The following is a 217,715-nucleotide window of genomic DNA, read 5'->3' as shown; positions in this document are numbered from 1 at the left end:
CGTCTGATGCGATCAGGCAGCTGATCACCGACCGGGGACAGATCGATGATGGCGGCGGAGATTCCCGCAGGGCTGGCGACGATGTCAGCGCCGAACACCGGCAGATCGAATCGGGGATCAGGAAAGAACACACAATGAAGAATCTGGAGTCCGAGCCCAAGACGAGCGATCTCCAGATGAAGTTTGCGCAGTCCACGGCAGGAATGCACTTCATTGCGGATGAACAGGGCCTCACCATCAAGCGTGCCGATGATCTCCTCCAGATCACCCGACAACGTGAGTGGATTGAGCTCCGGAAAGCCGTCTCTGCACTGACGGATGCGAGCAGCCATAGCCATCACCAGCGGATGCATCTCCTGACCGCTCGGGGACGCAGGCATCAATCCGATCCGTAATTGCACAGAATGGGACTTTGCCACGGGACCCTGACTGCGATCCCATCCGGTCCGGTGCTCGAACACCGCACTCTTCACAACGGCAGCAACCTTGTGACTGCCAACATCCCCGATGCGGCACTCACCTGCCTTGATTTCTGGTGCCGAGGCGGTAGTGCCTGGGAAAGAAGCGGTGAGGAAGGCCTCGCTCACTTTCTTGAACACATGGTGTTCAAAGGAAGCAGAAGGCTGGGTCCAGGGGAATTCGACCGAAGGATTGAAGCGCTGGGAGGCAGCAGCAACGCAGCCACAGGTTTTGATGACGTGCACTATCACGTGCTTGTGCCCTTCGAGGAATCGAAGGAAGCGCTTGATCTGCTTCTGGATCTCGTTCTTGATCCTGCTCTCGAACAGGACTGTTTCTCAATGGAACGCGATGTAGTGCTTGAGGAAATCGCCCAGTACCGGGATCAGCCCGATGACCAGGTGTTGCAGACCCTTCTGGAACTCTGCTGTGCCCCCCATTGCTACGGAAGACCGATCCTCGGCTGGGAGAACAGCCTGCGGGAGATGGAGCCTGAGGGGATGCGGAGCTACCACCAGCGTCGATACCAGGGGGCCAACTGCTGCCTGTCGGTGGCCGGAACCATCGAGAAGGGTCTGATCGATCACATGCTCAACAGCCCCTTGTCGGCGCTGGCCAAGCTGACGGACTCAGCTCGAGACAAGACAGCCAAACCATCACTGAGCTTTCACAGCGGACGGGAATTCCGAACCTTTCCACGGCTTGAGGCTGCACGGCTGATGATGGTCTGGCCGATCGCCTCTGCTGATGATCAGCTGGCTATCGCCGGAGTGGATCTGGCCACCACAATCCTTTCGGAGGGTCGGCGCAGCCGGCTTGTGCAGAGATTGCGGGAGGAACTTCAGATCGTTGAATCCATCGACATGGATGTCACCACGCTTGAACAGGGCAGTTTGGTGATGCTTGAGGCCTGTTGTCCCGACGATCAGATCGAACGCGTGGAGCTTGAAATCCACCAAATACTGGTCAACAGCCTGACAACAGCGATCACAGATGCAGAATTCAACCGCGCAATGCAGCTGGTGGGGAATGGCCATCGATTCAGTCTCGAGGCACCCGGAGCTGTGGCCGCCAGTGCCGGATCACAGACACTCTGGGGGCGGCATCGTGACCTTCTGGCTCCACTTCAGGATCTGATGCACTGGGATGCTTCAACGTTGCGGGAACAGGTCATGCCCCTGCTGCAACCCGAGCGAAGCTTCACCCTGATTGCCAGATCGGAGGACAACGCTTGAGCGGCAGCTGTGAACTCGTCCTTGATCCGGTGACCACGACCGGGGTGCTCTCCGCCAAGCTCTGGATCCGGCGGGGAAGCAGTGCAGACCCTCTCGGGCAGCGAGGCGGGCATCAGCTTCTGGGTTCGGTGCTCAGCCGGGGTTGCGGTCCTGTGGACCATCTGCAGCTGGCCGATCTCGTTGAGGGGTGCGGCGCCGGTCTTCGTTGTGACACCCACGAAGATGGGATCCTGATCAGTCTCAAGTGCCGCGACATCGATGCCGATCGCCTCTTGCCTGCTCTTGGCTGGATGCTGCGCCAGCCACATCTGGACGAAGGACAGATCGAGCTGGAAAGAGACCTGAGCCTGCAGGCTCTGCAGAGACAAAAAGAGGATCCCTTCCATCGCGCTTTTGACGGCTGGAGACATCTGGCCTATGGCCAGGGGCCCTACGGGCACGATCCGCTGGGAGTTGGCGTTGACCTTGAACAGCTTCGGAAACCCGAGCTTGCTGTCCTTGCGTCAGGTCTTGAAAAGCGGGGTTCGGTTCTGGCGCTGTCAGGCACCATTCCTGATCGAGCACTGGAGCGGATGGAGCAGTGGCTCGGACACAGCAGAACAGAATCAGGCTCCGGCGACGCAGAGACTCCGATCAAACAGTCGCCTGATCTGGTTTCAGGTGAAAAGCCCTCGTTAGGGCTGCAGGTCCTGCCCACCGAACAGGTGGTGCTGATGCTCGGCCAGGCCGCTCTGCCCCATGGTCACCCTGATGATCTGGCACTGAGGCTGCTGCAGGCACACCTGGGATCGGGAATGTCAAGCCTGTTGTTCCGCCGTCTTCGAGAGGAGCATGGCGTCGCTTACGACGTGGGTGTCCATCACCCGGCACGCGCTGGGGCGGCACCCTTCGTGATGCATGCCTCGACCGGGGTGGAGAGGGCGGAACTTTCGCTTGAGCTCCTGATCGACAGCTGGAGCGAACTGGTGGAGGACAATATTTCCGAGGTTGATCTCAAACTGGCCAAAGCCAAGTTCAGGGGGCAGCTGGCTCATGGCTCCCAGACCACTGGTCAGAGGGCTGAGAGACGGGCGCAACTGCGTGGCCTGAATCTGCCTGATGTTCATGACCAGAGCTGCCTGAATCAGCTGGATCAACTGCGGGCCAGTGATTTGCATGATGCGGCACGCCGCCATCTGCACAGTCCACAACTCAGTTTGTGCGGTCCCGAGGCAACCCTGGAATCGCTGGAGAAGCAATGGAGCCGGAGCACTTTCGCTGCGGTGGCAGCACCTTGATCAGTCCGGTGAATCTTCAGAAACATGCTTCTGCGATGCAGCATCGGAGTTCGAGAAGGCATCCGAATCAGATGGAGCGTTTTGATTCGAGGCATTGTTCCGATCGTCGTTCACAAGGGTGAGCTGCTCGATCGAGAGCAGAAATGTGCCTCTGGCAAAGCGCACAGCCACCGTTTTCGCCGGCTGAAGTGCCGTGACCCGGCCGATCTCACCATGGGCCACAAGATCGGGAGGTCTGAGCATCGGCATCGGATCAGCTGTCTTCAGAAAGTTCTGAGGGCGCACGAGTCGCACCTGGTCACCAATGGAAACGGACATCTCGGCTGGGCAATACATCTCTCTTACAGCAGGATGGTGCGAGCTGACGATTGCCCGTGCGGGCTCTGGCCACCTGGAGCGGCGCTCTCGCCGGATTGCTTCTGATCCTCGTCGGGAGCCTGATTCCGACTGCCCTGCTTCTGCCTCTGCCTGAGTTTCCACCGGCCGTGCTGGGTCTGCCAAGCACCTGGCAGGTTCCAGCACTGCTTGTCTGTGCCCTCGTCGCAGGTCCGCGCGCAGGCGTGATCGCTTCAGTGGCTTATCTGACCATCGGCCTGGTGGACCTGCCTGTGTTCCACGGAGGTGGTGGTTTTTCCTACGTGCTGAATCCCGGGTTCGGATATCTGGCTGGATTCGTCCCAGCCGCCTGGCTGACCGGTCGACTGGCCCAGCAGAGCGGAATGAACGACGTTGTCAGACTGACTCTCGCAGCCACAGCCGGTCTGCTGACCATCCAGGTCTGCGGTCTGCTCAACCTTGTTCTCGGTGCTGCCCTGAATCGCTGGAATGAACCTCTGATTGAACTTGTCTTCAGCTACAGCCTCGGCCCACTGGCCGCACAGCTGGCTCTGTGTTGCTCAGCTGGACTGATCGCACGCGTCACCCGGCGTGTGCTCTGGGTGGAATGAGCCGGAAGCAAGCCGATAGTTCTCGTCCTGTCCTCACCATGAGGCGCGGCATTGTGGTCGCTCTGAGCGTGTTCATGGTGGTGCTTGATCAACTCAGCAAGCACTGGGCCAGAAACACACTCGTGCAAGGAGAGGCGATTCCCTTTGTTCCCGGATTGCTGCAGCTGACCCTGGTGCGCAACACCGGTGCTGCTTTCAGTCTGTTCAGAGACTCCTCAACACTTCTGGGAGGTCTAAGCCTCGTTGTAGCCATCGGTGTCAGTGTCTGGGTCTGGCGGGAGCCCCGGAGAGGCCTCTGGATGGGACTGGCCCTCGGCTTTTTGCTCGGAGGCACGATCGGCAACGGCATCGACCGCTGGCGGCTCGGTCATGTGACCGACTTTCTTGAACTCGTGCCGATCCAGTTCCCGATCTTCAACTGGGCGGATGTCGCCATCAATCTGGCAGTGCTCTGCTTCGTCATTGACGCCTTCGGCAACCGACATGAGCAGAGCGAAGGCTGATCAACAGGGACTGGCCCTGCTGAGGATTCATCAGCAGGATTGTTCCGAGCGCGTTGTGGCTCTTCACGGCGAGGGCTATCGGATTGGTCGCGACGCGGACATGGAGATCCGCATCAACCATCCAGCTGTCAGCAGGCACCATGGGCTTCTGCAGAAGCAAGGACGCCGCTGGATCCTCAAGGATCAAGGCTCCACCAACGGTCTGTGGTGGCGAGGACGTCGCGTGCAACAGCTGGAGCTGCAGGACGGCGATCGGATCAGCTTTTCCCCAAGCCAGGATCCGGATAACCCCTGGATTGACTTTGAGCACCCTGCCCATCGAAGGCATCAGCGAATCAAGCGCAGCACAGGGGTCGGCATTCTGTGCCTGATTGGCGCCGCAGGACTTGTGCTGGGTGTGGCCGCCTTCACAGTGCCGGTGCGTGGACGACTTGCCAGCGTTCGTGGTCCTCTTGCCATCTACGACGGCAATAACAAACCGCTCAACTCGGTCGATTCAAGTCGACACATGGAACTGAGCAGCGTCGCAGCGTTTTCGCCGTTGTTGATCGATGCCTTGCTCAGCAGCGAGGACAACCGTTTCTGGTGGCATCCAGGAGTTGATCCAGTCGGCACCGTGCGGGCGTTCGCCGCCAACCTCACCGGAGGAAGGGTTCTTGAAGGTGGCAGCAGCCTCACCCAGCAACTGGCCCGAAGTCTCTACCCCAACCTCGTTGGTGAAGGCGACACTCTGGGACGGAAATGGCGCGAGCTGCTGGTGGCGCTGCAGCTTGAAAACCGTTTCAGCAAGAGGCAGCTGCTGCTGAGCTATCTCAACAGGGTCTACCTCGGGGTGGGATGGGGTTTCGAAGACGCTGCTCAGACTTTCTTTGACCAGTCGGCGGCGGATCTGAGTGTTGAACAGGCCGCTCTGCTCGTGGGGCTGTTGCCGTCACCCAACGGTCACGACCCCTGCCGGCATCCCCAGCGGGCCCTTGAAGCCCGCAACCGTGTGATCAACAAGATGGCCGATTCCGGTCGGCTTTCACTCGATGCCGCTCGTCTGGCGAGACGCCAACCCATCCAGTTGGCTCCAAGCGCCTGCAGCCGGACCGCTCTGACCCGATCAGCCCCCTTTTACACCGATCAGGTGCGCAGGGACCTCACAGCACTGGTGGGTCCGGAGGTGGCCGCAGAAGGCAATTTCCTGATCGAAACTCATCTTGATCCGGTGCTGCAGGCCGTGGTGGAACGACAACTGCGCAGTTTGATCGGCAACGCCGCTGGTCTGGGTGTGAGCGAAGGAGCAGCGGTGGTGATCGACAGCCGCAGTGGTGGCGTGCTGGCGATCGCCGGTGGACGTGACTACCGCTTCAGTCAGTTCAACCGTGCCTCCATGGCCCTGAGACAGCCTGGAAGCACCTTCAAGCTGATGACTTATCTGGCTGCTTTGGAGAAGGGAATCAAACCCAACGAAACCATTGACTGCAGTTCACTGAGCTGGAGAGGCCAGCGATTTGAAAGCAGCTGCAGGGGCCGTCTCAGCCTGACGAGCGCCTTTGCCTCCAGCAGCAACACCGCGGCTCTGCGGCTGGCGCAACGCGTGGGGCTTGAACAGGTCGTGCGCCAGGCCAGAGCCCTCGGCATCACCACACCGCTGGATCCGGTTCCCGGTCTGGCACTCGGTCAGAGCGAAGTGCGCCTGATCGAACTGACCGGCGCCTACGCAGCCGTGCTCAACAAAGGGGAATGGAAGCCGCCCAACACGATTCGTCGACTGCTCGATGCGGAAACGTGTCGCGACGACAGGCTGCGTGGCTGCGGAAGTCTTGCCGGCGACGATCAGCGTGGCGTGAACCCCGGGCGTCAGGCTGTGCGCAGCGAAAGCGCGGTCCAGATGCAGAGCTTGTTGCGCGCTGTGGTGCGCGGCGGAACCGGCGCAGCTGCATCCCTCGGAGGCAAGGAGGGAGGAAAGACGGGAACCACGAATGATGGAAGAGATCTGCTGTTTGTGGGCTATGAGCCATCTCGGCACTGGGTGCTGGGCATCTGGCTCGGCAACGACGACAACAGTCCTTCCTCCAGCTCCAGTGCCCTTGCGGCTTCCCTCTGGGCTGACATCATCCGCGCGGCGGGACGTGGAGGACTCAACGGAGGATGAAGGGGTCGACACGCTGGATCCTGTTTGGTGTCGTTGGGCTGGTCGCCCTCATGGTGATTGGCCTGGTGTTGCAGGGGATTCGTAACCTGCTCTGGGATCTGAGTTACTGGCTGCCGCCCTGGATGGTCGGCCCCGTGCTGCTGATCGGAACAATCCTGCTTGCGGCGGTCGTGATTCAGGTCGGCCTGCCATGGCTGCGTCAGTGGCGAACACAGCGCCACCGTCAGGACGCGTCATCGACCCAAAACAGGCCGGCACCGACGAGCAGCAGAGATGCAGCCGAACAGAGCCTGTCCAGCGTGGATCGCCTGCTGGAACGCTTGCAGGACGACGTGGCACGTCAATCTCTTCTGCAGGAACGGCAACGGGTCGCCAGAGAACTGGAACGCGGTGATCTTGTGCTTGTGGTCTTCGGCACCGGCTCCAGCGGGAAAACCTCTCTGATCCGTGCCCTGCTCAAGGAGATCGTCGGCGATGTGGGTGCCGCCATGGGCTCCACCAGCGAAAGCCGCAGTTACCGACTCCGACTCAAAGGTCTCAAGCGCGGGGTGCTGCTCGTGGATACCCCTGGAATCCTGGAAGCGGGACAGGAGGGGAGGGGACGTGAGCAAGAGGCACGACGCCAAGCCAGCAGAGCGGATCTGATGATCGTGGTGGTGGATGGCGATCTGCGCAAAAGCGAACTGGACGTGGTTCAGAGCCTTTCTGGACTGGGCAAACGACTCGTGCTGGTGCTCAACAAATGCGATCTGCGAGGTGAAGAGGAGGAATGCAGATTGCTTCAGCTGTTGCGACAACGCTGCGGTGAATGGTTGCAACCCGAGGATGTCATTCCCGCCAGTGCACGCCCCCAGTCACTGCCACGCCCGGGTAAGCATCCCGTTCAGCCACCGGCTGAAATCGGCCTTCTGGTCACACGGCTGGCCGCCGTGCTCCATGCCGATGGAGAGGAACTGCTGGCAGACAACATCCTCCTGCAATGCAGAGATCTTGGCTCCGCCGGTCGGGATCTGCTCGACCGGCAGCGCACTGAAGAAGCCAGCAGAATCATCGATCGCTACACATGGGTCAGTGCCGGTGTCGTCGCCGCAACGCCACTGCCCGGTATCGATTTACTGGGCACAGCAGCGGTGAATGCCCAGATGGTGATGGAGGTGGGGGCGGTCTACGGCATCCAGTTGACCCGAACCAGAGCCCAGGAGCTGGCGATTTCTGTGGGCAGGACCCTGGCCGGCCTAGGCCTGGTCAAGGGAGGAGTGGCTCTGATCGGGACCGCGCTGAGTGTGAACCTGCCGACCCTGCTACTCGGTCGGGCGGTGCAGGGTGTGGCCGCCGGCTGGCTGACCAGAATTGCGGGTGACAGTTTCATGACCTATTTCCAGCAGGATCAGGACTGGGGCGACGGTGGAGTGCAGGACGTGGTTCAGCACCACTACGAGCTCAACCGGAGGGATCGCTCCCTACAGGACTTTCTGCAGGCGGCACTGCGGCGGGTGGTGGAGCCCCTCCAGCAGGAGGCCAAGAAACGACTTCCGCCCCGGCCAGGGCCTCGGGCGGGGGAGGACGCATCGGACCGCGGCTATCGAGCACCGTGATCAGCCCGAGATACAACACACCGATCAACACCGACATCGCTCCCGTGACGATGGCAACCCATCGACCTCGCTTGTTCTGAGCTGCAGGCATCACGCCACCTCCCCTGAACAGTCATTCAGATCGGCTGCCAGTTGGTCGATGAGCGCATTGGAGGTGTGGGGGTTACCCAGCACGACTTTGATGCGATGCCGTCCTTGATGAAGGGGTCTGGAGACCATGATCTGCCGATCAAGCAGCCGTTGTCGCAGAGCCGCTGACCATTGATCGCAACGCATCGGATCCGCTCCAAGCGGAGCACAGGCAAGCAGATGCAGGGGGCCTGATGTGATCTCCAGAGCAGACGGATCAAGACCCTTTTCCAGTCGCTGACGCCTCAGCAAAGCCTTCTCCAGCACAGCGTTGATCCCCTGATCACCCAGTTGGCGCAACCCGAGCCAGAGCTTGAGGATCTCAGCTGGACGACTCCCCTGGAGGCCCAGTTCCCCGCCATGAGCAACAGCAAAGGAGGGCTCCATATAGGGGAGCCCGGTGTGAAAGGTCTCCTGAAGAGCTGACTGATCACGCACCAGGAGCAACGACGACGTCTTGGCGATTCCGAGCAGCTTCTGAGGGTTCACCGTGATCGAATCGGCCTGGCCCAGGCCAGCCATCAGGTGCGAGGTGCCGGGACAGAGAGCAAAAACCGCACCGATCGCTCCGTCCACATGGAGCCAGAGGCCCTTATCCCTGCAGAACTGAGCCAGAGCTGGAATGGGGTCGATCGCTCCTCGCACCGTCGTGCCCGCTGTCGCGACCACAGCGATGCAGGGCCTGTTTTGCCGCGTCAGCTCCTGAAGATTCTCCTGGAGATTCGCAAGAAGCATGCATCCCTGAGAATCAACGCGCACGCGTCGTATGCCATCGGGCCTGAGCCCCATGACTCTGGCCGCCTTCCCCAGTGAGACATGGGCGTCATCACTGATCAGAATCACCGCACCGGGATCATGATCCAGGCCCATCCGATGTCGGGCGGTCACCAGGGCTGTGAGGTTGCTGAGGGAGCCACCGCTCGCCGCAACACCACCGGAGCCATCGGGCAATTCAAAGCGGGCAGCGAACCAGCTGCAGAGCTGACGCTCCAGTTGACTGAGACTCGGTGACAGTTCCTCAGCCAGCAGATTGTTGTTGAGTCCGGCACAGATCAGTTCGGCAGCGATCGAGGCTGTGTTCGGAGGTGGATCCAGATGGGCGAGGGCGCCTGGATGGTTGGGTTGATAAGAACCATCCATCAACTGCTGAAGATCATCCAGAAGCCGGTCCGCACCCACACCCTGCGTCTCTGGGAAGGCGTCGGGGAGCAACCGCAGAGCTGGCAGCGGCGAACGTTTGGAGGCTGACCCGAGCCATTCACACAAGCGAGCGCTGGCATCCTCTAGAAAACGCTGCAACTGGGGATCAAGTGCCTCTGACGAGGCAAATACGGACAGTTCCGTCGCAGTCGCTGGCGCCGATGAAGTCCTGGAGGATCCGAACAAGGAGGGAGCGGAAGGAACAGTCATTCTCACCTGCGGTGGCACATTGGACGCCTCTGCACGATTGGGGCGAGCGTGCGACAGACACCGGTCGAGCTGGATAACGCAGAGATCCATGCCTGGATGCAACGCCTGCTTCAGCGTGCTGAGCGCCTCGGTGAGTCGGGAGAAATCCCTGTCAGCGCAGTGATTCTGGATGCGGATGGACGATGCATCGGCCACGGCAGCAACCGACGCGAGTTCGCTTCAGATCCACTGGGTCATGCTGAACTCGTGGCTCTGCGCCAGGCATCCTTGATCCTCGGTGACTGGAGACTGAATCAGTGCACACTGATCGTGACACTGGAACCCTGTCCGATGTGCGCAGGGGCTCTGGTGCAGGCCCGCGTTGGTCAGGTGATCTATGGGGCGCACGATCCCAAACGCGGTGGCCTGGGAAGCACGATTGACCTGTCGAAGCACCCCAGCGCACACCATCACATGCAGGTGAAGGGGGGCGTAATGGAGCTCGAAGCGTCAGCTCTGCTGGGGCGGTGGTTCAGGCAGCGACGGCTGCGTTCTGGCGGAAACGCGGCAGCTCCGTCTCAAAGAGATTGAGCAGACGGTCGACATTGTCAGGGGTGGAGTTGTAACCCATCAGGCCGATCCGCCAGATCTTGCCGGCGAGCACACCCAGACCCCCGCCGACTTCGATGCCATGGGTGTTGAGGAGATAGGTGGAGAAGGCCTTGCCATCCACATCCGCTGGAATGCGAACCGTGGTGAGAGTCGGCAAACGCAACTCCTCGGGCACATGCAATTCCAGGCCGAGCGACTCAAGGCCGGTCCAGAGAGCTTCCGCGTTGCTGCGATGGCGGGCCCAGGCGTTTTCAAGACCTTCCTCGGCAAGAAGACGCAGCGCTTCGCGCATCCCGAAGTTCATGTTCACAGGAGCTGTGTGGTGATAAACACGGTCACTGCCCCAGTACTGGTTCAGCAATGAGACATCCAAGTACCAGTTCGGAACCTTGTCTTTGCGGGCAGCCAGCTTGGCTTCAGCACGGGAACCCATTGTGAACGGACCGAGGCCTGGAGGGCAGCTGAGTCCTTTCTGGCTGCAGCTGTAGGCCAGATCCACCTTCCAGGCATCCAGGTACAGAGGCACTCCTCCCAGTGAGGTCACTGTGTCAAGCAGAAGCAGGCAGTCATGCTCGCGGCAGAGATCACCCACACCCTCCATCGGCTGGCAGATGCCGGTGGACGTTTCGGCATGAACCATCGCCAGGATCGTTGGCTTGTATTTCTTGATGCCTGACTCGATTTCATCAAGGGTGAAAGCCTCACCCCAGGGCTTCTCAATCACCTGAACGTTGGCTCGGTAACGCCCGGCCATATCCATCAGGCGATTGCCGAAGTACCCCTTCACCGCCACCAGAACAGTGTCTCCCGGTTCAACAGTGTTGGCGAGAGTGGCTTCCATTGCGGAGCTGCCCGTAGCGCTCATCGGCAGCGTCAGGCGGTTGTCGGTCTGCCAGGCGTACCGGAGCAGCTCCTGCACCTCGCCCATGAGTTCCACATAAAGCGGATCCAGATGACCGATCGGTGTGCGTGCGAGAGCCTGGAGAACCGTGGGATGCGCGTTGGAGGGGCCTGGACCCAGCAACAGACGATCGGGTGTGTCAATCGGACCGATGGAGGATCGATGGCACGGGTCAACCGAAAGGTGAGGGTGTGTCATCGGTGAAGCCCGTACCGAAAATTAATGGCGATCAGCTTACGCATCAATAGAGCAAAAATTGGACTTGCACGGACACTCCGACGCCGCTTGAAATGATTCGGAGATTTTCAATCAGCGCTGACGCACGTCGCTGGCGGACAGACCGGAGGCCATGTGCTCGAAAGGCTGGCGCACGATGACGCAGTGATCCTGACTTACGCCCTCGTTGAAAAGCCGTTCACAGAGAACGTCAGCCAGCAGCACCATGCTTCTGACGGTGGGGCCGGTTGGAACACCGAGGCTCTTGTACGTGTCATCCAGTCCATTCAGCACCCGCTCGTTGAGGATGGTGCTGTCTCCGGCGATCAGGGAATAGCTGGCGTAGCGAAGGAAATAATCCATGTCCCTGAGACAGGCAGCCAGTCGGCGTGTCGTGTAGGCGTTACCACCGGGGAGCAGAAGTTCTGGATCCGCTTGAAACAGTCTTTGACTGGCTTCACGAACCAGTTCAGAGGCTTCACGGTTGATGATCTCCACCGCCATGACACGAACCTCCGCCTCTTGGAGGTAGTTCTCGATGCGATCGATCGCTGAACGATCGAGGTAGCGACCCAGCTGGTCGTACTGACCGATCACTCCGGTGATGGCATCGCGCATGCAAGCCTTGTCCACTTTGGTTGGAAGGTAACACCGACAACGCGTTGAAACCGGCTCCAGCAAAGGCGATCACAGCAATCTGACAGAAACGGTTACCTAGAGGCTGCACAGGGGCCACAAAAGAGACGGAAGGCAAAAAGGTGCCCGTTGATACAAAACAGCTGCGGATCGATATCTACGGTCGACGCGATTTACGGGATTCACTCCCAGCCATGGCCAAAACCGCGCAGGACGTGCTTCGTCAGATCAAGGATGAAGGGATCGAGCTGATCGACCTCAAGTTCACGGACCTGCACGGCAAGTGGCAGCACCTCACTGTCTGCCAGGACCTCATTGAACCTGAATCCTTCACGGAGGGACTGGCTTTCGATGGTTCATCCATCCGCGGATGGAAGGCGATCAATGCCTCAGACATGGCCATGGTGCCCGATCCTGCAACGGCCTGGATCGACCCCTTTTACAGGCACAAAACCCTGAGCATGATCTGCTCGATTCAGGATCCCCGCACAGGCGACCCCTACGACCGCTGTCCCAGGGCTCTTGCTCAGAAGGCACTGGCTTACCTGGCTAGCACGGGGCTTGCCGACACGGCGTTTTTCGGCCCGGAACCGGAATTTTTCCTGTTCGATGATGTGCGGTACAACTCCGCGGAAGGAGGCTCGTTCTACAGCGTTGACACCATCGAAGCCGGCTGGAACACAGGCCGGATCGAGGAAGGCGGCAACCTTGCCTACAAGATTCAGGAGAAGGAAGGGTATTTCCCCGTCGCCCCGAACGACACCGCCCAGGACATCCGCTCGGAAATGCTGCTGATGATGGCGCAGCTGGGCATCCCCATCGAGAAACATCACCACGAGGTTGCTGGTGCCGGTCAGCACGAGCTGGGCATGAAATTTGCCGAACTGATTGAGGCCGCTGACAACGTGATGACGTACAAGTACATCGTGCGCAACGTTGCCAAGAAGTACGGCAAGACAGCCACCTTCATGCCGAAGCCGGTCTTCAATGACAACGGATCGGGCATGCACGTCCACCAGAGTCTTTGGAAATCCGGTCAGCCCCTCTTCTTTGGGGAAGGGACCTACGCGAACCTCTCTCAGACCGCTCGTTGGTACATCGGCGGCATCCTCAAGCATGCGCCGTCATTCCTGGCTTTCACCAACCCCACCACCAACAGTTACAAGCGACTGGTTCCAGGTTTCGAAGCACCGGTGAATCTGGTGTATTCCGAAGGAAACCGCTCCGCAGCCGTGCGTATTCCTCTCACCGGCCCGAGCCCTAAAGCGAAGCGGCTTGAATTCCGCTCAGGTGATGCACTGGCCAATCCCTACCTTGCCTTCAGCGCAATGATGATGGCCGGCATTGACGGCATCAAGAACCAGATCGACCCCGGCGATGGAGTGGACGTTGACCTGTTCGAACTGGCCGCGGATGAACTGAAGAAAATCGCCACCGTGCCGGCTTCCCTCAACGGAGCACTGGAGGCTCTCAACGCCGATCACCATTACCTGCTGGAAGGCGGTGTCTTCAGCAAGGACTTCATCGACAACTGGATCGACCTGAAATACGAGGAAGTGCAGCAGCTTCGTCAGCGTCCCCATCCCCACGAGTTCGTGATGTACTACGACGCCTGATTGTTCAGGAGTTCGATGCTCCAATGCTTTCAAAGGAGCTTCGGCTCCTTTTTTTGTGCCCCTGGTGCATCACCTCAAGGCCTGCGGCACTTCAGCCGTGCCTCAACTGAACCAGGGCACTGTCGTGCAGTTGCTTGGCATGCAGTCGCCGGCGAGCACAAACCTGTTGCTGCGCAAAAGCGCTGCGTTGATCAAGGCGATCAGGATGACCCTCAACCTGGGCATGCGCAGCCTGCTTTCTGAGCACATCGTGAGCATGGCTCTCGGCCCATGCCAGATATTCAGCCGCCGCTCTCTGCCTGCGCTCCAGCACATTGCCCGAATACGACGCCATGGTTCCGGCGGTGGTGATCTCAACGGCCATCGAGAGCTCCTGATTACCTGGGTTAATTCTGTAGCAACGGCTACCGTTTTAAAGGTAGCTTCACATAACTTTCCCGATCAATGCGATCGATGTCCACAGCAGGGGGCGCGATCGATTGGAATGAGCCAGCTTGGATCTCAATCCTTTTCATGGCGCCCAGTTTCACTGAAATCGCTTATCGGACCATGCAACAGGGCCGCAGCCTCGCCGGCCTCGTACACAAGGAACTGAGCACCAAGGTGATGGAAGTGATGGCGCCTGATGTTGTGCCCAAAACGCTGCCTGTTCCCAGCGAAATGATGGACGCCCTGCGCCAGTCGCTGGATGCGCTGCACGAACGCGATTGGCAGGACTCTGAATCCGGCGTTTACCCACAATCTCTGCTGTTTGATATCCCCTGGCTGGAATGGGCTGAACGTTATCCACGTGTTTGGCTGGACCTTCCCTCCAACTGGGCCAGAAGGCGTGCAAGGGATGTCAAGGACATTCCTGAACAGGCCAATCGCGATCTCTATCCGGATTACTACCTCCAGAATTTTCACCATCAAACTGATGGTTATCTCAGCGATCACTCCGCCGAGCTGTACGACCTTCAGGTCGACATCCTCTTCAACGGAGCTGCAGATGCAATGCGCCGCCGAGTTCTGCCTTCCCTGAGAAAGGGCCTGAACAGATTTGCAGACCGTCCACAGGGAAGCCTGCGTATTCTTGATGTGGCCACCGGAACGGGCAGGACGCTGCACCAGATCCGAGCCGTACTGCCAGAGGCCACACTCGTGGGAGTGGATCTTTCCGAGGCCTATCTGCGCCAGGCCAATCGGTGGTTGAACCAATCCAACAAACCGCTCGTGCAGCTGGTTCAGGGAAATGCCGAACGGATGCCCTTTGACGACGCCGGCTTCCAGGCGATCACCTGCGTGTTTCTGTTTCATGAACTGCCTGCTGAGGCTCGGCAAGCCGTGCTGCAGGACTGTTACCGCCTGCTCGAACCAGGAGGCGTTCTGGTTTTGGCGGATTCAGTGCAGCTGAAGGATTCGCCCCAGTTCGATGTTGCCTTGGACAATTTCAGGCGCGTGTTTCACGAGCCTTACTACCGCAATTTCATCAGTGATGACATTGACCAGCGTCTCGAAGATGCTGGCTTCAGTGATGTATACGCCGAATCTCATTTCATGACCAGGGTGTGGACAGCCATCAAAAATTAGATCTCTCAACACAGTGATTCCCTGACATAGATGCTTGCAACGGCCGGGCAACCCCATATGGTGCAGGCACTCAGGGACTCCGTCCATGTCGAATCCTTTTCGGATCCGCTGGTTGCGGGGATGGACCTTTCAGATCGTGTTCATGGAAGGCAAAGTGCAGGTTGAAGCGCACGGATTTGGGATCTGCCTGCGAACGGCGCTGAATTCCGGCGAAAGTCCGACAGCTGCCGCTGACCGTCTTGTGCTTGCCGAAGACCGCCGCCGGCGAGCCCTTTACCAGGCCTGGATCAAAGGTCAGAACCTTCCCTCTCCTTCCGAAGGTCAGTTTCAGCCGGAAGACCGTCTCCAGGATGCACCGGATTCGCTGGTGGTGGTCGACAGCCCTGCAGTGGCGGCCTGATTCAGCGGGCCAGCCACCAGCCGAGCAGGAGAGCCGGACCACCCCAGCGAAGGGCTCTCCAGAACCGCTGACCCCGTTCAGGTGTGATCAGCCAGTTGAGAGCTTCAGGATCCGCTTCCAAAAGCTGACGAAGCAGGCGGCGCTGCTGAACGCGTCGAAGCGAGCGACGATCCTGCCCCTCCCAGGATCTGGGCTGATAACGAAGGAGAGAACGCAGTCCATGCAAACCTCCTCGACTGCGAAGCTGCCTGTTCACCACCACCAGCAATCACACGGGTCAGGATAGGGAGACCCAGCTGATTCAACGCCAACGTGTCCGCGAAGAAATGGCCAGAACAGGCGATTGAGCAGGTTTTGACTCTGCATCAGAACCTCAGCATCAGTGATCGTGACTGGCACAGACTCAAATCCGATCCGGATCGACGCGGCGCCGAGCTTCTGGCGGCGGCGCTGGCGCAGTTGATTCAGAACGGACGCAATGATGATGTGGAAGCGCTGACCCAGCAGGCCCTCGGCTGGATCAGAGGAGAGCTCAAGGACCCCGGCTGTCCACATCACTGAAAGGTCTCAATCGGCATCAAGGCCGGCGACAGGCCAGCTGCACCCTGTTGCCGCGGCGGCTCCAGCGAATGTCATCGAAACACTGATGCATCAGAAACAGGCCTCGCCCTTGATTGGCATCAACCTGATCAGGCAGACATCCCTGTCGTGCATCCCTTGACAGACCGCAGCCCTCATCCTGGATCTGCCAGATCAACCAGTTCGGTGTGAGGATACGGCGGATTCGTAGACATTTCCGAGGGTCTCCGGCGTTGCCGTGACGCACGGCATTGACCAGTGCTTCCTGAAGACCCAGTTGCAGACGACAGGACGTCTCGTTGCAGTCAACAGGCTCCAGCAACAGCTCCATCAGGGGACTGAGCTGTAACGTTGACGGAAGGATGAAATCAGCCCACCGGAACGAAGGTAGAAATCCGCTGAACATCAGCACTGTTTCATCCTTTTCGACCTTACCGGCCTGCAGACGTTCTGCCAGAGGAACTAACAGGTTTCAGGACCTGCTCGCCAGTCCGGGATGCTGGAGAAGAGCGTCCATCAGACGGACTCCCCTCAGTTGGTTCACCAACGGCATGTGCCCCTCAGGCGCATCCATGCTCCACTGGAAACTTCCGGGATAACGGGTCCAGACACCATCTTTTTTCCAGCCGATCCTTGGCCAGAGCCTGTCGTAACGGCCGCCGAGTGCACTGAGCAATCGAGCTTGAACTGTGAATCCGAAGCGTCCCTGGGAGTAGGCGATCCAGAGCCTGTCGATGGTGGTCAGATCCAGGGCTTCCATGGGGGGGACTTCGCTGAAATACACATATCCCCGTTGCACCGCCTGGTCACCAGCCAGTTGTCTCAGGGCGCAACTGGTGAGGCGATCAGCCTCCTCGAATTCCTCCCGGAGTAATGCAAGCTGGAGATCCGCATAATCGATTCCGCAGGACGATGGCATCTGGAACCAACCGCCACTGACGCCTGGGATGGTTTCAAGAGCTTCGGGATGGTGGCGCTGGAGGATCTGCAGAATCCAGCCCGCACCCCAGTCATCCCCCTCCGGTGAGTAAGCCTGCAGGGCAGAACCGGCCTGAGCTGAAAGTTGTTCTGCAACCTGTTCAAGCAATGAAGCAGTGGAACGCTTCTGCCGGGCTGATCCCGAAACCAGTCGATCCAGCAGCTGATCAATGCCGAGTTGTTTGGTGGGAGGTCGTCCGGAAAGCATGGTGAATTGCCGGCACAGACTTGCTCAGCATTGGCCCACTATGTCAGGCATGGGCAACAGCACCTTGACCGGTCTCGAAAGCTTCCGCACTGCGAAAGGGACCATTGTGGATGTGAGAACAGCTTCCGAATACGCTCAGGGGCACTGGCCAGGGGCTGTGAACATCCCCCTGTTCACCGATGAGCAGCGTCATCAGGTGGGCCTGAACTACAAGCAGGAAGGTCGGCTTAAAGCAATCCAACTCGGATTGAAGCTCTGTGGTCCCGCACTGGCCGACTTGTCCGTTGCACTGTCGACCGCAGCCGCTGGGCCGGCAAATCCTCTGAGGATCTACTGCTGGCGAGGGGGTATGCGATCGAACAGCATGGGCTGGCTGGCTGGCCTGAGCGATCACCCCGTGATGGTGCTGGAGGGGGGGTACAAAACCTATCGCCGATGGGTTCTGGATCTCTTTGACCAGCCCTGGCCGTTGCGGGTGCTCGGCGGCAGAACAGGCACTGGCAAAACAGACCTGCTTCAGGAACTCCACCAACAGGGTGTCGGCGTGATCGATCTTGAGGGTCTCGCCAGTCACCGCGGAAGCAGTTTCGGCAATCTGGGGCTGCCGCCGCAACCGACCAGCGAGCACTATGAAAACAGGCTGGCGGAATGCCTGGAAGCTTTGCGCCAGCAGGGAGTACAGGGGATCTGGGTGGAAGCTGAAAGCATCCAGGTGGGCCGCTGCAGGATCCCCAAAGGATTCTTTGATCAGATGCAGAGGTCTCCGGTTCTGGAAATCCAGCGCAGTGACAGGGAACGGGTGGAGCGACTCGTCGAGGTCTATTCCTGTCATGAGCAGGCCGAACTGCGGGAAGCCACCGAACGGATTCAGAAACGGCTTGGCCCTCAACGCACCCGGCAGGCGCTGGAAGCCATTGATTCCAAAAACTGGGCTGCTGCCTGTGAAGCGATGCTCGACTACTACGACAGCTGCTACGACAGGGAGCTTGCGCGTTCACCGGCGAGGGACTCGGTGAATCTCGAAGGACTCGACAGCAGGCAGGCCGCCAGACTGCTTCTGGAACAGGGGCACGTCATCCCTGGGATCTCCAACTAAGATCCACAACTCAAAGCGGATGAACCATGGCAGAAGGTGACAAGGCGGCGATTCAGTTCTTCCGTGGCACTGACGAGCCGGTTGTTCCCGACATCCGCATGACCCGCAGCCGAGACGGTCGCACCGGACAGGCCAAGTTTGTTTTCGAAGAACCGCAGGCACTCGCACCCGAAACGATGGAAGCGATCGCCGGCATGTGGATGGTGGACGAAGAGGGTGAAATGGTCACCCGTGAAGTGAATGGACGGTTCGTGAACGGCAAGCCTTTCGCTCTGGAAGCGACTTACACGTGGAAGAGCGAGGCGGATTTCGAACGCTTCATGCGTTTTGCGCAACGTTATGCGGATGCGAACGGCATGGGTTATTCGCAGAACTCCGGCGACAATGATTCCAGCGAGGAAGGAAGCGACGGTTGAAATTTCAGCACTGGCTCGGACTTGCGGCGTTGCTGACATCCGGGCTGTTGCTCTGGAGTCTCCGTGAGGTTCTGATCCATTTCTTCGCCGCAGTGGTGCTCGCCATGGCGATCTGCACCCTTGTGGGAGCCGTGCGCAGCCGATGGGCCATTCAGAGACCGCTGGCGCTGATCATCTGCCTTCTCGGTCTGGGGTTGGTCGTGATGACTGCCGTGGCAGTGATCATTCCACCGTTTTTCAGTGAGTTTCAACAGCTGCTGCAGGAGCTGCCTGCTGCGGCCCGCGAGCTTCAGCAACTGGTGATGGGGTGGATCAACCAGGCCTCGTCGCTGGTCTACGGAGCAGGCGGTTCAGCTGAAGAGGGTTCTCAGTTCGCACCGGGCGATCTTTCATCGATCCCGAACAGCACTGCCCTGGCGTCCGGAGTGAGTGGTGGCATCAAGGGATTACTGGGTCTCGCTAGCAATCTCGGCAGCGGACTCGTCCAGCTGGTGTTCGTGTTCGCTGTGGCCCTGATGGTGTCGATTCAGCCCGACTCCTATCGAAACGTTGGGCTTCAGTTGGTGCCCTCTTTCTACAGAAGGCGTGCCCGAACCATTCTTCTTCAGTGTGGGGAAGCACTCAGCAGCTGGATGATCGGCGTGCTGATCAGCTCGCTGTGCGTGGGTTTGCTTGCGGGAATCGGCCTCTCCCTGCTGGGAGTGAAACTGGTGATGGCCAATGCCCTGCTGGCTGGATTACTCAACGTCATTCCCAATGTGGGGCCCACCCTCAGCACCGTATTCCCCATGGCGGTGGCTTTGCTTGACGCACCCTGGAAAGCGGTTGCCGTTCTGGGTCTCTACGTGGTGATCCAGCACTTTGAGAGCTATGTGATCACACCCTCAGTGATGCAGCACCAGGTCAACCTGTTGCCAGGCCTCACACTCACTGCCCAGTTCATCTTCACTGTGATGTTTGGACCGCTGGGTCTGTTGATGGCACTTCCTCTGGCCGTGGTGATTCAGGTGCTGATCAGGGAGATCGTGATCCACGACGTCTTGGATCCCTGGAAGAAGCGTCGCGCTCCCGCATGAACCCAAGCAACCTGCTGGCAGCTCTCACCCTTGTGGTGCTGGCTCTGCTGACCTGGCAGCTGCGCTGGGTGCTGTTGGTCCTGTTCGGTGCGGTGGTCCTGGCCGTGGCGCTTGATGTGCCTGTGCACCATTTGATCGATCGCTACCGATTGCCCCGTCCGATCGCACTGCTGGCGGTGCTGCTGATCGGAATCATCGGAGGACTGCTGGTCATGCAGCTGCTGCTGCCTCAGCTGATCAACCAGTTCGAACAGCTCACAACCCTGTTGCCTGCGCTGTTCAGCCAGGTTCAGGCATTGCTGTTCAATCAGCCATTGCTTGGAGAACTGGCGCGAACTCTGCCCGAACAATTCAGCTGGGAGCGAATCCAACCTTTCGGATTTCAGTTGCTCGGCGTGGCCGGAGGAGCTGCCAACGGCCTGGTTCAGGTGCTGCTGATGAGCCTGCTGGCAGTGCTCCTTGCCCTGGACCCGTCAGCGCACAGAGGCATGGTGGTCGCCGCGACACCGCGACCGGCCCGGGCATCGATGGAGGAACTGCTGGACCAGTGCCGCACCGCCCTGGGCGGCTGGCTGGCCGGCATGACCCTGTCCGCCCTGGCGATGTTTCTCTGCACATGGGCAGGCCTGGCGATTCTGCGCATGCCACTGGCCCTGCTTTCAGCCCTGGTTTGCGGTCTGCTGACTTTCGTTCCGACGATCGGACCGACAGCCGCGACCCTGCTTCCTCTCAGTCTGGCCCTGATGATCTCTCCTGGAGCAATGCTTCAGGTGCTGCTGCTGCGGCTGGCTCTGCAGAACATTGAAGCCTTCGTGCTCACACCGCTGCTGCTCCGGCGAACCGTGAATCTGCTGCCCACGGTGGCACTCACCTCCCAGCTGAGCCTTGGAGCTCTGCTGGGGCTGCCTGGCGTGTTGCTGGCGCTGCCACTTGTTGTGGTGCTTCAGGTAGGGATGGAGCAGGTTGTGGTGAAGAAAATCATGGACCGCTGGAGTTGAAGAAACCTGTCAACCGCCGTACTGCCAGCCGGTGGAGCTCAGCTCCAGTGCATCTCCGTCGCGGTGGAGCACCGCTGTTTTCACCTCACCGATGAACACGGTGTGATCGCCATGGGCGATCTCGCCCACAAGTTGACACTCAACACCGCCCAGTCCATCCTTCAGGATCGGCAGGCCAAGGCATCCAAGCTCGAAGGGAGCAGCCTCAAAACGGCCACCCACAGCGGACTGGGGCTTGAAAAATGTCGCAGCCAGATTCTTCTGGTCGGCGGCGAGCACATTCAGGGAAAAACGACCGGTGCGCTTGATCATGCCGTTGCTTGTGCTGTCGGCACGCACTCCCATCACCACAAGAGGCGGCTCGAATGATCCCTGGGTGACCCAGCTGGCCGTGAATCCGTTCACTTCATCACCTTCGGCGACCCCGCAGATGAACAATCCATGGGGAATTTTCCGCAACAGCGTCTTCTTGGCGTCCAGATCAAGCGACATGGCGGTTCGAGTTCTCGGTTGCAGCAGAATAGGCAGAACCGTGACAGCAGAACGTGTCAGGGCTGCGGACACGAGAACAACACTGCTAGTTTTCGACGGCTTCTGAGCAGGACCCCTGAACAGGCCCTCCACCCTGATCGTGTTTGCAACGGTGGCCGGAAGCGGAGTGTTAGGCCTTTTGATCTACGCAGGCTTCTTCTACACCAATCTGCATCGAACCAGTTCCAGGGTGGAGCCTCAGGAGCTGAGACCCACCTTCCCCACAAAAGCGAAAGCTGAACAGGAAGCCGAACGATGGGTTGAGGACGGTGGCAGTTACGCCGTCATCACCACGCAAAGGGTTCGCAGAACAGTTCCGCTCAGCCGTCAGGAACGTCGCAAACTCGAGCTCTTGGCTGATGAAAAGCGCAGAGCCAGGATTGAGGCCGAGTACGAAGCCTGTCTTGACAAGGCGGCTACAAATCTCGACAAGGAACTCTGTTCCTTTCAGCAGATTCCCTCCAAGGGGGATTCGACTGCAGCGGGTGGAGATGATGTCAGCGATCTTCCCACCACCAAGGTGATTGAAGAGATTCAGAGCCAGACCCGTTTACACCCTCGACGGGCCTGCAACCCTGTGAGCTCTTATCGACGCTTCAACTGCATTGAATTCGATGTTGAAAGGGATGAGGAGATCAACGCTGAGCAACAGAATTCCCTTGAAATCAGTGCTTATCTGCAGTTTCGTTACTGATGCTTCGACGGCGCGGGCCATAGTGCCTCCAGAGAGAAGGTTGCAGCAGCAGAATGACCACAGCGAGCGGGTGATGGCGCACAGCGAAGACCAGGGATGTAAGGGTCAGCTGATCAGCCAGCAGTCGCAGCTCCGTTCGGAGATCGCTCAGGGCAAGAAGCAGTAACAACAGTGGAATCCAGCGCTGAGAGCGCACTGGTGCTGTCGCTGCAGGTTCAGGCACTGGCAGCTGCACCGGACCGGGATGGCCAGATGCTCAGAAGAGAGGGGGCCAGGGCAATGCTGGACCAGCTGCCGATAATCACACCAAGGGCAAGAGCGATGGCGAACCAGTAAAGCGTTGAGCCACCGAACAGGATGAGAGCGATCAGGGGCAGAAGCGTGGTCCCACTGGTGTAGATGGTTCTTGTCAGTGTGGCGGAGACGGCACGGTCAACCTGCGTGGACAGTGGGAGGTCGCCATCCATGCGCTGACGCTCGCGGATCCTGTCGAAAACAACAACGGTGTCGTTCACCGAATATCCGGCGATGGTCAGCAGGGCAACAGCGAACAGACTGTCAACTTCAAGGCCTGTGGCGAGTCCCAGCCAGGCGAAAACACCGCACACGATCACGATGTCGTGAGCCAGTGCCACCAGAGCCAGAAAGGCGTAACGAGTGTCGTAGCGAACGGTGATGTAGAGAGCGATCCCCGTGAAAGCCACAAGAAGTGAAATCAGACTGCTGCGCAGCAGCTGTCCGCCCAGGCTGGGACCGATGGTGTCAACGGCCTGCCCACCAGGCTCAAAAGGTCCGGCGACCGGCTCAAGCGCTTCGATCACAGCCTGACCCTGGGCAGCGGTGAGGGCTGGCATGCGCAGCACGATCGACTGTCCCCCATCGAGCAGCTGAACACGGGCATTTTCCAGCTTGGGCAGTGCTTTTCCCTCCTGATACGGAAGCTCGATCTGCTGAAGCTGAGACTCGACAGTGACGGTGCTGAGCGAATCACAGGCATCAGCGCAGCTGCGCTCCAGCTGGATCTGGGTTCCTCCGGTGAAATCAAGACCTGGTCTCAAAGGAAGACCGATCTGAGGATCAGTCCAGCTGCGTACGATCCCGATCAGGCTCAGGACCAAACAGACAGCGGACACGACCCAGACCTGGCGTCGACGACTGGTCAGGGGAAAGCGCAGAGGTCGCTCATCGGTTGCTGGTGAGGTGGTGACCATGGCTCAGGACGCTGTCGAGGGAAGTTGCCTTGCGGGCAGGAAGTTCGTCGGACGCCGCAAGCCCTGATAGCTCATCAGGAAGCGCAGCAGCGTGCGCGTGCAGGTCAGGGCCGTGAACAGACTCAGCAGAACTCCGATACCGAGCGTTGCCGCGAAGCCTTTCACCAGGCCGGTGCCGAGAAAGAAGAGGGCTGCACAACTGATCAATGTGGTGAGGTGACCGTCAACGATCGAGGAGAACGCCTCGGAGAATCCCGTTTCAATCGAGCGGATCAGAGTGTTGCCGCGCCGGAGTTCGTCCTTGATGCGCTCGAAGATCAGCACATTGGCATCCACAGCCATGCCGATGCTCAGAATGAATCCGGCGATGCCCGGCAGCGTGAGGGTCACGGGAATCAGCGCATAAACAGCAAGGTTGAAGAGGGCATAGAGGCTGAGAGCGATCACCGCCACAGCACCTGCGAGCCGGTAGATGAGCAACATGAAGATGCCGACGAGCACAAGACCTGAAAGGGCGGCGATCAGGCTGCGGCGGACATTCTCCGCTCCGAGAGACGGTCCGATGGTGCGCACCTCCAGGATTTCAACGGGCAGAGGCAATGAACCTCCGCGCAGCTGCACCTCGAGGTCACGGGCATCCTCGGCAGTGAAGTTACCCGAGATTGACGCGGTGCCCCCTGAAATGCCAGCAGCTTTGTACTGGGGCCCGACACTGGCTTCGCTGATGAGCTCACCATCGAGAACGATGCCGAGCAGACGCCCGGTGCCGGCGATCGACTGGGTGAGTTCAGCGAATTTTTCGCCGCCCTCTGCATTGAAATTCAGGGTTACCTCCCAGCCAGAGCCGTTCTGTTGTTGCTGACGACCAGCACTGATCAGTTGCTTGCCAGTGAAGGCTGTTGGCTCGAATCGATTCAGAATTTCCTGATTGGTGCGCGCCAGCAGCTGCTGGAGTTGCTCCGTCTCCGAGGTGGCCGTTCCATCGAGACCGAGTTCCTGCTGGCGTCTCGCAAGTTCTTCCTGCTCCTCGGCATCAAGCTCGGTTTCCTCATCCTCAGTACGCGTGGCCAGCACACTGAGCAGCTGGGCTCTCAGCTGACGCAGGTTCTGGACTTCCTCCTGTGTTTCTGCCTGCTGAGCCCTGAACTCAAGCAATGCGGTACTGCCCAGAACATCAGCAGCGCGGGTCGGATCGGTGACGCCGGGAAGCTGAAGCACCAGCTGGTCATCACCCACGGTCTGCAGAGTGGATTCAGCCACACCCAGACCGTTCACCCGACGATCAAGAACCGCTTTGACCGCCTCCATCTGCTCTGCGCCGATGATGGTGATCTCTCCGGCAGGCTGAACCTCAAGTGTGAGCTGGCTGCCCCCACGCAGATCAAGTCCGAGCTGCAGCGGGAAGCTGGACAGAACTGACGCCGCCGCGATGGCTAGCGCAAGGATGAGGGCGAACCAGCCCTGTTGACGGGCCATCAATCAGAGCCCCTGGCGAACGATGGTCTGTGCCGCTTCGACAATCTGATGCGGCTGAATGATGGTCAGATTCTCGAGATTGCCGTTGTAAGGAGTGGGGATGTCCTGACTGGACAGCCGGATCGGCCGGGCATCGAGCTCATCGAAACAATGCTCGGTGATCAGAGCGATCAGCTCGGCGCCGATGCCACCGGTCTTCATGCACTCTTCCACCACGATCACCTTGTGGGTCTTGCGGATCGAGCGGGCGATCGTCTCCATATCAAAGGGCTTGAGGCTGATCAGATCGATCAGTTCAGCGTTGATGCCATCGGCCTCGAGCTGCTCCACGGCCTTGAGGCAGTGATGACGCATGCGTGAGTAGGTCAGGATCGTGATGTCACCGCCCTCCTTGACCAGATCCGCCTGATCGAGGGCACAGGTGTAGTCGCCGTCCGGGAGCTCCTCCGTGAGGTTGTACAGCAGCACGTGCTCGAAGAACAGAACGGGATTGTTGTCGCGGATGGCGGCCTTCATCAGGCCCTTCGCGTTGGTCGGCGTGCTGCAGGCCACGATCTTGATGCCGGGCACGGCATGGAAATAGGCCTCGAGCCGCTGACTGTGCTCGGCGCCCAGTTGTCGCCCGACACCTCCCGGTCCCCGCACAACCGTGGGGATGGTGAAGTTGCCACCGCTGGTGTAGCGCAGCATCCCCATGTTGTTGGAGATCTGATTGAAGGCCAGCAGCAGGAATCCCATGTTCATCCCCTCCACGATCGGCCTCAGGCCTGTCATCGCCGCACCCACGGCCATGCCTGTGAAGCTGTTCTCGGCAATCGGGGTGTCGAGAACCCGTAATTCGCCGTATTTTTCGTAGAGATCCTTGGTGACTTTGTAGGAGCCGCCGTAATGGCCGACGTCCTCTCCCATCACACAGACATGGGGATCACGGGCCATTTCCTCATCGATGGCTTCGCGAAGTGCGTTGAAGAGAAGCGTCCCTGCCACGGCGTTGCTGCAATCCCGGCCATGCCGGCGTCAGCGGCCAAGCTATCTCAGTCCAGGTGTGTTCAGCCCCCGGCAGCGAAGGTCGCCAGCAGCAGAACAGAGAGAAGCAGCCCAGGTGAAAGCAGCAGCACCAGCTGACCGAGATCGTGGAGGGTCATGTAGCCAGAAGCTCTCAGCTGAGGCTAGGCATCTTCCAGCTTGTCTTTCATGAAAAGACTGCGAAGAAACACCAGGAACAAGCCAATCCCGATGAAGGCAAAGCTGAATGTGGCCAGAAAGCACATGCCGATGAACAGCGTTTTCATGGCAGACGCGATGTTCTGGGCAGTGGTGCTGCTGAAATTCGAAGAGTGCGTTGAGAGATAGATCACGACTTTTTTGCTCAAGCCGAAACTCAGCCAGGCCAGAACCAAACTGGTGATGGATCCGGAAAGGAAACTGAGCGGTCCTTTGCGGGGTTTGGCTGTGGCTGCGTTGCTGTCACTCATGCCGCCAGCTTGACGCCGAAGGGGAGCAGGGAACAACTCCAGGATTGCAGGCCCTCCGCCTCGAACTGCGCAGCAGCATGCAGGCGGGCTTGTTCAGCAGTGTTGAAATCTGGAAACAGAGCAAAACAGCTCGGGCCGGAACCACTCATGGCCACTCGCAACTGACCTGGCAATGCCTCCAATAGCGACAGCGCGGTTCGGACCGAGGGCGTCTGCGGAGCCACCACGGCCTGGAGGTCGTTGCGCAGGGGCGGAGGCGACTCGATTCGCAGGGGGCTCAGCCAGGCAGCAGAGCGAAGCGCCTCTCGACGTTGCTCAAAGACTGACTCCCCCTCGAGGTAGTGATGAAAACGTTCTCGCCTGCATTCGCCATAGGCCCAGGGCGTCGACACGCTGATGGATGGATCCTTTACCAGCAGCACGCCCAGCGGCGCGGTCGCTTCAGGCAGAACCTCAAGTCGTTCTCCACGTCCGAAACAGAGCTGGGTGCCGCCGGAAATGCAGAACGGCATGTCGGATCCGAGATCAGCCGCCAGCGTCTCGAGCTGAGAGGCACCGAGGCCAAGACCCCAGAGCGTGTTGAGGCCAACCAGTGCTGCTGCCCCATCACTGGAGCCTCCGGCAAGACCGGCGCCGATGGGAATGCGCTTGCGCAAATGCATCCGTGCCCCCAACTCCCCGAATCCGGATCGATCACGCAGCAGCCTGGCCGCCCGCATGATCAGATTGTCGTCTCCGCAACTCAGCCCTGGTTGATCACAGCTGAGGGAAAGCGTTCCGTCGGCGGTGTTCTCGCACTCAAACTCATCGGCGAGATCAATGCTCTGCATCACCATGGCGAGTTCGTGGAACCCGTCGTCCCGCAGGCCCAGCACTTCGAGATGAAGATTGATCTTGGCCGGAGCTTTGACGCAGACCGGAGTCATGAACAGGACATCACGAAGTCGGTCGGACTCCGACCTGACCGTGGAGGTTAAACCACAGCCATGGCCCTGTCCTGACAAGGGATCGAAAGACACCGACCCGGCCCAAGCGGCTCACTTGAACGGTTCCACTGCTTTCAGGCCCCTGGCCAATGCCACCCAGTTCTCCGGTGCCACCTCCTGAGGCCTTTGCTGCAGATCAATGCCCGCCTGCTGTGCCAGCTCCTGGAGCTGATCAGGTGATCTGACACCGGCGAGGGTGTTGCGCAGCATCTTGCGTCGGCCCAGAAACGCCTGTTTGAGCAAGCGTTCGACCCCACGGCAGAGCTCGGGATCTGGGCGCTGATTAGCCGGCAGTGGATCCAGTCTGATCACCTCCGACTGAACCTTCGGAGGAGGCTGAAAACAACGCGGCGGCACAGGGCAGACGCTCTGACAACGGGCCAGAAGCTGCAATCGCACACTCAGGGCACTGAAACTGCTGTGTCCCGGTTGAGCGCGGATACGTTCAGCCACCTCTTTCTGCACCAGCAGGATGAGCCTCTCGTAGGGCGGATCTACAGGCCGATCAAGACGACCGATCAGCCGGTCGAGCAAGGGGCCGGTGATGTTGTACGGAATGTTCGCGACCACCTTGGAGGCCGGAGAGCCATCTGGAAGTGTCAGGGGAACGCTGAGAACATCGCCTTCGCAGAGAGAAAACCGTGGCTGAGCTGCGTATCGCTCCTTGAGACCTGACACCAGATCGCGGTCCAGCTCGATCGCGTGCACCAACGCGGCAGGGCTGCTGAGCAGTCGTTCGGTCAGAGCACCACGTCCTGGTCCCACCTCGAGAACACGGTCTCCCTCCACCAGCGCCGCCGACTCAAGAATCCGGTCAAGAACCCTTTCATCCCTCAGCCAGTGCTGACCGAAGCGTTTGCGGGCCGTATGTCCTGCGAAGCTCATCTCATGCGGGCCATGGGTTCACTGTGCACCAGCGAAGAACGTGAGCAACGCGATGATGCCGTTGTGAAGGCCTGGGGCGGTTGATGGACAAACCTGCCCTGCTGATCTGCATCGCCGGCCCTTCCGCGGCTGGCAAGACCTACTTCAGCGAGGAACTGAAGACGTTGCTGGCTCAAGCCAAAATCTCCGCAGTGGTGATCGCCTCCGATGACTATTACCGGGAGCACTGGAGACCCGATTCGATCTACGGGTTCGACACCGTCGATGCCATCGACAGGGATGCACTGATCGAAGACGTGCAGGCTCTGCTCGAAGGCCGTCTGCAGCTCCGGCGCCGTTACGACATGGGCACCAGGGACGTCAGCTGGGAGTCGTTCAACGGGACCTGTGATGTTGTGCTGCTGGAGGGAGCATTCGGGCCACAACTGCTGATGAATCATCTCCGCCTCGATCTTCTGATCTATGTGAGCGCGTCCCTGCCAATCAGAATGATTCGCCGCCTGCGCCGAGATGTGCATGAACGCCAGCGAACGATCCTGTCGGTTCTGCGTCAGACGGTGATGCAGATGCTTCCGGGGGAGCGGCGATTCATCCATCCGCTGAGACATTCAGCCGATCTGGTCATCCGCGAAGTTCCAAAGGGTCTTGGGCTGGCTGTGAAAGCGATTGACGAGCTGATCAAGACATCCGGAGCTCAGGCACCCTGATCCAGCGCACAGGTCTGAAACTTGGTGGCAGCGGAACCAGCGCGAGCACCACCTCCAGATGCCCCTCTTCACACCAGGGGTTACTCGCCTGCCAGCAGGCCATGGTTCTGGCCAGGCGTTGGCGTTTGGTCGAGGCAAAAGCCTTCAAACCCCAGCCATCAGGACCGCAACGACTCCTGGCCTTGACCTCCACCATCAGCAGACGAGGACCGGAACGCCCCGATTTGATCATCATCAGATCCAGTTCCCCGTATCGGCAGGTCCAGCGCTGATCAAGGCAGCGCCAGCCGCGGCTCTTCAACAGCTTCAGAACGCGGCGCTCCGCCCAGCGACCGGGATCGCTCTTCGCATCAACGGCACACACGATCCGCTCCCTGGATCCAGAGAGCATTCCCCCTGTCCCGCGAATCAGGCCCCCTAGGCTTGACACACGCTTTCCAACCGCTGATGCAACGACATCTGCTGGCCTCCCTGCTTGCTCTGCTCCTGACGATCGGTCTGCCTGCCCAGCCGGTGCAGGCAGCGATGGATTACGCCAAGCAGGTGTTGATCGGTGCAGATTTCTCCAACCGTGAAATGCAGGGGGTGACGTTCAATCTCACGAACCTTCGTGAAGCTGATCTGTCCGGCAGCGACCTGCAAGGCGCAAGTCTCTATGGAGCCAAGCTTCAGGACGCCAACCTGACAGGAACCAATCTGCGTGATGCCACGTTGGATTCGGCGGTACTTGATGGCACGAATCTCACAGATGCCGTCCTGGAGGATGCTTTCGCCTTCAACACCCGTTTCATCAATGTGACCATCACCGGCGCCGATTTCACCAATGTGCCCTTCCGGGGCGACGCACTCAAAACACTCTGTGCCGCCGCTGACGGCACCAATCCGGTGACCGGCCGCGAAACTCGCGACACTCTCGGCTGCTCATGAGCTTCGATCCCCGCAGTCTGGAACGTCTCAAGCAACTTGGACGACAGCTTCCTGAGGCCATCCCCGCACCGGAAACCGAGACCAAAACCTCTGCACAGACCAGCCGACCTCGCCACAAAGTCGAGACCGAGCAGGATCCCAAAGCTCTGTTCCATGAATTGATGCAGGTGAGCCCTGACGGCACCGTGCCTGAACATCTGATGGCGAGATTGCGTGATGCGGAAGAGCGCGTCGAAAATGAGCGACGCCAAAAGCTGAATTCCCCACCCACATCGGTCACGGATTTACCTGTGTCGACCAAAGCCTTTCAGCCGCACTCGAAGGGCAAGGGCAAGAACACCCGTCCTCAACGCCCTGACGTGACGCCCGGCAGCGAAGAGGAAAGTCTTTATGTGGCCTTTGGGCAGATGTTTCTCGAGGAACAGGACGACGAGACGGCGTGAGGCCGCTTTGCCATGAATATCTCCCGATGCCGCATCATCGCGGTCGGAAAAGTGCGTAAGCGATGGGTTCAGGAAGGTGTGGAGCTTTATCTCAAACGCCTGCCCGGTCTTTGCATCACCGAAGTCCGTGACAGCACACGCGACAGGGAGTCCGAGGCGATCCGTCAGGCTCTGCGTCCCGATGAATTGCCGGTGATGCTGATGGAACAGGGCACACCACTCTCCTCGGTCAAGTTCGCCGCTCGGCTGGAGGGATTTGGTTCAGAGCGCCTGGCCTTCGTGATCGGAGGTGCTGACGGGCTGACGGACTTCCTCAAATCATCAGCTCGATGGCAGTTGAGTCTCTCGCCGATGACCTTCCCCCATGAACTGGCCAGGCTCCTGCTCTTGGAACAGCTCTACAGGGCTCAGTCAATTCTGCAGGGAAGCCCTTACCACCGGGCGTGAAACTCCCCTCTCCGACTTGCGTTGAACATCGTGTTCAACAGCTCTGGTTACCTGACTGGGACCGGCGGAACACCTGACACATCTGCGCCAACAGCACACCTGCCATAAGCGTCACCCCCAGCCAAAGCAAGGTCTGCAAGCCCGTGAATGCCATCGATCTGGTTCCCATCGAGCAGATCACAAAACCAAGACCATTGAGAGTGGTGAATGTCGCCCAGCAACGCCTCTGCAACTCAGCCGGAACCAGGTCAGGCAGACAGTCGAGCGTCAGAGATGACGTCATGATCGACCACCAGCCGATCAAGAAAGCAGACAACAAGAGCAGCTGGGGCGAGCGCGCCAACGCGTAGACCCAGGCCCCCAAACCGCCAACCGCGGCCACCGCAGGGAGCAAAAGTGCCGTCGGCAAGGCCCTGGGCAACCCAAGCAACACCAGTGACCCCATCAGGCCACCAAGCCCCATCGCGGAGAAGGAGGCACTGCTCATCGAGCCATCCAGACCAATGCGATTCGAAGCCACGATCGGTTCGTACAACGCCATCGGCACCTGGGCCGCTCCCGCGAGAGCAAACGCGAGAGTGAGGGCAATCAACGGAAACCAGCAGATTGCGGTCACACCGCTGTCGTGCATTGCCACCTGCTGTTCACTTTCTTGCTGTTCATCTCGAGGCTGTTCATCTCGAAGCTGTTGATCTCCAGGCTTTCCAACGTCGCGCCAACGGCGGTGCCCCCGGTTGAATAACCACAGTGTCGGCAGGGCCAGAACAGTGGCGAAGCAGGCCACCACCAACCAGGCAGCCGCAGCCGAATCCGGAGCCAGCCAGGCCACCGCGCTGGCTCCCAGCAGAGCCACCAGTGCACCTCCTCCCATCACCGTGGCAACCGCCTGGCGTTGATGTCGAGATGGAACGCCCGCGAGAGCCAGACCCGGCACACCACTCATCAGATGGCCGGCGCTCCATCCGGCCAACACCCGTAACCCACCCTCACCGAGCTGGCCGCTCTGAACAGCTCCAAACCAGAGGCAAAGCACTCCCACCACCAATGCCAGCCGCAGGCTGCGTAGCAGCTGGGCCTTGCCCTTCAGTTGCGCCTGATGCACGCAGCCCAACAGGTAACCCACCATGTTGAGAGCGGCGAGTTCACCAAGATCAGCCTGAGAAACCCATTCCTGCACAACCATTTCCCGGCCGATCACTCCGAAGTCGGATCGGATCAGTCCCAGGCCGATACCGAGGCCGCAGGCCCCCGCCAGCACCCTGAGCCGATGAGGCTCCCGTCGCTGAAATGGCACTGGTGAAGCTTCAGAAGCGGGCGGCATCACCACTGATCAGGCCGGCCAAGTCGTGAGGGTCACCGGCTCGAACTTCGCCACACTCAACGTCCAGGCACGGCTGCACAGCGCTCTCAAGCCGTTTTGAAATGCAGCGGTGTCACCAGTGTTGAGCCAGGCTGCTTTGAGAACAGGCAGCGCCTCAGGAAGACTCTCAATCGGCACTTCCACCAGCAGCAGGCTCTCCACGCCACAAGCCCGACGCAACGGCCCCTCGTCACTGCGCTGCCACAGGCGCAGCAACAATTCCAGCGCCAGGGAATGGGCCGCCTGCGTGGGCTCCTCTGCAGCGGCGGCTTCTGCACTCAGGGAGCGGCCGGCCAGCGGAAGAGCCCTCCTGCCCTCCTGCTCGATCAGGGCGAGGGCAACCAGATAAGGAGCAGCAGCCATCACAACAACCTCAGTGAGCGCATCACCCCCGGTCGGGACCGCAGTGGCGCCGAACATGAATCATGGCTGAACTGGATTCGCGCAGACAACCTGCCGACCATGACAGCACCGTCTCAGGAGCCGAGGACCATCCTCTGCTTCGGCGACTCCAACACCTGGGGATTCAACCCCGACGGTGGTGGACGACTGCCCCACGACACTCGTTGGCCGAATCAGCTGGAACAGCTGCTGAACCAGCGTGCGGCCCGCCGTGCCTGGCGCACGATTGAGGATGGCCTCAATTCCCGCACATGGCTGCTCGACGATCCCATCGGGGCAGCAAGGTATGGCGCGCAGTACAGCTGCAGCGGCCGCTCAGGCCTGATGACGTCCCTGCACAGCCACAAACCCATCGACATGGTGATCCTGGCGCTGGGCTGCAATGACTGCAAGGACTATCTCAACCTGTCCGCAGAACAGATTGCAGACGGCGCCCGCATCCTGATTCACGACACCCGCACCGCCCTCAACTGCGGCCCGCACGGGCGGCCCGAACAGCCTCCAGCCATTGTTCTGATGACACCGCCGCTGGTGATGATCACGGCACAGTCGCTGACCTGGGGATTCTCTGGCGCCGACTCCAAATCCCAGGCCTTGGGCAAGCGCTATCTCCAGCTCGCCGATGAACTGGAGGTGCTCGCTTTCGACCTGCAGACCGCGGCCAGCGTCTCGTCGCTGGATGGGATCCATTTCGACAGCCATGCCCAGTCCGCGATCGCTTCTGGCCTGGCGGACCTGATCAGCCGCGAGCTCGAGCCGGGGCGCAGACGGTCACCGTTGTAGAACATCTGTACTATTCTGTGGATTCCGGTCCGTGGAGCCTGTTGCCGTGGAGATCGATCGTTCCTTTCTCCAGCCACCGCAGCCCCTGCGCACTCAGCGCACAGCCCAGCATCTGCCACTGGCCGAAGAGCGGGTGGCAGCGGGATTTCCCTCCCCGGCAGATGACTATGTGGACGTCGGGATCGACCTCAACGACCAGCTGATCCGTCATCCCACCAGCACCTTCTTTCTGCGTGTCAGCGGAGACTCCATGACCGGTGCCGGCATTCATGACGGCGATCTGCTGGTTGTGGACCGCAGCCTTGACCCCCGCCCCGGACGAGTGGTGGTGGCGGTTCTCGACGGCGGCTTCACCCTCAAGCGCCTGATGCGCCATCAGGGACGGCTGCGCCTGGAAGCGGCCAACCCCAGCTATCCAGCCCTCGATCTGCAGTCCTGCAAGGACGTGCAGATCTGGGGGGTCGCCATCCATGTGATTCACCCCCTCTGAACGCCATGGCTCAGGTCACCGCCCTCATCGACGCCAACAACTTCTATGCCTCCTGTGAACAAAGTCTCGATCCATCCCTGATCGGCCGCCCCGTGGTGGTTCTCTCCAACAACGACGGCTGCATCGTGGCCCGCAGCGCCGAGGCCCGTGCCCTCGGCATTGCGATGGGCACGCCATATTTCAAGGCCAGGCAGACGCTGGAACGCTGCGGCGTGGTGGTGCGCAGTTCCAATTACGCCCTCTACGCCGACATGAGCCAGCGTCTGATGAGCCTCCTCGAAAGCCAGGTGGAGGAGCTGGAGGTGTATTCCATCGATGAAGCCTTCGCTCGCATCAGTCGTCCGGTGGCGGCGGATCTGCTTCCCTGGGGCCGGCGACTGCGTGCTCTGGTCCGCCGCAATCTGGGGCTGCCGATCGCCATCGGGCTGGGTGCCAGCAAAGGCCAGGCGAAGCTGGCGAACCGTCTGGCCAAGGTGGAGGCAACCCATGCGGGGCTCTTCGACCTCGGGCACTGCAACCATCGGGACCGCTGGCTGGAGACGGTCGCCATCGAAGACGTGTGGGGGATCGGTCGCAAACTGGCTCACTGGTGCCGGCTTCGTGGTGTGTGCAACGCCAGGGAACTGCGAGACATGGCCAGCGGCCCACTGCAGGCCAAGGCGGGGGTGATCGGTCTGCGCCTGCAGAGAGAACTGCAGGGTCATGCCTGTCTTCCCCTCGATCTGGCACCGTCCCCGAAGCAGGAAACCTGTGTCAGCAGAAGCTTCAGTCGACCGATCACCTCCCTGACGGAGCTGCGTGAAGCCGTGGCGACCTATGTGGTGCGCGCTTCCGAAAAACTGCGCAAACAGCATCAACGAGCCGCCTCTCTGAGCGTGTACACCCGCACAAGTCCGTTCGTTCCCGCCTTCTACAGCCGCAGCGCCAGCACCCAACTGGACCTGCCCAGCAACGACACCCAGACACTGCTGAATGCAGCGCTGCCGCTGGTGGAGCGGATCTTCCAGCCCAACCGTCAGCTCGCCAAGGCCGGCGTGCTGATGGAGCATCTGCAGGACACGGAACAGCTGCAGCACCACCTGCTGGTGCCTTGCAGTGCAGCACACCTGCAAAGGCGGGACACACTGATGGACACCATCGATGGCCTCAACCGCCGCTATGGTCGAGGCACCGTGCAGTGGGCCGCCTGCGGCCTGCATTCCGGCTGGTCCATGCGACGGGAACGCCTGGGCCGTGCAGCCACCACGCGACTGAGCGATGTGCCCGTTGTTCAGGCCTGAACAAGCCGGCACAGGGTTCTGTGAAAAAATCTGCCGTCTATCGACGGAAGGGTTGTGTTGCGGCGAATCCCGATCATGGCCGCGGGACTTGTCCTGCTGGGGGACGAAGCGACGCTCGCCGAGCAGGTGACGCTCAAGCTGAGCAATGGAGACACCCTGCACGGCAAGCTCATCCCATCAGAAAGCACAGACACCACAACGGTGCTGCTGCACCCGGTGCTGGGACGGCTGAACATCCCGAAAACGGCGCTGATGCCCGAACCCAAGCCGAAGCCATGGAAGCTGAGTCTCTCCGCTGGGGTGACGGGATCTAACACCGACAACGACCTCTCCGCCGGAGGAACGGTTCAGATCGACAGCAGCTACACGGAAGGGGCCGACAAAGTGGTGCTCAAGGGTCGCGCGCAATACGAGGTCTCAAGAGATGAGGGGGAAAGCGGCAACACAACAGACACGAATGAGGGCGATGGCGAACTGCGCTATATACGCAGTCTGAACAGTCGATTGAATGCCTACGCGGCGGCAAACTTCAATTACGACGCACTGAACACCACAGGGACTGACCTTTTCGTGAGTTCGATCGGCATTGGATATGACCTGATCAAAGACAAAAACAAACGCCTGACAGTGTCGATCGGGCCGTCGATCCAGAAGATCTGGGGAGGCGATGGATGCAATGCGGACCCGGTCTGCGGCCAGACATTCGCCGCATCATCGGCCAGGGCGGAACTGGAATGGAAAACCAGTTCATCCTCCAGCATCACGGTGACGAACACCTATACAGGTGCCTACGTGAACGGAATCTCAACCAACAACATCTTTTCGATAGCGTTGAAGATCTTTCCACTGAACAATCAACGACTGTTCACATCATTGAACGGCCAGACGATCTACAGCGAACTACGCAGCCCGAAAGTCAATAACAGCATCTCGATGCAGGTTGGCGTGAAGCTGGATTGAAACCATCACGGCCAGATGGTTTTGCATTGCGGATCTCTGGACAATGCGGCGGATTTTGCGCGCTGCGTTTCCTCTGGATCGAGATAATGCGCTGAAAGCAACAGCATGAGACGCTTCAAAGCCTTCCTGCCCTGATCAGGGGTGAGCCATCCCATTCCGTAATAGGTGCAGGTGGCATTCAGCCATCCCTTGGCTTCACCCTGCAATCTAATCTCAAGATCATCCATCGCCGGAATGGCCATCACCGGGACAGCCAGAAGACAGGAAGAAAGAGCCAGAGCGCTGCAGTAACGATGCACTGAAGAACAACATCTCAGGCCATGTTGCAGCAACTCCTGTCGAACAGACAGAACAGACTTACAGACCGGCGCAGTAAATACGGAATTCTGGAACTGCAGAACTGTCAAGCGGTGAGCTGAAGGGATTGTTCAGCCAGAGCGCGGAAAATCTCCTGTTTCTTGCATTCAAGAAAGTCCTGCTCGCTGGGATCGCCGCCCGGCCAGTTACGCAAGGCATCGCAGGTTGTCTTGTATTCCAGCCGTAGAGCGTTCAAGTCGTACGAAAAAGTGGCGACAGGCTCGTTCATGGAAACGCAGGAAACTAAGGAAATTATTACAAATTTTCTTTTGGCCTTGACGTAGCGGCGGCGACAGTATCCACGCTTCAAGAAGCGCATAGGCCATTGCCGACAAATTCGCGAGCGAGGGGCTGTGCGGATACCTCCATCACAGAGAGAGACCTGGTTTCGCGATTGTTGTGATGCTCTGATCAACTTGTTCTGATGACTAACGAAATTCGCAACTGGGCCACGATCGCTGCCGCCATGGAAAAGCAAGGTGCCACAGACAGCCAGATGTACCGACGCGCAAAGGCCATGGCCAACGGGAACATTGATCCAATGCCTACGAGCTATCCAGCAGCTCCCTACAGCATTTCAGTGGCCTGAATCATTCAAGTATTGGACAATCGCTGGAGAGTCTCTGTTGATGAGACTCTCTTTTTTATGTTGATCGAAACAACACGAAGTCCCGCACAAGAGTGGCGCGATGATCGCCTGGAAAAGATCCGTTGATGCAAACCATATGGATCCAAACGACAGCATCAATTCTCCAGGCAGGGATTGGCCTGATCTTCCGCGGAACAGTCTTGAACACGGCCTTGAAACTCATGCTCCGTTGAAGTGCACGAAAGGGTCAACCTGGGTTAAACCTGAAAAAGCCGCTTTGGATGCCATGACGTCCATCGACAAGAACGCCACGCAACAGAAGAAGTCCGAGGATTCAAAACCGCAGACCCTGCTAGCACGACCTGTTTACCCAGGAACACGCGGAACACCCCACACCAACACCTGAAGCAGAGACTCAGGATTACAAATCGCTTGCATCCAGAGGGCTGAAGACGACAGTCCTCCGGATGCAAGCAGGTCCCTTCTGGACTCGAAACCGCGGCGAGGTGAACAGACACCCAGCTGGTGCTTGCCTTTCAACGCTCTGCAAGATCAACCGAAGTCAGCAGGCAGACAGGATCAGGCTTTGATCAATCCATTGATCCAGAGCGATGGATGGGTTGATTCAGTACAAAAAACCAGCTCGATCAACTGGTTAAAAAAAAGATCGATGACTGAACACGAAACTGCTCATAAAAATCAAAACAGGTCCTGAAGCGCAGTTGTTTCAGGAACAGATCAAATGACACGACAGGCACTTTTGGCACAGCAGGGGACGGATCCACATCCTTAATGTTTGCTCAATATTTGACCAGCCATTTCTTGTGCTGACACCGAATTCGCCACTTGGGCCCAGGAAGATCACAGCTGACCCGATCAATCTCTACACCGAACGTCTGAATGGACGCATGGCCATGCTGGGGCTGGCGATCGGAATCACTGTGGAAGCAATCACAGGCAAAGGAATCCTCGACCAGGTGTTTGGCCTGTTTAGCTGATCAGAATGGGTTGAATCTCCGATGCTCTTGAACCATTGATGAGCTACGACTGAGAGGTCAGCACATTGACTATGACGAGACTCTTCAAAGAATCATCTGAAGGGCGTCATTCTGGATTCAAGTTTCATCTTCTCGAATGGCTTGAGATGTTCTGCATGCAGATTCTGTTGACGTTGGCGTTATGGCCGCTGAAGTTGATCTACAAGCGTCCAAAACCTGATGAAACCTGGCCCGCCTGGCAAGCCAATCAAAAACTCTGCAGGATTGATCGACGTTACTGCTGAACCAAAACAACAGGAAACACAACACTCCTGAGGGTCATCGTGATGCTGAAAGGGACTATCTGAACATCCTTCAAAGAGGACCCACTCAGACGGGAGATCAAGGAACAATTCAGCAGCCAGGCAAAGGGAAAAAACCGAGGCCGCCTATCTGCCCGGCAGCTTCAGGATCGCAGCAAACAACCGAATCCAACGGACCTGCATTGAGCGGGTTTTTACTTAAGCGGAGTCCCGCAAGCCAATGAAGCGCCGGCTCAGGATCTGTGGAATTGCTCCGAAGGAGTGGGAGCAACGATTCGGTTGCTTTGAACCGGTAAAAACGATGCAAAAAGAAGTGATCGGTGAGCCAGGCCAGATGACATGCACTTTTCAAATAGCTAGAAAGTAAAAATCAAACATTGACCTTGTGCAGGGCACTGATAAATGGACGAGGAGCTTGAGCACGGTAACCACTTCAAACGATACAAAAGCGGCTATTACTGGTTAGACAAGAGACGCATTGGAAGAATCGTTGTCTCCCAGAAAATGGTCCACAAGTACAACCTTTCAGCAAGGTTTATTGGAGACTTTTTTGACAAAAACATTTTTGAAGTTGACTTCAAACACGAATATATAGCAAGGTTCAGTCATATCATTCAACTAAACCATTCTTACGGCTATTCACAATCCAAGGGAAGCAGGGCAACCACTCAAACGCCTCACGGCAAGTGTTTTTCAAAAGAATTCGTAGCGTGGTTGAACAATTTTCCGCTTGACCTGTTGTATGAGGGTCATGAGAACGCGGAGGTATGGGCCTGGTGCCAGGAAAAGAACTGAGCACATCACCAGCCGGACTCCTGATGAAACGGGGCTTTGCTTGATTGTTGATCGCCCTTCAGAAGCGCAGCTGCACTCCAAATCCTGCAGGCGCTCCATAGACGTTCCCATACCTCACTCCATAGGCAGGAATCACGCGTGGATAGCGATTGACCTCTCGGTGATACGCACGTCGGGCACGCCGGTAGTCACGCGTGTCGCGGCGAATCTCACGGCGCAGCTGCCTCAGCTCATGCCGCCTTTGCTGCTCATAATTCCGCGCTTCAGCGGCAGGAGCCAACGCACACGTTGTGGCTCCGATCAATCCAGCGCAAAGCACTGCTGTGCTGACTTTTTGAGTCACTGTGTTGACCCTGTTGAACGTCGTCATGGCTTTAAGGAGTGAAGTTGTTTTTTTTGGGGTTGCTGCCCCCTCCGACTCCTTCAAGATCACAGCCCTTCTGGTGAAACCAACTACACAACTCCGATGCAGAACCCACGAAGTTCCGGTGAGCCTCCGGTGAATGGCAAAAACCCCGCACTGGGCGGGGAGTGATTGGTGTGAGTTGTTGAGTCAGGAGATCGATAGCGACTCCTAAACGCCCCCTGTTTTCCCTTTGGGGTTTTGTATACCTCTCAGCCTCGCTTTCATGGCTTCAGGCTTTCCGACGGAAATTTCAAATTAAAAGCTGATTTGGATTCCGAACCCAGGATGGCGATGGTTATATCCGTAGGCAGGAATCACTCTCGGGTAGCCGTACATCTCGCGGTTGTAAACCCTGCGGACATGCCGCCAGTCACGATTATATGCTCTCTGATAATGATTAAATTCGCGAACATCATGGCGGAATTCACGATGAATTCTTCTTAGTTCGTGATTTCTATGATGATGATGATGGTGGTGGTGATGCTCCTTTGCGTCAGCAGCCGTTGGAGCAATAAACATTGCAGCGCCGATAACAGAAGCGGCAGCGATGGAAGACAAGAGTTTCATTTGATTGATTTAGGTAGTGGAGTCATCCCTCCTATATAGCCACCATCGCTGAACTGAATTATTTCCACCTCACCCAGAAGAGTGAACTCTTTTTGCCGGGTGATCCCCCGTTGAGGTGTTCAGCGCGTCCAAGGGCACTGGCTGGCGTACTTCCAAAGGATCTGCGCATGGCGACTGGCGACCATCGCCTGCTGAACATTCATTCCGCCCACGAACAGTTCTCCGACGGTTCGGCCATAACGGTCGCTGGTGATCCGGCGAAGGCTGACGGGCTTGCCGACCACCATTGACTGAAGGTGATCGCGGGCAGCCCTGGCCCGTCGCGGCTGAGCCCGCTTCCCTCTCATTTCTGGGGTGTCGATGCAGGCCAGCCGGATCTTTTCACCGGTTGTGGTTCGGCAGGTGTCGCCGTCGTAGCAGCTGCGGATGGTCACGGTCTCCAGGGCAGCAGCAGGAATGCCCAGCACGAACAGCAGGGCAGCTGAGCTGATCGCAGCGGATCGAAGCATCCTCATTGCTGCCCCTCGTCTGAGCTTGGGCACGCCATCCTCACTATTGGATTTTTTGCCGGTGAAGGCAATGAGCGAATCGACTGATGGCAAATGCCCCACCGCGGGTGGAAAGTAAGAGCACGCAATCGGAGGAGCCCATGACGGCCGATACTCCACCCCAGCAGATCACAGAAGCAGACTGACTTCTGGCCCCTGCTCCAACAGTCTCAACAATGACCTGGGTTGGTCCTTTGGTAGGCAGACCTTGTACGCCACGCCAATCGCCGCTCCCTTTGCACCGTCCTAGGTGCCCCAGGAGACAACAACCCGACACCTAGAGCCAATGGCCCCAGGGCGCCTCCAGCCAGAAGCTTCGACCCCTTCCTTTCCCTACAAGTGATGGGTTGAACAATGCACAAACGAGCGAGCTAGGCCGTCTTTCCACCGGGAAGGGCGGCCTTCCTGATGATGATCCATGGCTTGATGATCCATGGCTTGGGGATGTTTGAAGACAAGCGAACAAAAAAGCCTCGTCGAAACGAGGCCTGCAACCTTGCCGGCTGAATCACCTGGCGTAGGACACTCCGCGATAAGCGAGTTGCGGGTGCAGATCTCTCGCTGCCTGCCGGCGACGAGCGTTGTAATGCTCGCGTCGGTAGGTGAGTTCGACACTCTGTTTTTGAACAGCAGTGTGATGAGGGATGTAGGAATGGCCTCGGTAGATGAGAGCTGTCATCGATGGTTCCTCGAAGCAAGTTCAGGTCCCCGTTCCTTGGCCTGAATCGAACTGCGCCTCTTTTGAAAAGAGGTGAACGTTGTTGGTAGCTGTAGCTACAGACTTCTTATAAGACAGTCATACCGGGATTGGTCGTTCATCTGGATACAAAAACAGCATTGTTCAGAACTGAACAGGTTGTTCGGCCATGACCATCAGATGTGGGGGTAGGCGTTCGCCAAGCCCCAGACGGCAAGGGCTGTAATGCAGGCAAAGGTCATGGCAGCCCAAGCTGCGGTGCTGGAACTGGAGCTTTTCGACAGTGGAAGCTGAATTTTTCGTGCCATCAAACAACGGAAAGGGCAACTTCTTGATGGCTTAATCACCCTGCCTGTGGCCACTGATATTTGTGAGCCCTAACCAAAAACGACTGCAATTTAGGCAACCGCAGGTTGCCGAAACTTGACCAGACCCCCTCTCTTGACAGACAAATTTCTCTGGACAAACAGCCTTCTCTGGAAAAGACAGCTTTCTCTGGAAATAACAGCCTTCTCAGCTCAGACAGGGCAAACCAACTGCACTGCGTTGGATCTGGGTGAGAACAAGAGCACGAAGTCATCACCGTGGCCGTTAAGCCCGGTCTGCTCGCGCAGCAGATCAGTGCTGGCGAGAGCCAGGCCACAGGTTTCACAGAACAACACCGGAACAGTTGCGGCACTGCCCTGCATGGCCTGAAGGTCCAGTGCCTGTCGGACCGCACGCTGCGACCGTTCAAGACCGAGCCGCTCAACAAGAGCAGGCCAGAGGTCATTCACCGGTGCGCTGGCCTCGAAATCAACGGACGGGAAAGACATCAGACAGGCAGCTGTTCGATCGCCACCACAATCATCTGTGGTGAAACCTCAATCACCTCCAGGGGGTCCTGGTTGTCGAGATAGGCATCGAATGACGGAAAACGCTCGATCCGGGGAGCCGCCTCCTTCACTGCACAGGCCGCAATCCAGTCGTTGTCGTCAGGCTTGACGGTCACATAAGCCTGCAAAGCCTCCTCCAGGTCACCGCCATCGCCGATGCCCTCCCCATGCCAGAACGCTTCGAAGAATTCAGACATCGGACACGGGGAACGACCGTGTTGATCATGACTCCGAACTGAACCACTGCCCAGTGACTGGACACTCGAAAATGGGATCTGAGGGACACGCAGAACGATGCAGGATTCGCTGTTCAGGCTTGATGGTCAGGTGGCACTGGTCACGGGATGCCGGCGTGGCATTGGTCAGGCCATGGCGGATGCACTGGCCGCAGCAGGAGCCGACGTTGTTGGTATCAGCGCCTCACTCAACCCCGACAGCAGTGAGGTGGGGGAGGCGATTCGCCGGCGTGGCCGTCAATTTTCCGGTTTTCGCTGCGACCTCAGCGACCGCCATGCCGTCGACCTCGTACTGGACACAATCCTCAGCAGGCATCCGGTGATCGACGTGCTGGTGAACAACGCCGGCATCGTTCGCCGGTCTCCAGCGGAGGAACACAGCGATGAGCTCTGGGACAGTGTGCTGGAGGTCAACCTCAGCGCAGCGTTCAGAGTGAGTCGCAGGATCGGAGCAGTGATGCTGGCGCGGGGACAGGGAAGCATCATTTCAACAGCCTCTGTGCTCAGTGATCAGGGTGGATTGAATGTGGCCAGCTATGCGGCCAGCAAAGCCGGCTTGGCCAACCTCACTCGCTCACTGGCCAATGAATGGGCTGGTCGCGGCGTGAGAGTCAATGCCATTGCACCCGGGTACGTGAAGACAGAGATGACTGCGGTGCTGCAGTCGGATCCGGTGAGATCAAGGCAGATTCTTGAGCGCATCCCCGCCGGTCGCTATGGATCACCTGACGACCTGCGCGGTCCGGTGGTGTTCCTCGCCAGTGATGCCTCGCGCTATGTGCATGGCGAGACCCTGGTTGTGGACGGAGGCTGGATGGGCCGCTAACTCAACCGTTGACAGAGGCTGCCGGCTCAGAAGTGGTGTCCGAGGCATACCCGGCACAACGCTGTTGATCGAGATGTTGGATGTGTCGACGTTCGGTGTAGTACAGCTCCTGAAAACGCAGAGCTTCAGCATTGAGATCTTCAAACATGGCGTGGATGCGCTGCTCCATGTCAACTTCCATCTCAACAGCAGGAGATGACTGCTCATCCTTCTCCTGTTCAATCAAAACGGCAATGCAACGCTCCAGGGTCTGCAGACGTTGACCCGTCCAGGCTTCCAGCAGATGCCGGCAGCGTTTATGGCTCTTCTGACGCTCGAGCATCGCTGCTGTTCCACGCAGCTGATCCATCGGTCGAGCCAATGCCACACGCTGCAGCTCACCCGGTTCGAGCAGTGGCGTCAACCGCTTCACCAGATCACTGTTGTCGAGCAGGAGCTGATCCGTGAGCAGTCGGGGCAAATCGAGGTCTGCCAGTTCATCGCCGCGATCATCCCCGCGACTGATCGCTTCCAGACGCACACTGCCGAGATTGCCTTCCTCCAGATCCGTGATGCCTGCCCAGAGCAGACGGTGATGCTGAATCGCGAAATCCTCGAGCTCCCTGCTCCTCAGTTCCTGGCGGATGCCGGCCCGATGGGACGGGCAATGCAGGTAAAGCAGCAGGATCTCTGCTTCGGAACGTTCACGCTGGGAAGCATCGCCGGCCTTCTCGAGTCGCGTTGATCGTCCGTGCCAACGCTGACCCTGAACCTGCTGCCTGAGATCCTCTTCCAGCTGCAGAGCCAGGCGTCCCTGCCCACCGCTGAGGCGCTCGGCCACCTGCTGGATGTAGTGAGTGCGGATGGCTGACTGGGGAAGCTTGCCCAGCAACGCAACCAGCGAAGCCACCGAACGCTGGAACTGATCCGCCTTGCTGAGATCCCTGCCCTCCAGAACCTGGTCGATCTGCCAGTCAAGCCAGAGCGGCGCCTGATCCAGCAGAGCGCGATACTCACCGGCTCCATGCTCCTTGAGAAATTCATCAGGGTCCTTTCCTGATGGAAGGTGCAGAACTCTCAGCTCAAGTTGCCCCTGGAGTGCCAGCTGCTCCACCTCACCGATCGCTCGGTTGGCAGCTCGAACGCCAGCGCCGTCGGCATCGAAATTCAGAACGATGCGCTTGCCATCACTGCACCGGCAAAGCTGCGTGATCTGCTGACTGCTGAGAGCGGTGCCCAGGGAGGCCACCGCATTCGTGACACCAGCGGCATGCAGAGCAATCACATCGAAGTAGCCCTCCACCACAACAGCACGGTCGTCCTTGCGGATTGCGGATGAAGCACTGTCAAGTCCGAACAGGTGCTTACCCTTCTCAAACACCTCCGTTTCAGGTGAATTGAGGTACTTGGGCTCACTGCCATCGAGGCTGCGACCACCGAACCCGATCACGCGACCCTGACGATCACGGATGGGAACAATCACACGGTGGCGGAAGCGGTCATAAAACCCATTTCCCCCTTTGCGGGGAACCACCAACCCCGCTGCCTCAAGCAATTCCGGAGCCAATCCCTCCACCTGCTGCAGATGCTTGAGCAGGCCATCCCACTGATCCGGCGCATAACCCAGCTCGAACTGATCGAGGGTGGTTTCGCTCAGGCCGCGGGTCTCCCGCAGGTAGCGCAGTGCATCGGCACCGGCTTCAGTCCTGAGCTGGGCACGAAACCAGCCGGAAGCCAGTGCAAGCGCGCGGTGCAGCTTGTCGCGGCGAGACAGCTGTTGTTTGAGTTTCTCCTGCTGCGGCCCGTCGACGGTCTCCACCGGCAATTGGTATCGCCTGGCAAGGTCAAGCACCACCTCGCTGAAGCTTTGACGTTGAAACTCCATCAGGAACTTGATTGAGTTCCCTCCTGCGCCGCAGGAGAAGCAGTAATAGAACTGCTTGGCGGGCGACACCGTCATCGACGGCTTGCTGTCGTCGTGAAACGGGCAGATCCCGACAAACTCACGCCCCTTCTTCTTGAGCACCACGTGCTCACCCACAACATCCACGATGTCGGCGCGTTCCTTGACGGCCTCGATGGTGCGTGGGTGAAGTCGAGGACTGACCATCGGATCATTCTGCGAGAAACCGCGCGTCCCGTCGATCGCAATTGCCGCTTCCGGTCTGCCACACTCGGTGATGACAATCCCCAACTGGCTCAATACGATCCATTCAGCGGTTGGGGAAGCATGAATCAGGGCTCCTCACTGTTGGTCGCTCTGGGATTGACCTGTAATCCTGAGCGGATGCGGTGCTCCTGAGAAGCAAACCGATGCCACTGAAAGTCTTCAAAACAGACAGGTTTCCGCCCTGGGAAGAATCGAGCCACTCGACGGCATCCTCAAGGCGAGTCTTCCGAATTCACTCAGCAATGACAGCATCCGCCAGGTTCTGGTGGAGGAGGGTCAACGTGTTGAACGGGGCCAGCCACTCGCCATTCTCGAAACTCAGCCTGTTCTCAAAGCGAACCTCACCAAGGCGGAAGCCGAGGTGACAGCGGCACAGCGAGCACTGGATGCCCAGATCTCCGTGATTGAGCGCTACGAAGCTGAGCGACGACAGGCGCAGGCCGAAGCACGCCGCGGCAAACAGCTTTACAGGGATGGAGCGACCAGTCTTCAACGCTATGAATCGCTTCAGGCCGACTCGGACGCTGCCCTGGCACAGCTCAACGAGGCGATCGCCAACGAAACCACGCTGAAAGCGGATGTGAGCGTCAGACAGGCTCAGGTGAAGCAGGCCCGGGCTGATCTTGACCAGGCGACGGTCAATGCCCCATCCAAAGGCACCATTCTTGAAATTCTGGCCAGAGCGGGAGACCGTGTCGGGGAAGACGGACTGCTGTTGATGGGAGACACCACGAGGATGGGGGTGGTTGCGGAGGTCTACCAGAGTGATCTGCCTGAGATTCGCCCTGGACAAACGGCCACCATCACGGCAACCGGCTTCCCCGGCCAAAGTCAGAACGCCGAGGTCACCGAGATTGCTCAACAGATCAGCAGTCAGAGCGTGACCAGCGGCAAGGCAGGAGACAAGGTCGACTAACGGGTGGTGAAAGTGAAGCTCGCTCTCCCCGAGGAGAGCCTGGCCGTCGCGAGCCGAATCAACAATCTGCAGGTGAACGTGCTGTTCGACCCTCTGACGGACGAGCAACGACGCATCAGACCCAAACAGCCCTGACGGTGGTGGGCTGAGTGCTCAATCGCACCCCCATCGCCTGGTTTCAGTTATCCCACCGCCCCCTGCGTCTGGCGGCGGCCTTGGCGGGAGTTGGTTTCGCCAATGTCCTTGTGTTTTTCCAGCTCGGTCTCTCCGGGGGGCTCTACGACAGCCAGAAACGGCCGATTCAACAGTTCAATGGGACTCTGGCTGTCATCCCGCGTCGATACACCAATTTCGGAGAACCCGCCTGCTTCCCCAGATCACGGTTGACGCAGGTCCTTGGATTCCAGGGAGTGCGTGGAATGAGCCCACTGCAACTGGGCAAGCTGCAATGGCTGAATCCGGAGACCCAGGCATCAACCCAGGCGCTGGTGATGGGCGTTGACCCCGGGAATCCGGCACTGATGCCTTCAGAAATCGGAGCGCAGCGATCATCGCTGCAACTGCAGGGAGGTGTTCTGTTTGACAAAGCCTCCAAGGATTCGGCAGGTCCGGTGAAGACCCGTCTTGAGCAAGGTCAGCCCTTCACCACTGAACTCAACGGTCAACGCACCAGCGTGAACGGGCTGTTTCAGCTGGGCCTCACCTTCGCTGCCGACATCAATCTGATCACATCAACCAGCAATTTCCAGAGTCTTTTCCCAGACCGTGATCCCGATGAGATTCAGATCGGGGTGGTTCAACTTCAGTCCGATGCCGATTCCAGCGATGTTCAAAGCCGGCTGAACAAAATTCTCGGGCCCTCGCTGCAGGTTCTCAGCATTGAAGAACTCCAGCTGCGCGAGGTTGAGCACTGGAAACGCAACACCTCCTTCGGATTGATTTTCGGACTTGGTGTTCTTATGGGTTTCAGCGTTGGAGGAATAGTTGTTTACCAGATTCTTTACTCAGAAGTGGGTGAACACATCAGTGAATACGCCACAATGAAAGCAATGGGATATGACGATCGTTTCGTCGTATTGATCATTATTCAGGAGTCAATTATTCTTGCAGGCCTTGCTTTTCTGCCAAGCCTGATTGTTTCCGCTCTGCTTTACAGAGTTCTCATGCAGGCCACCGGATTGCTGGTGGTGATGTCATTGAGTCGTGCGGCACTCGTGTTCACAATGACTTTGTTGCTTTGCTCAGGCTCAGGATGGCTGGCTACAGCAAAGTTAAGACGCCTTGATCCGGCTGATGTCTTCTGAGCATGACCGAGCAAAAGCCACTGGTGGAAATCAAGGATCTGAATCACTGGTTCGGAGATGGAGATCAACGCAAACAGGTGTTGCGGTCGATCAACCTCACCGTTCAACCCGGTGAAATCACAATTCTTCTGTGTCCTTCTGGATCCGGGAAGACAACATTGCTGACAATGGTCGGCGGACTGCGCTCAGCGCAGAATGGAAGTCTGCGGATCTTCAATGAGGAATTGCGGCAAACATCGAAGACGAATCTCACCAGACTGCGCCGCAAAGTTGGGTTTATTTTCCAGGCTCACAATCTGATGCCCTATCTCAATTCCCAGCAGAACGTTCGGCTTGGATTGGAGGTTGTCCCTGAATGGCTGGAGCAAGGCCGGGCGGCCATGAATTATCGCTGCAACGAGGTGCTTGGACAGGTTGGACTGGGGGAACGCATTGACTACTTCCCTTCAAAACTTTCGGGTGGGCAGAAGCAACGCGTGGCGATCGCCAGAGCGCTTGCCGCTTCACCTCAGCTGCTGCTTGCCGATGAACCCACAGCTGCTCTTGACAAGGACTCCGGACGCGATTTGGTGGATCTGTTCAGGACCCTGGCCCGCGACAACAAGACCGCGATCGTGATGGTGACCCATGACAACAAAATTCTCGACATCGCCGATCGGATCGTGAAGCTCGAACAGGGCTCGCTGGTGGAATGAACCTGCTCTGATGTTCTCCACACAGAGCTCGATCAAACACAGCTCGGGTGGCATCGTTGAGAACTAGCTTGCAGACCGATGAATGCGAGGCCTGCTGACAACCTTTCGTGGATCGCAGTCCTCTGAGGAATGGAAGGCCTGCGTGAGTCTGGTCGGAGCTGCACTGGCCTTCAGCCTGATGACCGTCTGCGTCAAACACCTTGGAGGCCGCTTGCCCGTGGCTGAGGTCGTTCTGATTCGATCGCTGATCAGCCTTGCGATCACGATCACCATGCTGTGGCGACTGGGGGTGTCACCCTGGGGCCACCAGAAGGGATTGCTGTTGGTGAGAGGTGTGCTCGGCACTGGCGCACTGCTGATGTTTTTCCAGGCCATTTCCAGTTTGCCTCTGGCCGCAGCCACACTTCTTCAATACACCTACCCGACCCTCACCACCGTCTGCGCCTGGGCCTTGCTGCGTGAACCAATCCGCAAGCGCATCAGCCTGGCGATCCTGCTGGGGCTGTTCGGTGTCCTGCTTGTGGTGCAGCCCGAGTGGGCAGGACAGCCGATGGCAGGACTTCCACCGCTCTCAGCACTGATCGGACTTGGCGGAGCCCTATTAACGGCTCTCGCTTACGTGAGCGTTCGCCAGCTTTCTGTTCGGGAACATCCTCTGGTGATCGTGTTTTATTTTCCGCTTGTTTCAGTCCCGGCGACGTTGCCGTTCCTGGTGAACAATCTGGTGCTGCCGACGGCAATCGACTGGTTGTGGTTACTGGGGGTCGGTCTGCTCACCCAGATTGGACAGGTTTGGTTGACCGAAGGCCTGGCAGCGCTTCCTGCGGCACGCGCAACCTCAATCAATTACGTCCAGGTGGTGTTTGCCACTCTCTGGGGTGTTGTGATCTTTGCTGAACCGGTAACCGGTTCCGTGATCGTTGGCGCGCTTTGTGTGCTCGGCGCCACGCTCATCAGTCTCAGCGCCAGACAACGTCAGGCTGGATCGATAGCCAGTGGATAAGTGATCCAGGTCTGCGAAGTGCCGTCATCGGAACCACTCGGCAACGCCAGACGCCAGCTCTGGCCGCGTTCACCTCGCTCGAGAAACAACTCGAAGGTACTGTCGACCTTGACCGCATCTCCAGGCAGTCGCCAATCGAAGCGTCCGATGAGATGCACGCCCTTCTGATCGCCAATGCTCAGACTTTCCTGCTCCTCAATGCGAACCCTGGTGACCTCTGGAGCACCGGAGGCCTCAAGATCCAGAGACTGGGCGATTGCACTCTGGGTGAGCTGAATCTGCTGGCCAAGAGCGCTGAGAATCACAGCACGAGGCGGACGATCGCCGAATGAACAGGAGGTTAGCCCCAGACTGATCAAGCACAGGAGCATGATCGACATCAACAATCTGCGCAGGCCACCCAAAAGTTCAGTCACAGCAGAACGTCGGAAGTGATCAAACGCGCTGAAAACTGAAATTCCAGTGACCTGCATGCCAATGATTGGTGGTGTCTGGAGCGCTCGATCAGAGCTGTTACCCAGGCTAATCGCGGCAGGGATTCAGCAACCACTCCCTTCAGTTGCAGACAGGATTGCCTGTGCCGCATCGGCGGCAACGACTAGTCGGCCGCCGATGCGGCAGCCATGTTGCGCTCCCTGTTGAACATGAACAGACCGAACGAGAAGGCGAAGGACACAGCGAACGTCACTGCGATGTAGAGGTACCAGAACTTCATTTTCAGTCGAATGCCTTCCGCTGCGTAAAAGACAAACGATGCAATCAGAACCAGAGTTAGATCAGCGGCAATGAAACCGGCAGAAGCATTGGCCCAGACTCCCTCAGAGAACAAATTAACGATTTCAATTGGATCAGTCAGACCCAAAGCTTCCGTTTCTTGAATGAACTGATAGATGCAATACCAGGGCCATGCAATACCAGCAAGAGCAGTTGCCCCGTAAAGGCCAAGCCGTAACTTTGCCATGATTCAAGAATTAATCACTCACGATCTCATACGATAAGCAGCATTCAGGTGACGAAAGCTACAAAGAGTTGAGAGAAGATTGCCTCAAAAGAAAATTCGATTATCAATTAATCAAAATATTGATCAAAGGGAAATTCCCAATCACGCATCAATCAACAACTGTTGAATGCTCGGAACCAGCCCAAAGGCCTTCATGGGAGCCATGCAGAGGATGGCCCGGATGCTGACGCCCCTCAGCGTAGTAGAGCTTTTCCGCCATGAGATCACCGACCATGGGCCTTGCGTTGGATTTCGCAGGAATGATCAGTAAAGCAATAGCAGCAAGGGAGGTGAAAAATTTCATGTCCAATCACAGTGCAAGATGTTTGAGCAAACCATTTCGTGAGTCATCGAAAAATTCCGGACTCTCGATTCATGAGTCACTGCATAAGAAACCTGTGTTATTCATGCAAATCTTCAATCAACTGTTTTGGTCTAGGCCTTTTTAAGATTCAAGTTAAGTGTGGAGAGCCGCCATCAAAGGTACGGTCAGCCACCTGAAACACAGGAATTGTCAGAAGGAACTCAAGACGATTCAAAAGTTCGATTCATGAAGCAATGGCCGACATCATCAATCAACCGAGAATTCACCAATCAACGACTTGAAACCGTGCGCCAGCATCAACCGATCTGTGACAAATTCCACAGCAGTGAGGGTTGAATCCAAAGTATGTCCAGACCATCTTGATTCATGGACTGAATGCAATTCACAGCGACACGAACGCAATGAACACAACACTCTTGAGCAGGAGCGGTGTGAAGACTTCGGATCCATGGGTGGCATTGCTTCAATCAGCCTTGAATCGCTTTTTTCACCCTGTCAATCGATACGGAATCGTTTCCGCTACTCAGCGGGGCTGACGGTGACAGCAACGATCCAGGATTCAACTCACCGGGTGACTCTGAACTCAGTTTTTGCCGGCATCATTGATGGTGGTCAGGGTTCAACGGACAGGGGCATTCCATGATCGGCTGGCTTCAGGGCGAACGGATCCAGAGCTGGGAGCAGGGTGGCCGCCGAGGCATCGTGATCGCCTGTTCAGGAGTCGGCTATGAGGTGCAGTTGACCAAACGCGACCAGCAGGCTCAGACCGATTCAAGCTGCACGGTCTGGATCCACCAGGTTCAGCGAGATGACGGGTCGACCCTGTATGGATTCCCACAGCAACGGGACCGTGACCTGTTCCGAACCCTGATAGCCGTGAATGGTGTGGGTCCTCAGATGGCCCTGTCACTGCTGGATTGCTGCGCCGCACACGATCTGGTCATCGCCATCATTGAAGGGGACCTGAAACGGCTGACGCAGGCTCAGGGGGTCGGCAAGCGCACTGCTGAGCGGATCGCCGTGGAACTGCGGGATCGCCTTGGAGCCTGGGCTCCCGAATCCGACGAATCGTCACTCTCCATTGTTGATCGCAGTGACGTGAAAGCGCTGCCGATTCAGCCGGATTCACTGCAGGAGCTGCAACTCACCCTCGAGACCCTCGGCTACGAAGACCTGGAGATCCGACGGGCCATGCGCGCTGTCGCCAGCAGTTCCGAGGTTCCTGAAGACAATGACGGCGAAGGCTGGCTGCGCGCCAGCCTTCGTTGGCTGAGCGAATCGGCTTAACGGGACCGCGGGCAGGTAAGTTGGTTCTTTGCACTGTCAGGGCCAGACGCCGCGCATGTCGCTCGATACCACCGAAAAGCAGCAGCTGATCAACACTCACCAGACCCATGCCACCGACACCGGTTCGGCGGAGGTTCAGGTGGCGATGCTGAGCGAGCGCATCTCAAAGCTCAGCAGCCACCTGCAGCAGAACAACCACGACTATTCCTCTCGACAGGGTCTGTTGAAGATGATCGGTCGCAGAAAGCGTTTGCTTAGCTATGTGAGGGGAAAGAGCGAACAGCGCTACACCAGCCTCATCGCCAAACTGGGTATCCGCGGTTGACCCGCGTTCCGGAATCTGCATGAGTCATGGCTGAAAAACGCGATCGTCTCCCTTTTGAACCGCGTCGTTCAGTTTCCGAGACCAGCCGGAATCAAGCGATTCCAAGAGAAGTGGCCAACCGAATGGCCCGACGCGTCGCTATCTCCACAGGGGTTCCGTCCTTGATGGGGATGGCGGTTTTTGTGATCAGTTATCTGGTGGTGAGCCGGGGGATTCTCGATGTGCCTCCGAGCGTCACCCTTCTGGGATCAGGATTCTTCTTTCTGCTAGGACTGGTTGGCCTGAGCTACGGAGTTCTGTCAGCAAGCTGGGAACCTCAGCCGGGCACGCTTCTTGGCCTCGAGCATCTGAAGCCCAACCTGCAACGTCTGCGCAGCTCAGTGAAAGCCCAGAAGCAGGGCTGAGCCCCACACCGGTTCAGCATCAATTCATCAACGGGTCGCTGCAGCTGACGGTGAACGCACTGTTCTGCAGATGTCGCTGAGCCGCGGCCACATCCCTCACACAGAACTGGGGGCCAAGACGCACGTAACGCACCTCGGGACCTTTACGCACGGCAGCCACCACGGGAACGCGCACACCCAGTTCATTCTGGTCCGGACGATGGGCCTGGAGGCACTCCCTGAGCTTGTGCTGAACAGCCACATCACAGGCCTGATCAGGATCCAGCTCCACCAAAAGCAACCGCAGATCATCAATCGCGCGGCAGTCATCCACGATCAACTGAACCCGCTCATCGCGTCGATCCACCGCTGCCCAGACCAGAAGCCTGGCCTCGGCCATGAGGTGATCGGAGAGCCGCGCATAACTTTTCGGAAACACCACGGCTTCACAGGAGCCCGTGAGATCCTCAAGCTGAAGAATCGCCATGCGGTCGCCTTTACGGGTGGTGACCTGACGCATTTCACTGATCATCGCAATGGCACTGATCTTTGACTTGTCAGCCTGTTCCTCCAGACAGGCCAGTCCGATCGGCGCCAGCAGACGGGCTGGTGCGGTGAGCTGCTTGAGCGGGTGATCGGAGAGATAGAAACCCACCAGGTCCTTTTCCAGCTTTAGTTTTTCGCTGGGGTGATAGTCCTTCACAGGAGCCGCCTTGGGAGCAAGGCTTAGATCCGTTAAGGCGTCAGCTGCATCCTCGGCGGGGGCCGCCATCAGATCGAACAGATTGCCCTGACCGCTGGCACGATCCCTTGCCCGGGATCCAGCCCAGTCGAGCAGAAGATCAAGGTCGGCGATCAGTTGCGCGCGGTTGGCCTCAGGCTCCAGCGCGTCGAGTGCTCCACAGTGGATCAACGCTTCGAGGCTACGCCGGTTGAGCACACTCGAAGGAATCCGATCGCAGAGATCGGCGAGTGACTGAAACACACCATCGGTCTGCCTGGAGCTGATCAGTGCCCGGATTGCACCGTCACCAAGGTTGCGCACCGCCGACAGGCCGAAAAGGATGCGGCTGTCTTTGGGAGTGAAATCGGTTCCGGATGCGTTCACATCCGGAGGCATCACTTCGATGCCCATGGCGTTGCAGTTGGAGATATATCTCTGAACCTTGTCGCTGGCTCCGGCATTCACCGTGAGCAGCGCAGCCATGTAGGCCACAGGATAGTGCGCCTTCAGATAGGCGGTCTGGTACGTCACCGCTCCGTAGGCCGTGGAATGACTCTTGTTGAAGCAGTACTCAGCGAACAGCACCATCTGATCAAACAACTCATCGGCGACCTTGGTGTCAACGCCGCGCTCCGTCGCTCCCTTCACAAAAATGCTGCGATGCTTCTGCATCTCCGATACTTTTTTCTTGCCCATGGCCCGGCGCAGAAGATCCGCTTCTCCAAGGGAGTAGCCGGCCAGGTCCTGCGCGATGCGCATGATCTGCTCCTGATACACCATGATTCCGTAGGTCTCGCTCAGAATCGGCTCCAGGGTGCTGTGGGCGAAGTCGATTGCCTCCCTGCCATGTTTGCGGTTGATGAACTTTGGAATCAGGCCTGCATCGAGTGGGCCTGGTCGGTAGAGAGCCAGGATCGAGGAGATGTCTTCCAGGGATGAGGGTTTGAGATCACGCACGATCTGACGCATACCGGTGGACTCGAGCTGGAAGATGCCCTCGAGGTCACCACGGGCCAGCAGATCGAAGGTTCCCTGATCTTCAGGAGGCAGCTGATCAGGGTCGATCCGTTTGCCAAGGGTCTGCTCGACAAGCTCAAGGGTCTTGTCGATCATCGTGAGATTTTTGAGGCCAAGGAAGTCCATCTTCAGCAACCCCATCGACTCCACGTCCTCCATGAAGTACTGGGTGATCACCTGACCGTCGTTGTTGCGCTGGAGAGGCACCAGTTCGTCGAGGGGATCCGCGGCAATCACCACCCCAGCGGCATGAACACCGAACGTTTTGTTGGTGCCTTCGATGCGCATGGCCATGTCGACCCAGCGCTTCACGACGGGATCCTTCTCGTAGCGCTCCCTGAAATCGGGATTCGGCGAGTCATCGCCGATCATCGCCTTGAGCTTGGCTGGCTTGCCCCTGACCACAGGGATCAGTTTGGCGAGCCGGTCGGCATCGCCATAGGGAATGTCCAGCACGCGAGCCACATCCTTCAGCACGGCCTTTGAGGTCATGCGGTTGAAGGTGATGATCTGAGCCACCTTCTCATCGCCGTAACGTCGGGTGACGTAATCGATCACCTCACCGCGGCGCTCAATGCAGAAGTCGGTGTCGATATCAGGCATCGACCTGCGTTCCGGATTGAGGAAACGCTCAAACAACAGACCGTTGCTCACGGGATCGATGTTGGTGATCCCGAGGGCATAGGCAACAAGTGATCCTGCGGCCGAACCTCGACCGGGGCCAACGGGAATGCTCTGTTCGCGAGCAAAACGGATGTAATCCCAGACAACCAGGAAATAGGTGGGAAAGCCCATCTGTTCCATGATTTTGAGCTCGTGCAGCATCCGATCGGCGTAGACCTCTTCGATGGTGTCTGCCGCTGTCAGGCCGAGACGCTCTCGCAGGCCCTGCTCGGTCACCTCCCGCAGGTAGGTGACGGGGGTATGGCCATCAGGGATCGGGAAACGGGGCATCTGATAGCGACCCAGGATGTCGTAGTCCTCAACTTTTTCAGCGACGGCGACGGTATTGGCAATCGCTTGCTTCACCACCTCAGGCTCGAGGTGATCAGCGAAGAGGTGGCCCATCTCCTCTTCAGATTTGAGGTATTCGGTGCCGGTGTAGCGAAGGCGCTTTTCGTCACTGATCAGCTTGCCCGTCAGCACGCACAAAAGCGCATCATGGGCCTCCACATCATTGCGGGTGAGGTAGTGGGCATCGTTGGTGGCAACAACCTTGATGCCCAGTTCATCGGCGATCTTCACGATCTCCACGTTGACGATGCGATCTTCCGGGGAGCCGTGGTCCTGAATCTCGAGGTAGAAATCGTCTCCGAAAACACTCTGATACCAGCGGGCCACATCGCGCGCCACATCAGGTCGTTCGCGCATGATGGCCTGTGGGATCTCACCGCCAAGGCAGGCTGTGGCCACGATCAGACCTTCGGAGTACTGAGCGAGCAGATGCTTGTCCACGCAGGCGCGTGAAAAAATTCCACGACCTCGCATGCCGCGCAGGTGACTGATGCTGGTCAGCTTGACGAGATTGCGATAACCGACGGCATTCCTGGCGAGCACCACCAGGTGATATCGACGCTCCTTCTTGGGTTGCGGGTCATCAATCGAACCATTGATGACATACATCTCATTGCCGATGATCGGCTTCACACCACTGCCTTGACAAAGCTTGAGCAGTTCCACAGCGCCGTACATCACCCCGTGATCGGTGAGTGCCAGTGCCGGCATTCCCAGCTCCTTGGCACGCTCCACCATCTGAGGCAGCTGGGATGCACCATCCAGCAGGCTGTAGTCGCTGTGGTTGTGAAGTGGAACGAAAGCCATGCTCCCAGCCTAGGCGCATGCGCAAGATGCAGTGCACAGTGAGCCCGACCAACACCAGATGCGGTGCTGACCGGGCCTGAAGCATCGTGTCAGGCGGGCACCAGAGCCGCTTGCGGCCGGGACCTCATCACCTCCGCCGCCTGCTCATACTGATGAGCCACCTGCAGCAGACGGGGCTCCTGCAGGACATTGCCGATGAGCTGAACCCCGATCGGAAGACCGCCGGCATCGAAGCCGCAGGGAACGCTGATGGCCGGGAGACCGGCGAGATTGGCCGGGATGGTGAGCAGATCCGCCAGGTACATGGCCAGGGGATCATCCGCATGGGCACCGTTCCTGAAGGCCGTGCTGGGAGCAGTGGGCGTCAACAGCACATCAACCGACTGAAAAGCCACGTCGAAATCGCGCCGGATCAGTGTTCTCACCTGCTGCGCTTTCTTGTAATACGCATCGACATAGCCGGCGGAGAGGGCATAGGTGCCGATCAGAATGCGGCGCTGAACCTCACTGCCGAAACCCTCCGCACGACTTCTGGCAGTCATGGCAGCCAGAGATGTTGCGTCCCCTGCCCGATAGCCATACTTCACGCCGTCGTAGCGGGCGAGGTTGGCGGATGCCTCCGAGGGGGCGATCACGTAGTAGGTGGCGATGCCGTCGTTGAAACGGGGGCAGCTCACGTCCACCAGTTCGGCACCAAGTGATTTGAGCTGGTCTGCTGCCGCCAGCACCGACGCCTTCACCTGTGGGTCCAATCCATCCTGGTCAAAGCACTCGGTGACCAGACCGACCCGCAAACCTTTGATCGGAGCGGCAAGGCCAGCTGTGTAGTCAGGGACAGGAACATTCAGACAGGTCGAATCGCGAGGATCAGCTCCTGCCATGACCTGCAACAGTTCGGCGGCATCCGCGACCGATGAGGTGAACGGTCCCACCTGATCCAGGGAACTGGCAAAAGCCACCAGGCCGTAACGACTCACGCGCCCGTAGGTGGGCTTGAGACCAACCACCCCGCAGAAGGATGCGGGCTGACGAATCGAACCACCGGTGTCGGAGCCGATGGAAGCCAGACACTCGCCGGCGGCAACTGCGGCTGCACTGCCGCCGGAACTGCCACCCGGCACATGCTCAGGATTCCAGGGATTGGCGGTTGCACCGAATGCGGAGGTTTCGGTTGAGCCACCCATGGCAAATTCGTCCAGGTTGGTCTTTCCCAGAAGTACCGCTCCGGAGGTCCACAGTCGGTCAGTCACCGTGGACTCATAGGGAGGCACGAACTGCTCGAGCATGCGGCTGGAGCAGGTAGTGCGTACACCCTTCGTGCAGAGATTGTCCTTGATGCCGAGAGGGATCCCAGCCAGTGGCGGCAGGTCCTCTCCAGAACGACGAGCCTCATCGATGCGATCGGCATCAGCACGCGCACGCTCTGCCGTGACCTCGAGAAAAGCATGAACGCTGGAGTCGACCGCATCAATCCTGGCCAGATGTAGATCGGTGAGTTCCCTCGCGGACACCTCCCCGTTTGCCAGTTGCTGACGCCATTCGGCGATCGCCATGGTCAGGATTCGCGTGCAGCTGAGACGCTATCAGTCAGATGCGTTGGCATCGGGCCGTGTCACCCCTGGGATTCGATCGTGAACGGTTCAGCACGCCGACAGCGCAGAAGTGAATGATCAAGTGAAGCGGGGGATTCCGCAGACACATCGTTCAGAAAAGCAGGCAGTTCACGCTCCAAGGTGGTGCGACGCACGAAGGGACCGAACCAGTAGGTGACATCCGGGCCGTGGGTCTGAACCCGTGCCCACCAAGCCATACCTAGACCGTTGGCAAGTGAGCGCAGCGGTCGGTTCAGAGGGCCCATGGCGGAGCGAAGAAGACATCGCCATTGTGCACTGATTCACCGCTGGCGGAAGGATTCCGACCATCGCTGTTCCGAGTCCCTGAAGTTCGCCCCACTGCGGTCAGAGATCAATGCTGCCTTCAAAGCGTGGTTCCGCCGTGTGAGGAAGACGTTCGATCCCCAGATCGATGCCTGGATCCTCAGGCTGTGGCTGGGAGCGCTCAGACTCGCTGGAGGCCTCTATCCCGGCAGTAACCGATGCATCTGCGGGCGATGTTGCTGCATCGTCACCAGCGGACGTTCCGTTGAGTGACGCATCAACGTGCTCCGGCGTCACCGGGGGCGGCGTCGACAGCTGGGGCCGCACGATGCGGGGGGACGGGTTCTGCCCCTTCAATCCCTTCATCCAACCGCGGCGAGCCACCTCATACAGGCAAAGAGCTGTAGCGACGGAAGCGTTCAGGCTTGGTGTGACACCACGCAGAGGAATGCGGATCAACTGATCACAGTGGCGACGGGTCAGCATCGAAAGCCCCTGACCTTCGGAGCCGGTGACCACCACAAGGGGACCTTCCAGATCGACTTCTTCCAGGGTCTGATCGCCTTCCTCGGCAAGGCCGACCACGCGATATCCGGAATCCTTGAGCGTTTCGAGGGAGCGGTTGAGATTGACAACCCGAGCCACGGGAAGGTGTTCCAGTGCGCCGGCAGCGACTTTGGCCACGGATCCCGTGAGACCTGCACTGCGACGCTGAGGCAGAACCACCCCGTGTGCCCCAAGGGCTTCAGCGGAACGAACGATCGCGCCGAGATTGTGAGGATCGGTGAGTCCATCCAGAGCGAGCAGCAGCGGCGGTTCATTGAGCTCGCTGCAACCGTCGATCAGATCAGGAAGATTCAGGGTGTCCGCTGCTGCGGTCTGCAGAGCGATGCCCTGATGAACCGCACCACCTGTCATCTGAGCCAGACGAGCCCAGGTGACCTCCTCCACCAGAACTCCGGAGGACTTGGCATCACGCAGCAACTGCATGAACTTTGGAGCACTGCGCATCTCACTGGTGCACCAGATGCGATGGACCGGACGACCGGCCTCGAGCGCCGCCTGGGTGGCATGACGGCCCCAGAGCAGATCATCAGCCACGGGATCAGCCCCATGGGGAGCAGCTTCTCCTCGGGGCTGGTCTGCGGCCTGACGATCATGGCGTTCGGCCCGCCCGGGAGAGACAGTTCGGGAGTCCCCGTCACTGAAACGGCGTCCTCCCGGACGACGGTCCGCGAAACGCCTGTCATCAGAACGATATCCCTTGAAGCGCTGATCACCATCGCGACGGGCTTCAGGGCGGCGACCTTCAAAACGGCGGTCTTCAAAGCGGCGGTTGCCCCCGCGACGGTCAGCTTCGCGACGGGCTTCAGGGCGGCGACCTTCAAAACGGCGGTCTTCAAAGCGGCGGTCTCCCTGACGGCGTTGCTCAAAGCGCCGCTCGCCATCACGGCGATCACCACGGTCAGAGGATCTCGATCCATCTCTTGGACCGCCTGGACCGCCACGCAATGCACCAGACCTGGACGGTGCCCGTCCTCGAAACTCTCCATCACGCGACCCTCGCCAGGGAGTGTCAGCACGACTGTTGTCCCCATCCCGGCGGCGGGATCCCGTCGGACTGCCCTCCACCTTGGGGCGTCGACCTCGGGCCCCGCCTCGAGACGGTCGCCCGCCTGCGGAATCGCCACCACGGGAGGGGCGGGCGGAGCGGCGATCAAAACGGGAGCTCATGGAATCGATGGTTATGACAGGGCGGATTCGGTCTCCTCGAGTCGATCCAGAAGCTGGGCAAGCCGCGTCGGATTCTGCAGAAAGAGCCAGCCAACCATTGTCTCAAATCCTGTGGCCTTTCCATAGGCAGCAGGATCTGCACCCCTCGGGCCGCGACCGGCACGATTGCGACCACGACGCACAAGATCCTTTTCCTCTTCAGTGAGCCACGGCTCGAGCCGTTTCAGGGCAACAGCCTGGGCATCGGCACGAACCTCGGAGACCACGGCTCGATGCAGGTCCTTGGAACGTCCGGCCTGGCGGCAGTGCCGCAGCCGTTGATGCAGTTCCCATACAGCATCTCCAAGCCAGGCCAGCTGCAGGGGGCCAAGATCAGTGGATCCCGCCGGAAGAGACTGTTGAAGCCGGATCCAGTCGCTCAAGCAGCCAGCTGGGTGTAAGCCGTCTCAAGATCGTTGACCAGATGCAGGAAGGATTCCAGTCGGACCAGTTTCACGGTCTGGGTGACACGGGCGTTGCCAACCACCACGAAGCTGCGCTTGGCGTCTTTGCATTGTTTGGCCAGCTGCACCAGTGCACCTAGACCGGAGGAATCGAGAAAGTCGATTTTGCTCAGATCAAAGACAGCCGGAAAGGCGTTGGCCTTCAAAACATCCATCACATAAGTGATGAACTGCTTTTCGGAGTAGGCATCCAACTGGCCGGTGAAGTGAAACACCAGGCAGCCATCTTTCTGCTCAAAGCCTCCACGGAGCGAAACCGTCAGTCGCTGCAGTTCAGTGATGGGACCAGACCCCCCATGTTGCGTCGTCGTCGAGCGAAGTGTAGTGATGCTCTCCGGGACAGACCACGCATCAGCGTCGATCTGACATCAGCGAAACGAAACGGGCGAAATGGTGGTCGGCGTCGTGGGGACCAGGACTCGCCTCGGGGTGATACTGCACGCCAAACATCGGCTGTTGCCTGTGAGCCATCGCTGCAACGGTGCGGTCGTTGAGGTTGAAGTGGGTCACCTCGATGCTGTCGGTGGGGAGACTCACGGAATCCAAGGCAAAACCATGGTTCTGACTGGTGATCTCAACCTGTCCGGTGGTACCGCAGGGATGGTTGAGGCCGCGATGCCCATAGACGAGTTTGAACGTGGTGCCACCCATCGCCAGTCCAAGAATCTGATGGCCGAGACAGATGCCGAACAAAGGAAGATCCCGTTGTTGGATCAGACCCCTGGCCAGTGCAATCCCCTCACTGACAGCCGCTGGATCACCGGGGCCGTTGGACAGGAACACACCCTCAGGATTGCAATCCAGCACGCTCTGCAGGTCGCTGGATGCAGGCATGACTGTGACATCACAGCCGTGACTGACCAATCGATCGAGAATGGCTCGCTTGATGCCGAAATCAATCGCAACGACGCGATACGGGCTCTCAGGTCGACCACTGTGCAGACGTCGGTCGAAATCAACGGCGCAAGGCGCGCTCCAGCCATAGGGAGTGGTTGTCGAAACCCTGTCGACGAGATTCAGGCCTTCCATCGACGGAGCAGAGCGCACCAGCTCAAGCAGCTCAGCCGGCGAGCGTCCATCGGAGCTGATCACACCGTTCATCGCTCCTGTTTCACGCAGATGGCGAACCAGCGCACGGGTGTCTATGCCGTGGATACCGATGACGCCGTGGGTCGTCAACCAGTCCTGAAGACTCTGCCGGGAGCGCCAGTTGCTGGCCACCGGTGAGAGCTGCCGGGCAATCAGACCTTGAGCCTGCGGCTTATCGGCTTCCTGATCGTCAGGATTGACCCCGGTGTTGCCCAGTTCCGGATACGTGAACGTGACCAGTTGTCCGTAATAGCTGGGATCGGTCAACACCTCCTGATACCCGGTCATGCCGGTGTTGAAAACAACCTCGCCGACCACGCTGCCGCCGGCGCCACAGGGCAGACCTGAAAAGACAGTGCCATCGGCCAGCACAAGCCACGCCGACTCCCCGGATGAAGCAGCCATCAGCAGATGAATCCCCTCAACAACGCTGGAGCCCTCATCCTCCCTCGGCGGGGGTCAGGGCCAGCCGCAGCTGCTCAAGACGCTCCCAGGCATGACCATGCCCCAGAGCCGCGAGAGCTCGCTGGGCACCCACCTTCAAGTCCATCTCCACACCGGCCACCCAAAGCACCAGAGCACAGTTGAAAGCCACCACATCCATCTGAGCCTGGGTGCCGCGGCCCTGGAGAAGCTCTCTGAGAATCGTCTGGTTACAGGCGAGATCACCGCCGCGCAATGCATCGAGAGGTGCCGCCCGGAGACCCAGATCCCCCGGTGCGATGGATTCAGACCGCAGCACTCCGTTCTCAAGAATGCGCAGGGAATTGGGACCCGCCAGCGAGGCTTCATCGAGGCCACCGGCGCCGTGAACAACCACCGCCCGGTCCTGACGAAGGCTTTGCAGTGCTTCCGCCATAGGACCCAGCAGGTCTTCGGTCGCCACGCCCAGCACCTGACCGTTGGGTCGCAAGGGATTCACCAGAGGGCCAAGCAGATTGAACACCGTTCGCACACCCAGACTGCGGCGCAGCGGGGCCAGATTCACCAGAGCCGGGTGCCATGCCGGTGCAAACAGAAAGGTCACCCCTGCCTGAGAGAGGGCATCGATCACCTGGACAGCAGGAGCCTGCAGATGCAGGCCGAGGCCTTCGAGCACATCAGCTGAGCCCACCTTGCCGCTGGCGCTTCGATTGCCGTGCTTGGCCACATGGGATCCACAGGCTGCGGCCGTGAATGCGACGGCTGTGGAGATATTGAACGTGTCAGCACCGTCACCTCCCGTTCCGCAGGTGTCCACCATCAGCAGATCTGGACGTTCGCCGGGGAGAGGACAGGCCTCGCGCAGCACCGCCGCCATGGCACCGAGTTCGCCGCCGTTCACCCCTCTTGAGCGGATCGCAGCCAGGAAAGCCCCTGTCTGCACAGGCGTGAGCTCCTCGGAAAGCCAGGCCCTCATCAATGCCGCGGCCTGATCAGGAACAAGCACACCGCCATTCAGAAGATGCTCCAGTGTCTGAGGCCAGGAAACAGATTGGGAGACCATGGAAAAGAGAGGCCTGGAGCCTTGGGTTCGACGGACAGAAAAAAGCCCGGGTGCAGATGCACTCCGGGCCGGGTGATGGGGACATCAACACTATCCCTTAAAAAGGATGCAATGGCCAGTTCGACGCCAATCTCAACCCTTCCTCGCGCTCTGCTCTCGCCTGAGCATCAGCTCAATGCCTAGGTTGATCGTTGTTCAGAAATCGCGATGGCCGCTTTTCGCCTCGATCTGATCGGCCGCTACCTGAAGCCCCATCGCCGAACGGTGCTGATGGGTGCGGTTGCTCTGGTCATCGTGAACACTCTCAGCGTCACCATCCCTCTTGAGGTTCGGCGGGTGATCGATGACCTTCAGGAGGGTTTCGCCTTCTCCGATGTGCTTGCACAGGCGGGATGGATCGTGCTTCTCGCGACGAGCATGGGGGTGGCGAGGCTCATCTCACGTCAGCTGGTCTTTGGAGTCGGGCGTCAGGTGGAGGTTGAGCTTCGTCAGAAGCTGTTTGATCAAGTGCTGCAGCAGGAGCCCGGATGGGTCCAGCAAACGGGCAGCGGTGAAGTGATCAGCCGTGCCACGAGCGACGTCGAAAACGTCAGGCGGCTGCTGGGTTTTGCCGTGCTGAGTCTGACAAACACCGTTCTGGTCTACGCCTTCACGCTGCCGGCCATGCTGGCGATTGATCCCGGTCTCACCATCGCTGCGATCTCCCCTTATCCGGTGATGCTCGGCGCCGTTCGCCTGTTCGGAGGCCGCATGATGCACGAACAGCGGCGCCAGCAGGAGGCTCTGGCAGGTCTTAGTGAACTGATCCAGGAAGACCTGTCTGGCATCGCAGCCATCAAGATCTACAGCCAGGAGGAACAGGAGCTGAATGCATTCAGTTCCCGCAATCGCGGATATCGCGACACGGCCATCCAGCTGGCACGCACGCGCAGCACGCTCTTCCCCCTGCTGGAAGGAATCTCATCCATCTCCCTGCTGCTGCTGCTTGCACTCGGAAGCGGCCAGCTCCAGCAGGGCTCCCTGTCAATCGGCAGCATGGTCGCCCTGATCTTTTACGTGGGACAACTGGTGTTTCCCACCGCCCTGCTGGGTTTCACGCTGAATACATTCCAGACCGGACAAGTCAGTCTGGAGCGTGTTGAGGAACTGCTGTCGAGACGACCGCTGATCAATGACCCTGTTGAACCGGAGTGTCTTGAACAGCCTGTGCGCGGAGAACTGGAGGCCCGCGACCTTCACATCCGCTACGACGGATCCGATTGCGACACCCTTGACGGTCTGAGTTTCAAGATTCACTCAGGCGAACTGGTGGCCGTTGTGGGGCCGGTGGGCTGCGGCAAGACCACGCTCGCCCGTGCCCTTGGTCGCATGGTGGAGGTGCCCCAGCATCAACTGTTTCTCGATGGGCACGACCTCACCAACCTGCGTCTTGTTGACCTGCGTGAACAGATCGCCCTGGTTCCTCAGGAGGGCTACCTGTTCACCAGCAGCCTGGCGGACAATCTTCGCTACGGCGAACCCGAAGCCGACATCGGTCGGGTTGAGGCAGCGGCTGAACAGGCTCGCCTGCTGGGAGATGTGCGCGGTTTCCCCGATGGCATGAACACACTGGTGGGAGAGCGGGGGATCACGCTCAGTGGAGGCCAGAGACAACGCACCGCCCTCGGCAGGGCCCTGTTGCTTAAGGCTCCTGTTCTGGTTCTCGACGACGCACTGGCGAGCGTTGACAACAACACCGCAGCAGAGATTCTCGCTTCAGTCCGACGCCAGACACAACGCACGATTGTGATGATCAGCCATCAGCTTTCGGCGGCCGCGGCCTGCGACCGAATTCTGGTGCTGGATCAGGGACGGCTGGTTCAACAGGGGCACCACTCCGATCTGATCACGGAACAGGGCCTTTACCGAAGGTTGTGGGAGCGGGAACAGGCAGCTGAACGGCTGGAATCGGCGGCCTGACGCAAAGGTTGTGCAACGTACGGGCGACAAACCCTGTTGCCTCGGCTTAGCTGGAGTCTCTGCTGCCGAACCATGACGTCAGGTACTCCTTTCTCGGTCCGCTGCACCCTGACGTTCGGGGATATCTACGGGCAGATTCTGGCCTGGATGGCTGTGATTTTTGTAAGCCTTGCGTCAGGGCTGGCGCTGATGGGGTCCTCAAGACCGGTGTTTGCACTGGTCGGAGTCGGCCTGATTCTTGTGCTCAGCGTCCCGTTTCTGCTGTTTGCCTTCGTCACCACACTGCTCAATCACATCCGCCTGGAACCCATGACATCTGCCTAGGGTTCCGGGCGAATGACATGGATGTGATGCTGCCCAACTGGCTCACCGGTTCTCAGCAGGGACTATCAGACAGCAACGCTGACGAGCGTCATGTTGTTCTCGGCACTCCCCTGAAGGCCCCGCTGATGGAGGATCAGGAGGAAATTGTTTTCGGCTGCGGCTGTTTCTGGGGCGCGGAAAAAGGTTTCTGGCGGCTGCCTGGTGTTGTATCCACTGCTGTTGGCTACGCCGGCGGGCAGACACCATCCCCCAGTTACGAGCAGGTCTGCAGCGGACGGACCGGGCACACCGAGGTGGTGCGTGTGGTGTACAGCACACCAGCCATTGATGTCAGCGATCTGCTCAAGCTGTTCTGGGAATGTCATGACCCCACCCAGGGAGATCGTCAGGGCAATGACCGGGGAAGCCAGTATCGATCGGCGATCTACACCACCACCACCCGACAGATGCAGCTCGCACTGGCCAGTCGTGACTGGTACCAACAAGCCCTCACTCAGGCCGAACGGGACAGCATCACGACTGAAATCGCAGCTGACCGAACCTTTCATTTCGCCGAAAACTACCACCAGCAATATCTGGCACGACCAGGCAGCCGGCCCTATTGCTCCGCCATGCCCACAGGGATCCTCCTCGGTGCCTTTGAAGCTGCTGACTACCAGTTGCCCAGCCAGGTCTGGACCCATTACGACTGGAGCATCAGCCACTGCGTGCTGCGTGGAGACAACAATCCGATCCAGCTGCAGGCATGAATGACCCACTGCCCGACAGGGTGGTGATCGCCGTCATCGCTCTGACGGTGATTCTTGTCTTCGCCATGGCCTTCGCCCTGAGGCCCCGATCCGATGATCAGCCTCCCTTTCTCTGGCGTGATGAATCCCAGTCCCCTCCTGGACTGGTCTCCACACCTTCACAGAGAGCAACCCAGGGGATCTGACCACTGCCTGCGCAGCCGATAAACCGACCTGGCAAGGTTGGAAACTGGTCTCCTCGCAAGGCGTGCCCACCATTCCTGAGCCCAAGCCCCCCCGTCGCCTGCATCCCCTGCCGAGCGGCCTGGTGGAGCTTTACGGTCTGATCGCAGTGCTGGTGGTGCTCATACCGGAGTGGATCGCTGATGGAACGCTGAGTCTCAGCGACAACCAACGTCGCACTGATCTGCCGATCGCCTCAAGAGCATGGAGAACGCTGCCTGAGCTGCAGCTTGCCTCAATGAATCTTTCAGCGCTGCGTCAGCTGGCCAGAGAAATGCGCCTCTGGGGGTATTCAAGCGACAGCCGAGACAGACTCACAACAAGACTGCTGGCACGCATCAAGCGAAACACAAAGAGCGGGAATGCCTTGTGATAACTTGAATCTGCCGTCGGGGCGTGGCGCAGCTTGGTAGCGCACTACTTTGGGGTAGTAGGGGTCGTGGGTTCAAATCCCGCCGCTCCGATGTCACAGTCCAATCGATGACGAAGACTCCTCGTTTGGGGAGTCTTTTTCTATTTGCTTCACCGTAACCGGCTTGATCAAGCGATCAACAATCTCACTGAATCAAAACACTCAGGAAATCAGGCACAGAGAAATTCATTTACAGGGCACATGGGTGATCACAAGGTGGCGCTGACCATCGATCTGGAGCCAGCCCTCATCTCTGAGCAGTCCGATGACCCTGGTCACTGTCACACGGGTTGTACTCAGGGCACTGGCCATCTCCTGGTGAGTCAGACGCAGATTCAGGCGCAATCCCTGGTCACAGGGCTGACCGTAATCCTGGGCAAGCAACTCAAGAAATCCCCTGACTCGCTCCTCAACACGACGAAGTCCGAGAAGAGACAGCAGATATTCCGACTGCCGATGCCGTAGCACGACCGCTCCCAGGAAATTATTGGCAAGGTCCTGAGACTCCCGGACCTCGCCCATCGTCATGCAGAGAAGATCGGAGTCGGTGAGCGTGACGGCCTCATAAGCCTGCACCGTACTCAATGGCTCACCAAAGGTTTCATTGGGACCTGCGAGACCAAGCAGCAGTTCATCACCATGCACAGAAACCGCACCAAGCTTCACCATGCCGTTAACAACAAGCCACAGCCTGTTTTTGTGCAGTGGCACAACATTTCCCGCGGCGAGGTGCAAGCGATTTCGGTTTTGAAAACTGGAGTCCAGAAGGAAGAGCTCTACTTTTCAGACTTTGATTCTGCTGGAGTTTCAACAGAACCGACTGACGATTCCCTACCGAGCAACGTATGGAGCGAAACATCACACACCCAGACGAAGAGCCCCCTATCGAATCAATAAGGAGTGTTCAAAAGTATCGAAAGTTCGTGGCAAAAATGATGATCCGAATGGTGTCAACCTGTTCGACGCCCGATCAGGAGCCCTGCAGTTACTGACCAATCCTTTCAATGGCTGCCTTCGACTTGCTGAGGATCTCAGCCTCGAGAGGAATCAAACCAAGGTCAGGAAGCTGGCTCTGAGCCTCGCTACTGAGCATGAGCTCAAGGGTCGCTTTGATCACCTGGGACTTCTCGCCGTTTCCAGACCTGTAGGCCTTGACCCAGATCAAGGTAACGATCGGATAGGCCCCCTGGGTGGAGGGGTTCGGGTTGCTGCCGGCAAGATTGAAATCCAGATCGATGCCCTGAAGGGCCTTGGCTCCGGAAATCGGGTTGGGTCGGAGGAATTCTCCGTTGTCGTTCTGCAGCGCAGCAGCCCGGATCCTGCCTTTGACATGGGAGAGACCGAGGTAACCGATGGCTCCACGCTTGCTTTCAATGACAGCGGCAACGCCGGAATTCCCTTCAGCGGCGATCACATTGTCAGCTGGCCAGCGAATCAGCGTTCCGGTCCCAAGAGGCCACTGCGAAGAAAACGCTCGCATGGACCGAGCAAAGGAATCGGTGGTGCCAGAGGCATCCGACCGATGCACCCAGGTGAGAGCACCGGGCTCGCAGCCGAGTTGCTTCCAGTCGGTGATTCTGCCGCTGGCCACCTGAACAGCCTGCAGCTGGGTCAGCTTCAGGTCGCAACCGGGCTGGTTGTATCCGAAAGCGATGGCGGCTCCAAACGTGGGGATCTGAACCACGCCACGTCTCACCTTGGCCAGGTCCCTGGGTTGCATCGCGACGTCGGAAACCGTGAAGTCAACTGCCTGCCTGATCAAGGCCCATTGAGCTGCGGCCGAGCCCACCGATCGATAGCTGATCTCAAAACCACCGGAGTTGGCCATCCGGCCGAACCAGGTTCGGTGAAGCCTGGTGGGGAGAGATGAACCGACTGCGATCAGAGATGACTGTGAGGAGGCGGAGACACAGGTTCCGGCAGCGAGCAGGGAGAACAGAACGAGAGCCTGCCTGGCGAAGGCCATCAATGGTCTGCAGCGAAGCGACCTACCCATAGCGGAGAGCAGGCTCGGACAGCTTTCATGAGGCTTGTTCGTGAACGCTCAAGAGCATTTGAACGACGCATCAGGGCTCATGGATGGAAGCAGCTGAAGGCAACCGAGTCGAAGCTGAATAACGCGTCAGCCATCGATTCACGCGCGAGCGTTGACAGGATGGAACCTCCTCCAGGAGATGCGAGAGCTCCAGCGCACCGAGACGCTTAAGTTCGCGTACATCCACATGCCAGAGGCACTCAGCCTCGCGTATCAGGCGAGCCCAGGTCCGCACCTGCTGCCAGCGCTGCAGGCGGGAACGAATGGAAGGCGGATGCCTTGGATGATCCATGCAGTCAGCTTGGCTGGCTGAAGCCCGGCAGCAGCAAACCCACCACGAGGCTTCCGAGTGCTGAAGCAAATCAGGACGCCAGGGGCAATTCAGGATCAACAGGAACAACAGGAAAATCGAGTTTGCCGGCTTCCCTTGCGGACAGTCGCCTGGCCCAGGCTCCTTTCACCGGTTCGTTCCAGCGAAAACCGGCATCCCGGGCGAGATGACGGTCGTCGTAGGAGACCTGAGCGCGCATCAGCTGCCGAGGTTCCAGACCGCACTCGATCAAGTGCTCAAGGTCATCACAGCGCCGGAAGACCTCTGCCAGATAGATGCAGTCAGTTAAAGCACGATGAGCCGCCCAGACAGGGATTTCATAGGCCAGGGCCAGATCGCGCACCGAAGGCCTGGACCGCAGCTGACGATCAGCCGGCCAGCGCATGTCCTCCATGCTGCAGAGCCAGCGCTTGTTAACAGCCGGCAGATGGCCGCGCCCGAACCACTGGCGGTCGAAGGCGGCGTTGTGGGCCACCAGTACGTCGGCAGCATCCAGCAACGACTGGAGATAGTCGAGGGCGGGCCTCCAGGGCTGGGGCAGGGTGGTCGCGGAAGCGGGGATTCGATTGATGGCCTCCGCAGCATTGGCCTCCACCGGCAGCAGGAACGATTGCTGCGCAAGCACCTGGCGACTGGCGACATCGAAGAGAATCGCGCCCACCTCAAGGCACTGATCGATCTGTGGATCAAGTCCTGTGGTTTCCGTGTCAACAATCAACAGCGTTCCTGCTGCGGCGAAACGATCAGCTTCTGGCTGCGGCGAGGGACTGGTCTCAGGAGACTGCGGAGATTGCCTTGGGAGTTGAGCCGGAGATTGAGGCGGCGAGGCCGTGAAGGGCTGGCCAGCACTCGACGACAGCAGATCGAGCTGACCTGGTACGGATTGGTTCTCCATGCGCTGACCTACCTCCTGAATCATTCCATTCTCCGTCCTTTATCCACGCTTCCTAAGGTTTCGCCACCAATTCGACTGCTTGGCATGGCCCTCACCGTTGGTGACAGCGTTCCGTCCATCAACCTGGAGGATCACGAAGGCAACAGCTGCGCCATCAGCGAGCGCAACGGGACGCCCTTGGTGTTGTTCTTCTATCCGAAGGACGAGACCCCTGGCTGTACAGCGGAGGCCTGCGGATTCCGGGATTCCCACGAGGAGCTGCAGCAGCTTGGTGCTCAGGTCTGGGGCGTCAGCGGTGACGATCTGGTGAGCCATCGCCGCTTCGCGGAACGCCATCAGCTGCCTTTTCCCTTGCTGAGTGACAGTGATCAACGCCTGCGCCGGGCATTCGGTGTCCCCAAAACCCTTGGCCTGCTGCCATCCAGGGTCACCTATGTGATTGATGGCCAAGGAGTGATCCGGCACGTGTTCAACAACCTGCTCGATGGCCCGGCCCATGTGCGCGAAGCCATTCAGGTGCTGCGTTCGCTGCAACCCAGTCAATGAGCGACTGGATTCGCTTCCGTGACTGCTGGACCCTCTACCCGCGTCAGCCACGCGGGTTGGTCGAATTCGTGGGAGGCAGCTACCTGGCTGCAACACCGCAGATCAGTTACCGCCGCCTGCTCGAAGGACTGGAGGCGCGTGGCCTCGCAGTACACGCATGGAGCTATGTGCCTGGGTTCGACCACCAGCTGCAGGCACGCGAAGCCTGGAGTGCCATGCGGGCCTGTCGCAATCGGCTGCAGGATCATCTGGGGCAGCTGCCACCACCTCTGCGCCTTGGCCACAGCCTGGGTTGCAAGCTGCATCTGCTTGCGCCAGATGGAGGACGAAACTGCAGCGGCCTGGTCGCGCTCAGCTTCAACAATTTCACCGCTGATCAGTCCATTCCGCTGCTGGGAGTGGTTGCACCGAGCCTGGGCGTGAGCACTGAATTCAGTCCGAGCCCGAAAGAAACGCTGCGACTGATCGAACGTCAGTACCTGCAGCCCCGCAATCAGGTGGTGCGTTTCAACAGGGACCAGATCGACCAGAGTCTCGATCTGATGAAGGCACTGCGGGCTCGCAGAGGAGACAGCAGCGAATTGCTGAGGCTGCAAGGCGATCACCTCACACCCGCCAGTGCGGGCCTTAGACGACAGTTCCTTGGTGACTGGGCGGAGGGCAACGAAAGGCAGCAACAGGTGAACCGTCTTCAGGACCTGATCACCACCTGGGCGCTGAGCGGCTCCGCCTCCTCTGAATAGATCACTGAATTGGCCTCGGGTTCTCCAAACAGTTCGTCGTCACTGAGTGCCGTCTCGATCAACTCAAGGGGAGCACTTTTTTTGATGATGGCCACTTCGCAACCCCTGAAACGCCACATGCGGAGTGGACTGCATCAGGCGATTCAGGCAGCTGCGGACTCGAAGCGGTGAAGTGGTGGCAGCGACAGCTGACGCCGGGCTCAGGCACGCAACCGGTCGAGCACCGAACGATCCTCAAGGGTGCTGGTGTCTCCGGTGACTTCCTGACCGGCCGCGAGGGCACGCAGGATCCTGCGCATGATCTTGCCGCTGCGTGTTTTGGGCAGGGCATCACTGCAGCGGATCTCATCGGGCCTGGCGATCGGGCCGATTTCCTGACCCACATGGCCCCGCAGCTCCGCAATCAGGGCATCCTCCGGTTCACGACCTGCCTCAAGGGTGACGAAGGCGACAATGCCTTCACCCTTGAGGTCATCGGGACGACCCACAACGGCAGCCTCCGCGACGGCGGGGTGACTGACCAGAGCAGATTCGATCTCCATGGTGCCGAGGCGGTGACCGGAGACGTTGATCACGTCGTCCACACGACCCATCACCCAGAAGTAGCCGTCCGCGTCACGACGGGCACCATCTCCGGCGAAATAGATATGACTGCCGTCAGCGGGACGGATGTGCTCCCAGTAGCTCTCACGGAACCGCTGAGGGTTGCCGTGCACAGTACGCATCATTCCCGGCCAGGGGCGTCGCACCACCAGGTAACCCCCTTCATCAACTCCGACAGAGTTGCCATCGGCATCAACAACATCGGCTTCAATTCCCGGTAGAGGCAAGGTCGCTGAACCAGGCTTGGTCGGCGTTGCACCGGGCAGGGGACTGATCATCACGCCACCGGTCTCGGTCTGCCACCAGGTGTCGATGATCGGGCAACGACCGGAGCCGATTACATCCCGGTACCACATCCAGGCCTCGGGGTTGATCGGTTCACCCACGGTGCCCAGCAGACGCAGGCTGCTCATGTCGTATTGATCAGGCACCTCACGGCCGTTTTTCATGAATGCGCGGATGGCGGTGGGAGCGGTGTAGAAAATCGTGATTCCGTGCTTCTGAATCAGCTCCCAGAACGCTCCGGGCTTGGATGGACGCGGCGCGCCCTCGTACATCACGGTGGTCGCCCCGTTGGAAAGCGGGCCGTAAACGATGTAGCTGTGACCGGTGATCCAGCCCACATCCGCTGTGCACCAGTAGACGTCATCGTCACGGATGTCGAAGATCCACTGGAATGTGAGATGGGCCCAGAGGTTGTATCCCGCAGTACTGTGCACGACGCCCTTGGGTTTGCCGGTGGAGCCTGAGGTGTAGAGCACGAACAGACGATCTTCGCTGGCCATCGGCTCCGCGGGGAAGTCTGCGCTCTGCCCCTCGACCAGCTCATGCCACCACTGATCACGACCTTCGACCATCTCCACGGTCTGCTTGGTGCGCCGCACCACCAGAACGGACTGCACGGTTGGGCAGCTGCCATCGGCAAGCGCCGCATCAACCGCAGGCTTCAGCGCCACGGGCTTGTCCTTGCGGAAACCACCATCAGCGGTGATCACCGCCTTCGCTTCGCCATCGATCAATCGGTCCCGAAGCGCCTCGGCTGAAAAGCCACCGAAAACAACCGAATGAGGGGCACCGATGCGGGCGCAGGCAAGCATGGCGATCGCCGCCTCGGGCACCATCGGCATGTACAACGCCACAAGATCGCCCTTGCCGATTCCCATTGCTTTGAGGGCATTGGCGGCTTTGCAGACCTGGGCATGCAGCTCGCGGTAGGTGAACTGTCGTACGTCACCAGGCTCACCCTCCCAGATCAGTGCCGTTTTGTTGGCCTTCTCGCCCTCGAGGTGCCGATCAAGGCAGTTGTGGGAAATGTTGGTGGTACCGCCTTCAAACCAACGGGCGAAGGGGGCATCCGACCAGTCAAGAACGGTGTCGAAAGGCCTGAACCAGGAGAGTTCCTTGCGCGCCGCATCCCCCCAGAACGACTCTGGATCTCGACGGGCTGCATCGGCCATCGCCTTATAGGCCTCCATACCGCCGATGCGAGCGATTCGGGAGAAGTCGAGAGAAGGCTCGAAAACACGCTGCTCGTCCAGCACGCTTTCGATGGTGGATTTCTCGCTAGTCATCTGGGGTCTGCCTTGTTGCGCCTTGGGCAAAAGATAATTGGCACGGCGCATTCAGACAGAACCTTGGATCAAACCGTTTCGAACCAGCGAACGCCTGAGTTTTCTGGTTCGCCTGGAGCGGGCAACCACAGGTTTTCCAGATCAGAATGAATGGGAGTCAATGATCAGCAATGCCTGAACTGAATGACGACATCGGAGCCTTTCCTGCTGGGCCATCGATCAGTGGCAACGACAGCCATGGGTGTGATCTCTGAATCAGTTCACGACCAAACCCAGGGCCTGCCTGTTTGATCTGGATGGTCTGCTGCTCGACACCGAGCCGCTCCACGCGCTTGCCTGGCAACAGGCTGCACACCATTTCGGCACCGACCTTGCTCCAGATCAGCTGATCAGACTGCAGGGGCGCCGTCGGCACGACAACGCAAAGCTCGTCTGCTCCTGGATGAAGCAGGCGATCACACCGGATCAACTTCTTGCCGTCAGACAGCCCATCGCCAGGCGGCTTCTTCCCGATGCCAGGCCCATGGAGGGAGCGGAATCGCTGGTGCGCACAGCCGAACGTCTTGACATTGCGACGGCCCTCGTCACCAGTAGCGACCGGGAATCAGTGCGACACAAGATCGGCAATCATCACTGGGTGAATCGGTTGCAGCTGATGATCTGCGGCGACGATCGCGAGCTGAAAGCCGGCAAGCCCGCCCCCGATCCCTTCCTGTTGGGCGCTGCAGGACTGGGGGTCAGACCTGAGGACTGCTGGGCCTTTGAGGATTCCAGAGCAGGATGTGAATCAGCCCTGGCAGCTGGATGCCTGGTCTGGCGACTGCTCAGACAAACTGAGTGCTCCGATCAGCCTGATCCCAGTGCGCAGGAATTATTGAACTCGAACCGGCTGATTGCCATCACTCAACTGATCGAAGCCCAGCGTTGCCTCGAGTCGTTAATTAGTAAAGGCGACTGAGAACGAAGTCCGGGAGCTCCAGCAATGCGGTTCGATAGGGCGACTCAGGAAGCCAGGTCAATGCTTCACGGGATTCCTGAGCGAAGGTTTCAGCCAGTTGACGGGTGCGAGCAATCGCATCCGAATCGCGGACCATGCCCAGAGCTTCATCAAGATCACCCTCGTTGCTGAACTCGCGTTCAATCAGAACCCCCATGGCTGGGGTCTTCTCGAGGGCATACAAGGCAGGGGCAGTGAGATAGCCGCTGGAAAGATCACTGGCTGCGGGTTTACCAAGCTGCTGGTCACTGCCTGTAAAATCGAGAATGTCGTCAACCACCTGGAAGGCCAGACCGAGCTGGCGACCGTAGCGATAGAGAGATTCAAGCTGAGGATCGGTACAACCACTGAGAACCCCAGCAGCACGTGCACTGTTGGCGACTAGCGAGGCGGTCTTGCAGTAACTCTTTTCGAGGTAGGTTTCGAAGGTCTGGCCTGTGTCGTAACGGAACAGGCCCTGCTTGACCTCCCCATCGGCGAGATCCATGATCACGCGGCTGAGCAGCTTCACGACATCAAGGTCGTCCAGGTTGGCGAGATGCCAGCTGGCCTGAGCAAAGAGAAAGTCACCGGCCAGAACAGCGACGCGGTGATTGAAGCGGCTGTGGACAGTCTCAACGCCTCTTCTGGTGGCCGCTTCATCGACCACGTCATCGTGAACCAGAGACGCGGTGTGGATCATTTCGGTGATCTCAGCCAAGCGGCGATGGCGGGACGTGAGGCCGCCGTCGCTCGCAAGAGCTCTGGAAATCAGCAATACAATGCCCGGACGCAGACGCTTGCCACCGGCACTGAACAGATGCTCGGCTGCTGCCTGAAGAATCGGATGGCCCGCTCCGATCAAACTGCGAAGGTCGCTGAGCAGGATCTCCAGATCCGCCTCAACCGGCTCCAGCAAATCGGTGACGGTGGTCATGAATCCCCTCAGTGAGGAGATCCTAGAAGGCACCGACCTGTCACTGCAGCTGCACCAGCTCAACCCGTGGCCGTTGCCCAAGCCAGGGCGTAGCGCGGTCGGCGAATCCCTCAGGATCATCAGTGACGCAGATGCGGGTTGATCCCAGAGCGAGGGGGTGATCCAGACCTCCGGGCAAAGGCTTCCCGAGCAGTGCGTCAAGCTGACTGGCCACGGCCATTGCAGGATCGATCAAGCGAATGGGCTGCGGCAACAACCGGCTGAGCAACGGCACCAGCAGGGGGTAGTGCGTGCAGCCCAGAATCACCGACTCCACCGAAGCTTCCAGCAGAGGTTGGAGATAACAGGTGGCGGCATCATGGAGAGCTCTGGAATGCAAATCACCGGTTTCAATCAAGGGAACAAATTCAGGACAGGCCTGCTGCACCACCAGCGTTCCCGGACAAAGAGCCTCAATGCTTTCCCGGTAGGCCCCTGATGCCACGGTTGCCGGCGTGGCCAGCACCCCGACCCGGGCTTCACGAACCATCGCCGCGGCAGCACCAATCAGACCCACAACAGGAACACCTGCCTGGCCTTCAGCGACATCTCTGGCCAAGGCATTGGTGGTGTTGCAGGCCATCACCACCGTTGAGATCTGATGCTGGCTCAGCCAACTCACCACCTCTGAGGCAATGGTGCGGATTTCAGCCGCTGAACGACTGCCATAGGGAACACGGGCCGTATCGCCGAGATAAACCACCTGCAGGGAGCCGTGGCGTTCCAGAACCCGACGCAGAACGGTGAGTCCACCCAGACCACTGTCAAACATGCCAAGTCGGATGGTCATCGCACCCCCTGCAGATACTCGAGAATTCCGGTGGCAATGGCCAGTGACAGACGACGTCGATGCGATGCGGTGGCCAACCTCGGAGAATCCAGATTGCCGGTGACAAACCCTGTTTCCACCAACACCGCAGGCATGGTGGTGCGACGGATCACGAAAAAGCGGCCGCGACGCACGCCGCGATTGGGACTTCCCGGAGACACATTCAACACCTGCTGCTGGATATGAGCAGCAAGCCGTGCGGAACGTGGATCGGAGAAATAAAAGGTTTCGATGCCATTCACTTCCGGTCTGGACATGCTGATGGCATTGGCGTGAATGCTGACAAACGCCGTTGCGCCGATTCTGTTGGCAAGCGCCACTCTCGGTGGCAAATCAACATCCACCTCAGCAGTGCGAGTCAGCGTGACTTGAACCCCCTTGGCTTCAAGCAGTCGCGCCACCTGAAGCGAAACGTCAAGAACAATCTCCGATTCGCGAATCCCCCTGATCCCGACAGCGCCAGGATCAGGGCCACCATGACCTGGGTCGATCACCACCCGGTAACGACCACGACGGACACTTGGAAGTCCGGCGGCATTCACAGGAGTGCGGGTGGGCTTGATCCTCACGCCAGCCCAGCGTCCGGGACCCGCCCGATTGAGATCGCCCTCTCCAATGGTGCGCAGACCTCTGGTGGCCAGTCCCTCGAACATCAACTTCCAGCGATCCGGCGAGGTGCCGATCAAACGCAGCTGACCAGGGTCGAGTTCAACCCCGGGCTGGAACTCGATGACCAGGCGGGTGGCTCCGGGGTTGGGCTTGCCGAGACGAACCTCACGGACGGGACCGGAGCCGCGAAGCTTGCGGGGGCGACTCAGTTCGCCGGGGAAATCGATCCAGACCCTGGGCCCGCGTCCGGCTTTACCGGCTTCAAAAAAGGCATCGAGGCGCGCCCCTGTGGCTGTGCGCAATTGCAGAACCCCATCACTACCCAGCGACCAGGCCGCCAGAGCACTGGCCGCCCGAGCAGGCAGGCCCATCACCAGGCCCGCACCCTGCACGACAAGAGCGACCAGCAGGGCGCTGAAACGACGAGATAGCCGAGGCATCGGATTCAGAACGCTGCGGTTCTGCGGTGCTTGAGGCAAGGCATCTGAGCACGGATGCGCTCAAGATGATCCAGGTCCACCGGCGCAACGGCTGCGCCGGGACTCACACCGGCATCAGCCAGCACTGTTCCCCAGGGGTCAATGACCATCGAGTGGCCATGGTTCTGCCGTCGCCCTGCATTGAGACCTGTCTGTGCGGGAGCAAGCACATAGGAGGTGTTTTCAATCGCACGGGCCTGGAGAAGAACCTGCCAGTGGTCCTTACCCGTGAAGGCCGTGAAAGCGGCGGGAATCATCAGCAACTCAGCTCCTGCCTCGATCAGTTCTCGGTAGAGCTCAGGGAAGCGCACGTCGTAGCAAATCGACAGCCCCACCCGACACAGTCCAGGCACATCCACAACAGGTGGTGGAGTCGTGCCTGGCCTGAAAGAAGCCGACTCCCTATAGGAACTGCCGTCTGCCAGGTCGACATCGAAGAGATAGATCTTGTCGTAACTGGCCAGGATCTGACCATCGCGTCCAACCAGCTGGGCCCGCTGAAAGGTGTGAGCACCGTCTCCGACGGGAACGGGATATCCGCCGCCCATAATCACCACCTGGTAGCGACGCGCCATGGTGACCAGGAACCTGGTTGCCTGTTCCGCCAGAACAGGCGCAAGTTCCAGCCGCAGTGAATCCTCTCCGAGAAAAGCAAAATTCTCGGGAAGTCCGATCAACTCAGCTCCACGTCGTGCTGCAAGGTCGATCTGTTCCTCTGCAGCACTGAAGTTGCTCTCCGGGTCGGAACTGCTAGTGAGTTGCACGGCCGCCGCCAGGAAATCACGCACAGAGGTCAGTATTCAGTCGATGGAATGGTATGGCTGAAGAGCGCTTCGCGCTTCAGACACGAACGGCTCGTAAAACACCGGGTTCAACCTGGGTCGGGACAACGTGAATCTGATCCAGACCAGAACAGCAGCTGAAATCAGCATCGTGATCACCGATCCCGATCAACCGTTGACCGTGCGAAGCAACGCGAAGGCAGGCTTCAGGATCATGCTTCCACTGATTCCAGAGAGCCAGTGCCGCCTGGAGTTCATCATTGGCCACTGCAGCTCCGGCAGCAACAAGCAGCTCTCCGATTGCTCCGGCAGCAAGTGAATCCTCGAGGGAATAGGTCCCTTCCCAACCACTGCCGAGGATGACGATCCGCTGGTGCGCTCCTGCCAGCAATCGCTCGGCAACAGCGCGTCTGTTGGGCAGAGCTGCCGTGACAACGCAGGGCACGTCGCGGACCCGCTGCAGAGCGCGGGTGCCGTTGGTGGTGCTCATCAGCAACCGTTTGCCCTTCACCAGCTCAGGGGTCACGGCGACGGGGGAATTACCCAGGTCGAAACCCTCCAACATGCAGCCCCCCCGCTCTCCCAGAAGCAGACGCGAATGGTCGGGCCAGAGCTTTGCCTGCGCTCGCAGTTCATCGAGATCAGCGAACGCCTGCACCGCCTCGGCACCATTGTGCAAAGCCCAGGCGATCGTGGTTGTGGCACGCAGAACATCAATCACGACAGCTGCATCCGGACCGTCTGCGGAACCGACCGTGTCGGGAACATGCGCGGCCGCATGGAAATAGGAAACCTGCATGGCCACACTCACCGTCAGCGTGCGTCACAGTACCGGGATCACCCCTGCTGAGGTGGCCTCCAGATGTCTCTGTTCCGCCCCGGTCCCAGCACACGGGATCTGCGTGCCTTCATTCAGCTGCTGGAGGAGCGGGGACAGCTCAAACGGATCACGGCACCGGTGGATCCTGATCTCGAATTGGCGGCGATCGCCGATCGAGTCCTGGCCAGCGGAGGCCCTGGGCTTCTGTTCGAGAACGTGATCGGATCCTCAATGCCGGTGGCGGTCAACCTGCTCGGGACCGTGGAGCGGGTCGTCTGGAGCATGGGGCTCGAACATCCGGAGCAGCTGGAGGATCTGGGTGAGCGACTTGCGCTGCTGCAACAGCCACGCCCACCCAAGGGGCTGGGTGAAACCAAGAAATTCGCACGTGTTTTCTGGGATCTGGTGAAGGCAAGACCGGACAGAGATCTTTTGCCTCCATGCCGTCAACAGGTGTTTGAAGGCGATCAGGTCAACCTCGACAACATCCCGCTCATTCGTCCCTGGCCTGGTGATGCCGGAGGCGTCATCACTCTCGGACTGGTGATCACAAAGGACCCAGAGACCGGCGTACCGAACGTGGGGGTGTATCGGCTGCAGAAACAGTCGGTCAACACCATGACCGTGCACTGGCTGAGCGTGCGCGGGGGCGCTCGCCATCTGCGCAAGGCGGCTGCACTGGGACAGAAGCTGGAGATCGCCATCGCCATCGGTGTTCATCCACTGCTTGTGATGGCGGCAGCAACACCGATCCCGGTGCAACTGAGCGAATGGCTGTTCGCCGGGATCTACGCCGGAGAGGGTGTCAGGCTAAGCCCCTGCAAGACGGTTGATCTGAAGGTACCCAGTCACAGTGAGGTTGTTCTGGAGGGAACCATCACACCTGGAGAGGTGATGCCTGATGGACCCTTCGGCGACCACATGGGTTTCTACGGGGGAGTGGAGGACTCACCGCTGGTGCGTTTTCACTGCATGACTCAGCGCAAGGATCCAATCTTCCTCACCACTTTCAGCGGTCGACCTCCGAAGGAGGAGGCCATGCTCGCCATTGCGCTCAACAGGATCTACACGCCGATCCTGCGTCAGCAGATCCCTGAGATCAAGGATTTCTTCCTGCCGATGGAGGCACTGAGCTACAAACTCGCGGTGATCTCAATCGACAAGGCCTATCCAGGCCAGGCGAAGAGAGCTGCAATGGCTTTCTGGAGCGCGCTGCCTCAGTTCACCTACACCAAGTTCGTGGTTGTGGTCGACAGCCATATCAATGTGCGCGATCCACGCCAGGTGGTCTGGGCGATCGCCGCCCAGGTGGACCCACAGAGAGATCTGTTCACTCTGGAAAACACACCGTTTGATTCACTCGACTTCGCCAGCGAACAACTCGGTCTCGGTGGACGACTGGCAATCGACGCGACAACCAAGGTTGGGCCGGAAAAAAATCACCCCTGGGGCAAACCTCTGAGCAGACCAGACGATCTGGAACAACGTGTCACGGATCGTCTGGACGAACTCGGCTTAACCGATATCAGCAACAGAGAGCCGAACCCTGAACTGTTCGGCTATCTGCTGGATCAACTCATTGCCAACCGGCCTGGGCCATGAGCTGAATGGCCTTGGGATTAAGAGCACTCAACTGAGAAATCGACACATTATCTGGGGTGAACTTGGTCATCCCTTTCAGATACGTTGATCCCCCAACTCCTGTTAAAGGGAATTCAAAGGTGGGGCCGGCAATCCCCCTGCTGCCATTGGGAGAGGCCAGGAACTCAATCAGCTTGACTGCAGCTGTTTTATTTTTGGCATATTTGGAAACTGCTGCGGCGCTGATATTCACATGCGCCGGATCGGGCATGACAATTTTCACCTGATTACCAAGTTTCTGATCCTTGGCTCCATTGATACCCGCACGCATGCGAGCGAGATAATAATGATTCACCACCCCAACACCACACTTGCCCTGAGCAACAGCTCGAATCAAAGCGATGTCACCAGGGAAATATGGCTGAGAAACATTGGAAATCATGCCCTTCAGCCAGGCTTTGGTGTTAGCTTCTCCACGAATTGCCAGCTGATCAGCAACCAATGACTGGTTGTAGACATTTTTACGATTACGCAGGCAAACTTTTCCTTTCAAATCAGGAGATGCAAGCTGAGCGTAAGTCTTGACCTGGGATGGTTTGACCTGGTTTGGGTTGATGACAATCGCACGAACCCGTCTAGCGATTCCGAACCAACGGTTGGAGGGATCTCGATATCGAGCTGGGACATCTGAATTCAGCTTCGAAGAATTGATTGGCTGAAATAAACCTGCCTTGGCGGCATTGTTGATCCTGGCGGCATCAACAAGAATGATCACATCAGCTTTGGTATTGCTTCCTTCGCGCTTGAGCCGCTCAACCAAAGAAATACCGGAAGCTTCAATCAAGCGAACTTTGATTCCGGTTTGATCAGAGAATGCCTTGTAACTCTGCCTGTCGGTATTGTAATGACGGCCTGAATAGACACGAACTTCTTCAGCGTGCGCGGCGGCCGTCAACAGAGACAGTGACGCAAGAAAAGGAAATGCAAGCAGCTTCATAAAACACAAGAACCCTTCTGAGGTTGTCTGCGAAAAACCGAAACGTCTCGCCAACACGATACCAAGCTACTGCTCATTTAATACAAAAACGTCGTTTTCAATGAATCACATCAAGCTTGAGCTCTTCAGTTCAGACCAGTGCAAGGCACTTCTAGAGAAGGTCAGTCACGCTGAATGGATTGATGGCAGAGCAACGGCTGGTGCCCAGGCCAGGTCAGGGAAAATCAATGAGCAGATTGCTCAGACATCACCGGTCAGAGAGGAGATTCATCGTCTGGTGCAGGACGCTATGTGGGCTAATCCAGCCATCAAAAGCTTCTGCGTACCAAGGAAACTGCATCGATTGCTGATCAGCAGAACAAAATCCGGAGGTGGATATGACAGTCATGTCGATAATGCTTACATGAGCAGCGGCAGAAGTGATCTTTCCTTCACTCTTTGCCTGTCTGATCACCAGGCATTCACAGGCGGAGCCCTGGAAGTCGATACCATTACAGACTCATTGCAGCTGGAATTGAAGCAGGGGGAGATTGTGATTTACCCAAGCTCAAGCATGCACCGGGTCAAGCAGGTGAGCAGTGGTGAGCGAATTGTTTGTGTGGGCTGGATTGAAAGTTATTTGAAAAATGAAGGCGATCGCGTCACTCTTTTTCAACTCGATACCGGAGCCAAAGGATTGCTTGCCAAGCACGGACGAAGTGATGAGCTGGATCTCGTGTTTCTTGCGTATACGAATTTACTGCGATCACTGGGCACGTGAACAACACACGTGAAACGACTTAGAATTGACGGAGCCTACATAAACGGTGGTTTTTGGGATGAAGAGGTCAACTCTTTCCATTTTTCTCGCTGGTGCTGCTGCACTGAGCAGCCAGATGGCAGATCCAGCTGCTCTCGCTGATACCAACCCCATGGGTGGTGGGTTGCAGGAGTGGAACACAGATCAGAACATCGACGCTGAAGCCAAGAAGGATGCAGACGCAAAGAAAGCAGCTGAAAAAGCTGCACAGGAAGACGTCTGCGTTCCGATTGGAGAGGGCGAAAACTGCTGGTAATCAGGCCAGACATTCGCAATCAAGATGAAGGAGGCCGGAGAGCCTCCTTTTTTTATTGGATTTATGAAAGCAAAAAAAAGCTCCCTCAAAGAGGGAGCTTGTAGAAGAATCAACCGATCTGAATCAGAAACGGAAGGTTGTTTTCACGAGGTAGCCAAAAGTGTTGAATCTCTCAGCACCGTCACCGCCGTACCTAGGAGCTGAACCAGTCAGTTCACCGAAGGGACGTGAGACATAGAAAATGGCAGGTGTCACAGCGATGTTGTCGGTGACTTGGAACTGGTAATACAGCTCCATTGCATAGTTGCCATCATCGGGAGTGCCTTCTTCTCGCTCAGTCTCGAACTGAGGCTGGCCGATGGCGAAACCGAGCAGGTTTCCGCGCATGAAGGCATCTCTCCAGTTCAAACCTACGGTCCAGGCTTGTGAGGTCTGCTTTTCACGCAGATCTCTCTTGAAATTGTTAGCAGGGAAATTGACATCTTTACCGTTGAATGATGTCAGATCCCAACCTAGAGAGATGCTGGGAACCCAGCTGGACTCGGAAGGCTGCCACCATGCACGCAAAGCAACAGCATTAGCGTCCTTAAAGCCACGTGAGACAGCTTGATCATCACCACCAACGACTGTGGTACCAGAGCCGAGAGGAGTGCCGTAACCGACAGTCATGCCATCCTGAACATAGGCATAACCAGCGTTGATGTTCCACTGAGGACCGCCATAGCCCACCTGTGCAACAAACTTACCTCCTGAGGTGTTGGTCATAATGCCACCACCTTTTCTGGGATTGCCTTTCGCACCGTTTTTGGCGGTGTAGTTCAAAGCAACAGTAAACTTTGGATCGAAAGGATTATTTTTACTGTTGGGCTTCCAAACGATACCCGCGCCAGGTGAGGTACTGGCGCCGTAAACACCATAGTAACCGCCGAGTTTGAAGTCCTTGAGAATTTCGCGATACACACTGGCAGGAGCACCAAGCATGTAGTAGTTCTCAATCTTGGCTCCCAGGTAAACCTGGAAGTCAGCGCCAAGTGGGAACTGGTACCAGAGCTTGTCAACCTTGAGGGCATCGCCTGTTGACTTGGCAACGCTCAGCTGAGTGATGTTGCCGGTGTAACCCTTACCAGAGAAGGCGTTATTGTTGAAGTTACCTGCACGCAGGCGGGTGTACAAAAGATCCTTTCCGGTGAAACTGGTATTCAGATTCAACGTGGCCCGATAGTTGAACGTGAAGGCGTCTTGACCACGGTATTCAGGGCCTTCGCCAAGGTCGTAGTCCTCACCTCCGTAACTAACACCACCGGTGACGAAATCGACCTTTCCTTTCAGCTTGGTGGTGGTGGAGAACTGGGTTGCTTCCAGTTCACCGACGCGGGCCTCCAGGCCGTCAACACGGCCCTTGACGATGGCGAGCTCCTTCTCGAACTCCTTCATCAGACGCTTGAGCTCGTCGGTCACTTCAGTGACGCGGTCGAGACAGGCGTTGAGCAGCGCGGCCGCTTCAAAGCGTGTCATCGCACGGTTGCCGCGGTAGGTGCCGTTGGGATAACCGGCCACACAGCCGTAGCGCTCAATCAGGTTGCTGAGTGCCTGATAGGCCCAGTCAGTCGGATAGACATCGGAGAACTGGGTGATGCTGGTGACCTGATCCACAGCAACCGCGTCCTGGGAAACGGGGGCGTAGTCAGAAACACCGGCAACATTCATTTCAGTCGCACCAGCAGCCACAGGAGCCAGCAGGCCCAGGGCAGCGGGAGCAACAAGCAGTTGCTTGAAAAATTTCATTGATCCTCACACCAATAAAAGAGGAAGAGGCAATTGCCTCTCACCGTATTAAAACGCACAGACAGCGACTTCGCTACCTGAAAACAGCAATCATCACAGGCAGCTCAGGGCCGGCGACACGAAAAAACCATCCAGAGAGGAAATCAACCAACGCCACTTCGGCACTCAACGCACAAGCCGACAACGGCTCCAGCAGCTAGGACGCATCCTTCATAGCCGTGGATAGGCCCGAAAACCCCCTGATCAAACCCTCAAAACCATTGGCGTTACTATATCAAGCAAAAACAAACCAACACCGCCGAAACATCAAAGGCCGCAGGCGCGGCAACAGATGGACTCCCCATTCAGTCAATCACTGCAAGGTCCCCGGGGAGGCCAGTGCAGCAATTCTGCCAAATTACAAACCGGCCACCCGCGTGACAAACACGACTACCGCCGGTACGAAAGAACGCTGTTTCCGCATTCGGACTCAGGCCAGCGGCTTTAAATCCGCCTGCAAAGCAATTGGGGGGCGCCCAGGCTCATTGATCACCCTGCAGCGCATCAGAACTTCGACCGACCCATAAAAACCATCCATAAATTGATCAGAGCTAATGCGAAACCATGGACGTAGCGCACGAACTGCATTGTCAACAACTCATCAAGGCTTACAACAACGCGGTGAAAAGAAAGGATTGGCAGGCTGCTCGAAACTATCGCGACGAACTCAACATTCTCATAGCGAAAAAAGTTGCGTTGTCTTGAAATTCATTCAATCAAATTCTCTAAATTGCAGAAAATTTGAAATTTAACAATAATCGAACTTTTTAAATAACAACTATTTTTTTTTCCTAAAATTTAACTTTTTATTATTATCAAGAATGTTGAGGATTCGGACTAAGGGATTGGTGAATTTGATTCAAGACGCGTTTCACAACAGTGGTAATAAAAAATTGTCTGCGGGATCTGAAGCCATTCGGACAAAAATGATGACTTGAATCGGCATCAGCCCGCGAACTGATGCTGGATCAAGCGACTCATAGAATTCGACCGCCAAGAGGTGGAAGAACGTGCCGGTAATCACAGGAGATGTCCGCCAACTGAGATCCGGCGGAACTCTTAGTGGTCACGTGAGGGTTCCCGGAGACAAATCGATCTCTCACAGGGCATTGCTCTTTGGAGCCATAGCTGAGGGCAGAACCACGATTGAGGGATTGCTTCCTGCAGAGGATCCAATCAGTACGGCGTCCTGTCTTCGAGCGATGGGAGCGGACATCAGTCCTGTCGCCGATGGTGAGCTCATCACCATTGATGGCGTTGGCCTGGATGGTCTGAAGGAACCGAGTGAAGTGCTCGAGTGCGGAAATTCCGGCACAACCATGCGCCTCATGCTTGGACTACTGGCAGGACTGAATGGCCGACATTTCGTGCTCAGCGGTGATGCTTCCCTCAAGCGGAGACCGATGCAGCGTGTTGGGCAACCGCTCTCGATGATGGGTGCGGAGGTGCGCGGTCGCGGTCAGGGAAATTTCGCCCCTCTGGCAGTTCAGGGACGCAAGCTGCGCGGTGCTGTTGTCGGCACACCCGTCGCCAGTGCGCAGGTGAAATCCGCCCTGCTGCTTGCCGCCCTGACTGCGGATGGCAACAGCACGGTGATTGAACCTGCCCACTCCCGTGATCACAGCGAACGAATGCTGAAGGCCTTTGGTGCCGATCTGGATGTGGGTGGAGAAATGGGCCGTCACATCACCGTTCGACCGGGTGCGCGGTTGAAGGGTCAGCATGTTGTGGTTCCGGGTGACATCAGCTCAGCAGCGTTCTGGCTGATCGCAGGCGCTCTGGTACCCGGAGCTGATCTGACCGTTGAAAATGTGGGTCTGAATCCGACCCGCACAGGAGTGCTGGAAGTTCTCGATCAGATGGGAGCGAAGATCGAGGTGCTCAATCAGCGTGATGTGGCAGGAGAACCGGTGGGGGATCTGCATGTCACGCACGGATCACTGGAACCCTTCCAATTCGGGGAGGAGATCATGCCGCGTCTGGTGGACGAGGTCCCGATCCTGAGCGTGGCGGCATGCTTCTGCGACGGCGAAAGCCGGATCACTGGCGCGGCGGAACTGAGAGTGAAAGAAACAGACCGACTGGCGGTGATGGCTCGCCAGCTGAAACACATGGGAGCCGACATCGAGGAGCACCCCGACGGGCTAACCATCCGTGGAGGCAGGCCTCTGAAAGGCGCACAACTCGACAGCGAGACCGACCACCGCGTCGCCATGAGCCTTGCGGTGGCTGCCCTGATGGCCAAGGGAGATTCAACACTGGCGCAAAGCGAAGCCGCCGCCGTCAGTTACCCAACCTTCTGGAACGATCTCGAGCGACTGCAACGTTGAGGCATCCGCTTGGAGAGCTCAGGGCTATCGAAACCGCAGACGGAAGTCTGAGTCTTCACAGTGATCATTTTGATGAAGCGTTTCACAGCTCCACAGGAGCTCTTGAGGAAGCGGAGGCGAAATTTGTCAGACCCGCTGAGCTGGAAACCTTCTCACAACACAGTGAACTGAAGCTGCTCGATGTCTGCTTCGGAATGGGATACAACAGCGCAGCCATCATGCGTTCACTCCCACCAGCCAGCCATCCCAGATTGCAGTGGTGGGGGCTGGAGCTGGATCCACGTCCTCTGGGATGGGGCCTGGGCCACAAACCGTTCCGTGAGCTCTGGCCCAGTGGCGTGCTCCAGCGACTTGAACAACTGCAGAGAAGCGGCAGATGGTGCGACAGGGGCGGCCATGGATCAATGCTGTGGGGCGATGCGCGCCACAACCTCAAAAAGCTGCCAGGAGGTTGCCAGCTTGACCTGATCCTTCTGGATGCCTTTTCTCCAATGCACTGTCCTCAGCTCTGGAGTGAGGAGTTTCTCGCTGCTCTGGCCAGTCGACTTGCACCGGGAGGGCGCTTGTTGACCTACTGCAGAGCAGCTGCCGTCAGAAGCAGTCTGAGGCGTGCAGGCCTGACACTTCGCTCATTGCTGCCGGCAAAAGGAGAACGAGCGGAATGGAGCTCAGGCACTCTGGCCCTGAAACCACGAACCAACAAAGCGTTGGCCGCTGAGGGGCCAGGCTGGACTTCACTGAGTGCCATGGAAGAGGAACATCTGAACACGAGAGCTTCAGTGCCCTATCGAGATCCCCATGGCGATGATGAGGCCGTAAGCATCCAGCGGAGGCGCGAGCTCGAGCAGCAGTCCTGTGATCTTGAGAGCACCAGCGCCTGGCACCGCCGCTGGCGATCGCATGTGCTCACGAACAGACCTAGTACAAGACCTGAATCTGATGACAAACAGCGATGAGAGGTTGGGATTTGAGTGCCGAAGCGACATCAACAACGGGTTGAACAGACAGGAAAAAATGATCTGATCAAACAGTTTTCGGGGTCTGCATCAACCTTTGCCGGTATGAAAAACAAGGCAGAGGGTGAAATCTTGATTGTCTTTTCTGTTGATTCACAATGGGGAATTCAAGACATCGTCGATTTCGGGCCCATGAAGGTTCAGGCTGAATGCAGTGATGTGCATTTCTGCCATGACTTTCACTCTGTCCGGCTTCGACGCCTGGACATTTCAGATCGTTTTTTACGGCAGTCTTCTGGTTCTCGAAGCCCTGCATGGCGACGACCGCCTCAGCACAGTTCTTCAACCCATGGACTGCACCCGCCAACGGGCCCACGCCCTGATTCGCCAACCCAGTTGCACTCTGGTCGGCCGCTGAAGAGGTCAGGAACCTGACCGCTGGGCGGAATCCACCACATCCCGATAGATTCCGCCCGATTCGCATCGCTGTTCATGCTCGCTGTCGCTGTTCTGGCCGCAGGCAAAGGCACCCGCATGAAGAGTTCATTACCGAAGGTGCTGCAGCCGCTGGCTGGCGCAACCCTGGTGGAACGGGTTCTTGCCAGCGCCGGCAATCTGAGGCCTGAGCGACGGATCCTGATCGTTGGACATCAGGCTGATCGTGTTGAGCAGCAGCTCAGCCACATCAACGGGCTCGAATTTGTGCTGCAGGATCCCCAGAACGGCACCGGTCATGCCGTGCAACAGCTGCTCATGCCTCTGCAGAACTTTGAAGGAGAGCTTCTTGTTCTGAACGGTGATGTTCCCCTGCTGCGTGCGGAAACCATTGATCAGCTGGTGGCGAGTCACCGAAGCAGTGGAGCGGATGTCACGCTGCTGACGGCCCGTCTGGAGGATCCCAGCGGCTACGGGCGTGTTTTCGTGAAGGCGGATGGCCAGGTCAGCGCCATCATTGAGCATCGCGACTGCAGTGAGGAACAACGCTGCAACAGCCTCACCAATGCCGGTATCTACTGCTTCAACTGGCGCAAGCTTGCAGCCGTGCTCCCGACGCTGAGCACCGACAACGATCAGGGCGAGCTTTATCTCACCGACACCGTTGGCATGCTCGATCGTGCCATGCATCTTGAAGTGGACGATGCCGATGAAGTGAACGGCATCAACAACAGACGCCAGCTGGCTCAATGCGAAGCCCTGTTGCAGCAGCGCCTGAAAGAGCACTGGATGGATGAGGGTGTCACCTTCATTGACCCGGACAGCTGCAGCCTGAGCGAAACATGCCGGTTCGGCCGGGATGTGGTGATCGAACCTCAGACGCATCTGCGTGGTTCCTGCCGGATCGGTGACAACTGCCGACTGGGCCCTGGCAGCTTTCTGGAAAATGCGGTGCTGGGCGAAGGCGTCACTGTGCTGCACTCGGTAGTCATCAAGGCCGAAGTGGGAAACAACACGGCTGTCGGACCATTTGCTCACCTGCGGCCCGATGCTGCAGTCGGTGATGACTGCAAGATCGGCAATTTCGTGGAGGTCAAGAAGAGCACCATTGCCAGCGGCAGCAAGGTGAACCATCTCAGCTACATCGGCGATGCCGAGCTGGGAACCAATGTGAATGTCGGTGCTGGCACCATCACTGCCAACTACGACGGCGCCAACAAACATCGCACTGTGATCGGCGACGGCAGCAAAACAGGTGCCAATTCAGTGCTGGTCGCACCGATCAAGCTTGGCAAGCAGGTCACCGTGGCCGCAGGTTCGACACTCACCAAGGATGTCGGGGATGGAGCTCTGGCGATTGGGAGGGCCAAACAGACGATCAAAGAGAACTGGTCAGGAGCCAAGCCATAGGGGGCAGGCGACCGGGTGATGCCTCGCTGGCAATCTGCACCAGCGAAAAGTCTTCCGACCTGCGTTGCGACTGGAACCGGGGTAGCACTCTGCCGAGGATCAATCTCAGCACTATCGGGATCTGTCGGATTTAGTCGTGAGCTGACGTGGAAGGTCTGGTCCACTATTAACAGAGAAGACCTCAATGGCTCACTGCCGTCAGTCGAGCCGGAAAGGCTGTCAGGTCAGGTCGGTGAACTCCAGGCCAACCATGTCCAGACACCAGACAACTCACCTGAGCATCGATGCCGTCGAAAATTGTTCTCAATGCCGACCTGAACGTTTGTTCGGCGCTCAGAACCTGGATCCTCAACAACGCTGCGGTTCTCAAAGGTTTCGAACTTCTCGTCGCTGAGGATGTGCTTGAGCTGATGACCAGCGGCGGAAGCCTCGACGATCTTGCAGTCACGGCATCGCGTGCCATCACTGAAGGAGGTGATATCGAACTGGCCGCAACGATCATCAACGGCGAAATCAGCGGCCTCGTCCATTTCCCATCCCCAGGCGGTGAAAGAGCCGGGGACGTGCTCTCCGAACCACTCCTGCGGGCAGCACTGCTCAACAACCTGCCCATCGCGCTCAATCCCGCCACCGCGTCGGCAATCCTTCGGGGCATCAAGGGAAGTCGTCGAGGATTTCTGATTTTCAACCCCATTTCAGGACAAGGCGATCCCAACGCCGAACTCGCCGAGATCCGCAACTACCTCGAGCCCCAGATCATGCTTGAGGTGTGGATGACCAAACCCGGTGTCGATCCGAGCGTGCAGGCACAGGAACTGATCAGGGAGATCAACGCCTTCGATCAGGAGGGGCAGGGTAAATCGCTGATCATTGCCTCCGGTGGTGATGGCACGGTGGGTGCCGTCGCCAGTGCACTGCGAGGCACCGACATTCCTCTGGGCATCATTCCCAGGGGCACGGCCAACGCCTTCTCGGTCGCGCTGGGAATTCCAACGTCCGTCAAGGCCGCCTGCACCAATCTGATTCTCGGCAACACGCGCCTTGTGGATGTTGCGCTCTGCAATGACAAGCCGATGATCCTGCTGGCAGGACTTGGCTTCGAAGCCGGCATGGTCAACAAAGCCAGCCGTGAACTGAAGAACATGCTGGGGCCGATGGCCTACATCTTTTCGGGAGCCCGGCAGTTGGTGGAACAGCAACCCTTCACGGCCGAATTACTGATCGACGGCGAATCAACGGAAGTGAATGCCAGTGCCATCACCGTGGCCAATGCAGCCCCCGCAACATCAGTCATGGCACAGGGCTTCGGTCAGGTGATCCCCGATGACGGCCAACTGGAGGTGATCATCGCTTCACCAAGAGGGCGGATGGGCGGCTTCTCGGTGTTGTCCAGCCTGGCGAAATCAGCAGTGCTGAAAAACAGTGCCAGCAATGCCGATATCTTCTGCACACGCACACATCAGCTGAGCGTGACCCTCCCCAAGCCGCAGACCATGGTCATTGATGGTGAGATCGAGGAAACCGACCACATGACGGTGTCCGTGATCCCCGATGCACTGAAAGTCATCGCACCAATCCGTCTCAGCCCTTGAATCTCGCCAGCGACCCGCCGATTGAGCGCAAGATCATGCGCATGGAACACCGCGTCCGCTGGCAGCATCCGGCGATCAGGGAGCGAGGGATCGATCAGACACGACTGGTGATCGATCCTTCCGGAGGCCACAGAACAAAACACGACGCGTTTCACTTCCTGGTGCTCGGCGACAGCGGAACAGGTCGCCATCGACGGCACAGCCCTCCGCGTCACATCGCCGAGCGTCTGCTCCCTCACAAAAACAAGGCCGCCTTCCTGCTGCACACAGGAGATGTGGTGTATCTGGTGGGCGCCGCGGCCCAGTACCGCAACAACTTCATTCGCCCTTACCGGGAATGGCTCTGTGGAGGAGAGAACTGGGAAAGCATCACTCCGCAGAACCTGCTGTTCAACCAACCCTTTCTGCCGGTGCTCGGCAACCACGACTATTACGATCTGGCCCCGATCATCTCGGCACTGGCCGGACTGACCCTGCCCCTGCGTCGCTATCTGCAGTGGTTTCACGATGTCGATACCGGATGGCGCGGTTCTGATCAGGGGGGCTGCTTTGCCCATGCCTTCATGGATGTGCTGTCGGACGTGCCCAGCAGCCGCTTGGCTGACCATCTCGACCGTCACTACACGGCTGAATGGGATGGTCATCGTTGCCTGAGCTATCAACCCGGTCATCACACAAGTCTTCCGAACCGCTACTACCGGTTTCGTCATGCCGGTGTCGACGTTTTCGCGCTTGACTCCAACACCCTGATTGCACCGGTGAGTGGTCAGGATGACCGTGTCCGGCTGCGACAACAGCTGAAATCCCTTGAAGACGAACAGGCTCACTGCCTCAAGGCGCTTTCCCTCAAAGCAAGCGACGAGAATCAACGCGATGGACTGATGGATGACCTCGAAACGCTCCAGGAGGAAAGGCTGGATCTGCAACGGAGGCTTCAGCACCACACCGCTGTGGACGGCGAGCAACTGAAATGGTTGTATGAGGGACTGATCGAATCCCATCGTGATCCGGATGCCCGCGGCCGGATCCTGACCTTGCATCACCCGCCTTACGTGACGGAGAGAACCAAATGGGCTCAGGCCGACACGCTGGCGATCCGAAACCGACTGCGCAACGTTCTCGATGATGTGAACACAGCTCTTGGCAGACACAGCCGTAATCACCGAACCGTTGATCTCGTACTCAGCGGTCATGCCCATTGCCTCGAGGTCTTGCGAACTCATGACACCGGCCACGGCGATTCATTCACCAACTGGGTTGTCTGCGGAGGCAGCGGCTACAGCCTTCGCGATCAACGGGGACAGGGACCTGACCTGACCGAAGCACGGGACAACGGAGAACAGCGACTGGTTGCCAGCAGTGACCTCTACGTGGGAAGAAACTGGGCTGATTGCGATGGCGGCAAGGCGTACAGCGCCCTGCGAGTCGACATCAGCGAGGGATGTCCTCTGAGGATTCAACTGACTCCGCTGATCTCCAATCGTGAGGAGAATGGCTGGAATGAGGTCACCATGGATCCGATTGAATTGCTGCAGACAGATCAGCTCAAACCAATGAGCTCAACAGCTGAATGAGGGATTAACAACAAATGAGTGATTCGAAACAACAGTGCCGAACCAGAGCAGACGTGAAAAATGACATGAATCCCCTGAATCTCTAAAGCTGTTGGCAATGGTTTCATGCTGAACATGAGGGAACTTGGGTGTATCGATCACTGGATCCATGAGCGATCAGAAGCGCTACACGGTGCGATACCGCGACGGCAGCAGCAGAAGACTCGAAGCCTGTTTTTATGCCAGTGATGCGTTCGAGGCCAGAGTGCTGGCCATGGAGGCAGTTCCCTTCATTCGAGACCACCCCCATGCCATTGATCTGATTCGCTGCGAAGACTCCAACACCGATGTAATGGTGGCTTGAACCCTTAGCTCAGGGTTCTTGCAGCAGTGGAATCAGCCGTTCAAGCGCAACTCCTCGGCTGGCCTTGAGCAGCAGAGTGTCTCCTGGCTGAAGCCATTGATTGAGAACCTCAGCAGCGAGTTCTGGAGACTCCGCAAGAGCGAAGCGGTCCATCGACTCCGCAGCTCGTTGCATGGCAGAAGCTTCCGCACCGGACGCCACAGCCACCAGACCATCCAGTCCGAGCTGCACAGCTCTGGAGACGACTGCCTGGTGCAGCTCGATGCTGCTTTCACCGAGCTCAAGCATGGTGCCGAGCACGGCGAATCGACGACCTGGTTGTTGTGCGAGCAGATCCAGAGCTGCGAAAACGGCTTCCGGCGAAGCGTTGTACGTCTCATCCAGAAGATTGAGTGTGCCGATGCTCAGGCGCCTGTTGCGCCCGCCGGGCACATCCACCTGGATCGCCTGCAGATCCGCCGGGGAAACCCCGAGTTCAAGAGCGACCGCCAGTGCCAGCATCAGATTACGGGCGTTATGACGTCCTTCGAGCGGACAGTTGAAGCGCAGACCATCAAAGCTGAGCACACTCTCCCGCGCATCATGCACCCCGATCAGATCCGCGACATCAGGATCAGCCACAGGCAGGCCCGCCACTTCGGAGTCATCAGCAGAGAGATCTCCCTCCAGGGCAACCCGCACAATGCGGCCGCTCCAGCAGCTGGAGAGTGCGTGCTCCAGCAGAGCATCACCTGCAGGAATCACCACAACTCCCTGAGGAGCCAGAGCGGCGGTGATCTCACATTTGGCCTGAGCGATGGAGGCTCGACTTCCGAGCCGACCGATATGAGCAGTTCCGATGTTGGTGATCACAGCGATCTCCGGTTCCGCACAACGGGAAAGGCGCTCAATCTCACCCAGGCCGCGCATGCCCATTTCCAGAACCACAGCAGCATGACCTTGATGCGCACCCATCAGGGTGAGCGGCACGCCGATGTCGTTGTTGTTGTTGCTGACGGTGGCCTGAACATCTCCAAGAGGCGCCAGCGATGCTCGGATCAGCTCACGTGTGGTGGTCTTACCGGCTGAACCGGTCACGGCCACAACGCCCGCTTTCAGCTGACGCCTGTGCAGCGTGGCCAGCTGCTGATAGGCCCAGAGCGTGTCGTCAACCCTCCAGTGCAGCAGCCCATTCGGCAGGGGATGGTTCCAGTCAATGGCCACAACAGCGGCCTGAGCCCCAAGCTCCACGGCCTGGTTCAGAAACGCATGTCCATCAAAACGGTCACCGCGCAGGGGAATGAAGAAAGCACCAGACTGCAGCTGCCGACTGTCCGTGCAGACAGGCCCGAGCTTGGCCTGCAGCTGATCTGCGGACGCAGCTCCACGCAGTTCGGGATTCCCCCAGAGCTGCACAAGCTGAGCGAGCTGCAGCGTCATGACGAAGGCAACGGGTCGAACATGATCATGCCGCCGCCCACCCTGGCGGGCCTGGCGAGCAGACGCTGGTTGACATCTTCAAGAGTGATGACATCGAAGCCCTGGTCCTGCAGGGTGAACCACCAGCTTTCCGCGCACTGGCGACGGAGGGTCAGCGGCAGTTCAGACCACAGATCTGAATCCACAACCAGCACCGCAGCATTCTCTGCGGGAACAGGCCGTGCAGACAGCAGCAAACCTGTTGGAGCAGCGCTGTCGACATCCACCTGCTCCAGCAGATTCAACAGGGGATTCACCTGCAGGGCCGCTGGCTCCGGCTCAGAGGATTCGAAAAGCTCGGGCTCAGCTGGTGCGACCTGAATCGGCGCCTGTGAAGGAGACGTTGTCAGGGACCTCGGTGCTTGATCAGCATCGCCAGGCACGATCGCAGGTTCGGGGCTCAGAGGGCGTGCATCAGGCAAGGGAGTCGTGCGCATCCGTTCGACAACCGGAGCTGGATCCGGTTCTGCGACGTTCAAAGCTGCACGCAGCTGGACGACACCAAGCGAAAGAACCAGCAACAGAGCGGCCAGCACCAGAGGCCAGAAAAGAGGAGCCAGATCCTGTGGCCAGAATCCGGGAGTGGAAAGATCACCCTCACGATTGCGGCGTCTGAGTTCCTGAAGGCGCAGTCGCAGATCCGCCAGAGCAGCTGGAAGGTCCTCACGCAATGCTTCCCAGGGGCTCTGGTAAGGAGCCGGAAGCGAACGTTGGTCCTTTGCATCCTGTTCCTGCATCACTCAGCCATGAAGCCATGAAAACCGAGTGACGCACAGTTTTTGCGCACAAGGCTCAATCCCATCATGGTCGTTTCTGACAGCGACGAAGCGATCTTCAAGAACGTGACTGACGCAGCAAACGGGCCAGGGGATTGCGACTGCCTCGACCACGGCCATCAGCCTTCGAGGCCTGGTCAGCCTGCGGATCAACGGCTCCATTGCGCGATGGATCAGCTTCCTGACCCTGAGAGAAACGCTCGACAGCCGCCGCATCGGGTCCGGGCTCCTTCAGACCACACACATCCCTGTACATCTGGTCGTACTCAAGGGCCGAACGCGCCCAGCTGTAATCCTCACGCATGCCTCGCAGCTGGAGCTGTCGCCAGCTGTCCTGATGGCGATAGGCCTCCCAGGCGCGAACCAACGCGGTGTAGAAGTCAACCGGCTCGAAGCGATCGAAGCAGAAACCTGTTCCCAGATCGTTGCGCGGGTCATGTGGTGGCACGGTGTCAACTAGTCCTCCAACCTTGCGGACAACAGGCACACAGCCGTAACGCATGGCATTGAGCTGGCTGATGCCGCAGGGTTCAAAACGACTGGGCATCAGGAAGGCATCACTGCCGGCGTAGATCAGGCGTGAGAGTGCATCGTCGTAGGTAAGAAACACCGAAACCCTGCCGGGATGGCGGGAGGCAAGCTGCCAGAGACCCGACTCGAGGCCTCTCTCACCGGTCCCGAGCACAACAATCTGGGTATCGGTATAGGCCAGGAGTCGATCGGCGACCTGAAGGAGCAGATCCACACCCTTCTGATCAACAAGGCGCGTCACCATGCCCAGCACAAAGGCGTCATCGCGCGGCTCAAGCCCCATTCGCTCTTGCAGCACGCGCTTGCAAACCAGCTTCCCACTGAGGTCATCAGCGCTGTAATTCGCTGGCAAGGCCTTGTCTGTAGCAGGATTCCAGGCCTCGAGATCGATGCCATTGAGGATTCCGCGCAGCTTGCCTGCGATGTAGTTCAGCAACCCCTCCAGTTTTTCGCCGTACTCGGAGGTACGGATCTCCTGCGCATAGGTCGGCGAAACGGCATTGACTCCCTCGGCATAGAGAAGCGCCGCCGCCATCGTGTGATCGCCCTGCATGTACCAGGGGCACCAGGTCATGCGGTCCAGCTTCCAGCGCCAGGGTCCCTGATATTTGAGGTTGTGGATGGTGAAGACCGTGCTGATTTCAGGGTCCTGATGCATCCAGACAGGGATCATCCCCGTATGCCAGTCATGGCAGTGCAGCACCTGGGGCTTCCAGACATTCCAGGAGAATTCCGCTGCCGCACTCGCGAAGAAGGTGAAGCGCCAGTCTTCGTCTTCACCGCCGTAGATGCGCTCAGGGTCGAACACGGGATGCCCGACCAGATAGAGAGGCAGGCCGTTGGTGGGATGGCGGGTCTCGAAGACTGCAAATTCAGTGCCCATGGTCTGGGCTCGCCAGATGGGTTCAGCTGGAATCTCCAGCTGGCTCCAGAGCTTGCTGTAGCCGGGCATGATCAAGCGCACGTCATGGCCGAGCTGGGCCAGAGCCGGAGGCAGGGAACCGACCACATCGCCCATACCGCCCACCTTCACCATGGGTGCACATTCAGCGGCGGCAAACAGCACACGCATGGACGATCGATCCGGCTAAGCGGCGCGACTTTAAGCGCAATGCCGCTTGATCAGGCCTGGTGATCAGGCTGATCAGGGCAGCACGGTGACCGGAGTGCCGACCCGCACCATCTCGAAGATCTCCTGCACGTTCTCCTCGTAGAGACGCACACAACCGTGAGACACGGCGCGCCCCACCGTCCAGCGATAGGGGGTGCCGTGAAATCCAGCCACCGTGCAGCCCTCGATATCGAGATATTGCTCACCATCCCAGCCTTCGCGACCTTTGCAGTCGCGGTGAAAACCGATCCAGCGGCTTCCGAGTGGATTGTCCGCATCATTCGGTCCCAGCTTCTCGCCGTTCACCGGATGGGTCCATACCGGTTTCTTCACCTTCTGCATCACACGAAAACGTCCTGCGGGCGTTTCCCATCCCACCGTTCCGACCGCAGCTGGAAAGCGACGGGTAAGGACACCGTCGTGGAGAACCAGCAACTGGCGATGCTGACGATCAAGAACAAGCTGCAGACCCAGGCGCTGCAGCAGATCATCGGGAACCCGCTGGATGGATTCAGCATCCGTGACCGCTGCTGCCAGGGGGGGGATCGGATCCGGTTCGCGCTTGGCTGTTGGCGTCACAGCTTTTGGCGCAGCAGCATTTTCAGTGGTGAACTCTGTCTCAGCGGACAGAGCACCACCAGGCAGCAGCAACATCAGTGCGGCCAGGGATGCCGGGCCCGGTGAGGGGATGGAAATGTGAACCGGCATCGCTGCGCAGAGCGGGATCTCACCCTGTTTAGCTAAGGCAGCCAGGGGGAAGAAGAGAAATCGGGATCTCTCTTCTCAAGGAAGGCATTACGACCCTCCTGACCCTCCTCGGTTCGATAGAAGAGATGGGTCGCCTGTCCCGCCAGTTCCTGAAGCCCTGCCAGCCCGTCAGTTTCGGCGTTGAAGGCAGCCTTGAGACAGCGGATCGCGGTGGGGCTGTGCTGCAACACCTCCCGGGCCCAGCGCACGCCCTCGGCCTCCAACTCCTGCAAAGGAACAACAGCATTCACCAGCCCCATCGCCAGCGCCTGCTCAGCGCCGTACCTGCGACAGAGAAACCAGATCTCCCGCGCCTTTCGCTGGCCCACCACCCGGGCCAGATAACCGGCACCGAATCCGCCATCGAAACTGCCGACCCGTGGTCCGGTCTGGCCGAACACGGCATTGTCCGCCGCCAGGCTGAGGTCGCAGAGCAGATGCAGCACCTGGCCGCCACCGATCGCATAGCCGGCCACAAGGGCGATCACCACCTTGGGAAGACTGCGGATTATCCGCTGCAGATCAAGAACATTGAGCCTGGCCAGACCCTGCTCATCGAGATAGCCGCCGTCGCCACGGACGCTCTGGTCACCACCTGCGCAGAAGGCATAACCGCCGTCGTCTGCAGGACCGACCCCGGTGAACAGCACCACGCCGATGCCGCTGTCATCACGAATGCGGGCGAAGGCATCGCAGAGCTCCGCCACGGTGCGCGGGCGAAAGGCATTGCGTTTCTGCGGTCGATTGATGGCGACCCTGGCGATACCGGAGTCGCTGCGATCGAGCAACACATCCTCGTATTGGACCCAGGGTTGCCATGCCACTCCTGAATCACCGGGCAACACCGGACGGGACGAAGACTCAGCCATGCCAGCGACGACGATCAGGACTCTTTTGTACCGCCCCGGGACTGCTGCAGTGCGGTGACCGTGACCTCACGCAGCTGCCGCCGCAGTGCGGCTTCGGCGGATCGATCGGTGCAGACGCGCAGCAGAACCGTGCGCTGCTGCGAGAGCCCCCATTCCAGAGCCGACTGCAGGTCCTCGAGCCGGCTGAGCTGACGTGAGGGCACCGCGTGGGCCGCTGCAAGGGCAAGGGGATCGAGGCGCTGAGGCATGGCGAACAGCTGCTCAAACGAGCTGGAAGCACTGGAGGCGATCGGAAGCTGGGCAAAGATTCCGCCACCGGCGTTGTCGATCAACAGCACCAGCAAAGGTGGAGAGACCTCACTGGCCAGCAGCCAACCGTTGCTGTCGTGCTGCAGCGCAAGATCACCACAGATCAGCACGGTTGGACCCAGAACGCGAGCCAGACCAAGAGCCAGCGAGAGAGTGCCGTCGATGCCGGAGGCGCCTCGGAAGCTGAAACAACAACGCGCCCCCAGATCCGAGGCGGCGAAGGTCTGCCAGTCGCGCACGGGACTGCTGGCGGCGAGCATCAGCGGCAGCCCCTGCGGCAACAGTTCGGGCAGGGCCTTCATCAGTGCGGGCTCGCTGACAGCGCCAGCAGCTGGCAAGTGCTGATCCAGAACGCTTTGCACCTGGGCGTCGGCCTCAGCCCAGGCCGTGAGCAGCGCCCTGGAGCTGGAGGGAGCGAAGCGAGCATCGGTGCTGATGGCGTTCCACCAGGCCACCAGGCCACTGCTGCACTGCCTCGACATCCCCAGCGGATCCAGGCAGCGGGGTTCGCCTTCGCTGATCAACAGCTGGCCCGAACCAAGGCTGCGTAACCAACTCTCCAGTCGCCGGCTGGCAGGGAGTGGGCCCAGCCGCAGCACCTGAAGGCCTGCCTCAGGAGCCGGCAGACCCCGCGGCAACAGCAGCTCCCAGTGGCGAATCAGATTGGGAAGATCTGCAGGAATTGCGGCCAACTGGTCCGCCAGCACCGGCCAGCCACTGCACTCAGCCACAGTCCTGAGTGCCTGCTGATAGGCGGGCTTGTCGGCCTCCAGCCCCCGCCAGGGTCCGGCCACCACCACCCCGGGACGAGACCAGTCGAGGCAATCGGTTGGCCTGGCAGCAGCGGAGGCCACCGGCAGGCAAAACGGCCGCTGCTCATTCCAAGCACAATCCCAATCAGACCAGGCCTGCTGCTGGTCTTCGCGGCTGGGATGCAGGGGCTCCTCGAAAGGGAGATTGAGGTGCACCGGCCCGGGATGCTGAAGCGTTTGCTCCCAGGCCTTGTCCGCCAGCGCTTGCAGCTGGGTCTTCGACAGCCGGTGCAGGCCATCGATGGGTCCTGTCATGAACGCACGGCATACCGAAGCCAGAAAGTCCTCCTGATTGACCGTTTGGTTGGCGCCGCAGTTCTTGAGCCTTTGCGGACGATCGGCGGTGAGCAACAGCAAGGGCAGCGCTGAGCGGTCGGCCTCCACCGCAGCGGGCAGCAGATTGGCCACTGCAGTACCCGAGGTGGTGATCACTGCCGCTGCACGCCCGGATGCAGTGGCCATGCCGAGGGCATGAAAAGCGGCGGAGCGCTCATCAATGGCCGTGGTCAACATCAGCATTCCCCGTTCAGCCAGGCCACCCGCCGCAAGCGCCAGTGGTGCGGAACGACTGCCAGGGCAGAGCACCAGACGTTCCAGGCCTTGCCGCTGCAGGTACAGCAGCAGGCCGATGGCGGAGGCCAGGTTGTCGGAAGCGTGACTCAGACCTGATGCCGAGGCTGATGCGATCCTCGGTCAAGGCCAACCCTCATTGCTGACGCTGCTGATGAGCGACCCGTCCGCCGACTCCACGAAACGTCAGGGCAGCTGGCGCTCCTTGCTGATCTGGGTGCTGCTGGCACTGCTGCTGCGCTGGATCGTGGTGGAGCCGCGCTGGATTCCATCCGGATCAATGCTGCCCACATTGCAGCTGCAGGACAGGATCCTTGTGGAGAAACTGAGTCCACGCTTTGACCGGGCGCGTCACCAAGCGCTGCCCCTGAACAGCATCGTGGTGTTCAGGGTTCCTGAGCCACTGGTGCGGGCCGGCTATGACCCGGATGCTGCATTGATCAAGAGGGTGGTGGGCAGGCCTGGAGACCAGCTGGAGGTGCGTGATGGCCAGCTCAGGCGCAACGGCGAGGCCGTGGATGAGCCCTGGCTGAACGAGGCGATCGACTACGTGATGGCCCCGGTCACCGTGCCGGACAACGAGCTCTGGGTGATGGGCGACAACCGCAATGCCAGCCTTGATTCACACCTCTGGGGCCCCCTGCCGGAAGCCGATGTGATCGGAACGGCAATCCTGCGTTATTGGCCGCTCAGCAGATTCGGGCCGATTCGGTTCTCACGACCGGACGCCTTGGTGACGAAGAGCACAGCTGCGATAGGGTCAAGGGCATGACGGAGCGCGATGGGATGTTCAATCCTGAGTTTCTGACCACTGATAACCAGGAGGGTCAGCCCGTCAATGGCCTGATTCAGTACCTGCAGGACCAATCTCCGGACGTGCTGCAACGCGTGGCTAAATCGGCCAGCCCGGACATCCAGGACATCATTCGCCATAACGTTCAGGGATTGCTGGGAATGCTCCCCGGTGAACAGTTCGAAGTGAAAGTGACATCCAATCGCGACAATCTGGCCAACATGCTGGCCTCCGCGATGATGACTGGTTACTTCCTGCGCCAGATGGAGCAACGCAAGGAATTGGAAGAGACGTTGTTTGGAGACGATGAAATGGCGATCGACTCCGAATCGAATCTCTGAACCCACAAGCCAATTCACATCCGCAGTGCTCAGCGATTACGGCGTTGGCTTACTGCGATGACTTCTCCGAGTCAGGAACAACTCCAAGATCGAGCAGGGTTTGATCAATGCTGCCCAGGAATTCCCAGTTGCCTTCACTGGGAGCCCATTCACGCATCATGAGATGTTCGCGCAGCTGAACAACCTGAAGGGTTGAGAAGGTCAGCGGCGCTGAATAGTGAGCGGGCACCAGCCAGTGCAGATCGCGCTGCTGTTCGAGAGCCGCCAACCAGGCGATCAACGCCTGTCGTTGCCTGGGCAGCACCAGGCGCTCCAGCACCGGCGCCACCTGCAGTCGTGGTTGATCGTCACCCATCAGAGCCTTGGCTGAATCCAGCCAACCGGGCTTCCAGGCGAAGGGATACAGGCCGAAATGGGTTCGCGCACTGCGCAGACCGGGCCGAAAGGCCTGCCGGATCACCTCCAGCAAACCAGGCACATCAAGCGGTTCCGGGCGCAGGTAGGAAGCAAACAGCACAAGCCGAGCCCATCCGCGACGGCGATTGTCGGGAGTGTCCTCAAAGGGTTGATCCCCACGATCACGCGCATGGAACAACAGCGGTGCGGGGTCCTGCGCAAACACCTCCGGTGGTTCCGAGGAGATACCAACCAGGGCATCGGTCACCAGCAGTGCGCCTGAGGGGCGGTGCAGACAGCTCACCTCCTGGAAACAACCAACGCCGAGATCCAGCGGGCCCAATGAAATCCATTCACAGACTTCGGGGTGGGGCACACCATCGTCGAGCAACACCCTGGTTCTGCCAGCGGGAACACCCAGCCAGGAGAGCGGCAAATTGACCGGGAAACTCCACTGACCAGGACAGACCCAGAGATCAGCATCAGGAAATGCTCTGGCCATCGGAGCCAACGGCAGCTTGTGCTCCAGGCCGGAGGCCGTGGGCAACACGATGCTGCACACCGGACCATGCTCAGATTCGAGCGTGCGGATCAACGCACGAAGCTCACCGGTGGGCGGCAGCGGATTCACCAGCATCAGACCGCCGGGAACCTTCACCACCGTGAGCCGGATGGGCACCGCCACGTAATACACACCCTGAAGCTGCTCGAGGCTCCAGATCTCTCCGGGAATCAGCTCTTCAAAGTGAGTGGCACGGCGGCCATACGGATAAAGCGGCAGCAGCGGCCACCAGGGCCAGCTTTGGTCCACCGACGAGATGCCTTCAGTTGCACTCAGATCGCCCTTCATGACTGCTCTAGCTGGTGTTGGGAGCGCTCTGATTTCTCTAAGATTAATGCTTAGCCCGAAATATTGGCTAAATTTACAACATCTTTTGAAGCTTAAATAGTGAATCGGATCAAGCCTGCTTTTTGTCTTGCGGCTGTCATCGCAGCAAGCTTGGCGATGAGTGCCAATACTTCTGTTTTTGCTAGCAGCAGGCCATCAGAGTGCGACGACATCAAGCCTGCTCTTAAAAAAGAAAGTTCAACGACGAAAGCCATCGTCAATGCAGACAATTACGCGTTTGCCGAAACTGAAATAATTCTCGGTGATTATGTTCAAAAAATTGCAAGGGCAACCTGTTCAGATGGGATGGGTGTGTTCATGCATTTCCGAAAAGCAATGGATCCCAAAGATAGAACTATATTGAGGCCAAACTTCGATACATTGTACTCAGCAGCTGTTGTTGACTTGAAAAGTCCAGCAACAATCACCTTGCCTGCTTCCGATCGGTTGCAAATCCTGGAAGTCGTCAGCGCTTATCACTGGATTCCATTAGTGACCAGCAAGCCCGGCGTCTACGAGATAACAGAAGAAATGGTGGGTAGTCGCTTCGCCTTTATCATCATTCGCACCCAAGTAAACATGCAGGATCCCGCCGATATTGAGCGGGTTGCCGACATTCAAGATGAAATAAAAATTCGCCAAAAGAACCGCGGCAAATTCGTGCAAACCAAAGATTGGGATAGGACCCAAATGCTTTCAATGCGATCTGACTATCAAGAAGAAAAAGAAGCAAAAGGTATTAGCAGTGAAGAAATCTTTGGCGACAAGGGTGAAATCAGCTCGGAGATGAGAAATATTGGAGTTGCCTTCGGATGGGGGGCTCTGACAAAAGAAGGAGCTGTCTATCCTTCCATTAGCATTCCTGGTTCTGACGAAGAATTCACACTCGTACTGAAGGATGTCCCTATGGCAAGCAATGCTTTTTGGTCGGTAACTGTCTACGACAAAGATGGATTCGCCCAAGGAGAGAATTACAATGTAAATAGCTCCTTTGCGAGGCAGGATAAAGATGGCAATTATACGCTTAATTTCGGAAAGAATTCAGCCAAAGAAAATTTCTTAGAAATTTACCCAGGCTCCAATGCAACGCTGCGCATTTACTCTCCGCAAAAGCCTTATTTTGATGGAAGTTGGAAAGTTCCCGAAATGCAATCCGCTGCTAAAAGCCAGTAAAGGTGTTGAGCAAGCCTGCATTAGTCGGATTGCTGCAAAAATCTCCCTTATAGGGTCAAGACCACGTTCGCCTTTCAGAATTTCTGAGATGTCTCACCGCCTTCGTCGTTTCCTCTGCCTCCTGCCTCTGCTGACCTTGAGCCCAATGGCAGCAGCACAGGAAACTGTCGAGTCCTACCTGAGGGAGTTTCCGAATCAGGAACAGGTCAAGATGATGAACACCTGGCTGGAGAAGAACGAGAAGGGCACCTTCAAGTTCACCGGTTTGGTGGATCCCAGCGACACCACCGTGGTCACACCACAAGCCACTGTCGACTACGGCTACAACTGGTTTTCGATCTCAGACGGCCCGGCGATCCTCACGACGCCGACTTACGACAAATTCCTGTCGGTATCGGTCTTCGATATGAAGCACAATGTGCCGGCTGTCATCACTAACCCAACCAAGCCGATCCTGCTCAAACGACCCAGCCAAGCGATGCCCGAGGGCGACTTTGAGGTGGTTGAGCTTGAAACGGATCAAGGTCTTGTGCTGACCAGGATGGTCGTCGTCGAAAACCTGGACGCAGTCGTCGCCTCCCGTAGCCAATTCCAGATGCAGGGCGGCAAGGGAGACATGCAGCGTGAGGTCCAGCAATTCAGTCCAGAGACGGAAAAGAACGCCCAGGCCGTGATCGACACGGTGATCACCTATATCAACCCCGATGACGCCTTCGGTCGGGTCAGCGGAGACGTCAGCTTCCTCGACCTCGCAGCCGGAGTGAAGTTGGGCCAGTTAGGAACGCCTTCCGACACGGTCCGTTACGGCACCATCTTGGTCGACGACAGCGGTGCGCCTTTGCGCGGTGATGCGACGTATGTCGTGACTGTGCCTGCAGGGCTCTACAACCCTGGCGGCTACTTTTCAGTGACCCTCTACGGAACCGATAACAAGCTGCTGATCCCGAACGATCTGAAGATCTACGACCGGACCACATTTTCCTCAGAACCGAACCAAGACGGAACAACAACCATCACACTCAGTCCGGATGGAAGTGGAAAAAACGGAATCCCCACTGGCAAAGACTTCTATGGAGTCCTTCGTGCGTACGTGCCAGCACCCGGTGCAATCATGACAGTGAAGGTCGAGAGGCAGTAGGGGAAAACGATGTTGGGATACCTGCTTCTTCAGTGTGGACTGATTGATCAGCACAATCACCCCATTCGAAAACTGGATGCAGTTGCTGAATCCAGTTGTTGCCCACAATCACGCCCAGTTGCACAACAAATCAGAGACAGCTCAGGGACAAGCCCCCCAGACCCATACATATAACTGAGAGCTAAGTGGCAGCAGCGGCCACCAGGGCCAGCTTTGGTCCACCGACGAGATGCCTTCAGTTGCACTCAGATGGCCTGGCATCACTCAAATCAGCTGTTCCTTTGGAGTTCAGGACTAGTGCTCCTGGCGAGACCCGCCCTAGATGACCCTATCGGGGGAGAAAGGAACCCATACAGCTGGCAGGAAGAGCAACTGTTATCGCTGCATGGCTACCGCGGAGAAGCCAAAGCCGAAGAATTACATCGACAGTCCGATGACTCTGAGATTCAGCGGTTGCTGCAAACAGTGAATACAGACCACCTCAACTGGCTGGCGTCGCTGCAATTTGGCTTGATTGAACTGGACTGCGGCCTGATCCACGGCAGTTCAGCGGATGTGGGCGATGAACTCGATGAAACGACCTCACCATTGATCCTTCTCGACAGACTCACTCGCCTGGATGTCAATCGACTGTTCACTGCGCGCAGTGGACGTCAGTTCCGACTGCAGCTCACCGGAGGGCAGATTCGATCAAGAGTGAAAGATCACACTCGTGAACAGTTGCACGAACAGCCGGTGCCAAGACGCAGCGTGATCGGTGTTGGATCTGGGGCTAATTACACCCTGTATGACCCTGCCAGTGATCACATTGAGTTTTGAAGTGTTCACGATCAACTCAGAGCTCGATGATGGTTTCCAATTGAACTGCTGAGTCAATTCAGGTCCATTCAGATCGGCTGTGGTCATTTCTATCAGCGATCCAATACAGGCCGAATCAGCCTGCATTGCAAAAGACTGATCCAAGGCCGGCACCTAGAAGTTCTGGGGCTCGGTAGGGCTCGTAGAGCTGTCGTCAGCATGACATCGATCCGGTTTTGAATCCGATTGAGGACTTGGCCGGTATGGAGCTTCAGTGATTCAAAACTCGCTTTGAAACAGCATGCACTGCTCTCCAATCTGCTTGGAGCTGCTTTGATACCCGTAGTCGCGTCTTTGGCACCACTACTAGAGACGCCACTGTCGTTTTCTCTCACAAAACCAGCCATTGCAGCAAGCCCTCTCTCTAAATCTCTCCAAGGAAAACCAGTGCTGGTTGAGGTTTATGCGACCTGGTGTAGCGCTTGCCAGAACATCAAACCAGTGATGAACTCTCTTCGCCAGAAGGAAGGAAACTCAGTGCACTGGGTGCGTTTTGATGTCTCAAACCCAACCGCCGCCAAGCAATCTGCAACACGGGCGGAGAAACTCGGCTTATCCCAATTCTTCAAAAGCAACCGGAGTCAAACCAGTCTGGTGAGCATCTTCAATCCAGAAACCGGTGCTGCAGTCAACACGTTTCGTGCACAAACCAAAATTGATCCTTACCTCAAGGCCATCAAAACAACACGTGCAATGCTTAATCGCTGAGAGAAAATGTTATCTTCTACGAAAAACCTCTGGCGCTCTCGACGCACTCAATTGTTACTCCTCGCCTTGGCTGCAGCCGTCATCGCCGCGTCAGCAGGAGCAATTGAATCAGCTGTTCTATCAATCAGTCAGAACTATGCCAACTGGCTTACGCAATGGACAGGTAATCATGGCTGGGCTGTTTTAGGGTTGCCAGTATTGGCTTTAGGAGGCGGATTGATAGCCAGTGTGTCACCGTGCGTCCTCGCCCTACTTCCAGTGCAGCTCTCTTATCTCGGGGCTCAGAATCAACAACGTCCGAACACTGGCAAGGTCATTGAGTTCAGCCTTGGAGTGATTACGGCCTACAGCATTCTTGGGTTGTTCACATCTCTGGCAGGAACATTGATCATTGATCATCGCGGTGGATTGTTCATCACTGCTGGCGTGATTGTGATTGCCATGGCACTGCAATTGAAAGGTTGGGGACCACGCGTTCCCTGGCATCGCCTCAATATGGGAGTTATCAAAGCACCAGGATGGGTCAACAAATTACCGAAAGGACCTTGGTTGATTGGATTCACCTTCGCACTGGTCACATCCCCCTGTGCAAGTCCTGTGCTTGCCGCTGTACTCAGCAGCGCAGCGGCTGCTGGCTCACCCCCTCTTGCGGTCGTAGCAATGATCATGTACGCCATTGGATACAGCATGGTGATCCTTTTGGCAGGCTTAGGTGTTGAACTCGGTGGTATTCGCCGCCACCTCCTCGAAAGAGGTGATCAGATCACAGGGATCAGTGCCATGGTTCTTCTAGCTTTTGGTGCGTTCTATCTGTTGACGGGGATTCAGGATCTGCAGCTACAGGGTCAGATGTGAGCTCAACAGTTGTTGTCAGCCCAGAGCAGCTGGCCCTCCTCTACGACGATCATGCACCATCGGTGTACCGACTCGCCTTCAGTCTCCTTTCCCAGAAACAGGAGGCTGAAGATCTCACTCATGATGTGTTTTTAAGGCTGCAGCGTGGTGGCTTCGATTCGAATCGCGGAGAAATTCGTCAATACCTTTTGATGCTGACACGATCGATGGGTATCAACAGGATTAACAAGAGGCGCAATCGTCGCCAAATCCTTGAAAGATTCAGGCCAGGTCATGGTCAACAGGATCCTGTTGATCTTCAAGCTATTGATGCCAGATTCCGGCTTGAAAAGGCTCTGGCAGAACTCTCACCACGTGAACAGCAGATTCTCACCATGAATTATCGCCAAGACATCAGTCAAAGCAACATTGCAGCCTCACTTCAAATCCCACTGGGCACTGTCAAAACGATCAGTCGTCGGGCATTACTCAAACTCCGTAGCGCACTTTCTTCACAGGAGGATTGCTGAACAATGTCTTCACCATCTCAACCCAATGATGACTTCACTAAGCGAGATGAACTCTTGGCTGGCAGAGTTCTGGGAAACCTCAGTTCTGAGGAAACAGAATTGTTGGCGCATGAATCCATTTCAGCAGAGGAAGAAAACCTGTTAATAGAATTGAAAGCTGCTCACAGCCGAATGGAGACGCATTCTGCACCGCCACTTTCGGCTGCAGTCAGAGAACGATTACTGCATTCCTCACGTCAAAAAAGGACTTTCAATCCCCAGAGCTGGTTCATCGGAGTCTTACTTTTAAGTCTTGCTTTCACAGGTGGAGAGCTTTATCGATCCAAGCTTCAGATCGCAAACCAGAGAGGCGCAATTGCCCCAATCGCTCGACATCCTGGTGATCGCGCAGTTGAGCTTCATGCCACGGCAGCAGGAAACATGCAAAGCGTTCATGGTGAGGTTCTCATTCGTCCTGGACAAGCAAGCAATCTCCTCACATTGAATCGATTACCGCAGGCACCTAAAGGGAGGCTTTACAGACTCTGGGCTGTAACACCTGAAGGAGTTAAAGGCTGTGTTCACTTCCTTCCGGATCAAGGGGGAAATGTGACCATGACCATCCCTCCACAACCCACCGGATCAGCAACAAAACTGCTGATCAGCCTCGATCCGATTTCATCCCGAAACGCGACTGACGCTCAGCCAGAACAACCTGTGCTGTCAGGCGCGATCTGATCATGTTGAAAATTTGTGCTGACCTTCCGGATAAAGCCATAGATCAACCCAGACGAGCCTCCTTCTAAGACTTTGAACCTTTGATCAGATGCTGGAAGACCCTTTAATGGAAGGAAAAGTCAGAATCGTCATTGGCTTACTGAAGCTCTGCATTTATGTGTGGGGGTTTGCACTCGCCTCCCTTCAGGCCATCAAGTTATTCAAGGCCCCGATCTCAAGGATGCGCAGTGGAACTTACAAGCACATGATGAATGAAGCGTTGAACTTAAATCCATGATTCGCTCCCGAGCAGCTGTGGCATGGGCTGCGGGCCAACCTCTCGATATCACTGAGATTGATGTGACCTCACCTCAGCACGGGGAAGTTCTGCTGAAAATTGTGGCAACGGGGGTCTGTCATACAGACGCATACACCCTGTCTGGTGCAGATCCCGAATAGCTGTTTCCTGCCGTCCTCGGACATGAAGGTGGTGCCGTGGTGGTTGAGGTGGGAGAAGGCGTTACCTCGGTGAAATGCGGAGATCATGTGATTCCCACTTACACCCCGGAGTGTGCTGAATGCAGCTATTGCCGCTCAGGTAAGACAAACCTCTACCGAGCGATCCGAACCAACCAGGGCCAGGGTTCAGATAAACCTCGGAATTGCGCTGAGCTGATAGCCAGTAAGTCAATGCCCATAGTCCTGTCCAGTTGCACGATAAATCAGAGACAACTCAGGGACCACTACACAAAAACCACTGCCATCAGCCAATTTTGAGTGGCACCATTGGCCACCAAGGTCAGCTTTGATCCTGAGCCGATATGCCCTCAGAAGCACTCAGATATCTGGAGAATGCCGCTAAGGCAAAACGCTCTCAGGAAGTCCTGCCATAAGGGAATCTTCGGTTTCGGATGTAATTTTCGGTGATATAAAAGTGTTGAAATAAACCGCATAAACATTATTCGCCACATCTATAACAAATCAATTCAGTCGCGATAGGGACACAACAAAATGAGAGATCGAGCCATATCTGAACGGTTGAGGCTGCTGTACGCCCTTGCTGCCTTCTTTTCCATCGCGGGGTGTGCAACATGTGCCCCAGCTCTGTCTACCGAGTGGCCTGACCGACGCCACTTGCCGATCGAGCCGTACCAAGAACTCGGAAAGATTGCTCCGTCTGTAGGTGGAAGCGATCCTATTGATTGGCCCAAGGAGATCGAAGCACCAAAAGGTGCTCCGAACGTGCTGCTGGTGATGATGGATGACGTGGGATTCGGTGCAAGTTCAAGCTTTGGCGGCCCGATTCCAACTCCCACCCTCGACAGGGTTACGAAAGAAGGATTGCGTTACAACGCATTCCATACCACGGCGGTCTGCTCCCCCACGCGGGCAGCACTGATCACGGGACGCAATCACCATGTCGCCTCCACCGGCATCATCATGGAGTTTTCGACGCCCTATCCGGGATATCACAGTTTAGTTTCCCGCAGTGTCGGCACCATCGGTGAGATTCTCACCGCCAACGGCTACGGCACTTCCTGGTTTGGCAAGAACCATAATGTTCCGGATTGGCAGACTTCGCCCGCAGGCCCCTTCCACCTCTGGCCAACAGGCTTGGGCTTCGAATATTTCTACGGTTTTCTTGGCGCCGATGCCCACCAGTACCGATCGCCGATTTATGAGAACACGGTGCCCATCGAGCCTTATCTAGGGAAGAAGGATTTCCACCTTGATGAGGCGATGGCGGACCGTGCAATCGCCTGGATGAGGACACAGAAATCCGTCTGGCCCAATAAGCCTTTCTTCGCTTATTACACACCGGGTACTGCGCATGCCCCCCATCACGCTCCGAAAGAATGGTTAAACAAGTTCAAGGGGAAGTTTGACCACGGTTGGCATCGTCAGCGAGAAATGACCTTCGCCAAGCAAAAGGAGATGGGAATTATTCCTGCCGATGCCGTACTCAATCCCTTCACAAATGATTACCAGAAATGGGACGAACTCAATACTGATGAGAAACGGATTGCTGCGAGAGGTATGGAGGCCTATGCGGCTGCGCTCGCGCATGCCGATTATCAGGTGGGTCGTGTAATTGATGCCATCGAAGAGATGGGCGAATTGGAGAACACCCTTGTTATCTACATCATGGGAGACAATGGCTCAAGCGCGGAGGATCCCACAGGCATCGGAATGACGAGTGAGATTGCCACCATGGGCAACAAGGTGGCCGATCGGCCCGAGTACATGCTTGAAAATCTGGATGAATTCGGAGGCATGTGGTTCGAAAATCACTACTCCCACAGCTGGGCGCACGCGATGAACACGCCTTTCCAATGGGACAAAAAAATTGCCTCCCACTTGGGAGGATCACGCACTGGAATGGCCTTGATGTGGGGCGACCGAATTAAGGATCCTGGTGCTGTCCGCAGCCAATTCGGTCATGTTAATGACATCGTACCAACTATCCTTGAGGCTGCGAGCCTTCCCGAGCCAGAAACAATCAATGGCTTCAAGCAGGTGCCAATGAACGGCAAGAGCCTGCTCTATACGCTCAATAATCCTGATGCACCAGAGCAACATAAGACCCAGTATTTTGAGGTGATTGCGAATCAGGGCATCTACCATGAGGGTTGGATAGCCAACAGCACTCCGAAGCGACTGCCTTGGCAGGGCAGGGGCCCCAGCAATCCTGATCCGTTCAACGACTACGAGTGGGAGCTCTACAACCTCAGAGAGGATTTCAGTCAGTCTAAGAATCTGGCCAAGGAGAACCCCGAAAAGCTTGAGGAACTTCGTGCCATTTTTATATCGGAAGCAAAGAAGAACCAAGTCTTTCCACTCGACGACCGCTACATCGAGCGGGCCGACCCAGCCAACCGTCCGGAACCAAACCGTGGCAGGAAGGAGTTCGTGTACTACGACGGCACCTTCCGCATCCCCGAAGGAGCAGCAGTGAGCGTGAAAAACACCTCATTCAAGATCACTGCCAAACTCTTCATCCCGGAAGGTGGTGCCGAGGGGATGATCATCACCCAGGGCGGTTGGTTTGCCGGTTGGGGTTTAATGCTGCTCGAAGGCAAGCCAACCTTCAAGTACTCGCTTTCTCACTACCCGGAGCACAAGCACACGATCAAGGGCAAAAATGTGCTCCCCGCAGGTGACCACACGCTCGTGGCCGATTTCGACTACGAGGGAGGAGGAGTTGGAAAAGGAGCAACAGTCACCCTTCTCCTCAACGGCGAGGAAGTGGCAAAAGGAAATATTCCGGCAACGGTACCGACCCGTTTCTCCATGACCGAAGGTCTGGATGTTGGCAGGGATGCCGGATTGCCCCTCACAAAGGATTACGACGTCCCCTTCCGCTTCACCGGCAAGATCGGAAAGGTGGTTGTCACACTTGAAGGCGAAGAGTGAACTTAAACTCTGGATTGGATCACTCCACCCATTGGCTGATCACAATCAAAAGCAACCAATTGTCTTGATTGATCAATGAATAATCCAAATTCGGGCAAGACTTAAGAGCGCTAACAAGTCCTCATTCTGTGAAAAGGTACTTTGTTTGGCCTTGTATTCATGGCGCTGACATGACAAGCGCCAAACGTAGCCATGGCCATAGGCGTTGTGGAACACACCACCCACATCAGGGTCAGAGTAATCACGACAGCTGAGCCATTACTGTTGCCAACAAACAACGGCCATTGAGATTGCCGGGTCGATGGCATCTGCCCCGACCTCAAAAGTAATGACGAGGACAATACTGACAGCAATACAGTCTGTGAATTAGCACTTGCCCACAATCACGCCCAGTTGCACAAAAATCAAGGGACAACTAAGGGATCAACCCCCTTGAGCCTTTGCAATTAGGGGCTCCAGATTGGCAGCAGCGGCCACCAGGGACAGCTTTGATCGTCTTTGGGTTCACCGCAGGTGTGGGCTTCGTCTTTGGCGCCACGGCTGACGCCTCACGACTGGTCAAGCAGATCCCTGTTGACTCAGGAAAGTCTCAGAAGCAAATCACCCTTTCGGGGGGGGAAATCTTCCGGGATTCCAGCGACATTGATTGCAGAGCTGCATCAACGGATGACTACAGACCAAAAGCACTACGTACGCTCATCATTTTCCAAGGGTGTCACAAAGCTAGGAATTTCAATTCTGCAGACAGCAAAGCAACCTGAAAGAATCTTTCAACACGGCCGATATTTTGGAATTCCAGGCAATACCAAACTGGAGAAAGACTGTATTGAACGGATTTTAGCCACTCCAAAAGTTCAGGGGCTACTGGCCAACCGACCTTCACCTTTATGGCCAGATCTTGAGCAAATGGCTGCGATGCCCAAAGGGAGCCTTGGTTGGTGCGTGCATCGTCGCCTGGAGAAGCTTGGGATTTCTTTTTTAGTTGATCAATCGCAGATACCAGAACCTCAAACCGATGAAGACTTCGCGAAAACCAGAGCTGCGCGGTTGCATGAAATTCACCACACGATTCTTGGACTTCCGATCACAGTGGCCGGTGAAGCTGCTGCAACCGCGTTTTATGCAAGCACTGGATCAAGCCCCTTTCATATTGGAATTCTTTCATCGTGGATGCTGCGCGGCGCCTACGAACCAAGTGAGCGCAGGCTGATCTGGGATGCAATCGGTTTTGGCATTGCAATTGGCCAGAGGGTTCCTGAACTTTTCTCGCCTCGCTGGGAAGAGGGATGGGAAAGATCGATCACCGATTGGCAGGATGAACTGGGAATCAGCGAGCTGCTGAAAACGTCTCCGTTCCAGGATGAATTTGCAAACATCTATGGATTAAATCTCGAATGATTGGTCCTGAAGAAGCTGGCTCTGCCTGCCCCTGCAAAAGGTCAAGGACAACAGAAACAACCTCACCACAGCCCGTGTGGTGAGGCCTTGGCAGAGACAGGCATGGCGCTGATGCCGCAAAAGCCCTGAACGACCACGACGCTTGATTCGATGGCAGGCTTCATTTGATCTGACATAGTGAGAATGATTCCCATTCCCAGGCCTGTGTTCACCCAGGCCTGAGGCTCTCCGGCCATGCAGAACACCTGGTTGATCACAGGCCCCCCCGGCTGCGGAAAAACCAACTGGATCCGCGACACCTTCCTGAAACACACTGGCAGCTGTGCCTATCTCCGCTTAAGCGGATCCCAGCAAGAGGGTCTCGAACAAGGCCATAACGCAGGCATCGACAGCACCTGGTTGAAAGACCAGATCCCTGAACTGGTGGACCTTGCAACATCGGCGAATACTTCGCTGCCAACAGGGCCCCGACTGGTGCTGGTTGAGGTTCAGCAGTTCCAACCGCCAGCCAGAAGCGAATCCGACGGCATCGATTCACTCATCCTCCAGAAACTGGAGCGCTTCAATCTGCGTCCGGATCGCGCACTGCATTTCGGCCTGGATCCAGAACTCCCGAGACAGGACGTCTTGGATTTCAAACGTCTTGAATCCTGGCATCACAATCTTCGAGGTTGTGTTTGGGATCCCAACAGCCTCAGCAGCTTCTGGTTTGAACTCGTGAATGGCGCCTACGGCGATGTGTATCGGGCCAAAGCGCTGATGAATCTTCCTGATGGTCGATCGTTCCTCTGCAACTGGATGGTGAGCCAGCAGAGATCTCAGTTCCTTCCCTTGGAGGCGGTAGCAGCGCCGGCAGGCAGGCCGAACCGCACATCACACCTTGTGGTTCAGGGCAGAGCACTGAACCCCGCCGGCATTCAGTCAACGATTGTCGACTGCCTGCTCACAGACGACGTCCTGGAACTGCATCAGGCCCCCCTCAGAAACAGACAACTCGCCCATCAATCCAACCGATGACCATGAGCCACGCAGTGATCTCCTGCCTGCACGCCAACCTCGCAGCCTGCGAAGCGGTGCTGGCTGACATCGACCGACAAGGCATCGACACCATCACCTGTTTGGGTGATCTGGTGGGCTACGGCCCACAGCCCAATGAAGTCATTGAACTGGTGCGCGAACGCTCCATCCCCACCTGTCAGGGCTGCTGGGATGAAGACATCATCGACGGACTCAACGCCTGCGAATGCAGTTATCCATCTCAGCTGGCCGAGCGTCGTGGTCACCGTGCTCACCACTGGGCTGCTGAGCGCATCACAGATGCCAACAAGGCTTTCCTGGCGAGTTTGCCCATGACTCTTCGCAGAGATCGATTGCTGTTTGTGCACGGCAGCCCCAACAGTCAGCACGAATACCTACTTCCAGACATGAACGCCTTTGCAGCACTTGAACGTGTTGAAACCGCAGGAGCGGACACCTTGTTCTGCGGGCACACCCATCAGCCCTACGTGCGAGAGCTCAGCGATGGAGCTATCCGTGTGTCGTTGCAAAAGGACGGCAATCACTCCGACTGCGAACAGGAGATGGTTCTGCCAATGCGCCGCATTGTTAATGCCGGCTCGGTCGGCGAACCCAGGCATGGTTCAACCAAAGCAACGTATGTGGTCCATCACGACGACAGCGGCGAGGTCACTGTCCGAGAAGTGGAATACGACGTAGCCAAGACCTGCCGAGCCATCGTTGAAGCTGGTCTACCCGAGGTTTTCGCCTGGCGCCTGAGCCACGGCTTCGAGTACGCAGAGCGTGCGGAAGACGCCAGCCACGTGTGTGAACGCTGATGGAACGCTGGGCACTGGTTAGTGGTCTTCGTGGGGACCTCAATCTCTATGAGCAGATCCAGGCCGATCTGCAGAAGCAGCGCGGAACGGCGCATCTGTTTGTCCTGGGCGACATGATCGGCCCTCATCCCAAATGTGATGCACTGTTGAAGCGACTTCGCCAACCAAAGCGCAGAGATCTACAACCCCATTGCATTTACGGCTGGCAGGAAGAGCAACTGTTATCGCTGCATGGCTACCGCGGAGAAGCCAAAGCCGAAGAATTACATCGACAGTCAGATGACTCTGAGGTTCAGCGGTTGCTGCAAGCAGTGAGCACAGACCACCTCAACTGGCTGGCGTCGCTGCAATTTGGCTTGATTGAACTGGACTGCGGCCTGATCCACGGCAGTTCAGCGGATGTGGGCGATGAACTCGATGAAACGACATCACCATTGATTCTTCTCGACAGACTGACTCGCCTGGATGTCAATCGACTGTTCACTGCGCGCAGTGGACGTCAGTTCCGACTGCAGCTCACCGGAGGGCAGATTCGATCAAGAGTGAAAGATCACACTCGTGAACAGTTGCACGAACAGCCGGTGCCAAGACGCAGCGTGATCGGTGTTGGATCTGGGGCTAATTACACCCTGTATGACCCTGCCAGTGATCACATTGAGTTTTGCAGCGCCAAAAATCGTGACAGACACTCAACGTTGGGGTTCATATAAATCTAAACAGTTCGCTGAGCTGAGAAACAAAGAGTCGATTCCCATAGTCATGCACAGTTGCACGACAAACCGAAAACAACTCGAGAGCTACTCTCTCAATCTCACAGTAATTCGAGGCTCTAGATTGCAAAACTGGTCAGGGAAACTAGATCAGTCCGCAACTTGATGCACTAATGGCAGTGAATGTTGAGTTTCTCACTGGAATTTTAGTAAGACCGTGAAATGTGAGGATCCACTAAATAGACCTTCGACCTGCTTAACATTTTTTATAGACCATAGTTTTTATCGTTTTATTGTTCAGAGTGGTCGTAATTAGGTGTTTACGATGCGTTTCGATTCAGCTCTTACGATTCCTTTGAGCTTGGTTCTCTGGTCAGTTCCTGTTGCAGCCAATCCCGCAGATGGTTTGAAGTTATCGGCCGATCGATATCTATCAATTGTTGGGCCTGCCCCGAAAGCAGGTGGTAACATTGAACGTGATGACTTGGTGATTTTACGTTGGGACCAGCGCACTTGTTATCCACAGGCTATTAATCACTCTTGGCTTTTTCTGAATCGCTATGTCGGCTAATTTGACGCAGCAATAGGGGGGAATACGACTAAATCCGCTCCAATTCCGAGAAAAGGATTAATGTCATTCCTGAAGATTGTTAATAATGTAAAAGATGACCTGAAGGATAAACATAAGCGACCAAGGCCTTTTATCTCTCATAGTGATATCAAACCCTGCTTGCCATTAGAATCCAGCTTTTTTTATCCAAGCGGTCATTCCACTTGGTACGCATCTACAGCACTACTACTTGCTGATTTAATGCCTGAGCGGCGCGAACGCCTGATACAAATTGGCCGCCAGGGAGGCTACAGCCGAGTCTATTGCGGAATGCACTATCCAAGTGACGTTATCGCAGGAGAACGATTGGCCAAAGCCATTACAGCCGACATTATTGCGTCTCCTGAATGGCAATCTACCGCAACGAAGTCAAACCCGAAGTTGACAAACTTTTAAAATACCCACCAGCTGGATTGCCATTCTTGAGCAACTAACTTAGCTGCTGTTAAGACATCAAGCAAAGCCAGAAGCATCACAGTGTGACGCAAACTTCGACCATACAGCTCCATTCTAATGATGCGAAAAACAGAAGCCAGCGAGAGATCGCTTCTCTGAAGTCGCTGCAATTAGAGGCTCCAAAGTGGCATCAAAGTCCACTAGAGCCAGCCTGCATTTCACTGAGCCACTGACAATCTGCAGCAGAAGATGGACCGACTGATCAACACACACGGAACAGCTTTTGAAACGCATATCGATCTTATGTCAATACATTACTCAATACCTGGAAGACCGAATCCATCCCTCAGGGTTCAGGATAGTCGAACGAATCACCCTGACAAATCCATTGTTGATGATGACTGGTGTCGTAGATATACCACGCACCATCTCTCGCAAAATCTGTTGAATCAGTGCAGAAAAGAACCCAGTAAATAAAATTCGCAGCAACTGCCGCCGGAATCAAACTTCCAACATTCTTCCTGAAAAATTGGACAAGAGGGAACACTTCAGCATCAGGCATTCGCAAATCCCCTTGCATTCCCGTATCCACTTCCCCGGGAATCAGTGAGCCAACCGCAATATGGTCAGGCAACTCCAATTGCAAAGACCTGGTTATCGAACGCAAAGCATGTTTGCTCATGCAATACGCAGAGAGCCCAGGCAAGGTGAGCAGGGCTGCTCGCGAAGAGAAATTCAGAACACGTGCTCCATCAACCATTTCCCCAGACAACCCACACGCTAAAATTGCTGGAGCAATTGTATTGACGGCGAAATTATCCATTAGCATTTCAGCGTTAAAATCCTTCAATGGCTGCAAAGGAGTCACGATTCCAGCAGTATTGACCAAAGCGGAGATTGGTCTTCCCTGGAGAACCAATTTCACCCGACTTGCAAGGCCAGCAATTGAAGACTTGTCGCAAAGGTCAGCATGAAGGGCATGAATAGGCGAGACATTATTTTTGCGCAATTTAACTTCTTTACCTGGGCGACTAATCGCCACAACCTCCCTACCCTTTTCAGCAAACATATTTACAAGTTCATTGCCAATACCCCCGCAAGCTCCTGTCACAACGATCGCTCCTGCCGGTAATTGCACAGATTGCGTCACAATTTGAATTCATATCTTGATTTATGATGAGCCTACTTTCTGAATTTGTCAGGATTCAAGAGAAACCCAACTGTTGTTCAGATCAGTTCAAGGACCAGCCAGAACAGAAACACCACCAACAGCATCAACCCTTCACTGCCGAGCACCTTGGGGTGGGGACGTAACAGAAAAAGAGTGAGCGTCAGGAGAACCATTGCTGCAGGTTCAAGTCCAAGAATCACCTTGGTCCCGGTGATCTCTCCAATCACCAACACAGCCGGTACCGTCAAGCTGATGGTGGCCAGAACAGATCCAAACAGCGTGTTGAGAGCTCGTTGCAGCTGCCCTCGGCGAGTGGCACGGATTGCATTAAGCACCTCAGGCATCAGGATCAGCATTGCCACAAGAACTCCTCCCAGAGAAGCAGGAAGATTCAGTTCATTGACACCCCGTTCGATCATCAGCCCCATCGATTCGGCGATCAGCACCACCACGGCGAGGCTCAACAGCAAAAGACCTGTTGCCTGCCATGGCCGATGGATGACTGCGCTTCCTGAGATGTCACCATCTTGTTGGGTGAATCGATCACTCGGGTCCATGAAAAAGCAGCGGTAAGGACCCATCTGGTTCGCAAGAAAAATGGAGTAGACCCCAACCGAAACCACTGTCAACACGACATTGATTGGCAGACTGAAGTTGCCTTCCGCCGTGTCGGTGCTGAAGTTGGGAATGATCAGCACCAACACGCTCATTGTGCTGATGAGGTTGTAGAAAACCATTGAGCCCGCCATGTTCGGGCCAGACAGGTCTTCCTCAGAAAGATATCCGTCCGAGCCAAGCCTCTGCTTGGAGAGCCATGAAGTCAATGTCATACACAGTCCGGTGATGCCGGTGAGCGCAATCATCAGCACCGAGAACATCGAGTCTCTTGCGAGGGTGGGATTTTTTTCTCCGGCGAGCATTGTGCTGCCTATCAGAGACAGCTCGATCACGATCACCGACAACGTGAGCACAAGAGTTCCGTACGGCTCGCCAAGGGCCTCTGCCAGCAGTTCGGCTTGATTGGCCACCTGCTGTGAGAGCAGCACAACGACTCCGCCGAGAAGAACCAGGCCTGCAACAATCCACGCCGCTTTTCCCTCCAGCAGAAACGGCAGCATGCCGCTGAAGTTGAGCAGAGCCAGCACCCCTGCTCCGAAAGCGAGAGTGATCAACTCTCTGCGGTTATGACGCAACAGGTGCTGTGGTGGTGAGGTGCTGTCCATAGGGCACTGAAAAAATATGAGTTGTGCAGGAGAGATGCATCACCTCAGCTCCCAGAACTCCGTATAGCTCGCCCGAATCGATTCATCATTGCGACAGCAGTGCAAGAGCATCCCGGCGGACGCTGGTGGGCATCGGTGCTTCTTCTCACAGCAACACGGGACACAAGCCAAGGCTCATGATGAAGAGATCACGAGCAGAAACCCATGATTCGCTCCCGAGCTGCCGTGGCATGGGCACCCGGCCAACCACTCGATGTCACCGAAATCGAGGTGGCACCACCGAAACATGGTGAAGTGCTGCTGAAAATCGTGGCTTCAGGGGTCTGTCACACCGATGCCTACACCCTGTCAGGCGCGGATCCGGAGGGCCTGTTTCCTGCCGTGCTTGGCCATGAAGGCGGCGCTGTGGTCATGGAGATCGGGCAAGGCGTGACCTCAGTCGCGCCCGGAGATCACGTGATTCCCCTGTACACACCGGAGTGCGGTGAATGCAGCTACTGCCGCTCAGGCAAAACCAACCTCTGTCAGGCGATCCGAGCCACTCAGGGCAGGGGAATGATGCCCGACGGCAGCAGTCGGTTCTCCCATGCCGGTTCAATGATTCATCACTACATGGGCACGTCGACGTTTTCCGAATACACAGTGCTTCCTGAGATAGCGGTTGCGAAGATCAATCAGGATGCTCCGCTGGAAAAGGTCTGCTTGCTGGGCTGCGGAGTCACAACGGGAATCGGGGCAGTACACAACACTGCCAAGGTGCAGCAGGGAAGCTCAGTGGCTGTGTTCGGACTGGGCGGCATCGGTCTCGCCGTGATCATCGGTGCCGTTCAAGCCGGAGCCGAAAGGATCATTGGCATCGACCTCAACCCGGACAAGTTCAGCATCGCCCGGCAGCTGGGGGCGACTGAATGCATTAACCCACGTGACCATTCAGAACCGATCCAGGAGGTTCTGATCGACATCACCGATGGAGGTGTTGATTATTCTTTCGAATGCATTGGCAACGTCGATGTCATGCGTGCTGCCCTTGAGGCGTGTCACAAGGGGTGGGGTGAATCGACAATCATCGGCGTTGCAGGGGCAGGCCAGGAAATCAGCACGCGACCGTTTCAGCTGGTCACCGGTCGTGTTTGGAGGGGTTCTGCCTTCGGGGGAGTCAGGGGCAGAAGCCAGCTCCCTGGCTATGTCGAGAGTTATCAGAAAGGAAACATCCCCCTGGACAGCTTCATTACCCACACCATGAAACTGAACGACATCAATCAGGCCTTCGAACTGATGCATCGGGGTGAGAGCATCCGATCCGTCATTCATTTCTAAGCGCCACGACCAGAACCATGGAGTTGATCAGCTGTCACCGTTGCTTCGCAGGAGAGCAACGCCGCTACAAACTGGAATCCCAGCAGCTGAAAGGCTCCACAACGGTTGGCGTCTTTCTTCCGGAGCAGGCACTGGGACCGAAACCGGAACCCGTCCCCGTCCTGATCTGGCTTTCAGGGCTGACCTGCAGCGACGAAAACGCCGTGCAGAAAGCAGGTGCGCAACGACACGCGTCAACGCACGGCATTGCTCTGGTCATGCCGGATACCAGCCCACGCGGGGATGACGTCCCCAGCGATCCTGAGGGTCAGTGGGATTTCGGACACGGTGCCGGGTTCTACGTGGACGCTGTGAAGCAGCCCTGGTCATCGCACTACAGGATGCACAGCTTTGTCGTTGAAGAGCTGATCAAACAGCTCTGCACTGAGGTTCCACTTGACGATCAGCGACTGGGTATCTCTGGCCACTCCATGGGAGGCCACGGTGCCCTGGTGCTGGGTCTGCGTCACCCACATCTCTACCGGTCGGTGTCTGCAGTGGCTCCGATCGCACACCCAGGTCAGTGCCCATGGGGGCGTAAAGCGTTCGGCCACCTGCTCGGAACATCATCTGAAGAACTGCTCAGCTGGCGTCAATGGGATGCTGTTGCACTGCTTGAGGACGGTCACCTCAGAGATGACTGTCTGCTGGTGGACATCGGCTCAGCTGATCCCTTCCTGGAGGAGCAATTGCGTCCGGAAGACCTTCGCCATGCCTGTTTCAAAAGCGGGCAGAGTCTCGAAATGGTGATCCATGAGGGCTATGACCACAGCTATTTTTTTGTGTCGAGCGTGATTGACAGACATCTTGATCATCACGCCAGAGCCCTCAAGACAGACCTTTGAAAAGACCAGGAATATTTATTGAGACGGCGACTTCCAGAAGAGAGAACACACAATCACGCAAAGTTGCATAAAAACCAGAGATAACTCATGGATCACTCCTTTGAAGCCACTGCAATCAAGTGCTGCTGAGCGGAGAGATGGCCACCTGAACCACAATTGTTTTATCTATTTCAATCCATTGACCAAAGACTCCTCTGAGGATTCGCATCCATGATTTTTTCCAGGGGTGGACCATGCGACAACCACTAGTGGATCGGTTTCAGCCTTCCGTCAGGATGCCAACAGTTATGCTCAGATTGATCAAGACAACTCAAATCACCTCTTACAGGAACAAAGCCCATGATTTCGATCTTGATGAAATTGAATGCTGAAATAAAACCATTCGGCTTTCAATGCTAGCGAGTAGTATTTTAAAATCAAGTGCAATAATAATTGACAATAAAAGCCTCGAACAATAATTAAGCCAAGCTATCAACTCTTAAAAAAGCAGGTGAATCCTGTCGCCAAATAGCTTACGACTACATCAATTCGAAAAACTTTAATTATCTTCAAACAAGCAAACATTACTAAACCCATTTAGAGGAATGTGCTAACTCTCTGATCAGCCTTACAGGGTTGTGGATTGAGACTTGAAGTCAAGACTCTCTAAAGGCAGCACAAACGGACAAACACATCAAACATCTCAGCTCAAAAGGAGCTCTCCAGGCGAAAACGGCGCTAATACAGGAATAATCGCAGTTAGCGAGGGCTTGATGGCACAGATTTCCAGCCTCAGCGAAGCGATCCTGCGCAATGGCGCTGGCAGTTCACATGGCTACGAGCCAAGACCAGAGCCAAATGGCATAGCTTCAGCAAGCACGGACAGCGGCGACACTCCACACGAAAAAATGCCAATGCGCAACCTGTAAAGGAAGCGCTACAGAGAGCACAAACGGAACAGAACAAACTCCATCAATCAATGGAAAAAGCTCGGCCAAAGATTCACTCAACCCAACAGCACTGGCTAGCAACAGCTTTGGAGACATTACCAACAGCTATCTTGGAAACTCAGACACTCTTTACTACTATATTTACGATGAAGTTTCAACAGTGGATAACTACCTGGGAACTGGTACTACTTTGCAGACATGGGACCACTTAAGCGACGCAGAAACATTTATCAACAATGTATTTATCGAATTAGACCCGCTGATAGATCTTAACTTTGCGAACACGGATAACCTTGAAGATTCACACCTCACGATCCTCTCAGTCAACGAATGGGACTACTGGGGTACAGACATAGTCGGACAAGTCATCAATCTGGGACAGAGCTGGCATGTGCTTTGGAGGGACACGGATGATGACTCCCTTGGAAATGACGCTTCCGGAGCTGGTGACCCGTTCGATGCCAACACAATCATTCACGAGATAGGACATGCTTTAGGACTTTCCCACCCCAACGAACAACCGACAGATCCAAGGTGGTCAACGGACGACACAGTGATGTCGTACAACATCAGCCCCGATGGCTGGGACTACAGCTTTTCAGAAGCTGATCTGGCCGCTCTTCAGATCATCTGGGGCACTGAGAATTCACCACCAATTCTCAGCGGAGTCCAGGCATCACTCTCATCTTCAACAGAAAATTCCATCGTCACCCTGACAGCAGACGCCCTCCTTCAAGGATTCTCTGATCCCGATGGTGACACACTTTCCATCTCAAACCTCACTGCAACCAACGGCTCTCTCTCCAACAACAACGACGGTTCCTGGTCTTTCTCTCCTGACATCAACTTCACTGGCACCGTCTCTCTCTCCTATTCCGTCGTCGATGGCAACGGTGGTTCCATCGGTGCCAACAACACCTTTGAAATCACTGCATCAGAGAACGATTTCAGCAGCCAGCCAACTCCCGCACCAACAGCTTCTACCAATCCCAGACCAACATCGTCTTCTGGAAGCAATGGTGGCGGTGGCGGTAGTGGGAGTGGTGGCGGGTCGACTGCCCCAATTGCTGCCCCTGCCGTAAGAAGCGAACCAGCCAAAGAAACATTCTTTGTTGATGTCCCGGGCTGGAGCCGTGACTTAACAGTCAATACAACCATCAACAGCAACGAACCTGAAATCAGAGGCACTCCTCTCGACTTCGACTCAGGTGTCCTGCCTGCTTCACAAGAGGTGGAAATAGCCGGCTCATTGCTGATAGGCGGTTATGGTGCAAACAGGATTTTCGGCCTATCAGGATGGGATGTCATTGAGGCCGGCGCTGGAAATGACAGTGTCCGCGGCGGCAACGGTCGTGATGTGATTACCGGTGGAACCGGCAGCGACGAGCTATGGGGTGACTTCGGCTGGAACACCTATCTGGAGAACAATGACGGCGAAAAAGATCTACTTGTGATTAAGTCCGATCAGTTGCTTGAAAACTTCTGGTATGGAAAATCCGGCAACAATCCCAACGGTGAAAAGGCCGACATTATTTCTGAATTAGACGCCTTTGATCAGATCAAAATCCTGGGTGCAGACACCAGCCAGATCACCATCAACCAAGCCTCTGCTCACGGCCAATCCGGTCTCGGCATCTTTACAGACGGCTTCGTGGAAGCGGTCTAGGTCGGCACTAACTTCGATAAAGACCAACTCCTGGCAATAGTTTCAGGTGATGCCTCCTCTGCAGTGATGAACAACACACAGGGGTTCTACGGAGTCTGATAGTTCCAAAACAGACAACTATTGAAAGCAATCACCTCTTGAAGGTTTTCTTGATAAGTGCAGGCATAAAGACTGATGCAAAAGTGAACAACCACAAATTCATGTCCAATGAATGGAATTCAAAGACAACTGATAAACAATTCTTGAAACAGCTGTAAACGGGTACTCAAAATTAGCTGCATCAGTAGTCAGGCCATTGCTGATAATCAGATTGAATGCCTCTTACTACCACTCATTTCACACTCCATACTCCAACCATTTACAGGCATGCGGAGGCTGCTTTGAAACAAACCAGAAGTGAGTGGCGAAACGGCGTGTTGAACCTGGAGGATTGCAACAGAACAATAGAACTCTTTGAATGTCTGCTTCGATAATTCCTTGATCGGCAACGCTGCTATCAACAGGACATCCTCCAGAAAAATCAGCATGACATCACCGCACCGAACCATGGGCTGGCGGCAAGTGGAGAGGAATCAGAGGAACTGATCATAGACGAGAGCCATCCACAATCGCAGACTTCAATCACAGTCTCAGAGACCACAACAAGGAAGATCGCTCTTGAGGAACACTTCTCCATTCAGGAGCTGCTGCCCACGGCAAAGGACGTGGAGTTCTTCGATCCGCAGGTGTTGAGCAGGATCGAAGAACTGCTTCCCGATCTCGCTGAACAACGGCTAATCAATATGGACAAAGCCGGGGTCGAGATCGCCGTGCTGTCTCAGACTGCACCTGGAATTCAGACAATACAAAACACGGTTGAAGCCTCGGCCTTGGCCAGTCGTTGCAATGACGCTCTGCACCTGGCGATCCAGAAGCAACCTCGTCGCTTCCGCGGATTTGCAGCGCTGAACCTGCTCAATGTGGAGAACGCCTGTGCAGAGCTGAGGCGTTGCGTGAATGAGCTGGGATTCGTTGGCGCTCTGGTCAATGGCAGCACTCAGGGCGAATACCTCGACCACAAGAGAATGAAGCCGCTGTGGATGACACTTGAACAGCTCGACGTTCCGCTGTATCTGCACCCAGGGCTTCCGACAGACCAGCCATCGTCCATGGTGAAGGAACTTGATGGGGCCACCTGGGGCTGGTCAATCGACACCGCCACTCATGCGCTGCGGCTGATCGTGAAGGGCATTTTCGACAAACATCCCAACGCCAGAGTGATCCTAGGACATATGGGGGAGAACCTGCCCTTTTACCTCTGGAGACTGGACAGTCGATATGCGACAACTCGCTATCGCAACGACATCAGCACCACACCCAGCGCTGTTTTCAAACGACATTTTTTCATCACCACTTCAGGCGTCTGCAATGACGCCTCTCTGCAGTGTTCGATCGACACGCTCGGGCCGGAACGGATCATGTTCTCCACGGATTACCCCTACGAAGACATCGAACTGGCAGGACGCTGGATTGAGCAAGCACCGATCGATCCTCGGGCCCGAAAGCTGATCTGTCGAGACACAGCGCAGTCTCTACTGCGCCTTGGTTGATCTCATGTCGACAACAAACCCAAGAGCTGATCACACCACCTGAGTGGTGTTCGTGCTTCTACGGATTCCGCGGTGTTGAGGGTGATAATCACCCTTGAAGCGAACACAGCATGTTTCAAACAGGCGTGTTTGATTTCGGTGTATGCGTCTGATGCATTGTTTCAATGACCTCTTCCGCCAAAGGTTGACTTTCCTCTGGTGGAATCAGGATCTCGAGGTATGCCGCACCTGAATGCTCGTTAATTGCAGCAAACGCCCGGTCAAGCTCTGCCAATGAAGACGCCTTCCCACACCACCAGCCCTCACAACCCAGCGTTTTTGGAATGTCTGCATATCGCCAGACGGGGATGTTGTTGTAAGCGTGGCCCGACTCACTGATCAACGCTTCCACCCCGTACAGACCGTTGTTCAAAACAATCACCACTGGCGAAACACCAGTGAATCCCATTACACCAATCTCCTGAGCGGTGAGCTGATGACCACCATCACCGCTAACCAGCACAACACGACGATCGCTATCTGCAAGGGCGCATCCCAGAGCAGCAGGTGTACCCCAGCCGATCGAACCCCAGAGCGTCTGGCTTTCCATTGCCACTCCAGGTGGCAATCGAAGCGCATTGAGCGTCAGCAGGCAGGTGCCCGTATCAGACACCAGCAGATCGGTCGGCCGCAGGAAACGCTGCAGACGGGGATAAAAACCTGCCGAACTCGTGGGATCCCCGGCGTCCCCTGTCACCGGCAGCAGGGGCTCAGGTTCAACAAACCGCTCATCGCCCCAACGTGATTACTGTTTCGGTGCTTGTTTAAAGCGCGCTGTCAGCCCAGCAAGCACATCGCTGAGGCTGACACTGGTGAAGACCTGGTTACCTGCCTGTACCCAGTCTGCGTGCAGAGCCACCATGCGACTGCTGTCGAGTTGACCACTCCAGAGACCTGTGTTGAGGTCATCCATCACCAATCCACCCAGATCGATGAGCAGATCGGACTGCTCGATCACGCCCTGCAGAGCAGCGGGAGTGGATCGACCTCCGTTGTACATCCCCATAAAAGCGGGGTGATCCTCGCTGAGAATGCCTTTGTCCATTGGCGTGGTGGCGTACGACAAACCGGTCACCTCGAGAAACTCCACCAGTGCGTCAACCAGGCCGAATCGGCGCAGAGTGATTGTCGGCAGAACAACTGGCTGGTTGGCGGCTCTGATCCGTGACTCCAGCAGGTCGAGTACAGCGTCGAGCTCTGACACAACGCTGTCGTGCTGTTTGATGGCTCCGATGGGAGATCCATTGATCGGGTTGCCGGTGATCGGCATCAGAGCCAGATCCATCGGGAAAGTCAGATAGGCCGGCCTGGATTCCTCAAGCGCCTTATCAATCACTCTTTCCAGCTCGATCACTGCATTCTCAGGCGTCAGCCTGGCGCTGACGCAACTTGCAGCAGCGGAAATCAATTCAAAACGGTCATAGATCTGATCCCCGAGCGTGTGGTGGCAGACAAGACCCTGACGCACAATGCGCATGCTGGGTGAACCCACCAGGTGAAAGACAGGCAGACGTTCAGCCATCGAACCCATCAGGCCGTTGAGTGCACTGAGTTCGCCGACGCCATAGGTGGTGCAGACAATCGCAGCGCCGTTACGACGGGCATAGCCATCGGCGGCGTAGGCCGCGTTCAGTTCATTGGATGAGGGAACCTACTGAAGACGAGGGTGCACCTCCACAGCATCGTTGAGTGGAAAGGAGTAGTCGCCGGGAACTCCGAAGACATGCCCTATGCCGAGAGCCGAAAGACGATCGAGGGTATAACCAACAACCGAAGGAGACATCAGCGCGCCGATTCTGTTTTCCAGGGATTCTGATCACGGCCAATCTGGAATGCCACACCAGATGAGGAAAAACCAGTGCTGAGAGCAACCGTGACCTCAACGGCTCACCACGGGAAAACTGTCTTCAAAGCCATGATTACCGTGAGATAAGCAGAACAGAATGACTCAGCCACCACATCAGTTCTGGGGATCTCGACACAGAGCCATTGTAAAGTTAAAACGGTTGAGTTCAATCTGAAGCAAGCAACAAAAAACGAGCAAAATACTTGTCATTTGATTACTTTCTGATTCCATTTTTTCACATGAAGAATCTTGCAATCTCGCTTGATTGCAGCATTGTAGGCTTTCATCTTCTCAGGGTAAGACACAAATACTGCTCTCCAGGCCTGCCCTGAAGATTGATTGGCGTAAGCAAAAGCTTCATCCCAGTCCATACCTTGCCTGTAGGCGTCACAGCGATGCTCGGCATGCTCTTCAGCCCAAACGGAATAAGCGTGCCTGGAGTAATCAGAGCCTCCACCACCCCCTCCGTGACCAAGAAGAAAAGGGATCAACGCAAACGGCAGCAACACGGGAATCTGCAAAACAATTTGATCTTTCAATCCGTTCGATTTTAGAGGAAGATCAATCGCTCGCATTCATCCTCACTGGATCCATTCGCAAACAACTGCCTACCTGGCAACCAAGCCAATCAGAGCAATCAAGAAACCGGTCTTACCTTTAAAGACACAGACACTGCAGTGGACCCGAAGAAGGCCGAATTCTGATTTTACGCAAGGGCAGAAGAAGCAAAAACCATGAATCCTTCATCTTTTTGACTGTGAACAACATTCGATCAATCAAAAACACAATCAAACAGAAGACGATTGCAGGATCAGGAGCATTTTTCATGCTGCAAACTAAAGGGCATTAATCACTATTCAACACCCAAAACCGCAGCAAGAATTGCAGCTGGAATGATTGCAATAAAGGTCAAACCTATGGCCATAAAAAACGAATTCAAAACTGGAAACTCTTTCCTCTCTTCTTCAATTGCCAGATATCTCATATAAGGAAACCAACTGGCATAAATCAAGCTCAACACAAAACCGGCGAAATTATTTGAGTCACTATTAAACAGACTGGCAAAAATAACATCCAGAGAAGTGACGATCGCAAGCCAGTAAAAATAGGACCATTCACGAATCTGACAACAAACAACACCCGCAAACCAGAAGGCAATCCAGGAAAAACCACTTGGCGATCTCCAGGGGAGAAATATATTCACCCTGATTCCAGAACTGTTTTTGAATTGAATATCAAACCAATTATTCCTTTTAAGCGTGTAGCCTTGCTGAATAAGGGAATCGATTGTATCGAGCCGCTTCTGCATGGGCGGAGAGACAGATGACTGAATCTTCAAAGCAAAACAACGAATGGATTGATTATCCAATCAATTTCCACCCTGTCTACACTGGATCATCAATTCTTCAGACAACAATGCAATCCAACAGAATCATGTGACCATGGCTGAAACCAGTTTGACCAACGGTCCAGCCAACGAGACCGACTGCTTGAACCGAAACATCAATTGCTGCAGGGCCAGCAAGTCATGAATAATTCATCATCAAGACAAGAAATAAAAATCAAGCCTTACTTCAATAAAGCGCCGACAATAGATTGGTTGCACTATCCCAGTGCAGATAGAGCGAAGATTAAATCTCATGATCGGCAACCCCATGCGTTGAGGTCAATGGATTGATTGGAGCTGTGTGGGCAGAACTGACGTTCACTGAGCTCAGCTGATGAAAGTCTTGAAAAGCATCGGGTCGTTTCTGCCGATGACAGGCGTCTGAGCTGACATATGGTGATTCCAGAGAATTTGCATAGGCACCTGCTGACTGGTCACCAACCCAGTTCAGGTGCGCTCTTCACTCCTGGCAGAAGAATGGTTCGCTCACGGCGAACTTCTGCTGGTGTGACACCAAGCTCATCAGCGATCTTGGTGATTAATCCACGAGGCCAGATATCAGGATGCTGTTCAGCAGCCTCATAGATCGCCTCGTCCAAATCAATTTTTGCCAAGCGTGCCCGCCGGCTTTGCTCTGCAGTGAAAACTGCTTTTACGGCAGTTGCTGTCATGAGTACCACCACATGGGACGCCTTTGGTCTATGACCACTGAATGGTTTGTGAAAGCAGTAACAACCGCCCTGGAAGGTTCGGTTTCAGGAACTTGGCTGGTAGGTTCAATGAGAAGCAGAGTTATGTACTGGGATTCTCTGGTTTTTTGAAATGCGTGCTGAAGAGGAAATCTGGCCTGTTGTACTCATTGCTGGAAGCATCGTGGCCGTTTTGATGATTCTTGCCTTCAGTGATCCAGGTACCTTCGTGTGCGTTGGTGTCTGTGAGTGAATCTCAGCACAACGGTATTGAGTACCGTTTCGAGCCATTCATCTCAATCAATTCCCCAGCTTCAAATTTCGAGCAAGTCGGTATAGACCACGGACTGAACTCTGACTCGTCAAGATTAGATCTCAACAACAAGTCGCAGTATCTAAGCGGTTGGTCAATCAACAGAAAAGCCGCAGACGTTACCTTCATGAGCAGTCGTCAGCAAATCCACAGCTGAAGTCAGTGAATGTATCTTAATCATCAACACAATTAAGGTTTATTGTCGAATCAATCACTGCCGAACCGACGGTTTATTTCATCAAGCTGAAGTCGAAAAGCCTCAAAGCCTCACCTTGCTACTTTGATAGTCCAAGCAGAGACAGAGAAGAGAACATCAATGCCGCTTTCTATTTTCGCACTCATGTTCACCTGCTTTGTCGACGTCATGGGACAAGGCCTCGCTTTTCCTATTTTTACTGCCTTGCTAATATAGCCCAATGGAGGATTTATTCAAGGTACAAATGCTCCAAGCAATGGTGCGATTCTTTATGGAATAGCTATTGGCACATTTTTTCTAACGTGGTTTTTTGGATCGCTGTATATCTCAAAACTGTCAGACAGTATTGGGCGAAAGTCGGGCATTCTTATTTGCCTGTTCGGCGCTATCGCAGGGTATGCAATCGCAACAGCGGGAATTATTTCTCGCAATTATGCACTTTTAGTGATTTCAAGGGCGATCACTGGTTTTACAGCTGGAGCCCAGCCTATCGCTGCAGCAGCGATGATAGATCTGGCAAAAAATGAGCGTGAAAGTGCACGAAACCTGGGTCTTGTCACCGTAGGAATGAGCTTTGGGCTTGTCATTGGTCCCATCATTGGAGGACTGTTTTCTGACAAGAATCTATTGGGTAATTTCGCCTCGCCACAACTTCCATTTGTGATGGGTGGCTTATTATGTCTAGCTGGCTTACTTCCTGTATTTTTTGGGTTTAAAGATATCAAAAGAGAATTGATTCCAATGGACATCAACCCATTCCTCGTCTTCAAATTACTGACTGACGCACTGAACAGACAATCGATTCAACGCGTTGCAACAGCATACTTTCCGTACATGTTATGTATTTTAGGGCTCTATTTTTTTGTATCAGCCAACCTCTCAACACGGTTTGGCTATGGGGCCATAGGTTCGAGTGTTGCAATGTTTTTGATGGGTATTGGACTTGCCGCTTCCAGCAGCGTGCTGGTTGAGCTAATAAATGTACGTTTTTCAAAGCGCACAATTATGTTTTCCTGCACGGCTTTATTCTGCATTTGTATTGCCATATTTTTACTCATCACCTCCGGACCCTTGGCCCTGGCAATCATGCTTCCTGTCGGAATTCTGCATGGAATTGGCTATCCAACAGTTTTGACGGGATTTTCTGAGTCTGTTGATAAAGATGAACAGGGTTGGGGCATGGGGTTCGCAACTTCACTGTTCACGATTGGCGCCGCTCTTGTTTCGTTTTTCGGTGGTCAATTGATCGCTTCTGTAGGTCCACAAGCGCCATTCTTCTTCGCCATTGCATGTGGTGGGATTGCAATGGTTGCCGTGTTGATGCAATGGAAAGACGTTCCTGCATTAAGCAATGACGCCATGACCTGAGATCGTATCCAGGACAGAAATCAACCACCTCAATGCCCTATTCCGGGTTGTGACCATCGCACCAATACGTAGCCGCAGAAGGCATCGAGGATGAATGTGCTCCGCGGACTCGTTCAGGCGGCAATCTGAAGATCGAGAAGTGCCACCTCTGCACTCAATCCCGGGCCGAAGGCGAGTGCAAGGCAGGGGCCGGAAACCGATCGGCGACGCAACCTTTCGAGGATGAACAGGATCGTCGCCGACGACATGTTGCCATGGTCCTGCAGCACGATTCGACTGTCCTCCAGAAGCCTGAAATCAAGAGCCAGCGCTTCAGCGCAGGTCGAGAGAATTTTCGGGCCACCTGGATGCACAGCCCAGCTTCGGATCGCAGCGAGATCGATGGCCCGAATCTGCAGCCAGTCCTGCAACCATGGGAGCAGTGCTGCACCCACCGTTTCCGGCACACGTGGCGACAACCCCATGGAAAAACCGTGATCTCCGATCTCCCAGTGCATGAGATCTGCACTGTCGGGGATCACCACTGAGCCACTGCACTGCAGCACAAGGTCGCGATCAGATGCCGGCGGACCAGTCGAGCCGACAACGGCTGCCGCTCCATCGGCGAACAACGCATTGGCCACGACCTGTTCGGGATGCCAGCCGTACGACATATGCAGGCTGCACAGCTCAACAGCGCAGAGCAACACCACCGCACCTGGATCCATCTCGGCAAAAGCATGGGCAACACGCAAGCCGTTGAGTGCCCCATGGCATCCCATGAAGCCGACATGAGTTCGCTGCACTGCCGCTGACAGTCCGAGCTTTTCCATCAGGAACAGATCAACCCCCGGAGATTGAAAGCCGGTGCAGCTCACCGTCACGAGATGGGTGACCCTCGATGGCGCGAACCCGCCATCGTTCAGCGCATCACGAGCGGCCTGCAACGCAAGCAGACCTGCGTGCTCATCAAAGACCTGCATTCGTTCCCGTGTTCCAGGGCTTTCGCTGCCGTAAAAACTCAGACGATCACGACTCACTCCCTCATCGACGTCATTGTTGAGAAGCACACTTCCGCGTGAGCGCACGGTGGTTTTGCTGTAAATCCTGTTCATCAGCTTTTTCTGATCTGCACTGCCGGCATTGATGCGATGCGCCACCTCCAGTGCTTCCGACTGACTGAGACGCTGAGCCGGCACTGCTGTTCCGATGCCGTGAAGTGTCAGTGGCATGGGTCAGCGCAAAACGTATGAGGAACAGCCCGATTGAGTCCAGTGATGACACGCTCAGGGATTGCGGGCCACAGGCATCCCAGCCTGAACACTGCGGCTGTAGCGCTCGGTTGACGCAACAACATGGACAACAGGCGACACAGACGCTGACGACTCACCGTCATCTCCTCAAGCCTCCGTTGCCATCGCTGCTCAAGATCGCCACTCCAGCATCCCTGGGCCTCCTCCACGAAAGGAGCCACCGCCCCTCCCGCAGCAAGAGCCCAGGCCATACCTTCACCAGTGAAAGGTTCCACATAACCGGAGGCATCTCCCAGCAGCAGGAAGCGGTCACCCGCCGATACACCGGCACGGCGCGTCAGCGCTGGAGTCAACTGCCAACGTGATGTCTCCAGAGCTCGAGGGACGACGAATCCAGCCCGTCGCAGAACCTGATCCGCAGCATGAGCAACACCACCTGCAGATTTCACCGCACTGGGATCGAAGGCAGCGGCCAGATTGAGAGCACCGTCTTCACGGCGCACAAGACCGACATAACCACAACGAGCGATGGCCATGTGAATGATTCCGCCTGCATAAGCGACCTCGTCGTCATTGATCAGACAGCCTGCTCCAATTCTTGACTCCGGATCGATCCTGGTCGTGTCCCGGTCGCCTGATGCCAGAACCTGATGCTGCAAGCCAGCCGCGACAAGAACAACACGGGCCCGAATCCGCTCTGTTGGTGCCCCACCGGAAGGACGCAATCGCACCACGCGTTCTTCGGCGGAAGTCTCCTCAAGGACAGCACCGGTCTGGAATCTCACCGTGGCTCCTGACGCCTCGGCTGCATGGACCAACGCCTGATCGAAACGCTCACGTGACAGTGCCCAGCCTTCGGGCAACCCCAGATTGAGCGTCCGGCCGTTCAAGCCGAGACGCACTTGATCCAGGGGAACACCTCCCTGATCACGGATCAGCTCCGGCAGCCCCACGGCAGCCAGTGCAGCCAGTGCATTGGCATTGAAGCAACAACCGCAGACCTTCCAGCGTGGAAAGGAGCGCTTCTCAACGAGCAGGACAGACAGACCTCGGCGTGCGCAATCAAAAGCAGCCAGTCCACCGGCAACTCCGGCCCCGATCACCACCACATCCCAGCTGTTTCGCATCTCAGCCGGGTCTCCAGCTAAGCCGGTAACGCTCAGGCCAGTTGCGCTCGAGCACGGGATTTTGCAGACCCGCCTCGGCGGCGAGATCAAGAATTTCCGAAGGAGTGAATGCCGCTTTCACCGACAGTGGGCCGTCGTGATGCACCACCCAGGATCGGCTGAGCAAACGAGTGCCGGCCCAGGCCAGCGCATAGCCCAGACGACTGCGGATCAGATCATCCACCAGCACAAGGCGTCGCGCTTTCGCCGCCATCACGGTCAGCAACTTCACCACCTCTGGAGGATCGAGATGGTGAACGAAAAGGGTGCAGTACACGACATCAAACATCCTGACTTCAGGGGGGTCGAGCGCATCGGCAACAAACAGATCAACACTGCTGTTCTGCCTGGCAACGTTGCGGCGTGCGATGCGCACGGCCTCAGGATTGAGATCGCAGGCGTGGATCGTCATTTTCAACTGGCGTTGCTGAGCCAGTGCGGCGAGCTTGATCGCTGTATCAGCTCCTCCACAGGCCAGTTCAAGCACGCTGAGCGTGGTTGCTGGATTCTCAAGCGCCAGCGACTCAAGGTGGCAAAACAGACCTGGTACACAGCCACTTACGGCATTGATCCGGCGCAGGCCTCGAAGCGCCCGGTCATGGTCGGCAGGATCCAGCCCAGGCTGATCCATCACCTCGGGCCTGCGATCGCGCAGCATCGGGAGCTGGCCCGGAATCATCGACGTGAGCTGAACAGTATCCAAAGCTAGGCATCGACCAGCACTGATCGCTTCGCACTGATTTGATTCGAAGGCCTGGCTCCCGTTTGTGCGAGATGAGCTTGGTGTTGGGAAGCGAAACAGGGAAACGAGCTATCAGAACAACAAACGCCTTTCGCTCAGACAATGACAGGAACCGTTGGGAACCTTTCCTGGAAGGCCGATACCGAGCGGCCAAACATCGTTTTAATGCTCGCCGACAACATCGGCTTCGGTGATCTCGGCTGCTACGGCAGCGGCGGCGATCTTCGCGGCATGCCGACACCGAATCTGGATGATCTGGCTGAGAAAAGCCTGATGTTGACCCAGTTCTTTGTGGAGCCCGGCTGCACGCCTTCTCGAGCTGGTTTGATGACCGGCCGTTACAGCGTCCGCTCCGGATTGAACAGCATCATTGTGGGCGGAACTCCCAGCACACTCCAGGCAGGCGAGTTGACGTTGGCGGAAATCTGCAAGGAGAACGGCTACTCCACTGGAATGGTCGGCAAGTGGCATCTCGGCGAAGAGGAGCAGAGCATTCCCACCAACCAGGGATTCGACTCCTATCGCGTCGGCATTCTGGAAACCACCGATGCCACCCTCTATCCCCAGACGATGCGTCGCTCAGGCCTGAGTGAGGAGCAGATCGAAGCGGCCCAGTCGCACATCTGGGAGTCCAACGATGATGGAAGCCTGCGTCGTGTTCGCCCTTACGACCTCGACTACCGCCGTCATGTCGAAAATGACATCGCCGATGCAGCGACGTCATTCATCAAAGAGAAGTCTGCTGGCGACGATCCTTTCTTTCTCTACGTCGGATGGTCCCACGTCCACTATCCGGAGGGAGCACACCGTGACTTCGAGAACCGGTCGTCGTCAGGTCCCTACGGGGACATGCTCATGGAACACGACCATCGTGTGGGACAGGTGGTGGCCGCTGTCGAAGCAGCGGGAATCAGGGACAACACAATCATCATCTACCTGTCAGACAACGGGCCGGTTCAGAATCAGGTGATCAGCACCGACTTCAAGGGCAGTTCACCGGGCCCCTTCCGGGGCGAAGTCGGCGACGTGCTTGAGGGATCCCTGCGGGTTCCTGGCATGGTGTCCTGGCCAGGCAACATCCCTGCCCGAAAAAGCAATGAAATGGTGTCGATTCACGATTTCGTGCCAACGATCGCAGGAATACTGGGCTCAAAGCTCCCAGACGATCGTGCCTATGACGGCGTCAATCAATTGAAATTCTTCAAGGGTGAAAGCGAACAATCGAGCCGCGATCATCTGATCAGCTTCATCGGTGGTGAAGTTGCCGCTGTTCGCTGGAAACAATGGCGTATCTACCCGAAGCAGGTGATCCAGTCGCAGACCAACCCATCGTCTCTGGGCGTCTGTGCCTATCGGGCTGAAGGGATGGGTTACCCATCGCTGTTCCATATCGAACGGGACCCCAAGGAGGAATTCAATGTGGTCGGAACATGTGCCTGGGTCCTGGGTCCGTACATGAAAATCGTCGGCAACTATCTAACTTCCATCAAGGAGCATCCAAACCCTCCAACTTTCAGCATGACGTCGTTTCCCCAGTAACGAAGCCGAGAGAATCGCAGTTGAACAAAGCCAAAACGCAAGACCTCGTTCTGGTTCGTGGTGGATCTCTTTTGATGGGATCCACAGCGTTCTACATCGAGGAATCACCGACCACATCGGTTGAGATCGACGATGTTCTGATCCAGTCAAAGCTGGTGACGAACGCACAGTTCAGGGACTTCGTCAGCGACAGCGGATACGTCACAACCGCTGAGAGAAATGACCGTGAAGGTTCGGTGGTGTTCGTTGGAACAGAGGGTCCGGTGGCACTCAACGACTGGAGAAAGTGGTGGGCCTGGGTTCCTGGTGCAAGCTGGCATCACCCCGAGGGGCCCGAATCAGATCTGAAGGCACGGATGGATCATCCCGTCGTGCATGTCTCCCTGCACGACGCTCGCGCCTATGCGGCCTGGGCCGGGCTTGCACTGCCTCAGGAGCCGGAATGGGAATGGTGTGCGCGTGGAGGAATCGAAGGTGCCACTTACATATGGGGAGAGGAGCCCAATCAAGGGGAAACACTGTTTGCCAACACCTGGCAGGGCGACTTCCCGTTTGACAATCATGGGGCCCATGGATGGAAGGGCACCTCACCGGTCGGAACCTTTCCTGCCAATGGCTACGGCCTCTTCGATATGGCGGGGAACGTCTGGGAGTGGACGGAAAGTTCCTGGCAGGACACTCCCAGTGCCCATTGCTGTTGCTCAGGATCAAAAGCCGGCGGCGACCTGAAAATCATCAAAGGCGGCTCACACCTCTGTTCACCTCAGTACTGCCTCCGCTTCCGCCCAGCTGCCCGCTCTCCACAGGAAGCCGGAGAAAGCACCAGCCACCTGGGGTTCCGCTGCATCTCGCGGCAGAGACCCCAGTGATCATCCTGCTCCTGACTCAAATCTCCCAGACCAGTGCGTTTTCTCTGGCCACCTCAAGGATGTTGGTGCGTGCCTTTGCCTGCAGCTCAACCGGGTACCAGACACCTGCTGAAATGGTCCGCTCGGCGGAGGAGGCACCTGCACGCCCGCGCAGCATTTCCATCGCGAATGCAGCTGTGGCCTGACCGACACAGTCTTCGAGATCCGCATGCACACAACGCAGCGTGACCTTCAAAGGCATGCCTGATCCGGCATCAGCCTTGCTGACAGCATCAACACGCATGGCATTGGTGGCACCAACGAGCTTGTCAACCAAACGGATGATGGGCATTGAAAACAGCGCCAGGCGCTGCATCGCAGCTCGATTGACAAGCAGACCTCTCGGCAGGCGTTTCATGACGGCGAAAAGACTGTTCCAGACCACTGGTGCAGTGCCGAAACGCGACGCGCAGTTGGCCACAGCCAGTGATTCAACGGTCGTGGGAACGTCGGGGTTATCGAGCAGCAGACAGGCGTGCCTTCCCACACCTGCACCGAAATCAACGACCCGGCGCTCGGTCCATGGCTCTTTTTCAGTGAGCATGCTGTCCACGTAGGTCAACACCCTTGTGGCCAGCAGCAGGAAGGTGGCACTGACGATGGTTGGTCCTGCACCACCGGTGCCGGCCGTGAAAAAGCTGAACTCCAAGCCTTCGCAGATCTGTGGTCCACCAAGTTGTTGAACGGCTTCAGCCGCCATCAGCGCACTGACGCCAGGCCAGATGCCGCACGACACCACAGCTGGTACACCCGCTGCAACCGCATCTTCGAAGAGGCCCTTGGCGTGACGACTGAGGCTGAATTCATCGCAGACATCGCAATAGGGAACCCTCGAGGCGATACAGGCCCGGAGCAGATCAGGTTGCGTTCGCCCCTGAAACGGTCCTGCCGTGTGCACAACAAGCCTGACGCCGTGAACAGCTGTGACAAGCGACTCCATTCCCGCATCGAGATCCACCGATCTGAAAACAAGCTCCGGGAGCTTCAGACGCTTCCGCACAGCTTCAAATCTGGTCCTGCTGCGCCCTCCGATGGCAAGCCTGAGTGGCACACTCTCAGGCCATCGACAGGAGAGCGTGTGAAGCCAGCGCACCGTTGATGCACCCACGCGTCCGTTACCGCCGATGACGAGTACATCAATAGTCGGAGACGATTCACTCACAGCGGCAACCTGTCTGGGTTCAATGGCTCAACACAACGTCTTCGTCAGCTCGCGGCACGGTGTCCTGCACAAGAAGACTCAAGCCGGCCGCGGCCAGCATGCCCACCACCACAACCGAATATCCCTGCAGCTCCTGCATCGATGACGGCCTGGCACCGGCCGGCAAGCCCCACTGAGAAAACAGACCGACGGTCGGCTGCACAATCACCGGGAAGAACATCACAACGAAATTGACGAAAGCGAGTGTGATCGCTCGCGTATGCCGCTTGGCGGTGTCGGCAACCATCACGAAAGCCAGTTGCTGACTGCCGGAGGTGAACCCAAGCGCTCCGACCAGAACAACCACAACGCTGACCGGCAAGCGACTTGTGAAGCAGAGCAGCAGAGCGAAGCTGGCGGCACTGATGGCCCCTGATGAAAACAGAACTTTGCGGCGGCCGATGCGATCGGACCAGTGGCCGGCCACCATGGCGCCGATGGCGAAGCTGATGAACACGACGGTGGTGATCAGACTCGCGTGGTCACTGGGAAGACCGGCCTCGATTCCGAAGAACGACACACCCCAGAGATCACCGATCACAGAAACCGGCAGATAGATGCCTGCAGCGGCAAGCGAGAGGATCCAGAGGCTGGGTTGATGGAGAATCCTGTTGAGCTGGAAGCCCATCGGTTCGGGACTCTGTGGATCGAAACCGTCCTGCCGCATGAGCTCCACAAACCAGCTCGGCCGTCTTGGCAGGTAACACCAGATCAGACTTGCGATGATGACGCCCACCGCAGAGCCGATCAACAACGGCATTCGCCAACCGAACTGATCTGAAATCAACAGCAGAGGCAGCTGGGCAGTCGCCGCCCCCAGCGTTCCGATGGCGGTGACCATCCCCGGAACCATGCCGTGACGCTGAGGGGGCAGCCAGATCAGTGAGAGATAGATCACGCCCAGATAGGCCACGGAACTGCCGAGCCCCTGAAAAAAACGACCCAGACCCATCAGAACGATGTTGTCCGATGTAGCGAAGAGGAGGCATCCGAGTGCAACAAGTAGCGATGCCGGCGCCGCAACGGCACGAACACCATGTCGGTCGAGCAGCCGCCCAACGAGCAGCTGAGCCGGTGCATAGGCCAGAAAATAAAGACTCATGGAGAAGCCGAACGCGCCTTCACTTGCGCCGGACACTTTCATCAGCTCTGAGTGCAACACCCCGGGAGCGACCCGTACAAAGAATTCATAGAAATAGAAGAGCGACGCAACACCGAACAACATCCAGGGCCGCCAGCCCTGACGGGCCCGTTTCGCGCGCAGGCGAGAGGCCTTGAGATGACGTTGGGCCGCATCATGGGCCGGCCGGCCTCCTGGAGGTCGTTGTTGCATCTCGATCGACGCGAAAATCGATCAGCGATGGGATGTCGCTGACGAATGAGCAGCATCCTTTGCTAGCCATGGTTGCTTAAAACGACACCGGAACATTCAGCGGCTCGCCTCTGCAAGCAACCTGGATCCAAACCGTGCATAAAGGGCCGGAATCACGACCAGCGTCAGCAGTGTCGAGGTGATCAGACCACCCAGCACCACGATCGCCAACGGCTGCAGGATCTCGTTGCCAGCTCCGAAGGCCAGAGCCAGAGGCAGCATCCCCAGGGACGATGTGAGAGCGGTCATCAGAATCGCATTGAGACGATCAAGGGTGCCGGCACGAATCAATTCCTTCAGACTTTCTCCGCTCTGGTGGCGTCGGTTGTAGTTGTCCACGAGCAACAGCCCGTTACGGACTGCCACGCCGAACAGGGTGATGAAGCCGATCAGCGATGCCACGGACAGCACACCACCACTGAGAAGAACGGCAACCAGTCCCCCGACCAGCGCAAGGGGGAGATTGAGCAGGATGGCGACCGTCGCTGGCAGAGAGCGAACAGCGACCACCATCACTGCTGCAATCAAAACAGCGGCAAGCAGGCTGTAGAGCACCAGAGAACGGGTGGCTCGCTGTTCAGACTCAAACTGGCCGCCGTAGCGCAGGGTGTAACCGGAAGGAAGTGTCACCGACTGCTTCACACGGCGACGGATGTCATTCACCACCGGTCCCAGAGGGCGTCCGGCAACATTGGCTGATACAACGATTCGCCGGGAGACATCCTCGCGATTGACCTCATTGGGCCCCGTCGTCTGTTCGAAGGTCATGAAATCGCCGAGCGGCTTCAACAGACCATTGGCGGTGCGAATCGGAAGATTCTGCAGTGACTGCAGGTCACCCTGCTGGTCCCTGGGAAGTGTCACGACAAGCGGGACAGCGACCCCGGAGGATGACACGTGGCCGACGGCCGTTCCATGCAGGGCCACCTCAGCGGCTCGTGCCAGTGCTGCGACGCTGACTCCTTCCCGCAATGCCGCCTCGCGATCAATCCGGAGCTGAATCTGAGGCACGGGCAACTGCGGCTCCAGCTGCAGATCAACGACACCGGAAACCTCGCCCACCGCATCTCGGACCTGTTCTCCGAGATCCCGCAGCTCCTCAAGGTCGGGACCGGCGATCTTGATCGCAATGGCACTGCGAACCCCTGACAGGACCTCATCCATGCGATGGGAGATGAATCCACCCACGTTGGGTGCCACACCAGGCAGGCCAGCGAACACTTCACGGATGCGGGCAATGGCGGCGGGACGATCTCGCATGGCCTGATCACTCAACTCAAGATCGACGTGGCCGATGTTCACCCCGGCGCCATCGGCATCACCCGGTGCCCGGCCCGCTCTCACCTGCACCCACTCCACATCGGCACTTGACTGGAGCTGCTTGGAAAGCAGTCGACCCGCTCGGCTGGTCATCTCCAGCGAGACTCCGGGATACAGCACCATGGAGTTGACCAGTGACTGCTCCCGGAATTCAGGCAGAAAAACCCGGCCGAGGCTGGGAAGAATCAACAGGGTGGCAATCACCACAGACACGGCCAGCACGAGCACCCGGCGAGGGGATCTCAGGACAAGCTCGAGCAGGGGTCTGTACAGACTCTGAGCACGGGATTCCACCCATGACGCGGCAGCCGGCAAGGGGGCACGACTCAGCAGCAGGGCACAGAGTGCAGGTGACAAGGTGAGCGCCACAGCCGTCGAAGCAACGATCGACAGCACATAGGCGATTCCCATGGGCATGAAGATTCGCCCCTCCACACCACTGAGCGTGAAGATCGGTGCGAACACCACAACAATGATCAAAGTGGAGAACAGCACCGGCTGTCGCACTTCAACCGAGGTGTTGAACACCACTTCAAGAGGATGTAACGGCTGGTCCTGAAGCCGGTTGCTGCGCAGACCCCGATAGCAGTTCTCCATGTCGACGATCGCATCGTCGACAACAGAGCCGATCGCCACCACCAGACCACCAAGGGTCATTGTGTTGAGTTGCAGGCCGAGCCCGCGCATCAACAAGAGCCCAACAAGGAGCGACAGTGGAATGGCACTGAGGGCGATCAAGGCCGTTCGCCAGTTCATCAAAAACAGCAGAAGCACAACCGCAACGATCACCACTCCAAGCAGAAGAGATTCACTGACGTTGCGGATGGCGATCTCAATGAATTTCGCCTGACGAAATGTCTGAGTGACCGAGACATCAGCTGGAAGCGATGTCTGAAGCTGGCGCATGCTGTCTTCCACGGTGCGCGTCAGCTGAGGTGTATCCACATCAGGCTGTTTGTTGATCATCAACACAACAGCCTGTTGTCCGTTCAGGCTGGCCGCACCGCGACGCATCGCCGCTCCGGATCTCACTTCCGCAAGCGAACCGAGGGGGATGGCACGACCATCTCCCGCACGCACCACGGAACGCGTGATGTCATCGTCTTGACTGATGCCATGGTCGCTGAGGATCAGACGCTCCTGACCACCGGAAATCTGAACCCCGCCGCGTCCGTTGAACTGAGCATTGCGAGCGGCTTCAACCAGCTCATTCAAGTCGACATCCTGAGCCTGCAAAGCCTTGAGATCAAGCTGCAACTGAGTCTGAGGACTGTCACCCCCATAGATCGTGATCTGGGCCACACCGGGAATGGCCAGCAGCGGATGTTCAAAGGTGCGCTCCACGATGTTGCGCAGCTGCAGGGCCTGCTCAGCGGAGGCGGTTTCCGGAAGTGTGAAGGCGTATTGAAGAATTGTTCCCAGCGGTGAAAGCAATGGCGAAATTTCCGGAGCCTCAGCCGACTCGGGAAGTTGCATCCGCACTTGCTGCAACCGTTCCGACACCGCCAGCCGGGCACGCTCCAGGCTGGCTGAATCACGAAACACCACCTGCACCATCGACAGACCGGGCTTGGACGCGGATCGAACCAGATCGACCCCGGCAAGTCCGTTCACAGCCGCCTCGATCGGCTCACTGATCTGATGCTCGACCTGTTCAGGTGCGAGACCTGGTGCAACGGTCTGGATTTCAACCTGAGGTGGTGCAAACGGCGGAAACACGTCCAACGGCATCTGCAGAACGTTGATCACACCGATGAGACTGATGATCAGGGAGCTGATCAGCACCAGCCATCTGCGGGCGATCGACCAGCGCAGAATCTTGTTCAGCAGCTTGTTGAACATCGATGAACTATTGAATCGCCGAAAGACAGACAGACAACGACGTGGTTCAGCGCTTGTTCTTCTGCGATTCAGCGAAGATCGACAACGCACCGGAGACGACGATCTTCTCGTCTGCCGTCACACCGTCGAGGACCACGGTGCGATCGACTGAAACAGAGCCCGGCTTGATCACAACCGGGTCGTAGGTGGTTCCGCTGAAGACGAACACATAGGGCTGACCATTGGCTTTGACAATGGCGACGTTGGGCACACTCAACTGGCCGTTGGTCTCCACTTTGGGCTTTTCGGAAACGATTCCGAGCATCTGATCGCGGTTGGGGTTGGCCTTCACCTGGCGGACGGAACCGGTCTGAACAAACTCGTCGCCGTGTCCGGCATGGGCCAGCACTGGACCTTCGTTGAGAGCGGGGATGGAGGCCATGACAGCCAGACACGTGAAAGCAAGAGCGCGCATACACAATCCGTTGTTGACTCCATTGTGGTGAGAATGGTTATCAGCGACCACTGTTGTGACATCGCGTGCACACGCGACAGATGAACTCAATACTGCTTCAACAACAACCAGGGCATACTCAGCGCGGGCAAGATTGATGCACCTCAAGCCAATTGAACAAGCGAGAGGAGCTCATCATTCACCTCAATTACTGAATCATGGCTTTGTCAGCTCTGACGATTGCATGCACAACGATTGTCGGCCTTTCCGGTGTTGCGATGTCTGGACCTGTACTGGCCCACAACAAAGGCCTCTACAAAACAGAAGCCGAAGCACGCCAACGCGCTGAACAGATTGGCTGTAAGGCGGTTCATGAGAACAACGGTCGCTGGATGCCATGCGCCAATGAGCGGGAACTGCACCAACAACTGCGCAAACAATGAAGCGAAGTCCCAGTGCACAGCGTCAGGCTCGACGCATTCACCGCTGGCTCGTTCCGATCGCAGCGGCGCCGTTGCTGCTCACGGCAATCAGTGGATCCCTGTACAGCCTTCTGCTGGAACAGGGAATTGACGCGTTCTGGTTACTCAAGATCCACACCGGCAGTTTTGGCTGGATCAACCTGCAGTCGTTTTATCCAGGGCTGCTTGGAGTACTCACGGTTGTGATCACAGCATCTGGAGTGACATTGCTGATCAAGCCCCGCAGCTGACAATCCATTGGGGGCAAGAAAGATCCAACGAGTGCAGACCTCAAGATCTACATGTTGTTAATGAATCTGGATGACTGCTAAGCGTTGATTGCGAGAACAACAACAACCCTTGATGAGTCGATTCGCGTCTGGCTGCGCTGCCGTGGGATTGATTGCCGGTATCAGCGTTTCAGGTCTGCCGGCCGGGGCACAGGCGCCGACTTACTGCGAACCCGATGTTGGTTCACCGGAGAATCTCAAAACCGTGAAACACGGCCTGCTCGAGGGATATCTGGCACCTGAGTCAGTGCCCGATTCGTTGAAGCTTCTGCCTGCACACCCCATGAAGGGGTCCATCGAGTACGACCTTGATGTGGCCAATGCCGAATCGACCTTTCCTCTGCAGGGAGGCCCGCGCTGGGACGTGGCCGCCATTGATGCCAACCTGAATTTTCCTGAAGCCGCAGCGATCTACTCCTGCACCCTTGGTGTGCCGATCACCAAGGAAGGAACACCGAGGCTTTACACCCTGCTGCGACGCACACTGACCGACGCCGGCCTGGCGACCTACAAGGCTAAAAACAACTATCAGCGCCCCAGGCCGTTCATGGTCAACGGCCAGCCGATCTGCACACCCGACGAGGAAACCATGCTGAGAAGCGATGGCTCCTACCCCTCCGGCCACACCGCTGCTGGATGGGCATGGGCACTGGTTCTCAGTGAGCTCGCACCGGAACGTCGCGATGCAATCCTGGCCAGAGGAATCGAGTACGGAAAGAGCCGCTACATCTGCAATGTGCACTGGCTGAGTGATGTTCAGGCCAGCCAGATCATCGCCTCAGGCACCGTGGCCCAGCTGCAGAACGATCCGGTTTTCCGCGCTGATCTGAGAGCCGCAAGAGCGGAAGTTCAGGCCATGCGCCGTCAGGGGCTGCCCCCCAATGGAGACTGCGATCTGGAGAGAAGAGTCTTCCAACCCTGAGTCTGAGCGCCTGTTAAGACCGATCAGGCCACCTGTGCATCGCAGGTGGCCTTTGCTTTGCGAGAGGCCGATCGAGTGAGGCTCGAAAAATCTTTACAACATCCATGGCTGGTTCCCTGGTCCAGACCGAAGCTGGAGTCCTGCAATCAGTCGACGCCGTTGAAATCACTATGAACCTGCATTCCCGGATCGGTGGTGTTCCCGAAAATATCCTGATCAAGCTGAACGACCGCGACGTTCGCATCACTCTGGAACGTCGCGGTTGCGAAAACGGCGAACTTTGGCTGCTGCTGCCTGCCTTGAGCACCGTGTCGAGCCGTGGTGAGTGGCATGCCTTTGCTGATGCCATGGATAAACGCTGCCAGCTGGTGAGCTTCGACTGGGCAGGATTTGGAGACAGTGAACGCCCGGCGATTGCCTACGACGCGAAGGTTCTGCGTGATCTTCTTGCTGGCATTCTTCAACACCTGCAATCCGCTGATCAGGTCAAGGTCAATATCGTTGCCGCTGGCCACAGTGTTCCCATCGCTCTCGGGCTGGCTGAGCAATGCTCAAGTCAATGGGCACAGATCGTGGTGGTTGCACCCACGTTCAGAGGACCCCTCCCCACCATGACCGGCCGGGCAGGACAGAGCTTCAGCTGGGTGAGGCGTCTGGTGGAACTGCCACTGGTTGGACCGCTGCTCTATCGACTCAACACCAGTCGGCCGATCCTGAAGCTGATGCTGCGGCGTCATGTCTGGGTCAATCGCAACCTGCTGACACCGGAACGTCTGCGCGAGCAGCAGCGAATCAGCCGGCAACCGGGTGCCCGCTTTGCAAGCGTTGCTTTTGTCACCGGGGGGCTGGACGCCGCCTCCGACTCGCGGTGGTGGCTGACACAGATACAGAAATTGCACTGCCCTGCGCATGTGGTGCTGGCCAACGAAGCACCTCCTCGTTCAAAAAGGGAAATGTTGACGCTGGCAGACAAGGCGGATCGTGTCTCTGATATCGATGGACGCCTGGGACTGCATGAGGAATTCGGCACTCTTCTGGCGCAGACCATCGTCGCCAGCTGAACGAACAGCGACTTCTGTGTAACCAGCGCCATCAGCACTAACCGGACAAAAGCCTTAAAGTCGTGTCAAATCTGCATCGACGCAGCTCTGGTCCAACTCGCCCTTGAACGCCATGGCCTCCTTCACCTGGAACGAATCCACCCTCTCCGCCGATTGCGGAACCCTTGAAGACATGGCCGAGCGTTTCGAAGACACAGCTGCTCTGATGAGACGTCTTGCTCAGACCGGTTTCGCTGTCAAGCAACAAGAGGGAACCAGAAAGATCACTCACGTCAACGACGAAGTTTTCAAAAGTTTTGGGTTTATCATTGAAGATTAGTTAGTTACAAATAAATCATCCAATATCGTTCTCATAGATCCCCCCCCAATAAATCTTTTTTCAAAGCGGCAATTCGTGCAAAGACTTCTGCACGCCGATGTTGCAGCAACAAGTTCGAGGTGATCATTCGCACTAGCGCAACAAGGCCAATCAGCTCGGCAACCCCCTGAAACAGACCACCGACCAGCGGCAAATGGTTCATTGAGCTTAAAAAAGTGCTTACGAAGGTCAACAGCAATCCGAGAATCACGGAGCCGAAGATAATCAGAAAGATTGGATAAATCTGCATGAAGCTCTCGAGATTCAATTGCTTCAGCGAATCCAATCCAAGCAAAAGCTGTTGGATGAGGTGAGAGACTGAAAATTCATCCTCATGATCTTCTGACTCCACGGATCGTGAAGCTTCAGGAGCGCTGGGTGGAGACTTGGCCAGCTCAACACTTTGATTCTCCTCGCCCCGAGTGGTGTCAAGGACGAGATCCAATTCAGAGGCATCAACAGGCTCCTTGAACGGCAACTCACCACTCTGCTCAGGATGTTCACTCACCTGTAGACCTCAAAGATGAAGCTGCCAATATGCGGGAGATGATCAGGTGCAGAACGATAAATTAAGCAAACAAAACCTCTCACAACAAATCGCATCAAGGCCCACCGGATTCCAAACAATCCTCAACAATTAATGCAACAAATATCCAATCTTCAGCTCGAGCTGACGCTGACTGTTACAGCAAGAAGCCGCAGTGCGAGATGTTCAGGTCCAGATCGCCACAACAGCCATCACTGCGAAGCCTCCAACTGCACCAATGAATTCGCGCTGATTGCAACAACGATTGATCATCGGTGAAGAGGCAAGACCATGCAAAGTGCCGAAAAACAGGAATGTTCCTGCTGCTGCCGCACTGATGGAGGCCTCAACCAATGGATGGGCAGCCGAAGCGGAACTCAGGGCCTGACCAACAAGCGCACCGAAAGGGAACATCACTACAAACACCAGGAAGAGTCGCCAGGCGGAACGCCTGGAAAACTCGGAACGGCCAAGCTCCAGGCCCAGCGCAAAACTTGCGGAGCCTTTATGGGCCAGTACAGCGATAAAGATCACCACCGTTAACGCGACTGAGGACGACACCCCAAAGGCGGCACCCATCAACAGCGAATGAATCGACAACATCGCGACAGCAGTGAGCGGCAGAAGCCTGCTGTTGCCCGATGGGAACTCCATCCCACGATTGGCCAAGTGCTCAATCCACAGAAGCAGAAGCATCACCGATCCACAGATCACCATCGCGAACGGATAGTCGACGTTGGCTGCATCAAAGGCCGACTGTGAATCACCAAGCATGTGAATCAAACCGGCACCAAGAAAAATTCCAGCGGCAAAGGCTTCGCCGAACCCCAGTGCAGGCAGCGATCGATCTGAACGCATGGCCTTCATCGCCGGCCGCCCTGTTGCAAGAGAGATGATCACCACAACGGCAACCATCACCAACTTGAGAACTGAATCCGACATCCGCCCAGAAAGCTGCCGGCTCTGATTTCAGGAACGATTCTCATTCTTGATCAGATCCCGGCTGCAGGCAGGATCAGGCGTCGATCGACAGGTCGCCGTTATTCCGCCAACGGCGCAGTGTGAAAATTCCAGTTGTCACCGTCCTCCAGCCACAGCTCCCAGGTCATCGCCGTTCCATCACGCAGACACAATCGCCCACCAAAACCGGCGGGAGAAGGTTGATAGAGATCGGACAACTCGATGACAGACTCGCCTTCCCGCGAAAGCAGCAGTTCAACAGGCCGGCCAATCCGCTCGGACAGAACCTGGCGCAACTCATCAACGGTCATCAATCAGGATTGCTGAAGTCAAGCACCAGATCACCGAGATCTTCACGACTGATCGTGAAGGCGAAGCCATCAACCTTGCCGCGCCACACCCCGATCGCAGCGTCGGCAGCAGTGCCCTCAAGCTGCTCAACCTTGTGATCAAAAAGAACGGAGAAACAGTGGGCGGCCACACGAGCAGCCTGATCCTCATCCATCTCATCAAGCTCATGAGCCTGAACAGCACATCCCTCGAGCAGTTCAGCATCAATTACATTGCCGCCGCCAACGTCGGCGACGAGAGCCTGCAAACCGGCCAGTTCGCTGTTATCAGTCATGGCGTCATTGTCCATCAAGGACAGGCATCAACAATGAAGTGCAACAGGGTTATAGCCATCAGATGACTTGAAAATCAGCGGAACCATAGACCCAGACCGTTCAACGCTTGGGGATTCGTTCCTAGTGCTCAGGCAAAACACAGACAGACCCGGAACAAATCAAGAGCACGGCACAAAGAAATCACCGTTCACAGCTTGTGCTGCCAACTTGAAAGCACCACCTGGAGGACTTATGTCAACCGTGTCCTGTCGATACAACGGTGAACTGCGCTGTGAAGCCACACACCATGGCTCCGCTGCGGTGTTGATGACGGATGCTCCGATCGACAACGCCGGCAAAGGCGAAGAATTCTCCCCAACTGACCTTCTGGCCACAGCACTGGCCACCTGCATGCTCACCATTATGGGAATCACCGCCAGGAGCAGAAACTGGTCCATTGAGGGGAGCACTGCCGATGTGGACAAGCAGATGAGCCAATCAGGTCCACGCAGAGTTGAGAGACTGCGCGTGCATCTGAATCTGCCCGAACATCTCAGCGAGGAACAGCGCACACTGCTGCAACGCGTTGCAGAGCAGTGCCCCGTGAAGCGAAGCCTCGATCCATTGATTCAACTGGAGCTGATCTGGAGCTGATCGTCATCATGGGCAGTCAACCCTGCTCATGATGGCGACACACCGAGCGACATACCCTGGGCCAGAACCACAGGCAGGGCCGTGTCAACACTGAGGGTACGGTCACCAAGGTGAACCCGTTGCGCAATCACCGACGTCGCAAGCCCGATCTCGAAAGGCACAAAGCCGCCCTCAGGACCGATCATCACCAGCGCAGGCTCTGCAGGGGTCTGGGACAATGCGATCGGAGCTCCCTTATCGGCGATCCAGCAAGGTCGACCGTTGCAAAGCTGAGGCAACTGGTCCTCCACAAAAGGACGGAAACGTTGATGACAGTGAACCACCGGAGCGATCGTGTCCTGTGAGCGTTCCATCCCAGCCATCAGGGCTTCAGCGATCCTGGTCTGAGACAGCAGAGGAGACTGCCAGTAACTCTTATCGACTCTGGCGCTGTTGATCAGGTGCAGGTTCCCGACACCGAATTCGGCAACTGTTCGCAGAATTCGTCGCAGCATTTTCGGCCTGGGAAGTGCCAGAACGATGTCGAAGCGATGCCTCGGCGGCGATGGATCGGTCAGCTGCACAGACAGCTTCACACCCGTGTCGTCGATGAGATCGACCCGAGCGCTTCCCTGCGCTCCGCCATACAAGCCGACCCGAAGCGTGTCGCCGACCACCGCTCGCAGGACCGAACGAATGTGGTCGGCACGGCGTCCATTGGCCAGAAAACAGCTGGATCCTGACCAGAGATCATCGGCAAAAAGCAGGATCAGATTCATGCTGCGAATCCTTGCTGAAGAGATTTGACATGCGCAAGCGCTGTCATTGGTTTCATGCGAATCGACAATCTCCAGCGAAGAGCACAAGCGGTGAACCGAACGTTGGAGAACGGCAATCACACCCTTCGTCCCATTGATGATCTGGGTTCAATCGCAGACAGTGTGACTATGAAAAACGCACAAAGCAAAAACAGAACAGACGCAACAATCAACTCTGAATCGCTGCTGCAACTGCTCAGCGAACGACTGCTCCTCTGGGATCAGCAGGAGGCTGCTGAAGCGGCAGGTGAATGGCATCAGGCACTTGCCCTGGAACAATCAATCCGCTCAATCTCCCCACGCATTCGACAATCCATGGGCTTGCTGGTGCCGACGCAAACAGGGGGCTCTGGACGTTGAAGCTGAGTGATGTTGTCGCCAATCATGGCTTTGCACCATGCAATCTGGCCAGGATCGAGGATGCACTGCTCTACCAGCGCGAGCATCACGACGGAATCGTTGAACTGCTCTGCGTCCAGAAAATCGGTACGGAGATGCGGGTGGATCGTCAACCGCTCATCCCCCTGTTGGTCGATGGACAACTCACCACGCCTGTCTTTCTACCCGTGGGGAATGCGGTCTCGGATCAGCGCATCCCCAGAGATCGACTGGAGGACTACCTGAACACCACCCTCTGAGCGCTAACGGCAATAAGCCGCGATTCCAGTTGTGGGTGGGCAGACCGCCCTCAGGGATGTCCCTTGTTCCATACCTTCTCGCAATGCTGAAACAACGCGCTTGGCAATGTTGTCGAGGGTGAGCTTGCGACGCTTTGGATCGCGCAGCCCCCTCTCCAGAGCTCCCTCGAGCATGCCGATTTCCAGCATCGACACACCTCTGCGTGGCCCTCCGAGCATGCCCCGGTAATCGTAGGGATAGGCACCGAATTCCTTCGCCAGCGCTTCGTCCATCACGGAAAATCCATAGGCAACAGCTGGAATGATCCCTGCACCGATTCCATGGGGTGAATAAGCGTCGTAGTGGATTTCGACGACATAGCCCCCCTTGGACGCATGGTCCTGGCCCACAGACCAGTTGGTGCGCGGATCCCGCTCGTTGCGGATGGTGCGTACACCGGGGTCGTAAAAGCTGATGTTCAAACCCTGCTTCTTGCCCTCAGCCACGACGGCTCGGGCAGTGCGCAGGTTCCAGTAGAGCTCATCCGTGATTCCCGCCTGCATCGGAGCAGCTCCACCGACACCCACAGCCCAGCCAGGCGTGCCGGAACCGTACATCCGCTGGGAATCGGCGTGACCAGCCAGAACCAGAATCGACGAATCCTGCCTGGGCATGCTCTCGCCGACCCAGTTCTTGCCACGTCCGGGTGTCAGGGGCAGAGGAGGAAGCTGCACTGCCGACCGTTCGGGCCGAACCGGCTTCATGCTGTCAAGCAGCTCCATCAAACCGGCCCCTGACACGGGTAAGGCCAGAAGAACAAAGCCCCCTAGGAGCCCGGCAAGGCGACGCATGGGATTCAACATGGGCGACCATAGTGCCTGGCCTGGCTCCATTCGTCACCCCCCCCGCCGCGCCAGGGACTGAGCGAAGCCGGCAGTGAGGCGGAAATTGCTATTTCAGGAACTGGAAAGCTCGAAGACCATGGTTGATCTGACCGCGTTGATGATGGCCCTGATCTGGCCGATTGCTCTTCTCACCTCAATCGTGGTTCTCAGCCGGACGCTGATTGTTGTGGCGCGGAGTGGAATCCGCGTGGAGATCTACACCCGTCAACCGATTCTGATCAGCACAGGCAGATCGCCTCTTCAAGCGGAGGTGGGCAAGGTCAGGATCTGAATGCGTTGACTGGCACCAGTCAGAACCAGACCATGCGATCACGAAACAACAGTGATCACAAAACAGCAGCGATCGCGTATCAAACAACACGCATCAAAGGCAAGCCTGCACTGTTATAACGACGGGACTCGAGGGTGCGTTCTGTCAAGTCCGCACCATTCAATGACATGGCGCAGGCCGGAACCAATCAGATAACTCCTGCCAGGTCAGTCATCAGGCTGAAAAAATCGAGCCAACATCGAATTATCACGAACGAAAGTGAAAACAGGAGTCTTCAATTAAGTGTAATCGATGGATTTCTTCGCCTTTATTGCGTGAATGAAAGCGAAAATATCCAAACTGAATCCACACTCGCATTAATCCATGCAGGCACAAGCTGCTCATTTTCCTGGAACAATCAGCGAAGACTGATGATCGAAGCACTTGAGCCATCAAAAGTTGATTTCAACCCAAAAGACCAAACGGGTGATACCAATTATTTTCTGGAAAATTGGATACTCAATCTTTATGAAATCAAGCAACCCGCAGACAGCCTTGAGCGTTTAATTAAATTGTTATTATTAATTGCAAAAACAAGAAACATTCAGGATTCCTCCACTGATCAGTCTGTGATCTCAGGGCTGTCCCATAGACGCATCGGCGAAATCATCAGCAGCACCAGACCCACAGTCAGCAGACACCTGGGATGGATGCAGCGACAGAATCTCATCGACGTGGATGTCGCAACAAAAACCATGCGTCTAAATCTTCTTCAACTGAGAACCAAACAGGAAGAACTGTTCGCTCAGCCCCGACCGCATTTGCACTGACCGCCTTTCCATTTCGAGCACTTGGATTTCTTGCAACCTTTCTTTTTCTGAGGCTGATGAACCGGCACGTTCCAAGCTGCTGAGAATGCATCTCATTATACAGCGCCGATCAATCAAGACACCAGGACCTATCGAAAGACCGGATAACTCATGTAAATTTGATACATAGGCGCCTTGGTTTCATGTTGTCTGACCCCTCAAAGCAGGTTCAACCGCTGAAAGGTCCATCCGGTCGAGCCATGGCCGAATCCATGGACCCGAGTTTGCTGGAGGGCTTTCAGGCCCACTTCAACATGGAACGCCAGGCCCATGCGACCTATTTCGCCGCTGCCATCTGGATGGGTGAACGGGAATTGCGTGGATTCTCAAAGCACTTCAACGATGAAGCCAGGGGAGAGCAACAGCACGCAGCCAAGGTTGCTGACTACCTGATCGCACGCGCACAATCCCCGGAACTGCAGGCCCTCGAGGCTCCTGATCAGTCCTGGAAGTCAGTGCTCGACGTCACGTGCACCGCATTTCTGACGGAAAGAGATGTAACAACGTCGCTCCAACAACTTTTAATGGCGGCGGAACAGGCTGGAGACACACGCAGCACCGTGTTCCTCGAAACAATGGTCGAAGCACAGATCAAAGCCGAACATGAAGCTGCTCATCTGCTTGGACGAACAAAATTCGCTGATGGCCAAGCAGCTGCAGTGCTGATCATTGACAACGAACTGAGAGAGGGAATCGTCCATCCCGCCCAGCTGGAGTGATCAGTTCAGCGAGAAACGACTCTTCAGCAGTGCCCGACGGGTGACTTCACTGACGAAATCCACAGCCACAGGATCGATCAGGGCATCGCGATCCAGTCCTGCGATCAACTTCTGGAGTTCTCGGAGATGTCTTTCAATCTGAGCCTGCTCAGTGTGCAGTCGTTTCAACAGGGACTTGCTGAGGCACAGGTTGCATTGCTGAGTGATCTGACGGCTCCGCCTGGAGCAGCGATCTGCATCACGGCAGAGCGATGTCATGAGATTGCTGCCCTGGCGGGTGATCACAGCCATCAGAGATGAGTCAGAGGTGCGGTGCTGATCATGTCGATCGAGAAGTTCATGGTGAATTCCCCACCGGAACAGTTCATCTGATCCACATTTCTCCACTTGGAGACCTGACGTGTCGTTGTGACGCGTGTGGCTCCGATCAGCTCACCAAGGCGGTCATGGGTCAGGCGGAAGGGCAGCTGGAAGCAATCGCTGCAGCGCTTGCCAAGTCGATTGACCAGCAGAGCAAAGAGCGCATGAAGCCTCTGTTCAGCCTGGCCGAGGTGACGGATGCGCAGAAGCTGCAGCGTCCATTCATTGACCGCGTCCATACCGACCTCATCGTCAGATGAAACGCTGCGGGCCAGGCGAAGGTCTGTGAGAGCTTCAACGCAGATGCCTTCGCTGCAGAGGCGATCTGTTCTGAGGCGATCACCGGCCTGGAGAAAAGCGAGGGTCATGCCCTCTGTTTCCTCGCAGGGGCAATAAACGCGGCAGAAGCCTTCGTGGACCTCAAGAATGCTGCCTTGGCCAGCAGAAGCCGGGTCGATCAACACGGTCTGGTGACGAGGCATCGTCATCAATGCCACGGGAGCATCGGGAAGAAACCGGTAAGCCGAGAGAGTCATGGACGGATAACGTCCTGCTATTGAGAATCGATCTCGACTCTAGAAGCAAAACTGAGCTTCATGCAAGCGATTCTCAGGAGCAGTAGGGGTTCATTTGAGCCATTTGCTACCGGAGGTCCCGACAAGACGCCGGCTTTGAAGTAGAGAAGACAACCTCCACAACCGGCCAAATCCCACTTGACAGCTGCAAAAACCGCTATCGAAGCGATCGGCGGAACGGCAAGGCAGGTCCGGAGCAGCCAAGAAAATTGCTGTCGATCAGCCGTAGCACCTCGTTACATATGGGCTCCGTGCGTCCGCAAATCGCAATCAGCGCCTATGCCAGCTCAGGCCCAGGCCTCAACCATCAAGCCCTGGAGCTTTCCCAAAAAACACTGACCGGCAGCTGCTGAACAGAGATCCGCCGGTCAAGCAGGAACTTCATGATTGAGAGAAATGATGTCTTGAACGAAAGCAGCCAGACTGAAATTCAGAACGAAGGCAAAGCCCTAACAACAACGGGATCACCAACTCAAAAAGATCAATACATTTGATACTGGAACTGCAAAGGGTGAATTTCGCTACGTGCAGATGTTGAGCTTGGATCCGCACTGATTCATGAGCACAAGTAGACATATTCCATCAAATCCAGGTTTATGGATCTGCCGGAACAGTGCCATCACGGATGCCGCAGAGCCCAGGCAGCTGCACTCCAGAACTGGTGCATGGGTCAACTCTCAAAGCTCACTCTTCAGGGGCGAGAAAATGATGCCCGAGCATTAACACAGGAGCATCTTGAAACCTTGATCAAAATCGATATCAGCACAATTATGTGGATGCAAATCAAGAAAGTGGGCTGAACAAGCTGATCGTTTTAAATCAGAAAATCGGTGTCAATGTCAACTCAATACCACCTATGAATAATGATATTTTAAACATCCAACGCTGTTGAAATCAATGTAGACCAGTTCAATTCCGATCGGTGTCATGCCAACAGCAACAATACAAGTATTGATAGTGCTCAGATCTGCAGGAGGATCTCACAATAAATAAACGAACCTGCTGCAACTCAGAGTTGCAGCAGGCAGTGTTAAAAACCGAGCCAGTCAAGATTGTCTGAACAGGTGATGAGCAGACGATCTGCAGCCGATCAGAACGAAAAGGTCACGCCAGTGCCGATGTGGTGGTTCCAGCCCTTGCCACCCTCTGAGCCCCAATCTTCAGAGCTGTAGACAGGTTCCCAGTGAGCAAACAGAGCAATGGTGTCCGTGATCGGATATTCAAGCTCAAGCTCAGCGCCCCAGTCGGTGCGGGAAGAGAGACCTGAATAGCTGCCTGGCACATAGAAACGAGGTCCACCAGACAGTGTGATATTCAGCAGGTCAACGTTGAAACCAAATCCAGGCCAGACATCGGTGTAGTTGCCGATATAGGTGCTGTCGGATTCCCATCCGGTTCTGTTTTCAACGGAGATGAAAACGCCGTCGATCACATCTTCTAATCCATCACCCAGGGCAAAATTCACATCGCCGTCACCAAAGGCGTATGTGATGTTCACACCCACTTCGTTCTTAAGACCTTCCCCGAACTCTTCTCCGGGACCTGTCACGTAGTAAGGCATCCAGGCAACCTGGAAAGCCAGCTTTTCATTGGGCTGATAGCGGGCAGCCAGATAACCACGAACATCGGTGCGCTTGAACGGTGCGCCTGATCCATGCGCATGACCATGGTGGTCGTCATGGCCGTGGTCAGCATGGTCGCCATGGTCATCGTGATCGTCATGGCCTTCATGGCCGTGACCAGCGTGGTCGTCATGGTCATCGTGATCGTCATGCCCCTCATGACCGTGGCCAGCATGGTCGCCATGATCATCGTGATCGCCATGGTCCTCATGACCGTGACCAGCGTGGTCGTCATGGTCATCGTGATCGTCATGGTCCCCATGACCGTGACCAGGGTGGTCGTCATGGTCGTCGTGACCATGAGCGTGAACCACCCCATAGAAGTGTTCAGCCTCTCCATACACGAGAGAAGGTCCTATGGAACCTTCAATGGCGAAAACACCGTTGTTGGGCAATCCCCATTCGAAGACATAACCAAACTGACCATCAATGGCGTAGTGCTCAGGCTTGCCATCGAGGTTGGTTTCCATACCTCCATGACCCTCAATGGTGATCACCGGAGTCACCCGGAATTCACCCTCGGGCACTTGTTCGCCACCACCATGTCCGCCATGGGCATGAACACCACGGATTGCAGTGTCACCGGCCAGCAGCAAGGCAAAAACCGCGGCGGCATTCAGGAACGAATGACGAGAGAAGAGCATCGGATCAGAAATTCGGAACAACGTGCAGATGAATCAGCGAATTGAGGCCCATCTCTCCTGAAGCTGAGCTGCACCGTTTTCATCACAACGACCGCCCTGGGCAACAACGAAGGTGCAGATGTTTCCGGTTGCTGTCTGTACAAGACTTTTCCCTGGAGCCTGGCCATCAGCGAACAGGGGCTTGCCGGCAAGTGGAACGCCACTGGCCTTGCTGATCCGTCGCATCGTCTTGGAAGGAGGCAGTGCTTCAGGGAAGATCACCTTGGTTCCGGATTTCTTGATCGCCTTGCTGATGGAACTCAGGCTGGAGGGGCGCATGCGGCCACCGGTGGCGTATTCATCGACGACCGGAAGCTCGCGAATGCCGAACCGACGGGCCAGGAAGGAATAGGCACGATGCCCCGTAATCAGAACTCGCTGTTCAGCAGGCACTGTCTGAATCTGTTGCCCGGTCCAGGTTCCCAGTGAACCGAGCACTGAATCCATGGCAGCACGGCGCTGGTCAATCGCGGCGTCCTGAGAGCCGCTGAACACAGGCTTGAGCTTCGCCGCAGCCGCATTGGTCATGGATGCCGCGATGGCGGGGTCATGCCAGAGATGCGGATCATTCAGGGGATTGCTGGGAACGGCAATTTCGCCAACGGAGACGACCGGACCACCCGCTTTAACGCCTTTGAGAGCGGGGGTGAGGTTGTAACCGTTCAGCAGCACAAGCTTGGCTTTGCTGAGATTGCTGCGGTCAGCCGGCCTGAGGGCCATCGTGTGCGGGTCTGCGCCCGGCGGGATCAGGCAAATCACTCGGGCCTGATCAGCCACCAGCTTCTTGGTGATGTCGCAAAGAACGCCATCAACTGCAACAACCGTGGGGGCTGAAGACGCAGCTGCTAACAGGGTTCCTGCTGCTGCCGTGACGAGAGGGACGGGCAAGGTGCGACAAAATATCTCTGGAAATGATAATCATTCTCACCAACCTCGCAAGTCATGCCGCATTGAGAGGTCGCAGGCCTGGCAGACAGAGCAGAACCATGCAGACCACTCCGATCAGGGGGCCTGGAGGCAAGTTGAGAGGAACAGCCAACAGGAAGCCCACGGCACTCAGGGCCAGGCCCACCGATGCCGACTGGAGCATTGCGGCACGCAGACTCCTGACTCGCCAGAGGCCCGGAAGCACAGGGGCGCACAGCAGGCCGATCACCAGAATCACCCCGACAGCCGCCATCGCACTGACGATCACCATGGATGTGACCAGTGCCTGAACCAACTGCAAACCCCGGACCGGCAAGCCCGCTGCCTGGGCACCCTCCGGATCGACACCCAGAAAAACCAGTTGCCTGTAGCGGCTCAGCAGCAACACAGCCATCGCAGCGGCAGCAACAAGAACCCGGCACATGTCTGCCCAGTCGACGATCAGAAGATCGCCGAACAGAAGAGCCTCCAGATCAAGGCGAATGTTGAGCACCGGAATCAGCAGCACACCGAGGCCGAGAAAGCCTGCAAGCACGGTGTTGATCACAGCTTCCTGTCCAGCTGGTTGTCCCCGCTGCATGCGCTCAGCCGCAAGAGACCCCAACAGACCGCTGATCACACCGCCGATGGCCGGGTCCACACCGCATGCCACCGCGATGGCAACTCCGGGAAGAACAGCGTGGGAAATCAGATTCGCTTGCAACACGCGTCGTTGTGTCACCAGCAGAGTGCCGGTGACCGGACAGAGCACCCCAACAAGCAAGGCCATCAACAGGGGAACCAGCCAGAGATCAAGCTCACTCATGGCATGACTCCTGGGAAGCAGGGTTGCGGCCGAGGATGCGACGCACCTGCTCGGGACAACCATCAGCCACGACACTGCCATCGAGGACAATCACGCGGTCAAAGAGATCGAGAGCCGCGCCCCAGTCGTGGTTGCTCACCAGCAGCGTCTGACCTGAATCAGCAAGTTGACGCATCAGAGCAATCAACTGCTCACGGGAGGGCGGATCAATCGCGGCGCAGGGTTCATCCAGCAACAGCACCCTCGATGGCTGCACCAGCGTGCGTGCCAGCAATGCCCGTTGCTGCTGACCTCCCGACAAGGCATCCAATCGGCGAGTCGCCAGCGTTTCCAGACCAACGCGTTGCAACGCCGCTTCCCTGTCACAACAACCGAAGGAGCTGTTCCCCATCTCTCCAAGAGCCACGAACTCACGCACGGTGATCGGGAATGACCAGTCGATCCGCCCACGCTGCGGCATCAGCACCACGCGGTCACGGCAGCTCTGGATCGGCATGCCATCGCAGGCGACCCTGCCGGCGGAGGGGGACAACCGGCCCTGCAGCAGATGCAGCAAGGTGGATTTACCGGCACCGTTAGCGCCGACCAGAGCCGTGAGCGTTCCGGCTTCCAGGGTCAGCGAGACATCATCAACAACGACATGGTTGCCGTAGGAGACGGAAAGACCCTGGGCAACAAGAGGCGGCACCCCCACGGTCAGTGAGAACGATTCTCACTCAACCTATCGAGTCGGATCAGAAAAGTCAGTCAGAGCACCACCGGCAGGCAGCCAACGCGCCAGCACAGCCGGTTGATCGAGCACCTCGAGACTGAGTGTGCTGCCGGCGATCAAAGCGATCCGTCCATGATCGGCCTCAGGCTTCTGCACCACCGTGAGCAGTCGATCACTCACCGGGTCGTAATCGAGTTCCGACCCCGAACTCAAACGCCAGGGCCCGAGGGAGCGTCGTCGAATCTCCCGACCCTCGCTGTTGAGCTGCAGGAGCACATCCTCGGTGCGCAGACCGGCATCGCGCAGCACCAGCCAGAGTCGATCACCGCCGTTATCGCAGGCCGCCGCCATCACGCCGGCCTCACCCAGCCAGACCTGCTGTGGAGGGCGGGCGGGAATCACCAGCTCAAGGGATCGGCGGTAATCAGGCCAGTGACGCACCAGCAGAGCGCGACCGGAACCGGAACAGAAGGCCTTCACCTCCCGGCTCCCAGGCAGCGACTGTCGTGATCCTCCATCCAGGGATGGATTGAGTGGCAACAGCTCGAGACCGTCGTAGGACGGCAGCACCAGCCCGTTGCCATCGGGCAGCAGACGCAGAGGACCGCTGGCCTCAAGATCCAGTTCCCGTTGTTCGTTGCCTCTGGACTGAATCCAGACACGATCACTTTCCGGCTCAAACCCGCCGAGCTGAACCAGTAATTCACCGAGTTGATTGCTGCTCAGATGAGCAAACAGCAGTGATCCAGAAGCTCCGGATTCCAGCTCTTCCAGACTGCCGAGATCAGGATCACCGAGACCCTGCTCACGAATGCTCAGTGCACGCTGACTCAGGTGACGCAGAAGCACACGCTGCCGTGCCTCACTGTCATCACTGACCAGTCCCACCCCGGTGCCGTTGCCCAGTGGTTCAATCTGCAGGATGCGCTCCTGCACAGGAGCGAGCGGCTGCCAACGTCCATCCCGCAGGCGCAGCTGCAACTGTTCTCCATCGGCGCTGGGAACCACCGCCAGCAGATGAGGCCTGGGGTTCCACCAGACCACTTGCCTCTTCAGGGACAACTGCCTCAGATCCTGACCAAGCAGACCCAGGCGCAGTGGCCCCTCAATGGGTTGGCCGGCGTCCACCAGAAGCCGCAGCCGATTCTGTCGACCCAGCCAGCTATGAGAAAGATCCGGAGCCAGGGAACTGGCTGCGACAGTGTCGCGATTCATCGGCCTGCTGAAGGTCACATCCAGCGCAGCGGCTCCGGAACGAAGCGGCTGAATGGCCACGGAGTGAAGCCAGGGTGGACGTCGCAACAGAATCTGCTGCTGCACAACAGCCAGACCGGCCAGAGCCGCAAGGCATCCGAACAACAGCCGCGGACGAGCTGGTGAAGCCTGCAGGGTCATGGTTCGAGCGGGCGATCAGGCCTGGGAATCAGAGTCATCCGGTTGGGCTTCACCACACTGACCGGAACCCCGTTGCGCTCCTGCACGATCATCGTTCCCTCAATCGAAAACCATTGATCCGGCTGAGGATTCGCCTCTTCCGGCCAGTCCACCGGCAGACCGGCTGGCGTTGCATCCGCCAGGCAGCAACGCACGGTCAGGCGGGCCAGCTGCAAGGGTTCGCCGGGGCGATCGAGAACAAAACCACTGATCCTCACAGGATCACCCGCATGCAACTCCGGATCAGGCTGACTTCGAAGCAAACGCACCCACTCGGTCAGCGTGCGCTGCTCCGGAGGCAGGAAAAAACTCAGGCTTGGAGCCGCCGGAAGACTGTCCGGGCGGCTTGCGGCCAGATCACTGAAGGAGGGTTCGGGAGGCATAACAAGGATCAGCAACGCCACGCCTGCGGACAACAGCCAGACCAGTGGCGCAACTCCTGCGCGACGCCGACCGAGCAGCCGCAACTGCAGCAGTCCGAGCAGCATCAGAACCACACCGGCAATGACGACCACCGGGTGAAAGGCCGCATTCAGCAGCAGATCCAGCCGGGAGGACAGGCTGCTCCACACCAGCACCCAGCCCCAGAGCGTGAGCACCAGTGGGGGAAGAACTGCGGAGCGACGCAGATGACGCAACGACCTCATCACGGCTGACACCTCATCAGATCTGAATCAGGTTCACCCACTGACCAATCAGCAGAACCATCAGTGATGCAGCCAGCGATGTGATTGCGATGGCTCGCGGGGTCAGCAAAACAGTGAACAACCCGGCCAGTTTGAGATCGACCACCGGCCCCAGCAACAGAAACGCCAGCAAGGCTCCCGGAGTGACCTGGGCGGCGAAGCCGAGGGCCAGAAAAGCATCCACACTCGAACACACCGAGACCACCAACGCCAGCAACATCAGGGCAAGAACCGAGAGCGTCGGCGCACTTCCCAGCGCCAGAAGCCAGCTGCGCGGAAGCCAGGTCTGAACCACTGCAGCCAGTGCACTGCCGAGCACCAGCAAGGTGAGCAGGCTGAGGAATTCCCTGGTGCTGTGAGACAGAAGCTCATGCGGTGCAAGGGCTGTTGTCTGGGATTGCCTTTCAGGCCTGGCAGGGCCCACGCCGACCATGCCTGTTCGGCGTTCCAGCAATCCGAGGCTGGACAGGGGCTGACTCAGCCTCCGCTCTTCCAGCAGAGCAGCCTGAAGCAGGCGTGATTCAGGAATCAGTCCCAGCAGAGCGCTCAGAGCCAGTGCAATCGCAAAAGCACCAGCAGGCCTGGCCCAGAGCAGCCAGGTCTTGTCGGGAAATGCCGCCCATGTGCTGGCCAGAACAATGGGATTGAGAACCGGCGCAGCGAAAAGAAAGCCGAATCCCGTACCGAGCGGTGCGCCGCTGGCCAGGAGGCGACGAGCCACTGGAACATTGCCGCATTCGCAAGCCGGAAGGGCAAACCCGAGCAAGGCTCCAACGATGGGTGCCAGCAGGGGATTCCTCGGCAGACGACGGACCCAGGCCGACTGGGGAACCATCCAGCGGGCCAGTCCTGCGATGGTGACGCCGAGCAACAGGAACGGCAGCGCTTCAATGAGCAGACCCTGAAAAATGGCCCAGGCTGTGGCGAGACGCGTCATTCAGCTCAGGGCCCTTCAGCCACAACCGCAATCGGTGGTCGAATCAACCTAGGAATCATCAGCTGCAATGTCGACAGCGCACTCCTGAGCGGATCAGCTGCTGAAAGAGAAGAGACACCTGCGGTTCTCACCACTAACGTCCGGCATGTGTTGTCGGCCTTGTCTTTCTGATGCGGCTCTCGTGGCGATGGGTGATAAGTCCGCTGATGGCAGTCGTCATGATTCTGGCTCCCGCACAGACTATGGCCTGCATTCCCGGCCTGCAGTGGGGAATGGACAGCTCCACTGTTGAAGAGCGTCTGAACGTTTCTCTGGAGACAGCTCGCTCACTCGACGCGGATTCTTCGGTTGTTTATCGCATCAGCAGCCAGCACATCGGCGACATCCCCGTTGAAGAGCTTGATCTGCGCTTCAGCGATCAGGGCCTGGAACAACTGGTGTACAGCCTGCCGAGCGATTCGATGACTGAAGTGCTGGCAGGCCTGAGAGCCCGCTACGGCTCCCCTGTCAGCACCACGGTCAACCATCTTGGACAGATTCCTCAACAGATCTGGATCTGGAACACAGAAGAAGACTGCATCACTGCGGTTCGAGCCGCAGTCCGAGCCGAGGATCAGAAATTTCTGCTGAGCTACCGGCCGAGTCGACTCAGGCCATCACTGCTCTGATGACCTGAAGCGGTGATTGGAATCAACAGGCTGATCAGTGAGCGCCCTTGCCATGAAGTGAGCAAGGCATCCATCGACCACCCATCTGGTGAGCCCCCTCGCAATCGAAACCAGGAGCAGCGGCTTCAGCCTCAGCTTTTGTGCTGAACAAGGCTTTCTTGCCCTGGGTACTGGTGGATTGGCCGGAAAGAAGCATGCCGGTGTGATCGTCGCCTGGAACGTGGTGGGCCCGGGCCGATTGTGCTCCAACGAGCGTGAGTGCGGCCAGGGCGGCCAGGGAACCCCGAACGACGGATCGGTTGGAGAGGAGCATCAGGCTGGACTACGCAGATGTGTTTGACCCATTCTCCAACATCAGCCCAGCCATTGGCACCCCCTTTACGAACTAACGAGCATCAAATGGTGCTGATGAATGATGCAGGAGGATGCGAACCGAGCCATCCATTTCACGGATGAACGTCCAGGTTTTCTCCGGAGCTGCCGTTTGTCCTTGAGCATCAGTGAGGATCACCTGCCCCATCGTGTTTGCAGTGTTGCCTAGTAACTGCATCACATAATCCTTGATCTCACATCTGACCCAGTGGCGATAGGTGGCGAATCCCAGCTTCTTGTCTCTGAACTGAGGGATTGTGGGATCCGGCCCCACAAAGTAAGCGAGTGCACCATCTCGGCTGGTGCGGAAGGTCTCATCACCGATTGAGTAGGTGGGCTTGAAAGCCACAGGCCCGAACTTGTAGGCGTAAGCCGTATCGATCACGGCCGCAGCCTTGGCTTTGGCCGCGTCATAGCCACCGTTCTGGTAGGCAGCACTGATGGCCAGCAGGGCATCGCACCAACCTTGCTGGATTTGATTGACCTCAGCTTCAGTGATTGCAGTGTTGAACACCTGAACCACAGGCTTGGCCTGAACCTGTGAGCACATCAGGGATGAGACTGCACAAGCAGCAGCAAGAACTGATGAGCGCTGCATCAAAGACATTGAACAGATCGTGGCTATGCGCTGTGTAGCTAGATCACAAGGTTGAGCACACGATCAGCTCAACCCTCATGAAGAGGGGCGACAGAGAATTCCGTGGCGTGGCGCCAGCAGAAATGCCAGCAGGAAAAGTCCGGTCTGGACGAGAACGATGCAGCCTGCCGTGGAGCTGTCGGTCCAGTAACTGAGGTAAACACCGAGAAGACTGGAGAGCACGCTGCTGCCGATCGCCAGCCAGGTCATGCGATCAAAGCGATCAGTGAGCAGGTAGGCCGTCGCGCCCGGCGTCACCAGCATGGCCACCACAAGAATGATGCCAACGGTCTGAAGGCCAGCGACTGCCGCAAGCGACAGCACCGACAGCAGCAGGTAGTGAAGCAGACCGGTGTTGATTCCGATCGAGCGGGCATGGGTTGGATCGAAGCAAAACAGCAGAAGATCTCTTCGGAACAGCAACAGCAGCGCCACAACAACAAAACAGATCATCCAGGTCTGCTGGATGTCGGCCGCGGAGATCCCCAGCACGTTTCCGAACAGGATCTGGGTGAGATCGATATTGCTGCGCGTCTTCGAGACCAGAACCAGACCGAGAGCGAAAAACCCTGTGAACACAAGACCGATCACCGTGTCCTCCTTGATTCGCGACTTCTGCTTCACGAATCCGATGGTGGCTACAGACCCCACTCCGAACACGAAAGCCCCCAGTGAAAAAGGCAACCCAAGGGCATAGGCCAGCACCACACCGGGAAGAACCGCATGGGATACGGCATCCCCCATCAGGGCCCATCCCTTGAGCGTCATGTAGCAGGAGAGCAGACCACAGACTCCTCCAACAAGCGCGCTGATCATCAGAGCGCGAACCATGAAGTCGTGAAGCAGTGGTTCCAGCAGGAATTCAGGCAAGGGTGGGCTCCCTTCTTTCCCTGCTCTGTTGCTGAGCCATCGCCACCAGACAGAAAGCCATCATCGAGAGCTTGATGCTCATGGGGTCTGTCCCCGCAGCACATCGGGGGGGAGACCGCCGAAGGCCTGGGAAAGATTCTCCGGTGTGAACACCTCAGACGTTTCTCCGTAAGCCAGCACGGTTTTGTTGATCAACACCACAACATCACAGAATTCACGGACATGACTGAGGTCATGGGTGGAGATCAGAATCGAACAGGACTGACTGCGCAACTGCAGAAACAGTTCAGCCATGAGCTTTTCAGTGCGCACATCAACGCCGTTGAAAGGCTCATCAAGCAGGAGCACCGAAGCGCGCTGGGCAATGGCTCTGGCCAGAAAGGCCCTTTTGCGCTGGCCACCGGAAAGGGCTGAAAGCGGACGATCCCTGAGATCCAGCAGTTCAACACGCTCAAGGGCATTGCGCACCGCCAGGCGATCGGACTGACGTGGAATGCGCAAAAGGTTCATCGAGCCGTAGCGGCCCATCATCACCACGTCCCATACGGAAACAGGGAAGTCACAATCAATGCCCTCGCTCTGGGGCACATAGGCCACAGCCTGTTCCCGCTGAGCTTCAGCCACCTTGAGTCCGTTGATGCGGATCCGTCCCCGGGACGGACGGACAAAGCCTGTGAGTGCCTTGAACAGTGTGGATTTGCCCGCTCCGTTCATCCCCACCATTCCGCAGATGCAACCTGCGGGCAGCGTTAAAGATGCGTCGTAAAGCGCGACGGAGCCGTTGTAATCGACACAGAGTTGCTCGGCTGCGATCCGAATGGTCATGGCGTTGGATCGGCGGCGGAACCCAGCCCTGCTCGAATGAGTTTCACATTGTGGCGCTGCAGATCAAGCAGTGTCGGGGCAGGACCGTCGCTTTCCGACAAGGAATCGACATAGAAGCTGCCACCGAAACGACTGCCGGATGCCCTGGCAACCTCGCGCTGGGCTTTGTCACTGACAGTGGTTTCACAGAACACTGCTGGAACCTGATCCCGTTTCACCCGTTCAATCAACCGACCCATGCGGCGTGGTGAGATCTGGCTTTCAGCGTTGACGGGCCACAGATAGGCCTCCTTCAGGCCGTAGTCGCGCGCCAGATAACTGAACGCTCCCTCGCAGGTCACCAACAGACGCTGCTCGGGGGGAAGAGCCTGGAGCGAATTGCGCAGCTCACCATCCAGCGCCAGAAGCCTGGCTTTGTAAGCCTCCCCATTGGCGGCGTATTGCGATGCGCCCTCAGGATCGAGCTCTGAAAAAGCCTCAACGAGGCGGTCGACATAAGTCTGAGCAGCCTGTGGAGACATCCAGGCATGGGGATTGGGTTTTCCGGCGTAGGCGTCCTCCTCGATCAACAGTGGTTGAACACCATCGCTGAGGGTCACGGTGGGCACGTCACCCGCCGCTTCGGTGAAACGTCTGGCCCAGAGTTCAAGACCCAGTCCATTTTCGACGATCAGATCGGCACCTGAAGCACGTTCGATATCGCTAGGAGTGAACTCATATCCGTGAATTTCAGCTCCCGGCTTTGTGATGGACTCCACGCGAAGCCTATCGCCGGCAACATTACGGGCCATGTCAGCGAGGATGGTGAACGTGGTCAGAACCTTCGGCCGGCTGTCCTGGGCGGAATCAGGAACAGCGTTCTTTGCGGGATCAAGCCGCGTCGCACTGCCACAGGCAGCTGAAATCAAGAGCAATCCCACCCAGATCAGTGAAGTGCTCAGACTTCTCTTCAACACCCTCAAACAGCACTTCCCGATAGCCATCGCCTGAGCTTAAAAGAGTCCTCCAGATCAAGGCATTGCCATGACAGCTGCCAGCCACCGAACGCGTGTTGTGGTCGAATCGAGTGTTGGCGACAAAGGGACAACAAACAGGTGAAGCAAATATGGTCACCGGGGTGACGATCAGTCATCAAAATCCTGATCATGCTTGTTCATGGCTTCCACTATCAGGTCATGGATCATCAGCTTCACTTCCATGTTGCTGTGATGCACAACAAGGCGTTGAATCGCGTAATAGATGATCAACATCACCGGAAGAATCAGAACACAGACGATCTCAAACATGGTGACTGTGCTGCGTACCGGCGGACATGAGCCGGCTCAATGCATGCCTTAGTCGACATGATGGCCACGATCAGGACCTGCGGCAGCACTCACCCGAGGCTGCGGTCATTGCCTAGAACGACTGTCGAAGTGTCGGATGACACGGTTTTCTGTGCTTCAAACCTCTGCAGGACGGAGTGGTGGAGAGCTCAGTGATCGGCTTCAGATTCCCCGATTGCTGCGCCGCGGTTTTTATGGCGCCTGCAGCGTTCAGAGCAGTAGCGCACTTCGTTCCAGACATCTTTCCATTTTTTGCGCCATTGAAATGGCCTGCCACAGACCGGGCATGTTTTTGAAGGACGATCGCGTGGGCGTTTCATCAATGCTGAATTGAATCGATGAGCTCGTAAAACGTTTGAATCAGGTGCAAAAACTAAAGCACCCGCAGAAGGCTCCGGGACTCTGAACAAGCAACCTCGCAGATCTCAACCTCAGACCGATGGATGCAAATCCGATCGAACCGGAACAGAACCAGTAATTCTTTAGCAAAAAGAAATACCTATTTGAGAAATAAGAAGCTGGCAGTCCTTCAACCAGCAATTGTCATAGTTTGAACACATTCTGTTTCTGGTGCGACATGGCTCTTCATCAATCGGCCGCATCCTGTTTCATGCACTGGAGCGTACAACGCGTCACCAACAATCTGTTTTCAGTGTCAGCCACCAGTGATGGGCATGATTACACCCACGTGGGCAACTATCGGTCGGTTGAAGACGCCAATCGCGCTGGACGACGTTTTGTGACATCGATGGCACATCAAAAAGCCCATAACGTCCACAGCAGCAACGAAGTCAATCCTGTTCAACAACATCACCTGACCAGTGGCACCCTGCGTGGCTAATCAAGGGACAGACGTCAACAAGCCTTATGACTTCTGGTGACCAATGCATTTCAATCCATCCCTATTTTCGAGTTCCACCCGAACGCGATGATGCAGTAATGAAGCTCTGTGAGCAGTTCGTCGATCGTTCAAGCCGGGAACCGTTATGCCTTTATTACGGGTTTACCAAATCAGAACAGACACTCCACTGCCGGGAAGGGTACCGCGGTGCAGCTGGCGTCATTGCACACCTGGACAATGTGGGCGATTTACTGCAGGAAATCATGGAACTGTGCGAGCTCTTCAAACTTGAAGTGCATGGCGAATCAGACTAGCTGGAGAAACTTAAACCAGTGTTAAAGGATTTTTCTGTTGAATATTTTGAATTTAAAACGGGTTTCAGAAATTAGGATTTAAAAAGATTAACCATTGAATACCGTATAGTTCATTATTTAACTGGATTAATCAGGACCATGATGGCAAATCCATGAAACAACATGGTCCTGATTATCCATTTTCCGGAGGTCGATCAGGGATTGCAAGATCGCGCTCTTGGCTGACCCGATGCTGAAGATCACTGAAACGCTCATCCTTTCCAGGAATGGAAAACCAACGGCGTCTCCCTCCGACGACAATAAAATCCTTGGGATCAGTATTCTCTTTTCTGTCCATCGGACCCCCTTTTCCCAGATACCCCAGGATCAGACTTTTAACTATCAGAACCTAACGAGAACTGGATATGAATGAGGCCTAATCACAGCTTTTTCATCTGAGTTTAAGCTTTCAGTCAAACTTGAGTCACAAGCAATGAAAATCCGCAGAACAGTGATGAGCCCCCCCGACAACTGAAAGTCTGAAACGATGGCTCTGTTCAGGAGCCTGATCAGACCCCGTTGCGGTCACGATGAGTCATCAGCGGATGATTGCGGCCTGCAACTCAACCTTTGTTTTCAGACACTAGTGGCGACATGCCACATCCACAAACTGAAAAAATTTCAGAGGAATTCAGCGATGAAAAAATGACACGCTGATCCATACACCTGCTCATGAGCTCAGTCGAAACCATGAGTTCGGCCAACCTCTCAAGTTGCAAGACGGCAATGAAATCTTGGCAGACACAGCAAGCGTCGATGGCCTGCTGCTCAGACAGCAACCCCAGACACTCATTGCTTAAAAATCACCTGCCGATGGTGATCGATGAACCTTCTAATTCTCACAATCACCTGACCAGCGCGTTTAGACTCTTCCCTGGATTAATTTCCCCATGGTCGAGCTCTACCTGAACGCTAAATTGCATAACCGAATCAGCGAAGATGCTTACCGATCAGTGCTGACGCTGAAAAATCTCGATGATCAGGATCTGAAGCTGCGCAGTGATCTACTCAGACAGGTTGACAACGGATCGATCAGGCTGACCTGAACTGTTGTCTCAAGAATCATGTCTCCATTAATAATCAACACAACAAACGCTTCAATCATTACTGCATGATTGAAGCGTTTGTTGTGTTGCAAACTGAATGTTGTTCAGAATGAAAGATCAGCTGATCAACATCCAGAGCAGCGAGAGAACCAAGACACCCACACCAACCCCAAGGGAAGCAAGCAGCAGCAAACTGCCTCCTGCAAACCAGACGAAACGTCGAAATGTCTGTGGGAACAGGAGATGCAGAGAAATCCCAGCAGCCACAGGCCAAAGGGGTGGCAATACTACGCAGATCACGGTGAACAGCGCCAGCTTTTGACGACGTTGAGAGTTCTGCTCCTGCTCCTTGCGAATCAACCGTTTCTCGTGGTCGATTTGCCTGAGTTCGTCATCACTGAGCCAACGCCCCATTTCCTGGGCCGTGGACAGTTCCCGCTCCAACTGTTGTGATGCCATCGAATTAGCCATACAACAATCCTATTCAGCGGTGGTTTCGTGCGTCGCTTTTCAGCCAGGACCTTTCCAATGAGGCTCGCATCTGGTCAGGGTTGAGCGATTCAAGACGCTGACGCTCCTTCGCTTTGGAGCGAAATGGGCCTGTGAGTCGCCAGAAGCGCACTGCTGAAGCAACAGCCACAACGGCCCAGGCCAGGAGAATCCAGCGCGGATCATGCAGATTCATCGAGACCTCTTGGCATGACTGAAAGCGGTTGAGGCAACTTGGCTCGTGACCTGACCATTGTCTTGTTCATGTCTTGAGGAAAGCCGGTGCCTGGAAACAATGAACTGATCCCAGACAACAAGCTAGATACAACGGTGAAGCTCACTGACTCCAGGCCAATACCCGAAAGAATGCCTCCCTTCTAGGAAAGAGGAGGGCGGCATGGAGGGCATGGAGAACGACAGTCACCAACTACTTCAATAGAACTGTACTGAAAGGCAGTATGGCGGATCGATCAGAACTTGATGCTTTGCTGAACGCAGCGGAACTTGAAACGGGACCCAGCACGCCTGCGGCATCAAAACAATTCATGCAGAAAAGCGAAACGGAGCACATCCAACACTGAATACAGACTTCAAGCTCCCACCTGAAATCATTCAGCGGATCAATGCAAGCATGCTAAAGGCATTGGGTTTGAACAATCACCAGGTGGATGGATGAAGTATTCATGTTGTTTGCTGATCTGAAGGCAAAGTACGGCAGCTCAAAAACAATGTCAGAGCGAGACCGGAGCATGCGATGAGGAAGCCAATTCTGAATAAGTCGAGATAAGTTTGACCGTATTGAAGTAACGCTGACATCCCATTGCTGCCGACCGTGAGGCCCAGCGCAAATGCAAAAGTCATATTGCCCCAGACTTTTGGGTGCTGAGCATGACGAACAGCTTCCATTGTCCGTTGAGAGGTCATTGCCACCAGGCCCATGAGGAACACCCCTGCCAGCCCTGCGGAAAGAGCCAACACCCAGACTTTTGAAGTCAACAGTACCAACAACAAACTGATGACACCGGACACATAGATAAGAAGGAGTGTGAATCGACTGCCGATGAGCCCAGCAAGCAAACCACTGCAGCCAGCTCCCAGCGCAGTGCCAAGACCGAGAATACTGAAAATCTGACTTGCCTCAGAAACTCGCAAACCAATATCGCGATGGAGATAGTCAGTTAAAAAGAGCGTGGGGGGCTGGACAGCCACAGCACCCAGGCCGTAGGCAAGTATCAGGCCAAGCAGAACCTTTCTCTGGCCACGATTATGATGATTTAGCACTTCAGATCGCACAAGAGGCTTGCCCGAAGCATGAGACGACAAAGGCCACACCAGGACACAGGCAACGGCTGTGACTGCTGCCTCATAAAACCATGAAACCTGCACATCAAACTCGAGAAAGAATGGCAGAGTCAATGAAATCAATACAATAAACAGTCCATTACCAGCGAAAGAAAGACCACTACATAATTTTTTCCAACGATCACCAATTTGAGAATTCAGCACTGATGGAGTAAGAACAAGCAAAGGTGCGGCAGACAAACCTGCAACAAAACGCGCTACCACCAACCAGCAAAAACCAAAATCAAAAGCAGACATCAGTCCACCAACCAAAGCAATCGCCAATGACAAACGAATCACAAAACGGATCGAAAGATATCGAGGCAAAGCAATGGCAAGAAGGCAACTAGCGAGATAGCCCATGCAATTAGAGCCGCCCAGAAATCCAGCCTCAGGAACACTGACCCAACCATCACGAATCAATGCAGGAATCAGAGGTGTATAGGCATATCGCGATGTACCAAGTGCAATGCCAATTGCACAGACTCCGGCAAGCGTAGCCCTGAAAGGATGTAGGGGCGGATCAGAGAGAACCTCAGAGGACATGTCTGGCTCACTATTACTTCTTTATTAGCGAGGTTTGGCCCTCAGCTCAATCAAAAAACTCGTCCGATGAGTTGATGTTAAGGGCTCCTGATCCCGCTTTCCATCAAAGCAGCTGGCTCATCAACCAGTCATCAGTCTTCGCAAGGCCAATCTTCTGTAAAGCACAAACTGTGCAGCACTATCTTGCCGCGACCTGACCTGAGGTCAGAAAAGGAATCTTGACCTGCGCAGGACTGCTGCAGCTAGTTGTGTGCTCAGAAACAATCATTAAAAGAAATCAATAATCAAACCTTGTTATCGCGAGGTATACATCCCGCAAAGGATGACTAAGGTGCATGATACAGAGCCTCCAGATGATTCCAGATAAGTATCCCGACAGCCCTGCAAAAGCCTTGGTACTGGCAAAAGCACACATCGCTGAACATGGTCATGGAGTGCTGATCGTGAATCAGAAGCAAAAAGACTCTTTCTTCTATCCACACAAAGAAATGCTGATAAACAACACGAATTTAGCAAAAATGCACCAGGAAAAGATTCTGTCAGAAACATGATTGCCGCTGTCGACGACTGCGACTTTTCAAAAGAAGCCATGACTTTCACCATTGCCGAAGGTGACAATTATTTCCAGAAAATTAAAGAATAAGTCGTTCAATCGTTGATCGGCGAGTTAATATTATAGAGTTGATCGTCTGCAGCTTGAAAAAAAGACCAGGTGCACAGCAACCACCTGGTCTTTATTGGTCCGTGTAAGCAGTTGGATTACTCGCTGAGGAGACCCAACTTCATATTCACAGCAGTCTGAAAACGCTCCCGGAATTTTCGCTTACAAGTGGTCGCACTGTTGCCGACACAGCACCGATCAACAGGCAACCAGCTTTTGATCAGAAGCCAGTCCGGTCATCTTTTTGCCTCATCGATACAGATCTGCTTCGCCAGGAAATCCCTGAGAAGCTGCTCGAAAGGAACCATACAGTGATCAGCCATTTCAAAAAAAGCGACAATGCTCTGAATCAACCCAGTGTTGATGAACAGATAGCTGAGATCCTGATCATCAATCTCACGAGGTTTATTTCCTTTCAGCATCAACTCAACAGTTTCAGGGCCACTCACGTTCATGGCAAAGGGCGCATGGTTGAGGTCAAATATCAGTCGTTCCCCTGGACAGACCACGGTCGTGTGCAGCTCAGATTTGAGCACCATCCATTGAAGTTCAGGAATCAAACCACGAGCGAGCAGGAGATTGGGAAATGCCATGCAATAACTGGCTCCCGCACAGACGTTGGACAGAAACAATGGTGACATCCTTTCTCTTGGAATCCGACATCGCCAGTCAGATCACTCCGCATCCACCGGCAGATAATGCTGGTGACCATCGCGAAGATTCAATGTCCAATGAGGGTATCTGGAAAAATCACTGGATTCGAGGCATTTCCACCTTTCCAGAGAGTCATAAGCCAATGCCGCATCGCCGAAAGCCTGCTGAATATCGTTACGCTTAAGAAGACTGTCTAACCTGTTTTCATACAACAACGGGGCAACCACCTGCCATTTCAGAATGTCACTCTCAAGATGTTCAAGCTCAGGATGAAAATGATAATCAAGAATCTGCAATACTGTCCTGATTCTCATCACAGCATAATCAAGCGTTTCGAATTCGCCCCCCCAAATATTCCACAAGTTCTCTATCGATTAACGACAAAAAGTGACTGTCAAGCAGAGTTCCCGCAGACACCTTTCGTTAACAACTATCTGAAAAGGTATGTCAAAAACAACCGACAACGAAGCGCGCAATCAGCGAAACCTGGATCGGGCGACACTGAACCAGGATCAATTGAATTTTGAAATCAGGTTGATATTCCAAAGAATTGCTAACTGAACCTTCAAGTCAGTTACAACTGCGAGCAAATTCTTGCAAAGCATTTAAAGTTTATTGCATAGCAGACCCGCATCAGCACTGTGCACGAATTTCTTCTGATCGCTCAACTCCTGGCTGACAATGACGGTTCTTTTACAGGCTGGGTGGATAGTCGCAATCCCGAAGAGCTTTGCAGAATTTATGTCACCGGAATGATTGATGACACTCTGCTTCCCGGAGGGAGAGCTCAAGACCCATGCGAAGGAGTCGTCAATCCCTTGAAGTATATGGCAAAATAAATTGGAAGTTGAAATAATCAATTAATCCCTCGACAACACACAATCATTGCGGCTTGGTTTCAACCACCTGAAATTATTTTCCGATTATGATTCAGGCTCCTGGAATGCCATAACAGCATCTCTGATGTCGTACCAAAAAACTTCAAAAAACTGGTAACGACCTGTTTTGTCGCTGCAGGCATCGTTACAGGTGCAACCTTGATTCTCTCCCCCGCCGCAGAAGCCCATCATCATTACAACAGACACGAATTTCGAAGAACTCACCATGATTACCGGCATGGAGGCCGATACCTGCCTCGTTGCCGACGGAGTTACAGACGTAACTGGCGAAACGTTCGCAGGGGTTATGAACGCAATTTATTTGGTTACACCTATGGCCTCCCAGGCTATGGATACGGTTACCGATACCGCACAAGGCCTGGAATCGATATTCAGATCAGGCTTTAAAAACGCTGAGGCATCCCTCGTGGCTCTCTTGGCACTGCTGTTTCAGAAAGAATGAATGATGAAATTGACTGAACACAGGTCTGTTTGTCTTCACGGTCAGAGAAACACCACAGGCGAGAGCCACTGATTGCTTGAGAGACTAAAGGCAACACAGTGCGGTGCGATGGCAAATATGGAAGGAATACAATCATGACTCCTGCAAATTCAAATGAGTCAATCGATAGCAGATCATCACTAGATTCTCAATGAGAATGAAAGGCTGTAAACTTTTTCTGACACGACTCACCTGTTTTTAACCTTGAGATGAAAACACTCTCGTTGTTCATGGCACTCATGATTGGTTCACTGGCTGCATGCGACAACAATTACCAGTCAGTTCTGCAGGCAGAGAAAGCATGTGAAGAGTGGGCAAGCAAAGGCACTGAATTCATCCTTGAACCAAGCGGATATCTTGAGAGCATTGAATACAAAGGTGCAGCAACCAATCGATTCTGCGAAAAGAAAGAGATTCAATACATTGGCTATGTATTTGATCTGCCAGAGAATGAAAAACCTATTTTTGCCGATGAGTTGATGCAGTTGAGAGGAGATGCCAAGCCAGCTGAAAAATTCAGGTGGTGAATCAATCAATCAAGCTACAGCAGATGCTTCTAAAGCATGCTGACTTACAGATGATCAAGACATCGCGTTGATCAACTCGAGCCAAGGATTTCCTGAACTTGAGCGAAACAGGACAGAGCTGTTCTTTTTTGCTCACAAACCTGATCGAGTTGGTTGACACTGATCTGATCAGTAAAACTTGTAACAGATGCGAGCCGCTGAACAGACTGATATCAACTGTTAAAAATTTGAACATTGGTACACAGCACTGGCAATCGAGCGCAGGTTCGCAACCATCAACACATCAAAATTATGTCTATGCCTTACAAGCATCAGAACAGCGAAAACGATTTCATAGTGATCGGAGACAAGCGCCGATGGTTCGATACGTCACTTGGGAACAACGATTCCAGCATCGGGCAGCACAGCGGATCGAATCCAGCCTTAACAGCCAAATGGAACAAGCTGACTTGAACGATCGCCATCCCGGAAACACATCATCTGATCCAGTGATACAGCTTATCTGTGGCCAGTCATCTGGACTATTCATGAGCCATGTTGGATGGTCAATCACTAGTCACCCTGGTTCCATAACGAAAAGCCATTGTGATCTCAGCGTTATCTACAACGCAAAGGAATCTGATTCTTCGTTATCCGGTGGACCCACCAGGAGCACATCGCAATCGCGCTGATTCACCTGAATGATCAGGATTCGTCTGGGTAATTCGTCATAGCCTTTCCTGGCCGTGGCGACTGCCTCAACCAGATCGTCCATCGTTGTGAAAGCTCCTCCCTGCAGATCCGATTGGGCTTCCTTCCATAACTGCGCAAATTCCTCACCGGCCTGCATCAGCATCCTGTGCATGGCAATCTCTGCTCCACTCTTTTTCGCAAGAGCGATGAACTGTTTCACCAGCGGGTTCGACATCGCTGCAGAGGCCTTGAGAAAAGTCGGGAGTCCTGAAAGGGTTGTCTCCATGACTTCGTTCTGCTGATCGATCACCACGCACTCAGCGCTGAGATCAAACGCTGTTCTTTCGCTCAGTCGCATCCAGTGCGGCTCGATGTCACTCCAGTTGCGCTTCATGGTTTGATTCTGGCTGTTGTGGCAGCGGAAAACCATTCAGACATTGCTGTGGATCACTCACCGGGAGTCAAACTTCAGGCCTCAGTCGTGAAAACGAAACAGGCATCCACAGACAGGAGCTGAAAGCCAACCCGAGAAAGAAGCACACCTGTCGCTGCACCTGTAAGGAGCTCCGCGCGGAACGACTAAGGTGCCACCCCTCGGGGAGGGGACGTTGACGCGTCAGGTGGACAATCGGGTGGTCGTGATCTGCCGTTCAGACGAAAGCTCGTGGCGACCGAACGGCATCCAGGGGGCTCCCATCGAGTCGTATTCGATCGGAGTTGATCCAATCACCAGGAAGATTCGCAGTGAACGCATCCCTGGAAGCTGCCTGCAGAGCTTCAGCCACAGCGCAGACGGCACGCTGATCGAGTTGTCCAGTGAAGGAACAGGAGTGATCGCTGTTGAGACGATCGATCTGCCGCAAAGCACCTTGGCGGTGGTGCGTCTGGTTTCCAACCATCAGGGAGACGACATCCACCTTGTGGAAGGCGTGAAAGCCGAGGATGTATCGGCTTACAACTGGAGCCTGGAAGCCAAGGAGCGATTTCAGTTCTTCAGGAACCCCTCTCCACCGACGCGATGGGAGGGAAACCTCAGTGACTGGCGACGCAGCGATCTTTACAGATCTCATCAGCGGAATTTCGACCAACGACTGAACAAGGAGTTCGCATCAGCCGTGAATGCCCTCTCGATTCACATCACTCCCGGTGATCAGAGAATTTTTGATTCCTTCATCACCCAAGCCTGTGAGACCAACACAGGGCTGTTCTGGGACATCCGAAAAGCTGCGGCCACCTATGCACTGCAGGGAAGTTTCAGCAAGAACGACCTCAACCGAATGGTTTATCTGGCTCAGGAGGGCATCGCTCCCCAGGAGCTGTCATTTGAATGCACAGCCCAACAGTGCATCAAAGCTCTCTTCGATCACTGCAAACAGTCAGCGGAAGCTCTGAGCGATGAACAGATCTGGGAGGCGCAGACTCGCTGCGATCTGCTCACACTTGATCAGCTGATGCCCATCGTGCAGAACAAGTCGAAATACAAACCGTTCCTGTATCGATGGCTGTGGCGACTTGACGGCAAACCGGATCCCAGTCTGATCGAAAATCCTGACCTCTACGAGATCTACCGAGAGGACTTGATCATGGATCGCGACAAGATCATGGCCGCATTCGGAATTAATGGCGCTCTGGAAGTCGACTACCGCGATCAGGTGATCAACTCGTTGCTTCGTGATGACGGCTGGAACCTGGTGGAGACTGATCGTTTCGAAGAGGAAGAACAACGACGGAGAGCCTGCGATTTGTAGCCCTGCAAGGTCAATATCCCTAGCTTGAATTGCAAGATTCTCCACATCAGACAATCCCACCATGGAACGTATTGACGGACGAGTGCTGATTGGTGTGATCGGAGTGTTTCTGCTTGCGGCCGCAGTTTATGAATACTCACTCGTGCAGGGACTGGCACCGACGCCGTGAAGCCGACAGGTTCATGGCTCAAGGCTGCAGGCATAACTCACGATCCCACCCTTGCGCTGACGGAAATCAGGGTGCTCGGCATCCTCGACCTGCCACCACCAGCGACCATCGGTGTAACTGGGAGCCCCGGAGTTGTTGGTTCTCGGTAATTGCAGTGTGACTCCACGCCAGCTGATCAGAATCACATCCCCAGGCACGGTGCCTTCAGCGCTGTTGGGGATGGGCTGATCCATGGGACCGAAGGCCTCCCGACCCAACTGAATCGGCTCCGCTGTCAGCCGGTCACCATCACAGATCCAGGCCGCTGACACCGGCAGATCAAATCTGAACACGATGAACACAACAAGCAGAAGCTGGAGCAGTCGGCAACCTGGAAACTTGAGCGATCGCCGAGGTTGATCCACAACAGAGTCTGGAAAACGACAGAGTGGCACTGTCGCACCCTTGTGCAGCTCCACTCCAATGCTTCCTCCTTTCATTCCCTTCTGCCCGATCAGCGCCGCAAAGATCGCAGGACTCAAGGCCACCGTGACGCTTTTGTTGATTCTGTTGATCAAATCCAAGCTGCTGCGAGTGAAGATGTCATTGCTCGGCTCCGTGCTCGGACTGATCATGCTCACAGGATTTCTGCTGAGCACCGGGCTGCTCACTCTGGTGGCAGGAGGTGCTGTGGCCTATGCGGCGAATCAGAACAAGGCATGAGCTCACAGTCATCGAAAGCCATGACCCTTCCCGACCGTAATCAGGTTCTGGCCGCGTCAGCAGGCTGGGTGGCCGTGCTGCTGAATGTGGTGCCGGGTCTTGGGGCGGGTTATCTCTACCAGCGCCGCTGGAAGGCGTACTGGATCACATCAGCTCTTGCAACAGCCTGGTTCACGGCAGGAGCGGTTCTGGGTCAGAACCCCACAACAGAGCTGGAACGTCAGGACCAGCTGGTGGGTCTGATCGGACTCCTGTTGCTGGCCGCAGTCACCTCAGCCGAAGCGGGGCTGGCGGTGAAACGGGTGCGTCATGCCCCATGAGGGAATCCCTCTCGCAGAAGAGATCCTTGACTTCTGGTTCGAAGACTGCAAACCCTGGCAATGGTTTCATCGCAACGAGAAGTTCGATCAATCCGTCAGTGAACGCTTCGGCGCACTGGCGGCTACAGCTCAGGAGAATGGTCTGATCCACTGGGAAGTCAATCAGACCTCCGCTTTGGCGCTTGTTCTGCTGCTCGATCAGTTCTCCAGGCAGATCTGGCGTGACAAGGGTCGCGCCTATCGGGGCGACCCCATGGCTCAGCGACTGAGCCAGCTGGCACTCGATCAACACTGGCTACAGAGGGATCCGCACAAAGCCCATCGACAGTTCTGGCTGATGCCGCTGTTGCACGCAGAGCACTTGGAAACGGTGAGCAGGGCAATCCCTCTTCTTGAGAAATGGGTTGACGTTGAAACCGCTGATGTGGCGCGCCGAAACCGCGACATGCTCATCAAACATGGGCGTTATCCATGGAGAGATGGAGCTCTGGGCCGATGATCAGTGGCTGAATCTGGGTTCTGCTGTGAGCTCTGTGGACGATTCGGATCCGTTCATTTCCGAGTGCGCAGTGAAGCGACAACACAGTGGACTCTTGTCTGCGCCGATTGCTGGACAGGGGTCGCTGCACAGCCGGGCTACCGATACGGAGGAACGCGCAAGGCGAATCGACGAAACAGAAAGCGATGAAGTCACAGTTCAGAACCCTTGTCTTCGAACAGAATCTGTGCACACTTGCATCACCTCACTGAGCTGGCATCATCTGCGGAGTTCGAGATGGGTCAGAGGTTGGAGCAATCCAACCTCTTTTTGTTGTGGGCTGATCTATCGGTTCCAATCAATAACGGCTGCAACAGCGGTGGAGAGACCTTGAAAGTCGAACAATCCCAATCACCAAAACTCATTGATCGATGGTGAAGACAATCAGCTCACAACAGAAGATCGTGCAGACCTTCTCATCAACTCAATTCAAGACATGGGAAGCATGGGTAAACGGACCACAAAGCCGACGAAAAACCACTGATCAACTTAAGTATGGGTCAGCTGTCTGACTGGAAATCCACGGGAAGAGTGTTGGAGCAGTCATAGTCGAAGTCCGATTTGCCTCGAGCTTTCGGGCGTTTGCCAATCCGGCGGTTAGGGATACCCGGCGGGTTGGTCAGCGTTGTTAAGCAACCGTTGCAGAAACGTGTTCGTGCAACAGACCAGGCGGAATACTGCAAACCGGATCTAGCACAGCCACTGATCTGAACAAGAGAAACGACACTCACACGAATCAAGGTGATCTCGATGACGATCAGTGCTACAAACTCATGGAAACCTTTCATCCAAGCCCGGCACGACAATCAGATTAAATTCAACCAAGGACTGAATGGTTGAACACAGAGCAAACAATCCTCGACCCTATGGACCATCTGGATTGAACATGAAGAACTCAATAAGAGGCTGGGATAGCAGGCCCAGGTCCAGGCATAAAGCGAAAATCAAAACTGATCCGACTGGTGCTCGTGCTGTTTAATTTCGATCCATGCTCAAGATTGACACCATCAAAAACCAGAGCCTGTCCGGGGTGCATGGTCAACGGCTTAAAATCTTTTGCACCAATTTGATTTTCAACCCAAAGACTATTATCACCTGAAACCATTGTGAGGGGGACCCACACATTCAGCCTTCCATCTTCGACTCCAAAATCACGATCCTTATGAAATACGCTGCTACCCCTGCCGCAGTAATGAAAACGAAAAGAAGGCGGGCATTGGTATGAATCGATGGTCCCAATTTTTCCTACAATAATATCAGATATAAACAAGCGATAATTCTCAACAATATCTTCGAAAGAGCTTGTCAGCTGGTTTAATGTTGGACTTCGATTGAGCCTCCTCACGTTATCTGACGAATGCACGTTTTCCAGGCTTGAGACCCCAAGCACCTCACAGGCCCATTCCTGAAATCGGTATTTGCCTGGATCGTAATCAAGAATTCGCCACTCCATCAACACATTAAAAATGTATTTTTAATACTACCACCTGTTCCCTTTGGAGCTCCAATAATATTTTTAAAGACTACATCTACAAACAAAACCAAGCATCAGGCCTTTGGTTGGCATAGTTGTCGACATACGCAAGAAATGAGATGTTCAGAGGTTTGAGCCTCTGATGCATCAGCTGAATCGAGATCTGCAAATCTCCCCAGGGAAGAAAAAGGTTCTAAGTACTACAAAACCTCTATAAAATTTGCTTGGTCAGAGCAACATTCAAAGGAGAAAGAGAGTCACACTTGAATCCAAGGAAGTGATCAGGAACAAAGACTGGCGTTTCAGATGAGGGGGGACAGCTGCGCCAGGATGGACGATGTGCCGAATCAACCATCCCGTCATGTTTTTATCCGATAAGAAAGTTGTGTCGGAGGAATCACAGTATTGGGTGTCACAGTATCTAGAGAAGTCCGACACACAGGCCTACAAAGTCAGCACATTTTCACTGACCATCGACAGGTAATGCCAATCAATGAAGCACAGGCATCAAGCTCAGACTGACGAAAGCTCTAAGAAGAGCTGTCGGTCGGTCAGCATGCTGGCTTTTTGCCACTCACTCAAATGAACAGGCGAATCGCTTCAACAACAACGATCAGCTGCAAAGCGCGGTAAACCCACTGGTTGGCATGGTCACTCATCGCCAGCTGGGCACCGGCAAGCGAGCCACCAATGCTGCCAAAAACCATGGGGACTCCCACTTGCCACTCCACTTTTCCACTTCTTGCGAAGATCAGAAACGTGGCAAGGCTGAACAAAAAGATCAAACCTGTTTTGATCGGTACAGCTTGCCTTAAGCTGACTCCTCCAACTAAAACTAAACTAAGTAACAGAAAAACAGCAGAATCAACGACAATCAAACCAGCCCAGAAACCGCAGAACGAAGTCAATAACCACAGCTTCATCGACGATTGAGGATCAGCTTTCATGGAATCGTCGGTGTATTCCTTCATCAAACGCTGCGGTCGAATGAATAGAAACAGCAATGCGAAAAATACAGCGATGCGCACGAACAGCAAACTCGTCTGAGTCGTCATCAACGTGGCAATCTCGGCTCCGAACAAGCTGAAAGGAATAAACAGAATTGACAGTTGGAAAACCGATTTCCAGGGAATGAGTTGTTCACGCTCAAAAGACCACAAAGCAGTCGTGCTTCCCAAAAGAATGGGTAATCGGATCGTTGCATTGGCAATATCCGCGGGCATACCGATTGAAAGCAGGGCTGGGAGTATCAGGGTGGAACCACCAGATGCAACAGCATTGAAGAAGCCACAGACAGCGCCAAGAACAAGACCAAGCCCGATCAATGTCCAATCCAGAGTCATCACTTGATCAGCCACGGGGAACACAACTGCAGTCAACAACCAGACCAAGGAAAAACCAAGTATCAAAACACGATCGCAGACAGATCATGATTCAGCTGCTTTCGAGAACGGACTGAACAGTGCTGCAGTGGAGGGGGTTGAGTTGCACCAGCTGAAGCTCCAGCAGATGAACGATGACGGCGCCGGTGCGGTGAATTGGTGGAAGCTGTAAGAACAGGGGTTGCTTGAACCAAGCCGTGAGGATTTTCACCTCGAATTCACCAGGGATTCAAAGATTTCTCAGGCCGTTTGAGCGATAGTGAAAATAGAAATGGCAACAGCATGCAATCGATCACTGCCAGAGTCAATATCGATGAAAACACCATGATGAAAGCATTAACTGCCATGGCAATACTGTCAGGAATTATGGCAATTACAGGTTGCGATGGCAGAACACAAGCAACTTATGAGCGGGAAAAGTCGACCTCGCAGATTATCTCTGATGGAAAGATGCGGGATACAGAGCAAGATGAAATGCAGAAAGCATGTTACGGCCATCCCTTCGTGGAAAGGGGAGCATCACATCAACTTCTCTGCAACGAGTATTTCCGATAAGTCAGCACCAAGGTCATAATCTGATCGTCCAACGACAAGGCAGAGTAAAACAGAATCATTCAGTCTCCTTGTATCCAAATCAAACCCGACCAGGAAATAATTTTTTGACTCGTTGATGTAGCTCAGCCCTGTCTAGTTTTCCCACTGCATTTCTTGGCAAGACATCCACAACAATCCATTCATCTGGCACTTTAAAATCGGCAATGTGAGACGTTGTCCATTGCTTTAACGAATCAAGATCAATCGTTTTTCCTTCTTCACATTCCACAAAAGCAACAACCTGCTGGCCATGTAGTCCTGGTGGTGTTCCAACAACAGCTGTTTCAGAGATCAGAGGATGATTATCCAGAACACTTTCAACTTCTCCGGGAGCAATATTTGCCCCCCTTTTGACGATGATTTCCTTGAACCTGCCAATAAACCAGATATAGCCATCCTCATCGATTCGACCCTGGTCGCCTGAATGCAACCATCCGTTTCTGATGGTTTCCTGAGTATGTTCTGGATCCTCCCAATAGCCGATCGTCATGCTTGATGAGCGAATACACAGCTCGCCAACTTGACCGGCTGGTAATTCGCTGCCTTCAGAATCTCTGATACTCACTTCAACTCCCAACCTCGGCCTGCCTGCAGATCCCTGCTTCACCTGCTCACCGGGATGCCGGAATGCATACCCTTCGCATTCGGTCATTCCTATGACTTGATTCAGCGGCTGATCAGAGACCTGTTTCCAGGCACTGTAAAGATGAGGAGTCACATAATCTCCGACGCATTCCATTGATCTGAAGCCGCTGAAATCAATACTTTCGGAAGCTGTATCCATGAGAATGTCATGAAGGAGAGATGGCAGGATGACAGATCGAGTTGGGATGTACTTGTTACAGGAATCCAGCCAATCAGAGGAACTGAATCGCTCTAAAAGAACTGCTGTGCCGCCAACAATAATGGCTGGTATCAGAGAACCCAAACTTGCAGAGACATGCACCAGTTGAGTGGACAGAATCCATATATCATCATCTTTTAAATTCATCGTCGCTGCCCGACTCTCACCAGTGTCTATGATTGACTGCGCCGTGTGAATGACACCTTTTGGCTTTGATGTTGAACCGGAAGTAAAGAATATTGCTGCTGGCTCGCCACCTTTCGGCGGATCAGCATTGAAAGCAATTTCATTTGTTTCAAATACCCTCTCCCTCCACGGTGAGCCCACTTCTTCGATTGCATTATCGAATGTATAACAATACTCAGTGCATTCTGGACACTTGAACCGGCCAGCAAGACCTGCCGCAATCTGATCTTGAATAATAGCCAAGCGAACATTGCAGCGCTTGAGAGCATATTCAACCTCAGGCGCTTTATAGAGATGATTCAGAGGAACTGCAATGCAACCTATTCTCCATACGGCAAAAAACAATGCAGCCAGATCTTGGTTGTTGCAAGACATCAAAGCAACGCGATCACCTTTGGAAAGCTGATGAGCTTTCAGACAAGCCGCGTGCCGGTCGATCAATTGGTCAAAATTTTCATAACTGATTGCCTCAGCATTAACAACAAGAGCAGTCTTGTCAGCGTGTATCTCTAAAGCATGTTTTGCAATGGACCTGAAATCAAGCATGTGAAAGCAAGGGCTGATGAGAGGAGGCGTAGTTCAAGCTTAAATCCTGCAATCTATTATTTCCACTTTTCAGAAAGCATGTTGAACTATTTTTTGTAAATCCATAGTCATTGCACGTATGACTTCATCAGCATCCTTGCTTAATGATCTAAGATTATCCTTGAAGTCCGTACTTGGATTCCAATAAGCAATATAAGTAATTTGATTTTCTCTTCATACGGCAACTGTCAAAGGAACAAACAGGCTGCCAACAGGATTAGCTTTGATAATTGGAGCTTCAAAGGAGGGCAAACCGACGAGCAGAGCAGTATTTTCAGGAATTTCCAAACCTTGTGATTTAGCGATGGATTGATGATCAATCACACCCTTAACAATAAAATTATTTTTTTGAAATCTCTTTTCAAAGCTCCTACTACTTATTCGACGCTTTTGGGAGTCTTGCGTGAGACCACGTAGTTCTTCAATGGTCCATCCAGGCTGGACAAAGCAGGACTGAGCGGCGCTGCTTCAGCTGGATAGAGGTTTGATGTGGCAACCGGCAAAAAAAAATCCTGTGACTGTAGCGGTAGCCATGGCAGCAAAAACATTCATTGGAGATTGTTTGACATAAGCTTTTCCCATCGTGGCTACGTGCTTAATTTTTGACAATTTTTCGTTAATCAGTTCTGTCTTCTCACTAATGCACAAATGGACTTTGCAGTCCTGTTCGTTCCTCACCCCTCTCCGATCTTCGATGCATGCTGATCAACAGCGACGTATCCCGGCCTGGTCTGCAGCCACAGTGAGGAATCAAGCAGGTGAATCGTTTGCAGTGAAGACAGAGACCGGTCAGCTGCCATCAACCCGGAGACACACCGCGTTCCACCAGCCGGAAGCAACACAGACCTCTGCGGTTGAACGCGGCGATTCACTGACGACAGCAGAATGAGCTGGATCGATGTTTCTTATGCGCCTTCTTGCATCGCTGCTCGCCTTGTGCATCACCCTGCTGTTTCCGTCCAGGGTCAATGCAGGCTCACTGGAGATTGACATTCATTCCATCTCCAAAGACGGAATCGGTGAATCGATTGGCACTGTTCTGGCAAGCGACAGCGGAAACGGACTGGTGATCACACCATCCCTCACCGGTCTGAGCGAGGGTGAGCACGGCTTCCATCTGCATGCCGGCACGTCCTGCCAGGCTGACCTGAATGATGACAATGTCAGTGTTGCCGGCCTCGCCGCAAAGGGTCACTGGGATCCCGACAACACCAACACCCACAGCGGACCGTTCGGAGACGGCCATCGTGGTGATCTAAGCCGTCTGATCGTGAACGCCGATGGCAGCACCACCACTGAGGTTGTTGCTCCGCGTCTGCGCACTGCTGATTTGCTCGGACGCGCGCTGATCGTGCATTCAGGAGGAGACACCTACAGCGACATCCCCCCCCTTGGAGGTGGAGGAGCGCGCATCGCCTGCGGGGTTGCAGGATGAGCGGGCGGCGTTGGCTCAGAAACTGCTCTGACTCTGACCGGCGAAACGTCCTTGATAGTTCTCTTCACCATCAAGGGTCTGGAAGATGAACTGACAAATCGCCGTACCAGGATGAACAGCCAGTGGAGCAGGACCGAAATTACTCATTTCAAGCACCTGCTGGCTGTCGATGCCCGGCCCCATGAAGGGAGCGCTGATATGCACCATCAAACCAAGGCGTGCGAAACGACTTCGTCCCTCAAGCCATCCACAGAGACCCGGACCGAGCCTCAAACGCTCTTCGGTAATTCCGAGGATGGTTTCGCCGGGCATGATCAGGATGTGCTCGCCCTCCGCAACATCGACCTTGTCGGTGAACGAGCGATAGTCGATGGTTTCATTCACATCGACTATTTCGTGCACCTTGCGAAACACACGAAAACTGCTGGCAAGGGTGAGATCCACTGAAGCAGGACCCACGTGCTCCGGAATGAACGGAGTGATGGTGATCAACCCATGGTCGATTGCACGCAGAATGGCGCGACGCCCGAGAACGGCCATGAACAAGTTGACTGGCCATTCAGGTTATGGACAACTGTGGCTTGAAGCCAGTGGTCCAGACAGAACGCGCATCAGCCGAAAGTCCGACCGTTCCAACCAAGAGCACTGGCGGGAACATCATCAAAGGTGATGTAGATCCTGTCAGCAGGAATCCCGGTACGGGCCGTGATCAGCTCACAGAACGCAGCTGTCATGGCAGGAGGACGAAGAGCTCCGATCGACTTGATCTCAACAAACGCAGCAGGAGCACTGCTGCCTGCGAACGTCATCGGAACATCGGTTTCAAGGAGAGTCATCACATAATCCTCGGGCTTTCCTGTCTGCTCAGCGAGCATTGCCGAAAGTTCAAGCAGCAACTCATCGCGTCTTTCGACAGCAGCGAGAGAAGTGCGCAGATTGATCAGTGGCACGAAACCAGTTCAGACATATCCCATTCTGATCGTCTTCAACGGTTCTGAGACTCTCTGAAGGCCTGGAGTTTGTCGATGTCCTTTCCCTGATCGATTGCATAATCAGTGAGTATCAGAGCCTTGCCGATGGTTCCGAGGGCGTACTCGATGCGATCGAGATCAGCGCAGCCCTGCTGGTCGGCGCGAGCAGCACGGATGACAGATGGTGTGAGCTGGTCAGCCAGCTGCTCGATCGATACAGCAATGGAACTGGCCTGAATGAGGAGGTCGCTGGAGCCCACAGTTCAAAACAGTTGCTTCTAAGCCGATGATGCCAGCTGAGGTCGCCCAAGGGCCAGGGAACTGCAGAATCAGCGGTGATGGAAGCGGTTCCAGACTCGACGATGCCAGGGAGTGATGTCCCGGGGAGGTGCAGATTCGCCGCGTTGCGTTCGTTCCAACTGGTCAATTTCCAGACGGATCTGCTTCAGTGCAGGAATCAGCAGAAGCGCTGCAATCAATCCGACAACAAGCAGCAGAGGGAGAAGAGTGACCAACCAGACTGTGACGATGACAATGGCGGCAAGACTGATCAACTGCTGAAGCCACATGGGTCGACGACGCCCAGGCAGTTGCTTCATGCGGAACAGAGCGACTTGACGTGCCAAGCAGAACACAGGGTGAGGACGAGCGACAACCTCACCGACACATCTGCTGGATTCTCCACTGAATTGCAACAGCGGAAGAGGCAGCAGGAACAGCGTCTTCAAGGCCGACATTGTTGAGCATCAGAACGAGGAATGCCCACAACTGAACGAGAGCCATTGACGCAGGCAACAGAGCTGGTCACCGCTTGCCCAGCAGTTGGATGAAAGTAAAACCAGTTGAACTCAATGTTCAGGATCAATGTGCTGTTTTTTGCAACAACAACCAAAAAATCAAATTAGATTAATATAAATTCATTAGCTCAATGAAGATTAACCTTCCCTCGATCAAGACATTGAGGATGAGCCTGGAAGAAAAACTTATAAGCGACAAAACATACATCGCGACGTTGCTGATTTTCAATGTGGCCTATATCCTTCCAAAATTCAATGGGACATCCGACCCTTCAAGCATCCTGATTGCCACGGTCCCACCCGCATTCATCATTTCAATTGTGATCACATTCGCCAGAGACCGCTACATCAAAAACACACTGATTAGACGCCTGATGGAGGATTCCTATATTCCATCCGTGTACAAAAGCAAGATAGACCTCAGAGCACTGGGCAACCCCACACCCTTGAAAAAAGAAAGAGCTAAAACAAGACAATGGATTGAAGCCAATATTCTTGATCGAATCAGCAGCAAATGATGCTGCCATCAATTCCCGAACTTCCTCACACAACAGCACTGACAATATCAGTTTCAACCGGCAATAGCCAAAGCAATGATCATTCTCCTTAAAACCAAAATATGAACAAATCAAATTAATTTGCCATACGATTGACAAAACTATTTCCCAATTGCCAATGAATACCATTGATTAAATGTATATCTTTGCGAATTGTTGAGGCTCGTGTTGGAAATGATCAATGAATTGAAACTTTAAAAAAGACAGCCAAATGATGGTAATTCTGCTAAACGATGATTAGCCATCACCTCTCGTTAAATGCTCCAAGGCCGATATGAGCACAAAGGCATGGCTTATGTCATCAAGGAAATGACCGGTGGACCTGGATATCTCGTGCTTGGCTCACCGAAAGGTCACTTGAAACAGCTGGGCAGAGAATATCCATCACTGAAAGCTGCTGATGCTGCTGCTCGACGCGCTATCGACCAGATGCTTGCAGAAGCAAAGTAAAAAGCCCCCCATGCCGGAGGGCTGTCTACGCAGGTGGGCAAGAATATGGTAGAAATACTCAGTGATCAACCGTGGCTACCACGCAGACTTTCAACACTCAAGCAAGAGCGGACTTAAACCCAGCCTTGGATGATCTGCGGAAATCGATTCCGGTAAATGCTGGACAGACTCAAAGAGCCCGATCCTGCAATTGCAAGAACGAGGAATATGAAAAAGTACAGCGCTGATGTCTCAAATTCATAATTGTGCGCTTCAACAATTGCGAATGGAGCACCTTGAAGACCGGTGTCAAGAAAGTGAAAGACCATCGCAAACAACATGGTGGACAACAACCCAATCACGGCAGGACGAGTCGCAATGCCCAAGACCAGAAACACCGATCCGATGATTTGTGTATAGGCAGCCAGATAGGTCCAGAGGATGTGATCAAAAGGCAGGAATGGGAAATACTGATCAACGATGAAAGAGGTGAATCCAGCTGGATCCTGCAATTTCTCAAGCCCGTGGTGAATCATGAGCACTCCTGCTGAAACACGCATAATGAGCAAACACAAGTCAGAGGAAAATGATGTCGATGTTTTTTCACTCATGACTTTTGATTCGGCAAAAACTTGACAATTCTACACCTTTTCAAGGCCTGGCCACCTGGTGCGGTGACAGATGAGAACTGCCGGTGAGTTGCGCTGGTGAAACCATCCCTAGTTCTCACCAGCTCAACCTGCCTGATTTGAATGAAAAGAGAGAATCTCAATCGTTCAAATCAAACCAATTGCAAATCAGCAATCGGCAAAATAACTGTCGATCAAACAAATCCGCGTTTCAGCAAGTATGAGACATCCCGAGGTGACAGGCGTTGCCGACAGCTCGTAGCAAAACATCAAAACGAAAACAAGACTCTCTACGAAAGCAGAGAAACAACAATTAGACTTGCAACTAGTATCAACCAGCACACTACCTAAAGACTGAGTAAACGTAAGTTAAAACTATGGAAAAATACAAGTTGCAACGGCTTTCCGAGGAATATTTTCTATTGACCCATCCCGATGGCAGATGGGAAATCATTCACGAAGAACGAATCATCACAAAGATTGAGCCTTAACATTCAACAAGTCGAGGCAAGCCCAAGCCAAAGTGTAAGAAATGCTACCTACATTCGTGTGGACAGGTCATGACATCAATCGATTGGAAGATTGGTTGTCAGAACGCATACAACACCTGATTGATGCGAAGCAGCCTCTGGCCGCATCAGCGTTGTTTGATGAATTTCAATTGGATCGGCACAGCAATGCTTCTGGTCATTAAAACTTTTGATACACTCATTGAGAGTTACTTGTTTGGTGACAGTGGAAAGACTCTACGGAGATGACAAAAAAAAAGCTCTCTCCAATTTTTATGACCATTTCTGCGAAGAAATAGATCAACTCTTTTTCAAGAAGTTTCAGGAATTATCAGACCTGAACATTGGCGAAGGCGAAACCACAAGAATTGTTGGACGACTGCTCAATGCCAAAACCAATGTCGTTGATCAAATTCGAGGATGACGCAACAAGCTTGTCTTGACGACATTGAGGTTCAAAGCGTTATTGTTAATAGTGATTCATCAATAAGACTTGGAACATCAAAAGCACAATCGCAAGTCGTCGTTATGGGCCTGGTTGAGTAAACCACTGGACACTCTCAAAAGACGCGTTGCAGTGGTACCGTCAGTCAATGACACCGTGAGCGCGATGAAGGAGATTGGTGTTGACCTGACAAAAGACGAAAAATAGGGATTTGAGACTGTATCAATTGCTTAAATGTTTAGATGCCATCCAAACCGCGTAATCGAATCGGCGAGAACTACGGTCGATTAACAGTGATTCGAGCATCCGAGCGCAGAACAAAAAGCGGTAATGCCTATTGGTGGTGCCTTTGCAGTTGTGGCCAGAAAAGAGAAGTGGCTGGAGACAAGCTCTCGACAAACACAATGCGCAAAAAGCCTGTCGTGACAGCTTGCCTTGTTTGTTCAAGAGAACTTCAGATCGAAGGAGTTTGCGCCAAAAATGATCGAGAAGAACGTCAGAGAAGAGAACAGGCCAAACGTCAACGCGCCAACTTGATGGGAAAAGTACCAGAAACCTGGCTGAAACTTCCTCTGACCGATGCCCATGCTCGCGAACTGGGACAGGTTTTGTTTTTTCGTGGAACATGTTGTCTGCGAGGACACCTGGCCCCGTATCGCATCAATGGAGGGTGTCTAGCCTGTGCAGGCCAGACACCCTCCGCACAATGAACATTGATTCAGCCAGAGTCAAACCCAAAACAGAGGCATTCATACAACAAAGAAAATCTGTTTCTTGTCAGAAAACCAAAACCTAATCGAATAAAAAACTGACTCTTCCAATATTTCTGGCTATTAAATGATGAAACCTTAGAAAAATAATGACCAGGTTTGTACTAAGAAGCGGCGAAGTATTTGAATCGGAGAGGGATCCTTCTGATTTCGATACTTTTTGTTATGAGAAAGATGGGCAGGAACAAACTTGCCACCTCCTTTCATTCCAATCAGAAATTTCATTTCTGATGATGTTGGGTGATGACCTCAATCTCAGTTATGAGCCGCTTCAAAGCAAAACCTGAAGCGATTGACGCACCCTCAGAAACAATTGTGTGAAGACTCAATGAAATCCTTCATGCATGAACAGGAAAGACTCGCTAGACAGCAGACATGGCGGACAACAACAAACGGCGAGCACTGGAAGCTCTGATCGAGCGGGCAGCGCAGACTCTGAACCTCAGTGAAGAGGAATCAAAAGCTCTGATTGCACCGATTTCTGAGCAGTTCAGACAACGCGAAGACGATCAGTGAATCAACGAATACGCTTTTGCTCGAGCTCTCGCAGTGATTCGTATGCAGCCCAGAGGCCTTCCGTGACAGTGCAACACTGGGCTTGATCGCAAACCCGGTACTGACCACCACCAAGAGCATCGATGGTGGATCCCTTGGATGTCAGACAGATGCGGCTGGAATGAGCCATTGAGATGCAGCTTCGCGTCTTTTGGTCTACCTCTGCAAATTTGCGTCTATCAATCAACTGTAAATCATCTAAATTGTTCTCTTTGAAAAAAATCAAATTATAAAGACCATTTCAAGACAGGGCTCAAGTGTTGAGGAAAAAGGAGCCACTGCTTGTTTTCTAGAAAAATGTCTGACCAGCTATCCAGGCGTTAAACGGAGCGGTGGCAGCTTCAGATAAAGCCAGATAGCACGTGGTAGCAGTGCCAATAAAAGCAATGGCAACCCCTGTGGCGATCAGGGAGTCATAGAGTTTTTGTTCTGCCTTCGTCTCAGAACTTGGAAAGACACGACGCCTGGCCATACCAACTCCTGGTTACGTGCATTCTGACCTCAGAAGGAAAGAAAGAGCAACGCAAAGGTGCAAAGGTTCGCAACTCACCATCATGTAACCTTCGCTTCACGATGTAAAGATTGGTTTACAGACAGCAGCGGCAAGGAGTTCCGGCAAAGCCTTGAATCAACCTACAAAAGAGTTAATAATAATCTCACAATTGATTGTCTTGACAATCAATTGGCCTGCTTCTCAATGATGAGGCACTTTGTGACTCAGCGGTGACCGATCAAAGACTGGCCATTCTTCTGCAGGAAGCGGAAGAGCATCTGCTCAGGCAAAGCTGCCGCAGTCGTTACGAGCGATCAGTTGTGCGACTGCCTGACAGCAGGCGAAACATCTGGCTGAAAGACGACAAACGTGCTGCCTGACCAGGCCTTGATCAGGCTCAGGTCAGCAACATGACTGAAGCTGCGACAGCAAGACTCAGAGCGACAGCTGCACAGCTGGTCTTCCGCATCATCCACCCCATTGCCACAGGACATCGGATCGGTATAACTCAGCCGGTGCAAACAAAAAACCGCACCAGATCTGGTGCGGTTTCTCTCGAGCCAAGTGATCCCCATCACCCGGCCGTTTGCACCACATCTTGTGGTACTTGAAGAAGATGGTAATGCTTGCACCTCACATATGGAGTTTCTAAAGCTGTACTTCAGCTTTCAATGAACTTTTAACAGTTTTGAAACACTACCGAGAAAAACCCTGCATCTAGCGCTCCCACGACCTAACTTTGGTAACCCCATCACCCGGCCTGCCCCAAAGGCAGGCTTTTTTATTGGCAAGCACCATCTGTGGTGTGGTCGCGGAAGCCTGATTGAGCGGGATCGAAATTCAACATGGCGACAAGGTTCACAATCCGCAAAAAAAAAGGCCCAACGGGCCTTCAGTGGGTGTGAGGAGTTGGAATCCCTGTGAGGAGAACCAACTGACCGAGTTCTAGCAGCTTCTCTGTGCCATTCAAGAGACCGGCCCGCCAACAAGTGTCACTGTGACAGTGGAGTGACTAATATGATCTCGTGAGGAGAAAAGCTCACGTGGTGGAAACAAGGACACACTCACGTTGACCTTTCAGAACCCCTGCCTTTGGCGGGGGTTTCTTTTTGTTCTTTGATCAGAATCTGTTTCAGTTCAAATTTTCAGTGCTCGATGGATGGCTCAATGACAGACAAGGAAAGCCTGGTGGAGCAAGTCTTCGCAAAATATCGTTCTTACTGCAAGGAGATTGGCATCACGCCGGCAGAGATGATGCAGCAGGCTTACCTGAGTCACCTGAAGGGCCTCACAATGGATCAACTCAAAGCGAAACTGTGACGTAAACCGTTATGGAGATGAAAATCGAACCATGATTCGCGACTGAGTAATAATGCTCAAACCCCAGTCTGCAGCAGCATTTTAAACATCGATCAGTAATCAACAAGACGAATCAAACGAGGAGAACTCGCCAGAATCTATTGGCATAAAGTTTTGTGATGGATTCCGAAGTTCAAGAAGTCCTACAACGTGAAATCCTTGAGCGTTGCAACGAAGAGGAGAGAGAAGCAGTTGAGCGTTGGTTCAAAAGCTTTCAGGCCATCGGTCTGTCAAAATTGAATGGAATGTCTGTGGCACGCGGAACAAGCATGTCTTGCCCACTTTATTGACAACTGTTTGTTCAGAAACGAGCCAATAACTTTCACTAATCAATTTAGTTGATTACCATCAATAAAAAAATTTAATATCTGCAAAGTGCTGATCATAGGGGCAAATAATTCAATGAGAAAAATCATCAACTTAAAATACCCAGGTTTAATACGTTCGAACAATATATACTTATAATGCAAAAGAATCACACAAATAATTTATCAACAAACAAAACAAAAATAATAAATCCAACATTTAACAATGCAAGAACGCCACAAAAGGCGAGAGTCAGCATTTTAGAGACCTCATCAAGAATGCACTATGAATGAACCTTTCAAAAATGATTCGAAGTATCACTCTTCATCTTGTTCAGCCTGGCGCGCTCCGATCGCAAGAGCTGCAACAAAAGGGAGGATGGCAATCGCTGTTAATACTTCCATGAAATCACCATTCACAATCAGGAATTACAGGAAAGAGAACCACTGTCGATATCACCGAAGCGAACAACAAGTAACTCTTCTTTGGTAATGAAGCCTTTGTCATCAAGAAGTTCAGGATGAGTCGTACGAAGACCGGTTCTGTCACCGCTTATCAACCGCGAACTCAGAGCGATGGCCAGGCAACGGAAAGCAGACAGCACAAGAAACGTGCATGCGGCCATGTAGGCAAATGGAAGAACTGATGACGTCATGCTCAACCCTTTGACTTCTTGACTGAAGGGAGGTCGGTGGGCTGAGCAAGCACATAAACGACACCAGCCGTTACGACGGACGCAAAAGCAATCAAGCCGTAGATGGCGGCGGAATAGTCAGACATCAGACCCCTATGAACTTCTGTAAAGCAGCATAGCCGCTTTGTAAAGCTGTGTAACCAGGTGTATCTACTTATCTGGAATGCTGATGAACCCTTCTCCACTCAAAGACCGTCAACCTCCTGCAGCGGCACGAATGACTCCGACATCAGCCAGACCAAGAACACGGATGAACACAGCGCTGATGACGCTGTAGGCAACAGCACCTAGCACGGCGCTCGGCACCCCATGCTTGAGGCGAAACCCTTCGATCAACGACGCAGCGAGACCAAAAAGAATCACAGTGATCAGCCAGTCGAACAGCCAGCTGACAGGTGCAATCAATCCACCAAGACTGGTCACCGCCCAGGGAAGCGCCAGAACAAACTTCAAAGGAAAGATCAAAAGAGTGCCGAGCAGACCAATGGTCACGGCAGACAGGAGAGCTGCCTGAAATCCGGCCAGTTCAACACCAAGAGGCATTGCCGCAACGAGCAGCAGAACAACGGCGCGAACGGGCCATTGCAACAACCAGCCGATCAATCCCATGAGAACACTGATACACAGCTGAAGGCTAGGCCTGGACTGAGACTCAAGCAGGAACAGCGGATGGAGTTCCCTTCAATGATCCTCGAACGACAGTGTCCGGTGATCTGCTTGCTGTCAGATGGAAAGAGCAACAACGGTGAAACCCGTCAGCAATGAAACCGTGATTAACCACATGATCGGTCAGTCTTCGAGCTCCAGTTCGCTGGTCGCGCGTAAGGCAATCGTGAGCCCCACGACGGCGCCTAGAACGATGAAAGACATCATCTGAAGATGGGGAACTGCCTTGAGTGTTTGTACTTAGTCTAATTGGATGTTCTGTCGATGAGGTGTTTCAGGTAACACCGGGAGAGGATCCACCCAACAGACCTTGCCTTGAACAGTTTCACCAGGGGGGATTGGGCAAAACAGGACAGGAACAACCTTGGACTTCAAACTCAACCGCTGACTCAGGCAAAGTGGGTTGGATGCCTGCCGCAACTGTCCCGGTGAGGGGGGGGCAGAGCCGCCCCACCCAGAATTCCATGCAGGACCAAAATTCTTCCTTCCTCTGAAGGTGGTGCAATCCCCCAATGCCACCATTTCAGAACCATCTGAAGGTGGAGATGTCAGCAGGTGATCCGTGGAGTCTCTTCCAGTTGTACTGATCCTGGTCTCGATCATTGCGACCAAAGTCGGCGACGGAAAGATCGTTGCGTCAATCAGAATTCACAGCCACCGACTGATCTGCACCGTTACTGGCGTCGCTGTGATTCCAGGTGCAACGCTCCTTGATGTCGACATCGGCAAACCTCCAGGTGACAACGCACTGCGTTCTGATGTTGAGATCCACCTGACAAGGCCAGGGCGTTGATGGGTTTCAGAGAAGCATGAACCGCTCCTTCACTGCCATCACGACTTGAAATGGGAGTTCCAGGGAACAGGAACATCACGTCGAAAAACAATGAGCATTAAAACTTAAGCATTATTGACTCATCAAAGTTTTATGTGGCAGCGACATTAATCCAGGAAATCATGCCTATAAAACTCGATCAGCCGGAGCATTTTAATGAGCTTCACGCTTCCTGCCGTTCTGATTGGCATCAGTTTTTATCTCCTGATGCGCTACCTGCTGTCACCTTTGATCTAGCAATAAACAACTAAAAAATTCGCAAACATCCAAGAACAGTGGGATCAGTTTCACTGAAGAATTGGCTGAAAATCGGTTACAAAAAACTGGAGGCACAAAAAGCCCAGGAGACCGGAATGGACACACTTTTTTGCGACTGTTTGCAGACAGATGCAGGTCCAGACATCGCCCATGTAGTGATAATTACTCAGCGTGCACAGAACTTCTTCAACATGTTTGCGCATTTGTCTGCGTCCGCTGACTTTAGGGTGACAGACATTCGCCAGAATGAAGATGAAAGCTCTGTCGCCGGAACCACTGTCTTGCCTGAAGTGGAGCATCGACGGGGAGCTTTCGGCACATGACACGGCACTTCTGGTGAACAGGCTCGCATCGTCAGAGAGATCACGACGGGGCTTCAAAGACCATTTCGAAAGACGTTTGCGTGGAACCAGCATCAAGCAAGACGCCTGTCAAACATAAGAAAGAGAATGCGTGTCCGAAAACAATTCAGCATCAAGTGGTGACAGAGCAAATATCAATGTGAAAAAAATGAGTATTTGGTGAATACGAATATGACCAGATATGAATCGCAAATGGTCGTTGCTCACGGTTTAAGCTATCGCTGAAACGAAAGACAAAGACCCTTCATGCTGCGATTTTTAGGTGTAACCATGTTTGCTGCAGCTTTGATTGCTGCGCCTTATGCCGCCCAGGCGAATCTCAAGGACAACATCATTTTCAGCAGTTGCGCTGCGGCTATGCGGAAGGAATATAAGCAAGCTGACAAGCAACTTCTCCTGAGCCAACTCAACCAGACATGCAATTGCGTGGTTGAACAGATCAACAATCAAAAAAATATTGAACAAGCTAAAAATTCCTGCATCGACTCGAATATCCCAATAAGCAGCAACCAAGACAGGAGAACACTGTAATCACATCGAGGCAACAAAAAATCTTCACCGAAGAAACTCAAATCAAATCATTCTTATTATTATACTGAAAACGTAATTACTCTTTGCTGCCGTTCTTGCCAATCACCTGAATTGAGTACTCAACTCGATCATCGGAACAACAAAGATCGGCATAAAACCGTTCAAGGTCGTCATAAGCCTCCGCATAAGTTCTGTAAGACGTGCGAGTCAAGGAGTCTTCGCCTCCATCGTCGCGAATGACGCGAACAAGCTGGTTTGAATCGCCTCTCACTGCAGTGGATCTGAGTAGGAACACTGATTCAAGCGCACAGGAACCAATTCAGACTGAAATCTGAATGCCCTGGGGCGCTCTCGCGATGGACAAACGGATGGAAGGCGCACCCTCAGGACTGATTGAACAAAACATCACAAGGCATCTGTTGAATGAAAAGGTGTTGGCAGGTGATGAATGTCGTGCACGCAATGACCGTCAGACCTACTTCAGCCTGGCCAGGGAACTGGTGACCGCACAGTTCGTTCTCGCTGATCACGAACTGACACGCAGGCTCTGGCAGGAGGTCAGTGATCGAAATCTGGACATGGGGCGAATCATCAACCTTCTCTACCGCTGCAGCAGCCATGAAGATGAGAACGAAATGGTTGAGGTGGACAACGCCTTTCTGCAACTGACTGTGAGCTGAACATCCGGCTGCGTTGCCGGGTGCAGTAGCCATGCCGATACTGCAGAAACATCCTTCTCAGGGATTCGTCAGGAGCGACGCATGGCAACAAAGGTCTACAACGTGCGCTTTGAAACTGAAGGGGCAGACCTTTTTGTCGAAATGAATGCTGAAGCAGGCCTCAACCGCCAGCATCTGCTTGAAAAGGTGGTGGCGATTCTGGAAGACCGCCATGACATCGAAACTATCGACACCGAGCAAGGTGAAATGACCAGAGTCGACCACAGCGATGGCTCAGCCCTGCTGGCATGGCTCTCGATCTCAGGACAGACCTCAAGACAGGCTCTTGATGACGACGGTCTCGACGAAATCATGACCTGTCTGGTGTTCATGCTGTTCCCACCCGTGGTGGAAACCAGCGTTGCCAGTGAGAACAACCGAAACCTGGTTTTGGCTTGAAACACAAACTGCCAACTGGGTTTTAAGCATTCCACGCAGGAATTGCTGTCTTATTGCTCTTTCGCGATGAGCAACATTCAGAACGCACTGGACATCAGAGAAACGAAGGGAAGCAACTTTCCCAGTGACGCAGTGCGGGAAGAGCTGCTGCGCAGGCCAGCTGAGAAGTTGCTGGCTCTGGTCTGACAAGCGGATGGAACGATTCCGCTATTTGACGACGTAATTCATAGGGTTGGCAAAGGTTTCAGTGCCACAGGGGCTTGAGTCACGCCCGCCGGGAAGCATGGTGCCAGGGATCGTTCCGTCTGAGTAAAGCTGGCAAAGCTCTGCAGGAGGACGACTGTCAACCCACTGCTGAAACGAGGAATCCTGAGCCAGAAGCTGAGCGACCATCAGAACTTCATACATGGCGATTGGATGAACTACTCCATTGCTAGCCAGGGCGCAGGTCCTCGCTTAGCCGTGTTCTGTGCAACAGCCGGCTGCTTTACCTCCAGGTTTCTGAAAGTCCTTGCGTAGTTTTCTGCCTTGAGCGGCAGTGACCCCTTTCCAGTAGCTCTCAAGTGCTGTCAAACGATGGCGTTCAGTCGTCCTCGTCAATACACTGCTCAAGTTCGGCGACTAGCACGTCCAGATCCACCTCATAAAACCGCAGGCCGGGCTGCTGCTTGATGACAGCCCACTGCCAGTCAGCAACGATCTGACCTGCTGTGAGGTACGCGGCATCACCATCGAGCTTGCGAATCAGGTCGATGGTGTCCTCGCCAAAGCCAAGGCACCAGCCCATGTCATCAAAGATGCCCAGATCGCAGAGATCATTCCTGATCTCCTTGATTTCAGAGTCATTGTGATCGGCCTCATTCAGGCCAAGGTCTACAGCGATGATTCCGGCAGGAACAGCATCGGGACAGCCTTCTGAAGCCCAGTAATAGACATGTTCCAGAAAGTGCATCGGTTTCACTCCTGCAGCAGAGGCAGTTGATTCAGGGTGATTGTCCGTTGATCATTCTCTGCCATGGCCTTGCGTGCAACAGCAGCCCAGGCCGGTGCTGCCGCTTGGATGAATGCTGAATCAGCTCACCCGACAGCTGACTGACAATCTGTATGAAGCGGAAAAACCCCCACTCCTGATGAAACGGGGCTTTGCTTGATTGTTGATCACCACTCAGAAGCGCAGCTGCACTCCAAATCCTGCAGGCGCTCCATAGACGTTCCCATACCTCACTCCATAGGCAGGAATCACGCGTGGATAGCGATTGACCTCTCGGTGATACGCGCGTCGGGCACGCCGGTAGTCACGCGTGTCGCGGCGAATCTCACGGCGCAGCTGCCTCAGCTCATGCCGCCTTTGATGTTCGTAGCCCATGGCATCAGCAGCAGGAGCCAACGCATACGTTGTGGCTCCGACCAATCCAGCGCAAAGCACTGCTGTGGTGCAGACCCAGAGCAATTCCGGTGAGCCTCCAGTGAATGGCTCAGAGCATCTAACACAGGGGATGAGGAGTGATCGAACTCTTTCCCGATTGGTCGTGAAACGGACAACACGGACTGGATACTTCAACGTGAATGGGGGGGGAAATCCCCACACCAAACAACAGCTCCCAACCGGGGGCTTTTTTGTTGACCCATGCAGAGAGCACAACAATCGATTGGGAAGACGCAATGATCACCTTGCAGACTGATGGGTAGTTCGGGAAAGTATTTGTACTTACTCACCGAACATGACCAGCGAAAGTCTGCTAGTGCTGTTTGTCAGCTTTTCCTGCGCCTGCCTGGCCCTGAGCATCTACAAAATGAACAGAACCGCCGAAGGGTGAACGAGACTTAAGCCTTTTCCGCAGTACTCCAGGGAACCAACCAGCAGATGACCGGGCATCGCTTGATGCTGTGACTCGGAAACCATCGATCCGCAACAGCGCAGGCAGTGATCTGCAAGCTGAATCAGAAATGGAGACGAGCTGAACGCAGCGCTCTGCTCTTTGAAGCTCAGGCGCGGTACAGAGCCACACAAAGGCGCAGCGCGAGGACCGCAACATTGATCGCAATCACAAGGGCGATCAAGAGCTGCACATTGGTGAGGGTGCTGTCCATCTCTGCCGAATGAATCCTGTGCATTATTTCGCGATTGGCCAGCGAGCGTGAGCTGACAATCAGCCGGGAACAGGTTGCAGGGATCTCCTGAGACAGAAGGGTCAGGAGTACCGGAAATCACTCAACAGCAAGCGTCCCTGAAGACAGCTGAAGCGAGGTGGAGATGAGAAAAGCGCTGCCCGGGGCAGATCGCTGATACGAGCAAGCCGATCTGACAACGGCAGCTGGGTACGGGAAGTACCTTTACAAACCGCAACCTGTTGCTTAACATAAGTTTACTAGCGGAAACACCATGTTCGGTACCTCTGATCTCCTCGTTCTGATCGTCAGCTTTGGAGCGGCTTGCTTCACACTCAGCCTGTACAAGGCGGCACGTCCTGCCCAGTGAGCGACTTCAGCTGAAAGCGACTGACCATTGGCTCAGGGCAGCACAATGAGGCTGCTAAAGCAGTGTTCGATTTTTTAAAGCCGTCAACCCGACGCGGGCAGCAGAAAGAAGCCAACCAAGATGATCAATGACAAGCAAATAGGAAACTTTGTTGCATTAGAAAATATTTTGATTGGCTGAGCGCCAATTAAGCTCAATGGCGATCAACAAAAGCTAAAAAAGCGATATTGATTCAATAGCTTGCAGAAGCAACCCAAAGTGACGGCATGCCATGCGGGGCGCAATGGAGTCGCTGAAATTCTCACTTGCTCTTGAAGACAGAATATTTAAACAATTTCACGAGAAGCCAGTCTATCAAATCAGTTCAATCACTTCTTCAACACTGTTGTTGGTTGGCCATTTTCTCCAGCATAAAAAACAATCAAACGAACATCCTCAGAGCCAAGAGCTTTGCCGGAATGAAGGGTGTTAACAACTTCGGTCAAGGCTTCCCCTGCCTTATATCTTTTTGTGATGCCATTTTTCAAGCGAAGTTCAAGCGTGCCATCAAGAATCACTGCCGCATTGCTAACAGGATGATAATGCCAGGGGAGGGTGACACCGGCTGGAATTGTTATTCTTAAAACCTTGATTTGTGGCTGCCCATCTGGATAGTTGGGCAACTTGTTACCATCCCACTGCCTCGATGAGTTCGCCAATTCTTCAATTCTGACACCAAGTTTTCCGGCGCCATGACCATCATGGGCACTTGAAAACTGAACTCCAAATGGGATTGTCAGCAAAAGAGCAAGGGGAAGGATCAGTCGCTTCATGGAAAAAGGGTTGATCTGCACAGTGTGGCTGCACAGGCAGGATTCGAAAACAAGACAGCCCTCAGATGGATGGCAACTGGAAAATTACATAAGCAGCCTGCTATGACAGTTCATCAAGGCTGACACTGCACAACTGCGAAGGAACAGTCATCAACAAGGCAACGACGGACCGTGCAAAACCTGAATCAACAGATCAAGATCAGCCTGAAGACTGTAAAATAAAAATGATGACTTCCTGTTGGCATTCATCGTGATATTTGTAGTGAGGCAGAACCGACTGAAAGGCTATGTTGAGATAACAAAAATCTAATTTCATGCCTAAAACAGGTCAATCACTGGAATTGAAATTTGCTCTTTATACTCTGGCTGCGACTGCAACAGTTGTGGCATGGGCTTTCATTTGCAAGTTCATTAACACAACCTTCAGCATCAGCAATCCTGTTGGTCAAGTGATTATTGCTATTGCCGTTGGCTTTGTAGCATTCAAGATCATCATGGCTGTTCGGACAAAAACAAGGAAGGAAAAGCCTTAGCAAGAGACTGGCAACAATTGCCGTCAGTACGCCTGGTTAGACAAAGTCGTCTTTAAAAATACAGCTCTGGTGAACCAGACCAAAAAGCAGTCTCTGCAGTACGAGATGGACTCATATGCCATCACTGAGCCAAGACCAGACTATTGACTCAAGTTGTCATGATGCCGCTGATCAAGCTCAGTAGTCATCTCAGCATGCAAAAACAGGCCCGCTCTGCAGAAAGCCTGGTCATTGTTGCTAGGTTGTAAAAGACGGAACATGACGAAAGCAAGAGTGGTGATTACGATCCATGAGAAGCCTTCAACATATGCGAACTCTGTTTGTCCCTTCGATCCTCGCAGCCTCGATTCTTTTTGTTCCAACTGTTCTTGCAGATGACTGCAAAGATGGGTGGTGCAAAGGAGGTTGTGATGAGAAACGATGCATGCGCGTGAAACTCATCTCAAAAAACAATGAAATCGTTTCTGTTGACTTGAGCAACAATCGCGGCGTTGGCAAAGCCGAATATAATTGCAAAGATTATACGTATCGATTCATCAGAGATAATCAAACAAAGAGTGATTGGATGCCAACACAAAAGGGATCAGCTTCAAGAACGACCGCTGAAGTGGCCTGCAACTTGAAGTGATTAAAAGGTTTGCTGGGATCAAGCCTGATGCCGCAAACAACACAAACAAAATAACTAACTAAAACTCATCCGAATATCATTTAACTGGCTTCGGGGCGTTAGTTCGGGAACAATTCAGGGCAGGCAACTGGGCATCATGATCTGAAATTCAGTTTCCAGGTTTTACTGAATTGCTTCTAGCTGAGTTTGTTTTGACAACGACGCCATAAAACCGGCAACAATAATTGCAATCACCCCAGTCCACTGAAGCAGCGTAAAACTACCTTTGAAAATAATCACTTCCCCAACACAAACCATTGGCAAACTTAAAAGGCTAAGACTTTGAAAAACCAATGGAGGCAACATAAATTGAGCACGTGAAGCGATAAATGTGTCGTATATTTTAATTACGCCATACAATCCCAGCAAGAACCATAAAGATAATTTCAAATCAGCTGCATTACTGTCTTGTTCCACAAAAATTGTGAAACCAATTAATGCAAATACAAGTTTTCCAAGCTGTTTTGAAATCATTGCCTCACTGGCCAGAAGAATCTTTCTAGACTTGCTTGAGTAAATGGTGGCATTAGCAGACAAAAAGGTGGTCGCAAAACCAAAAATCAAACCAACCCAGGAATAGCTGCCGAGCTGCAACTGAAGCACCAATGCCACTCCGACAAAGACAAAAAGTATTGAAAAAATTTCAAGTTTTTGAGGCAACCTGTTTGCCATCAAGCAAGTTAATGGTAAAACCAAAACTGAAGCCACTGACAGAAACATCGAGGCGACAGAGATGGGAAGCTGATCAGCACTGATGAGAAATGAAAGATTGTAAGCACCACTGAGGATGCCAACTAAAGCAAACGAAAGCCAAGACGTTTTTTTCCAATGGACATACTTTTTCCTATTGGCCCATAGCGCCGGGATAGACAATGGAAAGACCATCAGCGCCGTGAGCAACAACCAAGACGAAGAAAAATAATTCAGCAAGTAATCCGCAATAATCAGATAAACACAAGAAACAAACGCCGACCAAAGACCAATCTGTATATTGTTGCTACTGATACTTGAAAACAATTGGATGTCAGTCCTTGACCGAATGACCATACTGCATTTTAGACTAATACATTCAATTTGATTCCACTGAGAGCAAACACGTTTCTGCCGGGCGAATGGTACAAAACACTAACTGTTCATGCTGACAAAACACTGATCATCAGCCTGGTTTCAATGTATTCATGCGGATTCAAACAAAACAACTCAGGCAGACACGGAGACATCATTGATCAACTACACCCGCCACAGAATCAATACTGAAACTGGAGCCGCTGCTGCTTTTGGCACAATCGACATTGAATCCATAAACCACTCAGCACATCGAATTTAGCTATTGCCTGATTTATTCTTAGAGACTTCCACAATCACTGTTAAAAGCCATTAATTCATTTCAATGAGATGTCGTTTTTTATCATTCTGCTCTCTGCACATCTTCAAGCAGTTCTTGTACCTGCCTGGTTCGCTTATCGCATAAAACAAAAACAAACTAATCTGAGCCCCATCTTACCGAGTGGTGGCATCTCATTACTGCAGATTGGTTTCACCTGTTTCAGCATTGCAGCTCTGGCAGAAATGCTGGATCACACGGAAACAGGATGGATCTACATCAATCGCTTAAGCCTCTGGAATGGTCTGTTCTATGCAGGGCTTGCAGGAGGCCTTGCCTTTCTGACGGCTGCAGTGACTGATAACAAAAGACTCCACACATTGTTGGTCGTCATTGTTGTGGCTGGAATTGCAGGATATTTATGTTTCGGGAAAGAAATCACCATTGTGCTTCAGTCAATCATTACACTTTTGTTTCTGACTCAATGGTGGAAACATTTTCATGACCCACTTCTCTGGATCTACCCAGTCTGCGGAGTGGTGCTGACAACCATTTTTGGAGGGTTGCTCAGCTCCACTGGAGATCAGATCTGGCATGTGTTCATCGGTCCTGCAGGATCGATCAGTTTGATAACCCTGTGGATTATTATGCTCCGTGCAAGGAAACCTAAAGAGCCTTTATTAAACAAAACCACTGATCGTTAATACAGTAAAAAGTGAACTGAGATCAATCAGATTCAGCTAACTTGAATCAAATAATGAATAAACAACACAGGTCTAGGCTGACTGGAAAGAATCACAACTCAGAATTAATGCAGCAGCACTATGCTCAACACAACCGTATATATGAATTGTTAAATAGGTTTCGATAACACCAAAGCCCAATCAATAAAATTGCAAAATAAATATAAACAATGCGTGCAAATACCATTGGAGTGGCAATTCCATAAATACTGAAATAGAATTATCTAGTTGAGAGCAGGATCAATGTATCAAAACTACTTCATAGGCGAATTGCTGGGTACGCTTTTTTTAGTCTTGTTTGGTTGTGGTGTATGTGGTGGAGCTTCATTAAAAGACTCAAAATCCTATAACGCTGGATGGATAGCCATTTCAGCAGGTTGGGGATTTGCAGTGATGATTGGAATCATTATTTCCATGGCATCAGGTTCAAAAGGTGGTGATATTAATCCAGTCATTACATTAATGAAATACGGTCTTGGCAAATATAAATCTGGTTGGATGGTGACAGCAATCATCATTGCTCAAATAATCGGGTCTTTTCTGGGTGCAATCGTTGTATGGCTTATTTATTTACCCCATTGGAAAAAAACCGAAGACAGAGCAGCCAAATTATCGGTTTTTGCAACAGCACCAGCCATTGCAAACGGATTCGCAAATTTTCTGGCGGAAGCTTTGGCAACAACTGCCCTTGTTGTGATCGCTGGCGCACTCGCTGAATATGGAAATACCTATAACTTTTCAGACGGCTCACTACCTTATATCTTTGGTTTTGTTGTCTGGGGGATTGGATTATCGCTGGGAGGGCCGACTGGTTACGCCATTAATCCTGCCAGAGACCTGGGTCCACGCCTAGCGCATACGGTCTTACCGATTGCCGGCAAAGGCACTTCTCAATGGAATTATTCATGGGTGCCGATTATTGGCCCATTGACCGGGGTGTTCATTGGATTATGCATCATCAAACTATTCCTGCTGAGCTAAAAGACAAGGTGTTGTAAATAGGGATACTTATAGAGCTTTTTATAAAACATCGAAACAATTTCTATACCAAAACAATGCTCAAATCCCTCAATGACGTGCTGATGACAGCTTCTCCATTGCAGTGAAACTTGTTGATTGCCACAGACCACCTGCAGAATACGTGACGAGACATCGCTGCAGCGATTGAGGGTTACACATCCAGAAAGATTCAATTTCAAATGCTCTATCTAAATCAACCGTTGATGGTAATTTCGCAGCACCTCCATCAGGAAACAGAATAAGTGATTTCAACAGATGAAGATCAATCTCCATCTCAATCTCACCGATTGTTGAGTGGGGCCAGCTTTGATCAGTAACCACTGTCTGAGAGCCTCTCCAACGTCCAAGCATTCGGATGGTATTGAGCACTTCATTGTTCAGGGTCAACTCATTCCCTTTAACTTCTCTGATCAGGGTCCTTCGATAAAATCCCTGATCCTGATCAAACCAAAACACATGACGGTGTCTTTTATCATTCTTGATAAATGAAACCTCGATTTGAGCGGTTTCCTCTTTTTTGATTTCAACAGTGGAAGCGCAGAAAGCACCACCTGGAAAATAAATCAGATCTTTATCAAAAGAATCCCACTGACGCCGGATATCTCTATCAGGCTCATCAGTGGTGGTGTTTTCAACATTCCAGAGCCTCAGGCGGAAATCAAGAGAATCTTTGTTTTCAGCTTGACTGAGTTCCAGCTTTGACCAGGATTATGAAATCACAGCCATCCTGGAGTCAGAGCGGCTGAAGAACCCATTCCACTCACCTAAATTTTCACAGAGATAATCAAATTGTTTTGCCAGTTGAAGCTCGACACTCATCACACTTCAAGGCAGTGAAGACTCAAGGATAGTCTTCAGATTTCGGCGACACAAGTGTGCAAAACAAGCAATTGAGTCTGATCAGTCCAGAAAATTGATGTCAGTGTCAAATGCCGGATAAGTCATCGTTAGAGCACGATGAGGATCAGAAACTCAGCCTGCAAGCAAATTCCATTCCAGACACCAGCCGATCCTTTGTTTCCAAACCAGATCGTCGCATCACTGTTCACCGCACTGAATACCTCTTAAGAGTTGTCAGTGAGGCACAAACCACGTCATGACACGACCGAATCAAGCAGCCTGAAATCGCAGCAATGCATTGAACAGATTTGCAGAGCATCGGCGTTCTATCAGGGTGTTCTGGTCAGTTCCCGGTGGTGTATTGCGACGGGGCGTGGGCAGTCCTCACGGCCTGCTGCAAAGGGTTCCATGCGCGGGGGCTTCATGGCATTTTGGCTACGCATAAGTGCACGTTAAACCGTACCTCGCTGGTCGGTCCTCCCCCTGTTGAGACCCGTTCATCAGGCATAGAAAGGAACTGTCCCAATCCGGTAGTCACCATGACGACAGATCTCATCAAGTGCCAGTGCAACACCGCTTGTCAGTGCAGAGTCGAGCCTGCAAAAGCTGTGATGCGCAACGGCAAAGCCTTCTGCTGTGAACCCTGTGCCGATGGTCTCGGCTGTGGTTGCCGGTAAGTGTTGTTGCCGCTGGAAACCTGACCCTCACACCACAAAGCCCTGCTCTTCTGAGTGGGGCTTTTCCTTGAGGCAGGCCAATGTTGGTCAATAGACCCTGTGTTCGTACAAAATCTTGCAACTTTCATCCGTTTTAAACTTCCATTTTTCATTTTTCTGCATTGCAGTGAACTCATAAACACCCTCAAAAAGCTTGTCTTTGATAGTGTCCTGCTGAGTCACTTCAAATCCTCTTTTACTCAAGACATCAGAGCACTCTGAAATTGTTTTAGTCTGAGCTGAAACTGTCAGATTGGAAGAACATATAGTTGCAGCTGCAAACAACAAGACAGCTTTCAGACAACGAGCCATTCTTTTTAAAACTTACACATTTGCCTCATAGCAAACCTTTTTGAATTCAGCCATTCAGGAGGCACGTGTGTCTTAAGGTACATGCTGATCGACAGATTGATCAAAAACAGCACCTATTGAACTGCTGTTGTTGAAAACAGGGCAACCTGAATCACACAGACTCAAAAACATGGGCCCCGCTTGTGCAAAGCGAGGTAAGAAAAAACCATTTTGAGAAGGCCCCATATTTTCAAGTAGCAATTTTTACTCACAATCTCATTCTCTCGGATCACATTCCATCAACTTCGATGGAAAAATTTGATGCGATGACCAGACTGATTGAAGATTATTTATCAGGGCAATGGAGACAGAAAAAGAGTCGGTCGCTCAAGGTTCCCCAAAAAAGCGAGGTTCAAAAGACAAACTTGTTGCTGTCGGAATTGCTCCCATGGGAGTCATCTCCATTGGCATTGCGCCGATGGGGGTGCTCTGCATCGGGATCATCCCCATGGGAATCATTGGACTGGGAGTTGTATCAATGGGCGCCATAACTGCTTCGGTAATCGGAATGGGGCTTTTTTCTGTTGGTTACAACACCATGGGGGTTGTTACAGCAGGGCCTCTCAGCATGAGTCGCATCAACATCTGGGGACCCAAAATGAAAATGCCGCATATGCATCATGGACACGAAATCATGCATGAAGCAGCTCATAAAAATTCCTATGTCATTTACGACGACGAGGACATGGCGCGAGTGTCGGCCAAGATGATGGGCTGTACAACAATCCACAGAGTTGGCAACTACTGGGCTCCCTGCAAAGCCCCCGGCAAAACCAACTGAAAAGAGTTGACTCCTCAACGCATCTCTTTCTCAGGCAGTTCTGTCACTCAAAACTCCGCAGCCCAGCAAGGGCAGCTCGCCATCGCATGGAAACCAGGCATTTCGGCTACGCATAAGTGCACGTTAAACCGTACCTCGCTGGTCGGTCCTCCTCCTGTTGAGACCCGTTCATCAGACATAGAAAGGAACTGTCCCAATCCGGTAGTCACCATGACGACAGATCTCATCAAGTGCCAGTGCAGCACCGCTTGTCAGTGCAGAGTCGAGCCTGCAAAAGCTGTGATGCGCAACGGCAAAGCCTTCTGCTGTGAACCCTGCGCCGATGGTCTCGGCTGTGGTTGCCGGTAATTGTTGTTGCCGCTGGAAACCTGACCCTCACACCACAAAGCCCTGCTCTTCTGAGTGGGGCTTTCGCTTCAAACAGTCCTCTGCTGACCAGTGGACCCTGTATTGAATCAGGGCTGAAAGAAGCCTCGAGCGCAGAAACATGCAAGGGCACCATCAACTGTTGATCATCAATCGAGGTAGCGTTCAAACATCTGGAGCCCGATGGATATGGCCAAGGACAAGCCCTCGTTCTTCTCTTTCGAAGGAGAGATGGGCCGACTGGATTACTGGGGAAGCCTCATCTTCAGATCGTTGATCGCAGGCCTGATTTTCTTTGTGATCATTGCCTTGATTTTTCGAAGTTATTTCAGCAGCTCTTACGACGATTTATCAGAAGCAATCACACAGTGGGCAACGGATCACGCGGTCAGAGTGTGGCTGCTTGGTGAACTTCTCAACGTTTTTCTGTTCCTGCCGATCATCTGGAGACGCTGGAGGGATCTGGGACCACGTCTGAAGAAACACTGGCTCTACATCGCAGTGCTCAGCAGCCTCATGCCCGGTTACGAGGTGTTCCCCTTCGTTGGCGTTCAATCACTGATCATCACCCTTGGGATCCTGTCGATTTATCCAAACTTCAAACTGCTGTTCTGGCCTGGCAGAAAACACGCAACCCTGCGACAGGCCTGAGACGCGATCGGAGCGACTGGCTAGCACTGAAGACAAAGGGAGTTGTCATGCAGGAAGTTCTGTTGATCGCACAACTGCTGGCATGGAGTGATTTCGACTTCCAGGACTGGGTGGACAGCAGACCACCGGCTGAGCTCTGCCAGGGGTTCAGGGATGGGCTGATTCCGGAGGCCATGCTTCCCGGCGGGCGCGCACAGACGCCATGCAGCAGCTTCAACGGAGACGATCCGATGAATTACGTCATCAGGTGACCACCGCTTGAGGTGCTGCAGTGCATTTGTAAGGCGATAGGGTTCAAGTGATGCAGCGACACTTGCTGGCTGGTCGCCATGATCTCCGGGCGACCGTTCAGAGGTGGGCGATCGCACGTGACAAGCCCGGCGGCGTATTGCGGAATGCAGCGTCGGGTGAGTCCACGTTGACGCAGATCCAACTGGTTTTGCGAAACACCCGAATGACTTAACGAATCGCCTCAATGACCCGGCCGAGGTGATGACGCTCACCGCCTGCTGAGTCGATCACTGATCAAGCACGCCGGTCGACAACAGCACCCAGATCAGCAGTGCAAACAACAGATAAGCCACCAGCAGAGGGTTGGGGCCGATGGTCGCCATCAGCAGACAGGCGATGACGCCGCTGACGAACAGACCAATCAGCGGATTCCACCTTTGCTCTTTCGTCGGCTTCAAGGCTTGTGGGTGATCACCGTTCCGGCCACTTGAAATCTCAGACTCAGCTGAGAGTGCCAGTGGCCTGCACAAGCGACTGTGACCAAATGCACAGGAGTGAGAACAGCTGCATTCAGTAGTAGCGACCTGGATATTCGCCGGGGTGATCCACCCGTGTGACACGCACGCCTGCCGTGCTCCGGCCGGACAACATCAGCAGATCGCTGCCTGAAACGGCATAACCCAGATCCTGGGCAAGCTGGGCCACCTCGTCCGCCGTGACCGCCGCCTGAACCTTCACCTGCAGGATCGGATCACGGCCCAGATGCTCGAGGAACTGCTGCACCGGTTGTGCGGTCATCGCTGCTGATGCGCTGGTGCAATTGAACACGATCCCGGGCGCATGCGTGAAAACAGGCCATGCTTTACGGAGATCGCGATGCTCGAGGCGTGTCCCATGCTGAGTTCTCTGCTCAACGTTCTCTGGGTGGTGCTCGGCGGTCTGATGATGGCCCTGGGCTGGTGGCTGGCCGGACTGATCTGCGCGATCACAGTCGTGGGTCTGCCCTGGGCTCGTTCCTGCTTCGTGATCGGGCGATTTTCGCTGTGGCCCTTCGGAAGAGAAGCCGTGAACCGCAGGGATCTGAAGGGTCGTGATGACCTGGGAACAGGATCCCTGGGCTTGATCGGCAACGTGCTCTGGTTCCTGGTGGCCGGATGGTGGCTGGCGATCGGCCATCTGGGCTCCGCCCTGGCCTGCTTCGTGACCATCATCGGCATCCCCTTCGGCATCCAGCACATCAAGCTGGCCCTGATCGCACTGGCTCCTGTGGGGATGACCGTTGTGCCGGTGCAAAGGGTCTGACCGTTCCTGTCAGCCTGTTTCAGAGGGGCAGATAGAGAACATCACGGCTGCAGCGTTGGAGTGCGTCACGAACCGCCTCAAGCTCCTGTTGCCCCCCCTTGAAGCTGCGGCCCGAAGGCACCACAAGCTCTCCATTCAGATCAAGATGAATGTTGCCGCTGAACCATGACGCGCCTGAAGGCAGGAACGCCCTGCAGCTCAACGCCCCGTCAGCCCCCTGCTTCCGCTCGATACGCCAGCCGCTGACCCGGTCGAGCTGGGTGTAGCGGTTGAGACCGGCGCGGCATGGGGACATGAACAACAGCAGCAGTGCCGCGCTTGCGAACCACGGAAACCACGGAGCTGATGGAGCAGTGCTGCAGCTCAAGAACGTTCCTCTTCGGTGAGGTATTCCTCAACGATCGGTGAGCAATCACCCCGTTCCAGGGCTGCGATTTCACGCTCGATGTTGTCGATGAACAGCTGATTGCCATTGCGCCTGGCCACCTCCAGAACGGTTCGCAGGCGCTCCAGCTGCATCAGGTTCTCCTCATCCATTGACGGCAGATCACAATCAGGGCAGCCAATCATGGATACCGCACCATCAGCAACCCCGCAGAGAAAAGACGGGACGACGGTCGGGGTCGCTGCAACGGCGACAGGTCAAGATCCGTTAAAAAGGATTGACACGAACAGCAAACATGGCTCTCGGATACGGAGTAATCGGCAGTGGCTACGTCGGCACCGCTGTGGCCATGCGCATGAAAAGGTCCGGTCAACCCGTCACCGCCACGACGCGCTCAGTGGAAAACGTGCGCGAACTGCAGCAGCTGATGGATGACGTACGCCAGCTGGACATCACCGACCCAGATCCGGATCTTTCCTTTCTCGCCGATCTGCAGGGCCTGCTGATCAGCGTGGCGCCAACCAGGCAGAACGATGGTTACAGCGATGTTTTCGTGCGCGGCATGCGCAATCTGGCCGGTGCACTGCGACGCAGGACGAGCACACAACCACTGCACATCACCTACATCAGCAGCGTCAGCGTGTACGGAGACCAGCAAGGAGACGAAGTGTGGGAGCACTCAGCGCTGGACTGCGACTCTCCGGTCAACAGCATGCTCGCTGCAGCTGAGGAGCTGATGCTCGACATTGATCGCCCCGACACCTCAATCTGTGTGCTCAGACTCGGCGGAATCTATGGGCCAGGACGCGACATGGTGGGCATGATCCGTGAAGCCGCAGGCCAGCAGGTGCCCAAGGATGGCAACGCCATCAATGCCTGGAGCAGTCTTGTCGACATCGCCAGGGGCGTGCAGTTCGCCTTCGACAACAAACTCTCAGGCATCTACAACCTGGTTGACGACATGCAGCTCAGCCGGCGGGAGCTGTCGACCCTGATCTGCGATCAGGAAGGTCTCCCTCCCGTGCTCTGGAGCTACACCAGCTCAGCGACGGGGCGCAGCATGAATGCCCGCGTCTCCAACCGGAAGATCAAGGATGCCGGCTTCAGGCTAATGTCACCGTCGATGCTGGAGCCAGTCACTGCCTGAGCATGCGCCGGCGCACCAGCGCATCCCAGAGACGGGTCGGGATCAAGGGCTGCAACAGCAGCGCTTCAGACTGACTGCCGCATCGGTAGCGCGGCCTGGGACGGGACGTCTCCAGCGCCGAGACGATGGTGAGGGCGACCAGATCAGGAGAGGAAGCATGACGAAAGCCCTCGGCCCAGCTTGCTGCAACCCGATGCATCATCCGCCCCCAGACCGGATCAGCCGCATGCCTCTGCAGGGAGACCGCACTCACGTTTTCAAAACCAGTGCGGATCAGGCCTGGCTCCACCAACACCACCTGCACGCCGAAACCGTGCAGCTCGAGACGCAGAGCATCACTGATGCCCTCGAGCGCATGCTTACTGGCTCCGTACCAGCCGGCCCCGGGCGTGACAAAACGGCCGGCAATCGATGAGAGATTCACGATGCGGCCGCGTCGACGTTCACGCATGGGCGGCAGCAGCATCTGCGTGAGGCCGATCAGCCCGAACAGATTCACTTCGAACATCGCCCTGGCCCGCTCGATGGGCATGGTCTCCACCGGTCCCGTTTCCCCGTAACCGGCGTTATTCACCAGAGCATCCAAGGCACCGATTGCGCCGCTGACGGTGTCAGACAGCTGCCGGCAGGATGCCTGGTCAGCGAGATCAAGAGACAGAACCTCAGCTCCGCGACGACGCAGGGGCTCCATCGCTTCCAGCCGGCGGGCCGCAGCGAACACATGCCAGCCGTGGTCAAGCAACCGGTGAGCTGTCGCCAGGCCGATGCCACTGGAGGCCCCGGTGATCAGCACACTGCGCCTGGAACGGGATTGCGAGGCCGTCATCTCACTTGTGGCAGGCCGCCCGGAAGCGGTCGGACCGGCTGGTGCTGCCATGTTTGGTGCGCCGGCCACTGACCCGCTTCCTCCAGGCACGAAAAGAACCTGATCTGAGCTCGGAGCGCATCAGAGCGATCACCTCAGCCTCCGACAGCCCGAACTGGAATTCGATCGCCTCGAATGTGGTGCGATCCTCCCAGGCCATCTCGATCACGCGGTCAATCTCCTGGGAGGTGAGGCGGTCCGGCAGGTCGCAGTTCATTGGCTGGCGGAATCAGTGATCGGGATGCTCGAACAAAGCCACAGCCCTGTCGGTCTCCGTGATCTCGCGTGGATCAGAGGCGGGATCAGTCGCGGACGGCCGTTGCAGAGAAGGCAGTGCGAGAGAAGACAGTTCGAGAGAAGACAGTTCGAGAGAAGGCAGTGCGAAGGCTTTTTCCAGCTCGGTTTTTGCAGCGCCGAAGGGGTAGGTCATGAGGTTGGTCGTGTTGCGTGGACCCACCGGACCCACGCCCTTTACATTGCGCAACATTAACCGCAGACACGTCCGGACGGACGCTTCAGGGGCATCCGAGCAGAGCAATGAAAGTGATTCTCAGCAGCAGATTTGCACTCCTGATTGTGATTCTCAAAAACATATCTGCAGTTCTTGAATGTGATTCTCAAAAGCATATTTTGATCCGCTAATGTTCGGTTTTTACGCATATCTTTTGCTGTTTTGTGATGTAGAACTGGTTCATCCCTCCCAGAGGAAGAGACATGACAGCTTCACAAATCCAAGCCCCCATCGAAGTCCCCACCGGTCCCGCAGGCCGTGCCATGGCCGAGCCCATGTCGGCCGAAATGCTCGACCTGATGGAAGCCCATCTCAACCTTGAGCGTCAGTCAGCTGCTGATTACTTCGCTGCTGCCGTCTGGTTTGCTGAGCGTGAGCTGACCGGCTTTGCCGAACACCTGCGTGATGAGGCCAAGCAAGAGGAGCAGCATGCTGCCAAGTTTGCTGACTATCTGATCAGCAGAGGTCAGCGGCCTGTGCTCGACACCATCGAGCCACCCCGTCAGCAGTGGACTGGCGTGGAGCAGGTGATTGCCAACGTCTTCCGCATGGAAGCCGATGTCACCGCTTCAGTTCTGCAGCTTTATAAAACTGCTGAAGAGGGCATTGATCGCCGTACAACCGTCTTCCTTGATCCCATCGTTGACGGCCAGCGTCTCTCTGAGCACGAGGCCGCTTACCTGCTGGGTCGCGTCAAGTTCGCTGCAGGCAACCCTGCTGCGGTGATGATCATCGACGCTGAACTGAGAGAAGGCGAGGCCGAGCCCGCCAAGCTTGAAGGCTGATCCACCCTCCGTTCATTCAGCTCAAAGCCCAACCTGCCAATCGAACCCAACAGCCCCGCACAGTGCGGGGTTTTTTTATTGCCCTGGAGTTATGGCATCACCAGACTCCAGATGAGCTGATCACACTCGAGCCAGCGCCCTGATGGCATTCGCCATCAACTCCGATTCCGTGTCAAGAACCTTGCTGGCTCCCCTGAAGCAGGAGGTTTAGATGCATATTTGAAGTGGTGCGAGGACGACATGGTGCGTTGGCCAATGGTTCTGGGGCCATGTGCTCTCTTGCTTGGCGTCACCATGGTCGAGCCAGGCTGGAACCAGGAAAAGAGGCCAGTGCTGGAACAAGTTGTCCCTGCCGAAACACGTTCTGACCGAAATTGGCAAGCTTTCTGGCGGCATCATCTGGGGGACTGGAGAGGTCGCTGGACCCGCTACACCCCCTCCGGGGAGGTCAAGGAGACCTTCGCCAGCTCACGCCTTTTTACGGCAAATGCAACCCAAACAGAAGTTGTTCAGACAAACCACTACCGCTATGCAGACGGGCGTTCCATCCGAAAAGAGTGGAAAGCCAACATTGAAGAGCACAATCAAGCGGACGGATTTGCCCATCCTGCAAGCGAAACCATGCGTGGTTTTGCTTTAGATAACGGCTCAGCAGCTTGGTTGATACCCACCCTTCAAGCCAACCAGTTCGCACCATTTGAACTCATTCTCAAGCGCGGCGAGATTCGCCACAGCGTCGGAGTTCTTTATGGAAAAGACGGTGAGTTGATGCGCACCGCAAGCATCCGCGAGGAGCGTGGAAGCCAGCAGGGGAAAAGCTGGAGCGACACCGTGATACAGGTGGAACCCTGGAATCCCGTTGGTCGTTGGAAAGGAGAGAAGCGTCAGATCCAACCCGATTTATCCCGCGTTGTCCAGCAGCACTCCGTTTGGCAGTGGGGAGACAAGAACCATTCCAACCACTTCTTTCCAGATGGAATCATCTTGCGCTGTCCTGAACGACTCGTTCCAGGTCGGTCCTTCTCTATTCGCGTGATCTGGCTGCTGGATGAAGATGAACTCCAGACGATCACAGCTAACTACGACAGCAAGGCTCAATTAATTGCCGTGACGCACCAAGCGCTTACGCCAGAAGGTTGATCACGGTAATTGTTGAACACAAACCTGACTTTTCAACAACGCCTGATGGATTGATTTCGAGGCGCAGGCGGAGACCACTACCGCCAAAGGCCAGAGCAGAAGCGAAAAACGAATTTCTGGAAAAAGGCCGATAGACTCAGTTGCGCGCTTACGAATCACTGCACGCGCAGGCGGAAAACATCACCACTTAGACGGGCAACAGCTCCCAGGCTTCAATGTTGATTACATCTAGTGAGCAGCTTGTTCACATCGATGTCCGCACAGCAAAACGTCCGCCCACTGAAAATCCTTCTTGATCGTTCATCAGCCAGCCGACACCGTTCTTCGGTGGATGGCGGTCAACAAGTGGTCTGTCCTTGTTTGGCATGACGCCACGATGGCGAAACCTCAACACCAGCTGCTGCTAGCGGGGCTTCAGAGGCTCAGCACCACTTCCCGCATGAGAACGAGATCGCTTGTTTTCATTGCTGCGATCTGATTGACAGTGGTTCCGATCCCATCAAGCGGTTACTGAACTAATCGGTAGCCGCTAGAAGCAGCTCCAACTCTGCAATTCCGCAGTTACAGCCATCCCGCTCGCCATCACATGGCTCCATGTTGGGATGCCCCTTGGCACAGGACTCAGAGCAGAAATGCTGCCCGCCAATCCTAATTGACCTCGATTCTTCAACGCTGCGCTTGCAAAGCGAGCAGTCGCATAAAAGAAAAACTTCAATCATCACACAACTCTCGGTAACAACTCGTCCGGTCTATTGCATTCAGGGCATCATTTCTTTGGCGGCTAACCGAACACTCAATATCGACTTATCGAGTCTGATTCTCAGCAGCAGATTCACGCTGCTGAATGTGATTCTCAACAACATATTTGGCATTCTTGAATGTGATTCTCAAAAGCATATTTTGATCCGCTAATGTTCGGTTTTTACGCATATCTTTCGCTGTTTTGTGATCTAGAACTGATTCATCCCTCCCAGAGGAAGAGCAATGACAGCTTCACAAATTCAAGCCCCCATCACTGTCCCCACCGGTCCCGCAGGCCGCGCCATGGCCGAGCCCATGTCCGCTGAACTGCTCGATCTGATGGAAGCCCATCTCAACCTTGAGCGTCAGTCAGCTGCTGACTATTTCGCTGCTGCCATCTGGTTCGCTGAACGCGAGCTGACCGGCTTTGCCGAGCATCTCCGTGATGAAGCCAAGCAAGAGGAGCAGCATGCCGCCAAATTCGCCGACTATCTGATCAGCAGAGGTCAACGCCCTGTGCTCGACACCATCGAGCCACCGCGTCAGCAGTGGACCGATGTGGAGCAGGTGATCGCCAACGTCTTCCGCATGGAAGCTGATGTCACCGCCTCGGTGCTGCAGCTCTACAACACTGCGGAAAAAGACATTGATCGCCGCACCACCGTCTTCCTGGACCCCGTCGTTGACGGCCAGCGCATCTCCGAACACGAAGCCGCCTATCTGCTGGGCCGCGTCAGGTTCGCTGCAGGCAACCCTGCTGCTGTGATGATCATCGACGCTGAACTCAGGGAAGACGAAGCCGAGCCCGCCAAGCTCGAGGGCTGATCAATCAGCGCAAGTCCCACCTCCCAATCGACCTCAACAGCCCCGCCAAGTGCGGGGTTTTTGCTGGGGCGAACTCCTGCAAGCCAACGAGACAGCCACTCAGGATCTGAACAGCTTGAACAACGCCCAGAGGGCAGCCGCAGCGAGCAACCAGTAAACCCAGGACCATTGCAGCCAGACAGCAACGATGAGGCCCGCAGCGAACAGGGCCAGAAATCTCCCGAGAGTCACACTAAGCTGACGAGGGTCTCCATCTAAGCCAAACCGGCCCGGAATCCACAGCCCACAACGCCAGGGGCGAGCTCCGTAGGGTTTCACTCAGCGGCTGCAGGTTGGATGAACGTTGACAAGGAACTGCAGAAGCAGGCGCGCAGAAACCTGCGTGGCACCGACCCATCCATCGCCAGGTAAATGCAGGTGCTCGAGCATGAGATCTGCCACCTCGAGAAACTCAATGCACAGCTGAACATGGACCTGAAGGCGCTTCAGCAGCAGCAGGCAGGCTGATCAATATTCGGCGCCACAGGATCTCAGGAGACCCTGAGGATTGCCCGGATCAGATTCGGGCGCTGCTGGAGTTCAGCAGTGAATTCCTGAGCCAGATCTCTGGCTTCCATGGCATCGGAGGCGTAGACACAACCTTCTCGGAATGCTCCGGTGCGATCCCGGTAGCGCACCAGGTAGCGGTTGACGGTTTGAAGTGGTGAGAACATCTGAATCCCTGCCTAGGCGAATCCGAAACGGCGGGCAGCGCTGGCCTCGAACTCGCGCCTGATCTGCACAATCGCCTCGCGGGCGAAGGCCTTTTCGTTTTCCTGCGCAGTGATGATCTGCTTCGTGAGCTGACGCAACTGTTCGATGTCCTGGCAGGCATCGATCTCACGAAACGCTGATTCAAGGTTGAATTTCTGCTCAACCGACAGACGATGATTGGTCATGGTGCAGGGACGGCAAAAGCCTCACATAGCGAGGCATTGAGTGGCAGTACACCTACGTTCGCCACGGCCAGAGTCAATCGTGACGGTGAAATCCGCCCCGGGCCGAACACGCGGTCAGACCCGGAGCTTGATAAGCCAACCAGTTTGAATGAGGGCAACGATCAGAAACCGAGCTGATTGAGGATGCCCTGACCGGTGAGCAGTTCAGTGCCCAGGCCGATCACGAAACCGAGCATGGCCAGGCGGCCATTCCAGGTTTCAGC

273 protein-coding genes, 1 tRNA gene and 2 pseudogenes (2 of these 276 cut by a window edge) are annotated in these 217,715 nt (G+C 55.4%); 132 read left to right on the top strand and 144 right to left on the bottom strand.

Annotated elements, in window-relative coordinates; genetic code table 11:
- Positions 1-380, bottom strand: partial view of a phycocyanobilin:ferredoxin oxidoreductase gene (locus SIB83_RS15040; RefSeq protein WP_413746314.1) — the 5' portion only. The gene continues 355 nt to the left of window position 1, outside the view; only the first 380 of its 735 coding nucleotides appear in the window; its start codon is at positions 378-380; its stop codon lies off the left edge, out of view.
- A gap of 24 nt (positions 381-404) precedes the next feature.
- Here SIB83_RS15040 and SIB83_RS15035 point away from each other — a divergent pair, with 24 nt between their 5' ends.
- Together SIB83_RS15035 and SIB83_RS15030 are read left to right on the top strand one after the other, a co-directional pair.
- A complete protein-coding gene (locus SIB83_RS15035) occupies positions 405-1,694 on the top strand; it encodes a M16 family metallopeptidase (RefSeq protein WP_413402446.1) in 1,290 nt (429 codons plus the stop codon).
- Positions 1,691-2,971, top strand: coding sequence for a M16 family metallopeptidase (locus tag SIB83_RS15030; RefSeq protein ID WP_413746313.1), 1,281 nt, complete (start codon positions 1,691-1,693; stop codon positions 2,969-2,971). The genes SIB83_RS15035 and SIB83_RS15030 overlap by 4 nt, the downstream gene beginning before the upstream one ends.
- On the opposite strand, the gene SIB83_RS15025 is transcribed toward SIB83_RS15030, so the two are convergent.
- On the bottom strand, positions 2,972-3,289 hold the full coding sequence (locus SIB83_RS15025; RefSeq protein WP_413402442.1) for an NAD(P)H dehydrogenase assembly family protein: 318 nt from the start codon (positions 3,287-3,289) through the stop codon (positions 2,972-2,974).
- Between the two features lie 56 nt (positions 3,290-3,345).
- Here SIB83_RS15025 and SIB83_RS15020 point away from each other — a divergent pair, with 56 nt between their 5' ends.
- Genes SIB83_RS15020 through SIB83_RS15005 form a run of 4 tightly spaced genes read left to right on the top strand, consistent with a single transcriptional unit; the run spans position 3,346 to position 8,156 of the window.
- Positions 3,346-3,918, top strand: coding sequence for a biotin transporter BioY (locus tag SIB83_RS15020; RefSeq protein WP_413406407.1), 573 nt, complete (start codon positions 3,346-3,348; stop codon positions 3,916-3,918).
- Between the two features lie 38 nt (positions 3,919-3,956).
- Positions 3,957-4,421: a signal peptidase II gene (lspA, locus tag SIB83_RS15015; RefSeq protein WP_413746312.1), complete on the top strand. Its 465-nt coding sequence runs from the start codon at positions 3,957-3,959 to the stop codon at positions 4,419-4,421.
- Positions 4,402-6,561, top strand: coding sequence for a transglycosylase domain-containing protein (locus SIB83_RS15010; protein WP_413402438.1), 2,160 nt, complete (start codon positions 4,402-4,404; stop codon positions 6,559-6,561). The genes lspA and SIB83_RS15010 overlap by 20 nt, the downstream gene beginning before the upstream one ends.
- A complete protein-coding gene (locus tag SIB83_RS15005) occupies positions 6,558-8,156 on the top strand; it encodes a DUF697 domain-containing protein (RefSeq protein WP_413746311.1) in 1,599 nt (532 codons plus the stop codon). Before SIB83_RS15010 ends, SIB83_RS15005 begins: the two co-directional genes overlap by 4 nt.
- A 90-nt stretch (positions 8,157-8,246) precedes the next feature.
- Here the strand turns inward: SIB83_RS15005 and SIB83_RS15000 are convergent, their stop codons facing one another.
- A complete protein-coding gene (locus tag SIB83_RS15000) occupies positions 8,247-9,695 on the bottom strand; it encodes a pyridoxal phosphate-dependent decarboxylase family protein (protein WP_413746310.1) in 1,449 nt (482 codons plus the stop codon).
- A gap of 96 nt (positions 9,696-9,791) precedes the next feature.
- Between SIB83_RS15000 and SIB83_RS14995 the strand changes: the two genes are divergently transcribed.
- Positions 9,792-10,265 carry a nucleoside deaminase gene (locus SIB83_RS14995; RefSeq protein ID WP_413406405.1) on the top strand — a complete coding sequence of 158 codons (474 nt, stop codon included), beginning with the start codon at positions 9,792-9,794 and terminating at the stop codon, positions 10,263-10,265.
- Here the strand turns inward: SIB83_RS14995 and SIB83_RS14990 are convergent.
- Both SIB83_RS14990 and SIB83_RS14985 read right to left on the bottom strand, forming a co-directional pair.
- Positions 10,207-11,385, bottom strand: a complete 1,179-nt coding sequence (locus tag SIB83_RS14990) for a pyridoxal-phosphate-dependent aminotransferase family protein (protein ID WP_413746309.1) — start codon at positions 11,383-11,385, stop codon at positions 10,207-10,209. The two genes, SIB83_RS14995 and SIB83_RS14990, sit on opposite strands and share 59 nt — an antisense overlap.
- Before the next feature lie 111 nt (positions 11,386-11,496).
- Positions 11,497-12,021 carry an allophycocyanin subunit beta gene (locus tag SIB83_RS14985; RefSeq protein WP_413746308.1) on the bottom strand — a complete coding sequence of 175 codons (525 nt, stop codon included), beginning with the start codon at positions 12,019-12,021 and terminating at the stop codon, positions 11,497-11,499.
- A 212-nt stretch (positions 12,022-12,233) separates the two neighbouring features.
- Between SIB83_RS14985 and glnA the strand changes: the two genes are divergently transcribed.
- Positions 12,234-13,655 (top strand): type I glutamate--ammonia ligase, encoded by a 1,422-nt coding sequence (glnA, locus tag SIB83_RS14980; RefSeq protein WP_413746307.1) that lies wholly within the window; start codon positions 12,234-12,236, stop codon positions 13,653-13,655.
- Between the two features lie 91 nt (positions 13,656-13,746).
- On the opposite strand, the gene SIB83_RS14975 is transcribed toward glnA, so the two are convergent.
- Positions 13,747-14,019 (bottom strand): hypothetical protein, encoded by a 273-nt coding sequence (locus SIB83_RS14975; RefSeq protein ID WP_413402427.1) that lies wholly within the window; start codon positions 14,017-14,019, stop codon positions 13,747-13,749.
- 149 nt (positions 14,020-14,168) lie between these two features.
- Here SIB83_RS14975 and SIB83_RS14970 point away from each other — a divergent pair, with 149 nt between their 5' ends.
- Entirely contained in the window at positions 14,169-15,224 is a 1,056-nt protein-coding gene (locus SIB83_RS14970; protein ID WP_413746306.1) for a class I SAM-dependent methyltransferase, read from the top strand.
- 85 nt (positions 15,225-15,309) lie between these two features.
- A complete protein-coding gene (locus SIB83_RS14965) occupies positions 15,310-15,624 on the top strand; it encodes a copper-binding protein (protein ID WP_413402424.1) in 315 nt (104 codons plus the stop codon).
- A gap of 1 nt (position 15,625) precedes the next feature.
- Here SIB83_RS14965 and SIB83_RS14960 read toward each other — a convergent pair whose 3' ends face one another.
- A complete protein-coding gene (locus SIB83_RS14960; protein ID WP_413746305.1) occupies positions 15,626-15,886 on the bottom strand; it encodes a hypothetical protein in 261 nt (86 codons plus the stop codon).
- A 50-nt stretch (positions 15,887-15,936) separates the two neighbouring features.
- On the opposite strand from SIB83_RS14960, the gene SIB83_RS14955 reads away from it, so the two are divergent.
- Entirely contained in the window at positions 15,937-16,185 is a 249-nt protein-coding gene (locus SIB83_RS14955) for a DUF6439 family protein (RefSeq protein ID WP_413402421.1), read from the top strand.
- A 16-nt stretch (positions 16,186-16,201) separates the two neighbouring features.
- Here SIB83_RS14955 and SIB83_RS14950 read toward each other — a convergent pair whose 3' ends face one another.
- A complete protein-coding gene (locus SIB83_RS14950; protein ID WP_413747393.1) occupies positions 16,202-16,609 on the bottom strand; it encodes an ATP-binding protein in 408 nt (135 codons plus the stop codon).
- 66 nt (positions 16,610-16,675) lie between these two features.
- Positions 16,676-17,389, bottom strand: coding sequence for a GUN4 domain-containing protein (locus tag SIB83_RS14945; protein ID WP_413402419.1), 714 nt, complete (start codon positions 17,387-17,389; stop codon positions 16,676-16,678).
- A 40-nt stretch (positions 17,390-17,429) separates the two neighbouring features.
- Here SIB83_RS14945 and mnmH point away from each other — a divergent pair, with 40 nt between their 5' ends.
- From mnmH to SIB83_RS14925, 4 genes are read left to right on the top strand one after another with little or no spacing between them, the layout of a single operon-like run.
- Positions 17,430-18,485: a tRNA 2-selenouridine(34) synthase MnmH gene (gene mnmH, locus SIB83_RS14940; RefSeq protein WP_413747392.1), complete on the top strand. Its 1,056-nt coding sequence runs from the start codon at positions 17,430-17,432 to the stop codon at positions 18,483-18,485.
- 26 nt (positions 18,486-18,511) lie between these two features.
- Positions 18,512-18,901 carry a photosystem II reaction center Psb28 protein gene (psb28, locus tag SIB83_RS14935; RefSeq protein ID WP_413402417.1) on the top strand — a complete coding sequence of 130 codons (390 nt, stop codon included), beginning with the start codon at positions 18,512-18,514 and terminating at the stop codon, positions 18,899-18,901.
- Entirely contained in the window at positions 18,898-19,977 is a 1,080-nt protein-coding gene (locus SIB83_RS14930) for an AI-2E family transporter (protein ID WP_413746304.1), read from the top strand. The genes psb28 and SIB83_RS14930 overlap by 4 nt, the downstream gene beginning before the upstream one ends.
- On the top strand, positions 19,974-20,975 hold the full coding sequence (locus tag SIB83_RS14925; protein WP_413746303.1) for an AI-2E family transporter: 1,002 nt from the start codon (positions 19,974-19,976) through the stop codon (positions 20,973-20,975). The genes SIB83_RS14930 and SIB83_RS14925 overlap by 4 nt, the downstream gene beginning before the upstream one ends.
- A gap of 9 nt (positions 20,976-20,984) precedes the next feature.
- Here the strand turns inward: SIB83_RS14925 and SIB83_RS14920 are convergent, their stop codons facing one another.
- The gene (locus tag SIB83_RS14920; RefSeq protein ID WP_413746302.1) at positions 20,985-21,467 is read right to left on the bottom strand and encodes a flavin reductase family protein; all 483 of its coding nucleotides are present in this window, start codon (positions 21,465-21,467) and stop codon (positions 20,985-20,987) included.
- Positions 21,468-21,618: 151 nt separating this feature from the next.
- Between SIB83_RS14920 and SIB83_RS14915 the strand changes: the two genes are divergently transcribed.
- Complete coding sequence (locus SIB83_RS14915; RefSeq protein ID WP_413746301.1) at positions 21,619-22,200, top strand: hypothetical protein; 582 nt, start codon at positions 21,619-21,621, stop codon at positions 22,198-22,200.
- Here the strand turns inward: SIB83_RS14915 and SIB83_RS14910 are convergent.
- The 7 genes from SIB83_RS14910 to rsmA form a co-directional block, all read right to left on the bottom strand.
- The gene (locus SIB83_RS14910; protein ID WP_413746300.1) at positions 22,172-22,435 is read right to left on the bottom strand and encodes a hypothetical protein; all 264 of its coding nucleotides are present in this window, start codon (positions 22,433-22,435) and stop codon (positions 22,172-22,174) included. The genes SIB83_RS14915 and SIB83_RS14910 overlap by 29 nt on opposite strands.
- Positions 22,416-23,411 (bottom strand): protein translocase subunit SecF, encoded by a 996-nt coding sequence (secF, locus tag SIB83_RS14905; RefSeq protein ID WP_413746299.1) that lies wholly within the window; start codon positions 23,409-23,411, stop codon positions 22,416-22,418. Before secF ends, SIB83_RS14910 begins: the two co-directional genes overlap by 20 nt.
- 3 nt (positions 23,412-23,414) lie before the next feature.
- Complete coding sequence (secD, locus tag SIB83_RS14900; RefSeq protein WP_413746298.1) at positions 23,415-24,887, bottom strand: protein translocase subunit SecD; 1,473 nt, start codon at positions 24,885-24,887, stop codon at positions 23,415-23,417.
- 3 nt (positions 24,888-24,890) lie between these two features.
- The gene (locus SIB83_RS14895; protein ID WP_413402386.1) at positions 24,891-25,874 is read right to left on the bottom strand and encodes an alpha-ketoacid dehydrogenase subunit beta; all 984 of its coding nucleotides are present in this window, start codon (positions 25,872-25,874) and stop codon (positions 24,891-24,893) included.
- A 182-nt stretch (positions 25,875-26,056) separates the two neighbouring features.
- The gene (locus SIB83_RS14890) at positions 26,057-26,362 is read right to left on the bottom strand and encodes a DUF3082 domain-containing protein (RefSeq protein WP_413746297.1); all 306 of its coding nucleotides are present in this window, start codon (positions 26,360-26,362) and stop codon (positions 26,057-26,059) included.
- Entirely contained in the window at positions 26,359-27,288 is a 930-nt protein-coding gene (gene ispE / locus SIB83_RS14885; RefSeq protein WP_413747391.1) for a 4-(cytidine 5'-diphospho)-2-C-methyl-D-erythritol kinase, read from the bottom strand. Before ispE ends, SIB83_RS14890 begins: the two co-directional genes overlap by 4 nt.
- Before the next feature lie 111 nt (positions 27,289-27,399).
- The gene (gene rsmA / locus SIB83_RS14880; protein ID WP_413746296.1) at positions 27,400-28,233 is read right to left on the bottom strand and encodes a 16S rRNA (adenine(1518)-N(6)/adenine(1519)-N(6))-dimethyltransferase RsmA; all 834 of its coding nucleotides are present in this window, start codon (positions 28,231-28,233) and stop codon (positions 27,400-27,402) included.
- A gap of 83 nt (positions 28,234-28,316) precedes the next feature.
- On the opposite strand from rsmA, the gene SIB83_RS14875 reads away from it, so the two are divergent.
- On the top strand, positions 28,317-28,940 hold the full coding sequence (locus SIB83_RS14875) for a uridine kinase (protein ID WP_413746295.1): 624 nt from the start codon (positions 28,317-28,319) through the stop codon (positions 28,938-28,940).
- Here the strand turns inward: SIB83_RS14875 and SIB83_RS14870 are convergent.
- Positions 28,912-29,331 carry a YraN family protein gene (locus SIB83_RS14870; protein WP_413439733.1) on the bottom strand — a complete coding sequence of 140 codons (420 nt, stop codon included), beginning with the start codon at positions 29,329-29,331 and terminating at the stop codon, positions 28,912-28,914. The genes SIB83_RS14875 and SIB83_RS14870 overlap by 29 nt on opposite strands.
- Positions 29,332-29,387: 56 nt before the next feature.
- Between SIB83_RS14870 and SIB83_RS14865 the strand changes: the two genes are divergently transcribed.
- The 3 genes from SIB83_RS14865 to SIB83_RS14855 are packed head-to-tail and all read left to right on the top strand — an operon-like array spanning position 29,388 to position 30,757.
- Positions 29,388-29,867 (top strand): pentapeptide repeat-containing protein, encoded by a 480-nt coding sequence (locus tag SIB83_RS14865; protein ID WP_413402375.1) that lies wholly within the window; start codon positions 29,388-29,390, stop codon positions 29,865-29,867.
- Complete coding sequence (locus tag SIB83_RS14860; RefSeq protein ID WP_413746294.1) at positions 29,864-30,310, top strand: hypothetical protein; 447 nt, start codon at positions 29,864-29,866, stop codon at positions 30,308-30,310. Before SIB83_RS14865 ends, SIB83_RS14860 begins: the two co-directional genes overlap by 4 nt.
- 12 nt (positions 30,311-30,322) lie before the next feature.
- Positions 30,323-30,757, top strand: coding sequence for a 23S rRNA (pseudouridine(1915)-N(3))-methyltransferase RlmH (locus SIB83_RS14855; RefSeq protein WP_413746293.1), 435 nt, complete (start codon positions 30,323-30,325; stop codon positions 30,755-30,757).
- A gap of 34 nt (positions 30,758-30,791) precedes the next feature.
- Here the strand turns inward: SIB83_RS14855 and SIB83_RS14850 are convergent, their stop codons facing one another.
- Together SIB83_RS14850 and SIB83_RS14845 are read right to left on the bottom strand one after the other, a co-directional pair.
- Positions 30,792-32,078, bottom strand: coding sequence for an MFS transporter (locus SIB83_RS14850; protein ID WP_413746292.1), 1,287 nt, complete (start codon positions 32,076-32,078; stop codon positions 30,792-30,794).
- Positions 32,079-32,087: 9 nt separating this feature from the next.
- Complete coding sequence (locus SIB83_RS14845; protein WP_413747390.1) at positions 32,088-32,480, bottom strand: hypothetical protein; 393 nt, start codon at positions 32,478-32,480, stop codon at positions 32,088-32,090.
- A gap of 99 nt (positions 32,481-32,579) precedes the next feature.
- Between SIB83_RS14845 and SIB83_RS14840 the strand changes: the two genes are divergently transcribed.
- Genes SIB83_RS14840 through SIB83_RS14825 form a run of 4 tightly spaced genes read left to right on the top strand, consistent with a single transcriptional unit; the run spans position 32,580 to position 36,032 of the window.
- A complete protein-coding gene (locus SIB83_RS14840) occupies positions 32,580-33,302 on the top strand; it encodes an SGNH/GDSL hydrolase family protein (protein WP_413746291.1) in 723 nt (240 codons plus the stop codon).
- Positions 33,303-33,348: 46 nt separating this feature from the next.
- Complete coding sequence (locus SIB83_RS14835) at positions 33,349-33,792, top strand: LexA family protein (RefSeq protein WP_413406393.1); 444 nt, start codon at positions 33,349-33,351, stop codon at positions 33,790-33,792.
- Between the two features lie 5 nt (positions 33,793-33,797).
- Positions 33,798-35,072 carry a Y-family DNA polymerase gene (locus SIB83_RS14830; protein WP_413746290.1) on the top strand — a complete coding sequence of 425 codons (1,275 nt, stop codon included), beginning with the start codon at positions 33,798-33,800 and terminating at the stop codon, positions 35,070-35,072.
- Between the two features lie 54 nt (positions 35,073-35,126).
- On the top strand, positions 35,127-36,032 hold the full coding sequence (locus SIB83_RS14825) for a DUF481 domain-containing protein (protein WP_413746289.1): 906 nt from the start codon (positions 35,127-35,129) through the stop codon (positions 36,030-36,032).
- A gap of 5 nt (positions 36,033-36,037) precedes the next feature.
- Here SIB83_RS14825 and SIB83_RS14820 read toward each other — a convergent pair whose 3' ends face one another.
- Together SIB83_RS14820 and SIB83_RS14815 are read right to left on the bottom strand one after the other, a co-directional pair.
- Positions 36,038-36,439, bottom strand: coding sequence for a hypothetical protein (locus SIB83_RS14820; RefSeq protein ID WP_413402360.1), 402 nt, complete (start codon positions 36,437-36,439; stop codon positions 36,038-36,040).
- Positions 36,436-36,618 (bottom strand): hypothetical protein, encoded by a 183-nt coding sequence (locus SIB83_RS14815; protein ID WP_413402358.1) that lies wholly within the window; start codon positions 36,616-36,618, stop codon positions 36,436-36,438. Before SIB83_RS14815 ends, SIB83_RS14820 begins: the two co-directional genes overlap by 4 nt.
- A 195-nt stretch (positions 36,619-36,813) precedes the next feature.
- Between SIB83_RS14815 and SIB83_RS14810 the strand changes: the two genes are divergently transcribed.
- The 4 genes from SIB83_RS14810 (at position 36,814) to SIB83_RS14795 (ending at position 39,073) form a co-directional block, all read left to right on the top strand.
- On the top strand, positions 36,814-36,978 hold the full coding sequence (locus SIB83_RS14810) for a hypothetical protein (RefSeq protein WP_413746288.1): 165 nt from the start codon (positions 36,814-36,816) through the stop codon (positions 36,976-36,978).
- Positions 36,979-37,078: 100 nt separating this feature from the next.
- The gene (locus SIB83_RS14805) at positions 37,079-37,384 is read left to right on the top strand and encodes a hypothetical protein (protein ID WP_413746287.1); all 306 of its coding nucleotides are present in this window, start codon (positions 37,079-37,081) and stop codon (positions 37,382-37,384) included.
- Positions 37,385-37,802: 418 nt separating this feature from the next.
- Positions 37,803-37,976 carry a hypothetical protein gene (locus SIB83_RS14800; protein ID WP_413746286.1) on the top strand — a complete coding sequence of 58 codons (174 nt, stop codon included), beginning with the start codon at positions 37,803-37,805 and terminating at the stop codon, positions 37,974-37,976.
- 704 nt (positions 37,977-38,680) lie between these two features.
- A complete protein-coding gene (locus SIB83_RS14795) occupies positions 38,681-39,073 on the top strand; it encodes a hypothetical protein (RefSeq protein ID WP_413746285.1) in 393 nt (130 codons plus the stop codon).
- A gap of 58 nt (positions 39,074-39,131) precedes the next feature.
- On the opposite strand, the gene SIB83_RS14790 is transcribed toward SIB83_RS14795, so the two are convergent.
- The 6 genes from SIB83_RS14790 to SIB83_RS14765 form a co-directional block, all read right to left on the bottom strand.
- Positions 39,132-39,443 carry a hypothetical protein gene (locus SIB83_RS14790; RefSeq protein ID WP_413746284.1) on the bottom strand — a complete coding sequence of 104 codons (312 nt, stop codon included), beginning with the start codon at positions 39,441-39,443 and terminating at the stop codon, positions 39,132-39,134.
- A gap of 291 nt (positions 39,444-39,734) precedes the next feature.
- Positions 39,735-40,037 carry a hypothetical protein gene (locus SIB83_RS14785; protein WP_413746283.1) on the bottom strand — a complete coding sequence of 101 codons (303 nt, stop codon included), beginning with the start codon at positions 40,035-40,037 and terminating at the stop codon, positions 39,735-39,737.
- Between the two features lie 128 nt (positions 40,038-40,165).
- Positions 40,166-40,561 (bottom strand): thermonuclease family protein, encoded by a 396-nt coding sequence (locus SIB83_RS14780; RefSeq protein ID WP_413746282.1) that lies wholly within the window; start codon positions 40,559-40,561, stop codon positions 40,166-40,168.
- Positions 40,562-41,102: 541 nt separating this feature from the next.
- Positions 41,103-41,273, bottom strand: a complete 171-nt coding sequence (locus tag SIB83_RS14775) for a DUF4278 domain-containing protein (protein ID WP_413746281.1) — start codon at positions 41,271-41,273, stop codon at positions 41,103-41,105.
- A gap of 536 nt (positions 41,274-41,809) precedes the next feature.
- Positions 41,810-42,106, bottom strand: coding sequence for a hypothetical protein (locus SIB83_RS14770; RefSeq protein WP_413402344.1), 297 nt, complete (start codon positions 42,104-42,106; stop codon positions 41,810-41,812).
- Positions 42,106-42,363 (bottom strand): hypothetical protein, encoded by a 258-nt coding sequence (locus SIB83_RS14765; protein ID WP_413402342.1) that lies wholly within the window; start codon positions 42,361-42,363, stop codon positions 42,106-42,108. The genes SIB83_RS14770 and SIB83_RS14765 overlap by 1 nt, the downstream gene beginning before the upstream one ends.
- A gap of 97 nt (positions 42,364-42,460) precedes the next feature.
- Between SIB83_RS14765 and SIB83_RS14760 the strand changes: the two genes are divergently transcribed.
- Entirely contained in the window at positions 42,461-43,228 is a 768-nt protein-coding gene (locus SIB83_RS14760) for an SDR family oxidoreductase (RefSeq protein WP_413746280.1), read from the top strand.
- A 1-nt stretch (position 43,229) separates the two neighbouring features.
- On the opposite strand, the gene dnaG is transcribed toward SIB83_RS14760, so the two are convergent.
- Entirely contained in the window at positions 43,230-45,317 is a 2,088-nt protein-coding gene (gene dnaG / locus SIB83_RS14755; protein WP_413402339.1) for a DNA primase, read from the bottom strand.
- A 325-nt stretch (positions 45,318-45,642) separates the two neighbouring features.
- Here dnaG and SIB83_RS14750 point away from each other — a divergent pair, with 325 nt between their 5' ends.
- From SIB83_RS14750 to SIB83_RS14730, 5 genes are all read left to right on the top strand, one after another.
- Entirely contained in the window at positions 45,643-46,293 is a 651-nt protein-coding gene (locus SIB83_RS14750) for an efflux RND transporter periplasmic adaptor subunit (protein WP_413746279.1), read from the top strand.
- Positions 46,294-46,299: 6 nt separating this feature from the next.
- Positions 46,300-46,428, top strand: a complete 129-nt coding sequence (locus SIB83_RS14745; RefSeq protein WP_413746278.1) for a hypothetical protein — start codon at positions 46,300-46,302, stop codon at positions 46,426-46,428.
- Between the two features lie 14 nt (positions 46,429-46,442).
- Complete coding sequence (gene devC / locus SIB83_RS14740) at positions 46,443-47,597, top strand: ABC transporter permease DevC (RefSeq protein WP_413746277.1); 1,155 nt, start codon at positions 46,443-46,445, stop codon at positions 47,595-47,597.
- A 2-nt stretch (positions 47,598-47,599) separates the two neighbouring features.
- The gene (locus SIB83_RS14735; RefSeq protein WP_413746276.1) at positions 47,600-48,292 is read left to right on the top strand and encodes an ATP-binding cassette domain-containing protein; all 693 of its coding nucleotides are present in this window, start codon (positions 47,600-47,602) and stop codon (positions 48,290-48,292) included.
- An 82-nt stretch (positions 48,293-48,374) separates the two neighbouring features.
- A complete protein-coding gene (locus SIB83_RS14730; protein ID WP_413746275.1) occupies positions 48,375-49,295 on the top strand; it encodes a DMT family transporter in 921 nt (306 codons plus the stop codon).
- On the opposite strand, the gene SIB83_RS14725 is transcribed toward SIB83_RS14730, so the two are convergent.
- The 3 genes from SIB83_RS14725 to SIB83_RS14715 form a co-directional block, all read right to left on the bottom strand.
- Positions 49,268-49,675: a hypothetical protein gene (locus tag SIB83_RS14725; protein WP_413402327.1), complete on the bottom strand. Its 408-nt coding sequence runs from the start codon at positions 49,673-49,675 to the stop codon at positions 49,268-49,270. The two genes, SIB83_RS14730 and SIB83_RS14725, sit on opposite strands and share 28 nt — an antisense overlap.
- Positions 49,676-49,893: 218 nt before the next feature.
- Positions 49,894-50,256, bottom strand: coding sequence for a DUF2834 domain-containing protein (locus SIB83_RS14720; protein WP_413402325.1), 363 nt, complete (start codon positions 50,254-50,256; stop codon positions 49,894-49,896).
- 148 nt (positions 50,257-50,404) lie between these two features.
- Positions 50,405-50,530, bottom strand: coding sequence for a hypothetical protein (locus tag SIB83_RS14715; protein WP_413402323.1), 126 nt, complete (start codon positions 50,528-50,530; stop codon positions 50,405-50,407).
- Between the two features lie 729 nt (positions 50,531-51,259).
- Between SIB83_RS14715 and ruvA the strand changes: the two genes are divergently transcribed.
- From ruvA to SIB83_RS14700, 3 genes are read left to right on the top strand one after another with little or no spacing between them, the layout of a single operon-like run.
- On the top strand, positions 51,260-51,907 hold the full coding sequence (gene ruvA / locus SIB83_RS14710; protein WP_413746274.1) for a Holliday junction branch migration protein RuvA: 648 nt from the start codon (positions 51,260-51,262) through the stop codon (positions 51,905-51,907).
- A gap of 55 nt (positions 51,908-51,962) precedes the next feature.
- Positions 51,963-52,232, top strand: a complete 270-nt coding sequence (gene rpsO / locus SIB83_RS14705) for a 30S ribosomal protein S15 (RefSeq protein WP_066906638.1) — start codon at positions 51,963-51,965, stop codon at positions 52,230-52,232.
- Between the two features lie 26 nt (positions 52,233-52,258).
- The gene (locus SIB83_RS14700; protein ID WP_413746273.1) at positions 52,259-52,636 is read left to right on the top strand and encodes a PAM68 family protein; all 378 of its coding nucleotides are present in this window, start codon (positions 52,259-52,261) and stop codon (positions 52,634-52,636) included.
- Between the two features lie 19 nt (positions 52,637-52,655).
- Here the strand turns inward: SIB83_RS14700 and SIB83_RS14695 are convergent, their stop codons facing one another.
- From SIB83_RS14695 to trpD, 8 genes are all read right to left on the bottom strand, one after another.
- Complete coding sequence (locus SIB83_RS14695; protein ID WP_413746272.1) at positions 52,656-56,177, bottom strand: DNA polymerase III subunit alpha; 3,522 nt, start codon at positions 56,175-56,177, stop codon at positions 52,656-52,658.
- An 89-nt stretch (positions 56,178-56,266) separates the two neighbouring features.
- A complete protein-coding gene (gene gatA, locus SIB83_RS14690; protein WP_413746271.1) occupies positions 56,267-57,730 on the bottom strand; it encodes an Asp-tRNA(Asn)/Glu-tRNA(Gln) amidotransferase subunit GatA in 1,464 nt (487 codons plus the stop codon).
- 59 nt (positions 57,731-57,789) lie between these two features.
- The gene (locus SIB83_RS14685; RefSeq protein ID WP_413402313.1) at positions 57,790-58,035 is read right to left on the bottom strand and encodes a DUF1816 domain-containing protein; all 246 of its coding nucleotides are present in this window, start codon (positions 58,033-58,035) and stop codon (positions 57,790-57,792) included.
- Positions 58,036-58,135: 100 nt separating this feature from the next.
- Positions 58,136-59,788: a 23S rRNA (guanosine(2251)-2'-O)-methyltransferase RlmB gene (gene rlmB / locus SIB83_RS14680; protein WP_413746270.1), complete on the bottom strand. Its 1,653-nt coding sequence runs from the start codon at positions 59,786-59,788 to the stop codon at positions 58,136-58,138.
- An 11-nt stretch (positions 59,789-59,799) separates the two neighbouring features.
- On the bottom strand, positions 59,800-60,210 hold the full coding sequence (locus SIB83_RS14675; protein ID WP_413402310.1) for a ribonuclease III domain-containing protein: 411 nt from the start codon (positions 60,208-60,210) through the stop codon (positions 59,800-59,802).
- Positions 60,207-60,554: an STAS domain-containing protein gene (locus tag SIB83_RS14670; protein ID WP_074160780.1), complete on the bottom strand. Its 348-nt coding sequence runs from the start codon at positions 60,552-60,554 to the stop codon at positions 60,207-60,209. Before SIB83_RS14670 ends, SIB83_RS14675 begins: the two co-directional genes overlap by 4 nt.
- Positions 60,555-60,642: 88 nt before the next feature.
- Complete coding sequence (gene carA, locus SIB83_RS14665; RefSeq protein ID WP_413402309.1) at positions 60,643-61,785, bottom strand: carbamoyl-phosphate synthase small subunit; 1,143 nt, start codon at positions 61,783-61,785, stop codon at positions 60,643-60,645.
- Between the two features lie 34 nt (positions 61,786-61,819).
- Positions 61,820-62,866, bottom strand: a complete 1,047-nt coding sequence (gene trpD / locus SIB83_RS14660; RefSeq protein ID WP_413746269.1) for an anthranilate phosphoribosyltransferase — start codon at positions 62,864-62,866, stop codon at positions 61,820-61,822.
- Between the two features lie 207 nt (positions 62,867-63,073).
- On the opposite strand from trpD, the gene SIB83_RS14655 reads away from it, so the two are divergent.
- The 6 genes from SIB83_RS14655 (at position 63,074) to SIB83_RS14630 (ending at position 66,584) form a co-directional block, all read left to right on the top strand.
- A complete protein-coding gene (locus SIB83_RS14655; protein ID WP_413746268.1) occupies positions 63,074-64,825 on the top strand; it encodes an ABC transporter ATP-binding protein in 1,752 nt (583 codons plus the stop codon).
- A 72-nt stretch (positions 64,826-64,897) separates the two neighbouring features.
- The gene (locus tag SIB83_RS14650; protein WP_413402305.1) at positions 64,898-65,149 is read left to right on the top strand and encodes a hypothetical protein; all 252 of its coding nucleotides are present in this window, start codon (positions 64,898-64,900) and stop codon (positions 65,147-65,149) included.
- Between the two features lie 26 nt (positions 65,150-65,175).
- Complete coding sequence (gene msrA / locus SIB83_RS14645) at positions 65,176-65,898, top strand: peptide-methionine (S)-S-oxide reductase MsrA (RefSeq protein WP_413406391.1); 723 nt, start codon at positions 65,176-65,178, stop codon at positions 65,896-65,898.
- Positions 65,895-66,083, top strand: coding sequence for a hypothetical protein (locus SIB83_RS14640; protein ID WP_413746267.1), 189 nt, complete (start codon positions 65,895-65,897; stop codon positions 66,081-66,083). The genes msrA and SIB83_RS14640 overlap by 4 nt, the downstream gene beginning before the upstream one ends.
- Positions 66,084-66,145: 62 nt before the next feature.
- Entirely contained in the window at positions 66,146-66,493 is a 348-nt protein-coding gene (locus SIB83_RS14635; protein WP_413746266.1) for a hypothetical protein, read from the top strand.
- Positions 66,494-66,510: 17 nt separating this feature from the next.
- Positions 66,511-66,584 (top strand) — tRNA-Pro (locus SIB83_RS14630).
- A 134-nt stretch (positions 66,585-66,718) separates the two neighbouring features.
- Here SIB83_RS14630 and SIB83_RS14625 read toward each other — a convergent pair.
- The 4 genes from SIB83_RS14625 to SIB83_RS14610 all read right to left on the bottom strand — a co-directional run bounded on the left by SIB83_RS14625 (position 66,719) and on the right by SIB83_RS14610 (position 69,817).
- Positions 66,719-67,297: a Crp/Fnr family transcriptional regulator gene (locus SIB83_RS14625; protein WP_413406389.1), complete on the bottom strand. Its 579-nt coding sequence runs from the start codon at positions 67,295-67,297 to the stop codon at positions 66,719-66,721.
- A gap of 220 nt (positions 67,298-67,517) precedes the next feature.
- Entirely contained in the window at positions 67,518-68,498 is a 981-nt protein-coding gene (locus SIB83_RS14620; RefSeq protein WP_413746265.1) for a substrate-binding domain-containing protein, read from the bottom strand.
- A gap of 100 nt (positions 68,499-68,598) precedes the next feature.
- Complete coding sequence (locus SIB83_RS14615; RefSeq protein ID WP_413746264.1) at positions 68,599-68,859, bottom strand: hypothetical protein; 261 nt, start codon at positions 68,857-68,859, stop codon at positions 68,599-68,601.
- Positions 68,860-68,929: 70 nt separating this feature from the next.
- On the bottom strand, positions 68,930-69,817 hold the full coding sequence (locus SIB83_RS14610; protein ID WP_413746263.1) for a 3'-5' exonuclease: 888 nt from the start codon (positions 69,815-69,817) through the stop codon (positions 68,930-68,932).
- Positions 69,818-69,877: 60 nt separating this feature from the next.
- Here SIB83_RS14610 and SIB83_RS14605 point away from each other — a divergent pair, with 60 nt between their 5' ends.
- On the top strand, positions 69,878-70,339 hold the full coding sequence (locus SIB83_RS14605) for a peroxiredoxin (protein WP_413402298.1): 462 nt from the start codon (positions 69,878-69,880) through the stop codon (positions 70,337-70,339).
- Complete coding sequence (locus SIB83_RS14600; RefSeq protein WP_413746262.1) at positions 70,336-71,082, top strand: DUF1350 family protein; 747 nt, start codon at positions 70,336-70,338, stop codon at positions 71,080-71,082. The genes SIB83_RS14605 and SIB83_RS14600 overlap by 4 nt, the downstream gene beginning before the upstream one ends.
- Here SIB83_RS14600 and SIB83_RS14595 read toward each other — a convergent pair.
- The 3 genes from SIB83_RS14595 to SIB83_RS14585 all read right to left on the bottom strand — a co-directional run bounded on the left by SIB83_RS14595 (position 71,031) and on the right by SIB83_RS14585 (position 73,671).
- Entirely contained in the window at positions 71,031-71,201 is a 171-nt protein-coding gene (locus SIB83_RS14595; protein ID WP_413402295.1) for a hypothetical protein, read from the bottom strand. The two genes, SIB83_RS14600 and SIB83_RS14595, sit on opposite strands and share 52 nt — an antisense overlap.
- 81 nt (positions 71,202-71,282) lie before the next feature.
- On the bottom strand, positions 71,283-73,256 hold the full coding sequence (gene acs / locus SIB83_RS14590) for an acetate--CoA ligase (protein WP_413402294.1): 1,974 nt from the start codon (positions 73,254-73,256) through the stop codon (positions 71,283-71,285).
- Between the two features lie 157 nt (positions 73,257-73,413).
- Entirely contained in the window at positions 73,414-73,671 is a 258-nt protein-coding gene (locus SIB83_RS14585) for a hypothetical protein (RefSeq protein ID WP_413402292.1), read from the bottom strand.
- Here SIB83_RS14585 and SIB83_RS14580 point away from each other — a divergent pair.
- Positions 73,558-74,214 carry an HAD family hydrolase gene (locus SIB83_RS14580; protein WP_413747389.1) on the top strand — a complete coding sequence of 219 codons (657 nt, stop codon included), beginning with the start codon at positions 73,558-73,560 and terminating at the stop codon, positions 74,212-74,214. The two genes, SIB83_RS14585 and SIB83_RS14580, sit on opposite strands and share 114 nt — an antisense overlap.
- On the opposite strand, the gene sds is transcribed toward SIB83_RS14580, so the two are convergent.
- The 5 genes from sds to SIB83_RS14555 are packed head-to-tail and all read right to left on the bottom strand — an operon-like array spanning position 74,198 to position 78,706.
- Positions 74,198-75,169, bottom strand: a complete 972-nt coding sequence (gene sds / locus SIB83_RS14575) for a solanesyl diphosphate synthase (RefSeq protein ID WP_413402291.1) — start codon at positions 75,167-75,169, stop codon at positions 74,198-74,200. The two genes, SIB83_RS14580 and sds, sit on opposite strands and share 17 nt — an antisense overlap.
- A gap of 40 nt (positions 75,170-75,209) precedes the next feature.
- Positions 75,210-75,998 (bottom strand): glutamate racemase, encoded by a 789-nt coding sequence (gene murI / locus SIB83_RS14570; protein WP_413402289.1) that lies wholly within the window; start codon positions 75,996-75,998, stop codon positions 75,210-75,212.
- Entirely contained in the window at positions 75,995-77,086 is a 1,092-nt protein-coding gene (locus SIB83_RS14565) for an N-acetylmuramoyl-L-alanine amidase (protein ID WP_413746261.1), read from the bottom strand. The genes murI and SIB83_RS14565 overlap by 4 nt, the downstream gene beginning before the upstream one ends.
- A 5-nt stretch (positions 77,087-77,091) precedes the next feature.
- Entirely contained in the window at positions 77,092-77,913 is an 822-nt protein-coding gene (locus tag SIB83_RS14560; protein WP_413402287.1) for a carbon-nitrogen hydrolase family protein, read from the bottom strand.
- Positions 77,914-77,965: 52 nt separating this feature from the next.
- Positions 77,966-78,706: a 2-phosphosulfolactate phosphatase family protein gene (locus SIB83_RS14555; RefSeq protein ID WP_413406386.1), complete on the bottom strand. Its 741-nt coding sequence runs from the start codon at positions 78,704-78,706 to the stop codon at positions 77,966-77,968.
- 63 nt (positions 78,707-78,769) lie between these two features.
- Here SIB83_RS14555 and SIB83_RS14550 point away from each other — a divergent pair, with 63 nt between their 5' ends.
- A complete protein-coding gene (locus tag SIB83_RS14550) occupies positions 78,770-80,329 on the top strand; it encodes a UbiD family decarboxylase (protein WP_413746260.1) in 1,560 nt (519 codons plus the stop codon).
- Here the strand turns inward: SIB83_RS14550 and SIB83_RS14545 are convergent.
- Positions 80,304-81,305 carry an extracellular solute-binding protein gene (locus SIB83_RS14545; RefSeq protein ID WP_413746259.1) on the bottom strand — a complete coding sequence of 334 codons (1,002 nt, stop codon included), beginning with the start codon at positions 81,303-81,305 and terminating at the stop codon, positions 80,304-80,306. The genes SIB83_RS14550 and SIB83_RS14545 overlap by 26 nt on opposite strands.
- Before the next feature lie 100 nt (positions 81,306-81,405).
- On the opposite strand from SIB83_RS14545, the gene SIB83_RS14540 reads away from it, so the two are divergent.
- Positions 81,406-82,065 (top strand): Fe2+-dependent dioxygenase, encoded by a 660-nt coding sequence (locus tag SIB83_RS14540; RefSeq protein ID WP_413402283.1) that lies wholly within the window; start codon positions 81,406-81,408, stop codon positions 82,063-82,065.
- A gap of 115 nt (positions 82,066-82,180) precedes the next feature.
- Complete coding sequence (locus SIB83_RS14535) at positions 82,181-82,360, top strand: hypothetical protein (protein WP_413402281.1); 180 nt, start codon at positions 82,181-82,183, stop codon at positions 82,358-82,360.
- A 123-nt stretch (positions 82,361-82,483) separates the two neighbouring features.
- Here SIB83_RS14535 and SIB83_RS14530 read toward each other — a convergent pair whose 3' ends face one another.
- The gene (locus SIB83_RS14530) at positions 82,484-84,145 is read right to left on the bottom strand and encodes an iron uptake porin (RefSeq protein WP_413746258.1); all 1,662 of its coding nucleotides are present in this window, start codon (positions 84,143-84,145) and stop codon (positions 82,484-82,486) included.
- A 1,058-nt stretch (positions 84,146-85,203) separates the two neighbouring features.
- Between SIB83_RS14530 and aroA the strand changes: the two genes are divergently transcribed.
- The 7 genes from aroA to SIB83_RS14495 all read left to right on the top strand — a co-directional run bounded on the left by aroA (position 85,204) and on the right by SIB83_RS14495 (position 92,824).
- Positions 85,204-86,514 (top strand): 3-phosphoshikimate 1-carboxyvinyltransferase, encoded by a 1,311-nt coding sequence (aroA, locus tag SIB83_RS14525; protein WP_413406384.1) that lies wholly within the window; start codon positions 85,204-85,206, stop codon positions 86,512-86,514.
- Positions 86,511-87,470: a tRNA (5-methylaminomethyl-2-thiouridine)(34)-methyltransferase MnmD gene (locus SIB83_RS14520; protein WP_413746257.1), complete on the top strand. Its 960-nt coding sequence runs from the start codon at positions 86,511-86,513 to the stop codon at positions 87,468-87,470. Before aroA ends, SIB83_RS14520 begins: the two co-directional genes overlap by 4 nt.
- A gap of 232 nt (positions 87,471-87,702) precedes the next feature.
- Complete coding sequence (locus SIB83_RS14515) at positions 87,703-87,888, top strand: hypothetical protein (RefSeq protein WP_413402276.1); 186 nt, start codon at positions 87,703-87,705, stop codon at positions 87,886-87,888.
- A gap of 74 nt (positions 87,889-87,962) precedes the next feature.
- A complete protein-coding gene (glmU, locus tag SIB83_RS14510; protein WP_413746256.1) occupies positions 87,963-89,315 on the top strand; it encodes a bifunctional UDP-N-acetylglucosamine diphosphorylase/glucosamine-1-phosphate N-acetyltransferase GlmU in 1,353 nt (450 codons plus the stop codon).
- A gap of 284 nt (positions 89,316-89,599) precedes the next feature.
- A complete protein-coding gene (locus SIB83_RS14505; RefSeq protein ID WP_413402273.1) occupies positions 89,600-90,907 on the top strand; it encodes a diacylglycerol kinase family protein in 1,308 nt (435 codons plus the stop codon).
- Positions 90,904-92,481 carry a metallophosphoesterase family protein gene (locus SIB83_RS14500; protein ID WP_413746255.1) on the top strand — a complete coding sequence of 526 codons (1,578 nt, stop codon included), beginning with the start codon at positions 90,904-90,906 and terminating at the stop codon, positions 92,479-92,481. The genes SIB83_RS14505 and SIB83_RS14500 overlap by 4 nt, the downstream gene beginning before the upstream one ends.
- Before the next feature lie 148 nt (positions 92,482-92,629).
- Positions 92,630-92,824: a hypothetical protein gene (locus tag SIB83_RS14495; RefSeq protein WP_413402269.1), complete on the top strand. Its 195-nt coding sequence runs from the start codon at positions 92,630-92,632 to the stop codon at positions 92,822-92,824.
- A 9-nt stretch (positions 92,825-92,833) separates the two neighbouring features.
- On the opposite strand, the gene SIB83_RS14490 is transcribed toward SIB83_RS14495, so the two are convergent.
- From SIB83_RS14490 to menD, 6 genes are all read right to left on the bottom strand, one after another.
- Complete coding sequence (locus tag SIB83_RS14490) at positions 92,834-94,243, bottom strand: UDP-N-acetylmuramoyl-tripeptide--D-alanyl-D-alanine ligase (protein ID WP_413746254.1); 1,410 nt, start codon at positions 94,241-94,243, stop codon at positions 92,834-92,836.
- Positions 94,240-95,019 carry a hypothetical protein gene (locus SIB83_RS14485; protein WP_413402265.1) on the bottom strand — a complete coding sequence of 260 codons (780 nt, stop codon included), beginning with the start codon at positions 95,017-95,019 and terminating at the stop codon, positions 94,240-94,242. Before SIB83_RS14485 ends, SIB83_RS14490 begins: the two co-directional genes overlap by 4 nt.
- 97 nt (positions 95,020-95,116) lie before the next feature.
- Positions 95,117-96,661 carry a glycogen synthase GlgA gene (gene glgA / locus SIB83_RS14480; protein ID WP_413746253.1) on the bottom strand — a complete coding sequence of 515 codons (1,545 nt, stop codon included), beginning with the start codon at positions 96,659-96,661 and terminating at the stop codon, positions 95,117-95,119.
- 72 nt (positions 96,662-96,733) lie between these two features.
- A complete protein-coding gene (locus SIB83_RS14475; protein ID WP_413746252.1) occupies positions 96,734-97,408 on the bottom strand; it encodes a L,D-transpeptidase in 675 nt (224 codons plus the stop codon).
- 32 nt (positions 97,409-97,440) lie between these two features.
- Positions 97,441-98,316: a 1,4-dihydroxy-2-naphthoyl-CoA synthase gene (gene menB, locus SIB83_RS14470; protein ID WP_413746251.1), complete on the bottom strand. Its 876-nt coding sequence runs from the start codon at positions 98,314-98,316 to the stop codon at positions 97,441-97,443.
- 14 nt (positions 98,317-98,330) lie between these two features.
- Positions 98,331-100,079 carry a 2-succinyl-5-enolpyruvyl-6-hydroxy-3-cyclohexene-1-carboxylic-acid synthase gene (gene menD, locus SIB83_RS14465; protein ID WP_413747388.1) on the bottom strand — a complete coding sequence of 583 codons (1,749 nt, stop codon included), beginning with the start codon at positions 100,077-100,079 and terminating at the stop codon, positions 98,331-98,333.
- A gap of 82 nt (positions 100,080-100,161) precedes the next feature.
- On the opposite strand from menD, the gene lepB reads away from it, so the two are divergent.
- Positions 100,162-100,779, top strand: coding sequence for a signal peptidase I (gene lepB / locus SIB83_RS14460; protein ID WP_413746250.1), 618 nt, complete (start codon positions 100,162-100,164; stop codon positions 100,777-100,779).
- A gap of 14 nt (positions 100,780-100,793) precedes the next feature.
- Positions 100,794-101,141 (top strand): DUF760 domain-containing protein, encoded by a 348-nt coding sequence (locus tag SIB83_RS14455; RefSeq protein ID WP_413406381.1) that lies wholly within the window; start codon positions 100,794-100,796, stop codon positions 101,139-101,141.
- Between the two features lie 49 nt (positions 101,142-101,190).
- Here the strand turns inward: SIB83_RS14455 and SIB83_RS14450 are convergent, their stop codons facing one another.
- Positions 101,191-102,387 (bottom strand): DUF4336 domain-containing protein, encoded by a 1,197-nt coding sequence (locus tag SIB83_RS14450; protein ID WP_413746249.1) that lies wholly within the window; start codon positions 102,385-102,387, stop codon positions 101,191-101,193.
- A gap of 99 nt (positions 102,388-102,486) precedes the next feature.
- On the opposite strand from SIB83_RS14450, the gene SIB83_RS14445 reads away from it, so the two are divergent.
- From SIB83_RS14445 to SIB83_RS14395, 11 genes and pseudogenes are all read left to right on the top strand, one after another.
- The gene (locus SIB83_RS14445; RefSeq protein WP_413746248.1) at positions 102,487-103,599 is read left to right on the top strand and encodes a DUF1254 domain-containing protein; all 1,113 of its coding nucleotides are present in this window, start codon (positions 102,487-102,489) and stop codon (positions 103,597-103,599) included.
- Positions 103,600-103,687: 88 nt separating this feature from the next.
- Positions 103,688-104,737, top strand: coding sequence for a DUF1214 domain-containing protein (locus tag SIB83_RS14440; protein WP_413746247.1), 1,050 nt, complete (start codon positions 103,688-103,690; stop codon positions 104,735-104,737).
- A 249-nt stretch (positions 104,738-104,986) separates the two neighbouring features.
- Positions 104,987-105,556: a phosphoesterase gene (locus SIB83_RS14435; RefSeq protein WP_413746246.1), complete on the top strand. Its 570-nt coding sequence runs from the start codon at positions 104,987-104,989 to the stop codon at positions 105,554-105,556.
- Between the two features lie 225 nt (positions 105,557-105,781).
- Positions 105,782-106,303 carry a thioredoxin domain-containing protein gene (locus SIB83_RS14430; protein ID WP_413402188.1) on the top strand — a complete coding sequence of 174 codons (522 nt, stop codon included), beginning with the start codon at positions 105,782-105,784 and terminating at the stop codon, positions 106,301-106,303.
- A gap of 258 nt (positions 106,304-106,561) precedes the next feature.
- Complete coding sequence (locus SIB83_RS14425; protein ID WP_413745343.1) at positions 106,562-107,158, top strand: cytochrome c biogenesis protein CcdA; 597 nt, start codon at positions 106,562-106,564, stop codon at positions 107,156-107,158.
- The gene (locus tag SIB83_RS14420) at positions 107,155-107,667 is read left to right on the top strand and encodes a sigma-70 family RNA polymerase sigma factor (RefSeq protein WP_413402185.1); all 513 of its coding nucleotides are present in this window, start codon (positions 107,155-107,157) and stop codon (positions 107,665-107,667) included. The genes SIB83_RS14425 and SIB83_RS14420 overlap by 4 nt, the downstream gene beginning before the upstream one ends.
- Before the next feature lie 3 nt (positions 107,668-107,670).
- Entirely contained in the window at positions 107,671-108,384 is a 714-nt protein-coding gene (locus SIB83_RS14415; protein ID WP_413402183.1) for an anti-sigma factor, read from the top strand.
- Positions 108,385-108,472: 88 nt separating this feature from the next.
- Positions 108,473-108,661 carry a hypothetical protein gene (locus tag SIB83_RS14410; protein WP_413746245.1) on the top strand — a complete coding sequence of 63 codons (189 nt, stop codon included), beginning with the start codon at positions 108,473-108,475 and terminating at the stop codon, positions 108,659-108,661.
- Positions 108,658-109,008 (top strand): annotated as a pseudogene (locus tag SIB83_RS14405) (alcohol dehydrogenase catalytic domain-containing protein); the annotation flags it as partial. The gene SIB83_RS14410 and the pseudogene SIB83_RS14405, both read left to right, overlap by 4 nt.
- Positions 109,009-109,497: 489 nt before the next feature.
- Complete coding sequence (locus SIB83_RS14400; RefSeq protein WP_413746244.1) at positions 109,498-111,777, top strand: arylsulfatase; 2,280 nt, start codon at positions 109,498-109,500, stop codon at positions 111,775-111,777.
- 573 nt (positions 111,778-112,350) lie between these two features.
- Positions 112,351-113,175, top strand: a complete 825-nt coding sequence (locus SIB83_RS14395) for a Coq4 family protein (RefSeq protein WP_413402178.1) — start codon at positions 112,351-112,353, stop codon at positions 113,173-113,175.
- A 62-nt stretch (positions 113,176-113,237) separates the two neighbouring features.
- On the opposite strand, the gene SIB83_RS14390 is transcribed toward SIB83_RS14395, so the two are convergent.
- Complete coding sequence (locus SIB83_RS14390; protein WP_413746243.1) at positions 113,238-113,411, bottom strand: hypothetical protein; 174 nt, start codon at positions 113,409-113,411, stop codon at positions 113,238-113,240.
- On the opposite strand from SIB83_RS14390, the gene SIB83_RS14385 reads away from it, so the two are divergent.
- The 4 genes from SIB83_RS14385 to SIB83_RS14370 all read left to right on the top strand — a co-directional run bounded on the left by SIB83_RS14385 (position 113,410) and on the right by SIB83_RS14370 (position 116,726).
- Positions 113,410-114,192, top strand: coding sequence for a GTP-binding protein (locus SIB83_RS14385; protein ID WP_413746242.1), 783 nt, complete (start codon positions 113,410-113,412; stop codon positions 114,190-114,192). The genes SIB83_RS14390 and SIB83_RS14385 overlap by 2 nt on opposite strands.
- Before the next feature lie 2 nt (positions 114,193-114,194).
- Positions 114,195-115,010, top strand: coding sequence for a metallophosphoesterase family protein (locus SIB83_RS14380; protein ID WP_413746241.1), 816 nt, complete (start codon positions 114,195-114,197; stop codon positions 115,008-115,010).
- On the top strand, positions 115,010-115,720 hold the full coding sequence (locus SIB83_RS14375; RefSeq protein WP_413746240.1) for a phosphoesterase: 711 nt from the start codon (positions 115,010-115,012) through the stop codon (positions 115,718-115,720). Before SIB83_RS14380 ends, SIB83_RS14375 begins: the two co-directional genes overlap by 1 nt.
- Before the next feature lie 631 nt (positions 115,721-116,351).
- Positions 116,352-116,726, top strand: coding sequence for a phosphatase PAP2 family protein (locus SIB83_RS14370; RefSeq protein ID WP_413746239.1), 375 nt, complete (start codon positions 116,352-116,354; stop codon positions 116,724-116,726).
- A 346-nt stretch (positions 116,727-117,072) separates the two neighbouring features.
- Here SIB83_RS14370 and SIB83_RS14365 read toward each other — a convergent pair whose 3' ends face one another.
- Together SIB83_RS14365 and SIB83_RS14360 are read right to left on the bottom strand one after the other, a co-directional pair.
- Positions 117,073-117,876, bottom strand: a complete 804-nt coding sequence (locus tag SIB83_RS14365) for an SDR family NAD(P)-dependent oxidoreductase (RefSeq protein ID WP_413746238.1) — start codon at positions 117,874-117,876, stop codon at positions 117,073-117,075.
- Positions 117,877-117,953: 77 nt separating this feature from the next.
- Positions 117,954-119,120, bottom strand: coding sequence for a calcium:proton antiporter (locus tag SIB83_RS14360; RefSeq protein ID WP_413746237.1), 1,167 nt, complete (start codon positions 119,118-119,120; stop codon positions 117,954-117,956).
- A 204-nt stretch (positions 119,121-119,324) separates the two neighbouring features.
- Between SIB83_RS14360 and SIB83_RS14355 the strand changes: the two genes are divergently transcribed.
- The 4 genes from SIB83_RS14355 to SIB83_RS14340 all read left to right on the top strand — a co-directional run bounded on the left by SIB83_RS14355 (position 119,325) and on the right by SIB83_RS14340 (position 125,505).
- A complete protein-coding gene (locus tag SIB83_RS14355) occupies positions 119,325-120,437 on the top strand; it encodes an S-(hydroxymethyl)glutathione dehydrogenase/class III alcohol dehydrogenase (protein WP_413402164.1) in 1,113 nt (370 codons plus the stop codon).
- 17 nt (positions 120,438-120,454) lie between these two features.
- Positions 120,455-121,321 carry an S-formylglutathione hydrolase gene (gene fghA / locus SIB83_RS14350; RefSeq protein ID WP_413746236.1) on the top strand — a complete coding sequence of 289 codons (867 nt, stop codon included), beginning with the start codon at positions 120,455-120,457 and terminating at the stop codon, positions 121,319-121,321.
- 1,089 nt (positions 121,322-122,410) lie between these two features.
- The gene (locus tag SIB83_RS14345) at positions 122,411-123,916 is read left to right on the top strand and encodes a cadherin-like domain-containing protein (protein ID WP_413746235.1); all 1,506 of its coding nucleotides are present in this window, start codon (positions 122,411-122,413) and stop codon (positions 123,914-123,916) included.
- A 704-nt stretch (positions 123,917-124,620) separates the two neighbouring features.
- Positions 124,621-125,505: an amidohydrolase family protein gene (locus tag SIB83_RS14340; protein WP_413746234.1), complete on the top strand. Its 885-nt coding sequence runs from the start codon at positions 124,621-124,623 to the stop codon at positions 125,503-125,505.
- A gap of 115 nt (positions 125,506-125,620) precedes the next feature.
- On the opposite strand, the gene SIB83_RS14335 is transcribed toward SIB83_RS14340, so the two are convergent.
- The 6 genes from SIB83_RS14335 to SIB83_RS14310 all read right to left on the bottom strand — a co-directional run bounded on the left by SIB83_RS14335 (position 125,621) and on the right by SIB83_RS14310 (position 129,391).
- Positions 125,621-126,241 (bottom strand): thiamine pyrophosphate-dependent enzyme, encoded by a 621-nt coding sequence (locus SIB83_RS14335; RefSeq protein ID WP_413746233.1) that lies wholly within the window; start codon positions 126,239-126,241, stop codon positions 125,621-125,623.
- Between the two features lie 48 nt (positions 126,242-126,289).
- Positions 126,290-127,177 carry a thiamine pyrophosphate-binding protein gene (locus tag SIB83_RS14330; RefSeq protein WP_413747387.1) on the bottom strand — a complete coding sequence of 296 codons (888 nt, stop codon included), beginning with the start codon at positions 127,175-127,177 and terminating at the stop codon, positions 126,290-126,292.
- Between the two features lie 18 nt (positions 127,178-127,195).
- Entirely contained in the window at positions 127,196-127,327 is a 132-nt protein-coding gene (locus SIB83_RS14325) for a hypothetical protein (protein ID WP_413746232.1), read from the bottom strand.
- Between the two features lie 269 nt (positions 127,328-127,596).
- Positions 127,597-127,965, bottom strand: a complete 369-nt coding sequence (locus SIB83_RS14320; RefSeq protein ID WP_413746231.1) for a hypothetical protein — start codon at positions 127,963-127,965, stop codon at positions 127,597-127,599.
- 278 nt (positions 127,966-128,243) lie between these two features.
- A complete protein-coding gene (locus SIB83_RS14315) occupies positions 128,244-128,699 on the bottom strand; it encodes a hypothetical protein (protein WP_413402152.1) in 456 nt (151 codons plus the stop codon).
- A 512-nt stretch (positions 128,700-129,211) separates the two neighbouring features.
- Entirely contained in the window at positions 129,212-129,391 is a 180-nt protein-coding gene (locus SIB83_RS14310) for a hypothetical protein (protein ID WP_413402150.1), read from the bottom strand.
- 815 nt (positions 129,392-130,206) lie between these two features.
- On the opposite strand from SIB83_RS14310, the gene SIB83_RS14305 reads away from it, so the two are divergent.
- A complete protein-coding gene (locus SIB83_RS14305) occupies positions 130,207-131,343 on the top strand; it encodes an MFS transporter (RefSeq protein ID WP_413747386.1) in 1,137 nt (378 codons plus the stop codon).
- Between the two features lie 113 nt (positions 131,344-131,456).
- Here SIB83_RS14305 and SIB83_RS14300 read toward each other — a convergent pair whose 3' ends face one another.
- Genes SIB83_RS14300 through SIB83_RS14290 form a run of 3 tightly spaced genes read right to left on the bottom strand, consistent with a single transcriptional unit; the run spans position 131,457 to position 134,420 of the window.
- Positions 131,457-132,554, bottom strand: a complete 1,098-nt coding sequence (locus SIB83_RS14300) for a type III polyketide synthase (protein WP_413746230.1) — start codon at positions 132,552-132,554, stop codon at positions 131,457-131,459.
- Entirely contained in the window at positions 132,545-133,702 is a 1,158-nt protein-coding gene (locus tag SIB83_RS14295) for an NAD(P)/FAD-dependent oxidoreductase (RefSeq protein WP_413746229.1), read from the bottom strand. Before SIB83_RS14295 ends, SIB83_RS14300 begins: the two co-directional genes overlap by 10 nt.
- Position 133,703: 1 nt before the next feature.
- On the bottom strand, positions 133,704-134,420 hold the full coding sequence (locus tag SIB83_RS14290) for a class I SAM-dependent methyltransferase (RefSeq protein ID WP_413746228.1): 717 nt from the start codon (positions 134,418-134,420) through the stop codon (positions 133,704-133,706).
- 165 nt (positions 134,421-134,585) lie between these two features.
- Here SIB83_RS14290 and SIB83_RS14285 point away from each other — a divergent pair, with 165 nt between their 5' ends.
- Positions 134,586-136,022 carry a sulfatase-like hydrolase/transferase gene (locus tag SIB83_RS14285; RefSeq protein ID WP_413402140.1) on the top strand — a complete coding sequence of 479 codons (1,437 nt, stop codon included), beginning with the start codon at positions 134,586-134,588 and terminating at the stop codon, positions 136,020-136,022.
- A 74-nt stretch (positions 136,023-136,096) separates the two neighbouring features.
- Positions 136,097-136,891, top strand: a complete 795-nt coding sequence (locus SIB83_RS14280) for a formylglycine-generating enzyme family protein (protein ID WP_413745341.1) — start codon at positions 136,097-136,099, stop codon at positions 136,889-136,891.
- Between the two features lie 16 nt (positions 136,892-136,907).
- Here the strand turns inward: SIB83_RS14280 and SIB83_RS14275 are convergent, their stop codons facing one another.
- The 4 genes from SIB83_RS14275 to SIB83_RS14260 all read right to left on the bottom strand — a co-directional run bounded on the left by SIB83_RS14275 (position 136,908) and on the right by SIB83_RS14260 (position 143,086).
- The gene (locus SIB83_RS14275) at positions 136,908-138,092 is read right to left on the bottom strand and encodes a saccharopine dehydrogenase NADP-binding domain-containing protein (protein ID WP_413746227.1); all 1,185 of its coding nucleotides are present in this window, start codon (positions 138,090-138,092) and stop codon (positions 136,908-136,910) included.
- Between the two features lie 19 nt (positions 138,093-138,111).
- Positions 138,112-139,464, bottom strand: a complete 1,353-nt coding sequence (locus SIB83_RS14270; RefSeq protein WP_413746226.1) for an MFS transporter — start codon at positions 139,462-139,464, stop codon at positions 138,112-138,114.
- Positions 139,465-139,560: 96 nt separating this feature from the next.
- Complete coding sequence (locus SIB83_RS14265; RefSeq protein WP_413746225.1) at positions 139,561-142,665, bottom strand: efflux RND transporter permease subunit; 3,105 nt, start codon at positions 142,663-142,665, stop codon at positions 139,561-139,563.
- Between the two features lie 46 nt (positions 142,666-142,711).
- Complete coding sequence (locus SIB83_RS14260; protein ID WP_413402131.1) at positions 142,712-143,086, bottom strand: hypothetical protein; 375 nt, start codon at positions 143,084-143,086, stop codon at positions 142,712-142,714.
- Between the two features lie 290 nt (positions 143,087-143,376).
- On the opposite strand from SIB83_RS14260, the gene SIB83_RS14255 reads away from it, so the two are divergent.
- The 5 genes from SIB83_RS14255 (at position 143,377) to SIB83_RS14235 (ending at position 146,151) form a co-directional block, all read left to right on the top strand.
- Positions 143,377-143,541 carry a DUF3721 domain-containing protein gene (locus SIB83_RS14255; protein ID WP_413746224.1) on the top strand — a complete coding sequence of 55 codons (165 nt, stop codon included), beginning with the start codon at positions 143,377-143,379 and terminating at the stop codon, positions 143,539-143,541.
- Positions 143,538-143,810, top strand: coding sequence for a hypothetical protein (locus SIB83_RS14250; RefSeq protein ID WP_413402127.1), 273 nt, complete (start codon positions 143,538-143,540; stop codon positions 143,808-143,810). Before SIB83_RS14255 ends, SIB83_RS14250 begins: the two co-directional genes overlap by 4 nt.
- A 112-nt stretch (positions 143,811-143,922) precedes the next feature.
- Positions 143,923-144,771 carry an acid phosphatase gene (locus SIB83_RS14245; RefSeq protein ID WP_413746223.1) on the top strand — a complete coding sequence of 283 codons (849 nt, stop codon included), beginning with the start codon at positions 143,923-143,925 and terminating at the stop codon, positions 144,769-144,771.
- A gap of 104 nt (positions 144,772-144,875) precedes the next feature.
- Positions 144,876-145,832 carry an alpha/beta fold hydrolase gene (locus SIB83_RS14240; RefSeq protein ID WP_413746222.1) on the top strand — a complete coding sequence of 319 codons (957 nt, stop codon included), beginning with the start codon at positions 144,876-144,878 and terminating at the stop codon, positions 145,830-145,832.
- Between the two features lie 112 nt (positions 145,833-145,944).
- Positions 145,945-146,151, top strand: coding sequence for a hypothetical protein (locus SIB83_RS14235; RefSeq protein ID WP_413746221.1), 207 nt, complete (start codon positions 145,945-145,947; stop codon positions 146,149-146,151).
- A 31-nt stretch (positions 146,152-146,182) separates the two neighbouring features.
- Here SIB83_RS14235 and SIB83_RS14230 read toward each other — a convergent pair whose 3' ends face one another.
- From SIB83_RS14230 to SIB83_RS14215, 4 genes are all read right to left on the bottom strand, one after another.
- On the bottom strand, positions 146,183-146,698 hold the full coding sequence (locus tag SIB83_RS14230) for a CAAD domain-containing protein (RefSeq protein WP_413746220.1): 516 nt from the start codon (positions 146,696-146,698) through the stop codon (positions 146,183-146,185).
- A gap of 204 nt (positions 146,699-146,902) precedes the next feature.
- Positions 146,903-147,658 (bottom strand): ZIP family metal transporter, encoded by a 756-nt coding sequence (locus SIB83_RS14225; protein WP_413746219.1) that lies wholly within the window; start codon positions 147,656-147,658, stop codon positions 146,903-146,905.
- 98 nt (positions 147,659-147,756) lie between these two features.
- A complete protein-coding gene (locus SIB83_RS14220) occupies positions 147,757-147,987 on the bottom strand; it encodes a hypothetical protein (protein WP_413402116.1) in 231 nt (76 codons plus the stop codon).
- The gene (locus tag SIB83_RS14215) at positions 147,987-148,301 is read right to left on the bottom strand and encodes a hypothetical protein (RefSeq protein ID WP_413402114.1); all 315 of its coding nucleotides are present in this window, start codon (positions 148,299-148,301) and stop codon (positions 147,987-147,989) included. The genes SIB83_RS14220 and SIB83_RS14215 overlap by 1 nt, the downstream gene beginning before the upstream one ends.
- 232 nt (positions 148,302-148,533) lie before the next feature.
- On the opposite strand from SIB83_RS14215, the gene SIB83_RS14210 reads away from it, so the two are divergent.
- Positions 148,534-148,935, top strand: coding sequence for an OsmC family protein (locus SIB83_RS14210; RefSeq protein ID WP_413402112.1), 402 nt, complete (start codon positions 148,534-148,536; stop codon positions 148,933-148,935).
- A 26-nt stretch (positions 148,936-148,961) separates the two neighbouring features.
- Here SIB83_RS14210 and SIB83_RS14205 read toward each other — a convergent pair whose 3' ends face one another.
- Positions 148,962-149,693, bottom strand: coding sequence for a 16S rRNA (uracil(1498)-N(3))-methyltransferase (locus SIB83_RS14205; protein WP_413402110.1), 732 nt, complete (start codon positions 149,691-149,693; stop codon positions 148,962-148,964).
- A 90-nt stretch (positions 149,694-149,783) separates the two neighbouring features.
- Between SIB83_RS14205 and SIB83_RS14200 the strand changes: the two genes are divergently transcribed.
- Positions 149,784-150,092 carry a hypothetical protein gene (locus SIB83_RS14200; RefSeq protein ID WP_413402108.1) on the top strand — a complete coding sequence of 103 codons (309 nt, stop codon included), beginning with the start codon at positions 149,784-149,786 and terminating at the stop codon, positions 150,090-150,092.
- Positions 150,089-150,370, top strand: coding sequence for a hypothetical protein (locus SIB83_RS14195; RefSeq protein ID WP_413746218.1), 282 nt, complete (start codon positions 150,089-150,091; stop codon positions 150,368-150,370). Before SIB83_RS14200 ends, SIB83_RS14195 begins: the two co-directional genes overlap by 4 nt.
- Before the next feature lie 3 nt (positions 150,371-150,373).
- Here the strand turns inward: SIB83_RS14195 and SIB83_RS14190 are convergent, their stop codons facing one another.
- Positions 150,374-151,201, bottom strand: a complete 828-nt coding sequence (locus SIB83_RS14190; RefSeq protein WP_413746217.1) for a dehydrogenase — start codon at positions 151,199-151,201, stop codon at positions 150,374-150,376.
- A gap of 130 nt (positions 151,202-151,331) precedes the next feature.
- Between SIB83_RS14190 and SIB83_RS14185 the strand changes: the two genes are divergently transcribed.
- The 3 genes from SIB83_RS14185 (at position 151,332) to SIB83_RS14175 (ending at position 153,093) form a co-directional block, all read left to right on the top strand.
- Entirely contained in the window at positions 151,332-151,526 is a 195-nt protein-coding gene (locus tag SIB83_RS14185; RefSeq protein ID WP_413402102.1) for a hypothetical protein, read from the top strand.
- A gap of 167 nt (positions 151,527-151,693) precedes the next feature.
- Complete coding sequence (locus tag SIB83_RS14180) at positions 151,694-152,335, top strand: helix-turn-helix domain-containing protein (protein WP_413746216.1); 642 nt, start codon at positions 151,694-151,696, stop codon at positions 152,333-152,335.
- 239 nt (positions 152,336-152,574) lie between these two features.
- Positions 152,575-153,093 carry a ferritin gene (locus SIB83_RS14175; RefSeq protein ID WP_413746215.1) on the top strand — a complete coding sequence of 173 codons (519 nt, stop codon included), beginning with the start codon at positions 152,575-152,577 and terminating at the stop codon, positions 153,091-153,093.
- On the opposite strand, the gene SIB83_RS14170 is transcribed toward SIB83_RS14175, so the two are convergent.
- Together SIB83_RS14170 and SIB83_RS14165 are read right to left on the bottom strand one after the other, a co-directional pair.
- Positions 153,094-153,384, bottom strand: coding sequence for a hypothetical protein (locus tag SIB83_RS14170; protein WP_413746214.1), 291 nt, complete (start codon positions 153,382-153,384; stop codon positions 153,094-153,096).
- Complete coding sequence (locus SIB83_RS14165; protein WP_114992061.1) at positions 153,384-153,989, bottom strand: Crp/Fnr family transcriptional regulator; 606 nt, start codon at positions 153,987-153,989, stop codon at positions 153,384-153,386. The genes SIB83_RS14170 and SIB83_RS14165 overlap by 1 nt, the downstream gene beginning before the upstream one ends.
- Positions 153,990-154,693: 704 nt before the next feature.
- On the opposite strand from SIB83_RS14165, the gene SIB83_RS14160 reads away from it, so the two are divergent.
- Positions 154,694-154,828 (top strand): hypothetical protein, encoded by a 135-nt coding sequence (locus SIB83_RS14160; RefSeq protein WP_413746213.1) that lies wholly within the window; start codon positions 154,694-154,696, stop codon positions 154,826-154,828.
- Positions 154,829-155,118: 290 nt separating this feature from the next.
- Here SIB83_RS14160 and SIB83_RS14155 read toward each other — a convergent pair whose 3' ends face one another.
- Genes SIB83_RS14155 through SIB83_RS14125 form a run of 7 tightly spaced genes read right to left on the bottom strand, consistent with a single transcriptional unit; the run spans position 155,119 to position 161,834 of the window.
- Positions 155,119-156,294 carry a hypothetical protein gene (locus SIB83_RS14155; RefSeq protein WP_413746212.1) on the bottom strand — a complete coding sequence of 392 codons (1,176 nt, stop codon included), beginning with the start codon at positions 156,292-156,294 and terminating at the stop codon, positions 155,119-155,121.
- A gap of 33 nt (positions 156,295-156,327) precedes the next feature.
- Entirely contained in the window at positions 156,328-157,221 is an 894-nt protein-coding gene (locus tag SIB83_RS14150) for a metal ABC transporter solute-binding protein, Zn/Mn family (protein ID WP_413402092.1), read from the bottom strand.
- Between the two features lie 52 nt (positions 157,222-157,273).
- Positions 157,274-158,065 carry a metal ABC transporter permease gene (locus tag SIB83_RS14145; protein ID WP_413402090.1) on the bottom strand — a complete coding sequence of 264 codons (792 nt, stop codon included), beginning with the start codon at positions 158,063-158,065 and terminating at the stop codon, positions 157,274-157,276.
- Positions 158,058-158,759 (bottom strand): metal ABC transporter ATP-binding protein, encoded by a 702-nt coding sequence (locus SIB83_RS14140; RefSeq protein WP_413402088.1) that lies wholly within the window; start codon positions 158,757-158,759, stop codon positions 158,058-158,060. Before SIB83_RS14140 ends, SIB83_RS14145 begins: the two co-directional genes overlap by 8 nt.
- 27 nt (positions 158,760-158,786) lie before the next feature.
- The gene (locus tag SIB83_RS14135; RefSeq protein ID WP_413746211.1) at positions 158,787-160,172 is read right to left on the bottom strand and encodes a hypothetical protein; all 1,386 of its coding nucleotides are present in this window, start codon (positions 160,170-160,172) and stop codon (positions 158,787-158,789) included.
- Entirely contained in the window at positions 160,169-160,858 is a 690-nt protein-coding gene (locus tag SIB83_RS14130) for a TIGR03943 family putative permease subunit (protein ID WP_413747385.1), read from the bottom strand. Before SIB83_RS14130 ends, SIB83_RS14135 begins: the two co-directional genes overlap by 4 nt.
- A 16-nt stretch (positions 160,859-160,874) precedes the next feature.
- Positions 160,875-161,834, bottom strand: a complete 960-nt coding sequence (locus SIB83_RS14125) for a permease (protein ID WP_413746210.1) — start codon at positions 161,832-161,834, stop codon at positions 160,875-160,877.
- 206 nt (positions 161,835-162,040) lie between these two features.
- Here SIB83_RS14125 and SIB83_RS14120 point away from each other — a divergent pair, with 206 nt between their 5' ends.
- Positions 162,041-162,502 carry a hypothetical protein gene (locus SIB83_RS14120; protein WP_413746209.1) on the top strand — a complete coding sequence of 154 codons (462 nt, stop codon included), beginning with the start codon at positions 162,041-162,043 and terminating at the stop codon, positions 162,500-162,502.
- Positions 162,503-162,536: 34 nt separating this feature from the next.
- Here the strand turns inward: SIB83_RS14120 and SIB83_RS14115 are convergent, their stop codons facing one another.
- From SIB83_RS14115 to SIB83_RS14085, 7 genes are all read right to left on the bottom strand, one after another.
- Positions 162,537-162,815, bottom strand: coding sequence for a DUF3721 domain-containing protein (locus SIB83_RS14115; RefSeq protein ID WP_413746208.1), 279 nt, complete (start codon positions 162,813-162,815; stop codon positions 162,537-162,539).
- A gap of 72 nt (positions 162,816-162,887) precedes the next feature.
- On the bottom strand, positions 162,888-163,472 hold the full coding sequence (locus tag SIB83_RS14110) for a hypothetical protein (RefSeq protein WP_413402078.1): 585 nt from the start codon (positions 163,470-163,472) through the stop codon (positions 162,888-162,890).
- Positions 163,473-163,547: 75 nt separating this feature from the next.
- Complete coding sequence (locus SIB83_RS14105; RefSeq protein ID WP_413406375.1) at positions 163,548-164,342, bottom strand: metal ABC transporter permease; 795 nt, start codon at positions 164,340-164,342, stop codon at positions 163,548-163,550.
- 117 nt (positions 164,343-164,459) lie between these two features.
- Positions 164,460-165,200: a metal ABC transporter ATP-binding protein gene (locus SIB83_RS14100; RefSeq protein ID WP_413406373.1), complete on the bottom strand. Its 741-nt coding sequence runs from the start codon at positions 165,198-165,200 to the stop codon at positions 164,460-164,462.
- 2 nt (positions 165,201-165,202) lie between these two features.
- Positions 165,203-166,189, bottom strand: coding sequence for a metal ABC transporter substrate-binding protein (locus SIB83_RS14095; RefSeq protein ID WP_413746207.1), 987 nt, complete (start codon positions 166,187-166,189; stop codon positions 165,203-165,205).
- A gap of 141 nt (positions 166,190-166,330) precedes the next feature.
- A complete protein-coding gene (locus tag SIB83_RS14090) occupies positions 166,331-166,492 on the bottom strand; it encodes a hypothetical protein (protein WP_413746206.1) in 162 nt (53 codons plus the stop codon).
- 188 nt (positions 166,493-166,680) lie between these two features.
- Complete coding sequence (locus SIB83_RS14085) at positions 166,681-166,851, bottom strand: DUF2256 domain-containing protein (protein ID WP_413402072.1); 171 nt, start codon at positions 166,849-166,851, stop codon at positions 166,681-166,683.
- Positions 166,852-167,108: 257 nt separating this feature from the next.
- Here SIB83_RS14085 and SIB83_RS14080 point away from each other — a divergent pair, with 257 nt between their 5' ends.
- The 3 genes from SIB83_RS14080 (at position 167,109) to SIB83_RS14070 (ending at position 168,771) form a co-directional block, all read left to right on the top strand.
- Positions 167,109-167,372: a hypothetical protein gene (locus SIB83_RS14080; RefSeq protein WP_413746205.1), complete on the top strand. Its 264-nt coding sequence runs from the start codon at positions 167,109-167,111 to the stop codon at positions 167,370-167,372.
- A 26-nt stretch (positions 167,373-167,398) separates the two neighbouring features.
- A complete protein-coding gene (locus tag SIB83_RS14075; protein WP_413746204.1) occupies positions 167,399-167,686 on the top strand; it encodes a putative quinol monooxygenase in 288 nt (95 codons plus the stop codon).
- A 929-nt stretch (positions 167,687-168,615) separates the two neighbouring features.
- Positions 168,616-168,771 carry a hypothetical protein gene (locus SIB83_RS14070; protein ID WP_413746203.1) on the top strand — a complete coding sequence of 52 codons (156 nt, stop codon included), beginning with the start codon at positions 168,616-168,618 and terminating at the stop codon, positions 168,769-168,771.
- Positions 168,772-168,888: 117 nt separating this feature from the next.
- Here the strand turns inward: SIB83_RS14070 and SIB83_RS14065 are convergent, their stop codons facing one another.
- From SIB83_RS14065 to SIB83_RS14055, 3 genes are all read right to left on the bottom strand, one after another.
- Positions 168,889-169,242, bottom strand: coding sequence for a hypothetical protein (locus SIB83_RS14065; RefSeq protein ID WP_413746202.1), 354 nt, complete (start codon positions 169,240-169,242; stop codon positions 168,889-168,891).
- Positions 169,243-169,255: 13 nt separating this feature from the next.
- Complete coding sequence (locus SIB83_RS14060; RefSeq protein WP_413402066.1) at positions 169,256-169,456, bottom strand: hypothetical protein; 201 nt, start codon at positions 169,454-169,456, stop codon at positions 169,256-169,258.
- Positions 169,457-169,941: 485 nt separating this feature from the next.
- Positions 169,942-171,147: a YbfB/YjiJ family MFS transporter gene (locus SIB83_RS14055; protein ID WP_413746201.1), complete on the bottom strand. Its 1,206-nt coding sequence runs from the start codon at positions 171,145-171,147 to the stop codon at positions 169,942-169,944.
- Between the two features lie 353 nt (positions 171,148-171,500).
- Between SIB83_RS14055 and SIB83_RS14050 the strand changes: the two genes are divergently transcribed.
- Complete coding sequence (locus SIB83_RS14050; protein ID WP_413746200.1) at positions 171,501-171,698, top strand: hypothetical protein; 198 nt, start codon at positions 171,501-171,503, stop codon at positions 171,696-171,698.
- 346 nt (positions 171,699-172,044) lie between these two features.
- Here SIB83_RS14050 and SIB83_RS14045 read toward each other — a convergent pair whose 3' ends face one another.
- A complete protein-coding gene (locus SIB83_RS14045; RefSeq protein ID WP_413746199.1) occupies positions 172,045-172,347 on the bottom strand; it encodes a hypothetical protein in 303 nt (100 codons plus the stop codon).
- 135 nt (positions 172,348-172,482) lie between these two features.
- Positions 172,483-172,758 carry a hypothetical protein gene (locus tag SIB83_RS14040; protein WP_413746198.1) on the bottom strand — a complete coding sequence of 92 codons (276 nt, stop codon included), beginning with the start codon at positions 172,756-172,758 and terminating at the stop codon, positions 172,483-172,485.
- A gap of 808 nt (positions 172,759-173,566) precedes the next feature.
- On the opposite strand from SIB83_RS14040, the gene SIB83_RS14035 reads away from it, so the two are divergent.
- Both SIB83_RS14035 and SIB83_RS14030 read left to right on the top strand, forming a co-directional pair.
- Positions 173,567-173,803: a hypothetical protein gene (locus tag SIB83_RS14035; protein WP_413746197.1), complete on the top strand. Its 237-nt coding sequence runs from the start codon at positions 173,567-173,569 to the stop codon at positions 173,801-173,803.
- Between the two features lie 269 nt (positions 173,804-174,072).
- The gene (locus tag SIB83_RS14030) at positions 174,073-174,369 is read left to right on the top strand and encodes a hypothetical protein (protein WP_413402057.1); all 297 of its coding nucleotides are present in this window, start codon (positions 174,073-174,075) and stop codon (positions 174,367-174,369) included.
- 601 nt (positions 174,370-174,970) lie between these two features.
- Here the strand turns inward: SIB83_RS14030 and SIB83_RS14025 are convergent.
- Positions 174,971-175,435, bottom strand: a complete 465-nt coding sequence (locus SIB83_RS14025) for a hypothetical protein (protein WP_413746196.1) — start codon at positions 175,433-175,435, stop codon at positions 174,971-174,973.
- A gap of 214 nt (positions 175,436-175,649) precedes the next feature.
- Between SIB83_RS14025 and SIB83_RS14020 the strand changes: the two genes are divergently transcribed.
- Complete coding sequence (locus SIB83_RS14020) at positions 175,650-176,789, top strand: hypothetical protein (protein WP_413746195.1); 1,140 nt, start codon at positions 175,650-175,652, stop codon at positions 176,787-176,789.
- A gap of 180 nt (positions 176,790-176,969) precedes the next feature.
- Here SIB83_RS14020 and SIB83_RS14015 read toward each other — a convergent pair whose 3' ends face one another.
- Complete coding sequence (locus tag SIB83_RS14015) at positions 176,970-177,416, bottom strand: hypothetical protein (RefSeq protein ID WP_413745338.1); 447 nt, start codon at positions 177,414-177,416, stop codon at positions 176,970-176,972.
- Positions 177,417-177,420: 4 nt separating this feature from the next.
- On the opposite strand from SIB83_RS14015, the gene SIB83_RS14010 reads away from it, so the two are divergent.
- From SIB83_RS14010 to SIB83_RS14000, 3 genes are read left to right on the top strand one after another with little or no spacing between them, the layout of a single operon-like run.
- Positions 177,421-177,660 carry a hypothetical protein gene (locus tag SIB83_RS14010; protein WP_413402049.1) on the top strand — a complete coding sequence of 80 codons (240 nt, stop codon included), beginning with the start codon at positions 177,421-177,423 and terminating at the stop codon, positions 177,658-177,660.
- Between the two features lie 20 nt (positions 177,661-177,680).
- Positions 177,681-177,980, top strand: a complete 300-nt coding sequence (locus SIB83_RS14005; protein WP_413402047.1) for a hypothetical protein — start codon at positions 177,681-177,683, stop codon at positions 177,978-177,980.
- Positions 177,970-178,479: a DUF924 family protein gene (locus tag SIB83_RS14000; RefSeq protein ID WP_413746194.1), complete on the top strand. Its 510-nt coding sequence runs from the start codon at positions 177,970-177,972 to the stop codon at positions 178,477-178,479. Before SIB83_RS14005 ends, SIB83_RS14000 begins: the two co-directional genes overlap by 11 nt.
- 539 nt (positions 178,480-179,018) lie before the next feature.
- On the opposite strand, the gene SIB83_RS13995 is transcribed toward SIB83_RS14000, so the two are convergent.
- From SIB83_RS13995 to SIB83_RS13980, 4 genes are all read right to left on the bottom strand, one after another.
- Positions 179,019-179,306 (bottom strand): hypothetical protein, encoded by a 288-nt coding sequence (locus SIB83_RS13995; protein ID WP_413402043.1) that lies wholly within the window; start codon positions 179,304-179,306, stop codon positions 179,019-179,021.
- A 107-nt stretch (positions 179,307-179,413) separates the two neighbouring features.
- Positions 179,414-179,971, bottom strand: coding sequence for a hypothetical protein (locus SIB83_RS13990; RefSeq protein WP_413402042.1), 558 nt, complete (start codon positions 179,969-179,971; stop codon positions 179,414-179,416).
- Positions 179,972-180,570: 599 nt separating this feature from the next.
- Positions 180,571-181,350 carry a sulfite exporter TauE/SafE family protein gene (locus SIB83_RS13985; RefSeq protein ID WP_413402040.1) on the bottom strand — a complete coding sequence of 260 codons (780 nt, stop codon included), beginning with the start codon at positions 181,348-181,350 and terminating at the stop codon, positions 180,571-180,573.
- Between the two features lie 76 nt (positions 181,351-181,426).
- Positions 181,427-181,585: a hypothetical protein gene (locus tag SIB83_RS13980; protein ID WP_413402038.1), complete on the bottom strand. Its 159-nt coding sequence runs from the start codon at positions 181,583-181,585 to the stop codon at positions 181,427-181,429.
- Between the two features lie 71 nt (positions 181,586-181,656).
- Here SIB83_RS13980 and SIB83_RS13975 point away from each other — a divergent pair, with 71 nt between their 5' ends.
- The gene (locus tag SIB83_RS13975) at positions 181,657-181,929 is read left to right on the top strand and encodes a hypothetical protein (protein ID WP_413439750.1); all 273 of its coding nucleotides are present in this window, start codon (positions 181,657-181,659) and stop codon (positions 181,927-181,929) included.
- 79 nt (positions 181,930-182,008) lie between these two features.
- Here SIB83_RS13975 and SIB83_RS13970 read toward each other — a convergent pair whose 3' ends face one another.
- The 3 genes from SIB83_RS13970 to SIB83_RS13960 form a co-directional block, all read right to left on the bottom strand.
- A complete protein-coding gene (locus SIB83_RS13970; protein ID WP_413746193.1) occupies positions 182,009-183,544 on the bottom strand; it encodes a class I adenylate-forming enzyme family protein in 1,536 nt (511 codons plus the stop codon).
- Positions 183,545-183,757: 213 nt separating this feature from the next.
- On the bottom strand, positions 183,758-183,907 hold the full coding sequence (locus SIB83_RS13965; protein ID WP_413402034.1) for a DUF302 domain-containing protein: 150 nt from the start codon (positions 183,905-183,907) through the stop codon (positions 183,758-183,760).
- A gap of 350 nt (positions 183,908-184,257) precedes the next feature.
- On the bottom strand, positions 184,258-184,383 hold the full coding sequence (locus tag SIB83_RS13960) for a hypothetical protein (RefSeq protein ID WP_413402033.1): 126 nt from the start codon (positions 184,381-184,383) through the stop codon (positions 184,258-184,260).
- A gap of 107 nt (positions 184,384-184,490) precedes the next feature.
- Between SIB83_RS13960 and SIB83_RS13955 the strand changes: the two genes are divergently transcribed.
- Positions 184,491-185,018: a superoxide dismutase family protein gene (locus SIB83_RS13955; RefSeq protein WP_413406371.1), complete on the top strand. Its 528-nt coding sequence runs from the start codon at positions 184,491-184,493 to the stop codon at positions 185,016-185,018.
- A gap of 15 nt (positions 185,019-185,033) precedes the next feature.
- Here the strand turns inward: SIB83_RS13955 and dcd are convergent, their stop codons facing one another.
- The 4 genes from dcd to SIB83_RS13935 all read right to left on the bottom strand — a co-directional run bounded on the left by dcd (position 185,034) and on the right by SIB83_RS13935 (position 186,726).
- Positions 185,034-185,558 (bottom strand): dCTP deaminase, encoded by a 525-nt coding sequence (gene dcd / locus SIB83_RS13950; protein WP_413402031.1) that lies wholly within the window; start codon positions 185,556-185,558, stop codon positions 185,034-185,036.
- 71 nt (positions 185,559-185,629) lie between these two features.
- Positions 185,630-185,968, bottom strand: coding sequence for a phenylpyruvate tautomerase MIF-related protein (locus SIB83_RS13945; protein ID WP_413746192.1), 339 nt, complete (start codon positions 185,966-185,968; stop codon positions 185,630-185,632).
- Between the two features lie 35 nt (positions 185,969-186,003).
- Positions 186,004-186,249 (bottom strand): hypothetical protein, encoded by a 246-nt coding sequence (locus SIB83_RS13940; protein WP_413402028.1) that lies wholly within the window; start codon positions 186,247-186,249, stop codon positions 186,004-186,006.
- Positions 186,250-186,318: 69 nt separating this feature from the next.
- Positions 186,319-186,726 carry a hypothetical protein gene (locus SIB83_RS13935; protein WP_413746191.1) on the bottom strand — a complete coding sequence of 136 codons (408 nt, stop codon included), beginning with the start codon at positions 186,724-186,726 and terminating at the stop codon, positions 186,319-186,321.
- A gap of 227 nt (positions 186,727-186,953) precedes the next feature.
- Here SIB83_RS13935 and SIB83_RS13930 point away from each other — a divergent pair, with 227 nt between their 5' ends.
- Entirely contained in the window at positions 186,954-187,304 is a 351-nt protein-coding gene (locus tag SIB83_RS13930) for a hypothetical protein (RefSeq protein ID WP_413746190.1), read from the top strand.
- Positions 187,305-187,631: 327 nt separating this feature from the next.
- The gene (locus tag SIB83_RS13925; RefSeq protein WP_413746189.1) at positions 187,632-187,793 is read left to right on the top strand and encodes a hypothetical protein; all 162 of its coding nucleotides are present in this window, start codon (positions 187,632-187,634) and stop codon (positions 187,791-187,793) included.
- A gap of 113 nt (positions 187,794-187,906) precedes the next feature.
- On the opposite strand, the gene SIB83_RS13920 is transcribed toward SIB83_RS13925, so the two are convergent.
- Entirely contained in the window at positions 187,907-188,383 is a 477-nt protein-coding gene (locus tag SIB83_RS13920; RefSeq protein ID WP_413746188.1) for a DoxX family protein, read from the bottom strand.
- A gap of 747 nt (positions 188,384-189,130) precedes the next feature.
- Between SIB83_RS13920 and SIB83_RS13915 the strand changes: the two genes are divergently transcribed.
- The 3 genes from SIB83_RS13915 to SIB83_RS13905 all read left to right on the top strand — a co-directional run bounded on the left by SIB83_RS13915 (position 189,131) and on the right by SIB83_RS13905 (position 190,641).
- Positions 189,131-189,334, top strand: a complete 204-nt coding sequence (locus SIB83_RS13915; protein WP_413402023.1) for a hypothetical protein — start codon at positions 189,131-189,133, stop codon at positions 189,332-189,334.
- Between the two features lie 263 nt (positions 189,335-189,597).
- On the top strand, positions 189,598-190,065 hold the full coding sequence (locus SIB83_RS13910; protein WP_413746187.1) for an early protein (E6): 468 nt from the start codon (positions 189,598-189,600) through the stop codon (positions 190,063-190,065).
- Positions 190,066-190,500: 435 nt separating this feature from the next.
- Entirely contained in the window at positions 190,501-190,641 is a 141-nt protein-coding gene (locus SIB83_RS13905; RefSeq protein ID WP_413402020.1) for a hypothetical protein, read from the top strand.
- Position 190,642: 1 nt separating this feature from the next.
- Here SIB83_RS13905 and SIB83_RS13900 read toward each other — a convergent pair whose 3' ends face one another.
- The gene (locus SIB83_RS13900; protein ID WP_413402018.1) at positions 190,643-190,810 is read right to left on the bottom strand and encodes a hypothetical protein; all 168 of its coding nucleotides are present in this window, start codon (positions 190,808-190,810) and stop codon (positions 190,643-190,645) included.
- A gap of 593 nt (positions 190,811-191,403) precedes the next feature.
- On the opposite strand from SIB83_RS13900, the gene SIB83_RS13895 reads away from it, so the two are divergent.
- Together SIB83_RS13895 and SIB83_RS13890 are read left to right on the top strand one after the other, a co-directional pair.
- Positions 191,404-191,553, top strand: a complete 150-nt coding sequence (locus SIB83_RS13895; RefSeq protein ID WP_413402017.1) for a hypothetical protein — start codon at positions 191,404-191,406, stop codon at positions 191,551-191,553.
- 787 nt (positions 191,554-192,340) lie between these two features.
- The gene (locus tag SIB83_RS13890) at positions 192,341-192,493 is read left to right on the top strand and encodes a hypothetical protein (protein ID WP_413402016.1); all 153 of its coding nucleotides are present in this window, start codon (positions 192,341-192,343) and stop codon (positions 192,491-192,493) included.
- A gap of 766 nt (positions 192,494-193,259) precedes the next feature.
- On the opposite strand, the gene SIB83_RS13885 is transcribed toward SIB83_RS13890, so the two are convergent.
- From SIB83_RS13885 to SIB83_RS13875, 3 genes are all read right to left on the bottom strand, one after another.
- Positions 193,260-193,493: a DUF2973 domain-containing protein gene (locus SIB83_RS13885; protein ID WP_413746186.1), complete on the bottom strand. Its 234-nt coding sequence runs from the start codon at positions 193,491-193,493 to the stop codon at positions 193,260-193,262.
- 2 nt (positions 193,494-193,495) lie between these two features.
- On the bottom strand, positions 193,496-193,618 hold the full coding sequence (locus SIB83_RS13880) for a hypothetical protein (RefSeq protein ID WP_413402013.1): 123 nt from the start codon (positions 193,616-193,618) through the stop codon (positions 193,496-193,498).
- A gap of 109 nt (positions 193,619-193,727) precedes the next feature.
- Positions 193,728-194,141, bottom strand: coding sequence for a phage holin family protein (locus SIB83_RS13875; protein WP_413746185.1), 414 nt, complete (start codon positions 194,139-194,141; stop codon positions 193,728-193,730).
- A 619-nt stretch (positions 194,142-194,760) separates the two neighbouring features.
- On the opposite strand from SIB83_RS13875, the gene SIB83_RS13870 reads away from it, so the two are divergent.
- The 5 genes from SIB83_RS13870 to SIB83_RS13850 all read left to right on the top strand — a co-directional run bounded on the left by SIB83_RS13870 (position 194,761) and on the right by SIB83_RS13850 (position 197,299).
- Positions 194,761-194,991: a hypothetical protein gene (locus SIB83_RS13870; protein ID WP_413746184.1), complete on the top strand. Its 231-nt coding sequence runs from the start codon at positions 194,761-194,763 to the stop codon at positions 194,989-194,991.
- Positions 194,992-195,305: 314 nt separating this feature from the next.
- Positions 195,306-195,611: a hypothetical protein gene (locus SIB83_RS13865; protein ID WP_413746183.1), complete on the top strand. Its 306-nt coding sequence runs from the start codon at positions 195,306-195,308 to the stop codon at positions 195,609-195,611.
- Between the two features lie 309 nt (positions 195,612-195,920).
- Entirely contained in the window at positions 195,921-196,181 is a 261-nt protein-coding gene (locus SIB83_RS13860; protein ID WP_413746182.1) for a hypothetical protein, read from the top strand.
- Positions 196,182-196,537: 356 nt separating this feature from the next.
- On the top strand, positions 196,538-196,861 hold the full coding sequence (locus tag SIB83_RS13855) for a hypothetical protein (protein ID WP_413746181.1): 324 nt from the start codon (positions 196,538-196,540) through the stop codon (positions 196,859-196,861).
- 81 nt (positions 196,862-196,942) lie between these two features.
- A complete protein-coding gene (locus SIB83_RS13850) occupies positions 196,943-197,299 on the top strand; it encodes a hypothetical protein (protein ID WP_413746180.1) in 357 nt (118 codons plus the stop codon).
- Positions 197,300-197,506: 207 nt separating this feature from the next.
- Here SIB83_RS13850 and SIB83_RS13845 read toward each other — a convergent pair whose 3' ends face one another.
- The 5 genes from SIB83_RS13845 to SIB83_RS13825 all read right to left on the bottom strand — a co-directional run bounded on the left by SIB83_RS13845 (position 197,507) and on the right by SIB83_RS13825 (position 200,590).
- Positions 197,507-197,707: a hypothetical protein gene (locus SIB83_RS13845; RefSeq protein WP_413746179.1), complete on the bottom strand. Its 201-nt coding sequence runs from the start codon at positions 197,705-197,707 to the stop codon at positions 197,507-197,509.
- A gap of 175 nt (positions 197,708-197,882) precedes the next feature.
- Positions 197,883-198,251, bottom strand: a complete 369-nt coding sequence (locus SIB83_RS13840) for a hypothetical protein (RefSeq protein WP_413746178.1) — start codon at positions 198,249-198,251, stop codon at positions 197,883-197,885.
- A 213-nt stretch (positions 198,252-198,464) separates the two neighbouring features.
- A complete protein-coding gene (locus SIB83_RS13835) occupies positions 198,465-198,686 on the bottom strand; it encodes a hypothetical protein (RefSeq protein ID WP_413746177.1) in 222 nt (73 codons plus the stop codon).
- 599 nt (positions 198,687-199,285) lie between these two features.
- A complete protein-coding gene (gene psaM, locus SIB83_RS13830) occupies positions 199,286-199,390 on the bottom strand; it encodes a photosystem I reaction center subunit XII (protein WP_413746176.1) in 105 nt (34 codons plus the stop codon).
- 756 nt (positions 199,391-200,146) lie between these two features.
- Positions 200,147-200,590 carry a cupin domain-containing protein gene (locus SIB83_RS13825; protein ID WP_413746175.1) on the bottom strand — a complete coding sequence of 148 codons (444 nt, stop codon included), beginning with the start codon at positions 200,588-200,590 and terminating at the stop codon, positions 200,147-200,149.
- A 314-nt stretch (positions 200,591-200,904) separates the two neighbouring features.
- Here SIB83_RS13825 and SIB83_RS13820 point away from each other — a divergent pair, with 314 nt between their 5' ends.
- Together SIB83_RS13820 and SIB83_RS13815 are read left to right on the top strand one after the other, a co-directional pair.
- Positions 200,905-201,123, top strand: a complete 219-nt coding sequence (locus SIB83_RS13820; protein WP_413746174.1) for a hypothetical protein — start codon at positions 200,905-200,907, stop codon at positions 201,121-201,123.
- Positions 201,124-201,412: 289 nt separating this feature from the next.
- Complete coding sequence (locus SIB83_RS13815; protein ID WP_413746173.1) at positions 201,413-201,751, top strand: hypothetical protein; 339 nt, start codon at positions 201,413-201,415, stop codon at positions 201,749-201,751.
- A 162-nt stretch (positions 201,752-201,913) separates the two neighbouring features.
- Here the strand turns inward: SIB83_RS13815 and SIB83_RS13810 are convergent, their stop codons facing one another.
- Positions 201,914-202,807, bottom strand: a complete 894-nt coding sequence (locus SIB83_RS13810) for an EamA family transporter (RefSeq protein ID WP_413746172.1) — start codon at positions 202,805-202,807, stop codon at positions 201,914-201,916.
- Positions 202,808-203,185: 378 nt separating this feature from the next.
- Here SIB83_RS13810 and SIB83_RS13805 point away from each other — a divergent pair, with 378 nt between their 5' ends.
- Positions 203,186-203,818, top strand: a complete 633-nt coding sequence (locus SIB83_RS13805) for a hypothetical protein (protein ID WP_413746171.1) — start codon at positions 203,186-203,188, stop codon at positions 203,816-203,818.
- 282 nt (positions 203,819-204,100) lie between these two features.
- Complete coding sequence (locus tag SIB83_RS13800; protein ID WP_413746170.1) at positions 204,101-204,838, top strand: MIP/aquaporin family protein; 738 nt, start codon at positions 204,101-204,103, stop codon at positions 204,836-204,838.
- Positions 204,839-204,925: 87 nt separating this feature from the next.
- Here SIB83_RS13800 and SIB83_RS13795 read toward each other — a convergent pair whose 3' ends face one another.
- Together SIB83_RS13795 and SIB83_RS13790 are read right to left on the bottom strand one after the other, a co-directional pair.
- Complete coding sequence (locus tag SIB83_RS13795) at positions 204,926-205,264, bottom strand: hypothetical protein (RefSeq protein ID WP_413746169.1); 339 nt, start codon at positions 205,262-205,264, stop codon at positions 204,926-204,928.
- Positions 205,265-205,330: 66 nt separating this feature from the next.
- Positions 205,331-205,528: pseudogene (locus SIB83_RS13790) on the bottom strand (DUF3598 family protein); the annotation flags it as partial.
- 728 nt (positions 205,529-206,256) lie between these two features.
- Between SIB83_RS13790 and SIB83_RS13785 the strand changes: the two are divergent.
- Positions 206,257-206,394, top strand: a complete 138-nt coding sequence (locus tag SIB83_RS13785) for a metallothionein (RefSeq protein ID WP_413401978.1) — start codon at positions 206,257-206,259, stop codon at positions 206,392-206,394.
- Positions 206,395-206,481: 87 nt separating this feature from the next.
- Here the strand turns inward: SIB83_RS13785 and SIB83_RS13780 are convergent, their stop codons facing one another.
- A complete protein-coding gene (locus SIB83_RS13780; RefSeq protein WP_413746168.1) occupies positions 206,482-206,745 on the bottom strand; it encodes a hypothetical protein in 264 nt (87 codons plus the stop codon).
- 340 nt (positions 206,746-207,085) lie between these two features.
- Here SIB83_RS13780 and SIB83_RS13775 point away from each other — a divergent pair, with 340 nt between their 5' ends.
- The 4 genes from SIB83_RS13775 to SIB83_RS13760 all read left to right on the top strand — a co-directional run bounded on the left by SIB83_RS13775 (position 207,086) and on the right by SIB83_RS13760 (position 208,833).
- The gene (locus tag SIB83_RS13775; RefSeq protein WP_413746167.1) at positions 207,086-207,565 is read left to right on the top strand and encodes a hypothetical protein; all 480 of its coding nucleotides are present in this window, start codon (positions 207,086-207,088) and stop codon (positions 207,563-207,565) included.
- 210 nt (positions 207,566-207,775) lie between these two features.
- Positions 207,776-207,913 (top strand): metallothionein, encoded by a 138-nt coding sequence (locus SIB83_RS13770; RefSeq protein WP_413746166.1) that lies wholly within the window; start codon positions 207,776-207,778, stop codon positions 207,911-207,913.
- Between the two features lie 207 nt (positions 207,914-208,120).
- Complete coding sequence (locus SIB83_RS13765; protein WP_413746165.1) at positions 208,121-208,582, top strand: DUF805 domain-containing protein; 462 nt, start codon at positions 208,121-208,123, stop codon at positions 208,580-208,582.
- Positions 208,583-208,629: 47 nt separating this feature from the next.
- Entirely contained in the window at positions 208,630-208,833 is a 204-nt protein-coding gene (locus SIB83_RS13760; protein ID WP_413746164.1) for a hypothetical protein, read from the top strand.
- A 267-nt stretch (positions 208,834-209,100) separates the two neighbouring features.
- Here the strand turns inward: SIB83_RS13760 and SIB83_RS13755 are convergent, their stop codons facing one another.
- Complete coding sequence (locus tag SIB83_RS13755) at positions 209,101-209,271, bottom strand: hypothetical protein (protein ID WP_413401972.1); 171 nt, start codon at positions 209,269-209,271, stop codon at positions 209,101-209,103.
- Positions 209,272-209,383: 112 nt separating this feature from the next.
- A complete protein-coding gene (locus SIB83_RS13750; RefSeq protein ID WP_413401971.1) occupies positions 209,384-209,611 on the bottom strand; it encodes a Nif11-like leader peptide family natural product precursor in 228 nt (75 codons plus the stop codon).
- A 96-nt stretch (positions 209,612-209,707) separates the two neighbouring features.
- Here SIB83_RS13750 and SIB83_RS13745 point away from each other — a divergent pair, with 96 nt between their 5' ends.
- Entirely contained in the window at positions 209,708-210,115 is a 408-nt protein-coding gene (locus SIB83_RS13745; RefSeq protein ID WP_413401970.1) for a YccF domain-containing protein, read from the top strand.
- Positions 210,116-210,134: 19 nt separating this feature from the next.
- Here the strand turns inward: SIB83_RS13745 and SIB83_RS13740 are convergent, their stop codons facing one another.
- Positions 210,135-210,482, bottom strand: a complete 348-nt coding sequence (locus tag SIB83_RS13740) for a hypothetical protein (RefSeq protein WP_413746163.1) — start codon at positions 210,480-210,482, stop codon at positions 210,135-210,137.
- Entirely contained in the window at positions 210,479-210,685 is a 207-nt protein-coding gene (locus SIB83_RS13735) for a hypothetical protein (protein ID WP_413439757.1), read from the bottom strand. The genes SIB83_RS13740 and SIB83_RS13735 overlap by 4 nt, the downstream gene beginning before the upstream one ends.
- A 110-nt stretch (positions 210,686-210,795) precedes the next feature.
- Between SIB83_RS13735 and SIB83_RS13730 the strand changes: the two genes are divergently transcribed.
- Positions 210,796-211,647, top strand: coding sequence for an NAD-dependent epimerase/dehydratase family protein (locus SIB83_RS13730; protein WP_413746162.1), 852 nt, complete (start codon positions 210,796-210,798; stop codon positions 211,645-211,647).
- Here the strand turns inward: SIB83_RS13730 and SIB83_RS13725 are convergent.
- Genes SIB83_RS13725 through SIB83_RS13715 form a run of 3 tightly spaced genes read right to left on the bottom strand, consistent with a single transcriptional unit; the run spans position 211,637 to position 212,999 of the window.
- On the bottom strand, positions 211,637-212,473 hold the full coding sequence (locus tag SIB83_RS13725; RefSeq protein ID WP_413746161.1) for an SDR family NAD(P)-dependent oxidoreductase: 837 nt from the start codon (positions 212,471-212,473) through the stop codon (positions 211,637-211,639). The genes SIB83_RS13730 and SIB83_RS13725 overlap by 11 nt on opposite strands.
- A gap of 1 nt (position 212,474) precedes the next feature.
- Complete coding sequence (locus SIB83_RS13720; RefSeq protein ID WP_413401961.1) at positions 212,475-212,729, bottom strand: TIGR03643 family protein; 255 nt, start codon at positions 212,727-212,729, stop codon at positions 212,475-212,477.
- A 12-nt stretch (positions 212,730-212,741) separates the two neighbouring features.
- Positions 212,742-212,999, bottom strand: coding sequence for a hypothetical protein (locus SIB83_RS13715; RefSeq protein WP_413746160.1), 258 nt, complete (start codon positions 212,997-212,999; stop codon positions 212,742-212,744).
- 227 nt (positions 213,000-213,226) lie between these two features.
- Between SIB83_RS13715 and SIB83_RS13710 the strand changes: the two genes are divergently transcribed.
- Together SIB83_RS13710 and SIB83_RS13705 are read left to right on the top strand one after the other, a co-directional pair.
- On the top strand, positions 213,227-213,808 hold the full coding sequence (locus SIB83_RS13710; protein ID WP_413745478.1) for a ferritin: 582 nt from the start codon (positions 213,227-213,229) through the stop codon (positions 213,806-213,808).
- A 240-nt stretch (positions 213,809-214,048) separates the two neighbouring features.
- Positions 214,049-214,948: a DUF3598 family protein gene (locus tag SIB83_RS13705; protein WP_413745477.1), complete on the top strand. Its 900-nt coding sequence runs from the start codon at positions 214,049-214,051 to the stop codon at positions 214,946-214,948.
- A 244-nt stretch (positions 214,949-215,192) separates the two neighbouring features.
- Here SIB83_RS13705 and SIB83_RS13700 read toward each other — a convergent pair whose 3' ends face one another.
- A complete protein-coding gene (locus SIB83_RS13700; protein WP_413745476.1) occupies positions 215,193-215,315 on the bottom strand; it encodes a hypothetical protein in 123 nt (40 codons plus the stop codon).
- Positions 215,316-215,463: 148 nt separating this feature from the next.
- On the bottom strand, positions 215,464-215,595 hold the full coding sequence (locus SIB83_RS13695) for a hypothetical protein (protein WP_413439785.1): 132 nt from the start codon (positions 215,593-215,595) through the stop codon (positions 215,464-215,466).
- Here SIB83_RS13695 and SIB83_RS13690 point away from each other — a divergent pair.
- A complete protein-coding gene (locus tag SIB83_RS13690; RefSeq protein ID WP_413747409.1) occupies positions 215,558-215,860 on the top strand; it encodes a hypothetical protein in 303 nt (100 codons plus the stop codon). The genes SIB83_RS13695 and SIB83_RS13690 overlap by 38 nt on opposite strands.
- Positions 215,861-215,932: 72 nt before the next feature.
- Complete coding sequence (locus SIB83_RS13685) at positions 215,933-216,514, top strand: ferritin (protein WP_413746159.1); 582 nt, start codon at positions 215,933-215,935, stop codon at positions 216,512-216,514.
- A gap of 99 nt (positions 216,515-216,613) precedes the next feature.
- On the opposite strand, the gene SIB83_RS13680 is transcribed toward SIB83_RS13685, so the two are convergent.
- The 4 genes from SIB83_RS13680 to SIB83_RS13665 all read right to left on the bottom strand — a co-directional run.
- Positions 216,614-216,745: a hypothetical protein gene (locus SIB83_RS13680; RefSeq protein ID WP_413746158.1), complete on the bottom strand. Its 132-nt coding sequence runs from the start codon at positions 216,743-216,745 to the stop codon at positions 216,614-216,616.
- A 299-nt stretch (positions 216,746-217,044) separates the two neighbouring features.
- Complete coding sequence (locus SIB83_RS13675) at positions 217,045-217,227, bottom strand: hypothetical protein (protein WP_413746157.1); 183 nt, start codon at positions 217,225-217,227, stop codon at positions 217,045-217,047.
- Between the two features lie 12 nt (positions 217,228-217,239).
- The gene (locus SIB83_RS13670; RefSeq protein WP_413401950.1) at positions 217,240-217,452 is read right to left on the bottom strand and encodes a hypothetical protein; all 213 of its coding nucleotides are present in this window, start codon (positions 217,450-217,452) and stop codon (positions 217,240-217,242) included.
- Positions 217,453-217,613: 161 nt separating this feature from the next.
- Positions 217,614-217,715, bottom strand: the 3' portion of a protein-coding gene (locus SIB83_RS13665; protein ID WP_066907841.1) for a chlorophyll a/b-binding protein. Its footprint extends 42 nt past the window's final position; only the last 102 of its 144 coding nucleotides appear in the window; its start codon lies off the right edge, out of view; the stop codon is at positions 217,614-217,616.

This window comes from Synechococcus sp. MIT S9507 (assembly GCF_047304715.1).
GTDB lineage: Bacteria > Cyanobacteriota > Cyanobacteriia > PCC-6307 > Cyanobiaceae > Synechococcus_C.
Note: the sequence above shows the minus strand (reverse complement) of the source record. Positions and strands in the feature narration are given on the sequence as shown.

What these genes read in the sequence shown, in the direction of transcription:
- SIB83_RS14975 (WP_413402427.1), bottom strand. Translation starts at nt 14,019, where the DNA reads ATGGCCGTTGAGATCACCACCGCCGGAACCATGGCGTCGTATTCGGGC.
- SIB83_RS13815 (WP_413746173.1), top strand. Translation starts at nt 201,413, where the DNA reads ATGAGAAGCCTTCAACATATGCGAACTCTGTTTGTCCCTTCGATCCTC.
- glmU (WP_413746256.1), top strand. Translation starts at nt 87,963, where the DNA reads ATGCTCGCTGTCGCTGTTCTGGCCGCAGGCAAAGGCACCCGCATGAAG.
- SIB83_RS14540 (WP_413402283.1), top strand. Translation starts at nt 81,406, where the DNA reads ATGAATCACATCAAGCTTGAGCTCTTCAGTTCAGACCAGTGCAAGGCA.
- rpsO (WP_066906638.1), top strand. Translation starts at nt 51,963, where the DNA reads ATGTCGCTCGATACCACCGAAAAGCAGCAGCTGATCAACACTCACCAG.
- SIB83_RS14070 (WP_413746203.1), top strand. Translation starts at nt 168,616, where the DNA reads ATGGTCGAGCTCTACCTGAACGCTAAATTGCATAACCGAATCAGCGAA.
- SIB83_RS13975 (WP_413439750.1), top strand. Translation starts at nt 181,657, where the DNA reads ATGCAATCGATCACTGCCAGAGTCAATATCGATGAAAACACCATGATG.
- SIB83_RS14475 (WP_413746252.1), bottom strand. Translation starts at nt 97,408, where the DNA reads ATGCCGGTTCACATTTCCATCCCCTCACCGGGCCCGGCATCCCTGGCC.
- SIB83_RS14215 (WP_413402114.1), bottom strand. Translation starts at nt 148,301, where the DNA reads ATGACTGATAACAGCGAACTGGCCGGTTTGCAGGCTCTCGTCGCCGAC.
- SIB83_RS14080 (WP_413746205.1), top strand. Translation starts at nt 167,109, where the DNA reads ATGGCTCTTCATCAATCGGCCGCATCCTGTTTCATGCACTGGAGCGTA.
- SIB83_RS13685 (WP_413746159.1), top strand. Translation starts at nt 215,933, where the DNA reads ATGACAGCTTCACAAATTCAAGCCCCCATCACTGTCCCCACCGGTCCC.
- murI (WP_413402289.1), bottom strand. Translation starts at nt 75,998, where the DNA reads ATGACCATCCGACTTGGCATGTTTGACAGTGGTCTGGGTGGACTCACC.
- SIB83_RS14315 (WP_413402152.1), bottom strand. Translation starts at nt 128,699, where the DNA reads ATGCAGAAGCGGCTCGATACAATCGATTCCCTTATTCAGCAAGGCTAC.
- SIB83_RS14795 (WP_413746285.1), top strand. Translation starts at nt 38,681, where the DNA reads ATGGACGAGGAGCTTGAGCACGGTAACCACTTCAAACGATACAAAAGC.
- SIB83_RS14715 (WP_413402323.1), bottom strand. Translation starts at nt 50,530, where the DNA reads ATGGTCGGTGATCTCATGGCGGAAAAGCTCTACTACGCTGAGGGGCGT.
- SIB83_RS14145 (WP_413402090.1), bottom strand. Translation starts at nt 158,065, where the DNA reads ATGAGTGAGCTTGATCTCTGGCTGGTTCCCCTGTTGATGGCCTTGCTT.
- SIB83_RS14370 (WP_413746239.1), top strand. Translation starts at nt 116,352, where the DNA reads ATGTCATTCCTGAAGATTGTTAATAATGTAAAAGATGACCTGAAGGAT.
- lspA (WP_413746312.1), top strand. Translation starts at nt 3,957, where the DNA reads ATGAGGCGCGGCATTGTGGTCGCTCTGAGCGTGTTCATGGTGGTGCTT.
- SIB83_RS13925 (WP_413746189.1), top strand. Translation starts at nt 187,632, where the DNA reads ATGGCTTATGTCATCAAGGAAATGACCGGTGGACCTGGATATCTCGTG.
- SIB83_RS13735 (WP_413439757.1), bottom strand. Translation starts at nt 210,685, where the DNA reads ATGATTGGCTGCCCTGATTGTGATCTGCCGTCAATGGATGAGGAGAAC.
- SIB83_RS14925 (WP_413746303.1), top strand. Translation starts at nt 19,974, where the DNA reads ATGAACCCAAGCAACCTGCTGGCAGCTCTCACCCTTGTGGTGCTGGCT.
- SIB83_RS14720 (WP_413402325.1), bottom strand. Translation starts at nt 50,256, where the DNA reads ATGGCAAAGTTACGGCTTGGCCTTTACGGGGCAACTGCTCTTGCTGGT.
- dcd (WP_413402031.1), bottom strand. Translation starts at nt 185,558, where the DNA reads ATGGCCGTTCTCGGGCGTCGCGCCATTCTGCGTGCAATCGACCATGGG.
- SIB83_RS14325 (WP_413746232.1), bottom strand. Translation starts at nt 127,327, where the DNA reads ATGTCTCCTTCGGTTGTTGGTTATACCCTCGATCGTCTTTCGGCTCTC.
- SIB83_RS13705 (WP_413745477.1), top strand. Translation starts at nt 214,049, where the DNA reads ATGGTGCGTTGGCCAATGGTTCTGGGGCCATGTGCTCTCTTGCTTGGC.
- SIB83_RS14850 (WP_413746292.1), bottom strand. Translation starts at nt 32,078, where the DNA reads ATGCCGCCCGCTTCTGAAGCTTCACCAGTGCCATTTCAGCGACGGGAG.
- SIB83_RS14505 (WP_413402273.1), top strand. Translation starts at nt 89,600, where the DNA reads ATGCCGTCGAAAATTGTTCTCAATGCCGACCTGAACGTTTGTTCGGCG.
- SIB83_RS14535 (WP_413402281.1), top strand. Translation starts at nt 82,181, where the DNA reads ATGGCAGATCCAGCTGCTCTCGCTGATACCAACCCCATGGGTGGTGGG.
- SIB83_RS14045 (WP_413746199.1), bottom strand. Translation starts at nt 172,347, where the DNA reads ATGGTGCTCAAATCTGAGCTGCACACGACCGTGGTCTGTCCAGGGGAA.
- menB (WP_413746251.1), bottom strand. Translation starts at nt 98,316, where the DNA reads ATGGCTGAGTCTTCGTCCCGTCCGGTGTTGCCCGGTGATTCAGGAGTG.
- SIB83_RS14095 (WP_413746207.1), bottom strand. Translation starts at nt 166,189, where the DNA reads ATGGCTATCGGGAAGTGCTGTTTGAGGGTGTTGAAGAGAAGTCTGAGC.
- SIB83_RS14060 (WP_413402066.1), bottom strand. Translation starts at nt 169,456, where the DNA reads ATGAATCTGCATGATCCGCGCTGGATTCTCCTGGCCTGGGCCGTTGTG.
- SIB83_RS13995 (WP_413402043.1), bottom strand. Translation starts at nt 179,306, where the DNA reads ATGAAAGGTTTCCATGAGTTTGTAGCACTGATCGTCATCGAGATCACC.
- SIB83_RS14130 (WP_413747385.1), bottom strand. Translation starts at nt 160,858, where the DNA reads ATGAGGTCGTTGCGTCATCTGCGTCGCTCCGCAGTTCTTCCCCCACTG.
- SIB83_RS13880 (WP_413402013.1), bottom strand. Translation starts at nt 193,618, where the DNA reads ATGTCTGACTATTCCGCCGCCATCTACGGCTTGATTGCTTTTGCGTCC.
- SIB83_RS15025 (WP_413402442.1), bottom strand. Translation starts at nt 3,289, where the DNA reads ATGTCCGTTTCCATTGGTGACCAGGTGCGACTCGTGCGCCCTCAGAAC.
- SIB83_RS14300 (WP_413746230.1), bottom strand. Translation starts at nt 132,554, where the DNA reads ATGCCACTGACACTTCACGGCATCGGAACAGCAGTGCCGGCTCAGCGT.
- glnA (WP_413746307.1), top strand. Translation starts at nt 12,234, where the DNA reads ATGGCCAAAACCGCGCAGGACGTGCTTCGTCAGATCAAGGATGAAGGG.
- SIB83_RS14790 (WP_413746284.1), bottom strand. Translation starts at nt 39,443, where the DNA reads ATGACGACGTTCAACAGGGTCAACACAGTGACTCAAAAAGTCAGCACA.
- SIB83_RS14890 (WP_413746297.1), bottom strand. Translation starts at nt 26,362, where the DNA reads ATGAGTGACAGCAACGCAGCCACAGCCAAACCCCGCAAAGGACCGCTC.
- SIB83_RS14545 (WP_413746259.1), bottom strand. Translation starts at nt 81,305, where the DNA reads ATGAAGCTGCTTGCATTTCCTTTTCTTGCGTCACTGTCTCTGTTGACG.
- SIB83_RS14270 (WP_413746226.1), bottom strand. Translation starts at nt 139,464, where the DNA reads ATGCAACAACGACCTCCAGGAGGCCGGCCGGCCCATGATGCGGCCCAA.
- sds (WP_413402291.1), bottom strand. Translation starts at nt 75,169, where the DNA reads ATGACCACCGTCACCGATTTGCTGGAGCCGGTTGAGGCGGATCTGGAG.
- SIB83_RS13700 (WP_413745476.1), bottom strand. Translation starts at nt 215,315, where the DNA reads ATGCCAAACAAGGACAGACCACTTGTTGACCGCCATCCACCGAAGAAC.
- SIB83_RS13800 (WP_413746170.1), top strand. Translation starts at nt 204,101, where the DNA reads ATGTATCAAAACTACTTCATAGGCGAATTGCTGGGTACGCTTTTTTTA.
- SIB83_RS14220 (WP_413402116.1), bottom strand. Translation starts at nt 147,987, where the DNA reads ATGACCGTTGATGAGTTGCGCCAGGTTCTGTCCGAGCGGATTGGCCGG.
- SIB83_RS13780 (WP_413746168.1), bottom strand. Translation starts at nt 206,745, where the DNA reads ATGGCTCGTTGTCTGAAAGCTGTCTTGTTGTTTGCAGCTGCAACTATA.
- SIB83_RS13770 (WP_413746166.1), top strand. Translation starts at nt 207,776, where the DNA reads ATGACGACAGATCTCATCAAGTGCCAGTGCAGCACCGCTTGTCAGTGC.
- SIB83_RS13750 (WP_413401971.1), bottom strand. Translation starts at nt 209,611, where the DNA reads ATGACCGCACAACCGGTGCAGCAGTTCCTCGAGCATCTGGGCCGTGAT.
- SIB83_RS13990 (WP_413402042.1), bottom strand. Translation starts at nt 179,971, where the DNA reads ATGGAGTGGCGAATTCTTGATTACGATCCAGGCAAATACCGATTTCAG.
- SIB83_RS14530 (WP_413746258.1), bottom strand. Translation starts at nt 84,145, where the DNA reads ATGAAATTTTTCAAGCAACTGCTTGTTGCTCCCGCTGCCCTGGGCCTG.
- SIB83_RS13825 (WP_413746175.1), bottom strand. Translation starts at nt 200,590, where the DNA reads ATGAAGCGACTGATCCTTCCCCTTGCTCTTTTGCTGACAATCCCATTT.
- SIB83_RS14655 (WP_413746268.1), top strand. Translation starts at nt 63,074, where the DNA reads ATGGCCGCTTTTCGCCTCGATCTGATCGGCCGCTACCTGAAGCCCCAT.
- SIB83_RS13910 (WP_413746187.1), top strand. Translation starts at nt 189,598, where the DNA reads ATGCCATCCAAACCGCGTAATCGAATCGGCGAGAACTACGGTCGATTA.
- glgA (WP_413746253.1), bottom strand. Translation starts at nt 96,661, where the DNA reads ATGCGTGTGCTGTTTGCCGCCGCTGAATGTGCACCCATGGTGAAGGTG.
- SIB83_RS13930 (WP_413746190.1), top strand. Translation starts at nt 186,954, where the DNA reads ATGAGCCTGGAAGAAAAACTTATAAGCGACAAAACATACATCGCGACG.
- SIB83_RS14075 (WP_413746204.1), top strand. Translation starts at nt 167,399, where the DNA reads ATGACTTCTGGTGACCAATGCATTTCAATCCATCCCTATTTTCGAGTT.
- SIB83_RS14255 (WP_413746224.1), top strand. Translation starts at nt 143,377, where the DNA reads ATGTCTGGACCTGTACTGGCCCACAACAAAGGCCTCTACAAAACAGAA.
- SIB83_RS14085 (WP_413402072.1), bottom strand. Translation starts at nt 166,851, where the DNA reads ATGAAACGCCCACGCGATCGTCCTTCAAAAACATGCCCGGTCTGTGGC.
- SIB83_RS14090 (WP_413746206.1), bottom strand. Translation starts at nt 166,492, where the DNA reads ATGTTTGAGATCGTCTGTGTTCTGATTCTTCCGGTGATGTTGATCATC.
- SIB83_RS14415 (WP_413402183.1), top strand. Translation starts at nt 107,671, where the DNA reads ATGTCTTCACCATCTCAACCCAATGATGACTTCACTAAGCGAGATGAA.
- SIB83_RS14780 (WP_413746282.1), bottom strand. Translation starts at nt 40,561, where the DNA reads ATGAGGATGCTTCGATCCGCTGCGATCAGCTCAGCTGCCCTGCTGTTC.
- SIB83_RS15000 (WP_413746310.1), bottom strand. Translation starts at nt 9,695, where the DNA reads ATGACTGTTCCTTCCGCTCCCTCCTTGTTCGGATCCTCCAGGACTTCA.
- SIB83_RS14265 (WP_413746225.1), bottom strand. Translation starts at nt 142,665, where the DNA reads ATGTTCAACAAGCTGCTGAACAAGATTCTGCGCTGGTCGATCGCCCGC.
- msrA (WP_413406391.1), top strand. Translation starts at nt 65,176, where the DNA reads ATGCTGCCCAACTGGCTCACCGGTTCTCAGCAGGGACTATCAGACAGC.
- SIB83_RS14450 (WP_413746249.1), bottom strand. Translation starts at nt 102,387, where the DNA reads ATGAAGGGCGATCTGAGTGCAACTGAAGGCATCTCGTCGGTGGACCAA.
- SIB83_RS14485 (WP_413402265.1), bottom strand. Translation starts at nt 95,019, where the DNA reads ATGCAGGAACAGGATGCAAAGGACCAACGTTCGCTTCCGGCTCCTTAC.
- SIB83_RS14380 (WP_413746241.1), top strand. Translation starts at nt 114,195, where the DNA reads ATGAGCCACGCAGTGATCTCCTGCCTGCACGCCAACCTCGCAGCCTGC.
- SIB83_RS14805 (WP_413746287.1), top strand. Translation starts at nt 37,079, where the DNA reads ATGATCGCCTGGAAAAGATCCGTTGATGCAAACCATATGGATCCAAAC.
- SIB83_RS14920 (WP_413746302.1), bottom strand. Translation starts at nt 21,467, where the DNA reads ATGTCGCTTGATCTGGACGCCAAGAAGACGCTGTTGCGGAAAATTCCC.
- SIB83_RS13900 (WP_413402018.1), bottom strand. Translation starts at nt 190,810, where the DNA reads ATGGCTCATTCCAGCCGCATCTGTCTGACATCCAAGGGATCCACCATC.
- SIB83_RS14760 (WP_413746280.1), top strand. Translation starts at nt 42,461, where the DNA reads ATGCAGGATTCGCTGTTCAGGCTTGATGGTCAGGTGGCACTGGTCACG.
- SIB83_RS13785 (WP_413401978.1), top strand. Translation starts at nt 206,257, where the DNA reads ATGACGACAGATCTCATCAAGTGCCAGTGCAACACCGCTTGTCAGTGC.
- SIB83_RS14735 (WP_413746276.1), top strand. Translation starts at nt 47,600, where the DNA reads ATGACCGAGCAAAAGCCACTGGTGGAAATCAAGGATCTGAATCACTGG.
- SIB83_RS14615 (WP_413746264.1), bottom strand. Translation starts at nt 68,859, where the DNA reads ATGGATCATCCAAGGCATCCGCCTTCCATTCGTTCCCGCCTGCAGCGC.
- SIB83_RS14455 (WP_413406381.1), top strand. Translation starts at nt 100,794, where the DNA reads ATGTTCAATCCTGAGTTTCTGACCACTGATAACCAGGAGGGTCAGCCC.
- SIB83_RS13675 (WP_413746157.1), bottom strand. Translation starts at nt 217,227, where the DNA reads ATGTTCTCACCACTTCAAACCGTCAACCGCTACCTGGTGCGCTACCGG.
- SIB83_RS13805 (WP_413746171.1), top strand. Translation starts at nt 203,186, where the DNA reads ATGTCGTTTTTTATCATTCTGCTCTCTGCACATCTTCAAGCAGTTCTT.
- SIB83_RS14180 (WP_413746216.1), top strand. Translation starts at nt 151,694, where the DNA reads ATGGCGCAGGCCGGAACCAATCAGATAACTCCTGCCAGGTCAGTCATC.
- SIB83_RS14620 (WP_413746265.1), bottom strand. Translation starts at nt 68,498, where the DNA reads ATGGCCTTCGCCAGGCAGGCTCTCGTTCTGTTCTCCCTGCTCGCTGCC.
- gatA (WP_413746271.1), bottom strand. Translation starts at nt 57,730, where the DNA reads ATGGCGATCGCCGAATGGCGTCAGCAACTGGCAAACGGGGAGGTGTCC.
- SIB83_RS13765 (WP_413746165.1), top strand. Translation starts at nt 208,121, where the DNA reads ATGGCCAAGGACAAGCCCTCGTTCTTCTCTTTCGAAGGAGAGATGGGC.
- trpD (WP_413746269.1), bottom strand. Translation starts at nt 62,866, where the DNA reads ATGGTCTCCCAATCTGTTTCCTGGCCTCAGACACTGGAGCATCTTCTG.
- SIB83_RS13670 (WP_413401950.1), bottom strand. Translation starts at nt 217,452, where the DNA reads ATGACCAATCATCGTCTGTCGGTTGAGCAGAAATTCAACCTTGAATCA.
- SIB83_RS14055 (WP_413746201.1), bottom strand. Translation starts at nt 171,147, where the DNA reads ATGTCCTCTGAGGTTCTCTCTGATCCGCCCCTACATCCTTTCAGGGCT.
- secD (WP_413746298.1), bottom strand. Translation starts at nt 24,887, where the DNA reads ATGGCCCGTCAACAGGGCTGGTTCGCCCTCATCCTTGCGCTAGCCATC.
- SIB83_RS13840 (WP_413746178.1), bottom strand. Translation starts at nt 198,251, where the DNA reads ATGCACTTTCTGGAACATGTCTATTACTGGGCTTCAGAAGGCTGTCCC.
- SIB83_RS14990 (WP_413746309.1), bottom strand. Translation starts at nt 11,385, where the DNA reads ATGACACACCCTCACCTTTCGGTTGACCCGTGCCATCGATCCTCCATC.
- SIB83_RS14105 (WP_413406375.1), bottom strand. Translation starts at nt 164,342, where the DNA reads ATGGTTCGCGCTCTGATGATCAGCGCGCTTGTTGGAGGAGTCTGTGGT.
- SIB83_RS14490 (WP_413746254.1), bottom strand. Translation starts at nt 94,243, where the DNA reads ATGACGCTGCAGCTCGCTCAGCTTGTGCAGCTCTGGGGGAATCCCGAA.
- SIB83_RS13970 (WP_413746193.1), bottom strand. Translation starts at nt 183,544, where the DNA reads ATGCTTGATTTCAGGTCCATTGCAAAACATGCTTTAGAGATACACGCT.
- SIB83_RS14970 (WP_413746306.1), top strand. Translation starts at nt 14,169, where the DNA reads ATGGCGCCCAGTTTCACTGAAATCGCTTATCGGACCATGCAACAGGGC.
- SIB83_RS13905 (WP_413402020.1), top strand. Translation starts at nt 190,501, where the DNA reads ATGGCGGACAACAACAAACGGCGAGCACTGGAAGCTCTGATCGAGCGG.
- SIB83_RS13710 (WP_413745478.1), top strand. Translation starts at nt 213,227, where the DNA reads ATGACAGCTTCACAAATCCAAGCCCCCATCGAAGTCCCCACCGGTCCC.
- SIB83_RS13745 (WP_413401970.1), top strand. Translation starts at nt 209,708, where the DNA reads ATGCTGAGTTCTCTGCTCAACGTTCTCTGGGTGGTGCTCGGCGGTCTG.
- SIB83_RS14160 (WP_413746213.1), top strand. Translation starts at nt 154,694, where the DNA reads ATGGGTCAACTCTCAAAGCTCACTCTTCAGGGGCGAGAAAATGATGCC.
- SIB83_RS14135 (WP_413746211.1), bottom strand. Translation starts at nt 160,172, where the DNA reads ATGACCCTGCAGGCTTCACCAGCTCGTCCGCGGCTGTTGTTCGGATGC.
- SIB83_RS14210 (WP_413402112.1), top strand. Translation starts at nt 148,534, where the DNA reads ATGTCAACCGTGTCCTGTCGATACAACGGTGAACTGCGCTGTGAAGCC.
- SIB83_RS14550 (WP_413746260.1), top strand. Translation starts at nt 78,770, where the DNA reads ATGTCTCTGTTCCGCCCCGGTCCCAGCACACGGGATCTGCGTGCCTTC.
- SIB83_RS13960 (WP_413402033.1), bottom strand. Translation starts at nt 184,383, where the DNA reads ATGGCAGCTGACCGGTCTCTGTCTTCACTGCAAACGATTCACCTGCTT.
- SIB83_RS14295 (WP_413746229.1), bottom strand. Translation starts at nt 133,702, where the DNA reads ATGCGAAACAGCTGGGATGTGGTGGTGATCGGGGCCGGAGTTGCCGGT.
- SIB83_RS14840 (WP_413746291.1), top strand. Translation starts at nt 32,580, where the DNA reads ATGACAGCACCGTCTCAGGAGCCGAGGACCATCCTCTGCTTCGGCGAC.
- SIB83_RS14290 (WP_413746228.1), bottom strand. Translation starts at nt 134,420, where the DNA reads ATGATTCCGGGCCAGCTCCCGATGCTGCGCGATCGCAGGCCCGAGGTG.
- SIB83_RS14235 (WP_413746221.1), top strand. Translation starts at nt 145,945, where the DNA reads ATGGCCTCCTTCACCTGGAACGAATCCACCCTCTCCGCCGATTGCGGA.
- SIB83_RS14435 (WP_413746246.1), top strand. Translation starts at nt 104,987, where the DNA reads ATGGCCTGGCATCACTCAAATCAGCTGTTCCTTTGGAGTTCAGGACTA.
- SIB83_RS14285 (WP_413402140.1), top strand. Translation starts at nt 134,586, where the DNA reads ATGACAGGAACCGTTGGGAACCTTTCCTGGAAGGCCGATACCGAGCGG.
- SIB83_RS15010 (WP_413402438.1), top strand. Translation starts at nt 4,402, where the DNA reads ATGAGCAGAGCGAAGGCTGATCAACAGGGACTGGCCCTGCTGAGGATT.
- SIB83_RS13720 (WP_413401961.1), bottom strand. Translation starts at nt 212,729, where the DNA reads ATGAACTGCGACCTGCCGGACCGCCTCACCTCCCAGGAGATTGACCGC.
- SIB83_RS14640 (WP_413746267.1), top strand. Translation starts at nt 65,895, where the DNA reads ATGAATGACCCACTGCCCGACAGGGTGGTGATCGCCGTCATCGCTCTG.
- SIB83_RS13845 (WP_413746179.1), bottom strand. Translation starts at nt 197,707, where the DNA reads ATGTATGAAGTTCTGATGGTCGCTCAGCTTCTGGCTCAGGATTCCTCG.
- SIB83_RS14950 (WP_413747393.1), bottom strand. Translation starts at nt 16,609, where the DNA reads ATGTTCAGCGGATTTCTACCTTCGTTCCGGTGGGCTGATTTCATCCTT.
- SIB83_RS14985 (WP_413746308.1), bottom strand. Translation starts at nt 12,021, where the DNA reads ATGCGCGATGCCATCACCGGAGTGATCGGTCAGTACGACCAGCTGGGT.
- SIB83_RS14250 (WP_413402127.1), top strand. Translation starts at nt 143,538, where the DNA reads ATGAAGCGAAGTCCCAGTGCACAGCGTCAGGCTCGACGCATTCACCGC.
- psaM (WP_413746176.1), bottom strand. Translation starts at nt 199,390, where the DNA reads ATGGACAGCACCCTCACCAATGTGCAGCTCTTGATCGCCCTTGTGATT.
- ruvA (WP_413746274.1), top strand. Translation starts at nt 51,260, where the DNA reads ATGATCGGCTGGCTTCAGGGCGAACGGATCCAGAGCTGGGAGCAGGGT.
- SIB83_RS13715 (WP_413746160.1), bottom strand. Translation starts at nt 212,999, where the DNA reads ATGTTGCGCAATGTAAAGGGCGTGGGTCCGGTGGGTCCACGCAACACG.
- SIB83_RS13820 (WP_413746174.1), top strand. Translation starts at nt 200,905, where the DNA reads ATGCCTAAAACAGGTCAATCACTGGAATTGAAATTTGCTCTTTATACT.
- SIB83_RS14865 (WP_413402375.1), top strand. Translation starts at nt 29,388, where the DNA reads ATGCAACGACATCTGCTGGCCTCCCTGCTTGCTCTGCTCCTGACGATC.
- SIB83_RS14245 (WP_413746223.1), top strand. Translation starts at nt 143,923, where the DNA reads ATGAGTCGATTCGCGTCTGGCTGCGCTGCCGTGGGATTGATTGCCGGT.
- SIB83_RS14030 (WP_413402057.1), top strand. Translation starts at nt 174,073, where the DNA reads ATGGCACTCATGATTGGTTCACTGGCTGCATGCGACAACAATTACCAG.
- SIB83_RS14240 (WP_413746222.1), top strand. Translation starts at nt 144,876, where the DNA reads ATGGCTGGTTCCCTGGTCCAGACCGAAGCTGGAGTCCTGCAATCAGTC.
- lepB (WP_413746250.1), top strand. Translation starts at nt 100,162, where the DNA reads ATGAGCGACCCGTCCGCCGACTCCACGAAACGTCAGGGCAGCTGGCGC.
- rlmB (WP_413746270.1), bottom strand. Translation starts at nt 59,788, where the DNA reads ATGAGCTCCCGTTTTGATCGCCGCTCCGCCCGCCCCTCCCGTGGTGGC.
- SIB83_RS14280 (WP_413745341.1), top strand. Translation starts at nt 136,097, where the DNA reads ATGGGATCCACAGCGTTCTACATCGAGGAATCACCGACCACATCGGTT.
- SIB83_RS14775 (WP_413746281.1), bottom strand. Translation starts at nt 41,273, where the DNA reads ATGACAGCTCTCATCTACCGAGGCCATTCCTACATCCCTCATCACACT.
- SIB83_RS14360 (WP_413746237.1), bottom strand. Translation starts at nt 119,120, where the DNA reads ATGGACAGCACCTCACCACCACAGCACCTGTTGCGTCATAACCGCAGA.
- SIB83_RS14355 (WP_413402164.1), top strand. Translation starts at nt 119,325, where the DNA reads ATGATTCGCTCCCGAGCTGCCGTGGCATGGGCACCCGGCCAACCACTC.
- SIB83_RS14410 (WP_413746245.1), top strand. Translation starts at nt 108,473, where the DNA reads ATGCTGGAAGACCCTTTAATGGAAGGAAAAGTCAGAATCGTCATTGGC.
- SIB83_RS13860 (WP_413746182.1), top strand. Translation starts at nt 195,921, where the DNA reads ATGTTTGCTGCAGCTTTGATTGCTGCGCCTTATGCCGCCCAGGCGAAT.
- SIB83_RS14320 (WP_413746231.1), bottom strand. Translation starts at nt 127,965, where the DNA reads ATGCGAGCGATTGATCTTCCTCTAAAATCGAACGGATTGAAAGATCAA.
- SIB83_RS13775 (WP_413746167.1), top strand. Translation starts at nt 207,086, where the DNA reads ATGGAGACAGAAAAAGAGTCGGTCGCTCAAGGTTCCCCAAAAAAGCGA.
- SIB83_RS14830 (WP_413746290.1), top strand. Translation starts at nt 33,798, where the DNA reads ATGGCTCAGGTCACCGCCCTCATCGACGCCAACAACTTCTATGCCTCC.
- SIB83_RS14515 (WP_413402276.1), top strand. Translation starts at nt 87,703, where the DNA reads ATGACTTTCACTCTGTCCGGCTTCGACGCCTGGACATTTCAGATCGTT.
- fghA (WP_413746236.1), top strand. Translation starts at nt 120,455, where the DNA reads ATGGAGTTGATCAGCTGTCACCGTTGCTTCGCAGGAGAGCAACGCCGC.
- SIB83_RS14595 (WP_413402295.1), bottom strand. Translation starts at nt 71,201, where the DNA reads ATGTGGCGTTTCAGGGGTTGCGAAGTGGCCATCATCAAAAAAAGTGCT.
- SIB83_RS14685 (WP_413402313.1), bottom strand. Translation starts at nt 58,035, where the DNA reads ATGGGCCCTCTGAACCGACCGCTGCGCTCACTTGCCAACGGTCTAGGT.
- SIB83_RS14260 (WP_413402131.1), bottom strand. Translation starts at nt 143,086, where the DNA reads ATGGCCTCCATCCCCGCTCTCAACGAAGGTCCAGTGCTGGCCCATGCC.
- secF (WP_413746299.1), bottom strand. Translation starts at nt 23,411, where the DNA reads ATGGTCACCACCTCACCAGCAACCGATGAGCGACCTCTGCGCTTTCCC.
- SIB83_RS14650 (WP_413402305.1), top strand. Translation starts at nt 64,898, where the DNA reads ATGACGTCAGGTACTCCTTTCTCGGTCCGCTGCACCCTGACGTTCGGG.
- SIB83_RS13920 (WP_413746188.1), bottom strand. Translation starts at nt 188,383, where the DNA reads ATGAGTGAAAAAACATCGACATCATTTTCCTCTGACTTGTGTTTGCTC.
- SIB83_RS13725 (WP_413746161.1), bottom strand. Translation starts at nt 212,473, where the DNA reads ATGACGGCCTCGCAATCCCGTTCCAGGCGCAGTGTGCTGATCACCGGG.
- SIB83_RS13850 (WP_413746180.1), top strand. Translation starts at nt 196,943, where the DNA reads ATGGCAACAAAGGTCTACAACGTGCGCTTTGAAACTGAAGGGGCAGAC.
- SIB83_RS14810 (WP_413746288.1), top strand. Translation starts at nt 36,814, where the DNA reads ATGACTAACGAAATTCGCAACTGGGCCACGATCGCTGCCGCCATGGAA.
- SIB83_RS13760 (WP_413746164.1), top strand. Translation starts at nt 208,630, where the DNA reads ATGCAGGAAGTTCTGTTGATCGCACAACTGCTGGCATGGAGTGATTTC.
- SIB83_RS14565 (WP_413746261.1), bottom strand. Translation starts at nt 77,086, where the DNA reads ATGCCTCGGCTATCTCGTCGTTTCAGCGCCCTGCTGGTCGCTCTTGTC.
- SIB83_RS14860 (WP_413746294.1), top strand. Translation starts at nt 29,864, where the DNA reads ATGAGCTTCGATCCCCGCAGTCTGGAACGTCTCAAGCAACTTGGACGA.
- SIB83_RS14875 (WP_413746295.1), top strand. Translation starts at nt 28,317, where the DNA reads ATGGACAAACCTGCCCTGCTGATCTGCATCGCCGGCCCTTCCGCGGCT.
- SIB83_RS14025 (WP_413746196.1), bottom strand. Translation starts at nt 175,435, where the DNA reads ATGAAGCGCAACTGGAGTGACATCGAGCCGCACTGGATGCGACTGAGC.
- SIB83_RS14035 (WP_413746197.1), top strand. Translation starts at nt 173,567, where the DNA reads ATGATTACCGGCATGGAGGCCGATACCTGCCTCGTTGCCGACGGAGTT.
- SIB83_RS14000 (WP_413746194.1), top strand. Translation starts at nt 177,970, where the DNA reads ATGCCCCATGAGGGAATCCCTCTCGCAGAAGAGATCCTTGACTTCTGG.
- SIB83_RS14610 (WP_413746263.1), bottom strand. Translation starts at nt 69,817, where the DNA reads ATGATTCAGGAGGTAGGTCAGCGCATGGAGAACCAATCCGTACCAGGT.
- SIB83_RS14765 (WP_413402342.1), bottom strand. Translation starts at nt 42,363, where the DNA reads ATGTCTGAATTCTTCGAAGCGTTCTGGCATGGGGAGGGCATCGGCGAT.
- SIB83_RS14870 (WP_413439733.1), bottom strand. Translation starts at nt 29,331, where the DNA reads ATGCTCTCTGGATCCAGGGAGCGGATCGTGTGTGCCGTTGATGCGAAG.
- SIB83_RS14125 (WP_413746210.1), bottom strand. Translation starts at nt 161,834, where the DNA reads ATGACGCGTCTCGCCACAGCCTGGGCCATTTTTCAGGGTCTGCTCATT.
- SIB83_RS13855 (WP_413746181.1), top strand. Translation starts at nt 196,538, where the DNA reads ATGGACAAACGGATGGAAGGCGCACCCTCAGGACTGATTGAACAAAAC.
- SIB83_RS14190 (WP_413746217.1), bottom strand. Translation starts at nt 151,201, where the DNA reads ATGCGTCGCCTTGCCGGGCTCCTAGGGGGCTTTGTTCTTCTGGCCTTA.
- SIB83_RS15005 (WP_413746311.1), top strand. Translation starts at nt 6,558, where the DNA reads ATGAAGGGGTCGACACGCTGGATCCTGTTTGGTGTCGTTGGGCTGGTC.
- SIB83_RS14605 (WP_413402298.1), top strand. Translation starts at nt 69,878, where the DNA reads ATGGCCCTCACCGTTGGTGACAGCGTTCCGTCCATCAACCTGGAGGAT.
- SIB83_RS14815 (WP_413402358.1), bottom strand. Translation starts at nt 36,618, where the DNA reads ATGAACGAGCCTGTCGCCACTTTTTCGTACGACTTGAACGCTCTACGG.
- SIB83_RS14170 (WP_413746214.1), bottom strand. Translation starts at nt 153,384, where the DNA reads ATGGCTGTGATCACCCGCCAGGGCAGCAATCTCATGACATCGCTCTGC.
- SIB83_RS14390 (WP_413746243.1), bottom strand. Translation starts at nt 113,411, where the DNA reads ATGGCCGGAGAGCCTCAGGCCTGGGTGAACACAGGCCTGGGAATGGGA.
- psb28 (WP_413402417.1), top strand. Translation starts at nt 18,512, where the DNA reads ATGGCAGAAGGTGACAAGGCGGCGATTCAGTTCTTCCGTGGCACTGAC.
- carA (WP_413402309.1), bottom strand. Translation starts at nt 61,785, where the DNA reads ATGGCTGCTTCATCCGGGGAGTCGGCGTGGCTTGTGCTGGCCGATGGC.
- SIB83_RS14065 (WP_413746202.1), bottom strand. Translation starts at nt 169,242, where the DNA reads ATGGCTAATTCGATGGCATCACAACAGTTGGAGCGGGAACTGTCCACG.
- SIB83_RS14695 (WP_413746272.1), bottom strand. Translation starts at nt 56,177, where the DNA reads ATGGCTTTCGTTCCACTTCACAACCACAGCGACTACAGCCTGCTGGAT.
- SIB83_RS14730 (WP_413746275.1), top strand. Translation starts at nt 48,375, where the DNA reads ATGCGAGGCCTGCTGACAACCTTTCGTGGATCGCAGTCCTCTGAGGAA.
- SIB83_RS14440 (WP_413746247.1), top strand. Translation starts at nt 103,688, where the DNA reads ATGTCTCACCGCCTTCGTCGTTTCCTCTGCCTCCTGCCTCTGCTGACC.
- SIB83_RS14855 (WP_413746293.1), top strand. Translation starts at nt 30,323, where the DNA reads ATGAATATCTCCCGATGCCGCATCATCGCGGTCGGAAAAGTGCGTAAG.
- SIB83_RS13935 (WP_413746191.1), bottom strand. Translation starts at nt 186,726, where the DNA reads ATGTCGGCCTTGAAGACGCTGTTCCTGCTGCCTCTTCCGCTGTTGCAA.
- rsmA (WP_413746296.1), bottom strand. Translation starts at nt 28,233, where the DNA reads ATGAGCTTCGCAGGACATACGGCCCGCAAACGCTTCGGTCAGCACTGG.
- SIB83_RS14185 (WP_413402102.1), top strand. Translation starts at nt 151,332, where the DNA reads ATGGTTGATCTGACCGCGTTGATGATGGCCCTGATCTGGCCGATTGCT.
- SIB83_RS14965 (WP_413402424.1), top strand. Translation starts at nt 15,310, where the DNA reads ATGTCGAATCCTTTTCGGATCCGCTGGTTGCGGGGATGGACCTTTCAG.
- SIB83_RS13890 (WP_413402016.1), top strand. Translation starts at nt 192,341, where the DNA reads ATGACAGACAAGGAAAGCCTGGTGGAGCAAGTCTTCGCAAAATATCGT.
- mnmH (WP_413747392.1), top strand. Translation starts at nt 17,430, where the DNA reads ATGTCAGGCATGGGCAACAGCACCTTGACCGGTCTCGAAAGCTTCCGC.
- SIB83_RS14205 (WP_413402110.1), bottom strand. Translation starts at nt 149,693, where the DNA reads ATGAATCTGATCCTGCTTTTTGCCGATGATCTCTGGTCAGGATCCAGC.
- SIB83_RS13875 (WP_413746185.1), bottom strand. Translation starts at nt 194,141, where the DNA reads ATGGGATTGATCGGCTGGTTGTTGCAATGGCCCGTTCGCGCCGTTGTT.
- SIB83_RS14995 (WP_413406405.1), top strand. Translation starts at nt 9,792, where the DNA reads ATGCAACGCCTGCTTCAGCGTGCTGAGCGCCTCGGTGAGTCGGGAGAA.
- SIB83_RS15035 (WP_413402446.1), top strand. Translation starts at nt 405, where the DNA reads ATGGGACTTTGCCACGGGACCCTGACTGCGATCCCATCCGGTCCGGTG.
- SIB83_RS14110 (WP_413402078.1), bottom strand. Translation starts at nt 163,472, where the DNA reads ATGCAGCGCTCATCAGTTCTTGCTGCTGCTTGTGCAGTCTCATCCCTG.
- SIB83_RS14005 (WP_413402047.1), top strand. Translation starts at nt 177,681, where the DNA reads ATGACCCTTCCCGACCGTAATCAGGTTCTGGCCGCGTCAGCAGGCTGG.
- SIB83_RS14700 (WP_413746273.1), top strand. Translation starts at nt 52,259, where the DNA reads ATGGCTGAAAAACGCGATCGTCTCCCTTTTGAACCGCGTCGTTCAGTT.
- SIB83_RS14050 (WP_413746200.1), top strand. Translation starts at nt 171,501, where the DNA reads ATGATTCCAGATAAGTATCCCGACAGCCCTGCAAAAGCCTTGGTACTG.
- SIB83_RS14945 (WP_413402419.1), bottom strand. Translation starts at nt 17,389, where the DNA reads ATGCTTTCCGGACGACCTCCCACCAAACAACTCGGCATTGATCAGCTG.
- SIB83_RS13885 (WP_413746186.1), bottom strand. Translation starts at nt 193,493, where the DNA reads ATGACGTCATCAGTTCTTCCATTTGCCTACATGGCCGCATGCACGTTT.
- SIB83_RS14375 (WP_413746240.1), top strand. Translation starts at nt 115,010, where the DNA reads ATGGAACGCTGGGCACTGGTTAGTGGTCTTCGTGGGGACCTCAATCTC.
- SIB83_RS14155 (WP_413746212.1), bottom strand. Translation starts at nt 156,294, where the DNA reads ATGCTCTTCTCTCGTCATTCGTTCCTGAATGCCGCCGCGGTTTTTGCC.
- SIB83_RS14120 (WP_413746209.1), top strand. Translation starts at nt 162,041, where the DNA reads ATGGCAGTCGTCATGATTCTGGCTCCCGCACAGACTATGGCCTGCATT.
- SIB83_RS14175 (WP_413746215.1), top strand. Translation starts at nt 152,575, where the DNA reads ATGGCCGAATCCATGGACCCGAGTTTGCTGGAGGGCTTTCAGGCCCAC.
- SIB83_RS14555 (WP_413406386.1), bottom strand. Translation starts at nt 78,706, where the DNA reads ATGCAGGTTTCCTATTTCCATGCGGCCGCGCATGTTCCCGACACGGTC.
- SIB83_RS14010 (WP_413402049.1), top strand. Translation starts at nt 177,421, where the DNA reads ATGCTTCCTCCTTTCATTCCCTTCTGCCCGATCAGCGCCGCAAAGATC.
- acs (WP_413402294.1), bottom strand. Translation starts at nt 73,256, where the DNA reads ATGACTAGCGAGAAATCCACCATCGAAAGCGTGCTGGACGAGCAGCGT.
- dnaG (WP_413402339.1), bottom strand. Translation starts at nt 45,317, where the DNA reads ATGGTCAGTCCTCGACTTCACCCACGCACCATCGAGGCCGTCAAGGAA.
- SIB83_RS13955 (WP_413406371.1), top strand. Translation starts at nt 184,491, where the DNA reads ATGCGCCTTCTTGCATCGCTGCTCGCCTTGTGCATCACCCTGCTGTTT.
- SIB83_RS14165 (WP_114992061.1), bottom strand. Translation starts at nt 153,989, where the DNA reads ATGACTCTCTCGGCTTACCGGTTTCTTCCCGATGCTCCCGTGGCATTG.
- SIB83_RS14770 (WP_413402344.1), bottom strand. Translation starts at nt 42,106, where the DNA reads ATGTCTTTCCCGTCCGTTGATTTCGAGGCCAGCGCACCGGTGAATGAC.
- SIB83_RS14385 (WP_413746242.1), top strand. Translation starts at nt 113,410, where the DNA reads ATGCAGAACACCTGGTTGATCACAGGCCCCCCCGGCTGCGGAAAAACC.
- SIB83_RS14225 (WP_413746219.1), bottom strand. Translation starts at nt 147,658, where the DNA reads ATGTCGGATTCAGTTCTCAAGTTGGTGATGGTTGCCGTTGTGGTGATC.
- SIB83_RS14600 (WP_413746262.1), top strand. Translation starts at nt 70,336, where the DNA reads ATGAGCGACTGGATTCGCTTCCGTGACTGCTGGACCCTCTACCCGCGT.
- SIB83_RS13730 (WP_413746162.1), top strand. Translation starts at nt 210,796, where the DNA reads ATGGCTCTCGGATACGGAGTAATCGGCAGTGGCTACGTCGGCACCGCT.
- SIB83_RS14725 (WP_413402327.1), bottom strand. Translation starts at nt 49,675, where the DNA reads ATGTCGATCATGCTCCTGTGCTTGATCAGTCTGGGGCTAACCTCCTGT.
- SIB83_RS14115 (WP_413746208.1), bottom strand. Translation starts at nt 162,815, where the DNA reads ATGCTCCTCTCCAACCGATCCGTCGTTCGGGGTTCCCTGGCCGCCCTG.
- SIB83_RS14495 (WP_413402269.1), top strand. Translation starts at nt 92,630, where the DNA reads ATGAGCGATCAGAAGCGCTACACGGTGCGATACCGCGACGGCAGCAGC.
- SIB83_RS14845 (WP_413747390.1), bottom strand. Translation starts at nt 32,480, where the DNA reads ATGGCTGCTGCTCCTTATCTGGTTGCCCTCGCCCTGATCGAGCAGGAG.
- ispE (WP_413747391.1), bottom strand. Translation starts at nt 27,288, where the DNA reads ATGACTCCGGTCTGCGTCAAAGCTCCGGCCAAGATCAATCTTCATCTC.